This is a genomic window from Pseudomonas sp. S3_B08 (assembly GCF_054667725.1).
On sequence record NZ_CP162750.1, the window covers coordinates 5406912 to 5637597 of the forward strand.

178 protein-coding genes, 4 tRNA genes, 3 rRNA genes and 3 pseudogenes (2 of these 188 only partly in view) are annotated in these 230686 nt (G+C 60.9%); 93 read left to right on the forward strand and 95 right to left on the reverse strand.

Annotated elements, in window-relative coordinates:
* Together AB4N73_RS24390 and AB4N73_RS24395 are read left to right on the forward strand one after the other, a co-directional pair.
* Positions 1–513, forward strand: partial view of an adenylosuccinate synthase gene (locus tag AB4N73_RS24390; RefSeq protein ID WP_016771943.1) — the end only. Its footprint begins 777 nt before the window's first position; the window shows 513 of its 1290 coding nt (coding positions 778–1290); its start codon lies beyond the left edge, outside the window; it ends in the stop codon at positions 511–513.
* Positions 514–652: 139 nt separating this feature from the next.
* A complete protein-coding gene (locus AB4N73_RS24395; RefSeq protein ID WP_041480726.1) occupies positions 653–2587 on the forward strand; it encodes a methyl-accepting chemotaxis protein in 1935 nt (644 codons plus the stop codon).
* 90 nt (positions 2588–2677) lie between these two features.
* Here the strand turns inward: AB4N73_RS24395 and AB4N73_RS24400 are convergent, their stop codons facing one another.
* From AB4N73_RS24400 to AB4N73_RS24415, 4 genes are all read right to left on the reverse strand, one after another.
* On the reverse strand, positions 2678–4243 hold the full coding sequence (locus tag AB4N73_RS24400) for an ABC transporter permease (RefSeq protein WP_460142651.1): 1566 nt from the start codon (positions 4241–4243) through the stop codon (positions 2678–2680).
* Positions 4243–5253 carry an extracellular solute-binding protein gene (locus AB4N73_RS24405; RefSeq protein ID WP_016771941.1) on the reverse strand — a complete coding sequence of 337 codons (1011 nt, stop codon included), beginning with the start codon at positions 5251–5253 and terminating at the stop codon, positions 4243–4245. Before AB4N73_RS24405 ends, AB4N73_RS24400 begins: the two co-directional genes overlap by 1 nt.
* Before the next feature lie 301 nt (positions 5254–5554).
* A tRNA-Leu gene (locus AB4N73_RS24410) sits at positions 5555–5641 on the reverse strand.
* A gap of 180 nt (positions 5642–5821) precedes the next feature.
* Positions 5822–5908, reverse strand: a tRNA-Leu gene (locus tag AB4N73_RS24415).
* 225 nt (positions 5909–6133) lie between these two features.
* Between AB4N73_RS24415 and rnr the strand changes: the two genes are divergently transcribed.
* From rnr to dnaB, 7 genes are all read left to right on the forward strand, one after another.
* Positions 6134–8764 carry a ribonuclease R gene (gene rnr / locus AB4N73_RS24420; RefSeq protein WP_024011371.1) on the forward strand — a complete coding sequence of 877 codons (2631 nt, stop codon included), beginning with the start codon at positions 6134–6136 and terminating at the stop codon, positions 8762–8764.
* Complete coding sequence (gene rlmB, locus AB4N73_RS24425; RefSeq protein WP_252877333.1) at positions 8761–9528, forward strand: 23S rRNA (guanosine(2251)-2'-O)-methyltransferase RlmB; 768 nt, start codon at positions 8761–8763, stop codon at positions 9526–9528. The genes rnr and rlmB overlap by 4 nt, the downstream gene beginning before the upstream one ends.
* 296 nt (positions 9529–9824) lie before the next feature.
* Complete coding sequence (gene rpsF / locus AB4N73_RS24430; protein WP_016771938.1) at positions 9825–10247, forward strand: 30S ribosomal protein S6; 423 nt, start codon at positions 9825–9827, stop codon at positions 10245–10247.
* A gap of 29 nt (positions 10248–10276) precedes the next feature.
* The gene (rpsR, locus tag AB4N73_RS24435; RefSeq protein WP_002551829.1) at positions 10277–10507 is read left to right on the forward strand and encodes a 30S ribosomal protein S18; all 231 of its coding nucleotides are present in this window, start codon (positions 10277–10279) and stop codon (positions 10505–10507) included.
* 36 nt (positions 10508–10543) lie between these two features.
* Positions 10544–11437 carry a hypothetical protein gene (locus AB4N73_RS24440; RefSeq protein WP_016771937.1) on the forward strand — a complete coding sequence of 298 codons (894 nt, stop codon included), beginning with the start codon at positions 10544–10546 and terminating at the stop codon, positions 11435–11437.
* 18 nt (positions 11438–11455) lie between these two features.
* On the forward strand, positions 11456–11902 hold the full coding sequence (rplI, locus tag AB4N73_RS24445) for a 50S ribosomal protein L9 (RefSeq protein WP_003221136.1): 447 nt from the start codon (positions 11456–11458) through the stop codon (positions 11900–11902).
* Between the two features lie 119 nt (positions 11903–12021).
* Positions 12022–13419: a replicative DNA helicase gene (gene dnaB / locus AB4N73_RS24450; protein WP_016771936.1), complete on the forward strand. Its 1398-nt coding sequence runs from the start codon at positions 12022–12024 to the stop codon at positions 13417–13419.
* Between the two features lie 39 nt (positions 13420–13458).
* Here the strand turns inward: dnaB and AB4N73_RS24455 are convergent, their stop codons facing one another.
* Both AB4N73_RS24455 and AB4N73_RS24460 read right to left on the reverse strand, forming a co-directional pair.
* On the reverse strand, positions 13459–18099 hold the full coding sequence (locus AB4N73_RS24455) for an NEL-type E3 ubiquitin ligase domain-containing protein (protein ID WP_460142652.1): 4641 nt from the start codon (positions 18097–18099) through the stop codon (positions 13459–13461).
* Between the two features lie 3 nt (positions 18100–18102).
* Positions 18103–20808, reverse strand: coding sequence for a hypothetical protein (locus tag AB4N73_RS24460; protein ID WP_460142653.1), 2706 nt, complete (start codon positions 20806–20808; stop codon positions 18103–18105).
* A gap of 229 nt (positions 20809–21037) precedes the next feature.
* Between AB4N73_RS24460 and AB4N73_RS24465 the strand changes: the two genes are divergently transcribed.
* From AB4N73_RS24465 to AB4N73_RS24480, 4 genes are all read left to right on the forward strand, one after another.
* Complete coding sequence (locus AB4N73_RS24465; protein WP_016771932.1) at positions 21038–23341, forward strand: YgiQ family radical SAM protein; 2304 nt, start codon at positions 21038–21040, stop codon at positions 23339–23341.
* 456 nt (positions 23342–23797) lie between these two features.
* Complete coding sequence (locus AB4N73_RS24470) at positions 23798–27073, forward strand: transglutaminase family protein (protein WP_460142654.1); 3276 nt, start codon at positions 23798–23800, stop codon at positions 27071–27073.
* An 88-nt stretch (positions 27074–27161) separates the two neighbouring features.
* On the forward strand, positions 27162–29648 hold the full coding sequence (locus AB4N73_RS24475) for a circularly permuted type 2 ATP-grasp protein (protein WP_150638260.1): 2487 nt from the start codon (positions 27162–27164) through the stop codon (positions 29646–29648).
* A complete protein-coding gene (locus AB4N73_RS24480; protein WP_041480721.1) occupies positions 29648–30538 on the forward strand; it encodes a transglutaminase family protein in 891 nt (296 codons plus the stop codon). Before AB4N73_RS24475 ends, AB4N73_RS24480 begins: the two co-directional genes overlap by 1 nt.
* Before the next feature lie 209 nt (positions 30539–30747).
* Here the strand turns inward: AB4N73_RS24480 and AB4N73_RS24485 are convergent, their stop codons facing one another.
* Both AB4N73_RS24485 and AB4N73_RS24490 read right to left on the reverse strand, forming a co-directional pair.
* Positions 30748–30936: a hypothetical protein gene (locus AB4N73_RS24485; protein WP_016771927.1), complete on the reverse strand. Its 189-nt coding sequence runs from the start codon at positions 30934–30936 to the stop codon at positions 30748–30750.
* Positions 30937–31004: 68 nt separating this feature from the next.
* Positions 31005–31592, reverse strand: a complete 588-nt coding sequence (locus AB4N73_RS24490; protein WP_024011379.1) for an LOG family protein — start codon at positions 31590–31592, stop codon at positions 31005–31007.
* 342 nt (positions 31593–31934) lie between these two features.
* Between AB4N73_RS24490 and azu the strand changes: the two genes are divergently transcribed.
* On the forward strand, positions 31935–32381 hold the full coding sequence (azu, locus tag AB4N73_RS24495) for an azurin (protein ID WP_252885227.1): 447 nt from the start codon (positions 31935–31937) through the stop codon (positions 32379–32381).
* Between the two features lie 157 nt (positions 32382–32538).
* Here the strand turns inward: azu and nadE are convergent, their stop codons facing one another.
* From nadE to AB4N73_RS24510, 3 genes are all read right to left on the reverse strand, one after another.
* Positions 32539–33366, reverse strand: a complete 828-nt coding sequence (gene nadE, locus AB4N73_RS24500; protein ID WP_460142655.1) for an ammonia-dependent NAD(+) synthetase — start codon at positions 33364–33366, stop codon at positions 32539–32541.
* Between the two features lie 4 nt (positions 33367–33370).
* Positions 33371–34594, reverse strand: a complete 1224-nt coding sequence (gene pncB, locus AB4N73_RS24505; protein WP_041480717.1) for a nicotinate phosphoribosyltransferase — start codon at positions 34592–34594, stop codon at positions 33371–33373.
* Between the two features lie 214 nt (positions 34595–34808).
* A complete protein-coding gene (locus tag AB4N73_RS24510; protein WP_071174249.1) occupies positions 34809–35708 on the reverse strand; it encodes a LysR family transcriptional regulator in 900 nt (299 codons plus the stop codon).
* A 164-nt stretch (positions 35709–35872) separates the two neighbouring features.
* On the opposite strand from AB4N73_RS24510, the gene amaB reads away from it, so the two are divergent.
* From amaB to AB4N73_RS24550, 8 genes are all read left to right on the forward strand, one after another.
* Positions 35873–37363, forward strand: coding sequence for an L-piperidine-6-carboxylate dehydrogenase (gene amaB / locus AB4N73_RS24515; RefSeq protein WP_276574720.1), 1491 nt, complete (start codon positions 35873–35875; stop codon positions 37361–37363).
* A gap of 197 nt (positions 37364–37560) precedes the next feature.
* Complete coding sequence (gene amaA, locus AB4N73_RS24520) at positions 37561–38844, forward strand: L-pipecolate oxidase (RefSeq protein WP_315435386.1); 1284 nt, start codon at positions 37561–37563, stop codon at positions 38842–38844.
* Between the two features lie 367 nt (positions 38845–39211).
* Positions 39212–40345 (forward strand): ABC transporter substrate-binding protein, encoded by a 1134-nt coding sequence (locus AB4N73_RS24525; RefSeq protein WP_041480713.1) that lies wholly within the window; start codon positions 39212–39214, stop codon positions 40343–40345.
* A gap of 241 nt (positions 40346–40586) precedes the next feature.
* Positions 40587–41501: an ABC transporter permease subunit gene (locus AB4N73_RS24530; RefSeq protein WP_041480712.1), complete on the forward strand. Its 915-nt coding sequence runs from the start codon at positions 40587–40589 to the stop codon at positions 41499–41501.
* Between the two features lie 3 nt (positions 41502–41504).
* A complete protein-coding gene (gene livM / locus AB4N73_RS24535; protein ID WP_016771917.1) occupies positions 41505–42806 on the forward strand; it encodes a high-affinity branched-chain amino acid ABC transporter permease LivM in 1302 nt (433 codons plus the stop codon).
* On the forward strand, positions 42803–43675 hold the full coding sequence (locus AB4N73_RS24540) for an ABC transporter ATP-binding protein (RefSeq protein ID WP_016771916.1): 873 nt from the start codon (positions 42803–42805) through the stop codon (positions 43673–43675). Before livM ends, AB4N73_RS24540 begins: the two co-directional genes overlap by 4 nt.
* Entirely contained in the window at positions 43672–44388 is a 717-nt protein-coding gene (locus AB4N73_RS24545) for an ABC transporter ATP-binding protein (protein ID WP_016771915.1), read from the forward strand. The genes AB4N73_RS24540 and AB4N73_RS24545 overlap by 4 nt, the downstream gene beginning before the upstream one ends.
* Positions 44389–45133: 745 nt before the next feature.
* Positions 45134–45898, forward strand: a complete 765-nt coding sequence (locus AB4N73_RS24550; RefSeq protein ID WP_016771914.1) for an SDR family oxidoreductase — start codon at positions 45134–45136, stop codon at positions 45896–45898.
* 95 nt (positions 45899–45993) lie between these two features.
* Here the strand turns inward: AB4N73_RS24550 and AB4N73_RS24555 are convergent, their stop codons facing one another.
* From AB4N73_RS24555 to AB4N73_RS24585, 7 genes are all read right to left on the reverse strand, one after another.
* Positions 45994–47127: an AGE family epimerase/isomerase gene (locus tag AB4N73_RS24555; protein ID WP_460142657.1), complete on the reverse strand. Its 1134-nt coding sequence runs from the start codon at positions 47125–47127 to the stop codon at positions 45994–45996.
* Positions 47128–47324: 197 nt separating this feature from the next.
* Positions 47325–47897, reverse strand: a complete 573-nt coding sequence (locus AB4N73_RS24560) for a HupE/UreJ family protein (RefSeq protein WP_041480708.1) — start codon at positions 47895–47897, stop codon at positions 47325–47327.
* A gap of 27 nt (positions 47898–47924) precedes the next feature.
* Entirely contained in the window at positions 47925–48539 is a 615-nt protein-coding gene (gene ureG, locus AB4N73_RS24565; RefSeq protein ID WP_460142658.1) for an urease accessory protein UreG, read from the reverse strand.
* Positions 48540–48562: 23 nt separating this feature from the next.
* Positions 48563–49237: an urease accessory protein UreF gene (locus AB4N73_RS24570; protein ID WP_460142659.1), complete on the reverse strand. Its 675-nt coding sequence runs from the start codon at positions 49235–49237 to the stop codon at positions 48563–48565.
* On the reverse strand, positions 49234–49734 hold the full coding sequence (gene ureE / locus AB4N73_RS24575; protein ID WP_056787607.1) for an urease accessory protein UreE: 501 nt from the start codon (positions 49732–49734) through the stop codon (positions 49234–49236). The genes AB4N73_RS24570 and ureE overlap by 4 nt, the downstream gene beginning before the upstream one ends.
* Before the next feature lie 300 nt (positions 49735–50034).
* On the reverse strand, positions 50035–50667 hold the full coding sequence (locus AB4N73_RS24580) for a TetR family transcriptional regulator (RefSeq protein ID WP_056787610.1): 633 nt from the start codon (positions 50665–50667) through the stop codon (positions 50035–50037).
* 154 nt (positions 50668–50821) lie between these two features.
* Complete coding sequence (locus tag AB4N73_RS24585; RefSeq protein WP_041480705.1) at positions 50822–51205, reverse strand: hypothetical protein; 384 nt, start codon at positions 51203–51205, stop codon at positions 50822–50824.
* A gap of 383 nt (positions 51206–51588) precedes the next feature.
* On the opposite strand from AB4N73_RS24585, the gene AB4N73_RS24590 reads away from it, so the two are divergent.
* Entirely contained in the window at positions 51589–53664 is a 2076-nt protein-coding gene (locus AB4N73_RS24590) for an AsmA family protein (RefSeq protein ID WP_315435382.1), read from the forward strand.
* Between the two features lie 119 nt (positions 53665–53783).
* Here the strand turns inward: AB4N73_RS24590 and AB4N73_RS24595 are convergent, their stop codons facing one another.
* Positions 53784–54314 carry a ferritin-like domain-containing protein gene (locus AB4N73_RS24595; protein WP_041480703.1) on the reverse strand — a complete coding sequence of 177 codons (531 nt, stop codon included), beginning with the start codon at positions 54312–54314 and terminating at the stop codon, positions 53784–53786.
* Positions 54315–54607: 293 nt separating this feature from the next.
* On the opposite strand from AB4N73_RS24595, the gene AB4N73_RS24600 reads away from it, so the two are divergent.
* Positions 54608–55486, forward strand: coding sequence for an esterase/lipase family protein (locus AB4N73_RS24600; protein ID WP_056787615.1), 879 nt, complete (start codon positions 54608–54610; stop codon positions 55484–55486).
* 96 nt (positions 55487–55582) lie between these two features.
* Here AB4N73_RS24600 and AB4N73_RS24605 read toward each other — a convergent pair whose 3' ends face one another.
* Complete coding sequence (locus tag AB4N73_RS24605) at positions 55583–56470, reverse strand: DMT family transporter (RefSeq protein WP_315435381.1); 888 nt, start codon at positions 56468–56470, stop codon at positions 55583–55585.
* Between the two features lie 96 nt (positions 56471–56566).
* Here AB4N73_RS24605 and AB4N73_RS24610 point away from each other — a divergent pair, with 96 nt between their 5' ends.
* The 3 genes from AB4N73_RS24610 to AB4N73_RS24620 all read left to right on the forward strand — a co-directional run bounded on the left by AB4N73_RS24610 (position 56567) and on the right by AB4N73_RS24620 (position 59075).
* Positions 56567–57361, forward strand: a complete 795-nt coding sequence (locus AB4N73_RS24610; RefSeq protein ID WP_252877347.1) for an AraC family transcriptional regulator — start codon at positions 56567–56569, stop codon at positions 57359–57361.
* A gap of 63 nt (positions 57362–57424) precedes the next feature.
* Entirely contained in the window at positions 57425–57730 is a 306-nt protein-coding gene (locus AB4N73_RS24615) for a PsiF family protein (RefSeq protein ID WP_016771900.1), read from the forward strand.
* Positions 57731–58061: 331 nt separating this feature from the next.
* Complete coding sequence (locus tag AB4N73_RS24620) at positions 58062–59075, forward strand: AI-2E family transporter (protein ID WP_016771899.1); 1014 nt, start codon at positions 58062–58064, stop codon at positions 59073–59075.
* A gap of 152 nt (positions 59076–59227) precedes the next feature.
* Here AB4N73_RS24620 and AB4N73_RS24625 read toward each other — a convergent pair whose 3' ends face one another.
* Positions 59228–60502: an Hsp70 family protein gene (locus AB4N73_RS24625; RefSeq protein WP_016771898.1), complete on the reverse strand. Its 1275-nt coding sequence runs from the start codon at positions 60500–60502 to the stop codon at positions 59228–59230.
* Positions 60503–60792: 290 nt separating this feature from the next.
* On the opposite strand from AB4N73_RS24625, the gene AB4N73_RS24630 reads away from it, so the two are divergent.
* The 3 genes from AB4N73_RS24630 to AB4N73_RS24640 all read left to right on the forward strand — a co-directional run bounded on the left by AB4N73_RS24630 (position 60793) and on the right by AB4N73_RS24640 (position 63670).
* Positions 60793–61737 (forward strand): DnaJ C-terminal domain-containing protein, encoded by a 945-nt coding sequence (locus tag AB4N73_RS24630; protein ID WP_460142660.1) that lies wholly within the window; start codon positions 60793–60795, stop codon positions 61735–61737.
* Between the two features lie 23 nt (positions 61738–61760).
* A complete protein-coding gene (locus AB4N73_RS24635; RefSeq protein ID WP_016771896.1) occupies positions 61761–62066 on the forward strand; it encodes a chaperone modulator CbpM in 306 nt (101 codons plus the stop codon).
* Positions 62067–62269: 203 nt separating this feature from the next.
* Entirely contained in the window at positions 62270–63670 is a 1401-nt protein-coding gene (locus AB4N73_RS24640) for a hypothetical protein (RefSeq protein WP_460142661.1), read from the forward strand.
* Between the two features lie 60 nt (positions 63671–63730).
* Here AB4N73_RS24640 and ureC read toward each other — a convergent pair whose 3' ends face one another.
* The 11 genes from ureC to urtA form a co-directional block, all read right to left on the reverse strand.
* Positions 63731–65431 carry an urease subunit alpha gene (gene ureC / locus AB4N73_RS24645; protein ID WP_460142662.1) on the reverse strand — a complete coding sequence of 567 codons (1701 nt, stop codon included), beginning with the start codon at positions 65429–65431 and terminating at the stop codon, positions 63731–63733.
* A 139-nt stretch (positions 65432–65570) separates the two neighbouring features.
* Entirely contained in the window at positions 65571–65876 is a 306-nt protein-coding gene (locus AB4N73_RS24650; protein ID WP_095180936.1) for an urease subunit beta, read from the reverse strand.
* Positions 65873–66409, reverse strand: coding sequence for a GNAT family N-acetyltransferase (locus tag AB4N73_RS24655; protein WP_236169796.1), 537 nt, complete (start codon positions 66407–66409; stop codon positions 65873–65875). The genes AB4N73_RS24650 and AB4N73_RS24655 overlap by 4 nt, the downstream gene beginning before the upstream one ends.
* Before the next feature lie 5 nt (positions 66410–66414).
* Positions 66415–66948, reverse strand: a complete 534-nt coding sequence (locus AB4N73_RS24660) for a GNAT family N-acetyltransferase (protein WP_252877350.1) — start codon at positions 66946–66948, stop codon at positions 66415–66417.
* A 9-nt stretch (positions 66949–66957) separates the two neighbouring features.
* Positions 66958–67260, reverse strand: coding sequence for an urease subunit gamma (gene ureA / locus AB4N73_RS24665; RefSeq protein ID WP_003221215.1), 303 nt, complete (start codon positions 67258–67260; stop codon positions 66958–66960).
* Positions 67261–67488: 228 nt separating this feature from the next.
* Positions 67489–68328 (reverse strand): urease accessory protein UreD, encoded by an 840-nt coding sequence (locus tag AB4N73_RS24670; RefSeq protein ID WP_460142663.1) that lies wholly within the window; start codon positions 68326–68328, stop codon positions 67489–67491.
* 43 nt (positions 68329–68371) lie between these two features.
* Positions 68372–69070, reverse strand: a complete 699-nt coding sequence (urtE, locus tag AB4N73_RS24675) for an urea ABC transporter ATP-binding subunit UrtE (RefSeq protein ID WP_016771889.1) — start codon at positions 69068–69070, stop codon at positions 68372–68374.
* 140 nt (positions 69071–69210) lie between these two features.
* Positions 69211–70080: an urea ABC transporter ATP-binding protein UrtD gene (gene urtD, locus AB4N73_RS24680; RefSeq protein WP_016771888.1), complete on the reverse strand. Its 870-nt coding sequence runs from the start codon at positions 70078–70080 to the stop codon at positions 69211–69213.
* Positions 70077–71156, reverse strand: a complete 1080-nt coding sequence (urtC, locus tag AB4N73_RS24685) for an urea ABC transporter permease subunit UrtC (protein WP_095180932.1) — start codon at positions 71154–71156, stop codon at positions 70077–70079. Before urtC ends, urtD begins: the two co-directional genes overlap by 4 nt.
* Positions 71156–72658 (reverse strand): urea ABC transporter permease subunit UrtB, encoded by a 1503-nt coding sequence (gene urtB, locus AB4N73_RS24690; RefSeq protein ID WP_460142664.1) that lies wholly within the window; start codon positions 72656–72658, stop codon positions 71156–71158. Before urtB ends, urtC begins: the two co-directional genes overlap by 1 nt.
* 215 nt (positions 72659–72873) lie before the next feature.
* Positions 72874–74139, reverse strand: a complete 1266-nt coding sequence (urtA, locus tag AB4N73_RS24695) for an urea ABC transporter substrate-binding protein (RefSeq protein WP_016771886.1) — start codon at positions 74137–74139, stop codon at positions 72874–72876.
* A gap of 162 nt (positions 74140–74301) precedes the next feature.
* Between urtA and AB4N73_RS24700 the strand changes: the two genes are divergently transcribed.
* Positions 74302–79308 carry a DUF4329 domain-containing protein gene (locus AB4N73_RS24700; RefSeq protein WP_460142665.1) on the forward strand — a complete coding sequence of 1669 codons (5007 nt, stop codon included), beginning with the start codon at positions 74302–74304 and terminating at the stop codon, positions 79306–79308.
* Positions 79309–79359: 51 nt separating this feature from the next.
* Here the strand turns inward: AB4N73_RS24700 and AB4N73_RS24705 are convergent, their stop codons facing one another.
* The 8 genes from AB4N73_RS24705 to cbiE all read right to left on the reverse strand — a co-directional run bounded on the left by AB4N73_RS24705 (position 79360) and on the right by cbiE (position 87809).
* Entirely contained in the window at positions 79360–80733 is a 1374-nt protein-coding gene (locus AB4N73_RS24705) for a PepSY-associated TM helix domain-containing protein (RefSeq protein WP_252885241.1), read from the reverse strand.
* Between the two features lie 144 nt (positions 80734–80877).
* Positions 80878–82998: a TonB-dependent copper receptor gene (locus AB4N73_RS24710; RefSeq protein WP_460142666.1), complete on the reverse strand. Its 2121-nt coding sequence runs from the start codon at positions 82996–82998 to the stop codon at positions 80878–80880.
* Between the two features lie 84 nt (positions 82999–83082).
* Entirely contained in the window at positions 83083–83529 is a 447-nt protein-coding gene (locus AB4N73_RS24715) for a DUF2946 domain-containing protein (protein ID WP_071174270.1), read from the reverse strand.
* 21 nt (positions 83530–83550) lie between these two features.
* A complete protein-coding gene (locus AB4N73_RS24720) occupies positions 83551–84030 on the reverse strand; it encodes a copper chaperone PCu(A)C (RefSeq protein ID WP_056787657.1) in 480 nt (159 codons plus the stop codon).
* Between the two features lie 48 nt (positions 84031–84078).
* On the reverse strand, positions 84079–84477 hold the full coding sequence (locus AB4N73_RS24725) for a DUF2946 domain-containing protein (RefSeq protein WP_460142667.1): 399 nt from the start codon (positions 84475–84477) through the stop codon (positions 84079–84081).
* A gap of 317 nt (positions 84478–84794) precedes the next feature.
* Positions 84795–85511 (reverse strand): cobalt-precorrin-6A reductase, encoded by a 717-nt coding sequence (locus tag AB4N73_RS24730; RefSeq protein ID WP_236169630.1) that lies wholly within the window; start codon positions 85509–85511, stop codon positions 84795–84797.
* A complete protein-coding gene (locus AB4N73_RS24735) occupies positions 85508–86605 on the reverse strand; it encodes a cobalt-precorrin-5B (C(1))-methyltransferase (RefSeq protein WP_056787664.1) in 1098 nt (365 codons plus the stop codon). The genes AB4N73_RS24730 and AB4N73_RS24735 overlap by 4 nt, the downstream gene beginning before the upstream one ends.
* Positions 86598–87809, reverse strand: a complete 1212-nt coding sequence (gene cbiE / locus AB4N73_RS24740) for a precorrin-6y C5,15-methyltransferase (decarboxylating) subunit CbiE (protein WP_460142668.1) — start codon at positions 87807–87809, stop codon at positions 86598–86600. Before cbiE ends, AB4N73_RS24735 begins: the two co-directional genes overlap by 8 nt.
* Positions 87810–88034: 225 nt before the next feature.
* On the opposite strand from cbiE, the gene AB4N73_RS24745 reads away from it, so the two are divergent.
* The 8 genes from AB4N73_RS24745 (at position 88035) to AB4N73_RS24780 (ending at position 102347) form a co-directional block, all read left to right on the forward strand.
* On the forward strand, positions 88035–88706 hold the full coding sequence (locus tag AB4N73_RS24745) for a hypothetical protein (RefSeq protein ID WP_460142669.1): 672 nt from the start codon (positions 88035–88037) through the stop codon (positions 88704–88706).
* 141 nt (positions 88707–88847) lie between these two features.
* Positions 88848–89666, forward strand: a complete 819-nt coding sequence (locus tag AB4N73_RS24750; RefSeq protein WP_460142670.1) for a hypothetical protein — start codon at positions 88848–88850, stop codon at positions 89664–89666.
* Between the two features lie 52 nt (positions 89667–89718).
* Positions 89719–90369 carry a hypothetical protein gene (locus tag AB4N73_RS24755; RefSeq protein ID WP_460142671.1) on the forward strand — a complete coding sequence of 217 codons (651 nt, stop codon included), beginning with the start codon at positions 89719–89721 and terminating at the stop codon, positions 90367–90369.
* 156 nt (positions 90370–90525) lie between these two features.
* Positions 90526–91824, forward strand: a complete 1299-nt coding sequence (gene cobG, locus AB4N73_RS24760; protein ID WP_150638208.1) for a precorrin-3B synthase — start codon at positions 90526–90528, stop codon at positions 91822–91824.
* Positions 91817–92443, forward strand: coding sequence for a precorrin-8X methylmutase (locus AB4N73_RS24765; RefSeq protein WP_056787678.1), 627 nt, complete (start codon positions 91817–91819; stop codon positions 92441–92443). The genes cobG and AB4N73_RS24765 overlap by 8 nt, the downstream gene beginning before the upstream one ends.
* Entirely contained in the window at positions 92440–93174 is a 735-nt protein-coding gene (locus AB4N73_RS24770; protein WP_370593505.1) for a precorrin-2 C(20)-methyltransferase, read from the forward strand. Before AB4N73_RS24765 ends, AB4N73_RS24770 begins: the two co-directional genes overlap by 4 nt.
* Positions 93174–94874 (forward strand): precorrin-3B C(17)-methyltransferase, encoded by a 1701-nt coding sequence (cobJ, locus tag AB4N73_RS24775; RefSeq protein ID WP_460142672.1) that lies wholly within the window; start codon positions 93174–93176, stop codon positions 94872–94874. Before AB4N73_RS24770 ends, cobJ begins: the two co-directional genes overlap by 1 nt.
* A gap of 366 nt (positions 94875–95240) precedes the next feature.
* Positions 95241–102347: a TcdA/TcdB pore-forming domain-containing protein gene (locus AB4N73_RS24780; protein WP_460142673.1), complete on the forward strand. Its 7107-nt coding sequence runs from the start codon at positions 95241–95243 to the stop codon at positions 102345–102347.
* Between the two features lie 78 nt (positions 102348–102425).
* Here the strand turns inward: AB4N73_RS24780 and AB4N73_RS24785 are convergent, their stop codons facing one another.
* The 8 genes and pseudogenes from AB4N73_RS24785 to prmA all read right to left on the reverse strand — a co-directional run bounded on the left by AB4N73_RS24785 (position 102426) and on the right by prmA (position 112776).
* Complete coding sequence (locus tag AB4N73_RS24785) at positions 102426–103022, reverse strand: MarC family protein (RefSeq protein ID WP_016771870.1); 597 nt, start codon at positions 103020–103022, stop codon at positions 102426–102428.
* 62 nt (positions 103023–103084) lie between these two features.
* A complete protein-coding gene (locus AB4N73_RS24790; RefSeq protein ID WP_095181162.1) occupies positions 103085–105862 on the reverse strand; it encodes a hybrid sensor histidine kinase/response regulator in 2778 nt (925 codons plus the stop codon).
* 99 nt (positions 105863–105961) lie between these two features.
* Positions 105962–107257, reverse strand: a complete 1296-nt coding sequence (gene purD, locus AB4N73_RS24795; protein ID WP_041480674.1) for a phosphoribosylamine--glycine ligase — start codon at positions 107255–107257, stop codon at positions 105962–105964.
* A gap of 147 nt (positions 107258–107404) precedes the next feature.
* Positions 107405–109012, reverse strand: a complete 1608-nt coding sequence (purH, locus tag AB4N73_RS24800) for a bifunctional phosphoribosylaminoimidazolecarboxamide formyltransferase/IMP cyclohydrolase (protein ID WP_064362987.1) — start codon at positions 109010–109012, stop codon at positions 107405–107407.
* Between the two features lie 83 nt (positions 109013–109095).
* On the reverse strand, positions 109096–109416 hold the full coding sequence (gene fis / locus AB4N73_RS24805; protein WP_002555375.1) for a DNA-binding transcriptional regulator Fis: 321 nt from the start codon (positions 109414–109416) through the stop codon (positions 109096–109098).
* Positions 109413–110423, reverse strand: a complete 1011-nt coding sequence (dusB, locus tag AB4N73_RS24810; RefSeq protein WP_016771866.1) for a tRNA dihydrouridine synthase DusB — start codon at positions 110421–110423, stop codon at positions 109413–109415. The genes fis and dusB overlap by 4 nt, the downstream gene beginning before the upstream one ends.
* 185 nt (positions 110424–110608) lie before the next feature.
* Positions 110609–111867: pseudogene (locus AB4N73_RS24815) on the reverse strand (DUF3426 domain-containing protein).
* 30 nt (positions 111868–111897) lie between these two features.
* Positions 111898–112776, reverse strand: a complete 879-nt coding sequence (gene prmA / locus AB4N73_RS24820) for a 50S ribosomal protein L11 methyltransferase (RefSeq protein WP_460142674.1) — start codon at positions 112774–112776, stop codon at positions 111898–111900.
* 194 nt (positions 112777–112970) lie between these two features.
* Between prmA and AB4N73_RS24825 the strand changes: the two genes are divergently transcribed.
* Positions 112971–116924, forward strand: a complete 3954-nt coding sequence (locus AB4N73_RS24825; RefSeq protein WP_460142675.1) for a type III effector 1 — start codon at positions 112971–112973, stop codon at positions 116922–116924.
* Positions 116925–116989: 65 nt separating this feature from the next.
* Here AB4N73_RS24825 and accC read toward each other — a convergent pair whose 3' ends face one another.
* The 5 genes and pseudogenes from accC to gcbA form a co-directional block, all read right to left on the reverse strand.
* Positions 116990–118345 (reverse strand): acetyl-CoA carboxylase biotin carboxylase subunit, encoded by a 1356-nt coding sequence (accC, locus tag AB4N73_RS24830; RefSeq protein WP_024011424.1) that lies wholly within the window; start codon positions 118343–118345, stop codon positions 116990–116992.
* A 17-nt stretch (positions 118346–118362) separates the two neighbouring features.
* Positions 118363–118821, reverse strand: a complete 459-nt coding sequence (gene accB, locus AB4N73_RS24835) for an acetyl-CoA carboxylase biotin carboxyl carrier protein (RefSeq protein ID WP_016771862.1) — start codon at positions 118819–118821, stop codon at positions 118363–118365.
* Between the two features lie 24 nt (positions 118822–118845).
* A complete protein-coding gene (gene aroQ / locus AB4N73_RS24840) occupies positions 118846–119301 on the reverse strand; it encodes a type II 3-dehydroquinate dehydratase (protein WP_016771861.1) in 456 nt (151 codons plus the stop codon).
* Positions 119302–119542: 241 nt separating this feature from the next.
* Positions 119543–120079, reverse strand: a pseudogene (locus AB4N73_RS24845) (methyl-accepting chemotaxis protein); the annotation flags it as partial.
* 1461 nt (positions 120080–121540) lie between these two features.
* The gene (gcbA, locus tag AB4N73_RS24850; protein WP_460142676.1) at positions 121541–123211 is read right to left on the reverse strand and encodes a diguanylate cyclase GcbA; all 1671 of its coding nucleotides are present in this window, start codon (positions 123209–123211) and stop codon (positions 121541–121543) included.
* Between the two features lie 324 nt (positions 123212–123535).
* Here gcbA and AB4N73_RS24855 point away from each other — a divergent pair, with 324 nt between their 5' ends.
* The 10 genes from AB4N73_RS24855 (at position 123536) to AB4N73_RS24900 (ending at position 133188) form a co-directional block, all read left to right on the forward strand.
* Positions 123536–124684, forward strand: coding sequence for a DUF2515 family protein (locus AB4N73_RS24855; RefSeq protein ID WP_150638335.1), 1149 nt, complete (start codon positions 123536–123538; stop codon positions 124682–124684).
* A complete protein-coding gene (locus AB4N73_RS24860; protein WP_177434211.1) occupies positions 124684–125406 on the forward strand; it encodes a hypothetical protein in 723 nt (240 codons plus the stop codon). The genes AB4N73_RS24855 and AB4N73_RS24860 overlap by 1 nt, the downstream gene beginning before the upstream one ends.
* On the forward strand, positions 125385–125891 hold the full coding sequence (locus AB4N73_RS24865) for an Hcp family type VI secretion system effector (RefSeq protein WP_150638191.1): 507 nt from the start codon (positions 125385–125387) through the stop codon (positions 125889–125891). Before AB4N73_RS24860 ends, AB4N73_RS24865 begins: the two co-directional genes overlap by 22 nt.
* Positions 125888–126364, forward strand: coding sequence for a hypothetical protein (locus AB4N73_RS24870; protein ID WP_122601518.1), 477 nt, complete (start codon positions 125888–125890; stop codon positions 126362–126364). Before AB4N73_RS24865 ends, AB4N73_RS24870 begins: the two co-directional genes overlap by 4 nt.
* A gap of 138 nt (positions 126365–126502) precedes the next feature.
* Positions 126503–127570, forward strand: coding sequence for a DUF2333 family protein (locus tag AB4N73_RS24875; RefSeq protein WP_236169645.1), 1068 nt, complete (start codon positions 126503–126505; stop codon positions 127568–127570).
* 3 nt (positions 127571–127573) lie between these two features.
* Positions 127574–128131 carry an NUDIX hydrolase gene (locus tag AB4N73_RS24880; RefSeq protein WP_310403768.1) on the forward strand — a complete coding sequence of 186 codons (558 nt, stop codon included), beginning with the start codon at positions 127574–127576 and terminating at the stop codon, positions 128129–128131.
* A 186-nt stretch (positions 128132–128317) separates the two neighbouring features.
* Entirely contained in the window at positions 128318–128689 is a 372-nt protein-coding gene (locus tag AB4N73_RS24885) for a translation initiation factor Sui1 (protein WP_007914613.1), read from the forward strand.
* 220 nt (positions 128690–128909) lie between these two features.
* Positions 128910–130823: an arginine decarboxylase gene (gene speA, locus AB4N73_RS24890; protein ID WP_016771856.1), complete on the forward strand. Its 1914-nt coding sequence runs from the start codon at positions 128910–128912 to the stop codon at positions 130821–130823.
* Between the two features lie 233 nt (positions 130824–131056).
* Entirely contained in the window at positions 131057–132403 is a 1347-nt protein-coding gene (locus tag AB4N73_RS24895; protein ID WP_252883114.1) for a type VI secretion system Vgr family protein, read from the forward strand.
* The gene (locus AB4N73_RS24900; protein ID WP_252868741.1) at positions 132400–133188 is read left to right on the forward strand and encodes a DUF4123 domain-containing protein; all 789 of its coding nucleotides are present in this window, start codon (positions 132400–132402) and stop codon (positions 133186–133188) included. The genes AB4N73_RS24895 and AB4N73_RS24900 overlap by 4 nt, the downstream gene beginning before the upstream one ends.
* 7 nt (positions 133189–133195) lie before the next feature.
* On the opposite strand, the gene AB4N73_RS24905 is transcribed toward AB4N73_RS24900, so the two are convergent.
* Both AB4N73_RS24905 and AB4N73_RS24910 read right to left on the reverse strand, forming a co-directional pair.
* Complete coding sequence (locus AB4N73_RS24905) at positions 133196–134545, reverse strand: MATE family efflux transporter (RefSeq protein WP_315435352.1); 1350 nt, start codon at positions 134543–134545, stop codon at positions 133196–133198.
* Positions 134546–134853: 308 nt separating this feature from the next.
* Entirely contained in the window at positions 134854–135147 is a 294-nt protein-coding gene (locus tag AB4N73_RS24910; protein ID WP_073471796.1) for a hypothetical protein, read from the reverse strand.
* 245 nt (positions 135148–135392) lie between these two features.
* Here AB4N73_RS24910 and AB4N73_RS24915 point away from each other — a divergent pair, with 245 nt between their 5' ends.
* The 5 genes from AB4N73_RS24915 to AB4N73_RS24935 all read left to right on the forward strand — a co-directional run bounded on the left by AB4N73_RS24915 (position 135393) and on the right by AB4N73_RS24935 (position 139875).
* Complete coding sequence (locus AB4N73_RS24915; protein WP_016771852.1) at positions 135393–135695, forward strand: MazG-like family protein; 303 nt, start codon at positions 135393–135395, stop codon at positions 135693–135695.
* The gene (locus AB4N73_RS24920; protein ID WP_095180904.1) at positions 135695–136444 is read left to right on the forward strand and encodes a methyltransferase; all 750 of its coding nucleotides are present in this window, start codon (positions 135695–135697) and stop codon (positions 136442–136444) included. Before AB4N73_RS24915 ends, AB4N73_RS24920 begins: the two co-directional genes overlap by 1 nt.
* 12 nt (positions 136445–136456) lie before the next feature.
* On the forward strand, positions 136457–137068 hold the full coding sequence (locus AB4N73_RS24925) for a DUF4136 domain-containing protein (RefSeq protein WP_056787719.1): 612 nt from the start codon (positions 136457–136459) through the stop codon (positions 137066–137068).
* Positions 137069–137109: 41 nt separating this feature from the next.
* Positions 137110–137667, forward strand: a complete 558-nt coding sequence (locus AB4N73_RS24930; protein ID WP_041480657.1) for a DUF4136 domain-containing protein — start codon at positions 137110–137112, stop codon at positions 137665–137667.
* A 219-nt stretch (positions 137668–137886) separates the two neighbouring features.
* The gene (locus AB4N73_RS24935) at positions 137887–139875 is read left to right on the forward strand and encodes a pilus assembly protein TadG-related protein (protein WP_460142677.1); all 1989 of its coding nucleotides are present in this window, start codon (positions 137887–137889) and stop codon (positions 139873–139875) included.
* Here AB4N73_RS24935 and AB4N73_RS24940 read toward each other — a convergent pair.
* Both AB4N73_RS24940 and AB4N73_RS24945 read right to left on the reverse strand, forming a co-directional pair.
* A complete protein-coding gene (locus AB4N73_RS24940; protein WP_460142678.1) occupies positions 139860–142622 on the reverse strand; it encodes a PAS domain-containing sensor histidine kinase in 2763 nt (920 codons plus the stop codon). The genes AB4N73_RS24935 and AB4N73_RS24940 overlap by 16 nt on opposite strands.
* Positions 142619–143065 (reverse strand): TadE/TadG family type IV pilus assembly protein, encoded by a 447-nt coding sequence (locus AB4N73_RS24945; RefSeq protein WP_024011435.1) that lies wholly within the window; start codon positions 143063–143065, stop codon positions 142619–142621. The genes AB4N73_RS24940 and AB4N73_RS24945 overlap by 4 nt, the downstream gene beginning before the upstream one ends.
* A gap of 75 nt (positions 143066–143140) precedes the next feature.
* Here AB4N73_RS24945 and AB4N73_RS24950 point away from each other — a divergent pair, with 75 nt between their 5' ends.
* From AB4N73_RS24950 to AB4N73_RS24960, 3 genes are all read left to right on the forward strand, one after another.
* Entirely contained in the window at positions 143141–143611 is a 471-nt protein-coding gene (locus tag AB4N73_RS24950) for an A24 family peptidase (RefSeq protein ID WP_460142679.1), read from the forward strand.
* Between the two features lie 106 nt (positions 143612–143717).
* Entirely contained in the window at positions 143718–144497 is a 780-nt protein-coding gene (locus AB4N73_RS24955) for a response regulator (RefSeq protein WP_460143611.1), read from the forward strand.
* Between the two features lie 1230 nt (positions 144498–145727).
* Positions 145728–146090, forward strand: coding sequence for a DUF6124 family protein (locus AB4N73_RS24960; RefSeq protein WP_460142680.1), 363 nt, complete (start codon positions 145728–145730; stop codon positions 146088–146090).
* 105 nt (positions 146091–146195) lie between these two features.
* Here the strand turns inward: AB4N73_RS24960 and AB4N73_RS24965 are convergent, their stop codons facing one another.
* Genes AB4N73_RS24965 through cpaB form a run of 8 tightly spaced genes read right to left on the reverse strand, consistent with a single transcriptional unit; the run spans position 146196 to position 153643 of the window.
* Complete coding sequence (locus AB4N73_RS24965) at positions 146196–146468, reverse strand: DUF3613 domain-containing protein (RefSeq protein WP_460142681.1); 273 nt, start codon at positions 146466–146468, stop codon at positions 146196–146198.
* 9 nt (positions 146469–146477) lie between these two features.
* Entirely contained in the window at positions 146478–147200 is a 723-nt protein-coding gene (locus AB4N73_RS24970) for a tetratricopeptide repeat protein (RefSeq protein ID WP_130929666.1), read from the reverse strand.
* A gap of 23 nt (positions 147201–147223) precedes the next feature.
* Positions 147224–148108 (reverse strand): type II secretion system F family protein, encoded by an 885-nt coding sequence (locus tag AB4N73_RS24975; RefSeq protein ID WP_252883121.1) that lies wholly within the window; start codon positions 148106–148108, stop codon positions 147224–147226.
* A gap of 1 nt (position 148109) precedes the next feature.
* On the reverse strand, positions 148110–148994 hold the full coding sequence (locus AB4N73_RS24980) for a type II secretion system F family protein (RefSeq protein WP_310219105.1): 885 nt from the start codon (positions 148992–148994) through the stop codon (positions 148110–148112).
* Between the two features lie 17 nt (positions 148995–149011).
* Positions 149012–150280 carry a CpaF family protein gene (locus AB4N73_RS24985; protein ID WP_310219102.1) on the reverse strand — a complete coding sequence of 423 codons (1269 nt, stop codon included), beginning with the start codon at positions 150278–150280 and terminating at the stop codon, positions 149012–149014.
* Positions 150277–151467 carry a pilus assembly protein gene (locus AB4N73_RS24990; RefSeq protein ID WP_252877378.1) on the reverse strand — a complete coding sequence of 397 codons (1191 nt, stop codon included), beginning with the start codon at positions 151465–151467 and terminating at the stop codon, positions 150277–150279. Before AB4N73_RS24990 ends, AB4N73_RS24985 begins: the two co-directional genes overlap by 4 nt.
* Positions 151464–152681 (reverse strand): type II and III secretion system protein family protein, encoded by a 1218-nt coding sequence (locus tag AB4N73_RS24995; protein WP_460142682.1) that lies wholly within the window; start codon positions 152679–152681, stop codon positions 151464–151466. Before AB4N73_RS24995 ends, AB4N73_RS24990 begins: the two co-directional genes overlap by 4 nt.
* Before the next feature lie 20 nt (positions 152682–152701).
* Entirely contained in the window at positions 152702–153643 is a 942-nt protein-coding gene (gene cpaB, locus AB4N73_RS25000) for a Flp pilus assembly protein CpaB (RefSeq protein ID WP_256811979.1), read from the reverse strand.
* A 329-nt stretch (positions 153644–153972) separates the two neighbouring features.
* On the opposite strand from cpaB, the gene AB4N73_RS25005 reads away from it, so the two are divergent.
* Positions 153973–154188: a Flp family type IVb pilin gene (locus AB4N73_RS25005; protein WP_370593582.1), complete on the forward strand. Its 216-nt coding sequence runs from the start codon at positions 153973–153975 to the stop codon at positions 154186–154188.
* Positions 154189–154258: 70 nt separating this feature from the next.
* On the forward strand, positions 154259–154666 hold the full coding sequence (locus tag AB4N73_RS25010) for a response regulator (protein WP_041480644.1): 408 nt from the start codon (positions 154259–154261) through the stop codon (positions 154664–154666).
* Between the two features lie 1120 nt (positions 154667–155786).
* On the opposite strand, the gene AB4N73_RS25015 is transcribed toward AB4N73_RS25010, so the two are convergent.
* The 5 genes from AB4N73_RS25015 to AB4N73_RS25035 form a co-directional block, all read right to left on the reverse strand.
* Positions 155787–156149, reverse strand: coding sequence for a DUF6124 family protein (locus tag AB4N73_RS25015; protein WP_041479635.1), 363 nt, complete (start codon positions 156147–156149; stop codon positions 155787–155789).
* 521 nt (positions 156150–156670) lie between these two features.
* Positions 156671–158341, reverse strand: coding sequence for a ShlB/FhaC/HecB family hemolysin secretion/activation protein (locus AB4N73_RS25020; protein WP_256811701.1), 1671 nt, complete (start codon positions 158339–158341; stop codon positions 156671–156673).
* Between the two features lie 134 nt (positions 158342–158475).
* Positions 158476–160029 carry a collagen-like triple helix repeat-containing protein gene (locus AB4N73_RS25025; protein ID WP_460142683.1) on the reverse strand — a complete coding sequence of 518 codons (1554 nt, stop codon included), beginning with the start codon at positions 160027–160029 and terminating at the stop codon, positions 158476–158478.
* Positions 160030–160332: 303 nt separating this feature from the next.
* Positions 160333–161187: a MaoC family dehydratase gene (locus AB4N73_RS25030; RefSeq protein ID WP_460142684.1), complete on the reverse strand. Its 855-nt coding sequence runs from the start codon at positions 161185–161187 to the stop codon at positions 160333–160335.
* Between the two features lie 2 nt (positions 161188–161189).
* Positions 161190–162542: a 3-oxoacyl-ACP reductase gene (locus tag AB4N73_RS25035; RefSeq protein WP_305382156.1), complete on the reverse strand. Its 1353-nt coding sequence runs from the start codon at positions 162540–162542 to the stop codon at positions 161190–161192.
* Between the two features lie 237 nt (positions 162543–162779).
* On the opposite strand from AB4N73_RS25035, the gene AB4N73_RS25040 reads away from it, so the two are divergent.
* The 3 genes from AB4N73_RS25040 (at position 162780) to AB4N73_RS25050 (ending at position 166791) form a co-directional block, all read left to right on the forward strand.
* A complete protein-coding gene (locus tag AB4N73_RS25040) occupies positions 162780–164057 on the forward strand; it encodes an acetyl-CoA C-acetyltransferase (RefSeq protein ID WP_460142685.1) in 1278 nt (425 codons plus the stop codon).
* 332 nt (positions 164058–164389) lie between these two features.
* Positions 164390–165286, forward strand: coding sequence for a PA4780 family RIO1-like protein kinase (locus AB4N73_RS25045; protein WP_016771829.1), 897 nt, complete (start codon positions 164390–164392; stop codon positions 165284–165286).
* 296 nt (positions 165287–165582) lie between these two features.
* Positions 165583–166791: an MFS transporter gene (locus AB4N73_RS25050; protein ID WP_460142686.1), complete on the forward strand. Its 1209-nt coding sequence runs from the start codon at positions 165583–165585 to the stop codon at positions 166789–166791.
* Here the strand turns inward: AB4N73_RS25050 and cueR are convergent.
* The 3 genes from cueR to AB4N73_RS25065 all read right to left on the reverse strand — a co-directional run bounded on the left by cueR (position 166745) and on the right by AB4N73_RS25065 (position 170107).
* Entirely contained in the window at positions 166745–167158 is a 414-nt protein-coding gene (cueR, locus tag AB4N73_RS25055) for a Cu(I)-responsive transcriptional regulator (protein ID WP_016771827.1), read from the reverse strand. The two genes, AB4N73_RS25050 and cueR, sit on opposite strands and share 47 nt — an antisense overlap.
* Positions 167155–169548 carry a copper resistance metal-translocating P1-type ATPase CueA gene (cueA, locus tag AB4N73_RS25060; RefSeq protein ID WP_460142687.1) on the reverse strand — a complete coding sequence of 798 codons (2394 nt, stop codon included), beginning with the start codon at positions 169546–169548 and terminating at the stop codon, positions 167155–167157. The genes cueR and cueA overlap by 4 nt, the downstream gene beginning before the upstream one ends.
* Positions 169549–169723: 175 nt before the next feature.
* Positions 169724–170107 (reverse strand): hypothetical protein, encoded by a 384-nt coding sequence (locus AB4N73_RS25065; protein WP_024011458.1) that lies wholly within the window; start codon positions 170105–170107, stop codon positions 169724–169726.
* Between the two features lie 148 nt (positions 170108–170255).
* Between AB4N73_RS25065 and AB4N73_RS25070 the strand changes: the two genes are divergently transcribed.
* The gene (locus AB4N73_RS25070) at positions 170256–170453 is read left to right on the forward strand and encodes a cation transporter (protein WP_130912908.1); all 198 of its coding nucleotides are present in this window, start codon (positions 170256–170258) and stop codon (positions 170451–170453) included.
* An 87-nt stretch (positions 170454–170540) separates the two neighbouring features.
* Positions 170541–171737 (forward strand): multidrug effflux MFS transporter, encoded by a 1197-nt coding sequence (locus tag AB4N73_RS25075; protein WP_024011460.1) that lies wholly within the window; start codon positions 170541–170543, stop codon positions 171735–171737.
* A gap of 17 nt (positions 171738–171754) precedes the next feature.
* On the opposite strand, the gene AB4N73_RS25080 is transcribed toward AB4N73_RS25075, so the two are convergent.
* From AB4N73_RS25080 to AB4N73_RS25090, 3 genes are all read right to left on the reverse strand, one after another.
* Positions 171755–171928 (reverse strand): hypothetical protein, encoded by a 174-nt coding sequence (locus AB4N73_RS25080; protein ID WP_016771823.1) that lies wholly within the window; start codon positions 171926–171928, stop codon positions 171755–171757.
* A 152-nt stretch (positions 171929–172080) separates the two neighbouring features.
* Positions 172081–173094: a zinc-binding alcohol dehydrogenase family protein gene (locus AB4N73_RS25085; RefSeq protein ID WP_252887275.1), complete on the reverse strand. Its 1014-nt coding sequence runs from the start codon at positions 173092–173094 to the stop codon at positions 172081–172083.
* A 32-nt stretch (positions 173095–173126) separates the two neighbouring features.
* Entirely contained in the window at positions 173127–173420 is a 294-nt protein-coding gene (locus tag AB4N73_RS25090; RefSeq protein WP_125917567.1) for a putative quinol monooxygenase, read from the reverse strand.
* Between the two features lie 119 nt (positions 173421–173539).
* Between AB4N73_RS25090 and AB4N73_RS25095 the strand changes: the two genes are divergently transcribed.
* From AB4N73_RS25095 to AB4N73_RS25105, 3 genes are all read left to right on the forward strand, one after another.
* Complete coding sequence (locus AB4N73_RS25095; RefSeq protein ID WP_252883132.1) at positions 173540–174469, forward strand: LysR family transcriptional regulator; 930 nt, start codon at positions 173540–173542, stop codon at positions 174467–174469.
* A gap of 317 nt (positions 174470–174786) precedes the next feature.
* Positions 174787–175521, forward strand: coding sequence for an ArsR/SmtB family transcription factor (locus tag AB4N73_RS25100; RefSeq protein WP_041479646.1), 735 nt, complete (start codon positions 174787–174789; stop codon positions 175519–175521).
* A 127-nt stretch (positions 175522–175648) separates the two neighbouring features.
* Complete coding sequence (locus AB4N73_RS25105; RefSeq protein ID WP_056787772.1) at positions 175649–177016, forward strand: MFS transporter; 1368 nt, start codon at positions 175649–175651, stop codon at positions 177014–177016.
* 121 nt (positions 177017–177137) lie between these two features.
* Here AB4N73_RS25105 and AB4N73_RS25110 read toward each other — a convergent pair whose 3' ends face one another.
* From AB4N73_RS25110 to AB4N73_RS25120, 3 genes are all read right to left on the reverse strand, one after another.
* A complete protein-coding gene (locus AB4N73_RS25110) occupies positions 177138–178091 on the reverse strand; it encodes an adenosine deaminase (protein WP_024011466.1) in 954 nt (317 codons plus the stop codon).
* An 80-nt stretch (positions 178092–178171) separates the two neighbouring features.
* Positions 178172–179137 carry a 2-oxoglutarate and iron-dependent oxygenase domain-containing protein gene (locus tag AB4N73_RS25115; protein WP_460142688.1) on the reverse strand — a complete coding sequence of 322 codons (966 nt, stop codon included), beginning with the start codon at positions 179135–179137 and terminating at the stop codon, positions 178172–178174.
* A gap of 145 nt (positions 179138–179282) precedes the next feature.
* Entirely contained in the window at positions 179283–180356 is a 1074-nt protein-coding gene (locus tag AB4N73_RS25120) for a BMP family ABC transporter substrate-binding protein (protein WP_095180882.1), read from the reverse strand.
* 286 nt (positions 180357–180642) lie between these two features.
* Here AB4N73_RS25120 and AB4N73_RS25125 point away from each other — a divergent pair, with 286 nt between their 5' ends.
* Positions 180643–181734, forward strand: a complete 1092-nt coding sequence (locus tag AB4N73_RS25125) for a calcium:proton antiporter (protein ID WP_315436068.1) — start codon at positions 180643–180645, stop codon at positions 181732–181734.
* Between the two features lie 39 nt (positions 181735–181773).
* Here the strand turns inward: AB4N73_RS25125 and AB4N73_RS25130 are convergent, their stop codons facing one another.
* The 10 genes from AB4N73_RS25130 to AB4N73_RS25175 all read right to left on the reverse strand — a co-directional run bounded on the left by AB4N73_RS25130 (position 181774) and on the right by AB4N73_RS25175 (position 193567).
* The gene (locus tag AB4N73_RS25130; protein WP_076563955.1) at positions 181774–182724 is read right to left on the reverse strand and encodes an IS110 family transposase; all 951 of its coding nucleotides are present in this window, start codon (positions 182722–182724) and stop codon (positions 181774–181776) included.
* A 304-nt stretch (positions 182725–183028) separates the two neighbouring features.
* Positions 183029–184387 carry an 8-oxoguanine deaminase gene (locus AB4N73_RS25135; protein ID WP_073471861.1) on the reverse strand — a complete coding sequence of 453 codons (1359 nt, stop codon included), beginning with the start codon at positions 184385–184387 and terminating at the stop codon, positions 183029–183031.
* A gap of 257 nt (positions 184388–184644) precedes the next feature.
* Entirely contained in the window at positions 184645–185331 is a 687-nt protein-coding gene (locus tag AB4N73_RS25140) for an SDR family oxidoreductase (RefSeq protein ID WP_460142689.1), read from the reverse strand.
* A gap of 277 nt (positions 185332–185608) precedes the next feature.
* A complete protein-coding gene (locus AB4N73_RS25145) occupies positions 185609–186535 on the reverse strand; it encodes an ABC transporter permease (protein ID WP_460142690.1) in 927 nt (308 codons plus the stop codon).
* Positions 186535–187641: an ABC transporter permease gene (locus AB4N73_RS25150; protein ID WP_460142691.1), complete on the reverse strand. Its 1107-nt coding sequence runs from the start codon at positions 187639–187641 to the stop codon at positions 186535–186537. The genes AB4N73_RS25145 and AB4N73_RS25150 overlap by 1 nt, the downstream gene beginning before the upstream one ends.
* A gap of 13 nt (positions 187642–187654) precedes the next feature.
* Entirely contained in the window at positions 187655–189202 is a 1548-nt protein-coding gene (locus tag AB4N73_RS25155) for an ABC transporter ATP-binding protein (protein ID WP_460142692.1), read from the reverse strand.
* 612 nt (positions 189203–189814) lie between these two features.
* Positions 189815–190396, reverse strand: coding sequence for an IMPACT family protein (locus AB4N73_RS25160; protein ID WP_125917571.1), 582 nt, complete (start codon positions 190394–190396; stop codon positions 189815–189817).
* 7 nt (positions 190397–190403) lie between these two features.
* Complete coding sequence (locus AB4N73_RS25165; protein WP_024011475.1) at positions 190404–191054, reverse strand: TetR/AcrR family transcriptional regulator; 651 nt, start codon at positions 191052–191054, stop codon at positions 190404–190406.
* 88 nt (positions 191055–191142) lie between these two features.
* On the reverse strand, positions 191143–192531 hold the full coding sequence (locus AB4N73_RS25170; RefSeq protein ID WP_252877392.1) for a uracil-xanthine permease family protein: 1389 nt from the start codon (positions 192529–192531) through the stop codon (positions 191143–191145).
* 115 nt (positions 192532–192646) lie between these two features.
* Positions 192647–193567, reverse strand: coding sequence for a LysR family transcriptional regulator (locus AB4N73_RS25175; protein ID WP_056787796.1), 921 nt, complete (start codon positions 193565–193567; stop codon positions 192647–192649).
* 137 nt (positions 193568–193704) lie between these two features.
* Here AB4N73_RS25175 and aptA point away from each other — a divergent pair, with 137 nt between their 5' ends.
* The 13 genes from aptA to AB4N73_RS25240 all read left to right on the forward strand — a co-directional run bounded on the left by aptA (position 193705) and on the right by AB4N73_RS25240 (position 214322).
* Positions 193705–195054, forward strand: a complete 1350-nt coding sequence (gene aptA / locus AB4N73_RS25180) for an omega-aminotransferase AptA (RefSeq protein ID WP_064362892.1) — start codon at positions 193705–193707, stop codon at positions 195052–195054.
* A 74-nt stretch (positions 195055–195128) separates the two neighbouring features.
* A complete protein-coding gene (locus AB4N73_RS25185) occupies positions 195129–196622 on the forward strand; it encodes a CoA-acylating methylmalonate-semialdehyde dehydrogenase (protein ID WP_041479657.1) in 1494 nt (497 codons plus the stop codon).
* 629 nt (positions 196623–197251) lie between these two features.
* Positions 197252–198788 (forward strand): 16S ribosomal RNA (locus AB4N73_RS25190).
* 123 nt (positions 198789–198911) lie between these two features.
* A tRNA-Ile gene (locus tag AB4N73_RS25195) sits at positions 198912–198988 on the forward strand.
* Between the two features lie 10 nt (positions 198989–198998).
* Positions 198999–199074, forward strand: a tRNA-Ala gene (locus tag AB4N73_RS25200).
* Positions 199075–199312: 238 nt separating this feature from the next.
* A 23S ribosomal RNA gene (locus AB4N73_RS25205) occupies positions 199313–202206 on the forward strand.
* 154 nt (positions 202207–202360) lie between these two features.
* Positions 202361–202476, forward strand: a 5S ribosomal RNA gene (rrf, locus tag AB4N73_RS25210).
* The 16S, 23S and 5S rRNA genes sit together here with 2 tRNA genes alongside, the layout of an rRNA operon.
* A gap of 152 nt (positions 202477–202628) precedes the next feature.
* Positions 202629–206081, forward strand: a complete 3453-nt coding sequence (gene recC / locus AB4N73_RS25215; protein ID WP_460142693.1) for an exodeoxyribonuclease V subunit gamma — start codon at positions 202629–202631, stop codon at positions 206079–206081.
* Positions 206078–209764 carry an exodeoxyribonuclease V subunit beta gene (gene recB, locus AB4N73_RS25220; RefSeq protein WP_460142694.1) on the forward strand — a complete coding sequence of 1229 codons (3687 nt, stop codon included), beginning with the start codon at positions 206078–206080 and terminating at the stop codon, positions 209762–209764. The genes recC and recB overlap by 4 nt, the downstream gene beginning before the upstream one ends.
* Entirely contained in the window at positions 209761–211869 is a 2109-nt protein-coding gene (gene recD / locus AB4N73_RS25225; RefSeq protein WP_460142695.1) for an exodeoxyribonuclease V subunit alpha, read from the forward strand. Before recB ends, recD begins: the two co-directional genes overlap by 4 nt.
* A 119-nt stretch (positions 211870–211988) precedes the next feature.
* Positions 211989–212558: a YfiR family protein gene (locus AB4N73_RS25230; protein ID WP_252877396.1), complete on the forward strand. Its 570-nt coding sequence runs from the start codon at positions 211989–211991 to the stop codon at positions 212556–212558.
* Positions 212555–213823, forward strand: coding sequence for a diguanylate cyclase domain-containing protein (locus AB4N73_RS25235; protein ID WP_460142696.1), 1269 nt, complete (start codon positions 212555–212557; stop codon positions 213821–213823). Before AB4N73_RS25230 ends, AB4N73_RS25235 begins: the two co-directional genes overlap by 4 nt.
* Before the next feature lie 43 nt (positions 213824–213866).
* Positions 213867–214322, forward strand: a complete 456-nt coding sequence (locus AB4N73_RS25240) for an OmpA family protein (protein WP_460059900.1) — start codon at positions 213867–213869, stop codon at positions 214320–214322.
* On the opposite strand, the gene AB4N73_RS25245 is transcribed toward AB4N73_RS25240, so the two are convergent.
* Positions 214319–215266 (reverse strand): LysR family transcriptional regulator, encoded by a 948-nt coding sequence (locus tag AB4N73_RS25245; protein WP_076565624.1) that lies wholly within the window; start codon positions 215264–215266, stop codon positions 214319–214321. The two genes, AB4N73_RS25240 and AB4N73_RS25245, sit on opposite strands and share 4 nt — an antisense overlap.
* Before the next feature lie 149 nt (positions 215267–215415).
* Here AB4N73_RS25245 and AB4N73_RS25250 point away from each other — a divergent pair, with 149 nt between their 5' ends.
* Positions 215416–216942 carry a CoA-acylating methylmalonate-semialdehyde dehydrogenase gene (locus tag AB4N73_RS25250; RefSeq protein WP_460123775.1) on the forward strand — a complete coding sequence of 509 codons (1527 nt, stop codon included), beginning with the start codon at positions 215416–215418 and terminating at the stop codon, positions 216940–216942.
* A gap of 10 nt (positions 216943–216952) precedes the next feature.
* Positions 216953–217840 (forward strand): 3-hydroxyisobutyrate dehydrogenase, encoded by an 888-nt coding sequence (gene mmsB, locus AB4N73_RS25255; RefSeq protein WP_016770578.1) that lies wholly within the window; start codon positions 216953–216955, stop codon positions 217838–217840.
* A 232-nt stretch (positions 217841–218072) separates the two neighbouring features.
* Here the strand turns inward: mmsB and AB4N73_RS25260 are convergent, their stop codons facing one another.
* Together AB4N73_RS25260 and AB4N73_RS25265 are read right to left on the reverse strand one after the other, a co-directional pair.
* Complete coding sequence (locus AB4N73_RS25260; RefSeq protein WP_016770579.1) at positions 218073–218423, reverse strand: cupin domain-containing protein; 351 nt, start codon at positions 218421–218423, stop codon at positions 218073–218075.
* 41 nt (positions 218424–218464) lie between these two features.
* Positions 218465–219403: a LysR substrate-binding domain-containing protein gene (locus AB4N73_RS25265; RefSeq protein ID WP_460142697.1), complete on the reverse strand. Its 939-nt coding sequence runs from the start codon at positions 219401–219403 to the stop codon at positions 218465–218467.
* A gap of 232 nt (positions 219404–219635) precedes the next feature.
* On the opposite strand from AB4N73_RS25265, the gene AB4N73_RS25270 reads away from it, so the two are divergent.
* Positions 219636–220400: a sulfite exporter TauE/SafE family protein gene (locus AB4N73_RS25270; RefSeq protein ID WP_460142698.1), complete on the forward strand. Its 765-nt coding sequence runs from the start codon at positions 219636–219638 to the stop codon at positions 220398–220400.
* Here the strand turns inward: AB4N73_RS25270 and AB4N73_RS25275 are convergent.
* Positions 220390–220704, reverse strand: coding sequence for a putative quinol monooxygenase (locus tag AB4N73_RS25275; protein WP_122750833.1), 315 nt, complete (start codon positions 220702–220704; stop codon positions 220390–220392). The two genes, AB4N73_RS25270 and AB4N73_RS25275, sit on opposite strands and share 11 nt — an antisense overlap.
* Before the next feature lie 182 nt (positions 220705–220886).
* Here AB4N73_RS25275 and AB4N73_RS25280 point away from each other — a divergent pair, with 182 nt between their 5' ends.
* From AB4N73_RS25280 to AB4N73_RS25310, 7 genes and pseudogenes are all read left to right on the forward strand, one after another.
* Complete coding sequence (locus AB4N73_RS25280; RefSeq protein WP_095180328.1) at positions 220887–221477, forward strand: NADPH:quinone oxidoreductase MdaB; 591 nt, start codon at positions 220887–220889, stop codon at positions 221475–221477.
* Between the two features lie 108 nt (positions 221478–221585).
* Positions 221586–222497: a LysR family transcriptional regulator gene (locus tag AB4N73_RS25285; protein WP_041477877.1), complete on the forward strand. Its 912-nt coding sequence runs from the start codon at positions 221586–221588 to the stop codon at positions 222495–222497.
* A gap of 103 nt (positions 222498–222600) precedes the next feature.
* Entirely contained in the window at positions 222601–223494 is an 894-nt protein-coding gene (locus AB4N73_RS25290) for an NAD-dependent epimerase/dehydratase family protein (RefSeq protein ID WP_460142699.1), read from the forward strand.
* A 365-nt stretch (positions 223495–223859) separates the two neighbouring features.
* A pseudogene (locus AB4N73_RS25295) lies at positions 223860–225210 on the forward strand (GntP family permease).
* A gap of 16 nt (positions 225211–225226) precedes the next feature.
* On the forward strand, positions 225227–226087 hold the full coding sequence (locus AB4N73_RS25300; protein WP_460142700.1) for a MurR/RpiR family transcriptional regulator: 861 nt from the start codon (positions 225227–225229) through the stop codon (positions 226085–226087).
* Position 226088: 1 nt separating this feature from the next.
* On the forward strand, positions 226089–227546 hold the full coding sequence (locus AB4N73_RS25305) for an N-acyl-D-amino-acid deacylase family protein (protein ID WP_460142701.1): 1458 nt from the start codon (positions 226089–226091) through the stop codon (positions 227544–227546).
* A 198-nt stretch (positions 227547–227744) separates the two neighbouring features.
* Entirely contained in the window at positions 227745–228113 is a 369-nt protein-coding gene (locus tag AB4N73_RS25310; RefSeq protein ID WP_016771789.1) for a glyoxalase superfamily protein, read from the forward strand.
* 253 nt (positions 228114–228366) lie between these two features.
* On the opposite strand, the gene AB4N73_RS25315 is transcribed toward AB4N73_RS25310, so the two are convergent.
* Both AB4N73_RS25315 and gliR read right to left on the reverse strand, forming a co-directional pair.
* Positions 228367–228732 carry a DUF6124 family protein gene (locus AB4N73_RS25315; RefSeq protein WP_095180333.1) on the reverse strand — a complete coding sequence of 122 codons (366 nt, stop codon included), beginning with the start codon at positions 228730–228732 and terminating at the stop codon, positions 228367–228369.
* 479 nt (positions 228733–229211) lie between these two features.
* Entirely contained in the window at positions 229212–230228 is a 1017-nt protein-coding gene (gliR, locus tag AB4N73_RS25320; protein WP_460142702.1) for an AraC family transcriptional regulator GliR, read from the reverse strand.
* A gap of 188 nt (positions 230229–230416) precedes the next feature.
* Here gliR and AB4N73_RS25325 point away from each other — a divergent pair, with 188 nt between their 5' ends.
* Positions 230417–230686, forward strand: partial view of an FAD-binding oxidoreductase gene (locus tag AB4N73_RS25325; RefSeq protein WP_460142703.1) — the 5' end (the start) only. Its footprint extends 1335 nt past the window's final position; 270 of the gene's 1605 nt are visible here — the first part of the coding sequence; it begins with the start codon at positions 230417–230419; its stop codon lies beyond the right edge, outside the window.

Consider the following 230686-nt stretch of genomic DNA (forward strand, 5'->3'; position numbering starts at 1 on the left):
CTCGACTACATCCTGGGCATCACCAAGGCTTACACCACTCGCGTCGGTTCCGGCCCGTTCCCGACCGAGCTGTTTGACGAAGTCGGTGCACACCTGGCCAAGCAGGGTCACGAGTTCGGCGCTACCACCGGCCGTGCCCGTCGCTGCGGCTGGTTTGACGCCGTCATCCTGCGTCGCGCTATCGATGTGAACAGCATCTCGGGCATCTGCCTGACCAAGCTGGACGTACTCGACGGTCTGGAAACCATCAACATCTGCGTCGGCTACAAAGACGCGCAAGGCAATGCTGTTGCCCCGACCGATGCTGACAGCTACGTAGGCCTGCAGCCTGTGTACGAAGAAGTGCCAGGCTGGAGCGAATCGACCGTGGGTGCAAAAACCCTGGAAGAGCTGCCGGCCAATGCTCGTGCCTACATCAAACGCGTTGAAGAGTTGATCGGCGCGCCGATCGACATTATTTCGACGGGCCCGGACCGCAACGAAACCATCGTTCTGCGTCATCCGTTTGCTTGATAAGTCGTTGATGTAAAAAACAAAGGCCCCTTAATCGGGGCCTTTGTCGTTTATGCCTGTTGGACGGCATGACCTTTGCTGTGAATCTGTCTACAAGAGTGCCATCAAATTAATGGCGTCAGAAGTAGAGGGATTTAAAGTGTCAGCCGTTCTCTCACTGTTACAAAGCCGTTTGTTGCGGCCAGTGTTCGTTACCCTTGGTATCGCCCTTTTGGTGCAGGTGTTGGTGGCGGTTGCCCTGACGCGGAGCACGGTGACCGCGCTGGAAGCCGATCTGGCTGTGCGCCTGGGTGCCGACAGCCAGAAACTCTCCGGTGAACTGGAGCAGGCCGGGCGTGAAGTCACTTCAAGTCTTGATGCGTTATCGGCCAGCACTCGTCAGCGCCTGACGGTCGGCCTGTCCGCGCGTCTGAAAGAAGAGCAGGCGCAGCTGCGAGCGACGCTGGAAAAGGATCTGAAGGATTCGGCCAACGACATGGCGCAGTTGCTTGCATCCGTAGCGCCGCGTGCCATGTGGGACAGCGACGTGCCGACGCTCTCGGAGTTCGCCCGCCGCGCCCAGCGCAATCCCAACGTGCTGTTCGTGGTGTATGACGACGCCACCGGCCAGCATCTGACCCGTTATCTCAACCGTGAAAACCCGATCAACAAGGCCTTGCTGGAAAAAGGTCAGGGCGAGCGCGCGCTGGATAAAGTGCTGGATGCGGCGAAGAATGATCCTTCGGTCTACTACCTCGAGGCCTCGATCAATCCCAACGGCGTGGAAATCGGCAAAGTGCTGATGGGTGTGTCCACAGCCTCGGTGGAAACCGATCTGGCCGAGCTCGACAAGCGCTTCCTGGCGCTGATTGCCAGCAGCGATCAACTGGTCGGCGACAGCCTTAAAGGCGCAGCGGCGGACAGCGCCAAAGCGATGCAGGCGCGCCTGCAATCGGCGCAAGCCACCGCTGGTGAAATGAAAGCCAACACCGCACAAACCGTTCAGGAAGCTGCCGCCACTCTTCGCTGGCGCATTGGCCTTGGCCTGGCACTGGTCGGTTGCGGCGTGCTGCTGTTGCTGGCCGTGGTGCTCGGTCATCGGGTGGTCAATCGTCTGAAAATGCTCAATGCAGCGATGGACGATCTGGCAGCAGGCGAGGGTGATCTGACCAAGCGTGTGCAGATCAACAGCAAGGATGAAATCGGCGACATGGCCTCAGCGGTCAATCGCTTCGTGGATAAATTGCAGCCGATCGTACGCGAGGCGGGTGATGTCGCTCAGCGCACTGGCGTGGAAATCGGCGCGATGACTTTGCGCAACGCTGGCGCCGATGCGGCTGCCGGAATGCAGCGCGATGAAGTTGCAGAAAGCCTGCGCGCGCTGTCGCAAATGGCAGACGAGGCGCAGTCGGAAAGTCAGGCGATGCAGGCGGCGCTCAAGCAGGTTGTCGATATTCGTCAGGCCACCGATGAGAACACCCGGACTTCGGCGAAGGTTGGCAGCCTGATCGAAGCGCTGGCCGGGCAGGTCGATACCGGGGCGAAGGTTATCGAGCGACTGGCGCAGCAGAGCGAGCAGATTGAGGTGGTGCTGACGGTGATTCACGGCATCGCCGAACAGACCAATCTGCTGGCATTGAACGCTGCGATCGAGGCGGCGCGGGCCGGTGAAACTGGGCGTGGGTTTGCCGTGGTGGCGGATGAAGTTCGTGCGCTGGCGAGCAAGACGCAAAGCTCCACGGGTGATATTCAAGCGCACATCGTCGCTCTGCAACAGGGCGCACGTGAGGCAGTCGAGGCGATTGGCCAGGCCGGACGGCAGGCCAGCGAAGGTTTGCTGGTCTTGCGCGACAGTGCGCGCTTGCAGCAATCGGTGCAGGCTTCGGTCGAGCAGGTGCATGCGGCGATCGGTCTGGCGACGCAAGCAGCAGCGCATCAGGCGCAGGGTGCACAGGCAGTGCGTGGGCGCGTCGAAACGATTCACGCCCAAGCCGAGAAAGCGGCGCAGGCAGTGGTGGAAACCACGGCCAGTGGCAAGGTGCTGGATGGTCTGGCGGCGCAGTTGAAGGCTAGCCTGGGGCAGTTTCGCGCTTGATGTTATCCGGGCTGGCCTCTTCGCGAGCAGGCTCGCTCCCACAGGGAAACTCAATCCATTGTGGGAGCGAGCCTGCTCGCGAAAACGGTATCAGCGGCTCAGATACATACGTGTCGTCAGCAGATAAACCGGCAGCCCCGAGACCACAATCAACAACGCCGCATAAGGCGCCGCCGCCGCAAACTCGACATTCGCCGTATGCGCCCAGACCTCGGTCGCCAGCGTATTCAGTCCGGTTGGGCTGAGCAGCAACGTCGCCGTCAATTCCTTCATCGCATCGAGAAACACCAGCGCAAACGCCGCGCCCAGTGCCGGGAAAATGATCGGTAATGTCACCCGGCAAAACGCCGTGAACGACGATGCGCCCAAGGTCCGCGCGGCTTCTTCCAGCTGCGGTGCAGCCTTGTTCAGTGCCGTACGAATCGGCGCCTGCGCCAATGGCAGAAACAGCAGCGCATAGGCGATCAGCAGCAAGCCCGACGTCTGATACAGCACCGGCACGTAATGCAGGGCGAAATACACCAGCGTCAACGCAATCACCAGGCCCGGCAGCGCGTGCAGCAGATAAGGCAGGCGTTCGGCCCAGATTGCCAATTGGCCTTTGTAGCGCACCACCAGCAGCCCGACCGGCACTGCCAGCGCCAGGCACAACGCCGCGCCGCCCAACGACAATGCCAGCGATGACAACAGCGCCTCAGTGATTGCTGCTACCGGGAACGCTGCCGACGAACCGACCGCCAGCCAGTAGGCCAACATCCCCAGCGGAACGCCGCTGCCGATAATCGCCAGCAACAGGCAATACAACTGACCTGCCGCAGCCCATGGCCCAAGCTTTACTTGCTCAGCCTGTCGCGCTGCACCTTGGCCAGTGCGCACATGCCGGCCCTTGCCGCGCACCCTCAGTTCCAGCCACAACAGCAGCAGGCACAGCGCCAGCAACACCGCCGAAAGCATCGCTGCGTTGGCGTTACTGAATTCCAGTTCGAATTGCTGGTAGATCGCCGTGGTAAAGGTATGCAAACCGATGATCGACAGCGCGCCGAATTCTACCAGCATGTGCAGGGCAATCAGCAGCGAGCCGGCCAACAGCGATGGCCACAACAGCGGCAGGGTGACGCGGAAAAACACGCCCCAGCGATTCTGTCCCAGCGTGCGGGCGGATTCTTCGAGAGAGGGATCGAGATTGCGCAGGGTCGCCGCGACTGGCAGGAAGATCAGCGGATACTTCGACAGGCTCATCACCAGAATCGCTCCGCCGAGGCCTTCGAACTGTGCACTCAGCGACACCCAGGTGAAGCTGCTGACAAACGCCGGCACCGCAAACGGCAGGCACAGGATCACGCCCCACAGGCGTCGACCCGGCAGATTGCTGCGTTCCAGTAGCCATGCCAGCGACAGGCCGATCACGGCGCAGGTGATCGTCACGCCGACCATCAGTGCCAAGGTGTTGCGCAACAGGCCAAACACATACGGGCGCCACAGCAAATGCAGCGCCTCGGCCCAGCCGGCCTGCCAGGCTTTCACCCCGACGTAGGCCAGTGGCAACAGGCTCAGTAACACCAGTAGCAATACCGGCAGTACCAGCCATATCGACGGCCGTTTGCGTCTTGGTACGTAACCCCCGCGCGCGGCGGGGGCCGATAACGATGCTGCCATCAGTTCAGGCCAACTTCGCGTTCCAGTTCCAGGGCTTCTTCTGCGTTGCCAAGATCCGCCGGGGTGACGTTCGGCGCTTCCAGTTCGCTGAACGGCTTGAGACCGCGATCCGATTCCATGCCTTTGTGCAGCGGGTATTCGGCGGTGGTCTGAGTGATCACGCGCTGACCTTCTTCGCTGGCCATGAAGGCGAGGAATTGCTGGGCTTCTTTTGGATGTTTGCTGGATTTCAGCACGGCAGCACTGGACACGGTGATCAAGCCGCCAGCGTCGCCGCCGGTGAAGTAATGCAATTTGGAATCGAGCTTGCCTTTCTCGCGTTGCAGGGCGAACCAGTAGTAGTTGTTCACCAGTACGGTGGCGACTTCACCGTTTTCCACCGCTTTGAGCGCGACCATGTTGTTGCTGTAGGTCTTGCCGAACGCGCGCAGGCCGGTCAGCCATTCTTCGGCGGCGTCACGACCGTGCAGCTTGATGATCGCTACGGCCTGCTCCTGGAAGGCGCCGCTGGTCGGAACGAAGCCGACCTTGCCCTGCCACTGCGGCTCGGAAAATTCCATCACCGATTTCGGCAGGTCTTTTTCATCGATCAGTTTCGGATTGAACGCGACCACGCGTACGCGGGCGGTAACGCCGATCCAGGTGCCATTGGCGGCGACGTATTTTTCCGGCAGAACTGCCAGCGTGGCGTCATCGGCCTTGGCCAGCAGACCCTGTTCGCCGAGGTTATTCAGCGGCGGCGACTCTTCGGTGTAGATCACATCGGCGGGGGAGCGGTCGCCTTCTTCGATGATCTGGCTGGCGAGCTGGTTGCTGCTGCCTTTGCGCACGTTGACGTGGATGCCGGTCTTGGCTTCGAAAGCCTTGGCAATCGCGTCGCCGACTTCCTTGTGCTGGCCGTTGTAGAGAGTCAGGGAAACCGCATCGGCAGCCTGGGTGAGGGGAGTGGCGAGTGCCAGGCCGAGGAGGGTGAAGGTCAGGCCTCGGCGCAGGGTATTTCGAAACGTCATTCGCAGGGTTCCTCACTGTCGCATTGCAAAAACTTGCAACAATGATAAACGATATTGTTTCTCAAGTGCGCCTTGTGCGGGACAAGGGGATCGGGTAGGCGCTGCCGAAGGCTCGGGCCGCGTTCGGACGATCTTTTGATCTGCCTCCTGCGAGTTACGGGGAAAAGCAAGATCAAGAGATCGCAGCCTCGTTGCACTCGTCGGCTCCTACAAGACCTGCGGAAATTCAGGGAGCCAGAAACGCAAAAACCCGCTTTCGCGGGTTTTTGTGAAATCCAAGGCCTGAACCTTGAATTTGAATTGGTGCCCAGAAGAAGACTCGAACTTCCACGACCGTAAGGTCACCAGCACCTGAAGCTGGCGTGTCTACCAATTTCACCATCTGGGCAATCATCGCAAGCGTTGCCGCTGTTGATGTGGCGCACTATACGGAGGCCTTTTTGATCTGTAAACCCCTGATTTGGTTTTAATAAATCAGTGTGAACAAAAGCTTTCCCGCAAATGCAAAAAACCCGCTTTCGCGGGTTTTGTGTGAGTCTTGAAACTGATCTAGTCTCAAACTCGAAATTGGTGCCCAGGAGAAGACTCGAACTTCCACGACCGTAAGGTCACCAGCACCTGAAGCTGGCGTGTCTACCAATTTCACCACCTGGGCATCATCGAAAGCGCTTGTGCGTCGTCGATGGCGCGCACTATACGGAGCGCCTTTTTAACTGTAAACCCCTGCTGCAGAAAAAACTGAATTTTTTTACCAGCGGCGTTCAAAACCCTATCAGAGCGTCGATACAGGGCCATGCAAAGCCTTATAGAAGCGGAAATTTCCCGTTTCACGGCGCCTATGCCAAACTAACCCGCATATAGACAAGGTGAAAACTCTCTAATGGCCGATTGGCAGTCCCTCGATCCCGAGGCCGCTCGTGAAGCGGAAAAATACGAAAACCCTATTCCCAGCCGCGAACTGATCCTGGCGCACCTCGCCGATCGGGGTTCGCCTGCTGCCCGCGAGCAACTGGTCGAAGAGTTTGGTCTGACCACCGAAGACCAGATCGAGGCCCTGCGCCGCCGCTTGCGCGCCATGGAGCGCGACGCTCAACTGATCTACACCCGCCGTGGCACTTACGCGCCGGTGGACAAGCTCGACCTGATCCTCGGCCGCATCAGCGGTCACCGTGACGGTTTCGGCTTCCTGGTGCCGGACGACGGCAGCGACGACCTGTTCATGAGCCCGGCGCAAATGCGTCTGGTGTTCGACGGTGACCGCGCGCTGGCCCGGGTTTCCGGGCTCGATCGTCGTGGTCGCCGTGAAGGCGTGATCGTCGAAGTGGTGTCCCGCGCTCACGAAACCATCGTTGGTCGCTACTTCGAAGAAGGCGGCATCGGTTTTGTCGTTGCCGACAATCCGAAGATTCAGCAGGAAGTGCTGGTCACCCCGGGCCGCAACGCCAATGCGCAGATCGGTCAATTCGTCGAGGTGAAAATCACCCACTGGCCAACGCCGCGTTTCCAGCCGCAAGGCGATGTGGTCGAAGTGGTCGGCAACTACATGGCGCCGGGCATGGAAATCGATGTTGCCCTGCGCACCTACGATATCCCGCACGTCTGGCCTGAAGCGGTTGTGAAAGAAGCCGCCAAGCTCAAGCCGGAAGTCGAAGAAAAAGACAAAGAGAAGCGCATCGACCTGCGTCATCTGCCGTTCGTCACCATCGACGGCGAAGACGCCCGCGACTTCGACGATGCGGTCTACTGCGAAGCCAAACCGGGCAAGCTGCGTCTGTTCTCCGGTGGCTGGAAGTTGTACGTGGCGATTGCCGACGTTTCCAGTTACGTGAAGATTGGCTCGGCGCTGGACAACGAAGCTCAGGTTCGCGGCAACTCGGTGTACTTCCCCGAGCGCGTGATCCCGATGCTGCCGGAGCAACTGTCCAACGGCCTGTGCTCGCTGAACCCGCAAGTCGATCGTCTGGCCATGGTTTGCGAGATGACCATCTCCAAGTCCGGCGAAATGACCGACTACTGCTTCTATGAGGCGGTGATCCATTCCCACGCCCGTCTGACCTACAACAAGGTCAGCGCGATGCTGGAAACGCCGAAGGCTACCGAAGCGCGCAAATTGCGTGGCGAGTACACCGACGTCGTCCCGCACCTCAAGCAGCTCTACGCGTTGTACAAGGTATTGCTGGCCGCCCGTCACGTGCGTGGCGCGATCGATTTCGAAACCCAGGAAACCCGGATCATCTTCGGCTCCGAGCGCAAGATCGCGGAAATCCGTCCGACCGTGCGCAACGATGCGCACAAGCTGATCGAGGAGTGCATGCTGGCCGCCAACGTGGCCACTGCCGAATTCCTCAAGAAGCACGAAATTCCTGCGCTGTATCGCGTTCACGCCGGTCCGCCGCCAGAGCGTCTGGAAAAGCTGCGCGCATTCCTTGGTGAGCTCGGCCTGTCCCTGCACAAAGGCAAGGACGGTCCGTCGCCGAAGGATTATCAGGCCCTGCTGGCGAGCATCAAGGATCGTCCGGATTTCCATCTGATCCAGACCGTCATGCTGCGTTCGTTGAGTCAGGCGGTGTACAGCGCTGAAAACGACGGCCACTTCGGCCTGAATTACGAAGCCTATACCCACTTCACTTCGCCGATCCGTCGTTACCCGGACCTGCTCACGCACCGCGCGATCCGCAGCGTGATCCATTCGAAACAGGACACCCCGCACGTTCGTCGTGCCGGTGCGATGACCATTCCGAAAGCGCGCATCTATCCGTACGACGAAGCGGCGCTGGAGCAGCTTGGCGAGCAGTGCTCGATGAGCGAGCGCCGCGCCGACGAGGCGACCCGCGACGTGGTGAACTGGCTCAAGTGCGAGTTCATGAAGGATCGCGTGGGCGAATCGTTCCCGGGCGTAATCACCGCTGTGACCGGGTTCGGTCTGTTCGTCGAGCTGACCGATATCTACGTCGAAGGCCTGGTGCATGTCACCGCGCTGCCGGGCGATTACTACCACTTCGATCCTGTGCATCACCGCTTGGCGGGCGAGCGCACCGGTCGCAGTTTCCGTCTTGGCGACACCGTTGAAGTACGCGTCATGCGCGTCGACCTCGATGAGCGCAAGATCGACTTCGAGATGGCCGAGAAAACCATCAGCGCGCCGATCGGTCGCAAGAAACGTGGCGCCGAAACCGCTGCGCCTGCTGCCAAGGCTGCGGAAGAAAAGGCTCCAGCGAAAACCGCCAGCCGTCGTCCGGCCAAGGAAAAGGTTGCCGAAGCCTATCGTCCGAGCGATGCCGTGGCGAAAAACGCCGAGCTGCGCAAAAGCCGTGAATTGAAGAAGGCCTTGCTGGCCGATGCGAAAAACGGTGGTAAAGCGGCGTCCGGGGGAAAGACCGGACGGTCGGCGCCTGACAGGGCGACCGACGGCAAGCCAGCCAAGCCGAGCAAGCACCGTAAGGGCCCGCCAAAAGCGGGTTCCGCTCCAGCCAAAAGTGGCGGGGCGCGTAAACCGAAGGCGAAGTCATGAGTCAGTTGGAAAAAATCTACGGCGTTCACGCGGTAGAAGCGTTGCTGCGTCACCACCCCAAGCGCGTCAAGCAGATCTGGCTGGCGGAAAGCCGCAACGATCCGCGCGTGCAGACGCTGGTCGAGCTGGCCAATGAAAACCGTGTTCAGGTCGGCCAGGCCGAGCGTCGCGAAATGGACGCCTGGGTTGAAGGCGTGCATCAGGGCGTTGTCGCTGAAGTCAGCCCGAGTCAGGTCTGGGGCGAGGCGATGCTCGACGAGTTGCTCGATCGCACCGAAGGCGCGCCGCTGTTGCTGGTGCTCGACGGCGTGACCGATCCGCACAACCTCGGCGCCTGCCTGCGTTCGGCCGATGCGGCCGGTGCGCTGGCGGTGATCGTGCCGAAAGACAAGTCGGCCACGCTGACCCCGGTGGTGCGTAAAGTCGCCTGCGGCGCGGCGGAAGTGATCCCGCTGGTGGCCGTGACCAACCTGGCGCGCACGTTGGAAAAACTTCAGCAGCGCGGTTTGTGGGTAGTCGGCACCGCTGGTGAAGCCGAGGTCAGCATTTATGACCAGGACCTGACCGGCCCGACCATTCTGATCATGGGCGCCGAAGGCAAAGGCATGCGTCGCCTGACCCGCGAGCATTGCGACTATCTGGTGAACCTGCCGATGGCCGGCAGCGTCAGCAGCCTCAACGTCTCGGTCGCCACCGGCGTGTGCCTGTTCGAAGCCCAGCGCCAGCGCGGTGCGAAGGCCAAGGCTGCCGCGAAGAAGTCCTGACCTGCTGCAAATCCCCTGTAGGAGCTGTCGAGTGAAACGAGGCTGCGATCTTTTGATCTTGCTTTGAAAAAATCAAAGTCAAAAGATCGCAGTCTTCGGCAGCTCCTACACGGGTCGCCCGGTGATTGTTCAAATAATCACCAATTGCCTTGCGCGCCCGCAGTCCCTTCTCTACAATTGCGCCCCTTGCTGTGACGGCAGGTACGCATGTGCCCCGCGCCAGCAAGTCCATAAGTGTCATTCACTCCTTGTCTGACCGTTTTTGAGCGGCAGGCTACAACCCGTAAGGAGCATTCATGCGTCATTACGAAATCATCTTTCTGGTCCACCCGGATCAGAGCGAGCAAGTCGGCGGCATGGTTGAGCGTTACACCAAGCTGATCGAAGAAGACGGCGGCAAAATCCACCGTCTGGAAGACTGGGGCCGTCGTCAACTGGCCTACGCAATCAACAATGTTCACAAGGCTCACTACGTGATGCTGAACGTTGAGTGCACTGGCAAGGCCCTGGCCGAGCTGGAAGACAACTTCCGCTACAACGATGCAGTGATCCGTAACCTGGTCATCCGTCGCGACGAAGCCGTTACCGGCCAGTCCGAGATGCTCAAGGCTGAAGAAAACCGCAGTGAGCGCCGTGAGCGTCGCGACCGTCCTGAGCACGAAGGCGCCGAAGGCACCGACAGTGATGACAGCGACAACAGCGATAACGCTGACGAGTAATCCACGGACCTTATTAAGGAGCCTATCAAATGGCACGTTTCTTCCGTCGTCGTAAATTCTGCCGCTTCACCGCTGAAGACGTGAAAGAGATCGACTACAAAGATCTCAACACTCTGAAAGCCTACGTATCCGAGACCGGCAAAATCGTTCCAAGCCGCATCACCGGTACCAAAGCTCGTTATCAGCGTCAGCTGGCCACCGCTATCAAGCGCGCCCGCTTCCTGGCCCTGCTGGCCTACACCGACAGCCACGGCCGCTGAGACCGGGCAGTCGACAAGTAGCAAAGGATTGAATGCATGCGCGCCTTAGCTGAGTTCATCATGCGAGGCCGAATGCAGGCCACTCTCGTGGTGGCCGGATGTGCAACATTGCCGTTGTTGTATTGGTTGGGTGCTGCCGCCGGGAGCCTTGTGCTGCTGCGGCGCGGATTGACGGACGCCCTTGGCGTTCTGTCACTGGGACTGCTGCCGGCATTGATCTGGTGGCTGTATGCCGATGACCCACGGGCACTTCTGGTGCTGCTGGGGTCTTCGGGGCTTGCGTTGGTTTTGCGCGCAAGCGAATCCTGGGTCCGCACGCTGCTGGTCAGCGTAGTGATCGGAGTGGTGTTTTCAGTGGTGCTCGGGGTCGCGTTTGCGGCCCAGATCGAGATGCTCGCGCAGGCCCTCATAAAGGTCATGCCGGCGCTTCTTGGTGAGACCTACAAGCAATTGTCGGTCGATGAGCAAGCGCGTTTCGCGTCCCTGATTGCACCGGTCCTGACCGGACTGATTGCGGCCTTGTTGCAGATCGTCAGCGTGCTGAGCCTGATTGTCGGGCGGCATTGGCAGGCGTTGTTGTACAACCCGGGTGGTTTCGGTCGCGAGTTTCGCGCCATCCGCATCCCGCTGGGGCCGGCGATGTTACTGCTGGCGTTGATGCTTCTGGGCCCGAATCTCGGTGCACAGATGGCCATGTTGACGCCGTTGTGCAGTGTACCGCTGGTGTTCGCCGGGCTAGCCCTGATTCACGGGCTGGTCGGGCAGAAGCGACTGGCCGGTTTCTGGCTGGTGGGGTTGTACGTCACGCTGCTGTTGTTCATGCAGCTGATCTATCCGTTGCTCGTGGTTCTGGCCATTGTCGACAGCCTGATTGATTTTCGCGGTCGTCACGTGTCGAAAGACACCGACAGCGCGAACGGTGAAGGTTAAAAGTTAGAGGATTTTCACATGCAACTGATCCTTCTGGAAAAAATCGCCAACCTGGGCAACCTGGGCGACAAAGTAAACGTTAAGGCCGGTTACGGCCGTAACTACCTGCTGCCTTTCGGCAAGGCTACCGCTGCGACCGCTGCCAACCTGGCTGCGTTCGAAGAGCGTCGCGCCGAGCTGGAAAAAGCCGCCGCAGACCGTAAGGCATCGGCTGAAAGCCGTGCTGCCCAACTGGCCGAGCTGGAAGTGACCATCACTGCCACCGCTGGCGACGAAGGCAAGCTGTTCGGTTCGATCGGTACTCACGACATCGCTGACGCACTGACCGCTTCCGGCGTTGAAGTGCAGAAGAGCGAAGTTCGTCTGCCGAACGGCACCATCCGCAACGTGGGTGAATTCGACGTGGCCGTGCACCTGCACGCCGAAGTTGAAGCCACCGTACGCGTTGTCGTGGTAGCAGCTTAAGCAACATCGATCGGCTGGCGGCTTGTCCGTCAGACGGTTAACATCGGGCACGATCCTGTTTACAGGTCGTGCCCTTTGTCTTTCTGAATTCCCTGCTTTTCACTAATACTCAAGTGGCCATGAACGATATCTCCGCTCCCGAGCAATACGATCTGCAAACCGCTGCCCTGAAGGTGCCGCCGCATTCCATCGAGGCCGAACAGGCCGTACTCGGTGGTCTGATGCTGGACAACAACGCCTGGGAACGCGTGCTCGATCAAGTCTCCGATGGCGATTTCTATCGACATGACCACCGTCTGATCTTCCGAGCGATCGCCAAACTGGCTGATCAGAACTCGCCGATCGATGTCGTGACCCTTGCCGAACAGCTGGACAAGGAAGGTCAGACGTCGCAAGTCGGTGGCCTCGGCTATCTTGGCGAACTGGCGAAAAACACCCCGTCCGTCGCCAACATCAAGGCCTATGCGCAGATCGTCCGTCAGCGTGCGACGTTGCGCCAACTGATCGGCATCAGTACCGAGATCGCCGACAGCGCCTTCAACCCCGAAGGCCGCACCGCCGAAGAGATCCTCGATGAAGCCGAACGGCAGATCTTCCAGATCGCCGAAGCGCGGCCGAAGACCGGCGGCCCGGTCGGCGTCAATGAGCTGCTGACCAAGGCTATCGACCGGATCGATACCCTGTTCAACACCGCCGACGCCATCACCGGCCTGTCTACGGGTTACACCGACCTCGATGAAAAGACCAGCGGCTTGCAGCCGTCCGACCTGATTATCGTCGCCGGCCGTCCGTCGATGGGTAAAACCACCTTCGCGATGAACCTGGTGGAAAACGCCGTGTTGCGCAGCGAGAAGGCTGTCCTGGTTTACTCCCTCGAGATGCCAGGCGAATCGCTGATCATGCGTATGCTGTCTTCGCTCGGCCGAATCGACCAGACCAAGGTGCGTTCCGGCCAGCTCGAAGATGACGACTGGCCGCGCCTGACGTCAGCGGTCAACCTGCTCAATGATCGCAAACTGTTCATCGATGACACCGCCGGTATCAGCCCTTCGGAAATGCGCGCGCGGACCCGGCGTCTGGTGCGTGAGCACGGCGATGTCGGTCTGATCATGATCGACTACCTGCAACTGATGCAGATCCCCGGTTCCAGCGGTGACAACCGCACCAACGAGATTTCCGAGATCTCGCGATCGCTGAAAGCGCTGGCCAAGGAATTCAACTGCCCGGTAGTCGCCCTGTCGCAGCTCAATCGTTCCCTCGAACAGCGCCCGAACAAACGCCCGGTCAACTCCGACTTGCGCGAATCCGGAGCGATCGAGCAGGACGCCGACGTGATCATGTTCGTTTATCGCGACGAGGTGTATCACCCGGAAACCGAGCACAAGGGCATTGCCGAAATCATCATCGGCAAACAGCGTAACGGCCCGATCGGGTTTATTCGGCTGGCGTTCATCGGCAAGTACACGCGCTTCGAAAACCTCGCGCCGGGCAGTTACAACTTCGACGACGACGAGTAACAGCAGACCGGATCATCCGGCCTGCTGTCGTGGTCGGTTTCAATCGGCCGAAGCTGCCGTCTCGCTGCTTGCAGTTGTTTCGACTCCGTCACCGGGGCGAATTTCCTCGCGGGTCAGTGCCTGGATCAGCGTCGCTTCGCTGATGGCCAGCTGTGCTGTGACGTCATTGGTTTGCGCCTGATATTCGGTTTCGGTCAGGGCATTTGTCGCAGACTGCGCGTCCAGTGCGGCCTGTTTCTGTTGATAGGGCTGACGTGCGGCGTCGAACCGGGACGAGTATTTGTGCGTGATGAAGTCCTGCCAGAAATCCATCGATACCAGAGCCTGAAATTCATCGGGGGAGTCGTTCAAGGCGATGACCTTTCGGTAGGCCACTTCCAGCATCGGCGATGTGACGCCGGCCATGCCGATAAAGGACAGCGTCTGCGGCTGAAACGGTAACTGCAGCCGATCCTTGAGCCCAAAGCGGTAGGCCATCGTCATCTCGTGCGGGTCGCGCAAGCGCAGCTGATGGATATTGCGCTCCCTCGCTGAAGTTTGCGGATCGTCGACGATTGCCCTGCTCGCAGCGATTTCGGCTGCGGCCAGATCATCGACCTGTCTGAGTCTGAACAGGCTTCTGGACAGGTCCACCAATCGAGCACCATCGCCGTCTTGCCTCGCCTGCATTCGCGCCTTGTGCGTCATGGTCAGTACTTGCATGTCTGTAAACGTGGCAGCGGCAAGGTCAGTGCAGCCAGCCTCGCAGGCGCGATCAAAAACGTCTCTGCGCAGCGCACGTGTCTGCACGCTGTTCTCGCTGATCGCATCGACCACGTCCCAGATCTGTCGGCGGAAATCGGCATGGTGGGCGAGCTTGGAAATGATGTTGAAAAAGCCATCTGAGCCCACCTGTGCTTTGAGCCTGTTCAATTGCTCGGCGCGAATCATCGCCTCGTCTGCCGTCATGCCGACGGTCAACTGCGGATAGACCGAAACAGAGTTCGTTGCCACTGCTTGCGGGTGGGCTGCCGAAAGAGAAGTCGTCAGCAGGTTCAATGGATTGTAGAGCGATGCTGCGGAGCGGTTCAGCCATTCACCGTAGCCGGCCAGGCGTTCTCGTGTGTATGCGCTCAGGGGATTACCGCTTATCTGAGTGCCACTGTTGACCTGAATCGAATGCGTCAGGCGATCCGCTGCCGGTGCGACGACAAAGTCGGGCAGACTCGTGATCCGGTTGTCGTTCAGATGGACCTTGCCCAGCAGGGGCTGATCGAACAGTCCGGTTGGCCAGCTTTCGATGCCCGTATTGGACATGTCGACCTCGCGCATGTCAGTGATCGCACTGAAATCCGGGCTCACGCTCAAGTGCGGGTTGTCGTGAATCCACAAGGCCCTCAGAGTGGTTCTCCCGGCCAGTATCTGCGCGGTCTCGGCGGTGAGTTCCAGTTGATTGCCCTGCAGGAACAACCGCGTCATCCCGTGCATCTCGCCGATGGCCGGAGGGAGATCCCTGAGTCGATTGTTCGCCATGTTCAGCCAGCGCAAATGCCGGAAGCGGGTCAGGAAACCTTCCGGGGATTCGGTGAGATTCATGTTGTTGAGTTTGAGTGAGCCGACATGGCTGAAGTCGCTGCTCAGATCCGGCAGGGTTGGCAGTGTCAAACCGCTCAAATCCAGTTCAAGACCTATCGGCGTGCCGTCGAAGGCGTGTTGCTCGGGCGTTTCACGTCGCCAGCAACTGATGATCCGGTCCCGTGCCTCGATGCGCTCATTGCGGGTTTGAGTGTTGGCGTGCAATTGATTGACGCGGATATAGCGCAGACGATTGCTGCCTCCGGAAAAAACCCAGTCATCCAACTGGTTTTTCAGCACGGCGAAATCCTGCTCGAGCGCCAACAGCCTGGTCGCGACAGTGCCCTTGTCATGGCTCCAGATAAAATCCCGGCAGGCCTTGATGTTTTTGCCCGGAAACAGTCTTCGGTAGCGTTGCGCTCGCGAGTTCTCAGTATCGAATACGGCGGGGTGGGCTGGAGTCATCAACTCGGGATGCAGTTCATTGAGTCTTCGCCAGTAGCCATCGAACTTTCTCCAGTAAGGCGAAGGGAAGTCGTTGCCCTCAATCAGCGTGCGGTTGTTGATCCGCGCGACCACAGCCAATTGATCGGCAGGCGGGTTGATATGCGCGTCGGGGACGTTGCGCAGTTTATTGTTGCTGAGGTCGACGCCGGTCAAGGTGGTCTTGTCAGCCAGCCCGAGGGGCCACTCGCTGATTCCGGTGTTCCTCAGCTCCAGTGTCTGCAGTCCGGACATCGCGCTGAAATCGGGCGGTATCTGCAGTGGGTTGTCAGAGAGCTTGACGGTAACCAGCTGATGCAATGCACTCAATGCACCAGCGCTGTGCTCATCGAGTTTTATCTGGTTTTCAGTCAGATTGAGGTGGGCGAGCCGGCTCATCCCGCTGATGGCTGCGGGCAATTTTTTCAGGCCGGAGCGGGTGATCGTCAGAATGTCCAGATCAGGCAACCGCGACAGGAACGTGTCGGCAGTGTCGGACCAGACGACGTTGTTGAGGATGAGCATATTCAACCGACTGAAGTCGGCAGTCAGTGACGGTAGCGGTCCGTTCACTGCTGGCAGCATGAGCGACGTCGATTCCTGGAGCCAGCAGTCCTTGATAGTCCGGGCAATGTATTCTGCCCGAAGCTTTTCCTGGCCGGCGGCGCTGGATGCTGCCGACGTGCTGTCGGCGACGTAAGCCTGCAGCTGTGCGTCGAGCACCTTGAACTCCTCGAAACGCCGGCTGATCGTGGCTTCTGCATCATCCCCCAGACCGATCAGGTATTCCCGGGCAGTTTGCGGGGTTCTCTCTGGATGCATCCGCAGCAGCATGGCGACTTCTGGAATGTCGCCATCAATCCGGAATGCAGCCGTGCGTGCGCTGGTGATCAGTGCCGGGTATTGCGCCGTAACCCGCTGCCAATAGACTTCCAGCCGCCGCCAATAACCGCTGGCGAAGGGATTGCCTTCGATCAGGGTGACGCGGTTGATATTGGCGATGGCGAGCAACTGATCACTCGCCGGGTTGATGATTGTCTGTGGAATTTCGCGCAATCGGTTGTTGCGCAGATCGATTGACTCTATCGCTAGCTGATCTCGCAGCCCGGTTGGCCATTCATCCAGCCCGGTGTTGCGCAGACTCACGGTCTTGAGCTGGAGCATGCCGCTGAAGTCCAGGGTCTTGCCCAGCGGGTTGTCCGACAGATCAAGGCTTTCCAGTTGGCTGAGCGAAGCCAGCTCGCCGGCGGTTTGCTCGCTCAGTTCAATGCGGTTCGCTCGCAGGTCCAGTTCCTTCAGGCCGGGCATCTGCGTGAGGTTCGCCGGCGGTGTATCGAGCGCCGAAGCGTTGATTTTCAAGCGCTCAAGGGCTGTGAACCGCTTGAGAAAAGTTTCGGAGCCCGCCGACCATGCCACCGCCTGCAAGTGCAGCGTGCGTACATGGCTGAAATCTGCCGAGAGCGCAGCGATGCCAGCGCCGCCAAGATCCAGCTGCAGCGTTGTTCCCGTCTGCCGTTTCCAGCAACGCTTGATCTCTTGCGCGGCGCGCTCCACCGAAGGATGGGCCGCCCCGCCGGCCAGCGTACTGGTCTTCAGCCACGTCGCGAGTTCCAGCTTCAAGGTCTTGTATTCAGTCTCGACGCGGGTCAAGAAGCCTTGTACATCGTCGCCGTGGGGGCTCAGCAGCGTGCGGATCTGCTCGCTGTCCAGAGAGGGATAAAGTTTTCGCAGTCGCGATTGTGGCGTGCGCAGTCGGTTGAACGCGGTGTTGAGCCGTTCCCTCAGCCCCGGTGAAGCCGGTTGGTCGGGACTGCCACGCTGCATTCCGCCGGCTCCGCCGACTAAGATGCCTTGCCAGCCCTGACGGGCATCGAACACCACAGGCTCGGATCTGCCAGGGCGCGTAGCGCTGTAGATGTTGTCGACGTCGGCGGCGACAGGATCTTGCGGGCGAACGATGCGCATCACTTCGGCCAGAGGCGTCGATGCATCGGGATCGTGCAAGACCTGATAGCCGTGATTATCGATCACTGCATAGAGCTTGCCGTCATGGCGGTGCAGCCCGTCGCTGTCGGGTGAGCTGGTGCTGAAGTCGAGCGGCGTGCGAAACGCCTGCAGACGCGCCCCCGATAAAGCGAAGGTGCTTGGTTGCGAAAACTCCAGCGCATGCCATCGACCATTGTCGGGGTCGTGCAGCATCAGCGGTCCGGAGGGGATCGATTCACTGGCCAGCCTGGCGCGCCAGAGGCCGCTCTGCGCATCCTTGCCCACCTGCACGAAGCCACCATCGGTCATTTCCACGTAATGGCGGCCCTTGAATGTTCTCAGGCCTTCAGCGTCGGCATCGGGCAAGCCGATCGTTGCACTGAGCCGGTAATGCTCAGGCGGGTGGCCCACATGAGCGAAGGCGTCATGCATTGAAGCAATCGCCTGCACTGTGACGTTGGGAGCAGGAACGATTGCATCAGGATCGATACCGTCTGTGGGCCTGTTCGCGCGGATTGACGGGCCGCTCAACGTGGTCGGATCCAGGCCGGGGCGCGGGGTCAGGTTGAGGCGTGGCGGGGGCGTATCCATGGATGTGTCCGGTCGAATATGTGAATGACCGGGAAGCGTCACTTTCGACGGCGGTTTGCTTGGCATGTCTTACATTCCTTGTAGTCGTTGCACGGTAGCTTCTTCAGCGGAAGCTGCCGGCCTGTTCGGCGTCATTGCCTGAGGCTGTGTCATCGGGTGAGCGGAGGCGGCGGCCAGGTCGAAGATTTTCTGCGCTGTGCGTCCATCGAGATATTCGCGCCAGACAGGTTGATGCGGCCGCTGCGCCAGTTCTTCCCTGCGCTGCGATTGAATACCCCTGCTGCTTTGTTCAAGGGTTTTCAAATGCGCGCCGCGCACGTTGAAATTCAAGTCCGGGGAATCCTGTCTCGCATAATGAAAATGTGCGTGCCAGAGGGGATCGTGGGTATGTGCATCGGTGACTAGATAGATGTCGAGATATTGCCGGTCCGAACCCTTGCCACGTTTCAATCGGCTCTCGATTTTCCGGGCGTTCACGTGGCCCTTGTCGATCAGGTACAGCAGTCGGTCGACGTTCAGAACATGCTTGTCCTTATAGATTCGCAGGCGGATGGTTTCGCCCTCATTGCGCAGACGTTCACTGGCGTCCTGCAGGCGTCGAATCAGCGCGGTGGTCTCATCATGGGCCAGTTCCGCCCGCTGCAACTGCAATACGGTGTCATCCATTGCCCCGGCGCTGCTTTCGAGCATCTCGACAATGTTGTCCGGATGGTTTCTTTGCCGTTCTTCGTGGAGGGCAGCGCGGACATGCGCGTCGACACGGTCAAGGTGCCGAGTGGCTTCGGCAACCAATGACGGCAAGCTCCTCTGCGGCGTTGTCCGCGGCGAACGCCATTCACCGCGTCCTCGGTCATAGGTCTGTGACGGCTGCCTGGGATTGTGGAGGTTGCGGACCTCAATCACCTCTTCGTTTTGCGCGGTGCGTCGAGACTCGCCGACATTGAGCTTGTAGACGCCGTTTTTCTTTGCCCGAAAGATGAGCTTGGGCGGCGGTTGGAGACCGCTTCTGTCCTGGGCCGGAATGAACTCGAAATCAATGTTCTGCTGGTCGAACGTCAGCACCGGACGGTCAGCCTGATGGAGAAACTGGTTCAAGCGGCCTACCAGCGTCTGCTCGAATATTTCGATTTCCGCAGTGATCTCCCTGCGTGAAGTGGCGTGCTGCTCCCCCGGTGCCAGATCAAGGCGTTCGAACCAGTGGCGGATGGCTGTGCATTCCTGGAACAGGTTATTCAATACGGCAGGGTGGGAAACCTCGGGAACTGCGCCAAGCGCTCCGTAAACAAAGGTCACCTGACCAAAGCGGGTGGCCAGTTCCGATGCCAGAGGGGCGTTGCCGGCCGATTGTGGGGTATCCAGCATCAGACTTTTGGTCAGGACCCAGGAGGCAACAACGTTATGGGTGTCCATTGGTGAAAGAACATCCGCGCTGAACTCGTCTGGAGAGACCCGCCATTTGTTCACAAGATTGTCGGCGATTTGCTGGCGCTCTTTCAGATGACTCAGCATCCTGCCCAGAACGTTGACTGTTCGCGGAAGCCGCTCCGGGTCGAGGTCGATCATCGGACCCTCCAGGGCGTGGCGCGTCAAGCCGCATTCGATCAGTTGCTGATAGGCGAGCATCTGTTTTTTTTGCAGCCTGATTATGTTGTTCAGGTAAGCGTCCTGCTTCATGAAGCGCTTGATCGAGGATTTTTGCTCCTCGTAGTATTTCAGCGCCTTTCCAAGGTGTTTCAGTTCTTTGTGGCAGTGAACCTCGCGATCAAGCAGCGCCATTGTTTCGCGTCGAACGGTTTGCGCATGCTCTCCCTGCGCGTTACTCGCCTCCAGCCAGGCGTTTATCAGCTGTTCACGTTTATCCTGATCCTGCTTGATCCGCTTGTTGATACCCTCGAGTGCGACTGTCACCTCCAGATGCAGCCATAAGTCTGAGGGTCGCGCCGCTGCGCCTCTCGGCATTCCGGCTACACCTGTCAAGGAGGTTCCGCGCCAGCCGGATTGAGCATTGAAAGTAATCGCTTCCGACCTGCCGGGACGTGATGCGACGTAAACGTTTGTCGCATCGGCGGCGATCGGATCTTCAGGGCGAACGATGCGCATCACCGCTCTGTGCGGTGTCGAGGCGTCGAGATCATGCAGAACCTGATAGGCGTAGCTCTCGATCTGCACATAGAGTTTGCCGTTGAAGCGCAACAGGCCATCGCCGTCCGGCTCGACCGTGCTGAAATCCAGATCGGTGCGGAACGCCTCCAGCCGGGTCGTGGACAAGGGGTAGGTGGAGGGCGCCGAGGTGTCGATGGGCTGCCAGAGACGGCTGTCGGTATCGAAGCGCAATAGCGGTCCCGACGCGTGCAATTCGCTGGGCAATTTTGCCCGGTAGAAACCGCTGGCCGAGTCCAGACTCACCTGTACGGTGCCACCCTCCGGTACCTGGACATACTGGCGTCCATTGAGCGTCGACATGCCTTCGGCATCGGCCGCCGGCAGCACAACCAGCGAAGTGATCCAGTAATCCTTCAAAGGGCGGTCGTGCACAAAGGCAACAGATTGCGCTACCGCCGCCGTTCTGACCGCCGCCCGCGCAGGCATGGGGATAATGTGGTTGAGCACGAGATCGATCGCTGTTGCGATCGTTGTCGTCGGGCGCGTGGGAATCCTGAGCCCCGACGCGCCATCGAAGGACAGGGGGAAACCAGGCCGGGTTAGCGAATAATCGGGTCGCGGATTATGGATCGAGACGGTAGTGATGCCTCTGATTGGCGGTTTGGGTGACATTGCCTGTCTTCCTTTAAGTTGAATGCCCCGTTACTCCCGGGGGAGTGCTGCGGGCGGGCGGCTTCCTTGCCGTTTTGGTGCGTCGTACGCTCAGCGAAAACTCGTGATGTGTCGCGGGCTGGCTGCGCGAGACCAGCTCGCAGAGAAACCGACCACCGTCGTCGGAATTGGTCAAAATTTGTGCTATATTCCGCGCCCGCGATTTTTCACTTCAACACCGGTCGTCGACATGCAAGCAGCCAAGCCGTTATTTGACTATCCAAAATATTGGGCCGAATGTTTCGGGCCAGCGCCATTCCTGCCGATGAGCAGGGAGGAGATGGATCAGCTCGGCTGGGATTCGTGCGACATCATCATTGTTACCGGTGATGCCTACGTCGATCATCCGTCGTTCGGCATGGCGATCATCGGCCGGCTGCTGGAGTCGCAAGGCTTCCGCGTCGGGATCATCGCGCAGCCGAACTGGCAGTCCAAAGACGACTTCATGAAGCTCGGCGAGCCGAACCTGTTCTTCGGCGTCGCGGCGGGCAACATGGACTCGATGATCAATCGTTACACCGCGGACAAGAAAATCCGTTCCGATGACGCGTACACGCCCGGCGGCATGGCCGGCAAGCGTCCGGATCGCGCCAGTCTGGTTTACAGCCAGCGCTGCAAGGAAGCCTACAAGCATGTGCCGATCGTGCTCGGCGGCATTGAAGCCTCGCTGCGCCGCATCGCCCACTACGACTATTGGCAGGATCGCGTGCGCAACTCGATCCTGATCGACGCCAGCGCCGACATTCTGCTGTACGGCAACGCCGAGCGGGCCATTGTCGAAGTTGCCCAGCGCCTGTCGTGGGGCCACAAGATCGAAGACATCACCGATGTGCGCGGCACCGCGTTCATCCGTCGCGACACGCCGCAGGGCTGGTACGAAGTCGACTCCACGCGCATCGACCGTCCGGGCAAGGTCGACAAGATCATCAACCCGTACGTGAATACCCAGGACACCCAGGCCTGCGCCATCGAGCAGGAAAAAGGCCCGGTCGAAGATCCGCAGGAAGCCAAGGTCGTGCAGATCCTGGCCAGCCCGCGCATGACCCGTGACAAGACCGTGATTCGTCTGCCGTCGATGGAGAAGGTGCGCAACGACCCGGTTCTTTACGCCCACGCCAACCGCGTGTTGCACCTGGAAACCAACCCGGGCAACGCCCGTGCGCTGGTGCAGAAGCATGGCGAGCTCGATGTCTGGTTCAACCCGCCGCCGATTCCGATGACCACCGAAGAAATGGACTACGTGTTCGGCATGCCTTACGCCCGTGTGCCGCACCCGGCGTATGGCAAGGAGAAGATCCCGGCCTACGACATGATCCGTTTCTCGGTGAACATCATGCGTGGCTGCTTTGGTGGCTGCACCTTCTGCTCGATCACCGAGCACGAAGGCCGCATCATCCAGAACCGTTCCGAAGAGTCGATCATTCGCGAAATCGAAGAGATCCGCGACAAGGTGCCGGGTTTCACCGGCGTGATTTCCGACCTCGGCGGCCCGACTGCGAACATGTACCGCATCGCCTGCAAGAGCCCGGAAATCGAATCCGCCTGCCGCAAGCCGTCGTGCGTGTTCCCCGGTATCTGCCCGAACCTGAACACCGACCACTCGTCGCTGATCCAGCTGTATCGCAGCGCCCGTGCCCTGCCGGGTGTGAAGAAGATCCTGATCGCCTCCGGTTTGCGTTACGACCTCGCCGTCGAGTCGCCGGAATACGTCAAGGAGCTGGTGACTCACCATGTCGGCGGTTATCTGAAGATCGCCCCGGAGCACACCGAGGAAGGTCCGCTCAACCAGATGATGAAGCCGGGCATCGGCAGCTATGACAAGTTCAAGCGCATGTTCGAGAAGTACACCAAGGAAGCGGGCAAGGAGCAGTACCTGATTCCGTACTTCATCGCTGCCCACCCGGGCACCACCGACGAAGACATGATGAACCTTGCTCTGTGGCTCAAGGGCAATGGCTTCCGCGCCGACCAGGTGCAGGCGTTCTACCCGTCGCCGATGGCCACCGCCACGGCGATGTACCACTCGGGCAAGAACCCGCTGCGCAAGGTGACGTACAAGAGCGACGGCGTGACCATCGTCAAGAGCGAGGATCAGCGTCGTCTGCACAAGGCGTTCTTGCGTTATCACGACCCGAAAGGCTGGCCGATGCTGCGTGAAGCGCTGATCCGCATGGGCCGCGCCGATCTGATCGGCCCGGGCAAGGATCAACTGATCCCGGCGCATCAGCCGGCCACCGACAGCTACCAGAGCGCCCGTCGCAAGAACTCGACGCCGGCCGGCAGCCACAAGGTCGCCAAAGAGAAGACCACCAAGATTCTCACTCAGCACACCGGTCTGCCGCCGCGTGCCAGTGATGGCGGTAATCCGTGGGACAAGCGTGAACAGGCCAAGGCTGCGGCATTCGCCCGCAACCAGCAGGCGGCCAAGGAGCGCAAGGATGCGGCCAAAGGCAAAGGGCCGAAGCCGACACGCAAGCCGGTCGTGCCGCGCTAAACACTGCTTGAGCTGAACAGAACGCCAACCTTCGGGTTGGCGTTTTGCTGATCGTTCCCACGCTCCGCGTGGGAATGCCTCTCGGGACGCTCCGCGTTCCAGCCGTTACTCGCAGTATTGTCGAACATGGTTGTGACGCGGAGCGTCACGGGCTGCATTCCCACGCAGAGCGTGGGAATGATCAAGTTGTTGCCACTGGCCTCTTCGCGAGCAGGCTCGCTCCCACAGGGGAACGCATTCCAAATGTGGGAGCGAGCCTGCTCGCGAAAGCGTCCGATCAAACACCGCAAGAATCAGCGTCCGCAACATTTGCGTGCAACTGAGTCCAAGCATTTCCTCGCATCGCCCGGTTTTGGTGCTGTACTGCCTTGAGCATTTCGCGAAAGCGCGCAAGCCTGTGCATGGCATAAGTCTTGCGCGCTTTCCCATACGCCCAAGGCTCGCAGGAGGCACGCCGTGTCGATTCATGTCGCATTGCATCACGTCACGCATTATCGCTACGACCGCGCTGTCGAACTCGGCCCGCAGATCGTCCGCCTGCGCCCGGCGCCCCACAGCCGCACGCGAATTCTTTCCTATGCGCTGAAAGTCTCGCCCGAGCAGCATTTCATCAACTGGCAGCAGGACCCCCAGGGCAATTACCTGGCACGTCTGGTGTTCCCCGAGAAAACCGCAGAGCTGCGCATCGAAGTCGATCTGGTCGCGGAAATGGCGGTGTTCAATCCGTTCGACTTCTTCCTCGAACCGTACGCCGAGAGAATTCCGTTCAGCTACGCCGCCGATGAACGCAAGGAGCTGGCGCCGTACCTCGAAACCCTGCCGCTGACGCCAACGTTCAAGGCTTACCTGGACAGCATCGACCGCACGCCACTGCCGGCGGTGGATTTTCTGGTGGCGCTCAATCAGCGCCTCAGTGAAGACATCGGCTACCTGATCCGCATGGAGCCCGGGGTGCAGACTCCGGAGCACACACTGCAACACGCCTCCGGTTCCTGCCGTGATTCGGCATGGTTGCTGGTGCAGCTGTTGCGCAATCTCGGTCTGGCGGCGCGGTTTGTTTCCGGCTACCTGATTCAACTGACCGCCGACGTGAAAAGCCTCGACGGCCCGTCCGGCACTGAAGTCGACTTCACCGACCTGCATGCCTGGTGCGAGGTGTATTTGCCGGGTGCCGGCTGGATTGGCCTTGATGCGACGTCCGGGTTGTTCGCCGGGGAAGGGCATATTCCGTTGGCCTGCAGTCCCGATCCGTCCTCGGCGGCGCCGATCAGTGGTCTGGTCGAACCTTGCGAGACACAGTTCAGCCATGAAATGTCGGTCGAGCGAATCTGGGAAGCGCCGCGCGTCACCAAGCCTTACACCGATGAACAGTGGCGGGCGATCCAGGCACTGGGCCGGCAGATCGATGCCGATCTGCTCGAAGGCGATGTGCGCCTGACCATGGGCGGCGAACCGACCTTCGTGTCCATCGACGACCCGGACGGCGCCGAATGGAACACCGCCGCACTGGGGCCGGACAAGCGCCGGCTGTCCGCCGAACTGTTTCAACGCCTGCGCAAGCAATACGCGCCGCAGGGGCTGGTGCATTTCGGTCAGGGCAAGTGGTATCCCGGCGAGCAATTGCCGCGCTGGTCGCTCAATTGTTACTGGCGCCGCGACGGTCAGCCGATCTGGCACAACGACGCGTTGATCGCCGACGAGCAGCAGGACTATGGCGCCGACGGCGAACTGGCCGGACGCTTTCTCGCCAGCGTCGCCGAGCGCCTGAAGTTGCCTGCGCGCTTCGTCTTCCCGGCTTACGAGGATCATCTCTATTACCTGTGGCGCGAGGGCGCGTTACCCGGCAACGTCAGCGCCGAAGATTCGCGTCTGGAAGAGCCATTGGAGCGCGCGCGATTGCGCAAGGTCTTCAGTCAGGGCCTGAACAAGGTGATCGGCCAGGTGCTGCCGCTGGCGCGCACGGCCAAGGGCGATCAATGGCAGAGCGGGCGCTGGTATCTGCGTGACGAGCACTGTCGCCTGGTGCCGGGGGATTCGCCGCTGGGTTACCGCTTGCCGCTGGCCTCGCAGCCGTGGGTGAAAGCGGCGGAATATCCGTTCATCCATCCCAACGATCCGAATCAGGACTTCGCTGAACTGCCGGATCCGGCGCAGCTCGGTGTGCACGGCGAACCTGCTGCGCTGGATGAGCGGGTGCCGAAAATCGACGAATCCGCTGACTGGCTGACCCGTACCGCATTCTGCGCCGAGGCCCGCGAAGGCCGGCTGTATCTGTTCATGCCGCCGCTGGAGCGGGTCGAGGATTATCTGGAACTGGTCTCGGCCATTGAGGCCACCGCCGAAGAACTGCACTGCCCGGTGCTGCTGGAAGGCTATGAACCACCAAGTGATCCGCGCCTGAGCAACTTCCGTGTCACTCCGGACCCGGGCGTGATCGAGGTCAACGTGCAGCCATCGGCGACCTGGGACGAGTTGGTCGAGCGCACCGAGTTTCTCTATGAACAGGCACGGCAAACCCGCCTGACCACCGAGAAGTTCATGATCGACGGGCGCCACACCGGCACCGGCGGCGGCAATCATTTCGTCCTCGGCGGCGCGACACCAGCGGACTCACCGTTTCTGCGGCGGCCGGATCTACTGCGCAGCCTGATCAGTTACTGGCACAACCATCCTTCGCTGTCGTACCTGTTTTCCGGGCTGTTCATTGGTCCGACGTCCCAGGCTCCACGGGTTGATGAGGCGCGCAATGACGCCTTGTACGAACTGGAAATCGCCTTTGCGCAAATGCCGGAACCGGGCGAGGAATGTGCACCGTGGCTGGTCGATCGACTGCTGCGCAATTTGCTGATCGACGTCACCGGCAATACCCATCGCGCCGAATTCTGCATCGACAAACTGTATTCACCGGACGGCGCCACCGGGCGTCTTGGCTTGCTGGAACTGCGCGCTTTTGAAATGCCGCCCCATGCGCGCATGAGTCTGGCTCAGCAGTTGTTGCTGCGGGCGCTGGTCGCGCGGTTCTGGCGCGAGCCTTATGCGCCGGCGAAACTGGCGCGCTGGGGCACCGAGCTGCACGACCGCTTTCTGCTGCCGCACTTTATCGAAGAGGATTTCGCCGACGTTATCGTCGAACTCAACAACGCTGGCTACCCGTTGCGCGCCGAGTGGTTCGCGGCGCATCTGGAATTTCGTTTTCCCAAGGTCGGCGACTACGCCGTCAATGGCATCGAGCTGGAGCTGCGTCAGGCGCTTGAACCCTGGCATGTCCTGGGCGAGGAGGGCTCGGCGGGCGGCACGGTGCGCTACGTCGATTCTTCGCTGGAGCGCTTGCAGGTCAAGCTCAACGGCCTGCCGCCACAGCGCTATCTGCTGACCTGTAATGGCGTCGCGGTGCCGTTGCACCCGACCGGACGAGTAGGCGAGTTTGTCGCCGGGGTGCGCTTTCGGGCCTGGCAACCAGCCAACTGTCTGCATCCGACCATAGCGGTGCACGCACCATTGGTATTCGACCTGCTCGATACCTGGATGGGGCGTTCGCTGGGCGGTTGCCAGTATCACGTGGCCCATCCCGGCGGGCGCAATTACGAAACCTTGCCGGTCAATGCCAATGAAGCGGAGAGTCGGCGCATGGCGCGGTTTTTCCGCCTCGGACACACGCCGGGGAAGCTTCCCGTACCCAAAGTAGAAATCAATGACGAGCTACCGATGACCATCGATCTGCGCCGTTTCTAGAGCCTACGCAACACGCGGATTTTTCGTATATCCGCGTGTCATGTGCCTGCGTTAGTCTGACCGTTCCCTGCTGTCTGCCGAGCTTTCCATGCCTGACCTGCTAGACCGCTACCCGCTGACCGCGGGCACCTATCATGAACTGCTCGACGGCAGCGGCGCGGTGCGCTCGCATTGGCAGCGCCTGTTCGATCAGTTGCAGCGCAGCAGTCCGGCGCAACTGGTGCAGCGCCAAGCCTTGCTGGCGCGGCAGATTCAGGAAAACGGCGTCACCTACAACGTCTATGCCGATCCCAAGGGCGCTGACCGGCCGTGGGAGCTGGATCTGCTGCCCCATGTGATCGCGGCAGATGAATGGCAGCAATTGTCCGCCGGCATCGCTCAGCGTGCGCGCTTGCTCAATGCAGTGCTGGCGGATCTGTACGGTCCGCAGCGGTTGATCAGCGAAGGCCTGCTGCCCGCCGAGCTGGTATTCGGACACAACAATTTTCTCTGGCCCTGTCAGGGCATTGCCCCGCCCGAATCAGCCTTTTTGCATTTGTATGCCGTGGATCTGGCGCGCACACCGGATGGTCGCTGGTGGGTCACTGCCGATCGCACCCAGGCGCCGTCCGGGGCCGGCTATGCGCTGGAAAACCGCACCATCGTCTCCCGCGCCTTTCCCGATTTGTACCGGGATCTTAAGGTCCAGCATCTGGCCGGTTTCTTCCGCACCTTGCAGGAAACTTTGGCCCGTCAGGCACCGGAGGGCGATGACGCACCGCTGGTGGTGCTGCTGACACCGGGGCGGTTCAATGAAAGTTATTTCGAACATCTGTATCTGGCGCGCCAGCTCGGCTATCCGCTGGTCGAGGGCGGCGATCTGACGGTGCGCAATGCCACCGTTTACTTGAAAACCCTCAGTGGCCTGCGCCGGGTGCACGCGATCATGCGCCGCCTCGACGATGATTTCTGCGACCCGCTGGAACTGCGTACCGACTCGGCGCTTGGCGTCCCCGGTCTGCTTGAGGCGGTGCGTCAGGGGCGGGTGCTGGTGGCCAATGCGCTGGGCAGCGGCGTGCTGGAATCGCCGGGGCTGTTGGGGTTTCTGCCGAAGATCAATCAGTACCTGTTCGGCGAAGAACTGATCCTGCCGTCGATCGCCACTTGGTGGTGCGGTGAAGCGCCGGTGCTGGCGCAAGCGCTGGAAAAACTCCCGGAGCTGCTGATCAAACCGGCGTTCCCGTCGCAGAGCTTCGCGCCTGTTTTCGGCCGTGATTTGAGTGAAAGCCAGCGCCTCGAGCTGGCGCAGCGTATGCAGGCACGGCCTTATGCCTACGTCGCGCAAGAGCTTGCGCAACTGTCGCAGGCGCCGGTCTGGCAAGCCGAGGACGGTCATCTGCAACCCCGCGCGATCGGCATGCGCATGTATGCGGTGGCCAGCCACGACGGCTACCGCGTGTTGCCGGGCGGTCTGACCCGAGTGGCGGCCGAGGCTGATGCCGAAGTGGTGTCGATGCAGCGCGGCGGGGCGAGCAAGGACACCTGGGTGCTCAGCGACCGTGCGCCGAGTGGCGAGCAGTGGAAGGCGCAGCGCAATGTCGGCGTGCACGATCTGGTGCGGCGCGATCCTTACCTGCCATCGCGGGTAGTGGAGAATCTGTTCTGGTTCGGCCGCTACTGCGAACGCTGCGACGACAGCGCGCGGCTGCTGCGCATCATGCTCACGCGTTACGTCGATGGCGATGATCCGCAGGCGTTGCAGGCGGCGGTCGATCTCGGCGAGCGGCTGGCGCTGTTGCCGGATGAAGGCGAACTGCCGGAGCGCCTGCTCGCTGCGCTGCTGGGCGAGGACTGGTCGTTCAGCCTGCGTTCCAACTTGCAGCGCTTGCAGTGGGCTGCGTCGCAAGTGCGCGGCAAGCTGTCCCGGGAAAACTGGCAGGCGCTGGTCGAGTTGCAGCGCGAGGCGCTGGAGCTGGAAGTCGATGAACCGGACTTCGGCGAACTGCTGGATTTCCTCAACCGTCTGGTGATGTCGCTGGCGGCGCTGTCGGGGTTTGCGCTGGATGACATGACCCGTGACGAAGGCTGGCGCTTTCTGATGATTGGCCGGCGCATCGAACGCCTGCAATTTCTCAGCAGCAGTCTGGCGGCGTTTCTGCGCGGTGCGGGTGCGTTCGATCAGGCGGGGCTGGAGTGGTTGCTGGAGTTGGGTAACAGCAGCATTACCTATCGCTCGCGCTATCTGGCGGTGGCGCAACTGATTCCGGTGCTCGATCTGCTGTTGCTGGATGAGCAGAACCCCCACGCGGTGCTGTTTCAGCTGAAACTGGTCACCCGCACGCTGAAACGCTTGAACGACGACTTCGGCGCACCTCGCGAAACCGCGCTGCCGCAGCTGGTCGAACGTCTGTCGCGGTTTGATCTCGGTTGTCTGGAGAACCCGCTGTTCGGCAAATCCAGCGTACGTGCCGCGCTGGATGGTCTGGCCGATCTGTTGCAGGAAATCGCCGAAGCCAGCGGCCAGGTATCGGATCGTCTGGCCCTGCGCCATTTCGCCCATGTCGATGATGTCAGCCAGCGAACGGTGTCCGTGTGATGAGCGCTCAGTACCAGATTTTTCACGACACCTGTTATCACTACGACAGCCCGGTTTCCCTCGCGCAGCAACTGGCGCACCTGTGGCCGCGCGAATGCAGCTGGCAGCGCTGCACCGAGCAGCAGTTGCTGATCAGCCCCGAACCGACCATGCGCCGGGATGAGCTGGACGTATTCGGCAATCCGCTGACGCGGTTGGCCTTTGAGCGGCCCCATGACCAATTGCAGGTCAACGCCCGGCTGACGGTCGAGGTACTGGCGCGACCGGCGCTGGATTTCAATCACTCGCCGGCGTGGGAGCAGACCCGCGATGCGCTGACCTACAGCAGTCAGCCGTTGTCCGCCGACTTGCTCGAAGCCTGTCGCTACCGGTTCCAGTCACCTTATGTGCATTTGAAGCGCAGCTTCGTCGAGTTCTCGCAAAGCTGTTTTCCGCCAGGGCGACCGTTGCTGCTCGGCGTGCAGGCGCTGATGCAGAAGATCTTCAGCGAATTCACCTTCGATGCCGAAGCCACCCAGGTGGCGACGCCGCTGGTGGAAGTGCTGGAGCGTCGACGCGGCGTGTGTCAGGACTTCGCTCATCTGATGCTGGCCTGTGTGCGCTCGCGCGGTCTGGCGGCGCGTTATGTCAGCGGCTACCTGCTGACCCAGCCGCCGCCGGGACAGCCACGCCTGATCGGCGCCGACGCCTCGCATGCGTGGGTATCGGTGTTCTGTCCGGTATCGGGCTGGGTGGATTTCGATCCGACCAACAATGTGCGGCCGGCGCTGGAACACATCACGTTGGCGTGGGGAAGGGATTTCTCCGATGTGTCGCCGCTGCGCGGAGTGATTCTCGGTGGCGGTAATCACGACCCGGAAGTGCGGGTTACGGTGATGCCTCAGAATTGATGAGTCTTCAAATGTGGGAGCGAGCCTGCTCGCGAAAGCGTCAGGTCAGCCAATAGATTTGTAACAGATATATCGCATTCGCGAGCAGGCTCGCTCCCACAGGGGATTTTGGTGTTTCAGGGAAAGCAGGGCTGTGAGGGCCGGCAGCAGAACTGCCAGCCCCGTCACAAATCCGCAGGGTCTGATTCGATCATCAAACCCGGTGGGGCTCAGGCGTCGGGCGTCTGATCTTTCGGTGCATCGGATGCATCAACATCATCATCGGTCGCCACTTCACCGTCAGGGTTCAGTGCCGCTTCTTCAGCGGTTTGCTTCTTGCGCTGAAGCTTTTCCTCTTTCTTCTGTTCCTTTGCCAGGTCTCGTTGACGTTTGGCGAAGGAGTAATTGGGTTTGGCCATGGGCGATCCTCTGGGGTCGAAGGTGAGGTTGAGCGGCGCGTATTCTGCCCTGTATCGGTGTCCGGGGGTTAACCGGGTTTTTGGTCGACCCACTTGGGCGTGACGGTCGGCTGCCACTGATCGAGGGCGTCGAGCAGGGAATCTGGCGATTCGCTCACTTGCAGCATGTCACGGTGTGGCGCGCGAACGAAGCCTTCGCCGACGATATGATCGAGAAAAGCCGTGAGTTTGCTGTAGAAACCGTTCACTTCCAGCAGCCCCAAAGGCTTGCCGTGGTAGCCGAGCTGGCCCCAGGTCCAGACTTCGAACAGCTCTTCCAGCGTGCCGAGGCCGCCGGGCAGGGCGATGAATGCATCGCTGAGTTCGGCCATCCGCGCCTTGCGCGCATGCATGCCGTCGACCACTTCCAGGCGCGTCAGGCTCTTGTGGCCGATCTCCTTGTCCATCAGGCTTTGCGGAATGATGCCGATCACTTCGCCGCCAGCGGCCAGCGCGGCATCAGCCACAATGCCCATCAAGCCGACCGCGCCGCCGCCGTAGACCAGCGTCAGATTTCGCTCGGCCAATGCCCGGCCAAGGGCCACGGCAGCCTCAGTGTAGGCCGGCACGGTACCGGCATTGGCACCGCAAAACACACAAACGGATTTCAGCGACATGCGTTACTCCTGAGTAGATCAGGCGCACAGGGTAACGGCTGGCACGCTGCGCTCCAAGGACTAGACTTCGCGTTCGGGTGATTCAAAAGTACCGCTGGCGCCACAGGCGTAGGCGGCGAGCAAGCTGCATAACAGACCGTTAAAGAACATGACTGGCACTCCGTTTCAGTAGGTGGGCCGATCATAGGGTTGGCCGTACGAAATGGCCGTTAGATTGTGTCGATGAGTGTCATAGCCTGAAAGTTGTATACAATTTTTGACTCAAGTCATATGAACTTGCGATGATTTCAGGCAGTCTTTCCACCACTAGTGTTTTTGTTAACCCTGCCTTGGAGATTCACCATGTTTTCCAAAGTTGTTGCGGTATCCCTGCTGGCGCTGGCCAGCAGCCAATTGATGGCTGCCGAGTGCAAAACCACCGTTGATTCCACCGATCAGATGACCTTCAACACCAAGGAAATCGTGATCGACAAGAGCTGCAAGACCTTCACCGTCGAACTGACCCACTCCGGCAGCCTGCCGAAGACCGTCATGGGCCATAACCTGGTGATCAGCAAAGAAGCTGACATGCAGCCAATCGCTACCGACGGCCTGGCAGCCGGTATCGACAAGAACTACCTGAAAGATGGCGACGCCCGCATCATCGCCCACACCAAGATCATCGGCGCCAAGGAAACCGATTCGGTGACCTTTGATGTATCGAAGCTGGATGCCGCTGAAAAATACGGCTTCTTCTGCTCGTTCCCTGGCCATATCTCGATGATGAAAGGCACTATCGTCGTCAAATAAACCAGGCACAAAAAAAGCGTCCCCCCGGGACGCTTTTTTTGTGTAGGAGCTGCCGAAGGCTGCGATCTCTTGATCTTGATCTTCAAAGCAAGATCAAAAGATCGCAGCCTCGTTGCACTCGTCAGCTCCTACAGGCTCGTGCAGGCATTTCCATACCTCAAGGCGCAAACGGCATCACGCGTTTGTGATGGGTCTTGTTGTACGTGTCGACAATGATCTTCGCCGCCTCTTCCCGCACCGCTTCACCGTGCAGGAATGCATCGATCTCGGCATAGGTCACGCCATGCGCTGCTTCGTCCGGCTTGCCTGGCGAAAGATCTTCGAGGTCGGCTGTCGGGACTTTTTCGACCAGCGATTCCGGCGCGCCAAAGCTGCGGGCAATCGCACGCACCTGATTTTTCACCAGGCCGCTGAGCGGGGCGAGGTCGCAGGCGCCGTCGCCGAATTTGGTGAAGAAGCCCATCACCGCTTCTGCCGCATGGTCGGTGCCAATCACCAGACCGCCCGCCACTCCGGCAATCGTGTACTGCGCCACCATGCGCATCCGCGCCTTGGTATTACCCAGCACGAAGTCCACCGACGCCGCCGGTTTGCCTTCGAACGCCGACACCTGAGCCGCCAGCGCCTTGACCGCCGGGCCGATGTTCACGGTGTGGATTTCGTCAGGGGCGATGCAATCGAGCGAGGCCTTGGCGTCGTGCTCGTCGAACTGGGTTTCATACGGCAGGCGCACGGCGATGAATTTGTAGCGGTCGTCGCCGGTTTTTTCGCGCAGTTCACGTACCGCGCGCTGGGCCAGGAGGCCGGCGGTCAGTGAGTCGACGCCGCCGCTGATGCCCAGCACCAGGGTCTTGAGCCCGGAATTGACCAGACATTCCTGGATGAACGTCAGGCGCCGGGCGACTTCGGCCTGCAGGGCCTGATCGTCGGCGAACGGTGGTTGCACCTTGAGCTGCTCAGCAATCTCACGCTGTACGGCTTGCATGAATTCACTCCTTGCTAGATAGACTGGATTCGGCAGGAACCTTGAACACATGTCGCAAATAGGCGACGAAATTCGGATCTTTGCAGTGGGTCTTGCCAGGCTCGTCGGAGATCTTCGCCACCGGCTGGCCGTTGCAGGCGGTCATTTTAAGCACGATGCTCATCGGTTCGACACCCGGGATATCACAAGTGAGGTTGGTACCGATGCCGAAGCTCACATTGATGCGACCGTGCAGCGCGCGGAAAATCTCCAGCGATTTGGGCAGGGTCAGACTGTCGGAAAACACCAGGGTCTTGCTCATCGGGTCGATGCCGAGCTTGTGATAGTGCGCGATGCACTTTTCACCCCACGCCACCGGGTCCCCGGAATCGTGGCGCAGGCCATCGAAGAGTTTGGCGAAGAACAGATCGAAATCGCCAAGAAACGCATCGGTGGTAATGCAGTCGGTGAGGGCGATACCGAGCAGGCCACGGTATTCGCGAACCCAGCAATCGAGCGCGGCGATCTGGCTGTCGATCAGGCGCGGGCCGAGTTGCTGATGGGCCATGATCCACTCGTGAGCCATGGTGCCCAGCGGTTTCATGTCCAGCTCGCGGGACAGGTGCACATTGCTGGTACCGACGAAACGACCCGGGAAGTCGTGCTTGAGCACGTTGACCACTTCGGCCTGCACGCCAAAGGAAAAGCGTCGACGCGTGCCGAAATCGGCAACCTGCAATTGCGACAGCTCATCGGCCGAAGCATTGGCGGTCAGCCAGTCGAACTTGCGATACAGCTGTTCGCGTGCCTGCTCCAGCGAAGTCTCCCGGTAGCGATAGCGATTGCGCACTTCACTGACGATCGCCAGCAGCGGCACTTCGTAGAGGATTACGTGCAGCCAGGGTCCGCGCAGGCGGATAAACAACTCGCCGTTTTCGATGCCGGTGTGCAGGTAGCGCAGGTTGAAGCGGAACAGGCCGAGGAAGCGCAGAAAATCTGGTTTCAGAAAACTGATGCGCTCAAGGAAACTCAACTGATCGGCACTCAGGCTCAGCTCGGCCAGACGCTCGATCTGGTGGCGGATCTCGGCCAGATACGGACGCAGATCCTCGGCGTTGCGGCAGCGGAACTCCCATTCGACTTCGACGTTGGGGTAGTTGTGCAGCACCGCCTGCATCATCGTCAGCTTGTAGAAGTCGGTGTCGAGCAGGTTCTGCACGATGCGATCGGCAAACACACTCTCGCTCATAAACGGGTCTCCAGTTGCGCCGCGCCTGGCGCGGTCTATATCGATGGCGCTAGTGGCGCATATCGGCGGTGGGGATTGCCAGCATTTTTTCAGAGCGCCGCAGATCCACTGTGGGAGCGAGCCTGCTCGCGAAGGCGGTGTGTCAGTTAAAGATGATGTGGCTGACCCGACGCTTTCGCGAGCAGGCTCGCTCCCACAGGGATCCCGGTTGACCTCACACCGGGCTATCGATTTGTTCAAGCATCCATTTCACAAAATCCCGCACCTTCGGCACTTCCGCCGCGTGCTCCGGGTAGGCCAGGTAATAGGCATCGCTGCTGGGCATCGCATGCTGCCAGGGTATGACCAGTTTGCCTTCGGCCAATTCCTCTTCCACCAGAAACCGCGGCAGCAGCGCCACGCCACAGCCGACCTGGGCGGCGCGGATGCACATGTAAAAGGTTTCGAAACGCGGCCCGTGGTAGCTGTGTTCGGTGTGGTAGCCCTGACTGTCGAACCAGTCGTGCCAGGCCTGCGGTCGCGAGGCATTTTGCAGCAGTACCAGGTCGGTGAGTTGCGTCGGGTCAGTGAATGGCGTGTCCGGCAGGCTGCCCGGGGCGCAGACCGGCACCAGTTGTTCGCCGAACAATTTCAGGCATTCGGTGCCCGGACGCGAAGCCTGGCCGAAATAGAAGGCCAGATCGCTGCGCCCCTGCAACAGATCGTCGGCTTCCTGCTCGTTACACAGATCCAGATGAATCGACGGATGGCGCAGGCGCCAGCCTTTCAGGCGCGGCACCAGCCAACGGGCGCCGAAGGTTGACGGGGTGGAGACGCGCAAGACTTCGGTTTCGCCGCCGTAGGAACGCAGGTAATGCGTCGACATCTCCACTTGGCTGAGGATTTTTCTGACCTCGACCAGATACAAATCCCCGGCCGGCGTCATCTGCAAGCGCCGACGCACGCGGCGGAACAGCAAGTGCTGCAACAGTTCTTCAAGCTGTGCGACCTGTTTGCTCACCGCACTCTGGGTCAGGTTCAGCTCTTCGGCGGCGCGGGTAAAACTCAGGTGCCGGGTCACGGCCTCGAAGCATTGCAGCGCGGTGATCGAGGGCAAGTGGCGTTTGTTCAGCATGGCCAGTCCTTTTTCTTGTCTTTCTCAAGGCAGCATGAATAAACGGAATGATATCTGGCGTAAAGGTCGTTTGTTGCATCGCCGCAGTGAGGCTACAACTAAAGGCCTGCCCGGCCATGCAAAGGATGGCCGCACACATTCTGTTTTTGCTTGAGGAGAGACCGATGGTAGCCGCATTGCTTGATCGTCTGGGAGTCAACCCGGCCCTGTACCAGAACGGCAAGGTGCCGGTGCATTCGCCCATCGATGGCAGTGAAATTGCCTCGGTGAACTGGGAGGGCGCTGCCGAAGTCGAGCAGCACATCAGTCGCGCAGATCATGCATTCGAGCAATGGCGCAAGGTGCCGGCACCGCGTCGCGGTGAGCTGGTGCGTCAGTTCGGCGAAGTGTTGCGCGAGTACAAGGCCGATCTCGGCGAGCTGGTGTCGTGGGAGGCCGGCAAGATCACTCAGGAAGGCCTGGGTGAAGTACAGGAGATGATCGACATCTGCGACTTCGCCGTCGGCCTGTCGCGCCAGTTGTACGGTCTGACCATCGCCTCCGAGCGCCCGGGCCACCATATGCGTGAAACCTGGCATCCGCTCGGCGTGGTCGGCGTCATCAGCGCGTTCAACTTCCCGGTCGCAGTGTGGGCGTGGAACACCACCCTGGCGCTGGTCTGCGGCAACCCGGTGGTGTGGAAGCCATCAGAGAAAACCCCGCTGACCGCGCTGGCCTGTCAGGCGCTGTTTGATCGCGTAGTGAAGAATTTCAGCGATGCCCCGGCGAGCCTGTGCCAGGTGGTGATCGGCGGTCGCGATGCCGGCGAAGCGCTGGTCGATGATCCGCGTGTTGCGCTGATCAGCGCCACCGGCAGCACGCGCATGGGCCGCGAAGTGGCGCCGAAAGTCGCCGCGCGTTTCGCCCGCAGCATTCTTGAACTGGGTGGCAACAACGCGATGATCCTCGGCCCGAGCGCCGATCTGGACATGGCAGTGCGCGCGATTCTGTTCAGCGCCGTCGGCACCGCCGGGCAACGCTGCACGACTTTGCGCCGTCTGATCGCCCATGAATCGGTCAAGGAAGAAATCGTCACCCGCCTCAAGGCGGCCTATTCGAAAGTACGCATCGGCCATCCGCTGGAAGGCAATCTGGTCGGCCCGCTGATCGACAAGCACAGCTTCGAAAACATGCAGGATGCGCTGGAACAGGCACTGAGCGAAGGCGGCCGGGTGTTCGGTGGCAAGCGCCAACTGGAAGAGCAATTCCCCAATGCTTATTACGTGTCGCCGGCCATCGTGGAAATGCCCGAGCAGAGCGATGTGGTCTGCAGCGAAACCTTCGCGCCGATTCTCTACGTGGTCGGCTACAGCGATTTCGAGGAAGCGCTGCGCCTGAACAATGCCGTGCCGCAAGGCCTGTCATCGTGCATTTTCACCACCGATGTGCGTGAGGCCGAGCGGTTCATGTCGGCGGTCGGCAGTGACTGCGGCATCGCCAACGTCAACATCGGCCCGAGCGGCGCGGAAATCGGCGGCGCCTTTGGTGGCGAGAAAGAAACCGGCGGCGGCCGTGAGTCCGGCTCCGATGCCTGGCGCGCGTACATGCGCCGGCAGACCAACACCGTCAACTATTCGCTGGAATTGCCGTTGGCGCAGGGCATTACATTCGACTGACAGGTGGAGATCCTCTGTAGGAGTGAGCACTGTGGCGAGGGGATTTATCCCCGTTCGGCTGCGAAGCAGTCGTCGCTTTTGAAATTTTGGGGCCGCTCCGCGACCCAGCGGGGCGGTGCGACGTTTCGCTAAATCCCCTCGCCACAGGGGGGGCACTCAGGTTTGTGTGTTTGTTGGGTTTCTGTTGGAGTCTGGCAATGCCGTTACGCGAAGAATGTCTGTGGGAAACGCTCACGCCACAACGCCCGGATAACGCCGCGCTCAGTGGCGAGGTCAAGGTCGATGTCTGTGTGATCGGCGCCGGGTTCACCGGGTTGTCAGCGGCGCTGCATCTGTTGGAAAAAGGCAAAAGCGTCTGCGTGCTGGAAGCGCATCGCGCAGGGCACGGTGGCTCCGGGCGCAACGTCGGGCTGGTCAACGCCGGCATGTGGATTCCTCCGGACGAGATCGAAGCGGGGTTCGGCGAGGCGGTCGGCAGTCAGCTCAACCGCATGCTTGGTGCAGCGCCGGCGCTGGTGTTCAGCCTTGTGGATAAATACAACATCGATTGCCAGTTGCGCCGCGAAGGCACTTTGCACATGGCACATAACGCCAAGGGCGAGGCGGATCTGCGCAGTCGCGAGCAGCAATGGAAACGTCGTGGCGCGCCGGTCGAACTGCTGACCGGCAAGGCCTGCGAGCAAGCCACCGGCACGCAGAAAATCGCCGCCGCGTTGCTTGACCGCCGCGCCGGCACGCTCAATCCGATGGCCTATGTCACCGGGCTGGCCAATGCCGTGCGCGGGCTCGGCGGGCAGATGTTCGATCATTCGCCAGTGGCTCGCCTCGAGCGCATCGGGCAGAACTGGTCGGTGCAAACCGCCCAGGGTTCGGTACTCGCCGAACAAGTGGTCATCGCCTCCAACGCCTACACCGAAGGCGACTGGACCGAACTCAAGCGCAATTTCTTTCCCGGTTATTACTACCAGGTCGCCTCGGTGCCACTTACCGAAGACGCTGCGCAAGAAATTCTCCCGGGCGGGCAGGGCTCGTGGGACACCCGTCAGGTATTGAGCAGCATCCGTCGCGACAAGGACGGGCGCCTGTTGCTCGGCAGCCTCGGCAATGGCAACCAGAAACCGACCTGGTTTCTCAAAGCCTGGGCCGATCGGGTGCAGCAGCATTACTTCCCCAATCTGAAGCCGGTCGAGTGGCAATGCACCTGGACCGGGCGCATTGCGTTTACTCCTGATCACCTGATGCGTCTGTTCGAGCCGGCGCCGGGACTGGTGGCCGTCACCGGTTATAACGGTCGCGGCGTCACCACCGGCACGGTCGTCGGCAAAGCCTTCGCCGATTACCTGTGCAACGGCGATCCGCAGGCACTGCCGATTCCCTTCGCACCGATGCAGCCCCTGGCCGGTGTGGGCTTGCGCAGTTGCCTGTACGAGGCCGGGTTTTCCCTGTATCACGCGGGCCAGTGCCTGCGCATCGTCATTTGAGTGTTGAAATTTGTTGCCGCAAGCGGCGCTTTTGCATCCAGCGACTAGCCTGTAATGGTGCGGGTTGTAGCAGTACCGCACCAGCAGTGTGCAGTTCGGTGACGCGGGCTGTTACAGGCTGGTTGCACGTCGTTTGCCGCTGGGGTTGCAATGATGGCGCGTGCGGGTTGCGCCTGAAAAAACAAATGGTTTCACCTTCCGCGGTTTAGACGGTTGCACGCCCAATGAAAATGGGACCGAAACAGTCGAAATAACAACAACGCAGCGACTTTTTGAAGAATAAAAAACCGATGGCACGGGCCTTGCTCTGAGCTTTGAGTGAAGTGAAGTCGCAGTGCCAACTAAAAAAACCTTGGAGCACCACCTCATGTCCCAGACGTTTTACAAGAAAGGCTTTCTGGCCCTCGCAGTCGCTACTGCGCTGGGTGTTTCTGCGTTTGCTCAAGCTGATATCAAGATCGGTGTAGCGGGTCCTATGACCGGTGCCAACGCGGCATTCGGCGAGCAGTACATGAAGGGTGCACAGGCGGCGGCCGATGCGGTCAACGCGGCGGGTGGCGTCAACGGGGAAAAAATCGTCCTGGTCAAAGGCGACGACGCCTGCGAACCGAAGCAGGCAGTGACGGTCGCCAAGGACCTCACCAACCAGAAAGTCGCCGGCGTGGTCGGTCACTTCTGCTCCTCTTCGACCATTCCAGCGTCGGAAATCTACGACGAAGCCGGGATCATCGCGATCACTCCGGGCTCGACCAACCCGCAAGTGACCGAACGCGGCCTCAGCGCCATGTTCCGTATGTGCGGACGTGACGACCAGCAAGGCATCGTTGCCGGCGACTACATCGTCGACATGCTCAAGGGCAAGAAAGTCGTTGTGCTGCACGACAAGGACACCTACGGCCAAGGCCTGGCTGACGCCACCAAGGCTCAGCTGGAAAAACGCGGCGTCAAGCCTGTGCTGTACGAAGGCCTGACCCGTGGCGAGAAAGACTTCAGCACCATCGTCACCAAGATCCGTGGCGCCGGCGCCGATGTCGTCTATTTCGGCGGCCTGCACCCGGAAGCCGGTCCGCTGGTTCGTCAGCTGCGTGAACAAGGTCTGAAAGACGTCAAGTTCATGTCCGACGACGGTATCGTGACCGACGAACTGGTGACCACCGCTGGCGGCCCGCAATTCACCGATGGCGTACTGATGACTTTCGGCGCCGACCCGCGCCTGTTGCCGGAAAGCAAGACCGTAGTGGACGCGTTCCGCAAGGCCGGCACCGAGCCTGAAGGCTACACCCTGTACGCCTACGCCTCGGTTCAGACCCTGGCGGCAGCGTTCAATGGCGCGAAGAAAAACGACGGCGAAGCCGCTGCCAAGTGGCTGAAGGCCAACCCGGTGAAAACCGTGATGGGCGAGAAGACCTGGGACGCCAAAGGCGACCTGAAAGTCTCCGACTACGTGGTTTACCAGTGGGACAAGGACGGCAAATACCACCAGCTGGAAAAGCAGAAGTAAGGGCTGAAGCGATCACTCGGCTCACTTGAAACCCTGTGGGAGCGGGCTTGCCCGCGATGGCGTCAGGTCAATCGACACACGAGTTGGCTGATCCACCGCTATCGCTGGCAAGCCAGCTCCCACAGGATTCAGTGGCGATCGGGCTGATCACGCTCCGACATTGCTCCGACGTACATCTGTATTTTTCCTAGAAGAACCGCGCGTCATGGGCGCGCAGGTTCTCACTGCGTGAGATTGCGTTATGGATGGTATTTTCCTGCAGCAACTGGTCAATGGCCTGACCCTCGGGTCGGTCTATGGCCTGATCGCCATCGGCTACACAATGGTCTACGGCATCATCGGCATGATCAACTTCGCCCACGGCGAGGTTTACATGATTTCCGCTTACCTGGCGGCAATCAGTCTGGCTCTGCTGGCTTACTTCGGTATCGAATCCTTCCCGCTGCTGATGCTCGGCACGCTGATCTTCACCATCGTCGTCACGGCGGTATATGGCTGGGTCATCGAGCGTGTTGCCTACAAACCCCTGCGTAACTCGACCCGCCTGGCGCCGCTGATCAGCGCTATCGGTATTTCGCTGATTTTGCAGAACTACGCACAGATCGCTCAGGGCGCCAAACAACAGGGCGTGCCTACGCTGCTGACCGGTGCCTGGCGTGTTGAAGTCGGCACCGGCTTCGTGCAACTGACCTACACCAAAGTCTTCATCCTGATCGCCGCGTTTGTCGGCATGGGGCTGCTGACCTACATCATCAAATACACCAAGCTCGGCCGCATGTGCCGTGCGACCCAGCAAGACCGCAAGATGGCCTCGATCCTGGGGATCAACACCGACCGGGTGATTTCCTACGTGTTCATCATCGGTGCAGCCATGGCGGCACTGGCCGGTGTGCTGATCACAATGAACTACGGCACGTTCGACTTCTATGCCGGCTTCATCATCGGCATCAAGGCGTTCACCGCAGCGGTTCTGGGCGGCATCGGTTCACTGCCCGGCGCGATGCTCGGCGGGATCATCCTCGGCATCTCCGAGTCGCTGTTCTCCGGTCTGGTCAACTCCGACTACAAAGACGTGTTCAGTTTCTCGCTGCTCGTCCTCGTACTGGTCTTCCGGCCGCAGGGCCTGTTGGGCCGTCCTCTTGTGTCGAAGGTGTAAGCGATGTCTGCAACCACTGAAAAATCCATCGATATCAAAAAAAGTCTGGTCGAGGCGATTCTTGCCGGCCTGATTGCGCTGATCGTGTTCGGACCGATTGTCGGCGTGGTCCTCGACGGCTACAGCTTCAACCTCGAAGCAACCCGCGTGGCGTGGATCATTGCCATCGTCATGGCCGGTCGCTTTGCCCTGAGCCTGTTCCTGCAAACCCCCAAGGGCCTGAAGATCCTCGACGGGTTCGAGAGCAGCGGTTCCGGTGTGCACGTGCTGCCGGCGGATTACAAATCACGGCTGCGCTGGATCATCCCGCTGATTATCGTGCTGGCGATCATCGTGCCGTTTGTCTCCAACTCCTATCTGCTGGGGGTGGTCATCCTTGGTTTGATCTACGTGCTGCTGGGGCTGGGGCTGAACATTGTGGTCGGTCTGGCCGGGCTGCTGGATCTCGGTTACGTGGCGTTCTACGCCATCGGCGCCTACGGTCTGGCATTGGGTTATCAATATCTGGGTCTGGGTTTCTGGACGGTGCTGCCGCTGGCGGCAATCACCGCAGGCCTGGCTGGCTGCATTCTCGGTTTCCCGGTGTTGCGTCTGCACGGCGACTATCTGGCGATCGTGACCCTGGGTTTTGGTGAAATCATTCGTCTGGTGCTGAACAACTGGCTGTCCCTGACCGGCGGCCCGAACGGCATGCCGGCGCCATTGCCGACGTTCTTCGGTCTGGAGTTCGGCAAGCGGGCGAAGGATGGCGGGGTGCCGTTCCATGAGTTCTTCGGTCTGACTTACAACCCCGACGTAAAGTATTACTTCATTTACGCGGTGCTGTTCCTGGTGGTGCTGGCGGTGTTGTACGTCAAGCATCGGCTGGTGAAGATGCCGGTCGGTCGCGCCTGGGAAGCCCTGCGTGAAGATGAAATCGCCTGCCGTTCGATGGGCCTGAACCACGTACTGGTCAAGCTCTCGGCGTTCACCATCGGTGCGTCGACGGCGGGTCTGGCCGGGGTGTTCTTCGCCACCTATCAAGGCTTCGTCAACCCGACCTCGTTCACCTTCTTCGAGTCGGCGCTGATCCTCGCCATCGTCGTGCTCGGCGGCATGGGTTCGACCATCGGCGTGGTCATCGCCGCATTCGTGCTCACCGTCGCCCCGGAACTGCTGCGCGGCTTCGCTGAATACCGCGTGCTGCTGTTCGGCATCCTGATGGTGTTGATGATGATCTGGCGACCACGCGGGTTGATCCGCATCAGCCGCACCGGGGTCAAACCACGCAAAGGTGCCATTCACTACGAGAGGACTGCGCCATGAGTGAAGTCGTACTCTCTGTTGAAAAACTGATGATGCATTTCGGTGGCATCAAGGCTTTGAGCGATGTCAGCCTGAAGGTCAAACGCAATTCGATCTTCGCCCTGATCGGCCCCAACGGTGCTGGCAAGACCACGGTGTTCAACTGCCTGACCGGTTTCTACAAGGCCACGGGCGGCAAGATCGAACTCAATGTGCGCGGCCAGCAGACCAACGTCATCCAGTTGCTGGGCGAGTCGTTCAAACCGACCGATTTCGTTTCGCCGAAATCCTTCCTCAGCCGCATGTACTACAAAATGTTCGGCGGTACTCACCTGGTGAACCGTGCCGGTCTCGCCCGTACGTTCCAGAACATTCGCCTGTTCAAGGAAATGTCGGTGCTGGAAAACCTGCTGGTGGCGCAGCACATGTGGGTCAACCGCAACATGCTCGCCGGCATCCTCAACACCAAGGGCTATCGCAAGGCCGAGAGCGATGCGCTGGATGTCGCGTTCTACTGGCTCGAAGTGGTCGATCTGGTGGACTGCGCCAACCGTCTGGCCGGTGAGCTGTCCTACGGCCAACAACGGCGTCTGGAAATTGCCCGGGCCATGTGCACGCGGCCGCAGATCATCTGCCTCGACGAACCGGCCGCCGGCCTCAATCCTCAGGAAACCGAAGCGCTCAGCGCGATGATCCGGCTGCTGCGCGACGAGCACGATCTGACCGTGGTGCTGATCGAACACGACATGGGCATGGTTATGAGCATTTCCGACCACATCGTGGTGCTGGACCACGGCATCGTCATCGCTGAGGGCGGGCCTGAAGCGATCCGTAACGATCCAAAAGTGATCGCGGCCTACCTGGGCGCCGATGAAGAGGAGCTGGTATGAGCCAACCGATCCTCGAACTGCGCAATCTGGACGTGTTCTACGGCCCGATTCAGGCGCTCAAAGGCGTTTCTCTGCAAATCAACGAAGGCGAGACCGTCAGCCTGATCGGCTCAAACGGCGCCGGCAAGTCGACCTTGCTGATGTCGATCTTCGGCCAGCCGAGAGCGGCGGGCGGGCAGATTCTCTATCAGGGCGTCGACATCACGCAGAAGTCCTCGCACTACATCGCCTCCAACGGTATCGCGCAGTCGCCGGAAGGGCGGCGGGTTTTCCCCGACATGACCGTCGAGGAAAACCTGCTGATGGGCACCATCCCGATTGGCGACAAGTACGCCAAAGAGGACATGCAGCGCATGTTCGAGCTGTTTCCACGGCTTGAAGAGCGACGCAATCAGCGGGCGATGACCATGTCTGGCGGTGAACAGCAGATGCTCGCCATCGCCCGTGCGCTGATGAGCCGGCCGAAGCTGTTGCTGCTCGATGAACCGAGCCTGGGTCTGGCGCCGATCGTGGTGAAGCAGATCTTCGCCACGCTGCGTGAGTTGGCAAAAACCGGGATGACGATTTTCCTCGTCGAGCAGAACGCCAACCATGCGCTGAAGCTGTCGGACCGGGCATATGTGATGGTCAACGGCGAAATCCGTCTGACCGGCACCGGCAAAGAGCTTTTGGTGAATGAGGAGGTGCGTAACGCCTATCTGGGCGGGCACTGATTCTTCTCGCGGTTGCACACAGCCCCGGCGACGAGAGTCCCGGGGCTTTTTTATTTTTTGGAATCCACCACAGGTAAATTGGCTAATTCCCGAAATTGTGGAAAACAAATTCCCCAAGCTGCCAAAGCGCGACATATAGACGCTGCAAATGGCTGTTTTTCCACAGTTTTGACTTGTCCCCGGTTACTGTGGAACTGGCTGTGAATAACGTGGGTGTATATGGTTGCAGGCCTTGTAATCCGGGGCCTCCAGGCTTGTGATTGTTTTTTGATCAGGCATTTTTGCTGGAGCGCGCGGCGTCGTTGTCAACCTTTTTCTGGGGGGCAGAGACATGGCAATTCCCTGTGCGCAAGCCTGTGGATAAGTCTGTGACTAAACTCTGGAAAGACCTCGCGGAGCGCCGTAATTGCTGGCCTCGCGCAATCACCCGGTGACACCGTCCGTCGTGCAAAATGCCCTGTCCCGCACATCCCCCGCCTCACGGTCAAGCAAAAAACTTTCCATTTCGCCCGCAAAGCCTTGTGTGGCGCGGCTTTGCACGTTGGCACTTGCCCCCGGAAACTGTGGAGCAGATTGTGGATAACATGCGTGCACATGGCTGCAGGCCACGCAGGCTAAGGTCTTGGCGCACTTGGTTGATTTTTGTACAGCTGGCAAGTGTTGCCCGTATTCGCGAGGGCGGGCATGCTGCCTGCTGATTTTCTATTCCAAGGGCTGCCGTGGCGGCCGAAGCAAGGAGAACACGATGTCCGACACCCTGTTTATCACCGGCGCGACGTCCGGTTTTGGTGAAGCCTGTGCCCGGCGTTTTGCCGAGGCTGGCTGGAAGCTGGTACTGACCGGCCGTCGTGAAGAACGCCTCAATGCCCTGTGCGCCGAACTGTCGAAGCAGACCGAAGTGCATGGTCTGGTTCTCGATGTGCGCGATCGCAAAGCGATGGAGGAGGCGATCGCCAACCTGCCGCCGTCGTTCGCCAAACTCCGTGGCCTGATCAACAACGCCGGCCTGGCGCTCGGTGTCGACCCGGCGCCCAAGTGCGATCTGGATGACTGGGACACCATGGTCGACACCAACGTCAAAGGCCTGATGTACGCCACTCGCCTGCTGCTGCCACGGCTGATTGCCCACGGCCGTGGCGCCGGTATCGTCAACCTCGGCTCCATAGCCGGTAACTACCCGTACCCGGGCAGCCACGTGTACGGCGCGAGCAAAGCCTTCGTCAAACAGTTCTCGCTGAACCTGCGTTGCGACCTGCAGGGCACTGGCGTGCGGGTCAGCAACATCGAACCCGGCCTGTGCGAAAGCGAGTTCTCGCTGGTACGTTTTGCCGGTGATCAGGAACGCTACAACGCCACTTACGCCGGCGCCGAGCCGATCCAGCCGCAGGACATCGCCGAGACGATTTTCTGGGTGATGAACACCCCGGCGCACATCAACATCAATAGCCTGGAACTGATGCCCGTGAGCCAGACCTGGGCCGGTTTTGCCATCGAGCGTAACAAGGCTTGATACCGCGTTGAGGCCATTCGCGAGCAGGCTCGCTCCCACAGGGGAATGCATTCCAAAATGTGGGAGCGAGCCTGCTCGCGAATGCAATTGTTCGGTCAGCGAAGATATTCAGCCAGTCCGCTATAACAAGTCGCCAAATGATAAGGCGTGGTCGAAGGCATGTCCTTGCGGCTGACCTCTCCATTCTCATCGCGACACTCATGCCAGCCGCCGGCATGCAGAAACCGCTGCTGCAACGCCTGCAACTGGCGCAGCACCACCGCTTCGCTGTCCGCCCGCAAGGTCAGCGCGCGCAGGTATTCAGCCTGAGCCCAGATCCGTTGGGTGGAATCTCTGGGCCGACCATTGCTTTCCAGATCAAGCATCGCCCGCACCGCGCCGCAGGACTCCAGCACGCCATACTGCTCGGTAAAGGCAAACGCCCGATCCAATGCCCGGTGCAGTTTCGAGTCGCGCAACAGCGGCGAGGATTCAAGCAGGAAATACCATTCGAACTGGTGCCCCGGCTCGTACCAGTTATCCACAGCACCCAGTGGCTTCTCCATCAACACGCCATATTGCGGATCGACGAATTGCTTGTGCATGGCTGTGCATAACTCAAGCAGGGCCTTCTGCGTTTGCGGGTCTTCACGCACGGCGAGGGTCGCCAGAAAAGCTTCGGCCAGATGCATCAGCGGATTTTGCAGTGGCCCGGTTTGCAGGGTGAGCCAGTCATGCTCCAGGCAGGCTTCGTATAAACCGTCGCCGGTGGCGAATCGGCGGCCGATGATTTCCAGCGCGGCGTTCAATGTCGACTCGGCCAGCGAATCCCGGGACTTGTCCCAGTAATGCGCGCAGGCGAACAGGATGAAGGCGTGGGTGTAGAGATCCTTGCGTTGATCCAGCGGCTTGCCTTGCGCATCGATGCTGTAGAACCAGCCGCCGTGCTCGGCATCATGGAAATGCCGTTGGAGCGAACGGAACAACGCGGCGGCGCGGACTTCGGCGTTATCCACAATCCCGATCAGGCTGGAGAACAGATACAGCTGCCGTGCGCAGGCCATCGCCCGATAGCGCTGCACTGGCAGCGGTTGATGCGCGGCGTCCAGCGCCTCGTACGGCAACGCCATGTCGGCATTCCAGCCCGGGCCTTGCCACAGCGGCACGATCACGTCGAGGAAGTGCTGCTGCACTTGGCCAAACAGGGCGGTCAATTCGGGCAGGGCGGTGGAGCGGGAAGCGTGGGGCATGGGCGGGCGTCACGGGCTGGGGCGATTGCGCGACATGGTAGCAGAGAGGCAGCCTTTAAAGGTTTGGTGTCTGATCGGCCGTCATCGCTGGCAAGCCAGCTCCCACAAGGAAATTGAGTGTTCACACAATTGTGGACTTACCCAATAACCTGTGGGAGCTGGCTTGCCAGCGATGAGGCCGGCTCAGGCGATAGAGATTAGCCTGCGAGCAACCACACCCCAGTCGCCGCCGAAGCCGCACCCGCCAACCGCACCAGCGGCGCCGCTGCCTGCGGAAGAACTCGCACCACGCCATAACCGAGCGCATGCAAAACCGCTGTCGCCGCGACAAACCCGGCCGCATACGCCCACGGGCTGCTCATTTCCGGCAGCTCCAGCCCATGCGCCACGCCATGGAACAGCGCAAACAGCGCCGTCGCTGCCACCGCCATCACCAGCGGCGGACGCACGGCCAGTGCCACGGCCAGGCCCAGCGCCAATACCGAAGCAGCAATCCCGCTTTCCAGCGCCGGCAACTCCAGCCCTTCAAAACCGAGCAGGCCGCCCAGCAGCATGGTGCCGACAAACGTGCACGGCAGCGCCCAGCGCGCCGCGCCTTGTTGCTGCGCCGCCCACAAACCGACGGCGAGCATTGCCAGCAAGTGGTCGAGCCCGCCGATCGGGTGGCTGATGCCCGCGACGAGGCCGCTGTCGCCATGCCCAGGGTGCGCGAAGGCCAGTGCCGGTGTCAGCAGCAGCGCCACGGCGCCAAGAATGCGTTTGAGTGTCATGGATAAGCTTCCTTGTTGATAAGTGGATCAGACGGCGGTCAGCAGGCCCTGGCGTTCGATGAAGGCGATGATTTCTTCAAGGCCCTGACCGGTTTTCTGGTTGCTGAACACGAACGGCTTGCCGTTGCGCATGCGTTTGGTGTCGCTGTCCATCATTTCCAGCGAGGCGCCCACCAGTGGCGCGAGGTCGATCTTGTTGATCACCAGCAGGTCGGACTTGCAGATCCCCGGGCCGCCCTTGCGCGGCAGCTTGTCGCCGGCGGAGACGTCGATCACGTAGATGGTCAGGTCCGACAGCTCCGGGCTGAAGGTCGCCGAGAGGTTGTCGCCGCCGGACTCCACCAGAATCAGATCCAGCCCGGGAAAGCGCCGGTTCAGTTGGTCGACCGCTTCAAGGTTGATCGAGGCGTCTTCGCGGATCGCCGTGTGCGGGCAGCCGCCGGTTTCCACGCCGATGATCCGCTCCGGCGCGAGGGCTTCGTTGCGCACCAGGAAATCGGCGTCTTCGCGGGTGTAGATATCGTTGGTGACCACGGCGAGGTTGTAGCGCTCGCGCAGGGCCAGGCACAGGGCCAGGGTCAGTGCGGTTTTGCCGGAACCGACCGGGCCGCCGATGCCGACGCGCAGAGGTTGTGTATCCATTTCATTCTCCAAAATAAACAGCCCTAAGAGCGGAAGAGACGGCTGTACTGGCGCTCGTGGGCCATGCACGCCAGAGACAGGCCAAACGCGGCGCTGCCGATGTGTTCGGGGTTGATGTGGGTCGCGTCGTACTGCGCCTGTTGCAGCAGCGGCAGCAGTTCGCTGGTCAGGCGCTGGGCGGCTTGCTGGCCCAGCGGCAGGGTTTTCATCAATACGGCGAGCTGGTTTTCCAGCCAGCTCCACAGCCACGCGGCAAGAGCGTCCTGCGGGGTGATGCCCCAGGCGCGTGCCGCCAGTGCCCAGCACAGGGCGAGATGCGGTTCTGTGGTCTGTTCAAGAAAGTCGCGGGCGGGCGCATCGAGTTCCGGCAAACCGTTCAACAACTGCTGCAGGGAGTAGCCCATCTGCCGGCTCTCCAGATGCAACTCGCGGGTTTCGCGACTGGCGCGGTGGCTCTCGCAGAGTTGTCGTAATTCGGCCCAGTTTTCATCTGCTGCGGCCTGGCAATGCGCCAACAGCAGCGGCGCTTCGAAGCGCGCGAGGTTGAGCAGCAGTTGATCGCTGATCCAGCGGCGGGCGCCGTCCGGGTTGTGGACCCGGCCATTATCCACCGCCATTTCCAGACCCTGGGAATAGCTGTAGCCGCCAATCGGCAATTGCGGACTGGCCAGACGCAGCAGCGCCCAGGCCGGATTCACAGGCGCACGCCGAACTGGTGGAGTTTCGGCGCGTAGTTGAAGTCTTCGTCGCCGTGGCGGGAATGATGATGGCCGCCGCCGTAAGCGCCGTGTTCCGGCTGGAACGGCGCTTCGATAGCCTCGACCTGCGCGCCGAGCTGTTCGAGCATCGCCTTGAGCACGTAATCGTCGAGCAGGCGCAGCCAGCCACCGCCGACTTGCAGGGCGACATGGCGGTTGCCGAGGTGATAGGCCGCGCGGGTCAGTTCGAACGCATTGGCGCAAGTGACATGGAGCAGTTGTTCAGGGCGGGCGCAGACGCGCACGACACGGCCGTCTTCAGCCTGCAGGCATTCGCCGTCATACAGCGGTGGCTGGCCGCGCTCCAAAAACAACCCGACGTCTTCGCCTTCGGCACTGAAACAGCGCAAACGGCTTTTGCTGCGCGCTTCGAAGGTCAGGTGCAGCTCGGCGGCCCAGACGGGTTGAGGGTCGATTCTGCGATGAATCACCAGCATCGGAAAGCTTCCAGCAATGAACGTTGAATGGGCTAGAGCAAGCGCCGCGCCAATCGGGTGATCTGTAGGAAATAGCTGTCGGCGCGCGCCTGATCTTTCAACAGGCGCGGCGATTCTGGAAGGTTTTGGTGCATGAAGGATTTGTCATGCACCAATTCGATGCCGTGACGGATGTTCAATGTGGGAGCGAGCCTGCTTGCGAATGCGCCGTGTCAGACAGATGTATTCAGCTGACCCAGCGCTTTCGCGAGCAGGCTCGCTCCCACAGAGGCTTTGCGCTGTGTCAGATAGAGAAGGGGATTACTCGGTACTGCCCAGCCCTTGCCAGTGCTTGAGGCCGATAAAGATGAAGCGCAGTTGCTGGGTGATCTTCGCCTGCGGCGTCAGATGCTCCGGCAAGGCCTCGGCGGGCGGGTCGATGATGTCGGGGAGGGTGGCGAACACCGATTTGACGATCAGGTCGGCGATCACGCTCAGACCGGCGATGTCCAGATGTTGCAGCTTGGGCATCAGCGCCAGGTCCGCCGCGAGGTCGGCGCTGATGTTCTCCCGCAGGCGTCCGATCGCCTGGCGTACCGGCAGCGAGCCGCCGTATTGTTCGCGGGCGAGAAACAGGAATTGCGAGCGGTTGGCGTTGACCACATCAAGGAAGATGCGCACCGAAGCGTCGATGATGCCGCCCATGACGAATTCATTGTGCCGCACCAGGCGGATGGTCTCGCGGAAGGTCTGGCCGACTTCGCTGACCAGCACCAGCCCCAACTCGTCCATATCGGCGAAGTGCCGGTAGAAACCGGTGGGCACGATGCCGGCGGTCTTGCTCACTTCGCGCAGGCTCAGGCTGCCGAATCCTCGGCCGCTTTCCATCAGGTGGCGGGCAGCGTCCATCAGGGCGTTGCGGGTCTGTTGTTTCTGTTCGGCGCGGGGCAGCATCGCAGGGTGTGTTCTTCGGCAGGACAAGCGCCGCACTCTAGCAAATCGGCTTTGTCGGCGTCGAACGGGGAGTCGTGCAGCGAGGGTTTTACAGAAGCTGAAAAGTCAAAAGCCCAATCCGCTGATTGGGCTTTTTTGCCGGGCCGTCATAGGCTCAGCTCACGGCGCTGTTGCGTTCGATTACACGATCACCACCACCTTCGGCGAGGGCTTGACCTTGGGGAGTCTTGTCGTAGCCGTCTTCCACCAGACCTTTTTCTTCGAGACGATTGCGGCCGTTTTCAGCCAGGGTCTGGCCCTGTGGGGTTTTGTCATAGCCGTCTTCAGCCAGAGTCTGGCCTTGTGGGGTTTTGTCGTAGCCGTCTTCAGCCAGAGTCTGGCCTTGTGGGGTTTTGTCGTAGCCGTCTTCAGCGAGCGTCTGGCTGAACACCGAGTGGCTGTCTTTGACTTGCGGAGTGGCCTGATCGGCAGCGGGCAGGGCAAAAGCAGTGCTGGCTAGCATCGACAGGGTAAGGCTGAGCAGTAATTGGCGTTTCATGATAGTGGCTCCTTGGGAGGGCGATAAAGTGGGTACGAGGGCAATGCTACTCTCGATATGTCGATATAAAAGTTCATAAACGCAATGGTAATAATCAACAGAATTGATTGTTCGGCGCGAAGGCTCTAGATCGGGCCTTTGCGGGCGACGGTTTTGCACCGTCGTGGGTATTTTCGACTCACTCGTGCCTCGCAAAAGTGCGGGTCGCGGTAACACTGCTCGACCGATCGGTCAGTTTTGCTGCGCTTTTTATGGCTTAAACTGCCTTTCGATTAAACCTGCGGGCCTTTCGCCAGTCACAGACTGCATAGGGGCCGCTTAGGTCTGCCGTTTCAGCTGTGCGTCGGGTAATCGGCGTGCGGTCGTGATCAGGAGCTTTGTGCATGACGCGCACTGGAAAAATCTTCAGCTGGATCTTCGCCATCCTCGTGCTGCTGCTGGCAGCCTTGATTCTGATCATCGTGTTCTTCGACTGGAACCGGATCAAACCGACCATCAATGCCAAAGTCTCGGAAGAACTGCACCGGGCGTTTGCCATCAATGGCAACCTCGCGGTGATCTGGCAGCGCGAGCCGGAAGAGGGCGGCTGGCGCTCTTGGGTGCCTTGGCCGCACGTGGTCGCCGAGGATCTGAGCCTGGGTAATCCTGACTGGTCGAAGCAGCCGCAGATGGTCACGCTCAAACGCGTTGAACTGCGCATTTCGCCGCTGGCCCTGCTGGCCCAGCGCGTGGTGATTCCGCGCATCGACCTGACCGAGCCGAATGCCGAGCTGCAACGTCTGGCCGATGGCCGCGCCAACTGGACGTTCAAATTCGATCCCAAGGACCCGAACGCCGAGCCTTCGAGCTGGGTGGTCGACATCGGCGCGATCGGTTTCGACAAGGGCCACGTGACCCTCGACGATCAGACCCTGAAAACCAATCTCGATGTGTTGATCGACCCGCTCGGCAAGCCGATTCCATTCAGCGAGATCGTCGGCGACAAAGCGGCGAAAACTGCTCAGGACAAGGGCGGCGCACCGCAGGATTACGCCTTTGCGCTCAAGGTCAAAGGCCAGTACCACGGGCAGAACCTCACCGGGCAGGGCAAGATCGGCGGGTTGCTGGCGTTGCAGGACGCGAGCAAGCCGTTCCCGTTGCAGGCCCAGGCGAAGATCGGCGACACCCGTATCGAACTGGCCGGCACCTTGACTGACCCGCTGAATCTCGGCGCCCTTGATCTGCGCCTGAAGCTCGCTGGCGACAGCCTCGGCAATCTTTACCCGCTGACCGGCGTGACCCTGCCGGACACGCCACCGTATTCCACCGACGGCCACCTGATCGCCAGGCTGCATGACGAAGCCGGGGCGAAATTCACTTATGAAAAATTCAACGGCAAGATCGGCGACAGCGACATCCACGGCGACCTGACCTACGTGGCCAGCCAGCCACGGCCGAAACTCAGCGGTGCGCTGCTCTCCAATCAACTGCTGTTTGCCGACCTCGCGCCACTGATCGGCGCCGACTCCAACACCGAGCAAAAGGCCCGTGGCGGCGCGAGCAAGCAACCGGCGGACAAAGTCCTGCCGGTCGAAGAATTCAAAACCGATCGCTGGCGGGCCATGGACGCCGATGTCGAGTTCACCGGCAAACGCATCGTCCACAGCGAGAAGCTGCCGTTCAACGACCTCTATACCCATCTGAAACTCAACGACGGCGAGCTCAGCCTGGAACCGCTGCGCTTTGGTGTCGCCGGCGGCACGCTGGATGCGCTGATTCGCCTCAATGGCCGCACCGAGCCGCTGGAAGGCCGCGCGCGTTTGACCGCACGCAAATTCAAACTCAAAGAGCTGTTCCCGACCTTCGAGCCGATGAAGACCAGTTTCGGTGAGCTCAATGGCGATGCCGACATCAGTGGCCGGGGCAACTCCGTGGCCAAGCTGCTCGGTGGTGCCAACGGTAATCTGAAGATGCTGATCAACGACGGTGCAATCAGCCGTGAGTTGATGGAGCTGGCCGGGCTCAACGTCGGTAACTACGTGGTCGGCAAGATCTTTGGCGACAAGGAAGTGAAGATCAATTGCGCGGCGGCGGACTTCGACATCAAGACCGGCCTGGCCACGACACGGCTGTTTGTCTTCGATACCGAGAACGCAATCATCTACATCGATGGCACGGCGAACATGGCCACGGAACAACTCGATCTGACCGTGACCCCGGAATCCAAGGGCTGGCGTCTGATCTCGCTGCGCTCGCCGCTGTATGTGCGCGGCAAGTTCATCAAACCGGATGCCGGCGTCAAAGCCGTACCGTTGATGCTGCGCGGGGCGGGGATGGTTGCGCTGGGCGTGATTGCCGCACCGGCGGCGGGATTGCTGGCGCTGGTGGCGCCGAGCGGGGGCGAGCCGAATCAGTGCGCGCCGTTGCTCGAGCAGATGAAGCAGGGCAAGGCGCCGGTGACCGTTAAACCCAGCAAGTAATGCGGCGTCTCTGAGGGCGCCTTCGCGAGCAGGCTCGCTCCCACATTCGAACGCGTTTCTTCAATCGAAATACGTTCCAGTGTGGGAGCGAGCCTGCTCGCGAAAGCGGTGTGACGGGATTATAGGTCGTTGAGGATATCCGCCATGTCGTCGGCGTGTTCTTCTTCCTGGGCGAGGATGTCTTCGAAGATGCGGCGGGTGGTCGGGTCTTTGTCACCGATGTACTGGATGATTTCGCGATAGCTGTCGATAGCAATGCGCTCGGCCACCAGATCTTCGTAAACCATTTCCTTGAGCGTGTTGCCGGCCACGTATTGCGCGTGGGACATCTTGCTGAGCAGGTCAGGGTTGAACTCAGGCTCACCGCCCAGTTGCACGATCCGCTCGGCGAGGCGATCGGCGTGCTCGGCTTCCTGGTTGGCGTGTTCGAGGAATTCGTCGGCGGCGACGTTGGCTTTCAGGCCGCTGGCCATGAAGTAGTGGCGCTTGTAGCGCAAGGTGCACACCAGTTCGGTGGCCAGCGACTCGTTGAGCAAACGCAGTATTTCTTCACGGTTGGCGTTGTAGCCCTCGGTGACCGCGCCGTTTTCCACGTGTTGCCGCGCGCGCTCGCGCAGGGTTTGAACATCAGACAAATGCACGTCACTCATTTCATTCTCCTGGAGGCTAATCCGATAGGCGCCACGTTCTGAAGACGCGGTCGCTACCCAGGTTGTGAGTCTTGAGCTAAGCGAAAAGTTTTATGCGATTTACGCCGGACGCGCTGCAGGAACTGTTGAAGACTGCTATGTCGGGAGGGCCTGGCGCTGGTCAATCCGGTTTCGGTGGAGCGGATCGTGGCGGGCTGAAGTAGGCTCATCGTTCAGTTGTCATCGTCACGTTGGATGCTTGGCGGGCGTCTTGCAGGTCTGGCATCCACCCATCGCGCACAAGGATGTACCCCATGTCGACACGTTATCCACTGGTGCTGGTGCCGGGCATGCTCGGCTTTGTCCGGCTGGTGCTTTACCCGTATTGGTTCGGCATCATCAAGGCCTTGCGCCGTGGTGGTGCGACGGTGGTCGCGGTGCAGGTTTCGCCGCTCAACTCTACTGAAGTGCGCGGCGAGCAGTTGCTGGCGCGGATCGAGGAAATCCTGCGCGAGAGCGGGGCGCAAAAGGTCAATCTGTTCGGCCACAGCCAAGGCGCGTTGACCGCACGATATGCGGCGGCGAAGCGTCCTGATCTGGTGGCCTCGGTGACTTCGGTGGCCGGTCCGAATCATGGTTCCGAGCTGGCTGATTATCTGGAAAAGCACTACCCCGGTAGCAGTGCCAAGGGCCGCTTGCTCGAAGCGTTGCTGCGCTTGATCGGCTGGGTCATGGCATTGCTCGACACGGGTTATCACGGTCCGAAACTGCCGGTGGATATCCACGCTTCCCACCAATCGCTGACGACGGCGGGCGTTGCATTATTCAATCAGCGTTATCCACAAGGGCTGCCGGAAGTCTGGGGCGGCCAGGGGCCGGAAGAGGTCAACGGTGTTCGTTATTACTCCTGGTCAGGGACGCTGCAACCGGGCAAGACCGATCGTGGCGGCAATCTTTTTGACGGCACCAACCGCAGTTGTCGCTTGTTTGCCAAGACCTTCGTCCGTGAGCCGGGGCAGTGCGATGGCATGGTCGGCCGTTACAGTTCGCATCTGGGCACGGTGATCGGTGATGACTATCCGCTGGATCATTTCGACATCGTCAATCAGTCGCTGGGACTGGTGGGCAAGGGCGCGGATCCGGTAAGGCTGTTTGTCGAGCATGCGGCGCGGCTGGAGGCTGCAGGGTTATAGCCAAACAGACCGCGTCATCGTTCTTCGCGAGCAGGCTCGCTCCCACAGGTGTCTGCATTTCAATGTGGGAGCGAGCCTGCTCGCGAAGGGGCCTTATCAGGCAACGCTGACCCGGCGGCCCAACACGGTGGTCCAGCGCTCCGACAAAACCACCCCACCCAAGGTCAGCAAACCGCCCACCAGGTGATACATCGCCAACTGTTCCTTCAGCACCACCGCTGCAATCAACGCGGTAATCAGCGGCAGCAGATTGAAGAACAACGTCGTCCGGCTCGGTCCCAGCCGCTGCACCGCTTGCATCCACGCCAGCGGCGCGACCATCGAAGCCAGCAGGCATGCATAGAGCACCAGCGGCACGTTCTGCAGATTCAAACCGGTCTTCGGCGACACCGCGAACAGCGGAAACAACACCACAATCGCCACCAGCACCTGCAAGTACAGCAGCACCAGCGGCGGCAGGCGCAGTTGCCACTTTTTAAGCAGCGTGCTGTAAACCGCGTAGGCCAGCGTGGCGATCAGCATCATCGCATCGCCCAGATTGACCCCGTGTTGCAGCAGCGCTCCGAGGCTGCCGGATGACACCACCACCAGCACGCCAGCGAACGACAGCACCGCACCGACCAGCGCACCAGCGGTCAGGCGCTGGCCGAGGCTGATGATCGCCATGGCCAGCGACATCAATGGCATCAACGACAGGATGATGCCCATGTTGGTCGCGGTGGTCAGTGTTGCAGCGAAATAGGCGAGGCTCTGATACACCGCCATGCCGAGCACGCCGAGGACGAAAATCCGCCCCAGGTTCGGCCGAATCTGCGGCCAGTGCGCGATGACTTTCTTCAGCATGAATGGCGTGAACAGCACGCCGGCCAGCAGCCAGCGATAGAAACCGATCTCGGCGGGGAAGATCGCGCCGACCGCCAGTTTGTTGATCACGGTGTTGCCGGCCCAGATGAAAATCGCCAGCAGGGGAAACGCGTATTGCATGGGACAAAACCAGAACGTTGATGAAGCGCGATTATCGCCTGTCTGGATGCAGGCCTATACTGCGATCCAGACAACCTGCCTCTGCATCCGGACAGCATGAACAGCAAACACATCGATCTGCTCGATTTCAGCGAACTGCCGTCAGCGGTGTATTTCCGCTACGCCGATTTCAATGCCCACGAATATGCCGCGCCACACCGGCATCCTTGGGGCACGCTGGAATACGCGGCCCATGGCGTGCTGCACATGGATGTCGACGGCAGCCGCTTCATGTCGCCGCCGCAGTACGCGGTGTGGGTGCCGCCCGAGGTCGAGCACAGTTTCTACAGCCATCAACCGGTCAACTACCGCGCGGTGTGTCTTGATCCCGACGTCTGCGCGCGATTGCCGGCGCGGGCCTGCACGCTGGCAATCAGCGACATTCTCAAGGCCATCCTCAAAGACTTCGCCGCCCGCGATGTGAAGATCCCCGAGCATGAAGCCGATCAGCGTCTGGCCCAGGTATTGGTCGATCAACTGCAACAGGCACCGGTGCAGGAATGTTATCTGCCGTACGCGAGCAGCCCGGGCTTGCTGACGATTCTTGACGCCTTGCAGGCCGCGCCGGGCGACAACCAACCGTTGGCGCATTGGGCCGCGCAAGTGCATGTCAGCGAGCGCACGCTGGCGCGGCAGTTCGTTCGTGAGCTGGGCATGAGTTTTGGCGAGTGGCGTCAGCGCTTGCGTTATCTGGCGGCGATCGAGGCGCTTGAGACCTCGCGTTCGGTGCAGGAAATCGCTTTCGACCTCGGCTACAGCAGCGGCTCGGCGTTCATCGCCATGTTCGCCCGCCAGGCCGGTTGCACGCCGGAGCAGTATCGGCGCAGCCACCTCGAGGGCAGGAAGGTGTAACAAGCTTTGACTACACTGCGACAGAGGCCGCATCCATCGGTGCGGCAACAAGGAGAAAACTCCATGAAGATGTTGCGTGTGCCGTTGTTGATGATCGGGCTGCTTGTGTGTTCCCAGGGTTTCGCCGCCACGGCGCAACAGAACAAGATGACCACCTGCAATGCCGATGCGACCGCCAAAAGCCTGAAGGGCGACGAGCGCAAGGCGTTCATGAGCACCTGCCTGAAAGCGGCACCAGCGGCCAACGATGGCAAGGAGCTGACCCCGCAGCAGCAGAAGATGACCACCTGCAATGCCGATGCGAAAACCAAGGCACTGACCGGCGATGCGCGCAAGGCGTTCATGAGTGAGTGTCTGAAGAAAAAATAAGGGGGCGCCATGGGTGTCCGATTGACTCGGTCGGCTTGAGATTTTCCCTCACCCTAACCCTCTCCCGGAGGGAGAGGGGACCGACCGCATTGATGCCGACAGGAACTGGGGTCTGAAATACCGGGTCGATTGCGGATTCGGCACTGCACGTTCAGGTCGGAAAATTTTTCGAGCAACCCCCAATCGGTCCCCTCTCCCTCTGGGAGAGGGCTAGGGTGAGGGGGAAATTCGCAAGCCTTGCACGAAAATCCGAAACCCCGCATATCCCTAGTGCTAACCCAGGATCGCTGGCAGACTGCCCATCCTTTCACGCCGTTCGTTTTGAGGCTGTATGCCAACGTTTTCTCAGCGTCATGTTGTGTTCTGGGTCAGTTGCATCATCATTTTTGGCGGTCTGCTGCTGGTGCTGCCGCTGCGCTTGTTGCCCAGTCTTTTGGCCGGGTTGCTGGTGTTCGAGCTGGTCAACATGCTCACCCCGCAACTGCAACGGCTGATCGAAGGGCGGCGTGCCCGCTGGTTGGCGGTGGCGCTGCTCGGCACGCTGGTAGTAAGTGCGCTGGCGCTGATTTTCGCCGGGGCTATCAGTTTCCTCCTGCATGAAGCGGAAAACCCCGGCGCTTCACTCGACAAATTCATGGGCGTAGTCGATCGCGCGCGCGGGCAGTTGCCGCCGTTCATCGATGCCTATCTGCCGGCGAGTGCGGCGGAATTTCGCGTGGCGATCGGCGAGTGGGCGAGCAAGCATCTGGCCGACCTGCAACTGGTCGGCAAGGACGCTGCGCACATGTTCGTCACCCTGCTGATCGGCATGGTGCTCGGCGCGATCATCGCCCTGCAGCGCATCCCCGACGTGACCAAGCGCAAGCCGTTGGCCGCCGCTTTGTTCGACCGTTTGCATCTGCTGGTGCAGGCGTTTCGTAATATCGTCTTCGCGCAGATCAAGATTTCCCTGCTCAACACCGTGTTCACCGGGATCTTCCTCGCGGTGATCCTGCCGATGTTCGGCATCAAGCTGCCGCTGACCAAAACCCTGATCGTGCTGACCTTCCTGCTCGGCCTGCTGCCGGTGATCGGCAACCTGATGTCGAACACGCTGATCACCATCGTCGGCCTGTCGCTGTCGATCTGGGTGGCGATCGCCGCGCTGGGCTACCTGATCGTTATCCACAAGCTCGAATACTTTCTCAACGCGCGCATCGTTGGCGGGCAGATCAGTGCCAAGTCGTGGGAGTTGCTTCTGGCGATGCTGGTGTTCGAAGCCGCGTTCGGTTTGCCGGGGGTGGTGGCAGGGCCGATTTATTACGCGTATCTGAAGAGTGAGTTGAAGCTGGGCGGGATGGTCTAAGGCCAGGCAACTAAATTGAATGCATCTGTGGCGAGGGGATTTATCCCCGTTGGCCTGCGCAGCAGGCCCCTGCTTTCATAAGGCGGGGGCCGCTTCGCGACCCAACGGGGATAAATCCCCTCGCCACAAAGGCTCTTCGCCACAGATTGTGATCAGGCCATCGAACCGTAACGCTTCATCGCTTCAATCGCCAAACCGCTACCAATGCTGCCAAAGATGTTGCCTTCGACATGCCGGGCGTTCGGCAGCATTGCCGAGACGCTGTTGCGCAGGGCCGGGATGCCGCTCGAACCTCCAGTGAAGAACACCGTGTCGACCTGATCGACCGCCACGCCAGCGTCATTCAACAACTGCGTAACGCTGCCGCGCACACGCTCCAGCAAAGCCTCGATCGCCGATTCGAACAACGCGCGGCTCAGCTCGACGCTCAGCCCGGCTTCGATGCGGTCCAGCGGCACATGGCGGCTGTCGGCGTGGGTCAGCTGGATCTTGGTTTCTTCCACTTCCATCGCCAGCCAGTGCCCGGCGCGCTGTTCGATCAGCTTGAACAGGCGATCAATACCGCCGGTGTCTTCGATGTCGTAGCGCATGCTGCCCAGCGCCAGCGTGGACTTCTGCGAGTACACCGAGTTGATCGTGTGCCAGGTCGCCAGGTTCATGTGGTGGCTGGTTGGCATGTACGCGCCGCTCTTCATCCGGCTGCCGTAGCCGAACAGCGGCATCAGGCCTTGCAGACTCAGCTGTTTGTCGAAGTCGGTCCCGCCGATGTGCACGCCGCCGGTGGCGAGGATGTCATCGTGACGGTTGTCGAGACCACGACGCTCGGGCGACAGGCGCACCAGCGAGAAGTCAGAGGTACCACCGCCGATGTCGACGATCAGTACCAGCTCTTCTTTCTCGATGGTCGACTCGTAGTCGAACGCTGCCGCGATCGGTTCGTACTGGAACGACACATCTTTGAAACCGATTTTGCGCGCCACTTCGACCAGGGTGTCTTCGGCTTCCTGGTCGGCGAGCGGATCGTCGTCGACGAAGAACACCGGGCGACCCAGCACCACTTGCTCGAATTCCCGACCGGCGGCGGTTTCGGCGCGGCTCTTGAGCTGGCCGATGAACAGCCCGAGCAGGTCCTTGAACGGCATCGCCGTGCCGAGGACGCTGGTGTCGTGCTTGATCAGCTTGGAGCCGAGCAGGCTTTTCAACGAGCGCATCAGCCGGCCTTCGTAGCCTTCCAGATACTCGTGCAGGGCCAGGCGACCGTAGACCGGGCGACGTTCCTCGATGTTGAAGAAGACCACCGACGGCAGGGTGATCTTGTCGTCTTCCAGCGCGATCATGGTGTCCATGCCGGGGCGCAGCCAGCCGACGGTGGAGTTGGACGTGCCGAAGTCGATGCCGCAGGCACGGGCTGGAGAGGCGTCTTTCATGTCTTTCGGATTCCGGTGAAAAAACGGCCGCGCAGTGTATGCCAGTGCGCGGCAGATTCGAAGGCCGGTCATCCGCTATTTCGCCGGCAGACAGCTTGAAAAGCGCCGCTTCGCCCCAAACTTGCTGGCATGGGCCGGCAGACACACCGGCGGTCGCAAGAACCGTCGTCCACTGCCGATAAACTTCTGCGGCGCCACCCGGTCACAAACTTGAGATCGGTCAACCCGGCACGTGCCAATCGGCGCATGCTGGTCTCGGCGCGAAATCGATAACGGATGGTGATCCTTCCATGGACTTCAAAGACTATTACAAGATACTCGGCGTGGAGCCGACAGCCGACGACAAGGCCATCAAGGCGGCCTATCGCAAGCTGGCGCGCAAATACCACCCCGATGTCAGCAAGGAAAAAGACGCCGAGGCCAAGTTCAAGGACGCCTCGGAAGCCTATGAAGCGCTGAAAAGCGCCGACAAACGCGCCGAATACGACGAACTGCGCCGTTATGGCCAGCACGGTCAGCCGTTCCAGGGCCCGCCGGGCTGGCAGAGCCGTGGCGGCTTCGGCGGTGGCGGTGGCGACACGGGCGACTTCTCGGACTTCTTCAGTTCGATCTTCGGCAATCGCGGCCCCGGTTTCGGTGGCGCCGATAGCCGCCAATCACGCGGACGCCGAGGGCAAGACGTGGAAATGGAACTGCCGGTCTTCCTCGAAGAAACCCTGTCGAACGAATCGAAGAAGGTCACCTTTCAGGTGCCGCAATACAACGCGCACGGCCAGCATGTCAGCAACACCAGCAAGAGCCTGAACGTGAAGATTCCGGCCGGCGTGACCGATGGCGAGCGAATTCGCCTGAAGGGCCAGGGCGCACCGGGCATCGGTGGCGGAGCGAATGGCGATCTGTACCTGACCATTCGGTTTGCGCCGCACCCGAAATTCGATGTCGAAGGCGAAAACCTGATCATCACCTTGCCCCTGGCTCCGTGGGAATTGGCATTGGGCACTGAAGTGGCCGTGCCGACCCTGACCGGCAAGATCAACCTCAAGGTCCCGGCCGGCAGCCAGAACGGCCAGCGCATGCGCGCCAAGGGCCATGGCCTGCTGAACAAGGCCGGCGAACGCGGTTATCTGTTCGTGCAGCTCAAGGCCGTGATGCCCAAAGCCTCCGACGATGAGGTCAAGGCGCTGTGGCAGGAACTGGCGAAGAAAGCCGCCTTCAATCCGCGAGAGAACTTCTGAACCCGACGACGGAGTAGCCCATCATGAGCAGCCCCCTGATCGTTCAACTGGACCTGGCAGAATTCTGTGAGGCGGCCGATTTGTCGGACGTCTACGTGATCGAAATCGTCGAGCACGGCATCCTCGAACCTCAGGGCGCGCAGCCCCGGGAATGGCGCTTCACCGATTACGAATTGGCCTTGGCCAAGCGCGCCGCCAAGCTGCGCCGTGATCTGGAACTGGAGTGGGAAGGCGTGGCGCTGGCGCTGGATCTACTGGACGAGGTGAAGCAGTTGCGTGCCGAGAACCGCATGTTGCGCCAGCGTTTGGGGCGGTTGGTGGTCGAATAAATTGTTAGAGGCCGTGAGGTCCTAGCTGGCCTCATCGCGTGCTGGCCCGCTCCCGCCTGATTAATGTTTGCGGGTGTTTCGTCCGGTATGAACCGGCAGGATGGTCTGATAGTTTTCCGGGCACATGTTGGCAATGGATGCCGACGGTCGTAGCGCCAGCCAGACTGGCCAGCGCTGCGCAATCTTTGCAAGGAAGCCTGTCAATGCCAGTCAGACCCAAGCCGCCCAAGCCGGGCGCAGTCGATATCACCACCCCTGGGCGCACATCCCGGGATTCCGCCACGCACGGTATCGAGTCGTCGCACCTGACCCCCGGTCCGTTCATTCGCAAGACCCCGCCCGATGCCAGTGAGCCCGGCAGCAACACGCAGCAAATGGAAACTGCAGTTGCCCCGCACAGCGTGCACGTCGACCCGACGCCGTCTACATCTGGTCCCGTCCCGAAGCTTAAAACCTCGGCTCTGGAGCGTTACCTGATTGCCTCGACAGCCCCTCTACCGCAAGCGGACGTTGACGGGTTTCGCGTATTCAAAGGACGCCAATACGCGGACCTGCAGGGCGGTGGTACGGTGCTGATCGGCGTCGATGCCGAGACCGGTCTGCATCGGGCCAGATTGTCCAGCGAGCTGCAGCCGTCCGGCCCTGTGCTTGCCTACGATCCGTTGACCAAGCACTGGTACGCGCTTGAAGAGTCCGGCGCGTCGCCGGACGCTGCCGCTGTCCCGGGTAAAAGCCGCAGGGTGGCGCGCCAGAGCGATGAAGACTATGAGTCTGCCGTTGAGGAGCTGCCCGACGATGGCGGTGTAACGCAGGAACATTTTTATCTGGCGTCCGAGTCGATGCCCGTCAAACCCTTCACCGCTGAGGAATTGCGTGCAATGCGCAGCGAAACACGGTTTTCGTTCCTCACCAATCGGCCCGGGGTCTACGACCGTGCCAATAACGGCAAATACCCTTTCCGGGACATGGCCGGCCGGCCTGTCAGGATAAAGAAGCTCCAGACCCTTGCGCGTTTCGAAGACGGCAGCCGTTATACCTCCGAGCAGATCAAGCCCTACATCAAGTTTGGCGCCTACGAGCATGTCGCGCGGTTGTATGAAGAAAAGCTGCAATGGCGATTGTTCACCGAGGCCGACATGACGGTGCCCGGAGAGCGGGCCCTGGTCGGCCAGTCAATGGTGGTCGCCAACCGGCGCATCACCCGAGGCGAGGTGGTCGGTGTCTATGCTGGCGCGATCATGCCGGGACGTCTTGTGCCGCTGCCCCAGCAGTCATACACCATGAAGGTCGGCGTCCGTTATCAACCAGGGCCTGGATATTTGATCCCCTACGAATTCGCGCTGGTCGGTGACACGATTATTTCCCGGATCAACACGCGCTTTTGGTATGACGCAACGGGCAAGCCGGTTCGTCAGGCTACGGAGGGTTACAACGTCGAGTTCGTACCGTTCGATGTGGAAGCGCAACAGTGGATAGGCAAGGAATTGGTCCCCCGGGACTTCATTCTCAACGCCATCTTCGCTACCGAAGACATTCCGGCGGGAACCGAGTTACGCATCGATTACAACTACAGCGATGCGGACATCGCGAAACTGTTCCCGTGATTGCCTGAGCGATCGCGACTGAATACGGACCTGCGCGTCCGTATTCAGCGCACGCCTTCATCAGAACAGAAAATAGCGCTGCGCCATCGGCAGCGTTTCCGCCGGTTCGCACCACAGCAACACGCCATCGGCCTTGACCTGATAGGTCTGTGGATCGACATCGATGTTCGGCAGATAGTCGTTATGGATCAGGTCGGTTTTCTGCACGTCGCGGCAGCCCTTCACCACAGCGATCTGCTTCTTCAATCCCAAGGCTTCCGGCAATCCGGCCTCCTGCGCCGCCTGGCTGATAAAGGTCAGGCTGGTGGCGTGCAGCGAGCCGCCGTAGCTGGCAAACATCGGGCGGTAATGCACCGGTTGCGGTGTTGGAATCGAAGCGTTGGCGTCGCCCATCAGGCTGGCGGCAATCGCGCCGCCCTTGAGAATCAGCGTCGGCTTCACACCAAAGAACGCCGGGCGCCAGAGCACCAGATCGGCCCACTTGCCGACTTCGATCGAGCCGACTTCATGGCTGATGCCATGGGTGATTGCCGGGTTGATCGTGTACTTGGCGATGTAGCGTTTGGCGCGGAAGTTGTCGTTGCCTGCGCCGTCCTGCGGCAGCGGGCCGCGCTGTTTTTTCATCTTGTCGGCGGTCTGCCAGGTGCGCGTGATGACTTCGCCGACACGGCCCATGGCCTGACTGTCGGAGCTGATCATCGAGAACGCGCCGAGGTCGTGGAGGATGTCTTCGGCGGCAATGGTTTCGCGGCGGATCCGGCTTTCGGCGAAGGCGACGTCTTCGGCAATGCTCGGGTCGAGGTGATGGCAGACCATCAGCATGTCGAGGTGTTCGTCGATGGTGTTGCGGGTGAACGGCCGGGTCGGGTTGGTCGAGCTTGGCAGCACGTTGGCAAAGCCGCAGGCCTTGATGATGTCTGGCGCGTGGCCGCCACCGGCACCTTCGGTGTGATAGGTGTGGATGGTGCGGCCCTTGAACGCGCCAAGGGTGGTTTCGACGAAGCCGGATTCGTTGAGGGTATCGGTGTGGATCGCCACCTGCACATCGTACTGGTCGGCGACGTTGAGGCAGTTGTCGATGCTCGCCGGAGTGGTGCCCCAGTCCTCGTGCAGCTTGAGACCGATGGCACCGGCCTTGACCTGTTCGATCAACGGCTCCGGCAGGCTGGCGTTGCCCTTGCCGGTCAGGCCGATGTTCATCGGAAAAGCATCGGCGGCCTGGAGCATGCGCGCCAGATGCCACGGGCCGGAGGTGCAGGTGGTGGCGTTGGTGCCGGTAGCGGGACCGGTGCCGCCGCCGATCATGGTGGTGACGCCGCTCATCAGCGCTTCTTCGATCTGCTGCGGGCAGATGAAGTGGATATGCGTGTCGATGCCACCTGCGGTGAGGATCATGCCTTCGCCGGCAATCACTTCGGTGCCGGCGCCGATGGCGATGGTCACATTGGGCTGCACGTCGGGGTTGCCGGCCTTGCCGATCGCGGCGATGCGCCCGTCCTTGAGGCCGACGTCGGCCTTGACGATGCCCCAGTGGTCGATGATCAGCGCGTTGGTGATCAGCGTGTCGACCACTTCGGCGGCGAGCAATTGGCTCTGGCCCCGGCCGTCGCGGATGACTTTGCCGCCACCGAATTTCACTTCCTCGCCGTAGGTGGTGAAGTCTTTTTCGACTTCGATCCACAGCTCGGTGTCGGCCAGGCGCACCTTGTCGCCGACGGTGGGGCCGAACATGTCGGCGTAGGCTTGTCTGGAGATTTTCATGGGCATGCCTTGAGATTCAATTGGGTCTGAAATCGCTCGCATTACTCGCTTTCGCGAGCAGGCTCGCTCCCACATTTGATCGCGTTCTCATGTGGGAGCGAGCCTGCTCGCGAAGGGGCCAGAGCGGGCACCGTGTTGTTTAGAGATCACCCATGATGCGGCCGGCAAAGCCGAACACCCGGCGATGCCCGGCGTAATCCACCAGTTCGACTTCACGACTCTGGCCCGGCTCGAAGCGCACCGCCGTGCCGGCGGGAATATTCAGGCGCATGCCGCGACTGGCGGCGCGATCGAAGGTCAGCGCGTCGTTGGTTTCAAAAAAGTGGAAATGCGAGCCGACCTGAATCGGCCGGTCGCCGCTGTTGGCGACTTTCAGGCTGAGGGTGCGACGGCCGACGTTGAGTTCGATGTCGCCGGGCTGGATCTGGTATTGGCCAGGAATCATCGCTGGGCTCCTTGCAGGACTTTGTAATAGAGCGCGGTCGGGCGATAGGTGCCGTTGGGGTCGCAGGCGTAATCAGGGATTTCGCCGGCGCGCACGTAGCCCAGCGCCTTGTAGAAATCTTCCGCCGGCGAGCCGGCTTCGGTGTCGAGATAGAGCATGCCGCGCTTGTGCTTGGGCGCTTCGAGTTCCAGCGCCTGCATCAGTTGCTGACCGAGGCCGCGCCGCCGGGCGTCTTCGCGTACCAGCAGCTTCTGCACTTCGGCGCGGTTCAGACCGTTGGCCTTTTGGCACAGACCCAATTGCACACTGGCCAGCACCTGCTCGTCCTTCACCACCACCCACAGCAGCGTGCTGCCCTTGTTGATGTTGTCCTGCACCTCATCGAAATATGCGCGCGCCTGCACCTCATCGAGGTCGGCCATAAAACCGACGCTGGCGCCGTAACCGACGGCGTCGAGCAGCAGGTCGATCAGGCCCTGGCGATAGTGGGCAAAGCTTTCAGCGTTGACGCGGCGCAACTGGGCGGCGTTCATCGACATCACTCCTTGTGAGTATCCGGCGGCTGTGCGCCGGGGTTGAGGGTCAACTGCATGAAGGTCAGATCGAGCCAGCGGCCGAACTTGGTGCCCACTTGCGGCATCTGCCCGGTGACGCTGAAACCGGCGCGCTGGTGCAGGCGAATCGACGCGGCGTTGCCACTCTCGATGGCAGCGACCATGACGTGTTTACCGCAGGCGCGGGCGCGTTCGATCAACGCGGTCATCAGTTGCGGGCCGAGGCCGTTGCCGCGTTGATCGCTGCGCACGTACACCGAGTGCTCGACGGTGTGGCGGAAACCGTCGAACGGCCGCCAGTCGCCGAACGAGGCGTAACCCAGCACCGCGTTGTGGCTGTCGACGATCACCAGAATCGGGTACGCCTGCAACTGACGCGCGTCGAACCATGCCTGGCGATTGCCGAGGTCGACCGCTTGTTCATTCCAGATCGCCGTGGTGTTGAGCACGGCGTCGTTGTAGATGTCGCGGATCGCCGGCAGGTCGGCCCGGGTTGCATCGCGAATGGCGTAAGTCATGGCGCGGCCTCAGACGATCGGCTGGTGAACGGTGACCAGTTTGGTGCCGTCGGGGAACGTCGCCTCGACCTGGATTTCCGGGATCATCTCCGGGATGCCTTCCATCACTTGTTCGCGGCTGAGCAGGGTGGTGCCGTAGTGCATCAGCTCGGCCACGGTCTGGCCGTCGCGGGCACCCTCCAGCAGCGCGGCGGAGATGTAGGCCATGGCTTCCGGGTAGTTGAGTTTTACGCCACGGGCCAGCCGCCGCTCGGCGACGAGGCCGGCGGTGAAGATCAGCAGCTTGTCTTTTTCGCGTGGGGTCAGGTCCATGGTTCGGGTTCCATCAGGGCAGATTCGGGTGGCTCTCGAGAAGTGTGGGGTGCCAGTTGGAGCAGCCCCTCACCCTAGCCCTCTCCCGAGGGAGAGGGGACTGATCTTGGTTGTTTTCAATGGCCAATTCAGTCAGCAATATTCGTTCAGGCAGATAAATTTATTTCAGACGACTCGGTCAGGCTCCCTCTCCCCTCCGGGAGAGGGCGGGGGGTGAGGGTCGGGGTTTCAGGTGCTCCATATTCTTGGCGCGATAGCTTCGCGCCCCAGCAGCGCAGGTCTGAGCAATCGCCACAAATCGATGAGCCAGGCGCGGACGAGCAACGCCTCACTGGCCAGGCAACGAGCCACCAGCAGTCCCGGCAATTGCGTCAGATCCCCGCGCACCTCATGCCCCAGCGAGCGGCAACGCTCCAGCAGCTCGGCGTCTATCTCACCGGTCACCAGCATCGTCGCGAACACCGGTTGCCCATCCAGCCCGATTGGCGAGTCGAGCAAACCATCGTTGCCGACAATGCGCTGCCGTTCGTGCCAGAGCAACCGACCGTCGCGGCGGATGTCCAGGTGCGCCTGAAAATGCCCGAGGTCAAAACGCTCGCCGCTGGCCGGCCGACCGAGCGCCACCACGTCCCAGTAGAACAGCCGCGCATCGCCTTCAAGCTCGATCGTTGTGGTCAACTCGGCCTGCGCGGCGCTGTAGACGATGGTTTCCTGCGGCAGCCATTCCAGTGTCGCACCGGCAGCGACTTTCAAGTCGAGCTGTTGATACGCCGGCCCACCCGCGCGATACCACTTGGCGGCGCCGGGGCTGGTGATTTGCGCCCAGGCGTTGTGTTCGACGCGGGCGCTGATATCGAGCCGATCACCACCGGCAATTCCGCCCGGCGGATGGACGATGATGTGCTGGCAGACTTGCGGGCCTTCGGCGTACAGATGCTTTTGCACGCGCAGCGGGCCGAGGTGACGGCGCATGACCGGACGCGTGCAATCGCCGAAACGCGCGTACGCCAGTTCCAGCTCGGCGTGCCAGCTCGGGGTAAACAGGGCAGGTGCAACAATCGAATTCATGGTTTGTGATTATCGTTAGGAAGCTACAGATTAGACCGGCGCGTTAGATCGTGACCAGCCCGCGTACACCCTCGGCCTCCATATTTTCACCGCGACCCTGCTGAACGATCTCGCCCCGCGACATCACCAGGTATTGATCGGCCAGTTCTGCAGCAAAGTCGTAGAACTGCTCGACCAGCAGAATCGCCATGTCACCGCGCGCCGCGAGCTGCTTGATCACCGCGCCGATTTCCTTGATCACCGACGGTTGAATGCCTTCGGTGGGCTCATCAAGAATCAGCAGGCGCGGGCGGCTGGCCAATGCCCGGCCGATCGCCAGTTGCTGTTGCTGACCACCGGACAGATCGCCGCCACGGCGCTGCTTCATTTGTAGCAGCACCGGGAACAATTCGTAGATGAAACCTGGAACTTCCTTGGCTTCTGAGCCTGGAAAGCGCGACAGGCCCATCAGCAGATTTTCTTCTACCGTCAGGCGCCCGAAGATCTCACGGCCCTGCGGCACGTAGGCGATACCGGCATGCACGCGCTGATGCGGTTTGAACGTGGTGATCGGTTTGCCTTCCCAGTTCACCGCGCCTTCCTTGGCCGGCAGCAGGCCCATCAGGCATTTGAGCAGGGTGGTCTTGCCCACGCCGTTACGCCCGAGCAGGCACGTGACTTCGCCGACTTTCACGTCGAAGCTGAGGCCGCGCAGGATGTGGCTACCGCCGTAGTACTGATGCAGCTTGTCGACTTGCAGCATGTTCGAATTCCTTCTGTTGCACACAGAACCCTGTGGGAGCGAGCCTGCTCGCGAATGCGGTGTGACATTCAGCATGTTCATCGCCTGATGCACCGCTTTCGCGAGCAGGCTCGCTCCCACAGGTTTTGTATTCGCAATGTTCAGCGGCCGAGGTAGACCTCGATCACGCGCTCGTTTTCCTGCACTTGCTCAAGCGAGCCTTCCGCCAGAACGCTGCCCTGATGCAGCACCGTGACGTGGTCGGCAATCGAGCCGACGAAACCCATGTCGTGCTCGACCACCATCAACGAATGCTTGCCCGCCAGCGATTTGAACAGCTCGGCAGTGAACTCGGTTTCGGCGTCGGTCATGCCCGCCACCGGTTCGTCGAGCAGGAGCAGTTGTGGGTCCTGCATCAGCAGCATGCCGATCTCGAGGAACTGCTTCTGGCCGTGGGACAGTAAGCCCGCCTGGCGATTGACCGAGGTGGTCAGGCGAATCGTCTCGAGCACTTCGCTGATGCGGTCCTTCTGTTCGCCGCTCAGGCGTGCACGCAAACTGGCCCACACCGACTTATCGGTCTTCTGCGCCAGCTCAAGGTTTTCGAACACGCTCAAGGCTTCGAACACCGTTGGCTTCTGAAACTTGCGGCCGATGCCGGACTGGGCAATCTGCACTTCGCTCATCTGCGTCAGGTCCAAGGTTTCGCCGAACCAGGCCTTGCCATGGCTGGGCCGGGTCTTGCCGGTGATCACGTCCATCAGCGTGGTTTTGCCCGCGCCGTTGGGGCCGATGATGCAGCGCAGTTCGCCGACGCCGATGTACAGGTTGAGATTGTTCAACGCACGGAAGCCGTCGAAGCTGACGCTGATGTCCTCCAGGGTGAGGATCGTGCCGTGACGCGTATCGAGGCCCGGACCGACGCGCTGGCCGAGGCCGATCGAGTCGCGGCTGGTGCCTTCGTCCTTGTTCGGTTCCACGGGGAAAAACGCCGGCTCCAGCATGAATTCAGCACTCGCTGTGACTCTCATTGTTCACCTCGTTTCTTCAGCAGACCGATCACGCCCTTGGGCAGGTACAACGTCACGACGATGAACAGCGCACCGAGGAAGAACAGCCAGTATTCCGGGAAGGCCACGGTGAACCAGCTCTTCATGCCGTTGACCACGCCGGCGCCGAGCAGCGGCCCGATCAGCGTGCCGCGCCCGCCAAGGGCGACCCACACCGCCGCTTCGATCGAGTTGGTCGGCGACATTTCGCTGGGGTTGATGATGCCGACTTGTGGCACGTACAGCGCTCCGGCGAGACCGCACAGCACCGCACTCAGCACCCAGACGAACAGCTTGAAACCGCGCGGGTCGTAGCCGCAGAACATCAAACGGTTTTCCGCATCACGCAGCGCTGTCAGCACGCGACCGAACTTGCTCTGCGCCAGGCGCCAGCCGATGAACAGACTGGTTACCAGCAACAACACCGTGGCCAGAAACAACACCGCGCGCGTGCCCGGTTCGGTGATGCCGAAACCGAGGATCGTGCGGAAATTGGTGAAGCCGTTATTGCCTCCGAAACCGGTCTCGTTGCGGAAAAACAGGAGCATGCCGGCGAAGGTCAGGGCCTGGGTCATGATCGAGAAATACACGCCTTTGATCCGCGAACGGAAGGCGAAGAAGCCGAACACCAGCGCCAGCAATCCCGGCGCCAGCACCACCAGACACATGGCCCAGAGGAAGCTGCTGGTGCCGGTCCAGTACCACGGCAATTCGCTCCACGACAGGAAAGTCATGAACGCTGGCAAGCCATCGCCGGCCGCCTGACGCATCAGGTACATGCCCATCGCGTACCCGCCGAGGGCGAAGAACAGGCCGTGGCCCAGCGACAGCAGGCCGGCATAGCCCCAGACCAGATCCAGCGCCAGGGCGACGATGGCGTAGCAGAGGATTTTGCCGACCAGGGTCAGCGTGTAGGCCGAGACGTGCAGGGCATTGTCCGGCGACAACAACGAGAGCAGCGGCAGAACGATCAGCAGCGCGAGAATCACCCCGCCGACCGCGAGCGTGACTTTTGGCCCGGCCTTTTGTGTGGCCGTGACTAACAGAGGCTGGTTCATCAGTCGATCACCCGTCCTTTCAGTGCGAAGAGGCCTTGCGGACGTTTCTGAATGAACAGAATGATCAGCGCGAGGATCAGGATCTTGCCGAGCACCGCACCGATCTGCGGTTCGAGAATCTTGTTGGCGATCCCTAAGCCAAATGCGGCGAGCACGCTACCGGCCAATTGGCCGACGCCGCCGAGCACCACCACCAGGAACGAGTCGATGATGTAGCTCTGGCCAAGGTCGGGACCGACGTTGCCGATCTGGCTCAGCGCCACGCCGCCCAACCCGGCGATGCCCGAGCCGAGACCAAAGGCGAGCATGTCCACGCGCCCGGTCGGCACGCCGCAGCAGGCGGCCATGTTGCGGTTCTGAGTGACGGCGCGGACGTTGAGGCCGAGGCGGGTTTTGTTCAGCAACAGCCAGGTCAGCACCACCACGAACAATGCGAAAGCGATGATGACGATGCGGTTGTACGGCAGCACCAGATTGGGCAGCACTTGAATGCCGCCGGACAGCCATGCCGGATTTGCTACTTCTACGTTCTGCGCGCCGAACACCAACCGTACGAGCTGGATCAGCATCAGGCTGATGCCCCAGGTCGCGAGCAGGGTTTCCAGTGGCCGACCGTAAAGGTGGCGGATGACTGTGCGCTCCAGGGCCATGCCGATGGCGGCGGTGACGAAAAACGCTACCGGCAGCGCGATCAGCGGATAAAACTCGATGGCTTGCGGCGCGTAACGCTGGAACATCAACTGCACCACGTAGGTCGAGTAGGCGCCGAGCATCAGCATCTCGCCGTGCGCCATGTTGATCACCCCGAGCAGGCCGAAGGTGATCGCCAGGCCGAGGGCCGCGAGCAGCAGAATCGAGCCCAGCGACATGCCGCTGAAGGCCTGGCCGAGCACTTCGCCGATCAGCAGCTTGCGCTTGACCTGAGCGAGGCTGGTTTCGGCGGCGGTGCGCACGCCGGCATCGCTTTCCATGCCGGGCTCGAGCAGGCCTTCAAGACGCGTGCGTGCCAGCGGGTCGCCGGTTTCACCGAGCAGACGTACCGCCGCGAGGCGCACCGCCGGGTCGCTGTCGACCAGTTGCAGATTGGCCAGCGCCAGGCTCAAGGCGGCATGCACGCTTTGATCTTTTTCCCCAGCGAGTTGCCGGTCGAGAAATTTCAGCTGCGCGGGTTTCGCGCTTTTCTGCAATTGCTGCGCGGCGCCCAGACGGATCTTGCTGTCAGCGGCGAGCAATTGATGGCTGGCCATTGCGGTGTCGATCAGACCCCGCAGGCGATTGTTCAGGCGCAGGGTTTTCGCTTGGCCGTCGATCGTCAGTTCGCCTTGTTGCAGGGCGTTGAGCAACTCGATACGCGCCGGATCGGGCTGCGCGGCCCAGGCTTCCAGCAGTTTGGCCTGTTGCATCGGGTTGGCCGCGACGAAGTCTTCGGCGTCGCCGGCGTGGGCCAGGAGTGGCAGCAACAGTGCGATGGCGAGAAGTACGGGGTGTATGGCAGTGGGCATTAGTGGTGTCCTGTTCAACCGCCCCCTCACCCTAACCCTCTCCCGGAGGGAGAGGGGACTGACCGAGGTGTCTGGACGATGTGCTGCGACCTGCGAACTCGAGTCGAACTCAGGGTCTGAAGAGCATGAAGATCGGCTCCCTTTCCCCCTCTCCCTGAGGGAGAGGGCTGGGGTGAGGGGAAAGTCTCATGCTCGCCTCAAAAACTGAATTCGCCTCAGTTGCTCTTCACCGCATAATCCGGCTTCTTGTCGTTGCCCTGAATGTACGGGCTCCACGGTTGCGCGCGGATCGGGCCTTCGGTCTGCCACACGACGTTGAATTGCCCGTCGCTCTGGATTTCGCCGATCATCACTGGCTTGTGCAGGTGGTGATTGGTCTTGTCCATGGTCAACGTGTAACCGGACGGCGCAGCAAAGGTCTGCCCGGCCAGTGCTTCACGAACCTTGTCGACGTCAGTGGATTTGGCTTTCTCGACCGCTTGCGCCCACATGTGGATACCGACGTAGGTGGCTTCCATCGGGTCGTTGGTCACGGCTTTATCGGCGCCAGGCAGGTTGTGTTTCTTCGCATAGGCTTTCCAGTCCGCGACGAATTTCTTGTTCGCAGGATTCTCCACCGACTCGAAGTAGTTCCACGCCGCGAGGTTGCCCACCAGCGGTTTGGTGTCGATGCCGCGCAGTTCTTCTTCGCCGACCGAGAACGCCACCACCGGTACGTCGGTGGCTTTCAGGCCCTGGTTGGCCAGCTCTTTATAGAACGGCACGTTGGAGTCGCCGTTGACGGTGGAGATGACGGCAGTCTTGCCGCCGGCGGAGAATTTTTTGATGTTGGCAACGATGGTCTGGTAATCGCTGTGACCGAACGGCGTGTAGACCTCTTCGATGTCCTTGTCGGCCACGCCTTTGGAATGCAGGAACGCGCGCAGGATCTTGTTGGTGGTGCGCGGGTAGACGTAGTCGGTGCCGAGCAGGAAGTAGCGCTTGGCGCTGCCGCCTTCTTCGCTCATCAGGTATTCAACGGCGGGGATCGCTTGCTGGTTCGGCGCGGCGCCGGTGTAGAAGACGTTCGGCGACATCTCTTCGCCTTCGTACTGCACCGGGTAGAACAGCAGGCCGTTGAGCTCTTCGAACACCGGCAATACCGATTTGCGCGATACCGAGGTCCAGCAGCCGAACACCACCGCGACCTTGTCCTGGGTCAGCAGCTGTCGGCCCTTTTCAGCGAACAGCGGCCAGTTGGAAGCGGGGTCGACCACCACCGGCTCGAGCATCTTGCCGTTCACACCGCCCTTGGCGTTGATCTCGTCGATGGTCATCAGCGCCATGTCCTTGAGCGACGTTTCGGAGATCGCCATGGTCCCGGACAACGAATGCAGAATCCCGACCTTGATGGTCTCGGCGGCCTGGACAGTCCAGGTCATGCCCATCGCGGCAATGGATGCCGTGAGTGTGAAAGCCTTGATCAAACTGCGACGCTTCATTGTGCGATCTCCATGAACATTCGATTTTTTCTGGTTGGCAGATGCGGACGACTGAAGCTGTGTTTTGCAAAGGCTGTGCCCGGTCGCGTTCAGGCAAGAAAATGTCGTGCCAGAGCGCTTGCGCGCTGAATGCGTGCACCAGGAGGGGACGGCAGGCGGGCGATGGTGCGTCGAGTTGCGCCAGATTGGGGCGCCCGCTGGCACTCAGATGCGGATACAAAAGCGATAACCCTGTACCACAGCTCGAGAAAACCGAAGGGCCACACTCAGTTGCTCATCCGATTCTCAGCGCAGGTTTTTATGAGTCATGTCTCAGGCCGATCCGGTCGTACCGCAAGTTCTTCAGCAACGTTCAAGCTGCCCCCACTGAGCCCGGCTTTTCTGACTGAAGAAGACGCCGCCTATTGGGTGCACACACGAATTCCACTCAACCCGGACAAAGAGTACGGCAGCGTGATCCTGCTGCGACCGGACGGGAAATTCCTCGCCACCTCTCCCATCGCAGGAGAAGCCACGCGCTTCGACTTCGGCACGATTGTGCAGACCGATGCCCTTGGCGGCATGCTCCATCCGCTGGGCTACCGATGTATCGCCAGCGTACACAGCCATCCGCCGCTACATGACCAGTTCCGCAACGGCAATCGGCGTCAGGATGAAACCCTGCTCAGGCTGTTCATGAGCTTCTATTCAGGCGGCGATTTCATTGGCGATGTGTCGGCGCGGGATTTTTTCCGCAGCGCTTACCTTTCAGGCCCGGATGGCAGCTTGCTCAAATACGTCTCGAGCGGCTCGCCCGAGGAACGCGACTACTTCCTCTGGCAGCAGTCCGGCGGGCCGTCGGGCCATCCGGCGGGGGCCTATGACGTGATGGCGGTGATCAACAAGCTGGCGACCGTGGGTGAACTCAAAATCATTGTTTCGAATGCCGACTGGGGCTACTCGGTGGGGCGCGTACCTGCGGACTGGAAGGCCGGGGCGTCGTTCTCCACGGGTGTGGTCACCGAACTGCCGCTGATGACCCGGGTATGCGTCAATGCCGAACGCGCCGTGCTTGCCGCCTTGAAATCCAGAGGCGCACAGACGACGGGCCTGATATTGAAAAAATTGATTGGCGAGGAGTATGTCGCCACCCATGCGCGCCCGGCCGGACTGGCTGCATGGGATCCTGAGCGAATATTTCCGGTTGATGCCCAAGGGCAATTGCAGCTGCCGAGGGGGTATTTGCTGGAGGGCTTCTACTTCGCCTCGCGGCCCGACCCTGCGCAGTTTTCACCCGGTCAGCCGTGGCTCTACGAGAACTTCTTCACGCCCCGGGAGATCGCCGTCGCTATCGAAGCGAATGCCCGCAGCAAACATCTGGCGAAAGCGGGACATGCGTTGTCGCTGTACATGCGGGCGCAGGATCATGCGATGTTGAAGTACCGCTTCAGCGGCGATTCGATCGAAGCGGCACTGAGCGTTACGCAGTCGGACGGCACGGTCGGTGACAATGGGGTGCAGGCAAGGCTGGCGGCCGGCACACTGGATACCCGCGCATTTGTCTCGATGCTGGTACTGGCCGGCACCCTGGAGGTCGTGCGCGGCAGTGCGCTGTGGGCGCATCTGGGGCCGGTGGATCTGCAATGGCAACCCTTCGCGAACTTCCCCTGGCCGCGATTGAGCGGCGCTTTTCTGTGCGCCGATGATGCCGTGCGCCATGCCCATGAACTCGCCGGCCTGCGCCGTGACAAACCGTACGCCGGGTATGTTTTTCAGCGCAGCGACAAGCGTTTCGTGGTGACCGAACCGTTGCCGGGAGATATCGACACGCTCAGTCAGGGCAGGCTTTATCCGATGGACAATCATGGGCGTCCGGTCTTTCCCGACGACCATGCGCTGCACGCCCGTTACGTCTCTCACATTGCCATGTCGCAACTTTTGCCGGTGGATACGGAGCTTTTTGGCTGGGCGTATCAGGAAGCGGCTGTGAGCTTGCAGATGTTGAGTGTGGCGGAGGTCAGGCAAGTCCTGCTCGACGAGATTGCCTTGTATGTCAGCGCGGCGCCGGACAGTCTCGTCAGGTATGAGGTCAACGGATCTGCGGGCTCCGCGGAATTGGCCCGGCGCCTGGGCACGCGCCAGCATCCGGGCGCCCTGGCGCTGGAACTGGACAGCGGCCGTAAACGCCCGCAGGACTTCATACGTGAACAGGCAGCGGCCGGACGTTTAACGGTTCTGATCGATAATGAACTGTGGGGCTATCGCGGGCGGGTGCCGGCTACCTGGTCGCTGCGTACAACGCCCGCGCCTTCGCCCGCGCCGCAGTTGCCGGTGGTGCAACTGCCGCCGCTTCTGTATCCCCAGCCGGACAGAGACAAGCCGATCCTGCCCAAACCCACGCCACTCCCGCAGCCGCAAATACCGTTGCCGCCGCTGACGTTGCCGTTGCCCTGGAAACGCCTGGAAGGTGTGGCATTCGGCGCGATTTTTCCCTCGGCGGATGAGGCTGCACGGGATCGATGCATGGGGGACTTTCGTCCACAGGGCGAAACGCGCGCGTACTTCGGCTTCATTCTCAGGCACAAGAGCCGTCCAGAGTATGTGGCTACCGAGCTGGTGCCCGTCAGTGATCAAGGCAAAAATCTGTTCAGGCTCGATTCGGTTTTCGCCGACCTGCCCTCAGAGCCGTGGCATGCGTTGCCCGAGGGCTTCGAACTGCACGGCAATTTCTACGCATCGCAACGTGCCGGTGATCCGACGAAAAGTCCGGATGACTGGCTGGCGCATTACTTCATCTCGCCGGACCACCTGACAGCCTCGATGTATTACGGCGGCCGGCGCCCGGTCATGGTGTCGGACGCTCCCGCAGCGCTTTATCTCGCCGTGCGCGATGGTGCTTTGCTCAAATATGTGTGGAGCAAGTCCAGCAAACTGTTTCATGACGCCTCGTCCCAGCGCACGCTTGAACAGATCAAAAGCGATCTGGCCGCTGGCAACCGTCTACCGACCGACTTTATCCATGAGGTCGCCAGCAGCGGCGAGCTTTCCGTCATGCGCACCGGTCTGTGCTGGGACCGGGCGGGGCTGGTGCCAGCCACCTGGCAACCGTACGCAAATCTCGAACGGCGCCGGCTCGGTCCGGTCTTTCTGACGGCTGACGACGCGGCCGTCCACGCCAGGACGCTCGTGCCTCTGGTGACCGACAGGGTGCATGGCGGGCTGATTCTGGAGACGGTCGATAAGCGCTACGTCGCCACAGTGCCCGTTGAAGTCAGCCATGAGGATTTCGATTTCGCCGATATCTGCCCTGAGGAAAGTCGCGCCGCCGGATTGTTTCCTGCGGGTTTTCGCGTCGTGGCGCGGTACCGCTCGCGCGTCGCCCAAGAGGTGTCATTGGTCTTGGCGCCTGTGCAAAAGCAGGTGTACCAGAACGTGTTTTCGGTCGAGGTGCTGGAGTCGGCGTTCAACAAACGCGGCATCAAAGAGGAATACCGGGTGGCGGCGGACGGTTCGCTGGTTCGCTATACACCCGCCCCACGGGATGAGTACCTGTTCTGTCCGGATGGCGCGGTGATTGGCTATCGGCCGCAAGCCGAACTGCTTTCGCAGCTGCTTGATCAGGGCGAGCGGCTGTCCGTCGTCGATGCAAAAGCGATAAGACAGCGCTTGCGCGATCGGCAATTGAAACCCGTCGAATGGGTGAACGATCTGGCCAGGGCCGGGCGTCTGTGGGTGGTCGCCGCAAGCGCGATCTGGGGGCAACCGCGCCAGATAATCCAGTGGGCACCGTACTCTGGGGATCTGTTGCCGGCCGCCGATTATGACAAGGCGTTGAGCCGCCCGGTCGGCAGCCCGCTGTTCATCCAGGCAGACGCTGCCGCGCGGTACGCTCATCAACTGTCGTTGAGCAGGGATACGCAGACCTTCGGCTACGTTTTGAACGGCCCTGAAGACCTGTTGGTGTCCACTCTGCCAGTTGCGGTGCAGCGTTCGGGGTTGGCGCTGGATCGAGTGTTCGAGCAGGGCAAGCTGCCGCCAGGCTTCAGTCTGAGCGCCATTTATTTGCGAGCAGCGCTGCCACCTCTGGGCGCGCGGCCGGACGATATGCGGCACTTTTTTCTGCTGCCCAACGATGTCCAGGCAGCCTGCGCATGGGCCAACACGCCCCAGGGGTACCGGCCGATCTACTTCTCCTGCGCCGATGGCGCGTTGTTGAAATTGCAACTGCATGCATTCGAGCCCGGCACTTTCTACGATGAGTTCGGGCAAGTGCAACTGCGCCCCAATGCCTTTGTGTCGAAGGTGGAAGCGGCGGTCGATGAGCGGGGCATTGCCAGTGGTACGTTCAGATTTGTCGACTATGTCCAACGGATGGCTCATGCCGGCCGACTTGAGGTAATTGAAACCAGTGAATACTGGTCGCGGCATGGTCAGGTGGATGAACACTGGCAGCCACGGCTGACCGAGATGTCCAGTGAGCAACGCTGGCGCGAGCATCCGGCGCCAGCGCTGGGACCTGTCTTTCATCATCCCGATGATGCCGCCTGCCATGTTCATGGGCGGGTAGCCGGCCAGGCGGTAATAGGCACCGGTTATGAGAGTGCGATTCTGGCGAACCCGTCCAGCCTTCGATTCGTTCCGCTTGAGCCGATCGTGTACCTCGCCAACGAGGACAATCCGCTGTTGCGCATACTGCGTACCGTCGCGGATCCGGCTGTCAGTTGGCGCGATCCGGCGCCGCGTTACCCCGAGGGTTACTCGGTGATGGCCACCCATCAATTGCATGTCTCGGGCAACACCACGCTGGCGGCGGACGTGGATCAGGTCTATGCCAATTACGCTGCGCCTTCGCTGGTGCATGCGCACACCCATGCACCCACGGAAAAAGGCCTGCATATCCTGCACTACTACTATTCAACGCCGCACGATGTGCTGCTCAAGTACACACCTGTGTATTCAAGGGCGGAAAGAGATCTGTTGCTGACCCGCTCAGCCACTTTCGAGGGCGGACGCTGGATCAGCCGGCTGAGCCCTGGAGAGTTTCTTTCGCGGCTTATGGCGCTGGGTGAGTTTCGGGTGCTGATCGGCGGTTATTACTGGCGCCAGACCGGCCGCATGAACACTACCTGGCGAAGCCGTCGTCAGCAGACCCCGACACCCGGAACCGTGCGCTTGCGCGACGAGTTGTAAATGAAATGAATGAACAGGCGCGGGCCGCCGCAACGGCCCGCGCCCGTCACATCAACGCTGCACCTGCGCGGAACGCTCGCCAAGTCGGGGCACGAGAAACCGGTCGAGCAACCAGACCACCACCAGCGACGCCCCCACCAGTGGAAACACCACCGCCAGCACCAGCATGATCGCCACGCCGGTTTTCCACTTCGGCAGGTCATGGCGCAGCGGCGGCACACCGAATTTGCCTTCAGGCCGACGCTTCCACCAGATCACCACGCCGCTGACGGCGCTGAGCAGAATCATCAGGCAGATCAGCAGCACGACAATCTGGTTGAAGGTGCCGAACATCTTGCCTTCGTGCAGCATCACGCCGATTTCCGTGGCGCGCGCGACGGTGCCGTAGTGCTCGAAGCGGACATCGGCGAGGACCTTGCCGGTGTACTGATCGACGTGCAGGGTGGCGTCGTTGCGCGGGTCATCGGCGAACACGGCAATGGTGAACACGCCGGTGGCGGTGGTCGGCAGGGTGATGCTGTAGCCCGGTTCAACCTTGCGTTCACTGGCGATGTTCTGCACGTCCTGCAGGCTGATCGCGGGTGCTGCGGGGCCGGCATGGGCATTGCCGTGATTCATGTGTTCGGCGTGGTCGCCGGACATCGGCATCGGCGTATTTTCCATCGCCCATGGCACGGTCTGGCGGGTCGCGCTGTTGAGGCTGCGTGCCTCGATGTCGGAGGTCGGCACGTTGTCCCACATCGCTGCCGGAAACACGTTCCACACCTGCGCGTATTGCTTGCCCCAGAAACCGGTCCAGGTCATGCCACTGAGCAACATCACCAGCAACAATGTCGCGCCCCAGAAACCGGTGACCGCATGCAGATCGCGCCACAACACCCGACCGCGACGGCTCAGACGCGGCCACAGGATGCCCGCCGCCTGACCGCGCGGCCACCACAGAAACAGCCCCGACACCACCAGCACCACGCCCCAGCCAGCGGCCATTTCGATCAGGCGATCGCCGACCGTGCCGATCATCAATTCGCCGTGGATCGCACGGGCGATGGCTTGCAGGTTTTGCTTGGCATCCTGCTCGCCGAGGATGTCACCGTGGTACGGATCGACGAACACGTTGAGTTCATGACCGGCGTTCTTCACCACGAATTGCGCGCTGCGCTCGGCATTCACCGGCGGCAGGTACTGGGTGACCTGGCCTTGTGGGTAAGCGCTTTTCACCCGTTGCAGCAAGTCATCGGCCGGCACCGTGTGGTGCCCGGCCGGCACTTCGAGCAGGCTGCTGTACATCAGCGAATCGAGCTGCGGTTTGAACAGATAAATGATCCCGGTCAGGGCCAGCATCACCATGAACGGCGCGACGAACAGCCCGGCATAGAAATGCCAGCGCCAGGCCAGGTTGTAGAAATTGGGTTGAGGCTTTTGCATCACGTGTGCTCCGCTGGGCTTGGTTCTTTTCGTTGTCTGTTTACCTGCGGGAGTGAGCCTGCTCGCGAAGCGGTTGTTCAGTCGATATCGATGCCGACCGTGGTGCCGTCTTCGCGAGCAGGCTCGCTCCCACATGGGTGGGTGTCAGAAACTCATATCCACTTTGGTCCAGAGCGTGCGCCCCGGTTCATTGAGCGCTTGCGGGTCGTTGGCCGGATAGCCGAACCCGGCATTGCCGGCCAGATTCAGGTGTTCGGCGTAGGCTTTGCCGAACAGGTTGTCGACGCCGCTGCTGACCTTCCAGTGCTGGTTGATGCGGTACGCGCCGTTGAGCGAGAACACGCCGAAGCCCGAGCTCTGGGCGTAATCCTTGCCGACCACGTTGCCCTTGTTCGCGTCGATGCGGTGCTGCGCGGCGACCACTCGCCACAATGCGCCGGCGCTCCACTTGGCCTCGCTGTAGGTCAGGCCGAAGCGCGCATCCAGCGGCGGCATCTGCGGTAATGCCGAGCCGTCGCTGCTGTTCTTGCCCCAGGCATAGGCCAGGGTCGCATCGGCTTTCCAGTTGTCGGTCAGGTTGTAGGCAGCTCCGAGTTCGCCACCCATGATCCGCGCGTCGATGTTCTCGGCGCGCGAGGTGCTCATGCCCATCATTCCCGGCGTGTAGTCGAACAGGATGTAATCGCGTACCACACCGATGTAACCCGAGGCCCAGGCTTCGAGGTCGGCGCTCTTGTAGTTCACGCCGAAGTCGAACTGCGTGGTCTTTTCCGGTTTGATCGAGTCGAACGCGTTGACCGATCCTGCCGGGCCGGACTTGGGCGAAAACAACTCCCAGTAATCCGGGAAGCGTTGCGCATGGCCGAGGCCTGCATAAAGCGTGGTCGGGCTGTCGGCCAGATCGTGTTCATAGCGCACGAAGCCACTGGGTAACGTGTCGGCGCGGCTGTCGTCGGCGGTCTGGTTGGGGCGGGACATCATCCCCGACCCTGTGGTTTGCCGGTAATCCTTGGCCGAGGCGCGATCGACCCGAGCGCCAGTGATCAAGCGATCACGCTCGGTGGCGTACCAGGTCATTTCGCTGAACACACCGTAATTGTGGAAATCGGCGTCCTTGCTGTACGGCAGCTCCTTGTAGGTATCGATGCCCATTGAGCTGCGCTGACGGTGCTCGTTGGTCTGTGCGTCGAGGCCGGTGATCAGTTGAACATCAGCCCAGCGCCAGGTTGCTTTGATCCGTGCACCGAGGGTACGACGGTCGACGTTGGACGCCATCGGTCCCGCCATCATGCCGATGCCGGAGGGCGTGCGCAGGGTGTAGTTGTCCATCACATGATCGGCGTAGTTGTAGTAGACCTGCGCTTCGAGTTTCTCCAGTACGTCGCTGATGTTGGTTTTTTCAAAGCGCAGACCGAGGCTCTCGCGCAGGAATTGCGAACCGTCCATGCCGCGCCCGGCATACCGCGCCTCGCCATCGCCCTTGCCGGCGGTGAGTTCGATCAGGGTGTCGGCATCCGGCGTCCAGCCCAGTGCGACATCGCCGTTCCACTTGTCGTAACGCGAGGCGACGATGTCGTTGTTGCCGTCGCGATAGTCATCGGAATGCGCAGTGTTGCCGATCACCCGCACGTAACCCAGAGGACCGCCGGCAGCGGCGTCGACAACCTTGTCGAAACGCCCATGCGAGCCCGCCAGGAGGCTGGCGTTGACGCGAGTGCCGAGTTCGCCGAAGTTCTCCGGCTCACGGTCGAACAGCACCGTACCGGCCGATGCGCCCGGCCCCCACAGGACGGTTTGCGGGCCTTTGATCACCGTGAGGCTGTCGTAGGTTTCCGGCGAGATGTACGAGGTCGGCGCGTCCATCCGTCCAGGGCAAGCGCCGAGCATCATGCTGCCGTTGGTGAGGATGTTCAGCCGCGAACCGAACATGCCGCGCAGCACCGGATCGCCGTTGGTGCCGCCATTGCGCACCAGAGCGAAGCCGGGAATGGTCTTCAGGTAATCGCCGCCGTCACTGGCCGGCACCGGTTGGCGCGGATCCTTGGGGTTGGTGACGATCGTCAATGGTGAGCTTGGAGCGATGGCAGTGATCACCGTCGGGCTCAGTTCATGTTCATGGCCGGCGTGAGCGTCGGCCAGCGCCAGCGGTGTCAGCAGTACGCCGCAAAGGACGGCAATAGCGTGCCTGCAACGAATCCGCGATTCGTTCAGGGCAAAGTGCGCGCGGGCAGATTCCGCGCAGGGGACAGCAGTAAACCTGGACATGACAATTTCCATCGAACAGTCGTAAACACCACGGTCGGCAGCCTGGAGCTGTCTTCTCAACCGTGTGCAATCAGAGGTGCGTGTTTACGTGGCGATGGGCGGGGCGCGGGTGCGGGCGCCGGGGAAGAAGGGTTGGCGGGCATGGCCCAGACGCGGGGAGGGTGGGGTGAAGGTATTGGGTGGCGGGATGTTGAAAGCGACGAAATCGCCGCCGCCGGTCAGTGCCGGGCAATTGAACAGCAGGCTGCAATAGCCGCATTTTTCCCACAGCACGTGATGCGAAGATTGCGGCGGGCAATGCTCGGCCGCAGGCTGGGCTGCGTGGCCGCTGTGATCCATGCCGGGCATGTCCATCGACATGTCCATGCTCATTGGCATCGACGTCGAGGCGTGCTGATCCATCGGCATCGACTGAGAAATCAGTGGACCGATGAAGATCATCAACATGGCGAACAGGGCGATCCAGCTGCCACGCGTCAGCGCTTGAGTCTGACGGTGATGCGGGACGGGCCTGGCGCGCAACGGACGCATGGGCGAAGTCAGCCGAAACGGTTACTGAGCGTGCACGTGGCCCTGGGCCGATTCCGGCGGTTTCTTCTGCACGGCTACTTCAACGCTGACGTCACCTGCCTTTTCGAAATGCAGGGTCATCGGGAAACGCTTGCCGTCGCTGAGCAGACTGCGATCGCTCGGGTTGAGCAGCATCACGTGATAAGCCATCGGCGCGAAGGTCACGGTGCCGCCGGCGGGGATTTGCACGCTTGGCACCTGCTGCATCTTCATCAGATCGCCCTGCATGACGTGCTCGTGCAACTGCGCTTGTGCAGCGATGGGCGAGTCGACGCTGAGCAGGCGATCGGCGCTTTTGCCGGTGTTGTGAATGATGAAATAGGCGGCGACGGTCGGCGCATTCGGCGGCAGTTCCTGCGACCACGGATGGGCGATTTCCAGCGCACCCACCTTGTATTCGTGGGCATGGGCAAAGCACGCCGGCAAAAGCAGCGCAGCGAGGACGAAGAGTTTCTTCAACATGGCAGTTCTCCAGAACGATTTGAAACGCGGATTCAGGGCGCGAACCAATCAGACCAGAGGGGAGGCACGGGGATTGAGACTCGGCCATTGCTGGCGCGGCGTCTGGGTTTGCAGGGAGGCGGGCGCAACGCTGCGGTTGCTTTCAAATTGCGCGAAATACAGCTGCGGCGAATGCCCCGGCAGCGCCAGCAATGGCGCCCCACCTGAGCAACACCAGCAGTGCTGCATGTTCGAATGGTTGTCGTTCTGCGGGGCCTTCTGATCCGTGGCACCGATGTCGATCGCCACCATCTTCATGCCGCTGCCGGTGCAGAAACTGCTCCAGAGTATCTGCTCGGCCGGTGAACTGGCCGCCTGCGCCATCGCCCCGCTCAGCGGCATGGCGAGCATGTTGAACAGCACTGCAAAGCAGGCGATCCAGGCAAATGCTAACCGGCGTCGGTTCATGGGACAGGTCCGTTGGGTGGGCGATCAGGCGCGGCCCATTTAGCCTGATCAGGGCCGATAAGTAAAAAAGCGTCGTGCGGCTTGGTGTCGCATTGAGCTGTTAAAGGAGTGTAGCTACTTGAATTTGCAGTGCCAGACCTGACGCCTTCGCGGGCAAGCCCGCTCCCACAAATTTTGTGAGTGTGCACAGATATCAGCAACATCCACGGTTCCTGTGGGAGCGAGCCTGCTCGCGAAAGCGATTTGTCAGGCACTGATGGGCTACTGGTGCTGACGTCTTCGCGAGCAGGCTCGCTCCCACAAAGCGCCGTGCCGATTCAGTGGGAAAGGGCAGCGAGGACTTCAGCGAATGATCCAAACTCCCGATCAGCCCCCGGCAACTCCGGCCGCTTCAACACCAGCACCGGCACGCCACGCTCGCGCGCCACTTCAAGCTTCGGCTCAGTCGCGGTGCTGCCGCTGTTCTTGCTGATCAGCACATCGATCTGCCTGCGCTCGAACAGCGCGCGCTCGTCTTCCAGCAGAAACGGCCCACGGGCGCCGATCACTTCGCAGCGCGCGTTGCCGGGATAAACGTCGAGGGCGCGCAGGGTCCAGAACTGGTGGGCGGGGATTTCGTCGAGGTGTTGCAGCGGTTCACGGCCGAGGGTGAACAACGGGCGGTGGAACGGTTCCAGGGCGGCGATGAGTTCGGCCCAGTCACTGACCTCGCGCCAGTCATCGCCTGCTTGCGGTTGCCAGGCGGGCCGGCGCAAGGCCCAGCAGGGGATGCCGGCGAGCTGTGCCGCGCGGGCGGCGTTGGCGCTGATTTGTGCGGCGTACGGATGCGTGGCGTCGAGCAGCAGATCGACGCCTTCATCGGCGATGAACTGCGCCAGACCCTCAGCGCCGCCATAGCCGCCGACCCGAACCTGGCAGCGCAAATCGCTCGGCACCCGGCCAACGCCAGCGAGGCTGTAGATATGTTGTGGGCCGAGCGTGCGGGCAATCGCCAGCGCTTCAGTCACGCCGCCGAGCAACAAGATCCGCTTCATACAAAACCTCCGGCATGCCCGACAATCCCGCCCTGACGATCAATGGCAAACACCTCGACCTGGACCTGTGCCGGTACCACGCTGCGGGCGAAATTCAATGCGTGGCGACACACCTCATCCCCTAAAGCGATGCCCGCCGCACTGGCTATGGCCAAGGCTTGTTGGCTGGTATTGGCTTCGCGAATGCCTTGTTGCAATGCCGCATCCGCGCCAATCGCCGCCGCCCACTCGGCCAGTTGCGGCAAGTCGATGCTCGAATGCCGTGAGTGCAGATCCATATGCCCGGCGGCGAGTTTGCTGATTTTGCCGAAGCCGCCGCACAAGCTGAGTTTATCCACAGGTACTTTGCGCAGATGCTTGAGCACCGCGCCGACAAAGTCACCCATCTCGATCAGGGCGATTTCCGGCAGGTCATAGACCCGGCGCATGGTGTCTTCGCTGGCGTTGCCGGTGCACGCGGCGATGTGCAGATAACCGTTGGTTTTCGCTACGTCGATGCCCTGATGAATCGAGGCGATGTAAGCGGCGCAGGAAAATGGCCGGACGATGCCGCTGGTGCCGAGAATCGACAGGCCGCCAAGAATGCCCAGCCGTGGATTCATGGTTTTCAGCGCCAGTTCTGCGCCGCCCTCGACATTGACTGTGACTTCGAAGCCGCCGCCGTAACCGGTTTCGGCGGCGAGCAAGGCCAAGTGATCGCTGATCATTTTGCGCGGCACTGGATTGATCGCCGGTTCGCCGACGGCCAATACCAGACCGGGTCGGGTCACCGTGCCGACGCCGACACCGGCGTTGAAGCGAATTCCCGGTTCGGCGGACAGTCGCACCTGTGAATAGAGCAGGGCGCCGTGAGTGACGTCAGGGTCATCGCCGGCATCCTTGATCGTACCGGCCTCGGCGCCGCCCTCGCTCAAGCGGCAGAACTCCAGGCGCATCTGCACCTGTTTGCCCTTGGGCAGCGTGATCTGCACCGCGTCGGCGCTGATGCCGGTGAGCAACAGGCGCGCGGCGGCGAGGCTGGTGGCGGTGGCGCAGCTGCCGGTGGTGAGGCCGCTGCGCAGGGGCGCGGGTTGTTCGGCGGTTTCGTCACGCATCGAGGGGTTTGACCAATTCCAGCAGGGTGATCGGCAATGCCTGACGCCAAGTGTCGAACTCGCCGAGCGGTTGCGCCTGGGCGACATGGATGCGCGTCAGCTCACCGCCGTATTGTTCGCGCCAATGCATCAGGGTGACTTCGCTTTGCAGGGTCACGGCGTTGGCCACCAGACGGCCGCCGGGCTTGAGCTGGTCCCAGCAGGTCTCGAATACACCCTCACGGGTGACGCCGCCGCCGATAAAAATCGCTTCCGGACGTTCAAGGCCATTGAGCGCTTGTGGCGCCTTGCCGCGAATCAGGTGCAAGCCGGGTACGCCCAGCGCATCGCGGTTGTGTTCGATCAATTGCTGACGGCCCTCGTCGGCCTCGACCGCGATGGCACGACAGCTCGGGTGCGCACGCATCCATTCGATGCCGATCGAGCCGCTGCCGGCGCCGACATCCCAGAGCAGTTCGCCGGGCTTCGGCGCCAGGCGGGCGAGGGTGATGGCGCGCACGTCGCGCTTGGTCAGCTGGCCGTCGTGACGGAACGCCGAATCGGGCAGACCGGCGAGGCGTGACAGGCCGGTAACACCGGGTTCGGCCAGACACTCGACAGCAACAACGTTGAGATCGGCAATCGGCGCATTTTCCCAGTCACTGGCGCGGCGCTCGATACGCCGTTCGGCGTCGCCGCCCAAATGCTCCAGAACAGTCATGCGACTTGGGCCGAAACCACGTTCGCAGAGCAATTGCGCAACGGCGGCCGGGCTGCTGCCGTCATTGCTCAGCAACAACAGACGCACGCCGCTGAACAGATGCGCATTGAGCGCCGCCAACGGACGCGCCACCAGCGACACAATCGTCACCTCCTGCAACGGCCAGCCCAGGCGCGCCGCCGCCAGTGCGCAGGACGAAGGGGCGGGGATGATCGCCATCTCGGCGCTCGGCACCTGACGCGCCAGACTGGCACCGACGCCGTAAAACATCGGATCACCGCTGGCCAGCACGCAGACCGGCTCGCCACGCGACTCGAGCACCGGCGCTAGGGAAAACGGACTCGGCCACAATTGCCGCTCGCCGCCGATGCACGGCGGCAGCAGATCCAGCTGACGCTGGCCGCCGACGATCCGCGAAGCGCCCATCAGAGCACGCCGGGCGTTCTTGCCCAGGCCTTTGAAGCCGTCTTCACCAATACCCACAACGGTCAGCCAATCGCCCATTTCATACTCCAGATCCTGCGTCCAGCGAAGCGGGCGACATGATAACGCGACAATCGATAACTGGCTGCTGTCCTTTTTTCAGGAGCGCCGACATTGAATGTTTACATTGTCTTTTGTGATTTTTCGAGTTCTTCGCAAGTATTGAATTGGCGTTCCGCTGGAAGTGCTTGTGGCTATCCGGAAGGTACTTTTTTAGTAAATTGAATAATCAAATGGATAATTGAAATGAACGATGTTTTGAACAGTATCTCAGCACTGCCCGACCAAGGCAGTGCGACGGTGATGGGGAATAATCTGTTGTCCTACTTTTCCGGGTTGACTGCGGAAGACAAACGATTCGTCAAAGACAGTATGCGCTGGGCAGAATACAGAGCCGATTTGCGTCATGACAGAAACAGTGAGCCAGCTGCTTGGTTCGAATATTATTCTGGGGTGCTCTGGTCTGTCGGCTGGAGCCTTGAGCAAGCTCCGGTAATCCATGTTGACAAGAACTTTACCGGTAATGCGCTGGAAGTCTGGGCGCGATCCTTGTCGCAACAACTAAGTCGGGAGAAAGTCGGGCTAATGAAGGAGGCGTTCCATATGCTTGAGACACATTCGGACGCCATAGACGTATTTAGAGGCAGCGCTCGGGAATGGAGCGATTTTCGTTTTTCTCCTGCTCAGTACAATTTCAATAGGGAGTTGGAGATTGTCGTCAGTAATGTTCGCTTGCTTGATGCGAAGTGGTCCTCTACCTATTTGTTCTGGACTATTCAGCATACGGGTTCGGAGCTTGATATCCGCTCCAGGCGCTTTTTGATCAGGTCTGCCGCGATAAATGAAAATCGGCTTCAGTTGGCTGCTGCAGTACTTGATATGCGCACGCGTGAAATTGAGTTGGCTCAGGGCGCTTGATGTTAGTTGGAGAGCTTTGTTTGCTGGTTTGTATGATGGTCTGAAATTAAATGCATGGATTTTCGATTTGATTAACTCCGGCGCTGTGATTAATTTGTTTTTCACACCAAGTCGGTGTTTAACCAAGAAAGGAATCCATTTATGACTGAGCTGAATAAAGATGTAATCTCCGCTGTTGAGCGGTTTAGTTTGATTGCACAAACCAATGAGTTTATCGCTGCGCAGCCAGTGCTGCGCTCGCGTTCGGCAAGTGTTGGCAGTAGCTTGCCGATTGATAAAGATGAACTGAATGCTGCAATCATGGGCTCGGGTATTGCAGGCTTTGATGCAAGCATGTCCAAGCGCAGCAAGCGAATCGTTAAAAACACCTACATGTATGCCGATCTGGTTGCCTTGCTCAAATATCCGGCGTCCAACCAAAAGGAACAGCGCTATAACGAGTTTATGCGATTGATGAAACTGGCTGGCTGGTTTGCTTTCAGCCAGCCTTATAATCGATATACCGCTACTTCGCAAAAGCTGACCATGGACAATGTTGTCCTGTCTGTTCTGCATACTGCTGTTGGTGCTGCGGTAGGGCAGGGCCAGGCAGCCCTTAAAGTATTGTCCTCTGTGGCAGATGCGACCATGGATGCACTGAAAAATGAACCACAGGCCCTGACGCTGTTCGAGAACAACTCGAAGAAAGCCGAAGGTGGCAACTTTTGCATGAGTGCGGCTTCGCAGGATGATGAGGGTGGTATCACCCTGGCAATCGCTGCTGTGCAATATCTGGCTTCGGCTCAACCTACCAAAGTACTGTTTGTAGAATGGGCAACATCTGCTGTGGAGATTTATAACGCCGGCGCCACTATGTATATGGATGAGGAAGACTATGCAATGGTTGAACCGTTGATTGTCAAGGCTCTGACTGAGCAGCGTGAGAAAGCGCTCAGCTACGAATTTGGCCAATCGGTCTGAAAGTGATTAATGCCAGAGGCGCAAGCCTCTGGTTTTTTTGTGGGAGATGCAAATGTTCGCGATTTCGAAGGTTTTCGTATGCGCAGGGGCATTAGTGCTGGTGCGTAAAGAGCTGTCGGCATCTGACATTGACGACAGTCTCGATGCGCTGCTTTATTCACAAACGGTCGCCTCGCATAAAGTTCCCGATGCTGTTGAATGCGACGCATGGAATGACGCCAATAAAACGGCTTTGAAAGTCACCGGTGCTTTGTTTTTCGACGATCCGGTTATCAGCGCGCCGGTCACTACGCCCGATACTTTTACTCTGCTGGAGTTGGCACAAGAACTCTTGCAAGGTTGGGCGCCGGCAGTTTTTAACCAACAGGTAATTGCCAATCTGAACTCGCAACTGGAGAGCAACGGTGCGGCCCTTGAGTTGCTTCAGCGAAATATTCTGCAAGAGGGCAAGTCGATTCGCTTCATGCTTGGCAGCGTATCTGCGGAATCAACGATTACGATGGTCGTCATTTCGTTTGCCGTCAAAGAGCCTGTTCCGGGCAATGTGCTTGAGCAACGCTTCAATGCCGAGCAGATAGTGGGCAACCTTGCTGTTGATTGCTACAAGGCTCTTATAGATGCCGATGATTACTGTTTCTCGAGAGCCAGGATTATTGCGTTATTGGGTGAGCGGCGCGAAAAGCAGATTATCGCCCTGACCTGAGCGCGCGGCAGAGGCAACAACTGAAGCCTGCCTGCCCCGCCGGTCGAGACAGAGGGCAGACTTTTCATACCGGTGGGCAAAGCAGGCATAATACCGCGCCTTCGCCCGCGAAGCGCTTCTGCCACACAACCGGTCAGCCCCTTGAACGAACGCCCGATGTCCACTGCCTTACGCCCCTCGGCCTGCCCGGGGTTGCTGCGTATCGTCCAGGCACTGGACGGCGGTATCTGCCGGATCAAGCTTGATGGCGGTTCGATCAGTGCCGATCAGGCCGATGCGGTGGCCGCTGCCGCCGAAGCGTTTGCGAGCGGAGCGATCGAAGCGACCAATCGCGGCAACCTGCAGATTCGCGGCATCGGTGCGCAATCCGCAGCGCTGATCGAGTGTTTGCTGGCCGCCGGCCTTGGGCCGAAGCACGCCGCCGGCGACGATGTGCGCAATCTGATGCTCAGCCCGGCTGCCGGCATCGATCGGCAGATGCTGTTCGACACGCGCCCGCTCGCAGGGCAAATCCTCGACACCTTGCAAAGTCATCCGCGCTTCCATGAGTTGAGCGCCAAGTTCGCCGTGCAGCTCGATGGCGGCGAAGCCCTGGTGATGCTCGAACATCCGCATGACCTGTGGCTGTCGGCATTCGAGCGTGACGGCGAAATCCTCTGGGCATTCGGTCTGGCCGGTTGCCCGACCGATCGCCCTCTCGGCGCTGTGAGCCTGGACAATGCTCACGCACTGGTGGTCGCCGCGCTGGAGTTGTTCCTCGACCTGGCCCGGCCAGAGCAAACACGGATGCGCCATCTGCTCGACGAGTTGCCCAGGCTCGCGTTCCTTGAGTCGTTGCGCGAGCGCGTATCGCTCAAGGCGATCAGCAATTGGCAGCGCCCGACGTCGGCAGACGCGCTGCACATCGGCGCTCATCAGCAAAACACGCAAGGTCTCTGCTACGTCGGCGCGGTGCCGCCACTGGGCCGACTTGATCCGGCGATGCTGCGTGGCGCGGCACAACTGGCCCGTCAATTTGGCGATGGCAGTCTGCGCTTCACGCCGTGGCAGAGCCTGCTGCTGCCGAACGTGAAAGCCACTGATACCGACAACGTGCTTGAGCAGTTGCGGGCGTTGGGCCTGTTGACGACCGAGGCCGAACCACTGGCTCGCCTGATCGCCTGCACCGGCGCCGATGGCTGCGGCAAAGGCCTGGCCGACACCAAGCAGGATGCCCGGCAACTTGCACCTCTGCTGCCCGCAGGCCTCAGCGTGCACCTGTCGGGTTGCTCGCGCTCCTGCGCCGCCGCCCACTGCGCGCCAGCGACGCTGCTGGCCGTTGCCCCCGGTCATTACGACCTCTATTTTCGCGATGCAGCACAGCCCGGATTCGGCACGCTGCACGCCTGCAATCTTACTATTGAAGCGGCCGCGACCCTGCTCGACGCCCGCTCCCGGAGCCCCCTTGATGCTTGATTACATCCGCGACGGTCAGGAGATCTATCGCAACTCCTTCGCGATCATTCGCCGCGAGGCCAATCTGGCGCGCATTCCCGCCGATCTGGAAAAACTTGCGGTGCGAGTGATCCACGCCTGCGGCATGGTCGAGGCCATCGACGGTCTGCAATTCTCCGAGGGCGCGGGCAAGGCCGGGCGCGATGCGCTGGCGGCCGGTGCGCCGATTCTCTGCGACGCGCGGATGGTCTCCGAAGGCGTGACCCGCACGCGCCTGCCGGCCAATAACCAAGTGATCTGCACTTTGCGCGACGACAGCGTGCCGGAGCTCGCCCGCGAGTTGGGCAACACCCGCTCGGCCGCCGCGCTGGAGCTGTGGCGCCCGCACCTCGAAGGCAGTGTGGTGGTGATCGGCAACGCACCGACCGCGCTGTTTTACTTGCTGGAAATGCTCGACGCCGGCGCGCCAAAACCGGCACTGATCCTCGGCTTCCCGGTCGGCTTCGTCGGCGCTGCCGAATCGAAAGCGGCGCTGGCCGCCGACAGTCGCGGCGTGCCGTTCGTGATCATGCAAGGCCGGCTGGGCGGCAGCGCCATGGCCGCCGCCGCCGTCAATGCCCTCGCCACGGAGATCGAATGATGCAGGCCAAAGGACATCTGATCGGCCTCGGTGTCGGCCCCGGTGATCCGGAACTGATCACTGTCAAAGCCTTGCGCCTGCTGCGCGAATCGCCGGTGGTCGCGTATTTCGTGGCCAAGGGCAAGAAGGGCAATGCGTTCGGCATCATCGAGGCGCATCTGGTCGAGGCGCAGAACCTGCTGCCGCTGGTCTATCCGGTGACCACCGAGGCGTTGCCGGCGCCGCTGTCGTATGAGCAGGTGATCAGTGATTTCTACGACGAAGCCGCTGTGGCGGTCGCCGAGCATCTGGACGCCGGCCGCGACGTAGCGGTGATCTGCGAAGGCGACCCGTTCTTCTACGGCTCCTACATGTATTTGCATGATCGTCTCGCCAGCCGTTACGAGGCCGAAGTCGTGCCCGGCGTGTGCTCGATGCTCGGCGGCGCTTCGGTGCTCGGCGCGCCGCTGGTGTATCGCAATCAGAGCCTGTCGGTGCTTTCCGGCGTGCTGCCCCACGAAGAACTAAAACGGCGTCTGGCCGATGCCGATGCGGCGGTGATCATGAAACTGGGGCGCAACTTTCCCAAGGTCCGTCAGGTGCTGGAAGAACTCGGCCTCGCCGAGCGTGCGTTGTATGTCGAGCGCGCGACCATGGCCAACCAGAAGATCGTGCCGATGGATCAGGTCGAGCCGATGTCCTCGCCGTACTTCTCGCTGATCATCGTCCCGGGCGAACGGTGGCAAGGTTGATGAGCCAAGCGACTCCCGCCATCGTCATTCTCGGCCAGGGCAGCCTCGCGACGGCGCGGCGCATTCAGCAGGTCTACCCGGCGGCGCAAATCCATGGCCTTGCCGGACGGGTTGAAGGCGCCGACAGCAGCTATCAGGAATTCGGCGCGACCCTGCGCGCGTTGTATCAACAGGACACGCCGATCATTGCCCTGTGCGCGGCGGGGATTGTCATTCGCACCTTGGCGCCGCTGTTGCTGGAGAAAGGCGCCGAACCAGCGGTGCTGGCGGTGGCCGAAGACGGCAGCGCGGTGGTGCCGTTGCTCGGTGGCCTCGGCGGGGTCAACGTCATGGCCCGGGAGATCGCGGCGGCGTTGCAAGTGGCGCCGGCGATCACCACCAGCGGCGAATTGCGCTTTGGTACCTGCCTGCTCAATCCGCCAAGCGGCTATGCACTGGCGGATCTGGAATCGGGCAAACGCTTCGTTTCCGACCTGCTCGCCGGGCACAGCGTGCGCATCGAAGGCGCGGCGCCATGGCTCGATCAGGCGCAGTTGCCGCAGGATCCGCAGGCGCAGCGGTCGATTCATGTGAGCAGTGTGCAGCGGGTGGCCAGCGCCGATGAATTACTGATTTACCCGCGCAGCGTGGCGGTGGCAGTGAGCGCTGACGTGGCAGATCTGCCGAACGCCGTTCGCGCTGCGTTGCAACAGGCCAGCGTCGCCGTGCCGGCACTGGCGTGTCTGGTGGCAGCAGACGCTGAAATGGCCTCATCGAGTTTGCGCGAAGCTGCGCTCGAGTTGGGCGTGCCACTGCGCTTTGTGGCAGCACAAAGCGATCTTCAGACTTTGGCCCGCGTGGCAGTGCCAGCGGCGAAGGTGATCAGCGCAGAACATCTGGCGATCGCGATTGCCGAGCAACCCCTGGACGTCGCGCAGATCGGCCGCCCGCGCGGTCGCCTGGCGGTCATTGGTCTTGGCCCCGGCGCCGCCGAACTGATGGTGCCAGCGGTGAAAACCGAACTGGCCCGCGCCACCGATGTGCTGGGCTACGAAACCTACGTGCGCATGGCTGGCCCGTTCCGCGACGATCAGGTGCAGCACTGCACCGACAATCGTGAAGAAATGCAGCGTGCCCGCCATGCCTTCAGGCTCGCCGCCGCAGGCCGCTCGGTGATCGTGGTTTCCTCGGGCGACCCGGGCGTATTCGCCATGGCCGCTGCGGTGCTCGAAGCCCTGCACGAATCGGACGATCCGGCGTGGCACAGCGTTGATCTGGAAATCCTCCCCGGCGTCTCCGCCTCGCTGGCCACTGCGGCTCAGGCCGGTGCGCCGCTGGGCCACGACTTCTGCGTGATGTCCCTGTCGGATAACCTCAAGCCCTGGGCGATCATCGAGAAACGTCTGGATCTGGCCGCCCAAGCGGATCTGGCCCTGGCGTTCTACAATCCGATTTCCCGGGCGCGCCCGTGGCAACTGGGCCGGGCGCTGGAGATTGTTGCGCAGCACCGCTCGCCTGAAACACCGGTGGTGCTCGGTCGGGACATCGGCCGGCCGGGGCAGACGCTGCGCACCACGACCCTGGGCGCATTGACACCGGAACAGGTGGACATGCGCACCATGGTGCTGATCGGTTCTTCGACCACCTGCACCTTCGCCCGTGCCGGAGGCGGTGAGTGGGTTTACACGCCGCGTTGGTATGGTGAAAAACCGCTGTCCTGAAAAACCCTCCGCTCATTCAATATTCAGCTTTGGGAAAGTTTGAGCGGTTGTAAGTCCGATCGAAGTTTCAATTGTTTTCCACCAGCAATAAACAATGGTCATGCCCCACAGGGCAGGGCCATTTTTTTTGTCCGACGGTCGCGCCGGTCCGCTAATTATTTCGCAGCCGTTACAGCATAGTGCTTCGGTGTTATCAGATATTGCCGGGGACAAGCTTTGTATTCCTTGTTGTTTGTGTGGCGCGTATTCGCCCACTAGGGTGCTGTGTTCATAGCACTTGTCGAGTGTCGTTCAATCAATTTACCGCTCTGCAGCGGCGCAAGAGTGCGCGCGTCAATGGGCCATTAAATAAACAAGGAGTGTGTGATGGCTTTAAAAAACGATTACTCGTTCGGGCGAGCATTCATTTCTGCGCAAGAGTATTCCGTACTTTCAAAAGCATTGCGGGAGCTTTCTGCCACCCCCCAATATCAAGCGCTGAACGACTATTACCAGCAAGCCGGTCAAACGACCGACCCGGTGTCGTTCTTGACCCTGGCGAGCCTGTTTCAAGAGCAACTTGCAGCGTTGTTGAAACGCAATAAAACCCCTGTTCCGGTGGCTGTCGATGACATTGCGCGAGGGCTGCAACGTTATCTGTCACGGCTTTTGACGACCGTGGAAATGTTGTCGGGGCCGACCCGGCCGGTGCCGAAAGTCATCCATTTCGTCTGGGTTGGCGGCAGCGAAGTCGGTGTCAATCAGCGCGATTACATGAATATCTGGCGCCAGGTGATGGCGGCGCAGGGTTACCGCTTCAATCTCTGGTACGACAGCGATGCGTTACTGGCTTTCGAGATGAACCGGATCATTCTCGACAGCGCCAGGGCTGATGCGATGGCATCCGGTGGTGCAGCCCTCAAGCATGCCGGGCAACTGGCGACGATGATTGAAGAGCGTGCACGGGTGTTGAAACAGCAGATGTTCGACTACCTCAGCCAGCCGAGGTGGAAGGGGCGGACCGATGAAGCACGCATCGATCTGATGGTGCGTGCTTATGGCAAGGACCGCGCGAGGCTGCAGGATTTTCGTCAGCGCTGCCTCGACAGCCATCTGGCGATGGTGGGGCCGGATCTGCAATTGCGCGATGTCACTCACGTCTTTGCCGATGACTTGTTGGCGGACGTCTACCGCCGCGAAGTGTCGATGCGCGGCAACTTCGCCGCAGCGAGCGATGTGGTGCGCTTGCAGGCGGAATTTCGTGAAGGCGGGCGTTATACCGACATGGATTATCTGCCGCCACTGCTCGATAAGTTGGGCGGTGTCGATATCAGCGATTACAGCCAGACGCAGAAAATCGCGGTTCTGCAACTTCTGTTGAACAACAATCCGCAGTTGATGCCGGGGCGCGATCCGCAGCATTACCCCGACAGGACCGACAGTCTTCCAGAGCAACATAAACAACTTCTCGAGGATTTTGCTCGCAGTAAACCGGACGTCCTTGAACTGTTCATACCGCCAAAAGCCGTCGAAGCTGCGGAGAACGGCTTTCGCATGGGGCTGCAAATCAATGAAGAAATGAATGCTCATTTCATCGCGCAGCCGGGCAGCGGCATGACGATGTCGATCATGCAAGTCATTCGGCTCAATTACGACGTGCTCGCTGAAGTTGAAAAGCGCATGGCCAACTCGGCATCCGGTTGGGCCGACGGTGAAAACCTGACCACGGTCGCGGCGACAGTCATTGAAGAGATGTTGGTCAGGTCGAACTTCACCAGCTGGAATGAAGCTTATGCCTACCAATTGCTTAAAGCGGTTGTCACCTATTATCGGGACGGTATCCGCAATGACGCGGCGGGTACGGTAACGCTCACCGGCCCGGGCGCGGCACTCGCTGGATTACATGAATATATCGAAGCCAATTGCGATCCGTTTTTCACTCGTCAGGTGCTGGCGCAACAGCGTCTGCGCGAGGGCTACAACGTCAATACCGAAGAGGAAACCATTTCCGGCTGGATCGTCCGGGGTACGGAAAAAGACTGGCTGGAGAAGGAACACGCCCGGTGGGCCGAGGGGAAGCTCAAGTCCCGTTATGCCGGACGCTTGTCCAACCTGCTCAGCGATCGAAGCCTGACCTTCGAGCGCGGCTGGCCCGTTGTCGAGGGCAAACCGGTGCTGTTGACCTCAGTGCTGCAACGCTTGATGGATGATCTGGGCGAGCCGTTCATTCGAGCGATGCGAGACAAGTTGAGCGGGGAGGTTAATTTTGCTCAAGCCGTGGTCATCGACTTCGACGCCCGTCAGCAAGTGCTGGCGCAAGGACCTGTGGTTGTGCCGACCTCCCATGGTGCGGAATCGGTCAGCCATCTCAACGAACTGTTCAGCCGGATCGCCCACGGTACGCTGCCGCTGGAACAACTGAGCCCCGCGATGCGAGTCGTGCTCGGGGGGATTTTCGGCGCAACGAGCGTGGACGATGTCGGGTTCGCCGATACCTGGCAACAGGTGCGCGACCTGGCCATCGCCACCGACCGTGACGGCACTTTCGCGCGCTACGATGCGATTGAAAAAGCCGTGCGCCAGCGCCGCTCGGCGGCGTTCGAGAACGGACTGGAACGCGACCTGCCGACGGCCACATCGACGACCCGCGAGCTCAAGGTTCAAGCCATGTCCGAGCCGCTGACGCTGCGCCAGTGGGGCGAACGTATCGGCCAGATCAAGCACAGCGCGCAGCGGGAGTTTCGCACGCAGATCCTGCAGCGCAGCGGACAAGTGCGTGACATCTTTTTCAAGGCCGGCGCGGTGTCGGTCAAGCAGTTGCCGCAGGATCTGTTGCAGCGCAACGCGGGCGACCCGGGGCGCCGCTGTTATCCGCTGGCGCTGCTGATGGGCGCCGCAGTGGCAGCCGGCGAGCCGGCGGAACGGGCGTTGGTCGGGCATGTCGCCAGCGCCAGCGTGAGTCCCGACGAACTTGGCTCGCGGGCGTTGCGCAGTGCGCTGGACGAACTGCGCGCCTTGCCCACCGGCGAGGTCGGCAGCGCTCGCGGCGTGCAACGCCTGGACAGCATCATCGCCGCGCTGGACGCCAGTGCGGCGCCTGCGGTGCTGCTGCTCGACATTGGCGACCACGCCCTGCTGCTAGCGAAAGTGCGAACCGGTGAGCACGCGGCCTATCGCTTCTACGATCCCAACTTCGCCCTCTACGGATTTGCCGATGGCGCGCAGTTGCAACGTGGCGTAGAGCGTTATCTGAGCGCGGACGATAACGCGCTGGCGAAGCTTTATGGTCTGGGTGAGATGGCCACGGCGCAGTTCACCGTCACTGAGCTGGACACTGCGGCGATCGCCGAACGCAGGCTGTCATCGGATCTGCGTGTGGACAGTTTTCTGCACAACGTTGCACTGGCCGATCCGCAGGGAGCCTCGATCTGGCACAAGCAAGCGCTGGCCCGTACCCGATCTCTGGGGGAAAACGCTCGGCTGGGCACCAGCCTTGCGCAACTGGACGCACGCTACTGGACCAGCGAGTTCGAGCAGGCGACCGAGCGTTTGCGCCGTGAGCACAACCTGGCGCGTGATTACGTGCCGTTGCTCGATACCCACAGCAAAAACGCCGACGGCGGCCACAGCATTACCCTGATGGATCTGCGCAATGCGCAAAATGCCCGGACGGTCAGCACCCGGGATTCGCGCTTTCAGAAAATCAGGCAATACGTCGAACGACTCGTGCAGGGCGGTGCGGCCAGGCCCGGGCAGACGGCTGATCACGACGGTGGCAGCCGACTCAGTTTCGCCTTTGCGATCCAGACGCTGATCAGTGAAATGCGCCAGCGCGAGTACCGCGCTGGCGATACAGCGCCGACACTGACCGTCGCCCTGCAACTTCAGGTGTACGTCAGTTATGCACAGCTGGGCTTTGGTGTGGCCAGCGATGCAGTGCAGGTCATCCAGTTGGTGCGCCATTTAGCGGTGGCCGAGCGGGCGTTGCAGCAGGCCTCGTTCTCCGCACGTCTGGCCGGGCAGGCCGCCACGGGCGTCGGGGTGGCATTTTCCGTGGCCAATATCGGCTTCGACATCTACAACCTGACGCAGGCAGAGAATCATGAGCAGCGAGCGCGATTCTCCACGTCCCTGGCGTTCAATACGGCGGCCCTGGGTCTGGATATTGTCGCCCTGGCGGCGGGCGGAACGGTGGGCGCGTTCGCCGCAGCGCTGTCCGTGCCGCTACTGGGCGTCGGTATCGGGGTGACCGCGATTGCCAGCAATCTCGGGCAGATCATAGACAAGGCTGCGGCCATCGGCGAGCACCTCTCGCAGATTCACGACGCTTATCAGCAGTCTTACGAAAGCGTTGGTGCGGTCTTGCAGTTCCCCGCACTGGCAGTGATTACCCAGCTGGATCTGCACAACAGAAGGGTGGCGTTCGAAGGGCAGAAGTTTTACCCCTGGAAGGGCAGTGCACTGGAATTGCCGCAATACGACGATGATCCGGCCAGGCGGCATGCTGCGATCAACATCCCCAGAGCCTTTCAACGCCCTGCTGTCGGCAGCGTCTGGGGTACTTTGCCCACGATGGTCGTGCTGCCTTGTTCGCCAATCTGTTACTACGGCTATGAATATCAACTCGGCAGCGCCGGGACCGTGCCCTTTTCAACAACCCGCTACCCGCGGTTGCACGACCGCCTGGCACATCAGCTGGAATATGACGCGCTCGGTAACCGGGTGTTTTACCTGTTCAGTACGCCGTTTGCGCCACACATCCTCTACAAGCTGCATCCGGTATTCATGGCCACGACGATCAAGGTGCAGTTGAGCGCAGAGGTCAGTCAGCTGTTGGTTCCGGACCTGCCGCCAGAGTGGCGCAAGAAGATTGCCTACTGGATCACCGCACCGCAGGGGCAATTCCGGATTCGATTGGTGCCAGGCCTGCTGGCGGTGAATTTCGAACAAGCGCAGGGCTGGGAACGGGTGACCTGGACGGTGCAAGCGTCCTGGGCACGGGTCGAGCAGGTCAGCTTTCGTGCAAAACCACGGGACAGCATCGATAGCGAACCTGACATGCTGGTCGATGGCCTGGTGTTGAATCGTTTTGACGGCGTCATCGAGCTGGCCGAGGGGCTGTTCCGGATCGACTGGACGGGCCGCAGCCTGCATCTGATCGGCGTTGTCCTCGACTACGAAAACAACGCTGCGACTCAACTGCGTAGCGCCAACATGACCGCCAGCGGCATCCCGGCGCCGGTGCAGCGCTATTTGCGCGCTCAGGTCGCAAGCGGGCGACTGACCGCAGCCTATTTGCCGTTGCGTAACTTCAGAGTGCCGTTCGATTCGCCGATCCGGTCAGTGGTGACTACCGGCTATTACGACACTGCGCAGGATCGGGTGCTGTTCGCGCGTAACCTGCCGCTGGAGGTGAACGAGGGTGTGGTTCTGGCAGGCGTCAACGCCCGCCATGCGTGGTTCTACCATTCCGATCATCCATCCGTATGGCGGGTCGATGTGCTGACCGGCACTGTCCAGCATCGCTACCGTCTGAAAAATCCACGTACAGGTTCGACCATCATCGGCTGCCGACAACAAGCCGATGGAGCGCTGCGGATTGCGCAGAAGCTGACGGCAGAAGCGTTGCATGGCACCACCACGGTCGAGTACCGGATTAGCGGGCAGCATGTAGAACTGACCGCTTGCCAGATCGCTTTTGCCGCCGAGGACTATCGGTTCGAGCCGCGTGAAGCGCTTCGACAAACCGATGCCCCGGACATGGGCGTCTCGTCAGACATGGCCGCCAGCAGCAGTGATTGGTCTTGTGCTCCGTTCATTGTTGTCGAGGGCTATGCCGGGTCGCAGTTGCGCGACAGGGCTTGGCTGAACAAGACGACGGGCAAGTGCATTGAGGCCAGGCACGACCTGTCCTGGCCCGAAGACTTGTTGATGCTGATGCCGTCCAGCCCTGAAAACAACGCGGTGCTGTTCTATAGCCAGCAGGAGCGGACGATCAGCCGCGGCATCGAACCCCGTGTCGGTCATTGGCAGAATGTGGTGATCGAGCGCGATGTGGTGGAGGTCACTCAGACAAATCAGCGCTTCATCGCCACCAAGGACGACGGCCGTCTGTTCGAGGTCGATATCGTCGACGTGCCGGCAGCGGCAGCGATCGACGAGGTGATTGTGTTTCAGTACGGGGTACCTTCCCTTGCGCACAGAAGCGATGAGGCGTGGCTTGATCAGGCCGATAAGCCTTCGATTCTCCGGTTCGCTGGTGTCGGGCAGCGTTGGCTGCAGCGACATCCCGATTGGTTGAGCGCATTGCATTCGCTGGCCACGGTCGCAGCGTTGCTGCCGTTCCCGGTTTTCGGTTTACGTGATGGGGCAGGTCAGGCGTTCCTGGCGGCATGGTGTGTCGATGGCAAAGTCGCTGTGGCCGATATCGGTCAGGGCAAGGAGCTGGCGCTGCTCGGTCTGACCCCGGATCAAAGCGCTGTCTGGTTGCTTGAGGTCAGCGCCGGACAACTTTATCGCCAGCCGCTGGTGGCGATCGAAGCATTGCGGGGAGTGTTTGCCGCTGACCATCGTTTGCTGAAGCCGGAGGTGCTCGACAGGCCTGAAAAGGTCTGGACGTCATGGACTTTTGCTGAGGTGCGGCGCCAGGGTGAAGGGCTGATTGCGCAGACCCTCGACGGGGTGCATCTGCAATTGCTGGATAACCAGCCGGCAATGATCGTAGGCGTGGAAAATCGCTGGTCTCATGTGCCGGGGCAGAGCGATGAACAGTTACGTGCACGCCTGCGAGCATTGTTGCACGGGCATGCCCACGCGCCTGTCATACAAGTGGCAAGTGCAACCGGACGCTATCTGTATTACCTGCCGCAACTTGATCGGCTGTTTGATCTGTCCGGGCGCAGTGACGGACAGTGGTCGGCATTCCTCGGTACGCGCGGGTCGAAGCAGCCGATGCTGTTCGACCCGCTCGACCAACTGATTTTCAGCGCCGGCCCGAACGACGGCGTCTGGCTGCCCGACAGTTATGCCCATCGCGACGCCGAGGTCATGGTGCTTGAGGTAGGTGATGAAATCACAGAGATCGAAACATTGTTGCCCGATGGCGTCACCAGGCTGCTGCTGACTTACGGTGCGCAGACCTCGGGTTATCGGCTGGCGCAAGCGTCCTTCCAGCGCCTGGACTGCATCGTGGTCGATGGACGACAGGCTTCGGATGCTGAAACGGCAGAACCTTGCCTGCTGGATCTGGATCTGGACGAGTGCGGGCATTGGTGGATGTCACGGGTCGATGACGGTGTGGTACTGACCGATCCGGACTCCGGGCACAGTCTGATCTTGCGTAATTTCGACCGACAACGCCCACTGCTACTGATGCTGCCCATTGCCGGGCGGCCACACACGTTCACGCTGGCTCAAGGGCTGGAAGCGTTTGCCACTGTGTGCGGCGCAGAGGCCACGGTCAGCCTGACAGCGGTGATCGCAGCGCTGCGCTGATGTCGCTCCGCACAGCAAAACGCCGCGAACGGTAACCGTACGCGGCGTTTCGTTGTGGCGGTTGCGCTGCAACAACACTCAAGGCACCAGATAACCTTTCACGCCGGTAAAAATGATCTGCGCGGCCAGTGCGCAAACAAACAATCCCATCAAGCGGCTGACAATCTGCAAGCCCTGATCGCCGAGAATCCGCTCGATGCGATTGGACAGATACAGCACCACTCCGACAGTAAAACTGGCCAGGGCGATACTCATGATTGCAGTGAGCTTGTCGTCCCAGTGCGGCTGGCTGACGCCCATTACCAGCAAGGCGCCGATGGTGCCGGGGCCGACCGTCAGCGGGATGGTCAGCGGCACGATGGTCACGTCCTGCTGCACATTGTCGGCCTGCACCGCCGGTTTGCCCTGAGCCATGCCCAGCGCGGAAATGAACAGCACGCTGCCGGCGCCAATGCGGAAGGCGTCCACGGTGATGCCGAAGACATCGAAAATCACCCGCCCGAACAAATAGAGCAGCACACTGGAAATCAGTGTGGCGAGGGCGACCTTCCACGCCAGACGCCGCTGTTCCTTGCGCGAATAGCCACGGGTCAGGCTGATAAAGCACGACAACACGAAGAACGGGCTGTAGAGCACCAGCATCTTCAGATAAACGCTGAACAACACATGGAGCATGATGCAAGCTCACTGGCGATGGAGTCGGGGGGAGTCTATCAGGCACCGCAGATTCTGTCGGTTTACGACGGCTGGGTCGTGGCCCGGTTCTGCTGATCGCGCTGGGCAACCCAGTGTTCGATCAACTCGCGCAACTGGGAGAGCTCGACCGGTTTGGACATGTGCCCGTCCATGCCGGCCTGCCGGGCGCGCTCCTTGTGTTCGGCAAGAATGTGCGCGGTGAGGGCTACAACCGGTGTGCGGATGCGCTGATTGCTGACTTCCCAGGCGCGCAGTTGCTGAGTGGCGGAGAAGCCATCAAGGATCGGCATTTCACAATCCATCAGCACCAGGTCGTAACGCTGGGCCTTCATCGCTTGCAGCGCTTCTTCGCCGTTGCTCGCGGTGTCCGGTTGCAGGTTGAGCTTGCCGAGCATGCCACGGATCACTTTGGTCGAGATGGTGTTGTCTTCGGCGACGAGGATGCGGAAGTCGCTCGGCACTTTGGCCGCTGTGGCCGCCGTAACGACCTGCGGCTGGAACGCGACCTGGCCCTTGTTGCGTTGATTGAGCTCGTCAGCCAGCGTGGTCTTGAGCGTATAGCCGGCCACCGGTTTGGCCAGTATTCGTTTGATCCCCGAATTGCGCGCAATGATCTTGCTCGGCGCGTTGCTGATGCCGGTGAGCATGATCAGCAGAATGTCGTGGTTCAGGCTCGGGTCTTCCTTGATCTTCGCTGCCAGTTGCATGCCGGTCATGCCGGGCATGTTCTGGTCGAGCAGGACCACGTCGAAGTAATCGCGCAGATGCGCCTTGGTGCGCAGCAGCGCCAGCGCCTCCTTGCCCGACGGCACGGCGCTGACATTCAGGCCCCAGGCGCTGCACTGCTGCACCAGTACCTTGCGGCAGGTGTCGTTATCGTCGACCACCAGCACCCGCGCGCCCTGCAGCGGGCTGTCGAGGTCGGAGGTCGGATGTTCGAGGCGATCCGGGTCCAGTGGCAAGGTCAGCCACAAAGTGCTGCCCTGGGTGGCGCCGCTCTTGATGCCGAACTCGCCTTGCATCAGGCGGATCAGTTGGCGCGCGATCACCAGGCCGAGATTGCCGCCCAGGCGATTGGCCGAGAGGAAGTGCTTGCTGTGCAATTCGGCGTGCAACAGCGCTTCGCGCTCTTCCGGCTCCATCGGCACGCCGCTGTCCTGCACGGCAATGCGCAGGCGCGGCTTGCTGCTGCGCTCATCCAGTGCAACGACGATCAGCACTTCGCCTTCTTCGGTTTTCTTCAGGGCGTTTTCCAGCAGGCTCAGCAAGGTCTGGCGCAGGCGCGTCGGATCGCCGCTGATCACCCGTGGCACTTGCGGCTGGATGAAGCTGATCAGCTCGACGTTCTGTTGCTCGGCCTTGGCCCGGTAGATGCTCAGGCAATCATCGATCAGCGCGTTGAGGTCGAACTGCACGTCATCGAGTTCGATCTGCCCGGATTCGAGCTTGGAGATGTCGAGGATCTCGTTGATCAGCGTCAGCAGTTCGTTGCCGGCGCTGTGGATGGTTTGCACGTAATCGCGTTGCTTGACCGACAGCGGCGTGCCCAGCAGCAGCTCGGTCATGCCCAGTACGCCGTTCATCGGTGTGCGGATTTCGTGGCTGATCTTGGCGAGGAATTCGGCTTTGGCGTTGATTTCGGCGTTGCTTGCCGCCAGGTCGCGGCTGATGCTGAAACGACTTTCAGTGATGCTGCGCTGTCGCTCGCCCAAGGCGACGCTCATCAGCAGACCGCTGATGCAGATGAACACCATCAGCGTCATGATCAGGCCTTGCGGCGTGACCAGTGTCAGCCCCAGTAGCGCCGGCAGGATAACCAGGGTGCCGATGTTGAACACGATCATGGCGGCGACGAACAGACGCGCCGGGCGATAGCCCTTCTGCCAGTGATAGAAACCCACCAGCAACATGCTCAGACCGGCCAATGCGACCAATGCGTAGGTGATGATGTTCAGCGGCAAGGTGTTGACGAACAGCAGCAACAGGCTGCACGTGACGATCAACAGAATGTCGCCCCACAGCAGTTTGTTCAGCGGATGCTGGCCCAGTGGTGCAAAGAAGCGCAGGGCGTACATCAATCCGGCTGGGGCGGTCAGCAGCAATGCCAGATAAGCGCCCGGCGTCTGAATGGCTTGCCAGTTCGGCAACCACGGACCGGCGAGATTGAGCAACAGGAACAGACTCAGTCCGAGCAGGCCTTCACAGATCGCCAGCCACAGACTGCTGCGCGAGCGCGAGTAGGCGTAGCGCACCAGGTTGTGCAGCAGGAGCATGGCGAGGCAGCCGAACAGCAGGCCGAAAATCAGCGTCTGCTTCTGATCGGCTGCGCCCTCGATTGCCGCTTGCAGGGTGATGTGCGGGCGCAGCTGATGGCCGGAGACCATGCGTACGTAGACGTCCAGCGGCTTGTCGGCCTGGGGCAGGGGCAGCATGAAATCGCTGCTTGGCAAAGGATGTTCGGCCTGCGGCCGTTCGTTGCCGGTATTGCGTTGCTCGATCAGCCGGTCGCCGTCGAGCACGTAGAGATTGAGTTGTGACAGGTCGGGGGCAAAGATGCGCAGCACTTGTTCGTGCTTGCCCGGCGCCAGTTTGAAGCGCAGCCACAGGGCGCCCTCGGGTTCGGCCGCGGTCAGACGGTCAAGCTCGATGGGGCTGAATTGATTGGTGTAGCGAGCGGAGCGGATGTCGCTCAGTTGCAGGATGCCCTGATCGTCAAGCAATACCGACCAGCCACTGCCTTGCGCGGCCTGGGCCGGGAGCATGCAGAGCAAGGTCATCAGCGTGACGGTGAAGCTTATGGCAATCCTGAGCCAGCGCACGGCGAAATCCCTTCGTAGGTTGATGCCAGAATATAACGATGCGCGACGACCGAACAGCCCGGCGAGGAATGGCATCCCGCGCCGGGCCTGATGGATCGCTTACTCCTGGGTTTCGCCGCGTTCACGGGCAATGGCGCGGTAGCCGATGTCCTTGCGGTAGAAGCAGCCTTCCCAGTCGATGGCAGCGGCAAGTTTGTAGGCCTGCTGCTGAGCTTCACCCACGGTGGCGCCCATGGCAGTGGCACACAGTACACGACCACCGGCAGTAACGACCTGACCGTCCTTTAACGCGGTGCCGGCGTGGAAGACTTTGCCTTCCAGACCTGACGCTGCGTCCAGACCGTTGATCGCTGCGCCTTTGGCGTAGTCGCCCGGGTAGCCGCCAGCAGCCAGAACGATGCCAACGCTCGGACGCGGATCCCACTGTGCTTCGATCTTGTCCAGCGCTTGCGCCAATGCGGCTTCAACCAGCAGCACCAGGCTCGATTGCAGACGCAGCATCACCGGTTGGGTTTCCGGATCGCCGAAGCGGCAGTTGAACTCGATGACTTTCGGGTTACCGGCCTTGTCGATCATCAGACCGGCATAAAGGAAGCCAGTGTAGACGTTGCCTTCCTCGGCCATGCCGCGCACGGTCGGCCAGATCACCTGATCCATCACGCGCTGGTGCACGTCGGCGGTGACCACCGGGGCAGGGGAATAAGCACCCATGCCGCCAGTGTTCGGGCCGCTGTCGCCGTCGCCGACGCGTTTGTGATCCTGGCTGGTGGCCATCGGCAGCACGTTCTTGCCGTCGACCATGACGATGAACGAAGCTTCTTCGCCGTCGAGGAATTCTTCGATCACCACGCGTGAACCGGCGTCGCCAAACGAGTTGCCAGCGAGCATGTCACGCACGGCGTCTTCGGCTTCGGCCAGGGTCATGGCGACGATCACGCCTTTGCCGGCAGCCAGGCCATCGGCCTTGATCACGATCGGCGCGCCTTTCTCACGCAGATAAGCCAGGGCCGGCTCGATCTCGGTGAAATTCTGGTAATCGGCGGTCGGGATCTTGTGGCGGGCGAGGAAATCCTTGGTGAACGCTTTCGAGCCTTCCAGTTGCGCAGCACCGGCGGTCGGACCGAAGCAGTCCAGGCCACGGGAGCGGAACAGATCGACCACGCCAGCCACCAGCGGCACTTCCGGGCCGACGATGGTCAGGGAAACGTTCTTTTCCGCGAAGTCAGCCAGTTGCTCCAGGGCCAGCACGTCGATGGCGACGTTCTCGCACTTGGCTTCAATGGCGGTGCCAGCGTTGCCCGGTGCAACGAAAACCTTCTGCACACGCGGATCCTGAGCCACTTTCCAGGCCAGAGCGTGTTCACGGCCACCGCTGCCAATGATCAAAACATTCATTTCAAAAACCTCAAAAATCTGTCAGGCGCTGCTGGAGCGCTTTATGTGGGAGCGAGCCTGCTCGCGAAAGCGGGGTGTCAGTCAACGTCAACGTCGCTGGCAGATTGCATTCGCGAGCAGGCTCGCTCCCACATTTGAATCGGTGTATCAGTGACGGAAGTGGCGCATGCCGGTGAATACCATCGCGATGCCGGCTTCATCAGCAGCAGCAATCACTTCAGCATCACGCATCGAACCGCCCGGCTGGATCACCGCAGTGATGCCGACCTTGGCCGCATTGTCCAGACCGTCGCGGAACGGGAAAAACGCGTCGGACGCCATGACCGAACCGGCCACCTGCAAACCGGCGTGCTCAGCCTTGATCGCGGCGATGCGTGCCGAGTTGACGCGGCTCATCTGGCCGGCGCCGACACCGATGGTCTGGCGGTTCTTGGCGTAGACGATGGCGTTGGATTTGACGTATTTGGCGACTTTCCAAGCGAAGATCAGATCGTGGATTTCCTGTTCGGTCGGCGCGCGTTTGGTCACCACTTTCAGGTCATCGGCGCTGATCATGCCGATATCGCGGCTCTGCACCAGCAGGCCACCGTTGACGCGCTTGTAATCCCAGGCAGCGGCGCGCTCAGCCGACCACTCGCCGCAGGCCAGCAGGCGTACGTTGGCTTTGGCGGCAACGATGGCGCGGGCTTCTTCGCTGACGCTTGGGGCGATGATCACTTCAACGAACTGACGCTCGACGATCGCTTTGGCGGTCTCGGCATCCAGTTCACGGTTGAAGGCGATGATGCCGCCGAACGCCGACTCGGTGTCGGTGGCGTAGGCCAGTTCGTAAGCCTGGCGGATGCCGCCTTCGGCATCCGGGCTGACCGCCACGCCGCACGGGTTGGCGTGCTTGACGATCACGCAGGCTGGCTTGACGAAGCTCTTCACGCATTCCAGCGCAGCGTCGGTGTCGGCGACGTTGTTGTACGACAGTTCTTTGCCTTGCAACTGGGTCGCGGTGGCGATGCCGACTTCGGCAGGCTTGGCTTCCACGTAGAACGCCGCGCTCTGGTGCGGGTTCTCGCCGTAGCGCATTTCCTGAGCCTTGATGAACTGGCTGTTGAAGGTGCGCGGGAATTCGCTGCGACCTTCAGTGCTCAAGGTTTCAGCGGCCTGGTTCACGGTGCCCATGTAGTTGGCGATCATGCCGTCGTAGGCGGCGGTGTGTTCGAAGGCCTTGAGCATCAGGTCGAAACGCTGGGCGTAGGTCAGGCCGCCGGCCTTGAGATTTTCCAGAACGTTGGCGTAATCGCTGGCATTCACCACGATGGCCACGTCTTTGTGGTTTTTCGCTGCCGAACGGACCATGGTCGGCCCGCCGATGTCGATGTTCTCGATGGCGGTCGGCAGGTCGCAGCCTGGCTTGTTGATGGTCGCTTCGAACGGGTACAGGTTGACCGCTACCAGATCGATCGGCTTGATGCCGTGCTCGTTCATGATCGCGTCGTCAGTACCGCGACGACCGAGGATGCCGCCGTGGATTTTCGGGTGCAGGGTTTTCACCCGACCGTCCATCATCTCGGCGAAACCGGTGTAATCCGCGACTTCCACTGCGGCAACGCCGTTGTCACGCAGCAGCTTGAACGTTCCGCCGGTGGAGAGGATCTCGACGCCCAGAGCCTCAAGCTCCTTGGCGAATTCGAGGATCCCGGTCTTGTCGGAAACGCTGATCAAGGCGCGGCGGATCGGCAGGCGGGTAGTCTGGTCGGTCATCTCAATTTCCATCAAAAGCAAAGGAAGTCAGCAAAAAAGGCGACCGTTTTTTACGCGGGCGCCTTTCTGGTTTGATTGAATGCTTACAGCAGATCGTACTGCTTGAGTTTCTTGCGCAGCGTGCCGCGGTTCAGTCCCAGCAGCTCACTGGCCTTGGTCTGGTTGCCCTTGACGTAGTTCATCACGCTTTCGAGCAGGGGCGCCTCGACTTCGGACAGCACCAGGTTGTACACATCCGTGACGGACGCGCCCTCAAGGTGGGCGAAATAATTGTGCAGCGCCTTCTCGACACTCCCGCGAAGGGTCTGGCCTTCTTCGCTCGGCGTGTTGAGGTGCTGTTTCAAATTCACGTTGTCGCTCACGGGTGTTGTTCCACTCACTAAAGTCTCGGTCATCATCGTCATGCGGCCACCCCTTCTTCGTCCCCTGTCAGGCTCTTGTAACGCTCGGCGAAGAACTCCCGAACGTCGGCGCATTGTGTTTCCGTACCATCCAAACGATTGAAACGGGCGCGAAACTCCCTGGCGCCCGGCAAGGTTGCGAGATACCAGCCCACATGCTTGCGGGCAATGCGCACGCCCATCACGTCACCATAAAAGGCGTGAAGGGCAGCCAGATGCTCCAGCAGGATGCGTTCCACTTCGCTCAGTTCCGGCGCCGGCAATTTCTCGCCGGTACGCAGGAAATGATCGATCTCGCGAAAAATCCATGGCCGCCCTTGAGCGGCCCGGCCTATCAGCAGGCCATCGGCACCGGTCGCATCAAGCACGTATCGGGCCTTTTCCGGCGAATCGATATCGCCATTGGCAAACACCGGGATCGACACGGCCTGCTTGATCGCGGCAATCGTGTCGTACTCGGCTTCCCCTGTGTACAGATCGGCGCGCGTACGGCCATGCACGGCCAGCGCAGTGATCCCGGCCTGTTCGGCGATCTTCGCCACGTTCAGGCCATTCTTGTTTTCGCGATCCCAGCCGGTGCGGATCTTCAGGGTGACCGGCACATCAACCGCGGCCACTACGGCCTGAAGGATCTCGGTCACCAGTGCTTCGTCTTTCAGCAACGCGGAGCCGGCGGCCTTGTTGCAGACCTTCTTGGCCGGGCAACCCATGTTGATATCGATAATCTGCGCGCCCAGTTCGACGTTGGCCCGTGCCGCATCGGCCAGCATCTGCGCGTCGCCACCGGCAATCTGCACCGAGCGCGGCTCGGGATCGCCTTCGTGGATCATGCGCATGCGCGACTTGCGGGTATTCCACAGGCTCATGTCACTGGTGACCATTTCCGAGACTACAAGCCCTGCGCCCAGACGCTTGCACAGCTGACGAAAGGGCTGGTCGGTGACGCCCGCCATCGGGGCGAGAATCAAACCGTTCTGCAATGTATATGGGCCGATGCGTACCGCCGACATAGGACTTCCCTGAAGTGGGGCCGGATCATGAGAGTTCGAAAAAGGGTGGGCATGATACCCGCTCTCGATGACTGGTTAAAGGCTGAATTGAACAAAATCTGAACAGTTATTCTGTTATCGCCAACGGTTTGGTTGGCCGCGATCCAGTCAGAAAAATGCCGTCAATCGAGAAACGCTGAAGCGGTTCACTCCGGTGAGTGGAAGTTCAGGCTGTAATTCACCGCTTTCGGCCCCGGATCGAGAATATCCAGGGCGATGTGGATCGGCGTCTGCGGCGGCATTTCCGCGAGGCCTTCGAGATCGCCGCTCAGATACTCGCCGGGTTTGAAGCGACGACTGGCGATCAGGTGACCGTTGAGGTCGGCAAAACGCAGTTCGAGCAAGGGAAACGGCTGGGAAAACGTCGCCCGGTTGTAAATGATCGCGTCGACCACCAGCGCCCCGCTGAAATCGGGATGGCTGCGCACCACCAGGTTGCTGCTCTTGATTTTGCCGATATCGACTTTCGACGGCACCGTGCAGCCGATCTGCGGGCAGATCTGCTGGAACCACGGTCGGTATTGATCCTGCCGCGCCAGTTCCTCGAAGTGATAGGCGATGTACTGGGCGGCAAGGCCGCCGGCCGCCAACACCACCAGCACCAGCCAGAGCAGGCGCCGGCCCAGGGCGAGCGGCGCTGCTGCCAGTCCAGTTGCAGCGGGTCGTCGGTCAGATCCTGCAGGACCTCGGCGCGCACGCCGGGCTCGGCCCGTTCGCGTTTTTTGCGCGGCGAAGTGATCAATGGCAGATCGTCGTCATCGTTGTCGTCGCTGGCTGACAGGCGTTCGCGGCGGGCGTTGGGATCGATCGGATCGTGCAGGCGCAGTTGCGGGATCGGCGGCTCGTCATCCAGATCCACCGGCTCCAGCGACAGCGAAGGTTCGGTGCGCTCGGGTTCGAGGGTTTCGATGCCGTCGATATCCGGTTCGATATCCGGCGCTACGCTGCGCTCATCCGCAGGCTCGCTGAACAGGCTGTCGGGCCATGTGCCTTCGTCCGGCTCCGGGCTGTCGCGTCGGGCGCTCAAGGATTCTTCGCGGGTACGGCCGAATTCGGCGGCCGGCTGGATTTCGCGCTGTTCGAGGCGGGCGAGTTCTTCGTCCAGATCGAGGCTGTCCAGATCCAGTTCCGACGCGCTCCATTGCTTCTGGCTGATGGCGCGCGGTGCGGGGATCTGTTCGACGACCGCAGAATCGCTGACAGGCGCGGGCGCTTCAGGCAGCCCTGGTGCGACCGGCGTCACCGTGTCCTTGCCGGAATGTTGTTCGAGCAGCTGCTTGGCGGCATTGAACACTTGCAGGCAGGAGCCGCAACGAACCACCCCGCGCGCCACGCTCAATTGAGCATGGTTGACGCGGAAACTGGTCTGGCAATGCGGGCATTGGGTGACGAAACTGTCGGTCATGCGGCGATCCGGTTCAGGCAAGCGGTCATTTTAGCGCCGACGCCCGGTGATGCGCACCCAGCCATCGCGATTGGCGATCGGGTCGAGTTCGAAGTCCTGCGCATAAGCTGCCGCTACTTCTTCGCCCTGCTCGGCGAGAATGCCCGACAGCGCCAGGCGCCCACCGCTCTTGACCAGGCTGGACAGCTGCGGCGCCAGCGATACCAGCGGGCCGGCGAGAATGTTGGCGACCAGTACGTCGGCCGGAACCTGCGGCAGATCCTCGGGCAGGTACAGCGGGAACAGCTCATCGGCAATATTGTTGCGCCCAGCGTTGTCGCGCGAGGCTTCCAGTGCCTGTACGTCGATGTCGGTGCCCACAGCTTGTTTGGCGCCGAGCAGCAGGGCGGCAATCGCCAGAATCCCCGAGCCGCAGCCGAAGTCGAGCACGTGGCAGTCTTTCAGATCCTGACCGTCGAGCCATTCCAGGCACAGTGCGGTGGTCGGGTGGGTGCCGGTGCCGAACGCCAGGCCCGGGTCCAGCAGCAGGTTGACCGCGCCAGGCTCGGGCGCGGCGTGCCAGCTCGGCACGATCCACAGACGCTGGCCGAAACGCATCGGCTCGAAACCGTCCATCCAGCTGCGTTCCCAGTCCTGGTCTTCGATGACTTCGCTGTGATGTTCGGGCAACGGGCTGCCGGTCAGCAATTCCAGATGGGCCAGAACCGGCTCCGGTTCGGTACCGCCTTCGAACAGCGCCAGCAAGTGGGTGTGCGACCACAGCGGCGTGGTGTTGAGTTCCGGTTCGAAGATCGGCTGGTCTTCGGCGTCCATGAAAGTCACCGACACGGCGCCGACTTCGAGGAATGCGTCCTCGTAGGTTTCGGCTTGTTCCGGGGTGATGGCGAGACGGACTTGCAGCCAAGGCATGGCGGGCACCTTTGAAAATCTGTGGGGCAGCCCGAAGCTGCAAAAGCGCGCAGTTTACGCCAGGTCGCCGGCAAAGTGGACACACCGCTTGGCTGTTACACATTCGCGGCCGCGATATACATATGTATGGCCTGAGCACTTTTGTCGGCAAATAGAGTGAGCGCTCATCTCTACGCAACAAAAGGCTGGACGACATGGCGGATCAACAAGGGACTGTAGAAGAAAAACCACCGATAGCCGCTGCGTCTACGGGGTCGGTGCAGGAGATCCTGCTGCGCATCAAGCGCTGGCAGGTGATGATCGACAAGCGCTTGAACGGCCAGATGACGTTGCTCGAGGCGCTGGAGCATTTCGCTTTGACTGAACTGCGCAGGCATTACCCGGACGGCCATTTCGCCCCGGGCTTTGTAGTTGCGCTGCTTGACGCCATTCTGCAAAAGCTTATCGACGGCCGGCCAGTCATGTTCCTGGCGCTCCAGGACGCGCCATTTCGCTGGCCGGGGGGCGCTGACACCGGTTTACCGTCCAGCCGTCATGAGCATGTGATCCGGACGGTGGATAGCGTTTCGCTGCACTTCCTCGACCAGTACAAAAAATACCTGCGAGAACATTGGGCGACAAAAGGGCAGGAAGCGCTGTTTGATCGCCTGATCAAGCGCAAGCTGCGGCGCTATATCAAGGACATCGAGTTGCTGTTGCGCCGTGACCAACTGGCGGGCCTGACACTGGATCAATTGCGCAGCAAAATCGACCGGCTTCAGGCCCGCAGCACGCGTCGATACCGGTTGACCGCCCTGGCAACCGGCGCAGAGAAAAAGATTCTCGAGGCGCATTCCTTCGCGCAACTGCCGTCATGGATGAAGGCGCTGAAGGAGCCGGATCGCGCCTTGTTGCGCGATTATCAGGAGCAGACGTCACTGGCGCAGGCAGCTCTCGATGACCTGCTGCAGGGCCACGGCTCGTTGCGCGACTTTGCCCGCCAGCAGGCCATCGAATACATTCAGCTCAAGCTCGACATGGCGGTTGAACCAGACCGGATCGACGTGCGGCTCAGATGGCGCTCGGCGGTCGGTGAGCCGACCCACAATCGCAGCCTCAGTGACCTGCTGGCATGCGGGCCGATCGGTCAGGACTTCGCAGCGGTATTGGAGATCAGCAGTCCTGCGCCATTGCGCAACCAGTCACTCAAGCCGGCATTCATTGCCGACATGCTGGCGGAACAGGATTATCCGGCGGACTACCTGCGCGCCCTCGCCGAGCAGTACCAGCGCACCGACGTGCAAAAGGCACTCATCGACTGGTTCACCGTACGGCTCAGGCAGAGCGCATTCGTCGCGCGCTGCGCAGCTCATCTGGCGGATTCCGACCATGAGCGTCTGGAGCAGATGTGGTCTGGGCAAGCGGCAATGAAACCGTTGCAAGTGGCCGCATTGACGCTGCCCAACGGCATGCAATGCGCCGATCTTCTGGTGTTCTACCAGGCAGAGACTGAGCAAGCGGTGAATAACCTGGTGCTGTACGCGCCCAACAAACCGGACGGTCAGGAGTGGGTCCGGTTGCCTTCGATTGCGGCGTTGACCGGCGAAGTATGGAGCTGGACGCAGAGCGAATCCGGTCGCGAGTATCTGTTGCAGCAGCTTTCGCCGACGGCACATCACCCGGCACGTGATTATCTTGTGGCTGCGGCGGCCAGTCCTGCTCTCTGGGGCATGCAGAGTGACCTTCGACGAACGCCCTTGCCGTTCGACGAGTGCGTCGAAGCCGCTGCAAAAATGGCCCTGGCAAACAACCTGCAGCGGGTCGAGCAGGACAACTCGCTGCGCTGGTACACGACGCTCGCGCTCGAGGCTCGCCGGCGCATCAGCAGTCTGAATCAGGAACTGATCGTTCATCAGCAGGTGTTCAACGAGCTGCTGGGCGGTTTCGAGGTTTTTGTCGATTTCGCCAGGCGCTCGGTTGCCGCAGCGATCACGCCCTATATGCGCAGCAAGAACGTGCTGGAACCGGTCGATCCGGCCACCGTGTTGATCGATTACAACCCCGGTGTCGCCGACCGCAGGAAGCAGCAGGTTGCCACGCTGCTCGACCTGGCCATTCACGGCTACGATGACAACTCCGGCATCGAACATCCGAAAAAAGGCGTGCGATCGTCGGTTGGCCAGGATCTGAGCCAGGTGCGCAGCGCCGATCTGGCGCTGTATCTGCGCCGGGCGTGGCTGGGTGAAAAATACGCCAGCGAGATCCGTGGCAAATATCTCGACCCGCGTGATGCTGCCTACGAACCGCGTCGCTTTGCCTACCGCAACGTGCTGCTGTCAAAGATGGACCGGGATTTACGCGTTGCCAGAAGTCAGGCGCGATTGAGCGACGCGGTGTATTCAGCGCTGGTCCGTCAGGTCTCTCTGTTGAGCGAGGTGCCAGCACCGGGTACGCATTTTCCGGGCGCCAGCATGGTTGAAAGTGACGGCGTGTTCAGGTTCACCGTGCGCCATCACGTCGTGCTCGGGGTGTATGTGCTGACCTCGTTCGACCCCGAGCCGTCCTGGTGGCTGTACACGCCTGATGCCCCCGACGGAATTGTGGTGCGTGCGTATCAGTCACTGTTCGGCGACATCGCCGGCGCTTTGCATGACTACTTGATGGCGCGTACGCCGGTTGCTGCGCGCAGCATCGTGTCGCGCACCCTGTATGCGATTGCGGCCAAAAAACAACGCGTCGATACGCTGTACGAAGCGCAGCGCCTGATTGACGCGCGCAGCGAGTTCAACGCGTACATCGAGCGCGCGGTCACGGATGTGCAGGACATCACCACCAGCCGCGCGCAAATGATCGAACGCCAAGTGGTCAAGGGGCTGATGTTTGCAGCCGCACCGTTTTGCATGGTGTTCCCTCCGTTTGCCTTGCTGCTCGATGTCGTGTTCATTGCCGTCAGCGCTGGTCAGGCGGTCGCTGCGCATCTGGAGGGCGACATCGATGGCGCTCTCGGTCACTGGCTGGAGGCGTCGTGGGGGGCGCTGTTTGCCATGGTCGGCGCAGGCAGTGCGATCAAGTGGCTGGGCGGTGCGGCCAGAAGTCTGAAGCACACGATGAGGCCGGTCTCGTTGTTGTCAGAGCGTCTGAATACCGTGGCTCCGCTACGCAGGGACGCGCTGCCGGCGATCCGGGAGGTACGCTTTCATGCCAGGCAGGCCGTCAGCAAGACGCCCGAACATTTGCAAAGGGTGAGCGAAGAAGGCGTCTTTTTCGGCACCTGGCGCAGCCCGCCCAGCGCTGCACAGCCGCAACCGGCCTATTACATTCGCAACAGAGGCAAGTATTTTCTGGTCAGGGAAAATCCGCATTTCGGTGGCCTGAGCCTGGTCGATGCCCGTCGCCCGACCGCCATCTATCAGCAACCGATTCAGCTTGCTCCGGGGGGCAAGTGGACACATGCCAGGGTCGGACTCACAGGAGGCGACGTGCGCAACCTTGGGCGCGTGAACAATTTGAATGATGCTTTTCCTGGAGGTGTCGAGCCCGTGCTGAACCGCGGCGCGCTGCAGGGCGAGGCCGTGGTGGCGCATTTTCGTCCGGGATCGCCAGATAACTACCTGTTTTCCCTGAATGCGCAGAGTTGCGTCATCGCCTCGCTGTATAACCCGACGACGAGAGTGGGGGCGGTCATTCATTTCGATCACAATATTCGCCCGCTGATCGAGCGAAGTGTCACGCAGGTGCTGGAGCGTCTGGGGGGAACACCGCAGAACATTCGCGCCACGCTGGTGGGTGGCGACTGGCTGTCGGCGGGCGCCGACATCGGCGGTCCGGTCAGGCGCGTGTTGCGCGAACAGGGCCTGCAGCCGACCTGGGATTACTGGTCATACTCGTCGTGCCTGGGCAACAGCTATGGCGTGGTGCTGAATCTGAACAATGGAGTCTCGAGAGTGTTCAAGCATTCCGCTGGTCAGATTGGCAGGCTGTACAACCCGCTTATCGCCAGATCGAGTTATGCCACGGACGGGCTCTCGATACGTGCCCGAAACTTTACGAGGCGGTTCACCCGCAGACCGTTACATGAAAACGCAGCAGGAGCGGTGGTCGATGAGGCTGGCCTGGGGGCATCTGCCACAATGGTCGAGCAGCAGGCCTTCTCCACAGTGATGGTCTGATGGGTTTGTTGCAGGCATAAAAAAACCCGATCCGCAGGGATCGGGTTTTTCATGCCGCTTCAGCCTTACGACTGTTTGGCCAGCTTGTGCTCGAGGTAGTGAATGTTCACACCGCCCTTGCAGAAGCCTTCGTCACGAACCAGATCACGGTGCAGCGGGATGTTGGTCTTGATCCCGTCGACCACGATTTCGTCCAGGGCATTGCGCATGCGTGCCATGGCTTCGTCGCGGGTTGCGCCGTAAGTGATCAGCTTGCCGATCAGCGAGTCGTAGTTCGGTGGCACGGCATAACCGCTGTACAGGTGCGAATCGACGCGAACGCCGTTGCCACCTGGGGCGTGGAAATGCTTGACCGTGCCCGGGCTCGGCATGAAGGTCTTCGGATCTTCAGCGTTGATCCGGCACTCCAGCGAGTGACCGCGGATGACCACGTCATCCTGAGTGAACGACAGCTTGTTGCCAGCGGCGATGCTGAGCATCTCCTTGACGATGTCGATACCGGTGACCATCTCCGAAACCGGGTGCTCCACCTGAACACGGGTGTTCATTTCGATGAAGTAGAAACGACCGTTCTCGTAGAGGAACTCGAAAGTACCGGCGCCACGGTAGCCGATGTCGATGCACGCCTTGACGCAGCGAGCCAATACTTCCTGGCGCGCTTTCTCGTCGATGCCCGGTGCCGGTGCTTCTTCGAGAACCTTCTGGTGACGACGCTGCAGCGAGCAGTCGCGGTCGCCCAGGTGGATGGCGTGGCCCTGGCCGTCGGACAGTACCTGCACTTCGACGTGGCGCGGGTTGGTGAGGAATTTTTCCAGATAGACCATCGGGTTGCCGAACGCCGCGCCTGCTTCGGAGCGGGTCAGTTTCGCCGAGGCGATCAGGTCTTCTTCCTTGTGCACCACGCGCATGCCGCGACCACCACCGCCACCGGCGGCCTTGATGATCACCGGGTAGCCGACTTCGCGACCGATGCGCAGTGCCGTTTCTTCGTCTTCCGGCAGCGGGCCGTCAGAGCCAGGAACGGTCGGTACGCCGGCTTCGATCATCGCGTGCTTGGCCGATACCTTGTCGCCCATCAGGCGGATGGTGTCGGCTTTCGGGCCGATGAAGGCGAAGCCGGAGTTCTCGACCTGCTCGGCAAAATCGGCGTTTTCCGCGAGGAAACCGTAGCCTGGGTGAATGGCGGTAGCGCCGGTCACTTCAGCGGCAGCGATGATGGCCGGAATGTGCAGGTAAGACTGAGCGGCGGACGCCGGGCCGATGCAGACGGATTCGTCTGCCAGACCCAGGTGCATCAGCTCTTTGTCGGCCTTGGAGTAAACGGCGACGGTCTTGATGCCCATCTCTTTGCAGGCACGCAGAATCCGCAGGGCGATCTCACCGCGGTTAGCGATCAGAACTTTTTCCAACTTCGCAGTCATCAAAGGCTCTCCGCGGTTCAAACGATGGTGAACAGCGGTTGGTCGTACTCAACCGGCTGGCCGTCTTCGACGAGGATGGATTCGATCACACCGCTGGTTTCAGCTTCGATGTGGTTCATCATCTTCATGGCTTCGACGATGCACAGGGTGTCGCCTTTCTTCACGGTCTGGCCGACTTCAACGAAGGCAGGCGAGGTTGGCGAAGATTTACGGTAGAAGGTGCCGACCATCGGCGAACGGGCAACGGTGCCGTTCAGCGCGGGTGCAGCAGCGGCAGCCGGAGCAGCGGCAGCGACTGGCGCGGCAGCAGGGGCAGCGGCCGGAGCCTGCATCGGGGCTGGCGCGTAGTACTGCTGCGCCGGGGTCTTGCTGTGACGGCTGATGCGTACGGACTCTTCGCCTTCCTTGATCTCGAGCTCGTCGATGCCGGACTCTTCCAGCAATTCGATCAGTTTCTTAACTTTACGGATATCCATGAATCATCAACTCCCAAGGGTCGGTCAGGGGCGTATAGCTTGGTGTTCAAGCTGCTCTAGTGCGGCCTCCAGGGCCAGTCGGTAACCGCTGGCGCCAAGGCCGCAGATCACTCCTACCGCTACATCGGAGAAGTAGGAGTGATGGCGGAAAGGTTCGCGCTTGTGCACGTTGGACAAATGCACTTCGATGAATGGGATGCTCACTCCCAGCAGCGCGTCACGTAATGCGACACTTGTGTGCGTAAAAGCCGCCGGATTGATCAGAATGAAGTCCACGCCTTCACCGCGTGCAGCGTGGATGCGATCGATCAATTCGTACTCGGCGTTGCTTTGCAGGTGCAGCAGATGATGGCCGGCTTCACGGGCGCGCCGCTCCAGATCCTGATTGATCTGCGCCAGGGTCGTCGACCCGTAGGTCCCCGGTTCCCGGGTGCCGAGCAGGTTCAGGTTGGGGCCGTGCAGCACCAGTAGCGTCGCCATCTGCGTTGTCCTTGTTATCAATGAGCAGTCGTCAGAACCCGGCGACTATGCCGCAAAGCCTTTGTGACTGTCCAGTTCCATGCAATAGGCGGCACGATGGGCGATGTTTGCGCGAAATTTGTGACCGAGGATCAGGATCCGGTCATTTGTAGTGACTGGGCTGGCGCCTTCGCGAGCAGGCTCGCTCCCACAGGGGTATGCATTCCAATGTGGGAGCGAGCCTGCTCGCGAAGGTGGTACGTCAGACGCGGAAGGCCTGAACGGCTGTATGCAGTTGGCCGCCGAGAACCAACAAATTCTCGCCCTGTTCGCGCCCTTGGCCGATGCGCAGCAGGTTATCCCCACCCAATTGATGAATGCGCTCGCTGTGATCGCGGATCTCGCTGACCGCGCCACTTTGCTGCGCGGTGACATCGGCGATGCGCACGGCGGTGTCGGCGATGGTCTGGATCGCACCGACGATTTTGTCCAGTGCACCGTCTGCCGCTTGCGCCTGACTGGCCGTGGCTTCGGCGTGTTCGACCTGCGCGCGCATGCCTTCGACCGATTGTCGCGCGGCGGTCTGCAGGCCGGCTATCAGCGTCTGGATTTCTGCTGTGGCCCCGGCGGTGCGTTGTGCCAGCGAGCGCACCTCTTCGGCGACCACGGCAAAACCACGGCCCATCTCTCCAGCGCGGGCCGCCTCGATCGCGGCGTTCAGGGCGAGCAGATTGGTCTGGTCAGCAATCGAACGAATCACTGTCAGCACGCCGCCGATGGTTGCTGATTCTTCTGCCAGATGTTCGATCATCTGCGCATTGCCTTGAACCTCACCGACCAGCGCATGCAGTCCGGTCAGGCTCTGGCCGATTACAGCCTGCCCATGCTCGACGGCGAGACCGGCATGACGACTGGCGTCGGCAGCCTGACGGGCATCGCCGGCCACTTGCTGAATGGTCGCCTCAAGTTCCCCCAGCGAGTCGCGAATCAGCGCGGTATCGCCGGCCTGATGCTCGGCGCCGCTGTGCAGGTCATTGCTCAGTTCCGCAAGGGTGCGGCTGCTGCCCGCGACTTGTTCGGCGTTGCCGCGAATGGTGCCGACCAGATCCACCAGATAGGCGCGCAGGCGGTTGAGCGAGGCTTCGATGTCGTGCAATTCGCGATTGGTCTTGCCCAGTTGGATGTCGCGACTGAAATCGCCCTCGGCCCAGGTCGACAGCGCTGGGGCGAGGTTGGTCAGGGTGCGGGCCAGGCGCCGCTGCAAGGTATCGATGAGCAGGGCGATCAGCAGAATCAGGCCGATCATCACGCCTTGCATCAGCCGCACTTCGCCCTGGATCTGCCCATGTTGCGCGCGTACCACCGGTTCGAGGCCGGCGATGGCGTGTTGCACGCTGGCGATTTTTTCGTGAGTCGCGGCGCTGAGCTCGGCGCGTTTCTGGATCTGCTCGCGGGTGCGCGCCAGTTCCGCCGGATAGCGGCCGAGCAAGCTGTTGAGTTCGCGTTTGAGGCCGACACCGGCATCTTCGGCGGCGGCTTTATCAGTGGTTTCGATGCCCATCAGCGCGGCGAAATCGTCACTGCTCGATTCGTTGCTGGTGACCACCCCGAGCAAGGGCAGGGCATCGATGGCCTCGGCCTGAGCGCGCATGTTGCTCACTTCACGCTCGACATCGGCAGCCAGTTCACTGCGCCCGCTGCTGACCAGTTTGTCCCGCGCCAGCGACAGTCTGCCCAGATGCTGCGATGCGGCAAGCAGTGGCGCGAGGTAGGCGGCGTTGCCATTGGCGTAGGTATTGAGCTGGTCGAGGCTGGCGCTGAGTTCGCGTTCGGCCTGCAACAGCAGCGCCTGCGGATCGCCAGCCAGTTTGCCGGCGGCGAGCAGGTCGGTTTTGCTGAATTCATCGAGGCTCGACAGGCTTGGCCGTACCGTGTCGGCCAGCGCCGGGGGCAGGTCACCCAGTTGCTTTTGCACGCTGTCGATAGCCTGGGCGGCGCTGCTCAGGCGCAGCGCGTCACCGCTGGCCAGATAATCCTCGACGTTGCGCGCCACTTCATTCTGAAATTGTTGCGACAGCCCCAGGTAACGCTCCATCAACAGATAGGGGCGTTCGAGGGCTTTTTGCGACCACCACAGCGTGGCGCCAAGGGCCACGCAGACGGCGACCAGCAGCAGAGTGTTGAGATTGGTGAGCAACTTCAGGCGCATGACGGCTACCAACGGCAGGAATGGTAAGCGCCTGAATTTATTGCGGTTCTATTACAAGGTTATGACCGAATCAGTGGATTCCGATGAAAAAGTGGCACTTTGCTTTGACTGGCGCGCGGTCTGCACCCGATTGCGTCCTGCACCCTTGGCGCGATACAGCGCCTCATCGGCCTGGCTGGCCATCATCAGGCTGTCGGAGTCATCGCACATTTCTACTACGCCGGCGCTGAACGTGCACCAGAGGTCCTGCGGCTGCGCCGGGTAATGAATCTCGGCGAAGCGCTGGCGAATCTCGTCGAGGACTTTGTGCGCCGCGTCGATATCGGTGTCGGGCATGACGATGGCGAACTCTTCGCCGCCGTATCGGCCAATGAAATCGGTCTTGCGCAACCGCTGCTTGAGAAACAGCGCGAGGCTCTTGATCACCCGGTCGCCCATCGGGTGGCCGTGGCTGTCGTTGACCCGCTTGAAGTGATCGATGTCGAGCATGGCAAAGCTCAGCGGTTTGTTTTCGCGGCGCGCGCGGAACGAGCAGTCTTCGAGCAATTGCAGGATGTGCGTGTGGTTGTACAGGCCGGTGAGGCTGTCGCGAACCATCCGTGCTTTCAGATTGCGTGCCCGCGCGGCGCGGTTGCGCACAGTGGTGATCAGGTGTCGCGGTTTGATCGGCTTGGTCAGGAAGTCATCGCCGCCCTCGCTCATGGCGTCGAGCTGCTTGTCCAGATCGTCCTCGGCCGACAGGTAAATGATCGGCACGCTGACATAGCGGTCGTTGTGACGAATGACCTTCGCCAGCTCGGTGCCGGTGCAGGCCGGCATGTACATGTCGAGGATGATCAGGTCCGGCTGGAAATCCGCCAGCTCGGCCATTGCCTGAATCGGTTCGATCAGGGTGCGGGTGACAATCCCGGCACTGTTGAGCAGACGCTCGGTGTGCAGGGCCTGGGCGCGCGAGTCGTCGATGATCAGCACTTTATAAGGCTCGTACTGGGCGACGCAGGTCAGCACTTCGATTTTTTCCAGCAGGCTCGATGCTTCGAGCGTGCCGGTGAGGAATTCCCGGCCACCGGCGCGCACGGCGGCTAGGCGGGTCGGGGTGTCGGTTTCGTGCAGGCTGAAGAACAGCAGCGGCAGGGGTTCTTCGAGGCCGACCTGAGCTTCGGCGGCGAGTTTCAGGCCGATGCCGGGGCCACTGAAATCCACGTCCATGACAATCGCCGCGGGCAAGCGCTCGACCATCGACGAACGAAACGCGGCCACGCTGTCCAGTGCCTGCGCGCTCAAGCCGAAAAATTCCAGTTGCTTGGCCAGGCGTTCAGCGCGGTCGTGATCCTGCAACATCACGTAGATCGGCTTGCGCAGCGGCGGCAGGAACGTCTGGTCGAGCTGATCGCCATGGCGCAGGCCAGTGCGCGACAGGCGCTGCATCAAACGATTGAGATCGGTGATCAGGCCGCTGCTGAGGCGTCCACGATTGGCATCCACCGCTTGCAGCGACTGGCTGATGTGATGCGCCAACTGAGTGTGTTCCGGCTGTTCGAAGCGCTCGGCAAAACGCAGCAGACGCAGATTCGCCTCGCTCAGTTCGGCAAGATCGACGGTGGACCACTCACTGCGTTGCAGGCGCTGCCATATCTCAAGAATCTGACGTGCCTGATGAATTACCCGCTGGGCAAAGTGGTGCTTGAGACGCTCACGGCTGGGGTCTTCTGGCTCGGTCATATCCTGACTACTAGTTAGGGTGCATGCTGAGATCGACTGGTGGCTCTATGCTAGCACCTCTTTTCCCTTAGACGAGTGTCGTACGTCAATAATCTGCTGGACGACACGATTCAGTTTCTGACCGGGTGGTTTTGTTTTTACCTCTGATTTCGACCAAGTGCCCGCATGCTGGGATTTTGCGAGCAATCCGGCCAGCGCTGTCGACATTTCACCGGTCTTGATAGGCGGCGTCTGACAGCGCTTTCTGATTTTTCTTCTACGCGCTTTCACCGGCCAGATTGGCTGGTACGGTTCAGGGATTCCCCTAGCTGCCGCCCTTCCATCATGAGCCAATGTTTCACCGAACTCGCCAGTGATGCCCAGCGCCTCAATCACAACATCAGGCCCATCGACGACTGCGCTTGCGACGAAGAGCTGTTGTACGGCGAGCGGGTGCAGGTGACAGAGGTGCCAGTGCTGACCTGCCAATGCCTCTGGCGGCGCTATCAGCGCGCCGCCGAGGCAATTGTCGCCCCGAACGGCGTGCTGATTGCCGATCCGGTCGCGCGCAACCGAGCGATCAACGCGGCTTATGCCCGGTTGTGGTTGCACGACTCACGTTTTCAATGGGCGGGCCTGGCGGCGTTTGCCTCCAAGCAGGTCGGCTGTGGCTTGCTGCATGCGGCACAGAGTATCGAACGCATCCGCGAGGAATACGAAGCGCGGCAGCGGCTGCGAGACAGCCGACGCGAATCCGGATTGCTCACGCCGGAAAAAATGCCGGGACAGGCCGAAGACCTGCGTGAATATCAACAGGCTCAGGCGCGTAATCCGCTGTCTGTCATGGATGCCCGGGTGCCAGGTGAAGAGCTGTCGGTGGCCGAGCAACAGTTCCGGCATGTCTACGAAATGATGGCGATGGGCAATACCACGCTGTTTCTGGATGTTTATCCGTTGCATCAGTTTTATGCGGTGCGGGGATTGGCGGAGTTGAAGAAATGTCTTCGCGACCGGGAGAAGATTCAAGGGCATGCGAAGTGGCCGGTGCTTTGGCCGGTCGGGCAAGACACCCTCAGGTTCGGGGATGCATATCCCGAGATAGAGGTGGCCTTTGAAGCAATAGAGGCTGGGAAAATCGCCGAAAGCGTGAAGCATTTGGCGTGGCACGAGCAGCAAAATATTCTCCAGCCGACCATTTACGAAAACAGCCACCTGGTTGCGCTTTTGCGCGGCAATCATTTTTCTTATGTCACCAACTTCCCTTCCGGCGTCGCTCAGGCCATCGAGCTGACGCTGACCAGCCAATGCCAGCGTGTCGATGATGGCCGGACCATTGATTTTGATAGCAGCCCGCTGGCGGATTTGTCCGATATCGACCAGCGAATGAAGTTTGTGCTGCGGGCGGCAAGTCGTTTTGATCTGTTGCTCAACGACAGCAACAAGGCGTTGTTGGCGCAGTCAATCCGCGAGATTGCGCTCAGGGAGGAGGGCTGATGAGCTTGCGCCTTCGGCAAATCAGCCGACGTCGCTGGGTGTGGATGATTGTTTGTGTGGCTGCTGCACTGGCCGCCTTGCGGCAATTGATGCAGCCGCTATGGAATGATCCAGTCATTACCTTGAGGATCGGCGAAACCTACGAGTACATGGAGGCACATTCAACCGCTCCGTTCAGTGTGTGGGATCGCGGCAGCAAGACTGTTTCCGGTGGCATTCCGAAGACGGATGCACGTCTGCGCTTCGTTGATCCGCAGTACGGGTTCGAGACGCCGCTGGCTCGGTTTTTCACCGTGACGTTCGTCAATAATCTGACCGTGAGCATCCGCATGTCTCCGCAAATCGAACCTCTGCTGATTGAGGACGCCATGAAGGTTGTTACCGATCTGCAGAGCCAATGGTGCGCAAAAGGCTGGAAACCGATGGGTACGCAGGGCGACCCGACAATTACGGACACCCCCGATTGGCGCGCATACGTCAGACAAGGAGTGCTTTCTGGGCGGTCATTTTGGCAGGCCGGCGACAAATACCAGGCAATGCTGATTCTAGGACGCTTCAGAGATTCCAGACATCTCGATCAGGAGCGCTACCTCATCACTCTCGCCGTGGCGAAACCCTGGATTCCTTTCGACGAAATCGAAGATCGCCGCCTCGAATCCCATCACTTCCTCCCACCCCTACCCGAAAAAGGAGCCATTCCATGCCCATCCCAGCCTTCATGACCATCCACGGCAGCCGCCAGGGCCTGATCACCGCCGGCGCTTTCACTGAAGCCTCGGTGGGCAATACCTACCAGAGCGGGCGCGAAGACAAGATCATGGTTCAGGCCCTCAGTCATGGCATGTACATACCCAAGGATCAGGGCGCCGGGCGGCGGATGCACAGGCCCTTGATCATCACCAAAACCCTCGACAAGGCTTCGCCCTTGCTGAATATGGCGCTGTCCAGCGGCGAGTTGCTGAGCGAATGCCGCGTGGAGTTTTATCGCACGTCGGCCAGCGGCGTGCAGGAGCACTTCTACACGGTGGAGCTGGAGGATGCGTTGGTCGTCGGCAGCGAACTATTGATGCCGCACTGTCTCGACAGCGGCACGTCGCACCTTACGCAACTGGAGAAAGTCCACTTCAGCTACCGGCGCATCTACTGGCGCCACGAAATCAGCCGGACGATGGGTTCGGACGAGTGGCAAGGCGAGGGACTTCGATGAGGCTGGTCCGTGAGCTGAGCCTGACCGACCACGAGCGCCAGCATGTCTGTTGCGTGGAAGAGGCGCTGGAGCACGTCAGCAGTCTGTTGAGCATGCGCCAACCGCTCGAAGGTCTGGATCAACTGCGGGCCGGTTTGATGATCAATCTGGACAGCGAAGTCCTGGCGCAGATCAAACAGGGTGAATGGTGCCTGATCAAAGCCGAAGCCGACTATGGCTACTGGCAGGGCGCCGAAGCGGTGTTCCAACAGGCCGTGCTCGAGCTTATGAACAACCCTCCCGAGCAGCCAACCCGCACCGCGCGAATCTTTCGTCTGGTCGACAGTGTGACTGGTGAGCCTTTGCCTGCGCAGGCCTACATCGCCACGATTGATGGAATACCCAGTCAGCGCCGAACTGACGCCCAAGGCATTGCACATCTGTTTACCGACGACCAAGTGCGGCAGCTTTCGCTGCGCATCTTCAACGTCTGAAAGCTGCGTCTATCCTTTCGTTCGCGACGTCCTTCGCTTGTTTTGCGCCAGTGCCGCGATAGCGGGTGCTAGGCCTTGGCACGTTGTTGTATGGTTGTGGTCGAACCGTTGAACCCAAGTGATTGAAAGGATATCGCCATGCTGGACTGGAAAAACCGCGCGGGCAGCGCGCCTGAACGTGCCGCCGAGCCCAAGTCGGCCACCCGCAGCTATATCGGCGGGCTGCTGTTCAGCCGGGCGCTGGCCACAGTAATCGGTCTGTATTTGCTGGTCACCATCGCGCTGGGCTGGTACTGGAGCCAGGAGCCGGAACTGTTTCCGGTGGCGCAGAACGCCCAGGTCGCTGCCGAGAAAGAAGGCAAGCAAATGGTGGTCGGCTACACCACGGTCGAGACCCTGAAGACCGTTGCCGGCACCTTGCTCAACAAGCCGGGCGGTTACATTTCCAATGACCGTTTCCCGCCGGGTCTGTGGATGGACAACACGCCGAGCTGGGAATACGGCGTGCTGGTGCAGGTGCGTGACCTGACCCGCGCCCTGCGCAAGGATTTTGCCCGTTCGCAATCGCAGTCCGCCGAAGACGCCGATCTGGCCAAGGCCGAACCGCGCTTCAACTTCGACAACAAGAGCTGGGTGCTGCCGTCCAGCGAGTCGGAATACCAGGAAGGCATCAACTCCCTGAGCCGTTATCAGTCGCGCTTGTCGGATCCGAATCAGAAAAACGCGCTGTTCTACGCCCGCGCCGACAACCTCAACAACTGGCTGGGCGATGTCGGCACCCGTCTCGGTTCGTTGTCGCAACGCCTGTCGGCCAGTGTCGGCCGGGTCAAGCTCAATACTGCGCTGAAGACCGAAGTTCCGGCGGTCGGCGAAGTGCCGCAGGTTGACGAAGAAGTCGTGGAAACCCCGTGGATGCAAATCGACAACGTGTTCTACGAAGCACGCGGTCAGGCCTGGGCGCTGTCGCATCTGCTGCGCGCCATCGAAGTCGACTTCGCCGATGTGCTGGCGAAGAAGAACGCCACCGTCAGCGTGCGCCAGATCATCCGTGAGCTGGAGGCTTCGCAAGAGCCGGTGTGGAGCCCGATGATTCTCAACGGCAGCGGTTTCGGCGTGTTGGCCAACCACTCGCTGGTCATGGCCAACTATATTTCCCGGGCCAACGCTGCGGTGATCGATTTGCGTCAACTGCTCAATCAGGGCTGATACGTGAGCCAGACTACAAGAGAGGCGGCCCATCGCGCCGCCTCGGACGCTGAACAGATCGCCTGGGTCGACGAGCAGGACAACCTGCTCGGCGCTCTGGTGCGCTCCGATTTGCGTGAGCGCGGGCTGATTGGCCGTGGCACTTACATCATGCTGTTCAACTCCGCCGGTGAGCTGTGCGTGCACCGGCGCACGTTGAGCAAGGCGATTTATCCCGGTTACTGGGATGTTGCCGCAGGCGGCATGGTCCAGGCCGACGAAAGTTATGCCGAGTCGGCGGCGCGCGAGCTGGAAGAAGAGTTGGGCGTCAGCGGCGTCGAACTCACCGCTCACGATCACTTCTACTTCGAAGACACCGGCAACCGCCTGTGGTGTTCGGCGTTTTCCGCCGTGTGGGACGGGCCGCTGAAACTGCAGCCGGAAGAAGTCCTCGAAGCGCGATTCATCCCCGTCGAACAGGTCATGCGCGAAATCAGCGAAAAGCCTTATTGCCCGGACTCTCTGGCCGCGCTGAAGCGCTATCTCAAGGCGCAGCAAAGCAACGTCGCAAAGAACACATGAATTGGCGCCGATTGGCACTTAGCAATCGCGATTTTTGCCGTTACACTGCGCGACCTTTTCAAGCTGCACCGAGCGCTTCCCAAAAAGCATCGATGCAGTAGCGCTGCCCCTGCCTGAGTGGGGCTTCGCGGTCGCTGACCTTGCCCAAGGTTGCGATCAGTCTTTGTCCTCCCGAGAGGATTGCCGGTGGCCAAGAAAGCCGCATCCTTCGCCGCCCTGGGCGGCCTGGTATTTTCCACCGACGCAGGTCGTCATTGCCCGGAATGCAGCAAGCCGGTGGACGCCTGTATCTGCAAACAAACCGTGATCCCGGCCGGTGACGGCATTGCCCGCGTGCGTCGCGAAAGCAAGGGCCGTGGCGGCAAGACGGTGACCACCATCACCGGCGTGCCCTTGGCCGAAGACGCGCTCAAGGAGCTGGCGACGACGTTGAAGAAACGTTGTGGCACCGGCGGGGCGTTGAAGGACGGCATCATCGAAATCCAGGGCGATCACGTCGAGCTACTCTTGGCAGAGCTGATCAAGCACGGTTTCAAAGCGAAGAAATCCGGCGGCTAGCAGCCTCTGTGAAACCCTCCGGCGGCTTGATCCGGCTTCGAGTGTTCTCGGATCCGGCGTCGTCGCCATGGTTTTCACAGAGCCTGTTCATGACCGGTTTCTAAACTCCACGCAGTCAGTGCGGTCTACCGCCGCACTGACGAACCGTCATTTTCATTCTTTAGACTGCGCCGGCCTGCACTTCAGGCGACGCACTCTGACTTCTTTATAGGGGACTTCGATGTCCGTACGACGCACACGTAAAGACGATGGCAGCCAATGGACAGTTGCGGACAGCCGCAGCGTTTACGGGATTCGCCATTGGGGGGCCGGGTATTTCGCGATCAATGAAGCCGGTCGCGTCGAAGTACGTCCGAACGGCCCGAGCAGCTCGCCTATCGATCTGTTCGAGCAAGTCGACCAACTGCGCAAGAGCGGTTTGTCCTTGCCGCTGCTGGTGCGGTTCCCCGACATCCTGCAAGACCGTGTCCGTCAGTTGACCGGTGCTTTCGATTCCAACATCGAGCGCCTGGAATACCAGAGCAAATACACTGCGCTGTACCCGATCAAGGTCAACCAGCAAGAAGCGGTGATCGAGAACATCATCGCCACCCAGAACGTTTCCATCGGTCTGGAAGCCGGCTCCAAGCCTGAGCTGCTGGCCGTGCTGGCGCTGGCGCCGAAGGGTGGCACCATCGTCTGCAACGGTTACAAGGACCGCGAGTTCATCCGTCTGGCGCTGATGGGCCAGAAGCTCGGCCACAACGTGTTCATCGTCATCGAGAAAGAATCCGAAGTCGGCCTGGTGATCGAAGAAGCCGCCTCGCTGAAGGTCAAGCCGCAGGTGGGTCTGCGCGTGCGCCTGTCGTCGCTGGCCTCGTCGAAATGGGCGGACACCGGTGGCGAAAAATCCAAATTCGGTCTGTCGGCGGCGCAACTGCTGTCGGTGGTCGAGCGCTTCCGTGGCGCCGGTCTGGATCAGGGCATCCGCCTGCTGCACTTCCACATGGGTTCGCAGATTGCCAACCTCGCTGACTACCAGCACGGCTTCAAGGAAGCGATCCGTTATTACGGCGAATTGCGCAACCTCGGTCTGCCGGTCGATCACATCGACGTCGGCGGCGGCCTCGGTGTCGACTATGACGGCACGCATTCGCGCAACGCCAGTTCGATCAACTACGACATGGACGATTACGCCGGTGTGGTGGTCGGCATGCTCAAGGAATTCTGCGACGCGCAGAGCCTGCCGCATCCGCACATCTTCTCCGAGAGTGGCCGTTCGCTGACCGCGCACCACGCAATGCTGGTTGTGCAGGTCACCGACGTCGAGAAACACAACGACGAAATCCCGCTGATCGAAAACAAGGAAAGCCTGCCGGAAACCGTGCAGTGGCTGGTCGATCTGCTCGGCCCGACCGACATCGAAATGGTCACCGAAACTTACTGGCGCGCCACCCACTACATGAGCGACGTCGCCGCGCAGTATGCCGACGGCAAGCTGACCCTGGCGGAAAAAGCCCTCGCCGAGCAGTGCTACTTCGCCGTGTGCCGTCGCCTGCACAACTCGCTGAAAGCGCGTCAGCGTTCGCACCGCCAGGTGCTCGACGAACTCAACGACAAGCTGGCCGACAAGTACATCTGCAACTTCTCGGTGTTCCAGAGCCTGCCGGACACCTGGGCGATCGATCAGGTGTTGCCGATCATCCCGCTGCATCGCCTCGACGAAGAGCCGCTGCGCCGCGCGGTGCTGCAGGATCTGACCTGCGACTCCGATGGCAAGATCAACCAGTACGTCGACGAGCAGAGCATCGAAACCAGCCTGCCGGTGCACGCGTTGAATGAAGGCGAAGATTACCTGCTGGGCGTGTTCCTGGTCGGCGCCTATCAGGAAATCCTCGGCGACATGCACAACCTGTTCGGTGACACCGATTCGGTGAACATCTACCAGAACGCCGATGGCAGCGTGTACCACGCTGGTATCGAGACCCACGACACCATCGAAGACATGCTGCGTTACGTGCACTTGTCGCCGGAAGAACTGATGACGCACTACCGCGACAAGTGCGCCAGTGCCCGCATCAGTGCCAGCGAGCGCACGCAGTTCCTCGATGCCTTGCGTCTGGGCCTGACGCGCTCCTCCTATCTGTCTTCCTGAGACCCGATAGCGTTCCGCCCGGGTTGTCCGATTTTTTTCCGCAAGCTGTGGAAAATTCGGATAACCCGGTGGGACATCTCCTGATTTTTTCACGAAAACCTGTGCGATCACGGTCAGCAAACTCATCTGGTCTGCTTTTCGCGTAGGTCATTTCCTAAGTTGTACTTCGCCTCTCTACTCGGCCATGCCTCTCGGCGAGAATCCCCGGCCGCCCCTCCTGTAGAGATCCGCCCATGTTCGATCCAGTCAACGAGCCGTCGTTTCGTCTCGATGTAGCGGGCCTGTCCGACCCCTTCGAAGTTCTCGCCTTTACCGGAAGGGAAGCGCTCAGCGAACCCTTTGCCTTCGAGATCGATGTGGTGATCGACGATCCGCATCTGGATCTTGCCAGCCTGCTGCATCGTTCTGCGTTCCTGTGCTTCGGCTCGCCCGGCCAGGGTGTGCACGGGCAATTGCACAGCCTTGTCCAGCACGAGCATGGCCATGGCTTGCGTTTGTGTCGAGTGCGTCTCGGGCCGAGGCTCGACTGCCTCGACCTGCGTTTGAGTCAGCGCATCTTCAGTGGCCGCTGCGTGCCGCAGATCATCGAACAGGTTCTGCGCGAGCATGGCATCGTCGGCTTGCAACGACGTTTTGACCTGCATAGCGACTACCCGACCCGCACCTTCTGCACGCAATACCGCGAATCCGATCTGCAACTGCTCCAGCGCCTGTGCGCAGAGGCGCGCATTCACTATTACTTCGAGCATCACCGCGACAGGCACTGCCTGGTGTTCGGCGACGATCCGACGCGAATGCCCCATGCAGACGTCGCGCCCTATCAGGGCGAGCATGACCAGCGTGGCGTCGCTCCAGCCGTCCGCCAATGGCAACTGCACGAAGACTCGCAGGCCAGCCAGCGAGGCCCCAGTGCCGAAGGCCACAGCGATCTGCCCGCCTTGCGCAGCGGTCAGTGGTTGCCCCTGGACGACCATCCTTTCATCGAATGCAACCGCCCATGGTTGCTGACCCGCATCGAGCACCGTGCCGATCAGTCTCTCGAACCGCCCTATTGCAATCGCCTGTTCGCGGCCGCGCGGGTACCCGTCTGTGCGCCCGCCGCTGCGCAGTCCAAGCAGCGCATGCACAGCCTGCAGCGAGCCTGGGTGGTCACCGTCGATGAGCCGCAGCCGGATTGCTCGCGGCCGGTGGCGGTGCAATTCGACTGGCTCTATCAGGGCGAAGGGGCTTCGCCAAGTCATTGCTGGCTGCCCCTCGCGCCTGACTTGAACGAGCTGCCCTCGGCGGCACTCGCTGATGGTGTGGAAGTGGTGGTGAGTTTTCTTGAGGGCGATCCCGATCAGCCGGTGGTCAGTGGCGTGCTCCAGCCCTCAGTGTTGCCAGAGGCTGCGGTCGAGGACGATGATCCGGTATCGCTCCCAGAACTGCTGGTGAGCGATGGGTTGCAGCAACTGTTGCAGTCTGGCGAGCCGTTGCTGCTGCTGTGCCTGATGCCGGGCGGTGGCAGCTTCAACCACTGCGCCGAGTCCGTGTGCAGTTGCCGGCTGCTCACCGCGCTCGATCAGAGCAGCGCACGATGAGCGGCGCGGCGCTTGAGCCCATGGCGCAATGGCTGTTGCTCGATACCCCGGACGCGGCACGCGCCCTGCTGACCTTGCGCCAGGGCTTTGCCGATGTGCAGCGTCACCGATTGTTTGACGGCACCGAATTTCAGCCGGTCAGTGAGCACGGTCCGGTCCTCGTCGACTTGCGCGAGAGTCCGGCATTGACCGCCTTGTGCCTGCGCGATCCGGACACCTGGCGTGGCCTGTTGCTGAGCTGCGAGATACCGGCGCAGCAGCTGCTCAGCCACTTGCAGCGCATGCTTACCGTCTCGTTCGGTTTGAATCACCGGGCCTTGCTCAGCTATTACAACCGTCAGACCGCCAGCTATTTCTTCGACGCCTGCGACGCCGCGCAACTGAGTCGCTGGCTCGGGCCAATCCGCCAGTTGCGCTGGTTTGGCGGCACCTGGGCCGACCGCGCCATCGGCAGTCAGGGCTGGCAACAGCTGCGCAATCCCGGCCTGCTCGTCGAACCTTTGGGCATCGAAGAAAGCCTGACCCGGCGCCAGCGCGAACGCTTGCAAACCTGTCTGCTGGAGCAGCACATCTGGCGCTGGTGCCAGTCTCTGAGCGTTGATTACCAGACGATCGCTGTGCATGTGCAACAAGGTCTGGCGCTGGGTTTCAGCGATCGTGCTGTGCTGGATGGCTGGCTGTGGCTGCGCCTGCTCAATCCGCGCGCCGTGCTGGTTGTGCCGCCGGCCGGATTGACGCAGCCGGAACGGCTCGACTTTCTGCGTCGGCAGTGGGGCGCGGGCTGACTGTCCGTCAGTGAGCCTTGCCGCTGAACCAGCCATCGCTGCGTTTCAGCCACAGGGCTTGCGCGCCAAGGGTCACGCTGCGCAAGACCATGAACAGCAGAAAAGATATCCACAGGCCGTGATTGCCCAGCGCTTGCAAGAACCAGGCGAACGGCAGGAGCAACAACACCGTCAGCAGCATGCCGTTGCGCATTTCCCGCGCGCGGGTAGCGCCGATGAACAGGCCGTCGAGCAGGTAACTCCATACCGCAATCAACGGCAGCACTGCGAGGTAGGGCAGGTAGACGAACGCCGTCTCGCGCACGCTCTGAATATCGGTCTGCATCTCGATGAACAGGTGCCCGGCCAGCAGAAACAGCACGGCAAACCCGAGGCTGGCAATCAGCGACCAGCCGCCGGCAACCACCAGCGATCGACGCAATGCCAGGCGATCCCGCGCGCCAATGGCATGGCCGCACAAGGCTTCGACTGCGTGGGCCAGGCCATCCAGTGCGTGGGCCGTCAGCAGCAGGCCGTTGAGCAGCAGCGCGTTGGCCGCTACGGTCGCATCGCCGAGCCGTGCGCCCTGCACGGTGATCAGGAAGAACACCGATTGCAGGGCGAGGCTGCGGATGAAAATGTCACGGTTGACAGCCAGCAGGGGCCGCCAGCTCTGCCAGACTCTCAGCGCCGACCAGATGATCTGCCCCGGATAGGCGCGCAATGCCGTGCGCGTCAGCCACAGGCCGAGCAGGGCGCCGCTCCATTCGGCGATTACCGAAGCCCGCGCCGAGCCGACCACGCCCCAGTCCAGGCCAATCACAAACCACAGGTTGAGCACGATGTTGATCAGGTTGGTGCTCAGCAGAATCGCCAGCGGCGCTCGGGCGTTCTGCGTGCCGAGGAACCAGCCGACCAGCGCATACGTCGCCAGCGCGGCGGGCAGGCCAAACAGGCGCGTGTGGAAAAACTCCCGGGTCAGTTGCTCCAGCTCCGCCGACGGCTGCATGAAGTGCAGAGCGACGCCGCTGAGCGGCACGCCGAGGCCGCCGAGCACGACGGCCAAGCCCAGTGCCAGCAACAGACCCTGCAAGAGAATCTGCCGCAACGCCGCGCCATCGCTGCGCCCGGCAGCCTGGGCGGCAAATCCGGTGGTGCCCATGCGCAGAAAACCCATCGCCCAGGCAAGAAACGTGTACAGACTGGCGCCGACCGCCACCGCGCCCAATTGATGGGCATGGGGCAAGTGACCGATGACAGTGCTGTCGACCAGCGCCACCAGCGGCACGGAAATATTGGAAAGAATCATCGGCGCGGCGAGCGCCCAGACCTTGCGGTGAGTCGGGCGGTCGCGCCAGTCGGTAATCAGTGAGGACATGCAGGCTCCTTGGGGGAGCGGGGATTGTAGCGGCAGAAACACCCTCACCCCAGCCCTCTCCCAGAGGGAGAGGGGGCCGATCTTCGTCGCTCTCAAGCGTGAGTTCGACTCGATATTGCAGGTCGGTGGAGAATTTCAAAGCAACGCGGTCAGCTCCCTCTCTCTCCGGGAATGGGAGAGGGAGCCGATCTTAGTCGCTCTCAAGCGTGAGTTCGACTCGATATTCCAGGTCGGCGGAGAATTTCAAAGCAACGCGGTCAGCTCCCTCTCCCTCTGGGAGAGGGCTGGGGTGAGGGGCTTTTGAAGCGCTAGTGAATAATCCAGCTCAACAACCACAACCCCAGCAACAACCAGATGATCCCGGCAATGATCGACGCGTTCATGAATGCCCGGATCGCCGACCACAGCAGCATCAGGCCTACGATCAGGGCGATGATGCTGATGATCGAGGTGTCCATCCCCAGCGTTTGCGCCAGGCCGTCGACAAAGTTGCCGCCGGCGTTGCTGAGCATATTGAACAGGCCACTGAGGCCGTCGACGATAAAGCGGATGATCGAACCGAGTGCCTGGCCGAGCCATTCGAAAAAGCTTTCTACACGCATGTGTGCATCCCTGATGAAAGAGCTGAGCCTTGGGCCACGCCGAGGGCGGCCGAGTTCCCTGCATGATAGAAGGTTTGCCCGGATCATGTGTGGGAGCGAGCCTGCTCGCGAAGGGGGCGTGTCAGGCAAATCCGGTCTGGATGATCCATCGCTTTCGCGAGCAGGCTCGCTCCCACAATAGATCATCTGCGCTGCTTGCCTTCAGCCCGCATCCCCCCGAAGCTATGCGTCTTCAGGAGAGCCCGATGAACCTTGTTGAACTGACCGAACGCCTGCATGCCATTCGCGACCGCAATGACTGGCGGCAATTTCACAGCCCGAAAAACCTCGCCATGGCCGCCAGCGTGGAAATGGCCGAGCTGGTGGAAATCTTCCAGTGGCTGACAGAAGACCAGTCGCGCCAGTTGCCGGCGGACAAGCTCGCCCACGCCGGGCAGGAAGTCGGCGATATCGTCCTGTATCTGTTGCTGCTGTGCAGCGAACTGGGTCTGGACATGAATGAAGTGGTGCGCGCCAAGCTCGCCGACAGCGAACGGCGGTTCAGCTGATGAGCGACCGTCATTTCGACCAGTTGGCCACGCGCTTCGCCGAAAAAATCTACGGCGGCGCCAAAGGCGCGATTCGCCTCGCCGTGTTGCAGGCCGATCTGACCGAGGCCTTGCCGGATCGGCCGCTGCGCGTGCTGGATATCGGCGGGGGCCTTGGGCACATGTCGCTGTGGCTGGCCGAGCGCGGCCATGACGTCACCTTCACCGAGCCGGCTGAGCCGATGCTCGAGGGTGCGCGCCAGCGTTTTGCCGAAGCCGGACACACCGCGACATTCATACAGGCGCCGTGGCAGGAACTGCCCGGTCAGCTCACCGAGCCCTACGATCTGGTGATCTGCCACGCCGTGCTGGAATGGCTCGCCGAACCCCACGCGATCCTGCCGGTGCTGCATCAGTTGACCAACCCTGGCGGCTGGCTGTCGCTGGCGTTCTACAACCGTGATGCGCTGATTTATCGCAATCTGCTCAAGGGCCATTTCAAGAAAATGCGCAAGAACGTCATGGCCGGCGAGAAGCAGAGCCTGACCCCGCAGCAGCCTCTCGACCCACGGGAATTGGCAACGCAACTCGCCGGTATGTGGCAGGTCGAAAGTCAGAGCGGCGTACGGGTATTTCACGATTACATGCCGGTGGAATTCCAGGCCCGCGCCGAACTGGCGGACTTGCTGGAAATGGAACTCGCGCACCGTCGTCACCCAGGCTTCGCCGGGCTTGGGCGTTACTTGCACTGGATCTGCCGGCCGATCTGAGCGGAGCGCGACATGAAAGCTCGATGCGGGTTATTGCTGATAAGTCTGGGGTTGGCCGCTTGCCAAGGCAGCAACCCCTACGTGGCGCAGTCGCGGCCGTTGCCGCCGGCACCGCCGCAAGCCGCCACCACCTTCGACCGCAGCGCCTACCCGGCGCCGCCGCGTGATTACGGGCGCTACCGCAACTGGGCCTGGCGCAACGGGCAGTTGCCGCCGGGCACGGCGTGGGCCGACTCGGCGCAGGTGGCCGAGGCGGTCAGCAACGCCCTCGACCAGCGCGGCTTGCGGCCGATGCGCGACAACCGCCCGGCGGACCTGCTGGTCAGCGCCGATCTGCGTCTGGAGACCCGTTTGCGTCAGGTGCGCGATGATTACGGCTACTACGGTGGATACGGCGGCTATGATCGTTATGGTCGTGGTTACGGCATGTACAACAGCGTGCCGATCGTGCGCACCTATCAAGAGCAGGTCGTAGTGGTGCGGGTCGATCTGTTCGATGCCGGCAATGGTCAGCCAGTGTGGAGCGCCAGCGCCGAAACCGGCACCCAGGGCAATCAGATCGAACGCGCCGATGCGATCCGCGAGGCTGTGGAAAAAGCCATGGCGGCGTATCCTCCCAGCTGACCTGGTGTCAGCAGGTTCATGTCTTCACTCGGAGAAAAATCATGTTCCGCCGTCTCGCTCTACTGGCTGTTGCCGCGCTGCTCAGTGCCTGCGCTGCCAACCAGGTCAATCACGATTTCGACGCCAGCCGCGACTTTGCCGCTTATCGCAGCTGGAGCTGGAAAGACCCGGCCCTGCAATATCGCCCCGATGATCCGCGCATCAAAAGTGACCTGACCGAACAGCGCATCCGCCAGGCGGTGTCCGATCAACTCGATCAGCGCGGTTTGCGCCCGGCTGCTGGCGGCGGCAAAGGTGACCTGAGCGTGCAGACCTACCTGATCGTCGAGGACCGGCAACAGCAAGTGACGACCAATTACGGCGGCGGTTGGGGTGGCCCGTGGAACGGCTACTGGGGCGCGCCGATGTACAACGAAACGCGCAACATCACCTACAAGGTCGCGACCATTCAGATCGACCTGCTCGACGGCAAGGACGGCAAACTGGTCTGGCGTGGCAGCGATGAACAAATGCTCAGCAACCGCCCGAATCCGGCTGACCGCAGCAATGCCATTCGCGAGACCGTCGCACGGATTCTGGCCAACTATCCACCGCGTTGAACCGCTCTGAACCGTCCCTGTGGGAGCGAGCCTGCTCGCGAAGGCGGTGTGTCATTCAGCATTGAATCTTCTGGCACGACGCTTTCGCGAGCAGGCTCGCTCCCACCGTGGCGGTGGTGACAGGAATGGCGCCACGCCAGCACTCTCGACCGACCGCGTCTACACTCTTTTTCATTAACGGAGGTAGCGCTCGGCACTGCGCCGGCAAAGGAGTGCGCCATGTCGCCAGGATCGCAAGGCAACGGCCCGGCCCGGCAACGCGGGGCGATCGGCTTGATGGCAGCCGCCACCCTGAGTCTGGCGCTGGTGATGATGTTGCTGGTGGTCGACAGCGGTCGCTTGTACATGGAACAGCGCAAATTGCAGCGGGTGGTCGATACCGCCGCCCTCGAAGCGGTCAGTCGCGGCGGCAATTGCCTGCCCGGGCTGAGCGCCGCCAGTTATGCCGGGCAAAGTGCGCTGCGCAATGGTTACGTGGTGGACGCCGCCAATACGCTCGTCACCACTTGCGGCACGCTGGCCACCGCTGCCAGCGGTTTGCGCAGTTTCACCGTCGATGCCACGCAATCAAGCGCAGTCAAAGTCGCCGCCAGTCGTACGGTCACCAGCAGTTTTGCTGGTGGTGTGCAGGCGCTGTTCAGCGCCACGCCGGTCAGCCTCAATACCACCCTCAATGCATCGGCAGTCGCGGCCAAACCGCAGCCGACCGTCGCCCAACTGAATATCCGCAGCACCCTCGCCAGCATCGACACGGCGCAGTCGAACATCCTCAATCCGCTGTTTTCCGGGTTGCTCGGCGGCAACGTCAACCTCACGGCGTTGGGCTGGGACGGTTTGCTGCACACCGATATCAACCTGCTCAAATACCTCGATCAACTGGCGATCGACCTCAACGTCGGCGCCGGCAATTACACGCAGTTGCTCAATACCCAAGCGACCGTGACGCAACTGATTCAGGCAGCGGCGACGGTGGTGCAGCTCAACGGCGCAACCGCGCAAGTGGTCACCGCGCTGGGCCAGTTGCAGGTCGCCGCGATCAACGCGGCGCCGGTCAGACTCGGCGAGATCCTGCAACTGCAGACCGGCACTACGGCGGCGGGGCTGGATGCCAATCTGCAATTGCTGCAACTGGTGCAGGGCGTGGTGCAACTGGCCAACAGCAAGAGCGCGGTGGCGGCGACCTTGCCGGTCAACGTGCTGGGGCTGGCCGGTGTCACGGTGCGGGTGAAGGTGATCGAGCCGCCGCAGTTCTCGGCGATTGGCGACCCAGCGCGGGCCAAGGCCGATCCGTTGGGACCGGACCGGATTTATGTGCGCACGGCGCAGGTGCGCACGCTGCTGTCGGTGAATTTGCCGGTGCTGTCCGGCGTTAGCGGATTGACAAGTGCCGTGACGGGGCTGGTTGGCGGATTGACCTCGACGCTCAATGCCGCGCTGAGCCTTAATCTGGTCGCGGTATTGAGCTCGGTTGTCTGCATCGGCTGCCACCAATTGGACCCGCTATTATTGCCATCACCGAAAATCGACATCAGCCTGGATGCCGGCGGGGCGAAAAGTTATGTCACAGATTATCGTTGTCCGGCGGGCTCTACAGGCACCAAGAGCCTGACTGCACATACCGTCACCTCGATCGCTGATCTCAAACTGGGCGAGATCGACGCTGCCCAAGCGTTTTCTTCTTCGGCCATGCCAACGGTTACACCCTTGCCGCTGATCGATCTGGGCATTGCCACATGCTATCGACTGGCCGGTCTCGGCAGTTGCGACCCAGGCAGCCATGTGACCTTCGGCGCCGGTGGCATCGCCCTAAAACTCGACACCAGCGTCGCGCAGACCACGCAGAATCTGCTGTTTTCCAGCACCACTCCCTTCGCCACCCCGGCCAATCTGAAACTGCCGCCGAGCCTGCTGCCGGCCGCGCCGACCAGCAACATCGTCGGCAGCCTGGCAAACACGCTGTCCGGCATCAACCTGATCGTCTACAAACCCGTGGGCAGCAATCCGCTGGGCGCCATCGTCACCGGTGTGGCTTCACTGATCAGCGATGTCAGCAACCGCTTGTTGCCGGTGGTCACCGGTTTGATCAGCCCATTGCTTGATCCGCTGTTGAACAATCTGCTCAAGGGTCTGGGCATCAATCTGATGAACACCGAGGTGGGCGCCAACATGACCTGCGGGCAGACCGGCAAGGCCTATCTGGTGATCTGATCGTCGCTGGCGATCGGCAATTCGATGCAGAACCGTGCGCCCTCCGTGGAGTTGCGCACGCTCAACTGGCCGCCCATGTTGGCGATGATGCCGTAGCTCACCGACAGGCCCAGGCCGGTGCCGACGCCAATCGGCTTGGTGGTGAAGAACGGCTCGAAGATCCGCTCCAGCAAACGCGGATCGATGCCGCCGCCATTGTCCTCGACCCACAGCCGCACGCTTTCCTCGTCACGCTCGGCGTAGATTGAAATCCACGGTTTGAATGCAGGGTCGTGCTCGCGCTTGCCGAGCAGCGCGTCGCGGGCGTTGACCATCAGGTTGATCAGCACCTGCTCCAGCTGATCGACGTAGCCGCGCACCTGCGCCTCGAAGGCAGTTTCGCTGATGCGCAGATCGACACCTTTGCCGCGCATGCCCTCGGCCAGCAGTGACAGGGTGCCTTCGATGGCTTGGGCCGGGTTGAACAATTGTTGTTCGATTTCCGAGCGGCGACCGAACACACGCATGTGGTCGACCACCTTCGCTGCGCGTTGAACCTGAGCGTCGATACGGTTGAGTTTGTCGGTCAGATAATCGACCTGCACATCACCGTTGCCGAGGCGCTTGAGCACGTTGACGATGGCCATGCGCATCACGTTGAGCGGCTGGTTGATTTCGTGGGCGAGGCCGGTGGCCATTTCGCCGAGGGTAGCCATTTTCGCGCTTTGCGTGAGTTGCTGTTGTGAGCGGCGCACCTCGGTGTTGTCGCGGCCCACCGCTTGCACTTCGATCAACTGCCCATGCTCATCGAACACGCCGCGATCCGACCAGACCCACCAGGCGTGTTCGCGTCCGGGCAATTGCAGGCTGATTTCGGCGGTGCTCACTGGCTGTTCCGGGGTCAGTTGGCTCAGGCGCTGCACAAACGCGCCGCGCTGTTCTTCGGACATCCAGCCACCCAGATCAACGCCGGGCAGTTGTTCCGGGGTGCATTCCAGATAAGTCGCCAAGGGTCGGTTGCCAAAGATCAGCGTCAGGTCCGGGCGATAACGGCAGATCATCGCCGGCGAATCCTCTACCAGAATCCGGTAGCGCTCCTCGCTCTGCCGCACCTGCTCGGCGGCAAGCGTCGCGTCGGTGACATCCAGCCACAGGCCCACCGCCTCGACCGGCAGCCCGAGATCATTGCGCAGCAGTTTCGCCTCATCGAGCAGCCAGTGGTACTCGCCACGGCTGTCGCGCAGGCGATAACGCGCACGCACCGAGCCTTCGCGCAGCAACTGGCGGTTGCGCTGGAAATACAGTTCGCGGTCGTCGGGGTGCACGCGCTCGACCAGCGCTGTCGTGTCGCAATCTTCCAGCGTCCAGCCCAGCAAGGGTTGCAGGCTGGCGCTAAAAAAATCCGGAACCAGTGCGCCTTCTGCATAGCGCTGCACGTAGATCACCGCCGGTGAACTGGCAATCAGATTATCCAGCCGCGCATGGGCGGCAGCGGCGCGCTGTTGTTGATTCTGGATGTCGCTGATGTCGAGCATGAACCCGACCAGACGCCGATGCTCACCGGTGGCGCTGACCTGACCCTGAATCCGATACCACGTCGCTGCTGCGCCGACCTCCGCGTGGTGCAGACGCACGCTCAGGGTCAGCGCATCGCCCTGCCATTGCAGGGCGCGCAAACGGCTGCGCAATTCGTCGCGGTCGGCGGGATGAAACAGCGACAGCCAGTCCTCTACCGGCAGCAGGCGATCGCTGAGATTCAGTGCCGAGGCCAGCGTCGGCGCCAGCGCAATCTGCTCTTCGGCACTGATTTCCCACCAGCCAGTGCCGAGCAGGTTTTGCAGGGAATCAAGACGCTCCATCGATTGCACATGGCGCTGCTCGCGCAAGCGGCTGAGCAGCGGTCCGGCCAGCGCACCGGCCAGGGTCAGCCAGTCGCGATCGGTCAGCCATGGCGCCATGTTGTCGACCGTATAAAACCCACAGAGCAGCCACGCGACCACGCCCTGGTCATTGCTGTAGGGCACGGCGAAACCGTTGGCGTTGCCGAACGTGGCCTGCAATCGCGAATGTTCATAGCGGCCCTGCGGGCCGGCGAGGCGTTGCGGTGCGCTGCCGTTGAGGCTGTCCAGCGGCGTGCCCAATGGCTGGCCGTCCTCCCACAGTTGCGGGGCGTCGTGGCCACGAAACTGTTGATGAATCTGCCAGCCCTGGGCCTGTTCATCGAGCAGCGCCACGGCGAGGCAGGGGATGTGCCAGCGCTGGGCGATGGCCTGCAATTGTTCACCAAGCACCGTCGGCAGGCGTGTCAGGCTGCACGTGCGCAGACGGTCGCTGACCTGTGCGGCAAGGGCCTGGCAGGCGTCGCGGTCGCGCGCTTGCTGACGTTCGAGCAACAGGTCGGCGATGTCGAGCAGCTGCAATCGCCAGCCATCCTCCAGCGGCTGCACCCAGCCGCGCAGGTGCAGCGGCTGATCATTCAGGCCGGTGAAATCCAGATCGAGCAATTGCCCGTGCCAGTCCCGCGGCTGGCCTTCGACGCTCAGCAGGCTATGCGGCAGCAGATAGGCGCGAAGCGGCAGCGGCTGACCCTGAGGTTTGTGCTGGGCGAGCAAATGCCGCAGCGGGCCGGCGATCTGCAACACGGCGCCGTTGCCATCCAGATAAAAATGCAGGCCGATCGGCGGCGCGCCGAGGTGGTCCGGCAAGTCGTGGGCTGCGACGGGGGCGCGCTTGAGCAAGCGCCCGAAAAGCTTATCGCCGGCGGTCAAAATTGCAGGCTCGAGCGGGCGGTCAGGTGCGTCGGCAGATTGGGCACCGTGCCGATCCCGGGCAGCACCAGAAACGGCATGATCTGATTGAGCTTGCTCACCGGGTAATTGACGCTGACGGTCAGGGTGCCAGTCCCCGCGTCGTACGCCGCACTGGTGTCGGTGCCGACCACCAGATTCAAGGCCGAGGGCAGCCATTGCAGTTGTTGGGTCAGCGCGGCATTGGCGGTGTTGACCACCACCGTCGAATAGTTCGGCGTGGTCGGGTCCACCGCAACGCTGCGGCGCACCGCCTCAGCGGTGGCCTGGTTGAACGATTGCATCATCACGAAGGGCAGGCCGTAGCTGACCAACCCGTAAAACACTGCGAAAAAGATGATGAACACCAAGGCGAATTCGATCGCCACCGCACCTTTTTGCGACCTGCGAAAGCCGTTTTTCATGCGTGCGTCTACCCTGACAGTCACTGCGTAGTATCAGCATAGAATCATTCAGGCAAAACGGACGGCTTTCAGCGGATGCAGATTTTCCTTGTTCTGATCTGGCTGGCGATCTGCGCCGCCCAAGATGCCCGGCAGCGGCGCATTTCCAACGCTTTGACGTTAGGCGTGGGCGCGCTGGCGCTGGTCTGGTTGTTGGCGACTGGCACTACTTGGCTGGGCGCCAACGCGGCGCAAGGCGGCTGGGCCTGCCTGATCGCTCTGCTGCTGACGCTGCCGGGTTATTTCTTGGGCCGCATGGGCGCCGGCGATGTGAAATTAATGACAGCCCTGGCTCTTGCGACGAACGGCGTATTCGTTCTTGGCGCGTTTATCGGCGCGGGCGTGGCCAGCGTGCTGTGGCTGCTGCTCGCGCCAAAAGTCTGGCCTCATATGGCTCAAGGAGTTAGAGAGCATGTGGGTCATCTGGCTCCGGACAAGTCAAAAAAGCTGCCATTTGCGCCGTTCGTGTTGGTAGGTGTAGTGCTTTCGCTGTACTGGATCACCTGATCGCGGGGTGCCACTAGTCCTATGTACATAGTCGGAAAGTGGGTCTACTTTCAATTCAGGCGAATACGCCACCAAAGTGCAGGAACCGTCAGCGTTGGCCGAGCAAATGGAGTGGTTCGTGAACAAGCCTAATTCGGTAAAAATCCTCGTGGTCGATGATCAGCCGCTGATCGTCGAAGAACTCTGTGAGTTTCTCGAGAGCAGTGGCTACCGTTGCGTGCCGTGCGACTCGAGTCTTGAAGCCATCGAGCTGTTCAGGGCGGACCCGGACATCGGTCTGGTGCTGAGTGATTTGCACATGCCGGACATGGACGGCATCGAGTTGATCCAGGCGTTGCAGCGGCTGGCCGGCAAGCAGCGGGTGTTCGAGGCGATCATGCTCACCGGGCGCGCTGACAAGCAGGATGTGATCAAGGCGTTGCGTGCGGGGATTGCCGATTACTATCAGAAGCCGATTGATCTGGCTGAGTTGCTCGAGGGTGTGCAGCGTCAGGAGCTGGCTTTGCAGGAACGGCAGAAGAATTTGCATCTGGGTCATCTGAATCAGAAGTTGCAGTTTTTGTCCGAGTCGATCGATGACCTTTATCAGGATCTGGACAAGGTGCGGCGCTCGCCCGTGCCGGTGGTGAGTGATGGTGAGCCTGAGTCCGTGGAGATGCCGGTGGTGTTCAGTCAGTTGTCGCCCCGGCAGTTGGATGTGGCGCGGCTGGTGGGCAAGGGGCAGACCAATTATCAGATTGCCTGTGAGTTGGGGATTACCGAGAACACGGTGAAGCTGTATGTGTCGCAGGTGTTGCGGTTGACGCATATGCATAATCGGACGCAGTTGGCTTTGGCCCTTTCGCCCGTTGGATCTGCTGGGCGGCAGCGGGTTACTGCGCATTGACTTGGCGGCCTTTGGGCCGACCATGCTTTGGGTGGTTGGGGTGAATATCCGTTTTTTTTGGTGTCGCTGATTACGGTTCCGCCCTTACGGCGGGTCACTTTTGGCAAACGCCCCAAAAGTAACCAAAAGGTCTTCGCCCTGACGTTCGGCCCGCTCGCTGGGGCTCGGGGTTCCTTCGCTCCGGGATCGATCCTGGCGCAGCGGCTCCGGTTTGCTCCGCTGCACCTACACTCGCTGTGTACGACTGCGTCGTACGGTCGCTGCGCTCCCACGCCCGGATCAATCCCTCCACTCAGCCTGCCGACGGGCTCCCAGATCAAGATCAAAAGCTACTCGAGCTTGCGCTCATTGTTTTGAGTGGTGAAAAGCATGCGGTGTCTGGCTTTTGTTTTGCGCTGGATTCGCCCCTCACCCCAGCCCTCTCCCGAGGGAGAGGGAGCCGATTTGTGGGTTGTTCAAAATTTGTGTTCGACTCGGTTTTTCAGGTCGGTGTACTTCGCCCAAACAACTCGGTCGGTCCCCTCTCCCTCTGGGAGAGGGCTAGGGTGAGGGTGCTTTTGATCTGCTTCAGAATCTGTGTTCGACCCGGTATTTCAGGTCGGTGTACTTCGCCCAAACAACTCGGTCTGTCACCTCTCCCTCTGGGAGAGGGCTAGGGTGAGGGTGCTTTTGATCTGCTTCAAAATCTGCATTCGACTCGGTATTTCAGGTCGGTGTACTTCGCCCAAACAACTCGGTCGGTCCCCTCTCCCTCTGGGAGAGGGCTAGGGTGAGGGTGCTTTTGATCTGCTTCAAAATCTGTGTTCGACTCGGTATTTCAGGTCGGTGTACTTCGCCCAAACAACTCGGTCGGTCCCCTCTCCCTCTGGGAGAGGGCTAGGGTGAGGGTGCTTTTGGTTTTGATTGTTTAAATCTGTGTGTGATTTGCCAGAACCTTCCCACAAGGTTTTCAGGTTGTCCGTCGGACGTCGGGTCACTAGTCTCTGGCTGTCGTCGAATCTTCGGCGATCGGGTGTGAGAACCCTGCTACTTATGGTCATCCAGTATCTGTGCACGCATAATCGCCGCCAGCTTGTCCGCTGTCTGCAATGTGTCATGGCGGCTGTGTGCGGGCAGACTTCGGTCTGGCCGGGTGTCCATAACCGGTATTCTCACCCCGCATACAGTTGCCACCTTTTGCCCCGTGAGAATGGCATTGGGTCGCACCGCAGATTTTGGAGAGCCGTTTTAATGGACAAACTGATCCCAGACCCACCCCCATCCCCCACCACCCCGCTCGAAGACGCCATGCGCGCCGACGATCTTGTGAAAAACCGCGAAGCGATAAAACGCGCGCTCGATTTCTATCTCTGCCCCGAACCCGCAAAACCGCACCCGCCCAGCGCGCTGTTCATGGTGGTGCCCAATGTCGATACCGAAAGCTTGTTGGCGCATGCCTGTGAGTCGCTGACGTCAGCGAGTGCGATGGCGAGTAATTTCGCTGGCGAGTTGAGCGGGTTTCAGCGCAGCACGGCGTTGGCGATTCAGCAGATTGTCATGCTGGCCGAGCTGGCGGTGAATCGGGCGCTGGATCGGGTTGATCCGCAGAGCTGAAACCGCGTTATCGTTCTTCGCGAGCAGGCTCGCTCCCACCGAAAGCACGCGGTCGACTGTGGGAGCGAGCCTGCTCGCGAAGGGGCCTTCAAGGGCACCACCAAACTAATTCTTGCTCTCGATCTTCCCGCCCGCATCCGGATCATAAAAATCCGGGATCTCGTACTGGTATTTCTTCAGCCAGCGCCGCATCGCCAGTTCGCGTTCGGTGGCTGTTGCACTCTGAGGTTTGGGGGAGGCGGCTTTGTTGCGGCTTTGCAGGACCAGCCAGCCTTCGGTTTCTTGCTGCTGCGCAGAAGCAGGGCCGGTGTCGATGGCGTGGGCGCTGAGGGGCAGGGTGAGCAGGGTCAGGTAGCACAGGCCTTTGCGGATGGTCATGGCTGTCTCCTATTCGAGCGTCGGCGGTAACGGGTCGATGAAGGCGGCGACGCGGTCGCCGGGTGTGGCCTTGGCGTGGGCCGGGGCTTTGAGTTTTTCCGCGCGTTGCTGCGCTTCGGTGAATTGTTCCGGGGTCAGTTTCGAGCGGCTGACGATTTCCGCGGCTTGGGGCCAGTCGTTCTGGTAGAGCAGCAGGGTGACCATGTTCAGCGTCGCCAACTGATTGTTCTGGCTCAGTTCGATGGCGGTGAGGAATTCGAATTTAGCCTCGTTGAGGCGCAGTTGGTTGAGGTAGACCACGCCCAGGTCATTGCGGATTTTTTCGTCGGTGGGCGCCAGGCGCGCGGCGCGTTGCAGGTGGGCCTGGGCCTGGCCGTTGTCGCCGCGGGCGGCGTAGACCTGGCCCAGGCCATGTTCGGCCTGGGCGGTGAGGCAGCCGCCGAGCAGGCTGCGGTAGAGCGGCTCGGCTTCGCTGCGACCGAGCAGGCGATAGACCTTGGCTTTGCGCAGGCGCACTTCGCTGAGGTTGTCCGGCAGGCTTTGCAGGTTGGCGAGGCTGGCGTGGAGCTTGCCGTCGCTGGCCAGATCATCGGCGAGGTTCAGCGACAGTTCCTGCTCCGACGTGAGTTTGCTGCAGCTGGACGGCGACAGCAGCGAGGTCCACGGCGCCTGGCCATCCGTGGCGCAGCCGCTGAGCAGCAACAGACTTGCCATGACTATCAGTACTTTCATCAAACGCTCTCCATGAGCCAAGGTCAGTTTGCGAACGCGCGGGCAATGGCGGTGAAGCCCGGGCCGGCCAGTACGATCAGCAGGGCCGGAAACAGAAACAGCATCATCACCACCGACATCTTCGCGGACATTTTCGAGATGTACTCCTGCAGCCGGGTCAGGCGTCGGTCATCGAGTAATTGCTTGAGCGCCAGCAGCGATTTCATCGCACCGCCGCCCTGGTGGATCAGTTGCTGGAGGATCACGCAGGTGTCGGTGAATTCGTCCACCGCGAGCATCACTGCGGTCTTGTTCAGCTCCTGCCCCAGCTCCAGACCGGAGTCGACGCGGCTGAGGATCAGGCGCAGTTCGCTGGTCAGTTCCGGCAGCAGTTTCTGTGCTTCGACGCTGAGCACGCGCAACGCTTGTTCCACCGCCATGCCGGATTCGAAGAGGATGCGCAGCAGCGGTATGAACGTGGAAATTTCCACGGCGATGGCTTTCTGTCGGCGGGCGGCGGCGTAGGCGAGCAGGCGTTTGGGCAGTAGATAGCCGCCGCCCGCAGCGAACATCGGCGCCATCCAGCGGTGACTGGTCTGCGGGAAAAACACTTCCTGCAAAAAGATCGCCAGCCCCAGAGCGAGCAGCGGCGTGCCGATCTGGCAGGCGGCGAAGAGCGCGCGTTCGTTGGCGCGGCGCCAGCCGAGGCGGCCGAGCAGGGTCTGGGTTTCGCTGTCGATGCTCACCGAGCCCCGGCCGAAACGGCTGTTGCCCAGCGCGCGCAGCCAGTGGCCGAAACGGTTCTCCCGGACCAATTGACCGTGCAAGCGCTGATGCACCTGACGCACGCGGCGGCGCTCGGTGAGCAGGTGATTGCCCAGCAATAACAGCGAACCGAGGAGCAACAGCAACGCCGCGAGCCAGACCATCTCAAACGCTCCGCAACATGCGCCACAGCGCCATACTGCCCAACACCTGCAACACGGCGGCGCTGAGCAGCATGGTCTGGCCGCTTTCGTCGTGCCACATGCCGAGCATGTAGCCGGGGTTGGTCAGCATGAAATAGCTCACCAGAATCAGCGGCAGCAAACCCAAAACCCAAGCAGTCATGCGAGTTTCCCCGGTCAGCGCGCGCAACTGCCGCGCGCCCTGGTCGCTCTCGCGGATCAGTTTGATCAGGTTCTCCAGCAGCTCACTGGCGTTGCCGCCGTAGCGGTGGTTGACCTTCAGGCCGAGGGCGAACATACGCAGTTCGTCCTGCTCGTAGAGTTCGGCAAAATCGCTGACGGCGTCAGGCAAGTTCACCCCCAGTTGCACGTTGCGCTGCACCCGGCCCATGGCCGCTTTCAAGGGGTCTTCACTGGCTTCGATGGCGCCCAGGACTGCGTCGCTGAGGGTGCGGCCGGACTTGAGGCTGCGCACGGTGTGGTCGAGCAGTTGCGGCAGTTGTTCGATCATGCGACGGATCCGTTGCCGGTAGCGAATGGCGATGTACAACCGCAACGCCACGGGCGGGACGAGCAACATGATCAGCAAACCAACCCAGCTCCCGAGTAAAAATCCCAGGCCCATCGCCGCCGCCCACAGGCTCAGCCACAGGCCGAAACGCTCGCTCGGCCGACCCAGTCCGGCACGTAAAAACATCCGTTCCAGTCCAACCCACCTGGCCTGCTCGACGGCCAGCTGCGGTTGTCCGGCGGCGAGTCGATTGAGGACTTTTTCCTTCGCGGTCTTGCGCAGCCCTTGCAGGAACAGATAGATCGACAGCCCCAGCAGCATCAGGCAAATGGCGATGAGAATGATCGGTCCCAGCATCTGCGTGCTCCTCGCCGTCAGCCCAGGTGAGCGTCGTGGCGCAGCTTGTCGCCGGCCGGGTTGACCGCTTCGCGCACAAAGCCGAACCCCGTGCGGCGGTCGAGGCGGAACAGGGTGTTGGTGACGTAGACCTCCTCGCGAATGCCGACCACTTCCACCACTTCACTGACGCAGCGCCGGCCATCGGGCATGCGTGTCAGTTGAATGATCACGTCGAGGGCGGCGCAGATCATCTGACGCAGGGTGCGTTCGGCAATCGAGCGCCCGGTCAGGCCGACCAGCGTCTCCAGTCGCAGCAGCGCGTCCTGGGCATTGTTGGCGTGCACGGTGCTCATCGAGCCGTCGTGGCCGGTGTTCATCGCGGTGAGGACGTCGACCACTTCGACGCCCCGGATCTCGCCGAGAATGATCCGGTCGGGACGCATGCGCAGGGCGTTGCGAATCAGGTCGCTGGCCTTGACCTCGCCATGGCCCTCGGCATTCGGCGGGCGGGTTTCCAGGCGCACCACGTGCGGGTGGCCGAGTTGCAGTTCGGCGACGTCTTCGATGGTCACCAGCCGTTCGTGCGGGTTGATCAACTGGCTGAGGATGTTCAGCAGCGTGGTCTTGCCGGTGCCGGTGCCGCCGCTGATCAGGATGTTGCAGCGCTTGCCCACGGCGTTCTGCAGGAATTCGAAAATCGCCAGATCGATGGTCTGCATCGCCATCAGGTCGGTGCTCTTGAGCATGTCCTTGCGGAACTTGCGGATCGACAGGCACGGGCCGTCGAGGGCAATCGGCGGGATGATCGCGTTGACCCGGCTGCCGTCCGGCAGGCGCGCATCGACCATCGGCGAGGACTCATCGAGGCGGCGCCCGAGCGGCGCAAGGATGCGTTGCATGACCCGCTCGACGTGATGCGCATCGATAAAACGCAGATCGCTTTGATGCAATACGCCGTCGCGCTCGATGAACACCCGGTGCGGGCCGTTGACCAGAATTTCCGTCACCGACGGGTCACGCAGCAGGACTTCCAGTGGGCCGAATCCGGTGAGTTCGTCGACGATTTCTTCGCCGAGGCGCTCCATTTCGTAGCGCGAGATCGCCAGGTGCAAACGCGCGATGTATTCGGCGACCTTGTCGGTGACGAACTGCGCCAGTTGCTGGCGCGAACCTTCCAGCAGGTTTTTCCCCGACTCCTCGATGGCGTCGATGATGTAGCGGTGCAGGACCAGTTTCAGGCCTTCGTGATCGCTGTTGCCGATCGCTCCGTGCGATGTTGCGCCAAAGAGTTTTTCTGCGCTCATGAGTGGCCTCGCAGACGGTCGAACCAGGTGACTTTCGGTTTGTTCAGGCCTTCGGAGCGTTTCGCCAAGCGCTCGCCGAGGGTGCGCAGGCTCTGGGTGAGTTTCTCCCGGGGCGCCAGTTCGAACAGGCTGACGCCCTGGTTTTTCGCGTTCAGGCGCACATCGGGACTAAAGGCCAGCACGGCGATGACTTCCAGATTGAAGGTCTTGCCCAGGGTCTCGGCATCCGGCGCGACGTTGCTCAGGTAGCGATCGATCAGCAAGCGCCCGTGCTCGAGTTTCATGCCTTTATCGCGCCACTGGTTAAGCACGGCGAGGTTGCGTCGGCAGTTGAGTACGTTCTGGTCGGTGTACCACAGCAGTTTGTCGCAATGGCTGACGAAGGTGCGCAACGCCTCACTGTCGGCCTGCCCGGCGAGGTTCACGACAATGTGCTGGAAGTGCTGGCGCAAGGCGCTGAGCAGCATGTACAGCTCGGCGGCGCTGGTGGTTTCCAGCGGCTCGTCAGTGATGGCGTAGGCAAGAATGCGCAGGCCGTGGTCGGCGCTGGTGAAAGCGCTGTCGATCAGCGTAGCGTCGAGCCGGCGCAGATGGCGCAGGGCGTCGCCGAAGTGAAACGAGCTCTCCAGCCCCAACAGCGCGAGGCTGTCGCCACGGGGCAGGCCAAGGTCGAGCAGCAAGGTTTGCTGGCCGCTCTTCTGCACCACCATGGCCATGTGATTGGCGAGCAAGGCACCGTCGGAGCTGCTCTGCACGCCGTACATCACGGTAAGCCCGCCCAGCTGCGTGTTGGGAGTGACGGCGGGCAGGCGTTTGCCCAAGCGCCGCACCAGCCCGGCGACTTCGCTTGAACGTGAGCCATAGGCGACGAAATCCCGTGCACCGGCGCGCATCGCATTGAGTACGAGCTGATTGTCCATGCCGTCGCCGAGGGCGACGATTGCCAGCATCGGCTTGGCTTCCAGCGCACCTTCGATCAGCGCACTTTGCGCCACGACATGCTCGCGATCGAGACCGACGAAGACCAGATTGGCGAACGTCACATCGACCAGTGCGAGCAGTTCGTCGAGGCTGCCGGCACCGGCGCTGACCACCTGGCCCAGTGGCGCGAGTGCGCTTTGCAGCCATTCCAGATCGGTGCTGTTGCGGGTGATGGCGAGGAAGGTCTGACTGAGATTCTGGCTCATTGCGACAACCCGCTGCGCTTGTCGAAGTTACCGTTCTCGAGGAAGAACATGCGATAGAAATTCGGGTCGTAATTGCGCAGTTTCTCCCCCGGCAATGACGGCAGTCGCGCGTCCGCCGCCAATGGCTGGACCAGATGCGGGGTGACGATCATCAGCAGTTCGCGCTCTTCGCGTTTGATCTGCGAACCCTTGAAAAACGCCCCGAGTATGGGGATGTCGCCAAGGCCGGGAAACTTGTTCACCTGCGAACTGTTGCTGGTGCTGATCAAACCGCTGATGACAAAACTTTCGCCATCACCCAGCGACACGCTGGTATCGGTGCGGCGGATGGTCAGCGCCGGAACGGTGGTGCCGGCGATGTTCACCGCGTTGGCAAAATCCAGTTCGCTGACCTCCGGGGCGACCTTCAGCGCGATGCGGTCGCGGCCGATGATGGTTGGCGTCAGGGTCAGGCGGATGCCGAATTCCTTGTACTCGATCGACACGCTGTCGCTGCCGGAACTGGGCACCGGAATCGGGATTTCCCCGCCGGCCAGGAAGCTCGCACTCTGCCCGTTCAACGCCACCAGACTCGGCCGCGCCAAGGTGTAGGCGAAGCCGCTGGTTTCCAGGGCGTTGATGATCGCCATGGTCTTGCCGCCGACCCAGGAGAAATTGAACAGCGAGTTATCCACCGGCAGGCGCGGCTGCGGCACGCCGTCGATCGGTGGCAGCGTGCCGGGCGAACCGAACAGGAAATTGCCACGCGTGCCGATCAGCGACGCCGTGGCTTCCTTGAGTTTGGTGCGGCTGACTTCGACGAAGCGGATGTCGGTCTGCACCTGCGATGGCAGGGTCGGATCGTCGGACGGCACGCTGCTGGTCAGCGCCGTGGTCGCCGCACCCTGGACGAAGACCATGGCTTGCTGCGGCTGCGCCGAGCAGGCGGTCCAGACCATCAGGCTGGTCGCGCCGGGGCCGACACCCGTGAGCAGAAAGGACGAACCGCCATTGGCATGCACGTCGGCAATTTTCGGATCGCCCACTGCCAGCCGAGTGATTGCCACCGGTGACTGCATATCCTGCTGGAAGCCTTCACCGATCTCGATCACCGAGGGCAGGCGCGGCAGTGCCGAGCAATTGCCCACCGCCGCGAGGGCGCTGTCCATCGTCAATCCCAACAACAGCAAGGCCCGGAGCGCCGGTTTTAATGTCGGTCTGAGTCGACTCTGCATGCACGTGAATCCTTGCGCAGTCATGGGGTTTGTTGGCTGATCTGGTTGCCGCGAATGATTTCCACCGCAGGCCTGGGCGCCGCGCCGGCACTGGCGGTGGCAGGTGCTTTTTGCGCGCTGCCCAGGGCGAGTTGAGTGAACTGGAAAAGCTGGCTATTGGCCCGATCCAGGTGCGCGGGCGATTGCGCTTCGCCGGCCCAATATTTGGCCAGCCGCTGTTCTTCGCTGCTGCGCACCGCGAGGCGCAACGTGCCGACTTGAGTGGCCAGCATCAGACGACTGAGCAGTTGTTCCGGCACCGCCAGCACCACGGTGCGTGCGGCGATGCGGCGTTGGTCCTGTTTGATTTTTTCTTCGGCGCTGAGGCTGGGCGATGCCGGTTGGCCGTCATTGGTCAGGCCGTACTGATCGCCGATTCCGAGCACGCGCAAGGCAGGAACGGCGATCTGCGCCGACTGCTGCAGGTTGCTCGCGTCCTCGCGCAGATACAGCAGCACATCAACGTAATCGCCCGGCAGCAATTGCCCGGCGCCACCGATCACTTCGTCAACGGCCACGGTCAGCGCGCGTTCGTCGCGGCGAATCATCCGCGCCAGCGCACCGCCGGCCTGGAAGCTTTCGTCATTGAGCCAGGTGCCAGTGCTGAGGTGGCGCCAAGGCGTGCGGCCGACAGCTTGTTCGATGCTGCTGAGGCTGCCGGCCGGTGCGCTGCGCAGTTTTTCCACGGTTACATCGGCGGCGGTCAGCGGCGTGAACGGCGCTACATCGTGGAGCAGCACCACCACCGGTTGGCGGGTCTGGTCTTCGGCAATCGCGACAGTCTGTTCAATGCTGACCGCTGGGGCGACGGGCGCCTCGGCGACCGGGGCCGGCTGACGACTGAGCACCAGCCCCCAGTAACCGACAAAAACCGCGCCGAGCAACAGCAACGCGGCTAGGCCCATGGTGACGCGACTGTTCATGACGGCTCTCCCTTTCCTGCTGCACAACCGACTGCATTTGCTTGCGAAAGGCGGACTGAATCGGCAGCTATGAACATGCAACTATTTCGCTATTTCCAAGCTAGCTGATCCAAGCAAAAGCGCCATTAGTGACAGGCAAAATAACCGTACCAAAGTGTGAGTCTGGCCGGTTAACAGCGGGAAATGGCCGAGACACGTTGGGATTAATGCTTTGTGATTAATGCGTTCTTACAGTTGTTGGGCGGGGGTTTGTTGACAATGCTCAGGTGGCACGGTGGAACCTTGCCGCGGTGGTGATGTCGGCGCCAGAGGCGCGAAGGAGTGGACCTATGTTTCGTATGACTTTTGATTATGTGATCGCCAAGGCTCGCGCGTTTGCCCGCAGTGAAGAGGGTGCTTCGGCGATCGAGTATGCGATTGTGGTGGCGATGGTGGCTGTGGTGGTTGTGGCGTTCGTCACTCCGCTTGGAGACAGGGTATTGGCGATCTTCAACAATATTCTGACCTCGCTCGATGGTACGGCTGTGACTCGGCCAACGCCCTGATCTTGTGAACACTGCACCTGGCTGATATCGCACTACACTGGATTTACCTTTCAGTATTCAGGTATTGCCTATGAACGCGTCTTCGTCGCCCCGCCAACAACTGCTTCTGGTTGATGATGAAGAAGACGCGTTGCTGGAGTTGGCGGAGTTGCTGGAGGGGGAGGGGTTTGTCTGTCATACCGCGACGTCGGTGAAGCTCGCGCTGCATCATCTGACCCGGCATCCGGATATTGCTTTGGTGATTACTGATCTGCGTATGCCGGAGGAGTCGGGCATGTCGCTGATCAGGCGGTTGCGTGAGCATACGTCGCGGGCGCATTTGCCGGTGATTGTGATGTCGGGGCATGCGGATATGGAGGATGTCAGCGATATGTTGCGGTTGCAGGTACTGGATCTGTTTCGCAAGCCGATTTATCACGTCAGGTTGTTGGAGACTCTCGATAATCTTTTTCCCAAGCCTAAGGTTCAGGGTGGGTGAACTCGGCGGCCTTTGGGCCGACCGTGTTGGTGGGGTTTTGGGTGAATATCCGTTGCTTCGGGTGCTGCGGCTGGCGGTTTCGCCTGACGGCGACTTACTTTTTTACAAGCGCCTAAAAAAGTAAGCAAAAAACGCTAGCTCCTGCGTTCGGCCCTCGCAGGCTCGGGTTCCTTCGCTCCGGGACTGATCCGGGCGCAGCGGCTCCGGTTTGCTTCGCTGCACCTCCTTCCGCTGTGTCTGGCTGCGCCAGACGGTCGCTACGCTCCCACGCCCGGATCAATCCCTCCGCTCAGCCTTCCGACGTCGCCGGTGGATCAAGATCAAGATCAAGAGCACTCGAGCTTGCGCTCATTGTTGAGTGGGGCGGCTTCGCCGCGGGCAGCTGCGCTGCTTTGCTTTTGGGAGCGAGCCTGCTCGCGAAAGCGGCTTGGCAGCCGACCCATTTCTTCCTGATTTACATCAATCCTGTGGGAGCTGGCTTGCCAGCGAAGACGGTCTGCCTGCCGACCTGTTTCTCACTGATGTACTCGATTCAAACTGTGGGAGCGAGCCTGCTCGCGAAGGCGGCCTGGGAGCCGACCCATTTCTTCCTGATTTACATCAATCCTATGGGAGCTGGCTTGCCAGCGAAGGCGGTCTGCCTGCCGACCTGTTTCTCGCTGATGTACTCGATTCAAACTGTGGGAGCGAGCCTGCTCGCGAAGGCGGCCTGCCAGCCGACCAATTTCTTCCTGATGTACATCAATCCTGTGGGAGCGAGCCTGCTCGCGAAAGCGCCCTGCCAGCCGACCTGTTTCTCACTGAACACCCACGATCAAAACTGTAGGAGTGAGCCTGCTCGCGATTGCGCCCTGCTAGCCGACCATTTTCTTCCTGATGTACATCAATCCTGTGGGAGCTGGCTTGCCAGCGAAGGCGGTCTGCCTGCCGACCTGTTTCTCGCAGATGTACTCGATTCAAACTGTGGGAGTGAGCCTGCTCGCGATAGCGCCCTGCCAGCCAACCCATTCCTGCCTGATGTACATGAATCCTGTGGGAGCTGGCTTGCCAGCGATGGCGGCCAGTCAGCCAACAACGCTCTGCCTGTCTCACCACCTTCGCAACCAGCCTCTTGCTCTTGTCACTCCGGCACGAGCCTGTCCAGTACGCGGTTGACCGCCAGTTCGCCCAGCATGATCACCTGTTGTATCCCCAGCAGGGAGCTGCGCTGCGGTCCATCGATAAATCCGGCGAGGTCGCTGGCCATGATGCTCGCCGAGGCCAGTGATTCGCAGGCATGGACCAACAGGGTTTCGTTGTCCGCAGCCGGGTCGACGATGAACAGGGTGCTGGGTTTGCGCGGTGCGGCGGGGTCTTTGATGAGGCGGGGGTTGAGGTAGTAATCGATGGCGCGGTCGGCGGCTTCCTTGAGTTTTTGCGCTTCGACGAGCGGGTCGGCGAAAGTCGGATCGGCAAGGGGTGGATCGGGCGTTATCTTTTTCACGGGCTCAGTCTCCTTGTGGAGTAAGGGCCGCAACCTCTCGCTGCTAAACGATAAGGGTGGCAGCTGGACGCAGGTTAGCAGACCGATGAGCCACGAAATCGGCGCGCCCGAGGGCGCCCTGCGCACAGCCGCCATCAAGCACAGGAATGTATTCCAGACTGATAGAACTGGTGCAACGTGGTATCGGCGAGCTGCTAAACCCGACCACTGATGAGCAGTGGCAGGCAAACGATAGAACCCGCGCCCCAGGCGCACAAGCCGGCGGATTCTGGCGTAGCCGTAGGCAACGGCGCAAGGATTTGTGGGCTGTTGCGAGGTAACGGGGCGTGTGTTTAAACGGCTGGTTTAAAGCGCTGCGATAAATCGGTTGAATAGCCGAACGCTTTCGCGAGCAGGCTCGTTCACACAGGGACGGCGGTTGTACTCAGCAACCATGAACACCGCCGAATCTGTGGGAGCGAGCCTGCTCGCGAAGGCGGTGCGTCAGTCAAAAAAATCCTGACTGACACACCGCTCGGCCATCACAGCTGATAACTGAAACTGATGCTGTACCGAGGCTTGCGATTGAACGTATCCAGTGCTTCATCCGACATCGCCTTCGCCACTTCCAGCGCCACGTTGTAATACTTGGCATCACCAAAGCGCAGCCCGACGGCGGTCGATGACAGGTTGTTGGCCTGCACCGGCAGTTGGTTGAACCAGCTGCGCGAGCGGTCGACAACGACGTAGGGTTGCAGGATGCGCACCCAGTTGCCGTCGCGGTTGAAGCTGTAGTTGACCTCGTAGGCCACGCCCCAACCCTTGTCGCCCGAGGCCTGGTCGTCGGGGTAGCCACGGCCGAAGTTCTGCCCGCCGAACACGGCGCGTTCGCTGTCGGGCAAGGTGTCGTCGCTCCAGTACAGCGCCGCCGAGAGCACGCCTTGCCAGTTGTCGAGGAACTTGTCGCTCTGCACGCCGGACAAGCGCACGCGGAAAAAATCCAGGTCGATGTCGTCGTAGTTGGTGTGTGCGCCGAGGCTGTCGAAGCCCTGGTAGACGCCGGCACTGAGGATGCGCAGTTGGCGGGCGTCGGCCTTGCGCCAGTCGCCTTCGAAAGCCAGGGCGCGGACATCGGTGCGCAGTTCGGTGCTGAAGGGAAAGTTGATGCCGTCGTAGCGCGTCTTGTCATCGACCGCATACAGACGTGAGCCGGCCGTCAGCAGCTCGTTGGCGGAGGCGATCAAGGGCGTGCTGAAGCCGATCGAGTAGCGATCGTTCTCGCGGTGGGTACTCAGGCGTCCGCCACCGCCGACCAGCACGTCGGTGTCCGGGTCGGCGCGGTAACGCGAGGCCGAGACGTTGAGTTGCGTGCCTTCGGTATCGAGGAACTGGCTGTAGTCGAGACGGTAGTAATGCTCTTTGTCGTCGCCCGGTGGGAACAGGCCGCTGAGGCTCAACTGTTCGCCCATCGAGGTCTGCGAATTGCTGCTGACACCGAGCAACGCCTGCGGGCCGTTGCGGTTGTCTTCGGTGGTGCTCAGGGTGCTGGTGAACGGTTTGCGACTGGCCTGGGCAACCAGGGTGGTCGCGCCATCGGTGGTGCCCGGTGGCGGCACTTGCGCTTGGATGGTCACGCCAGGAATACGGCTCATCAGCGTGGTGTAGCGCTCGAAGGTCTTGCGCGTCAGCGGGCGTTCGGCCTGGATTTTCGCGGCGAGTTTATCGAGCAGGCCTTTGACCCGACCGATGTCGCCCTGCATCTGGATATCGCGCACATAGCCCTCGACCAGCACCACGCGGGCCACGCCGTCATCGAAGTTCTGTTGCGGCAGGAACGCGTAGGACAACAGATAGCCGTCCTGCTGATAGCGACGGGTGATGTTGCGCGTGGCTTCGATCAGTTCGGCAAGGCTGGCCTGACGGCCGATCAGGGGCTTGTAGATTTCCGCGAGTTCGTTGAGCGGGTAAATCGTGCCGCCTTCGATCTGCACGGTCTTGAGGTTGACCTTGGTTTCCATCAGCAGTGGCTGTGCGGCGGTCGCACCCGGGTCCGGCACTTGCAGCGGCGCCGCGCTCGGGCGATAGGCGTCGGCGGGCAGGTTGGGAACGGGCAGGTTGCGGATGGTTTCGTTGCTGTTGAGAAAGCTGGGCAAGGTGTCGGCGAGGGCAGCGGAACTGAGGCTCAGGCACAGCAGGGATGCCAGTACGCGCATAGGACACTCCATGGTCAGAACACAGCACAGGGCAGATTTTTCCGTAGAAAAAAGGCGGAAGACTCGTGGGAATCTTCCGCCCTCAACCAAGCGTAGGCGCTGTAGGTAAGGCCGTCGAATCGGCCAGGTGCAATTCAGCGTTGAGTGCCGCTCAACGCGCCGGTCAGGCCACCGAGTACCCCGCCCAGACCACCGGTTGCCGTGCCGCCACCAGTGGCAGTGCCGCTGTTGACCAGACCACCGACCGCTGCCACGGTGCCGCCGACGTTGGTAACCAGACCGCCGACAGCAGTGGTGACCGGGTTGTTGGTGGCGGCAATCGCTCCGCCGAGATTGCCGACTGCGGCGCCCACCTGATTTGTAAGACCAGCGACCGGAGTGCCGAGACCGGTAGCGGCGCCGACCTGTTGAGTGACAGTGGTGACCGCGCTGGTGACCGGATTGAGTCCCGCACCGACAGCGGCGCCGACGCTGGCCAGCGGCGAGGTGGATGCAGTAATCGGTGTGCCCGAACCACCGAGTACGGTGTTGATCGAAGCAATCGTGTTGCCCAGCCCGCCGGCGGTGACGCCGCCGGCACTGACCACGCCGCTGGTGCTGCCGGCATTCAGACCGCTGCCGACGTTGACCACCGCACCACCGACAGTTTGCAGCAGACCGGTGCCGCCCAGCCCGCCACCGATGCCGCCACTGCCCGAGCCAGTGCCATTGGACACCAGGCCACCCGCTTTGCCGACCGCCAGGCCGGTGTTGCTCAGGGCGCCGCCGAGGGTGTTGGTCAGGGCATTGCCACTGCCTGCGTCGGTAACTTTGCCGCCAAGACTGTTCACCGTGCCGCCCACTTTCGAGATCACCCCTTTGAGCGGATCACCCAGACCGGTGGCATCGCCGAGTTTGTCGGTGGTGCTTTCGACCATGGCGATCACCGGTACCAGGCCGCTGCCGACCTTGTCGGTCAACTGGCGGGTCGGGCCGCTGGTCAGTGAGGTGTTGAGGGTGTCGCCAAGCATGGTGACTTTTTCGCCGATGCCATCGACCAGCGGCGCCACGCGGGTGACTACACCGCCAACGACAGGAACGCTGCGGGTCGCTGTGTTGAGTTTGACGCTTAGGTCCGACACGCCGTCGCCAACATCGGAAACCACGCCGCCAACCGAGGCGACGGTGGTGGTCAGGCCATTGGGGTCAGTGGCCAGTTTGCCGATGCCATCAGTGACGCCATCGCCCAAGGTGCTGACCACGTTGCCGGTGGTGTTGGCCACGCTTTGGACGATGCCGCCAGCGACCGGAACAGTGCTCAGCGAATCGCCGATCTGGCCGACGCCATCGCCGACACCGCTGACGGTTTTGCCGACATCCTGAACAAGTGTTGTGGTCACCAGCGAAGGAGTGGCCGGGTTGGTCGGAGTGGTGGGATCGGTCGGGTCTGTCGGATTGGTCGGATCGGTGCCACCGCCAGTGCCGCCAGTACCACCGGTTCCGCCGCCAGTGCCGCCAGTGCCGGCAGTATCGCCGCCGGTCCCGCCGCCCGCGCCACCGCTGCCATCGGTGCCCGCCGTGCCGTCCGCCGTCGAGCTGCCCGAACTGCTGCGATGACCGCCACCGCCGCTGCTGCAGCCGACGAGGCCGACCGAAAGAATCAGTGCCAGCGCGATTGCCGATTTGGACCACATCACTTGAGTTTTCATGATTGAGATTCCTGCACCTGTCACAACGTTACGTTGCCTTCGATGGCTCGCCGATCTGTCGTCGGCGATGCCTCGTCCGTGGCTGTAATCTCAGTCGACGGCAGGTTTTTCACCATTCTCAAGTTGGTATTAACCCCTTTATATAGAGGGCTCGGCGCTATGCCGAAGGACTAATACCCAGGTAATAAACGGGCAAAAAAAAGCCTTGAAATTCAAGGCTCGGTTTTTTGCAAAGCAGCGGGCAGGGCGCGGAAAAACTTAAGTGATATATACACAATTAACGGGTTTTTCCGCCCCGCCAGATCAGGCGATCGGTTGCCACTGACCGACCATATGTTCCAGGTCGCCGGCACCGACCAGGCGCAACTCACCGCTGGATCCCGCGGCACTTGCCAGCAATGTCACTTCACTGGGCAGGCGCACCGGTTTGCGAAAGTGCACGGCGATTTCCAGGTTGGCTTTGGGCAGGTGATCAGAGAGTGCCGCCAGTGTGCGTGCCTTGTTCCACAGTCCGTGCGCGATCGCGGTGGGAAACCCGAACAGTTTGGCGCTCGCCGCACTGAGGTGAATCGGGTTGTAGTCGCCGGAGACTTTCGCATACTGGCGACCGATATCGGCCGGCGCAGTCCAGCGCGCCACTTCGAGCAAGTCTTGTGACGGCTGCCATTCCTGAGCCAGCGCTTCGCCCTCGAGTTTCACCCCGCGACAGAGCATCTGGCTTTCGGCTTCCCACAGCGGCCCGAGCTGATCGTCGAGGGTGGTCAACAGATCGAACGTCGCGCCCTTGGCATGTGGTTGCAGGTTGTGCACGCGCACGCTGACTTGCGCGCGACTGATCGCGCCCATTGGCCGCAACACGCGGATGCGGTTGCTCAGGTGAATCAGCCCCAGCAGCGGGAAGGGAAAATCCCTGGCCGTGAGCAATTGCATCTGCAAGGCAAAGGCGAGGATGTGTGGATAGGTCGGCGGCAGCAGGCCGTCATCGACGAAACCGCAGACCCTGCGATAGGCCGCCAGCCGTTTGCTGTCGATATCGACCCAGCAGCGCAGGCCGCTGTCGGGCAGTTGCGTACCGGTGATTTTGCGTCGCGTCGCTGCGCGCGAATAAAGCCCCGGCAGACTCGGTTCGCGATCCAGCGTGTGCCATTCGATGCTCATCTTTATGCCCCCAGAACACTTTGCCCACAGACCCGCAGCGCCTGCCCGGTGAACGCGCCCGTGCCCGGTTGCGCCAGCCACGCCACGGCTTCGGCGACGTCCTGCGGCAAGCCACCCTGGCCCAGCGAACTCATGCGCCGCCCGGCCTCGCGCAGGCCGAACGGAATGTGCGCGGTCATCTGGGTTTCGATAAAACCGGGGGCTACGGCGTTGATGCTGATGCCGCGTTCCAGCAGCGTTGGCGCCCATGCCTGGGCCAGACCGATCAGGCCAGCCTTGCTCGCCGCGTAATTGGTTTGTCCGCGATTGCCGGCGATGCCGCTGATCGAGGCGAGCAGGACCACCCGTGCGTTGTCGCGCAGGGTGCCGCTGTCGAGCAGCGCCTTGGTCAGCACTTGCGGGGCATTGAGGTTGACGGCCAGCACCGCGTCCCAGAATTCCGGGGTCATGTTGGCCAAGGTTTTGTCGCGGGTGATGCCGGCGTTGTGCACGAGGATGTCGAGCCCGTCGGGCAGTTGTTCGATCAAGTGCGCGGCGGCGTCATCGGCGCAGATATCGAGGGTAATCGCACGGCCGCCGAGGCGCGCGGCGAGGGCCTCGAGGTCGGTCTTGGCCGGCGGTACGTCGAGGAGGATCACCTCAGCGCCATCACGGGCCAGGGTTTCGGCAATCGACGCGCCGATGCCGCGCGCAGCACCGGTGACCAGCGCCTTGCGCCCGGCCAGCGGTCGGGTCCAGTCAGTGACTGGCGTGGCGCACGCGGTCAGGCGAATCACCTGGCCGGAAACGAATGCACTTTTCGGCGAGAGGAAAAATCGCAGTGGGCCTTCCAATTGATCCTCGGCACCTTCGCCGACGTAGATCAACTGCAAGGTGCCACCGCCGCGCAGCTCTTTGGCCAGCGAGCGCGAGAAGCCTTCAAGTGCTCGCTGTGCGCTGGAGGCGAACGGATCACCCAAGGTTTCCGGCGCGCGGCCGAGAATCACCAGGTGCGCGCTATGGTCGAGGTTCTTCATCAATGGCTGAAAGAACTCGCGCAACTGCTTGAGCTGGTCGGTGTGTTGCAGAGCGCTGGCGTCGAACACCACCGCTTTGAGTTTCGGCCCGTGGCCGGGGATCCATGCAGTGGCCAGCGAGGGCTCGGTGCCGTAGCTGTAGATCGCGTCGGTCAAGCGATTGGCAAACACGCTGATCCGTTCGGCCAGCGGCCCGCCACCGATCAACAGGGCGCCCTCGATCGGCCGCAGACGCCCCGCCTGACAGCGTTCCAGCCGCACCGGCGACGGCAGGCCCAAGGCCCCGACCAGACGATGGCCGAAGGATGAGTTGGCGAAGTCGATATAGCGGTCAGACATGGAACGCTCTCCAGAAGTTGGGGTTCAAAGTGTGGACTGTCTACGGCAATCAATCGTTCGATCGGCGCAATAAGGCCTACGCTGGTTTAGCAGAGTAGACCACTGACCCTGTGGGAGCGGGCTTGCCCGCGATAGCGGAGTGTCAGCCGCTGAAGGGTTGGGAGTGCCGCCCCCATCGCTGGCAAGCCAGCTCCCACAGGTTTCCATGTGAATCCGCAAATTCCACAGGAGTTATCCATGACCCAGCTGCGCCGCGTCGCGATCATCGGCGGTAACCGCATCCCTTTCGCCCGCTCCAACGGGCCGTACGCCACGGCCAGCAATCAGGCGATGCTCACCGCCGCGCTGGAAGGCCTGATCGAGCGCTACAACCTGCACGGCCAGCGCATCGGCGAGGTAGTGGCGGGCGCTGTGCTTAAATTGTCACGGGATATGAACCTGACCCGCGAATGTGTGCTCGGCTCGCGCTTGTCTCCGACGACACCGGCCTATGACATCCAGCAAGCCTGCGGCACCGGTCTGGAAGCGGCGTTGCTGGTGGCGAACAAGATCGCCCTCGGCCAGATCGACTGCGGCATTGCCGGCGGCGTCGACACCACCTCCGATGCGCCGATCAGCGTCAGCGAAGGCCTGCGCAGAATTCTTCTGCAGGCCAACCGCGCCAAGAGCACCGGCGACAAACTGAAAACCCTTTTTCAGTTGCGCCCCCAGCACCTGATCCCCGAATTCCCGCGCAACGGCGAGCCACGCACTGGCCTGTCGATGGGCGAGCACTGCGAACTGATGGCGCAGACCTGGAATATTCCCCGTGAAGAACAAGATCAACTGGCCCTCGAAAGCCACCACAAGCTCGCCGCTTCCTACAGCGAAGGCTGGCACAACGATCTGATGACGCCATTCCTCGGCCTGACCCGCGATAACAATCTGCGCCCGGACCTGACCCTGGAAAAACTCGCCGCGCTGAAACCGGCCTTCGAGAAAAGCGCCAAGGGCACGCTGACGGCGGGCAATTCCACGCCGCTCACCGATGGCGCTTCGGTGGTGTTGCTCGGCAGTGAAGAATGGGCCAGAGAGCGCGGCTTGCCGATCCTCGCTTATCTGCGCGACGGCGAAGCGGCGGCAGTGGATTTCGTCAACGGTGCCGAGGGCCTGCTGATGGCGCCGGTGTATGCCGTGCCACGCTTGCTGGCGCGCAATGGGCTGACGTTGCAGGATTTTGATTACTACGAAATTCACGAAGCCTTCGCCGCGCAAGTGCTGTGCACGCTCAAGGCCTGGGAGGATCCCGAATATTGCCAAACCCGCCTGGGACTCGACGCACCGCTGGGTTCGATTGATCGCAGTCGGCTCAATGTAAAAGGCAGTTCGCTGGCGGCGGGGCATCCGTTCGCCGCAACGGGCGGGCGCATTGTCGCGAATTTGGCCAAGCTGCTGGATGCGGCGGGCAAGGGGCGAGGGTTGATTTCGATCTGTGCGGCGGGCGGGCAGGGTGTCACCGCGATCATTGAACGCTAAGCAGTATTCCAATGTGGGAGCGAGCCTGCTCGCGAAGGCGCCGTGTCAGTCGCCATCATTCTCTGCTGACAGAGCGCTTTCGCGAGCAGGCTCGCTCCCACAGGTGCTCCGGTGCATGTGCATGTCAGATTCTGTCGCAAATGCCCTTGCCGACCGATACCAATCAATGCCACGGTCTCGGCTATGATTCGCCCGGGTCGCTGCGATTGATCCGGCACAGTGTGTGCATCCTCAAGGTTCACAGGTCGGCAACCCCTCCCCGTCGGGCGAGGATTGCCGTATAACGAGTGACATTCGCGTGTTTGGTAATAAAGGACCCACAATAAAAGCTGATGAAGACTCCAAAACGCATTGAACCCCTGATCGAGGACGGTCTGGTCGACGAAGTGCTGCGTCCACTGATGAGTGGCAAAGAGGCAGCTGTTTATGTAGTGCGCTGCGGCAATCAGTTACGTTGCGCCAAGGTCTACAAGGAGGCGAATAAACGCAGTTTCCGCCAGGCGGCCGAGTATCAGGAAGGCCGCAAGGTTCGTAACAGTCGTCAGGCGCGGGCCATGGCGAAGGGGTCCAAGTTCGGTCGCAAAGAGACCGAAGACGCCTGGCAGAACGCCGAAGTGGCGGCGCTGTTCCGTCTGGCCGGCGCCGGCGTGCGAGTGCCCAAACCCTATGACTTCCTCGACGGCGTGCTGTTGATGGAGCTGGTGGCCGACGAATTCGGCGACGCCGCGCCGCGTCTGAACGATGTGGTGCTGGAGCCTGATCAGGCGCGCGAGTATCACGCCTTCCTGATTTCGCAGATCGTGCTGATGTTGTGTACCGGTCTGGTGCACGGTGACCTCTCCGAGTTCAACGTGCTGCTGACCCCGACCGGTCCGGTGATTATTGACCTGCCCCAGGCAGTCGACGCTGCGGGCAACAACCACGCGTTCAGCATGCTCGAGCGTGACGTTGGCAACATGGCTTCGTACTTCGGTCGCTTCGCGCCGGAATTGAAGAAGACCAAATATGCCAAGGAAATGTGGGCGTTGTACGAAGCCGGCACCTTGCACCCGAACAGTGTGCTGACCGGTGAGTTCGACGATCCGGAGGACCTGGCGGATGTCGGCGGGGTGCTGCGCGAAATCGAAGCGGCGCGCCTCGACGAGGAACGCAAGCAGGCCATTCGCGCGGCGGACGACGCGCCGAAAGGCAAACCCGAAGAACCGCCTCCACCGCCGTGGATGCAGTGATCGCGTGATGAAAAACCCGGCTTCGGCCGGGTTTTTTGTTTGAGTCAAAAAGCACCCTCACCCCAGCCCTCTCCCGGAGGGAGAGGGGGCCGACCGAGGTGTCTTTAGCCATACATCGACCTGAAAAAACCGAGTCGATTATGGATTCAAAGAAAAACGTTCAGGTCGGTGTATCTCCCAAATATCCCCCAATCGGTCCCCTCTCCCTTTGGGAGAGGGCTAGGGTGAGGGGGCTTTCGGATCCTGGCTTATTCGCGTCTACTGTCCAGCGCTCCAACCACACTCAAGGACTGAATGTGACCACCCCACGCAACACCCACCTGATCGTAACCGCCCGGCTGATCTCCGATTTCGGCGCCTTCCTCAACATGGTCGCGCTGGCCACCTACGTTTATCTGTTAAGCAACAGCGCCATGAGCGTCGGCGTTTTCCTTGCCAGCCGCGTCGGTGGCGGAATTTTCGCCAGCCTGATCGGCACGCGCTTCTACCGGCGCTGGCAGGGCCGCGCGCCGCTGATTGCTTTTGATCTGTTGCGTGCGGCACTGCTGGGACTGCTGTTGATCACTCCGGCGAGTCAGCAGGCGTGGCTGTTGCCGTTGATTGCCTTCGGCCTCGGCTTGGGCAATTCGATGTTCGCCATCGGCCTCAACAGCCAGTTGCCGCGTTTGATCGAGCCGGCGCAATTGCTCAAGGCTAACGCCTGGATCACTTCAGCTTCTTCAGCCGCCATGGTCGGCGGCAGTCTGGTGTCGGGGTTGCTGGTGGCTGCTTTTGGTTTCGAAACGGTCTTCGCCCTAAACGCGCTGACCTATTTGCTCGCGGCGCTGCTGATCGTGCCGCTGCGTTTCGAAAAAAACGATGTCAGCGAACAGCCGGAGCGCGGTGAATGGTTTGCGCTGCGGCAGGGCCTGCGTTCGACGCCAGTGGTTGCGGCAATGCTCGCGGTGACCATGGCCGACACCTTGGGCAGCGCCGCGCACAACGTCGGCTTCCCGATCATTTCGAAACTGCTCACCCCGGACGCGGCCAGCACGACTTTGGGTCTGGCGCTTGCGGTATGGGCCAGCGGCAAACTGCTCGGCGCACGCATCGCCAGTCACCTCAAGGGCTCGGAGAACAGCCACCTCGAAAGAAGATTTTTCTGCGGCGTGGCGCTGATGTCCTGCGGTTTCATTCTGATGTTCCAGCAGCACAGCCTCTACGGTCTGCTGGTGTTCGCCTTGCCGGCGGGGCTTGGCGACGGGGTTTCCGAAGTCAGCCTGATGTCACGGCTACAACGGGAACCTGCGGCGTTGCGCCTGCCGATTTTCAGCGTGCTGACCTTGCTGCAGATGAGCGGTTTCGGCATCGGCATGCTGGTCGCTGCGCCGTTCTATGCGTGGTGGACGCCGGGGGCCGTGGTCATGCTGTTCCACGGCATTCCCCTCGGCACCCTGTGCGTGGTGACGCTGTTGCGGATCAGGCGCGAGCGGGTTGCGCGCAGCAGCCCGACGCCAGCTCCTTGAGGATCGGGCAGTCCGGGCGATGGTCGCCGCTGCAATGCTCGACCAGATCCTGCAGGGTGTCCCGCAACTCGCCGAGCTCGCGGATCTTCTGGTTCAGCTCGTCGATGTGCTGGCGCGCCAGGGCCTTCACGTCGGCGCTGGCGCGCTGGCGATCCTGCCAGAGGGTCAGCAGCTTGCCGACCTCTTCCAGGGAAAAGCCCAGATCCCGCGAGCGCTTGATGAACGCCAGCGTGTGCAGGTCATCGCTGCCGTATACGCGGTAGCCGCTGTCGGTGCGATTGGCCGCTTTGAGCAGGCCGATCGACTCGTAATAACGAATCATTTTTGCGCTCAGGCCACTCTGCCGGGCTGCTTGGCCGATGTTCATCGGTGTTCCTCCAGGTCCTTGGGCTTCCAGGTTTTCAACAGTAGCGCATTGCTCACCACGCTGACGCTCGACAGCGCCATCGCCGCGCCGGCCAGCACCGGATTGAGGAAACCGAATACCGCCAGCGGAATGCCGATCAGGTTGTAGACAAAGGCCCAGAACAGGTTCTGGCGAATCTTTGCGTAGGTCTTGCGGCTGATCTCCAGCGCCGCCGGCACCAGTCGCGGATCGCCGCGCATCAAGGTGATGCCGGCCGCGTGCATGGCGACGTCGGTGCCGCCGCCCATGGCGATGCCGATGTCGGCAGCGGCGAGGGCCGGGGCGTCGTTGATGCCATCGCCGACCATGGCGACTACGCTGGTTTTCTTCAGCTCGGCGACGGTCGCGGCCTTGTCGGCCGGCAGCACTTCGGCGTGGACATTTTGGATGCCCAAGGCCTCGGCCACCACCCGTGCGCTGCCGCGATTGTCGCCGGTCAGCAGGTGGCTCTGGATATCCCGCGCGGCGAGTTGTTGCACCGCTTGCAGTGCGCCGGGTTTCAGCGTGTCACCGAAGGCGAACAGACCCAGTACCTTCGGCTCAGGACTTTGTTCGATCAGCCACGACAGTGTCCGACCTTCGCGTTCCCACGCTTCGGCGGATGTGCTCAATTCACCGGCACCCAACCCGCTTTCGTCGAGCATCCGCCGATTGCCCAGCGCCAGGCGCCGGCCATCCAGCGTGCCAGCGATGCCGCGCCCGGTCAGCGACTGGCTGTCGCTGACGTCGGGCACGTTCAAGCCGCGTTCGGCGGCTGCATCCAGCACGGCTTTGGCCAACGGATGCTCGCTGCCGCGCTGCAAGGCACCGGCCAGTGTCAGCAGATTGTTTTCGTCACCATCGACCGCGCTGAAGTGCGCGATACGCGGCGTACCCGAGGTCAGCGTGCCGGTCTTGTCGAACACCACACTGCTGACTTCATGGGCGCGCTCCAGTGCTTCGGCGTCCTTGATCAGAATGCCGTGGCGTGCGGCGACGCCGGTGCCGGCCATGATCGCCGTCGGGGTGGCGAGGCCGAGGGCGCACGGGCAGGCAATCACCAGCACGGCGACGGCATTGATCAGCGCAGTTTCCAGCGGTGCGCCGTACAGCCACCAGCCGATCAGCGTGGCCAGGGCGATCAGCAATACGGTCGGCACGAAGATCTGGCTGACCTTGTCCACCAGTTTCTGGATCGGCGCTTTCGCCGCTTGCGCGTCCTCGACCAAACGAATGATCCGCGCCAGCACGGTTTCCGCGCCGAGCGCCTGGGTGCGCACCAGCAAACGACCTTCGCCATTGATCGCGCCGCCGGTGACCTTGTCGCCCGGCTGTTTCGGCACTGGCAGGCTTTCGCCACTGATCAGCGCTTCGTCGGCGTGGCTCTGGCCTTCAACGACTTCGCCATCCACCGGGAAGCGTTCGCCGGGTTTGACCAGCACCAGATCGTCGAGGCGCAGGGCGCTGATCGCAACGTCCTGCTCACGCCCGTCGATGACTTGAATCGCCCGCTCCGGCCGCAACGCTTCAAGAGCGCGGATGGCGCTGGCGGTCTGGCGTTTGGCGCGGCTTTCGAGATATTTGCCGAGCAACACCAAAGCGATGACCACCGCCGAGGCCTCGAAATACAGATGCGGCATGCGTCCGGCGGCGCTGGCCCATTCATAGACACTCAGGCCATAACCGGCGCTGGTGCCGAGGGCGACGAGCAGGTCCATGTTGCCGGCACCGGCGCGCACGGCTTTCCACGCCGCAACATAAAAGCGTGCGCCGAAGATGAATTGCACCGGTGTGGCGAGGGCGAATTGCGCCCAGGCCGGGAGCATCCAATGAATGCCGAACGGCTGCAGCAACATCGGCAACACCAGCGGCAGAGCGAGGGCGATCGCGCAGATCAATGCCCAGCGCTCGCGATGCAGGCGTTTTTGCTGGTCATCGGACTGTGGCCGTTCAGCTTGCCAGACGCAGGCCGAGTAACCGGCCTTGCTCACCGCGTCGAGCAGGGTTTGCGTATCGACCTGGCCGAGTAATTCGATGTGCGCACGTTCGTTGGCCAGATTGACGCTGACGCTGCTCACGCTTGGGACTTTGCTCAGGGCACGTTCGACGCGACCGACGCAGGAGGCGCAGGTCATGCCGTCGATGCTCAATTCGACGGTTTGCCGGGGCACGCTGTAACCGGCGCGCTCCACGGCTTGCATCAGCGCCGGCAGGCTGTCGCCGGGCGCCTGCACGCGAGCCTGTTCGGTGGCGAGGTTGACGCTGACGGTGCTGGCGCCGCTGACCTTGCGCAGGGCTCGCTCGACACGCCCGGCGCAACTGGCACAGGTCATGCCGGCAATTGGCAGATCGAAAGTGGTGGATTCGGACATCGGTCGCGCTCCCTGTAGTGGACGTCTACAGGATCAACCTTGCCATGCGGGCAAGGTCAAGCACCATTCTTGTGGGAGCGAGCCTGCTCGCGAATGCGGTGCATCATTCAGCAATCATGTTGGCTGACCCGGCGCTTTCGCGAGCAGGCTCGCTCCCACAGGTCGAGGCGGTTGCTCAATAACCCAGGCCTGCAGGTTTCAGGTACACGCCTTCGGCATTCATTGCCAAGCGGAACTTCAGCACATCCCCGGCGTGCAGCACGACTTCCTGCGAACCCGGTGCGAGCATGCCGGGATTGCAACCCGGTGCCTGGCCCGGCAGCAGTTTCAAGCGCAGCGAAACCTTGCCCGGCGGCAAGTTGAACGACGTGCTCTGCTCCTGGAACAGGCGCGCCGAGAGCTGGTCCTGGATGTACACGCCGATTTCGCACGAGGTCGCCACTTCGAGGCGCTCGCGGGAAATGATCAGTACCGCGTAATCCTCGCCGGCGGCTTGCACCTGCGGGACGGCGGCGAAAAGGCTGAGCAAGCCAAACAGGCCCAAAGCTGACCAGCGCATGGCTGAATCTCCTGAATTTCAGTCATTGATACACGCAGCTTGGCCGAGCGCGGCGCCGATTGCCAGCCCGGCAGTTTTTCGCAGAACTTGACCTTGCCATCGTGGCAAGCTCGAGACTGCCGGCAACCTCACTCAAAGGAGTCTTCCCATGCAAGTGTTCAACGTTCAAGGCATGTCCTGCGGTCATTGCGTCAAAGCCATTACCACTGCGGTGCAGGCGCTGGATCCGGCAGCCAGCGTGCGGGTCGATCTGGCGGCCAGGGAAGTCGGCGTCGAAAGTGCGCTGAGTGCCGATCAGGTCATCGAAGCGATCCGCGAAGAGGGTTATGAGGTGAAGCTCGTCTGAAATTGATCGTTAGCGAGCTATCGGAATGTTCAAGGCGTCCGGGCGCGGCTAGACTGTCGGGCTGCGACTTGCCCACCTGGATGCCTGATGAATTTCCGCACGATTTTGATACTCGGCGCCTTGAGCGCCTTCGGTCCTTTGGCGATCGACTTCTATTTACCTGCCTTCCCGGCCATGGCGCTGGCCTTCGGCACCGATGAGCAGCATGTCCAGCTGACGCTGGCGGCTTACTTCCTCGGTCTGTCTCTGGGGCAACTGGCTTACGGGCCGATTTCCGATCGTTTCGGCCGGCGACTTCCGCTGCTCAGCGGCGTTGCTCTGTTCACCCTGGCGTCATTGGCCTGCGCCTACGCGCCGAGCCTGGAATGGCTGATCGGCGCGCGTTTCGTCCAGGCACTCGGTGGTTGTGCGGGCATGGTGATTTCCCGCGCGGTGGTTGCCGACAAGTGCGACGCGGTGGGCTCGGCGAAGGTGTTTTCCCAGTTGATGCTGGTGATGGGGCTGGCGCCGATTCTGGCGCCGATGCTCGGTGGGCTGCTGGTCAACACCACGGGTTGGCAGTCGATCTTTCTGGTCCTCACCGGGTTCAGTGCGGCGGCGGGTCTGGCGGTGGCGTTGGGGCTGCCGGAAAGCATGCCGGCCCATGTGCCGCGCCAGCCGTTGTCCGGTGCGTTGCGCCAGTACGCGCGACTGGTCAAGGATTCGGTCTACCTCGGCCACGCCCTGACCGGCGGCATCGCGATCGCCGGCATGTTCGCCTACATCGCTGGCTCACCGTTTGTGTTCATCAAGCTCTACGGTGTACCCGCCGAGCATTTTGGCTGGCTGTTCGGCACCAACGCGGCGGGGTTCATTCTGGTGGCGCAGGTCAATGCGCGTCTGCTGGCCAAGCGTGGCCCGGCGTTCTTGCTGGTGCGCGCGGTGTGGGTGTATTTCCTCGCCGGGCTGACGCTGTTGGCGGTCAGCGCGATGCGTCCAGAGGCGTTGTGGCCGTTGCTGATTCCGCTGTTCATCTGCATTGCCAGCCTCGGCTGCATCATTCCCAACGCCTCAGCTTGCGCAATGAACGGTCAGGGCGCCCGTGCCGGCAGTGCATCGGCAATGCTCGGTTGCCTGCAATTCAGCATCGCCGCCGGTGCCGCCGCGTTGGTGGGGGTGTTGCACGATGGCAGCGCCGTGCCGATGGCGATGGTCATCAGCCTGTGCGGTTTGCTGGTGGTGAGCGTCGCGCTGCTCACCCGGCGTTTGCAGAATGCCCGGGCGTTGGCGCAAGCCCAGGTCTGAACGCTCGACTTTGGAGCTCAGCCGGCGGCGCGCTGCTGGCTGGGTTCGGGGATTCGGTGGGGCGCGCAGAGTCGCGCTTCGAGGGTGCGAGTGAAGGCCAGAGCCTCGGCTTCACTGCGAAAGGTTACGACGTGCTGGTCCAGGCGCACCTGCCATTGAGACTTTGCCACTTCTTTTATCAGGATCTTCATTGCTGACCTCCCTTGCGTAAAAGATGTATCGCAGAGGCTTCGATTGTAGACCTCGATACCCGCGTAATTGTGACAAGGGTCAAGCAACCGACTGACGGCAAAAAGCCCCGCAACCGCTCTGGCATCACGAGCGGTTGCGAGGCTTTATTTTTTTAGAAACCTTCTAAAACAATTTTCCCCTTGGCCTTGCCGCTTTCCAGCAGCTCATGGGCGCGTCGCAGGTTGGCTGCGTTGATCACACCGAAGTGCTCGCCCAAAGTTGTCTTCAAAGTGCCGGCGTCGATCAGTTCGGCGACGCGGTTGAGCAGCTTGTGCTGTTCGATCATGTCCGGCGTTTCGAACAGCGAGCGGGTGTACATGAACTCCCAGTGCAGCGACAGGCTCTTGCGCTTGAGCAGGCTGATGTCGAGGGACTTCGGATCGTCGATCAGCGCCAGCTTGCCTTGCGGCGCGAGGGCTTCGACCAGTTGCGCCAGATGCTGATCGGTCTGGGTCAGGCTGGCGACGTGGGTCACGCTGTCGATGCCGGCGCGCTTCAATTCTTCGCTCAGTGGCTGGCTGTGATCGATGACCAGATCGGCACCGAGTTCGCTGACCCAGTCACGGGTCTGTGGGCGGGAAGCGGTGCCGATCACTTTCAGGCCGGTCAACTGCTTGGCCAATTGGGTAAGGATCGAGCCCACTCCGCCCGCCGCGCCAACGATCAGCAGGCTCTGACCCTCATCATTGCTGCCTTCGCTGATTTGCAGGCGCTCGAAGAGCAATTCCCACGCAGTGATCGCGGTCAGCGGCAGCGCGGCGGCTTCGGCAAAACCGAGGGACTTGGGCATGTGGCCGACGATGCGCTCATCGACCACGTGCAACTCGCTGTTGCCACCGGCCCGGGCGATCGAACCGGCGTAGAACACCTTGTCGCCCGCCTTGAACAGGGTGACTTCGCTGCCGACCGCCTTGACCACACCGGCAACGTCCCAGCCCAGCACTTTCGCCGCGCCGTTTTCCGGCGCCATGTTCTGCCGCACTTTGGTGTCGACCGGGTTGACCGAAATGGCTTTGACCTCCACCAAGAGGTCGCGCGGGCCGGCGACCGGCTCTGGCAGTTCAATGTCCTGCAGGGACTTGGCGTCGCTGATCGGCAGGGAAGCGTAATAGGCAATGGCTTTCATAAATGGCTCCGTACAGTTGATAGAAGAAGGATTCAGGCAATCTTGCCGAGGCGTTTGAGCTGGAAGTGTTCGATGGTGTGGCCGGCGCTGGCCTGAAACTTCTGAAAATGCGCGCTGGCGTTGTGCGCCTCAAGAATCTCGTCACTGGCCCACTGTTCGATGACATAAAAAACCTGCGGATCGGCAAGGTCGCGGTGCAGGTCGTACTGGCCACAACCGGGCTCGGCGCGGCTCGGTTCGACGAGGGCGCGCAGCGCCTGTTCGAGAACGTCCTGCTGACCGGGTTTGGCGGTCAGGGTGGCGATAGCGGTAAAGGGCTGGGACATGCGCGGACTCCAGAATCGGGATGAATTCGATGGAGGCCATCATTGGCTATTTCTCTGCGCGATAAAACCGGCTAAAAGAGCAGTCTCTTTCAATATTTTTTTGATAATCGAGGCTGCGCATGCTGCGTTTTGATGACTTGCAGTTGTTTGTTCGCGCGGCGGATCTGGGCAGCCTGTCGGCGGCGGCACGGGTGATGGACATGTCCGCGGCGGTGGCCAGCGCGGCGTTGAAGCGCATCGAGCAGCAACTCGGTGCGCGGCTGCTGGCGCGTTCGACCCGCAGCCTGCGCCTCACCGCCGAGGGCGAAGGCTTTCTTGAATATGCCCGCGCCGCCCTGAGCAATCTCGACGAAGGGCGTCGCCTGCTCGCCAGCGGACAGGATCAGGTCAGCGGGATTTTGCAGCTTTCGGCGCCCTCGGACTTCGGCCGCAATCTGCTGCTGCCGTGGCTCGACGCGTTCCAGCGTGAACACCCGAAGCTGACGGTGCGCCTGCTGCTTGGCGACCGCATCGCCGACCTGTTCCGGCAACCGGTGGACATCGCCCTGCGCTACGGCGAGCCGGAAGATTCCAGCCTGATCGCCTTGCCCATCGCCCCACACAATCGCCGGGTTTTGTGCGCATCCCCCGACTATCTGGCCCGGCATGGCGAGCCGCGCCATCTCGAGCAATTGGCCCAGCACAATTGCCTGCTCTACATGCTCGGCAGCCGCGTTCATGACCACTGGAGTTTTCACGATGGCAAGCGCGAAGTCGGCCTGACCGTGAGTGGCGACCGCTTCAGCGATGACGCCGACGTCGTGCGGCTGTGGGCGCTGGCCGGTGCCGGTATTGCCTACAAATCCTGGCTCGACGTCGGCGCCGATGTATTGGCCGGGCGCCTGAAAGTGCTGATGCCGGAACTGCTGTGTGAGCGCGCACCGCTGAATCTGTTGTGCGCCCATCGCGCACAATTGAGTAAGCCGGTGAACCTTCTGAGAGAGATGCTCGCCAGCCGATGCGCCGAATTGAGTAGCCAATTTCCCGGTTTCCTCAAAGTTGATCATTAGTCGCAGGCAATTAGAGAAATTTCTGTCAGGAACAATCGCCACCTGCCCAGGCCCAGGCGCAGGACGTCTGGCTTAACCCGCTTATACTAGCGCCCGCCTCATGCCTGCACTGACACCCGGCGCGCAGACCCCGTAACGCGTTGCCGGCTTTTGGTGACGGTTGCTACTTCTGCTGCCAGGTTGTGTGCCGGAGCAGCTGGTGTCGGTGGCATCCCTTGCCACCGATCCCGGGCGATTTTCGCGTGTTGGCCGATGCCCCATAACCGGCCAGGATGTCTCCGAGCGGTAGACGATACGATTCAACAGGGAGTGAACATATGGAACATGCACCGTGCATCAGCCAGATCGCGACATTGCTGGCCGACCCCAAGCGCAGCGCGATGATGTGGGCGTTGATGGATGGCTCGGCGCGGCAAGCCGAAGAGCTGGCGCTGCTGGCCGGGCTCTCGCCGTCGTCGGCCAGTGCGCATCTGGGACGCCTGTCCGCAGGGGGGCTGTTGAACATTGAAATGCGTGGGCGCAAACGCTTCTTTCGCCTGGCGGCACCGGAAATCGGCGCGGCGATCGAAGCACTGGCCAGCGCCACCATTGCCAGCGCGCCACGGCAAATCCCTGATGCGCTGAAACGCACGACTCCCATGGTCAGGCCGCAGGCGGCGCCGTCTTCGCTGTTGCGCGCGCGGTTCTGCGACGATCATCTGGGCGGCACCCTGGCGGCCGACCTGTATCAGCGCCTGCTCGACGCCGGCTGGATCGAACAGCTTGAGCAGCGGGTGGTGGTGACGCACAAAGGCTCCACCCGACTGGCGCAGCGCGGAGTGTTCATCCAGGCCCTGGCCCACCGCAACGTGCAGGTCGCCTGCGCCTGCCCGGACTGGAGCGAGCGCCGTCCGCACATGGGCGGCTCACTGGGCGCGGCGCTGTTGCAGTTGTTCATGCAGTCCGGCTGGCTGACCTTGCCCAACGATTCCCGCGCCTTGCAGTTGACCGCCACCGGCCAGCGCGAAATCCATCGCTTTGCCAAGGAAACCGAGCTGGAAACAGCGTTCTAGAGCGTTGCTCGGCGATGAGCTGAAGGCTGACGTCGTCCACGGCTGTGAACAGGTCGCATCCAGTACGACCTCTGTATGACCATCGCGCACACTCGATCCGGGGATTTTCCGGATGGGGGAGCACAACATGAATACACAACGCTTTAGTGCGGCTGAACGCCTGGAACGGCTGCCGCTCAGCGGCTATCACCGCGTCATTTTCATCATCATCGCCTTGGCGTTTTTCTTCGATTCCATGGATCTGGCGATGATGACTTTCCTGCTCGGCTCGATCAAAGCCGAGTTCGGCCTGAGCAGTGCGCAAGCGGGGTTGCTGGCCAGCTCGAGCTTTTTCGGCATGGTGCTCGGGGCGTCGCTGTCGGGAATGCTCGCCGACCGCTTCGGGCGCAAACCGGTGTTTCAGTGGAGCATCGTGTTGTGGGGTGTGGCCAGTTACCTGTGTTCGACGGCGCAGACGGTGGAGACGCTGACGCTGTTTCGCATCCTGCTCGGAATTGGCATGGGCATGGAGTTTCCCATCGCACAGTCGATGCTCTCGGAGCTGATTCCAGCACAACGGCGCGGGCGCTACATCGCCCTGATGGACGGCTTCTGGCCGCTGGGGTTTGTCGCGGCGGGCGTACTCTCGTACTTCCTGCTGCCGCTGATTGGCTGGCGCGATATCTTCCTGGTACTGGCGGTGCCGGCGGTGTTCGTTCTGGCTATCCGCTTTTTCATCCCTGAGTCGCCGCGCTGGCTGGAACAGGCCGGGCGCGACGTCGACGCGGACAAGGTGTTGAACGGCATCGAAGCGCGAGTGCGTGCTTCGCTCTGCGGTGCAGCCTTGCCGGAACCGGTTCGTTTGCCACGCACGGTGACGCCACCGGGTAATTTCTTCTCGGCACTCAAGCAGATCTGGTCGCCGCAATATCGCCAGCGTACAACGATGATCTGGAGTCTGTGGTTCTTCGCATTGCTGGGTTTTTACGGGCTGACTTCCTGGCTCAGTGCATTGCTGCAGCAGTCGGGTTTCGCCGTGACGCAGTCGGTGTACTACACGGTGCTGATCTCGCTCGGCGGGATTCCCGGCTTCCTCATGGCGGCGTGGCTGGTCGAGCGTTGGGGGCGCAAACCGGTGTGCATCGTCACCCTGCTGGGCGGCGGGGTGATGGCGTTTCTATACGGGCAGAGCGCGGTGTTCGGCGGCAACGTGGCGCTGCTGATCGGCACCGGGCTGTTGATGCAGTTTTTCCTGTTCGGCATGTGGGCGGTGCTCTACACCTACACGCCAGAGCTGTACCCGACGTCCGCACGGGCAACCGGCTCGGGATTCGCCTCGGCCATCGGCCGCGTCGGCTCACTGCTCGGGCCATTGGTGACCGGGCTGGTGTTCCCGATTACCGGGCAGGGCGGGGTGTTCGCGCTGGGCGCGGCGTGCTTCGCGATCGCGGCGGGCGTGGTGTGGCTGTTCGGGATGGAGACGCGGGGCAAGACCCTGGAAGAGCTTACCGAGTGAACATCGATATGAATGTGGGAGCGAGCCTGCTCGCGAAAGCGGTGTGTCATTCAACGTAAATGTTGACTGACTCTCCCTCTTCGCGAGCAGGCTCGCTCCCACATTGGTTTTGCGGTGTTGCTTACGGTTTTACCAACCGCGCATCCAGGCTGTTCTGCGCCAGGCGCTTGGCCTGATCCTGGGTCATACCCAGATGCTCGTGCAGCGCATGGAAGTTCTCGGTCACGTAACCGCCGAAATACGCCGGGTCATCGGAGTTGACCGTGACCTTCACGCCGCGCTCGAGCATGTCGAGGATGTTGTGCTGTGACATGTGATCGAACACGCAGAGCTTGGTGTTCGACAGCGGGCATACGGTCAGCGGAATCTGCTCGTCGATGATCCGCTGCATCAGGCGCTCGTCTTCGATGGCGCGCACACCATGGTCGATGCGCTGGATTTTCAGCAGGTCGATGGCTTCCCAGATGTACTCCGGCGGGCCTTCTTCACCGGCGTGAGCGACGGTGAGGAAGCCTTCGTCGCGGGCGCGATCGAAGACGCGTTTGAACTTGCTCGGCGGGTGGCCCATCTCGGAACTGTCGAGCCCGACCGCGACAAACGCATCACGGAACGGCAGCGCCTGATCGAGGGTTTTCTGTGCTTCGTCTTCGCTGAGGTGGCGCAGGAAGCTGAGGATCAAACCGCTGCTGATGCCCAGTTGCGTCTCGCCATCCTTGAGTGCGGCGGCGATGCCGTTGAGCACCACTTCGAACGGGATGCCCCGGTCGGTGTGGGTCTGTGGATCGAAGAACGGTTCGGTGTGGATCACGTTCTGTGCTTTGCAGCGCAGCAGGTAGGCCCAGGTCAGGTCGTAGAAATCCTGCGAGGTGCGCAGCACATCGGCGCCCTGGTAATACAGGTCGAGAAATTCCTGCAGATTGTTGAAGGCGTAGGCCTTGCGCAGGGTTTCGACGTCGCTCCACGGCAGGGCGATCTTGTTGCGTTCGGCCAGGGCGAACAGCAGTTCAGGCTCCAGCGAACCTTCCAGATGCAGGTGCAGTTCGGCTTTGGGCAGGGCGTTGAGCCAGTCGTACATAGTCTTTTCTCATCAGGTGCAATGCCGGCATTCTACAGAGGCTGGCCGCAACAATTGGCAAAACCTGACCAGGTGATCGATCAAACCGCCTCTTGCTCACGTCGATACGCGTAGGTATCGGCGAAACGCGACAGCAGGAATTGCGCGCAGGTGGTGGTCGGATATTTCGCCGGATGCTGCGCGTCCTGGCAGCCGGGCAGGCATTCGATGCGCGTGTCCGGGTGCGGTTCGGCGAAGAACGGCATCGAATAGCGATCCACGCCCAGCGGGCTGATCACCCGGTGCGGCGTCGAGCGATAACGGTCGTTGCTCCAGCGCGCCATCATGTCGCCGAGGTTGACCACGAACGTGCCGTCAATCGGTGGCGCGTCGATCCATTCACCTTTGACGTTCTTCACCTGCAAACCGCCGGCGCTGTCCTGATAGAGCAGGGTGATGCAGCCGTAATCGGTATGGGCGCCGGCACCTTGTTGCTCGGCGGAGCTGGCGGTGTGACGCGGTGGGTAATGGATCATGCGCAACACGCTGACCGGTTCGACAAAACGCGTATCGAAGAAGTCGCGCTCGATGCCCAGCGCAACGGTCATCGCTCGAAGCAGGGTTTGCGCCAGCGCCTGCATGTCGAGGTAATGCTGCTCCATCAGCGTTTCCCAGCCGGGTTGCGCCGGGTGCCGATTGGGGCCGCGCAAGGGTTTTTCCGCGAGCACCTCGGGATGCTCGTCCGGCAGGTGCAGGCCCATGTCGAAGGTTTCTTTGAGGTCACTGGGTTTGTCCGGGTCCAGTTGCTCGGTGGCAATTGCGCCGTAGCCGCGATGATGGCGGGTCTGGGTAATGTCGATCTTGAGTTTTTCTGCGGCTGGCAGGGCAAAGAAGCGCTGGGCGTGATCGAGCAGATCCTCGATACGTTGCGCCGAGATCGGATGGCCCTTGATATAGAAAAAGCCCCACTCACGGCAGGCTTGGTCGATTTGTTCGGCCACCGCAGGCCAGGCGTTTTCGTCGTCGCTATAGAGCGGGCTGATATCAATGATCGGAAGCTGATCCATACACAATCCTTGAATACGCTGTGTTTCCAATGTGGGAGCGAGCCTGCTCGCGAAGAGGGAGTGTCAGACAACATTTTTGTTTAATGACACACCGCTTTCGCGAGCAGGCTCGCTCCCACAGGGTTTTGTGTGGTGAATCGGGGGACTACTTCGGCATCTCGGCCTTCATGCCCTCAACGTAGTAATTCATCGAAGCCAGTTCCGCATTGGTCGCGCTCACGCCCGCCGGGATTTTTTCTACACCGGCCTGATCCTTGATCGGCCCGGTAAACGGCTGCAATGCGCCGCTCTTGATGTCGGCGATCAACTGCTCGGCTTCGGCTTTCACCGGCGCCGGCACCAGATCGCTGATCGGCAGTTCCACTGTGCCTTCCTTCAACCCGCCCCAGTAATCCTGGGATTTCCAGGTGTGGTCGATCACGCTCTGCGTCGCCTGAATATAGTGTGGCGCCCAGTCGTTGACGATCGAGGTCAGCACCGCTTTCGGGCCGAAGTGGGCCATGTCCGAGGCGTAGCCCACGGCATACACGCCGCGCCGTTCGGCAGCCTGGATCGGCGCCGGGCTGTCGGTGTGCTGGAACACCACGTCGACGCCTTGATCGATCAGCGCGTTGGCGGCGTCGGCTTCCTTACCCGGATCGAACCAGGAGTTGACCCACACCACTTTGATTTCGGTGCCGGGGTTGTACTTGTTCAAGGCCAACTGGATGGCGTTGATGTCGCGGATCACTTCCGGAATCGGGAACGAGGCGACGTAGCCGATCTTCTTGGTCTTGGTCATTTTCGCTGCGAGGAAACCGCCGACGTAACGGCCCTCGTAAGTGCGCGCCAGGTAGGTGCCGAGGTTCTTCTCCTGCTTGTAACCGGTGGCGTGTTCGAACGTCACCTTGGGAAATTGCTTGGCGACTTTCACTGTCGGGTTCATGTAGCCGAAAGACGTGGTGAAGATCAGGTCATATTTGTCCTTGGCCATGTTGCGGATCACCCGCTCGGCGTCGGCGCCCTCGGCGACGTTTTCCACGTAGTTGGTGGTGATCTGCGTGCCGAGTTTTTCCGCCAGGGCCTTGCGCCCCTGTTCGTGCTGATACGTCCAGCCGTGGTCACCGATCGGGCCGATGTAGACGAAACCGACCTTCAGCGGATCGGCAGCGCTGGCGCTCAGGCTGATTCCCAGACCGATGGCGGCGTACAGCAGTTTGTGCAGCGGACGTATTGGCATGAACCCGAACTCCATTTTGTTGTGTGTGCTCAGGGCCAATGCAAATTGCTGACCAACAGGACAACAAACTCATTTGAAAACGCGGTGCGGCCTTCGCGAGCAGGCTCGCTCCCACAGGGACGCATTTCAATGTGGGAGCGAGCCTGCTCGCGAAGAGGCCGGCAAGGCCAATAAAAGTGCATGCCTGAATCCAGCTGCCATCGCGTGGTGCGTAAAGATGTAACGAAACGTTAGCGGCGCGCGGCAGTCAGTAGCTTCATCAGCTCTTTTCGGCAAAAGGCCCGTCATGCTCTCGATCCTCAAACAAGAAAGCTTCCTGCTGCTGGCAGTCCTTGCCGCGTGCGTTGCTTATCCACTGGAACACTGGCTGCTGCACAACGGCCAGATAGTCGCGCTGGTCGGCGGTCTGCTGCTGATTGCCTTCATCGTCGCCGCGTCGATGCGCGTCGCTCATCACGCCGAACTGCTGGCGGAAAAAGTCGGTGATCCCTACGGCACGATGATCCTCACACTCTCGGCAGTGCTGGTCGAAGTGGTGATCCTGGCAATCATGATGAGCAACGAAGCCTCGGCAACACTGGTGCGCGACACGATTTATTCAGCGGTGATGCTCGACATCAACGGCATCCTCGGCCTCGCCGCTTTGATGGGCGGGATCAAACACGGCGAACAGTCCTACAACGACGATTCGGCGCGCAGCTACAGCGTCATGATCCTCACCGCGATGGGCGTGTCGATGGTGGTCCCGGAGTTCATTCCCGAGGCCAATTGGAAGATGTATTCGGCGTTCACCATTGGCGCGATGATGGTGCTCTACGCGCTGTTCCTGCGCATGCAGGTCGGCCCGCACAGCTACTTTTTCAGCTACAGCTACCCGGACAAACGTCGCAAGAAGGAGCCGGTCGAGCAGGAGCCGAAACCGGTCAGCCTGGCGCTGTCGATCGGCATTCTGGTGTCGGGGGTGGTGATCATCGGCGCACTGGCCGAGGTGATGTCCAAGACCCTCGATCTGGGCCTGGAAGGCACGGGCGCGCCGCCGGTAATCACGGCGATTCTGGTGGCAGCGATTTCCGCCGCGCCGGAGATTCTCACCGCATTACGAGCGGCGCTGGCCAATCGCATGCAGTCGGTGGTCAACATTGCGATGGGGGCGTCACTGTCGACGGTGATTCTGACCGTACCGGTGATGGAAGCGATGGCGCTGTACACCGGCCAGCCGTTTCAAATGGCGATGACCCCGGTGCAAACGGTGATGATCTTCATCACCCTGATCGTCAGCGCAATCAACCTCAATGACGGCGAGACCAACGCCATTGAGGGCATGACGCACTTTGTGTTGTTTGCGACCTTTATCATGCTGTCGCTACTGGGCCTTTAGGGCTGGCTGATACCCATGTGGGAGATTCTATGGTTATCCTCAAGCGATAACTGCCCCTTTCGATTGATATTCGCTCTGGTTTTTCATCAGGGCGAACGCTATGCGGGCGAGTTTACGGCTGAGCATCACCAGTACCTGTGTAGTCGCTTTTCCACAGCTGAGATGGTGGTTGTAGAACGCCTTCCAGGCATTTGATCGGCAGGCTGACATGGCGGCGTTATGCAGTAACCGTCGCACCTCCGAGCATCCGCGCTTGGTTAAATATCTACGGCCATTTTTTTGGCCCGAGTCGCTCACTCTCAGATCCATGCCTAAAAACGCGACATAAGAGTCGCCACTGGTAAAGTCGCCTCGGTTGTATGCCATGACCAAAGCAGTTGCAGTTAGAAAGCCTATACCTTCGATGGCTTGGCATCTGGCAACTTCTTCCAGCAAACCAGCTTCACGCAAGATTTCCTTGAGCTTTTTCTGAACTAGCAAATCCAGCCTTTCCATGGACTTTACGAAAGTTGCGAACACGGCTTTCAAGCTGGCGTCATTTGCCCAGCTCTGGGTCAGGCTGGTTTTGGCCTGTATCAGCGAAGCTCTACGTCGTAGAAGGCTTTGCAGCTTGCCGTAGACCGCCGGAGGTGGGGTCCAGGGGCGTAAATCTTCGCCTTCATTTTTTAGAAAACGGGCGAGAAGACGGGCGTCAGATGCGTCCGTTTTACTACGGCCACCGACACCTTTACGATAATTACTGAGTTGAAAACCGTCGATGATGAAAACGTCGTGGCCTGACTCATGAGCCAACTCAACCAAGTCGACGTGATAAACATTTGTCGCCTCAACAGCTATGGCGGTGGGTCCCGGCAACGTTTTAAGCCAGCGCTTTATGACGGGCTTTTCATTGGTTATCGAGGTGAGCAGATCTGGATCTGCTAAATAAATAACAAGTTCAGCTTTGGCGACGTCCACACCCACAATTGACTTCGACACGCGCATTGCCACTGACACTTCTCCACGCTAAGGTTTTACGACTTGTAGGGGTTTCACCCAGAGGCGCAGGCTTGTTTCTATCGTCGCTTGAACGAAGCATTCTCTATCGGCGCTTTTGGTGGAAGGGGTGGGGCGAGGTCTCCCACGGTCTGTACTGTTACAGCAGTCAGATGCGAACTGTTCGTCCCACCACCCCTTCAAGTCTAACCATACAAGCGAGCCTGCTCGCGAAAGCGGTGTGTCATCCAACAAACATGTTGTCTGACACTCCCTCTTCGCGAGCAGGCTCGCTCCCACAGTTTTGAACGGCGGTGACTCAGGTGCCGGCAATCAACTGCCGAGCCGCCTGGCTGTGATCGGCAATCAAACCTTTCAGATCCAACCCTTCAACCTGCCCATCGACCACACGCCACTTGCCCCCGATCATCACCCGATCCGCTCGGTCAGCGCCGCACAGCAGCAACGCCGAAATCGGATCATGGCTACCGGAGAAGCGCAGTTCATCGAGCTTGAACAACGCGAGATCCGCCTGTTTGCCCACGGCGATTTCGCCGATGTCAGTGCGGCCGAGCAGGCTCGCCGAACCCTTGGTCGCCCAGCCCAGCACGCGCTCCGGGGTGATCTTTTCGGCGCCGTAGCGCAGGCGCTGGATGTACAAAGCCTGACGCGCTTCGAGGATCATGTTCGAGGCATCGTTGGACGCCGAACCGTCAACGCCAAGGCCGAACAGCGCGCCGGCGTCGGTCAGCTCGATGCTCGGGCAGATGCCGGACGCCAGGCGCATGTTCGAGCTTGGGCAGTGGCAGATGCCCGTGCCGGCCTGGCCGAGGCGGGCGATTTCGTCGGGGTTGAAATGGATGCCGTGGGCCAGCCAGGTACGCGGGCCGAGCCAGCCGACGCTATCCAGATAATCGACGGTGCGCAGGCCGAAGCGTTGCAGACAGAAGTCTTCTTCATCGAGAGTTTCAGCGAGGTGGGTGTGCAGACGCACATCGAGCTTGTTCGCCAGATCAGCGCTGGCCGACATGATTTCCGGGGTCACCGAGAATGGCGAGCATGGCGCCAGAGCGATCTGGATCTGTGCGCCATCGCCACGCTCGTGATACTCGTGAATCAGCCGCTGGCTGTCGTCGAGAATCACCTGACCTTCCTGCACCGTTTGTTGTGGAGGCAGACCGCCGTCCTTCTCGCCAAGGCTCATCGAGCCGCGTGTGAGCATGGCGCGCATGCCCAGTTCGCGCACCGTTTCGACCTGCACGTCGATGGCGTTTTCCAGACCGTCCGGGAACAGATAGTGATGGTCGGCAGCCGTGGTGCAACCCGAGAGCAGTAACTCAGCCAGCGCCACTTTGGTGGCGAGGGCGAGTTTTTCAGGCGTCAGCCGCGCCCATACCGGGTACAGGGTCTTCAGCCATGGAAACAACGGCTGATTGACCACCGGCGCCCAGGCGCGGGTCAGGGTTTGATAGAAGTGATGGTGGGTGTTGATCAGGCCCGGCAGGATCACATGCTCGCGGGCATCGAACACTTCATTGCACGGCGCCGACGGCTGCTGACCGGCAGCGAGGACTTCGACGATGACACCGTCTTGCACGACAAGGCCGCCACGGGCATCAAGCTCGTTGGAGGTGAAAATGGCGAGGGGATTTTTTAACCAGGTACGGGTCGCAGGCATTGTGGCCGGCTCCTCTGAAAGTTGGGTTCAGGGTTGCCAGCTCAGTGTTGCCCTGTCTGCTGATCCAGGGTCGCCGCGAAGGACGAGGCGCGCAGTTTCAAACAAATCGCCCCATCGGGCAAGCGCCACCCGACCATTCACCATCATCCCCCTGTGGGAGCGAGCCTGCTCGCGAAGGCGTCATGTCAGTCGATACAGATTTACCTGACAGATCGTATTCGCGAGCAGGCTCGCTCCCACATCGGGATTATCAGTGCTTACCAGGGAATGGTTTCACCCTTGTAATTGACGAAGTGATGCCCGCCCTTGCCGGCAAACGCATTGACCTGATCGATCAGCCCGCGGGTGCTGGTCTCGACGTCGAGATCGGCGCCTTCGCCGCCCATGTCGGTCTTCACCCAGCCCGGGTGCAGCGAAAGTACGGTCAGTTTCTGCTCGCCCAGTTGCGTGACGAAACTGTTGGTCATCGAATTCAGCGCCGCCTTGCTCGCCTTGTACAGCGCCAGCTCCGGCGCATCGGGCATGGTCACGCTGCCGAGTACCGAACTCATGAACGCCAGCACGCCGCTGCCGTCGCGAATCTGCCCGACGAAGCGCTGGGCCAGATTGATCGGCGCCACCGCGTTGGTGAAAAACAGTTGCCCGACCTCGGCCAGGGTCGCGCCGCCCGGCGTCTGCACGTCCGGGCCTTTGACCCCGGCGTTGACGAACAACAGATCGAAGGTTTCGCCCTTGAGCTTCTGGCTCAGAGCGATCACCGCTTGCTGATCGTCCATGTCGAGCTTCTCGATGCGCACGTCACCCAGCGCTTGCAGCGCCTCGGCCTTCTGCGGATTGCGCACTGTCGCGGTCACTTGCCAGCCATCGGCCAGCAGGGTCTTCACCAGACCGAGGCCCAAGCCGCGGGAGGCGCCGATGATCAGTGCGTTTTTTGCCTGAGACATGATGGGTTTCCTTGAAAGTCAGCATTCAGGTTTCAATGGACACGCCTGACCGAGCCACAGTTGCAGCGCTTGGCGAAAAACAGGCTTTGATCCCGGAGCATACTCCAGGCTTCTTGAGTTTCTCGAGGGTGTTTGATCAGAAACAATCATGAGGCGTGGTTCAAGTGTTGCCTGTGCGGACGCTTTCGCGAGCAGGCTCGCTCCCACATATGCCCGCGTTCACTCAGATCCCCTGTGGGAGCGAGCCTGCTCGCGAAGAGGCCCGCTCTGACATCAACTAATGTCCCGATTGCCACGGCTGCCCCAACGAAACCGGCGCATACAACCGAGTGCGCACGGCATCGCGGGACAGCAACACCAGCACCAAAATCGTCGCCACATACGGCAGCATCGCCAGCAGGCTCGAATGTATCGCCAGTCCCAATCCCTGTGCCACCAAATGCAGGATGCTGGCGAGGCCAAACAGATACGCCCCGAGCAACAACCGCCACACCCGCCAACTGGCAAACACCACCAGCGCCAGGGCAATCCAGCCGCGCCCGGCGGTCATGTTTTCCGCCCACATCGGCGTGTAGGCCAGCGACAGATAGGCCCCGGCCAGCCCGGCCATTGCTCCGCCGAACAACACCGCCAAGGTGCGTACGGTCAGCACCGGCAAGCCCATCGCGCTGGCCGCATCCGGGTTTTCACCGACCGCTTGAATGATCAGGCCGACACGACTTTTGATGATTACCCACGCCACCAAGGCAAATAGCGCGAACGACAGATACACCAGCAGATCCTGGGCAAACAGCATCCGCCCGATCAGCGGGATCTCACTCAGATACGGAATCGCCAGAGGCTCGAAACCCGCCAGCGGCTTACCCACCCATGCCGCGCCGACAAACGTCGAAAGTCCGACACCAAAGATCGTCAGCGCCAACCCGGTGGCCACCTGATTGGCGTTGAACACCAGCGCGACCAGGGCAAACAGTGACGACAACAACATCCCGGCCAACATCGCCAACAGCACACCCAGCCACAGGCTGCCGCTGTTGAGCGCGACGATAAAACCGATCACCGCACCGAACAGCATCATGCCTTCCTGGCCGAGGTTGAGGACGCCGCTTTTCTCGCAGATCAACTCACCCAATGCCACCAGCAACAGCGGCGTGCCGCAGCGGACCATGGCATAGAAAATATTGCTCAACAGATCGATATCCATCACAGCGCTCCGGCGGTTACGACAGGGGTCGAGGCGCGCCGGCTCCAGCGCAGTTTCAGGCGTGGCCGATAGAGAATCAGCACGTCACAGGCGAGCAGGAAAAACAGCATCATGCCCTGGAACAATTGGGTGATCGCTTGCGGCAGATTGAGCGACATCTGCGCGCTCTCGCCGCCGATGTACAGCAGCGCCATGAGCAGACTGGAGAACAGAATGCCGAGCGGATTCAACCGTCCCAGAAACGCCACGGTGATCGCCGCGTAGCCATAGCCCGGCGACACCTGCGGCACCAGTTGGCCGATCGGCCCGGTCACTTCGCAGACCCCGGCGAGTCCGGCCAGAGCACCGCTGATCAACAGCGCCAGCCAGATCAGGCGCTTCTCGCGAAAGCCGACAAAACCTGCCGCACGTTTGTCCAGCCCGAGCACTTTGATCTGGAAGCCGATAAAGCTTTTCTGCAGCAACACCCACACTGCAACCAGCGCGAGCAAGGCGAAATACACCCCGGCATGCACGCGGCCGTCCTCCAGCAGCAGCGGCAAACGACTGGCGTCGCCGAACATCGCCGACTCCGGGAAATTGAAGCCCGCTGGATCCTTCAACGGCCCGTGCACGCAGAACAGCAGCAGGTTCAGCGCGATGTAGTTGAGCATGATGCTGGTGAGGATTTCGTTGGCGTTGAAGCGCGTGCGCAGCCATGCGGTGAGCCCGGCCCATGCGGCGCCCGCCAGCGTGCCGGTCAGCAGAATCAGCACCAGCGCCCAGCGACTTTGCATGTCGATAACGTTCACTGCCAGAGCACTACCGGCCAACGCGCCGAGTAGAAGTTGGCCTTCGGCGCCGATGTTCCAGATTCGCGCCTGATAGGCCACCGCCAGGCCGAGTGCGCAGAGCAGAATCGGCAGCGCCTTGACCAGCAATTCGGACACGCCATAAAGGTCACTGACCGGCGCGATCAGCAGCGTATGCAAGGTCTGCAGTGGGTCGTGGCCCAGAGCGATGAACAACAGCGAGCCACAGCCGAGGGTCAGCGCCGCCGCCAATAACGGCGAGCACCACAGCATCAGGCGCGATTGCTGGCCACGGGGTTCGAGAGAAAGCAGCATGGTTGGAACTCCGTTAAACCGAGGCGGCGCCAGGTGAGTGATCGAACTGGCCGGCCATCCACGCGCCGACATCGCTCAGTTGTGTAAGGCAGGTGTCTTGCAGTGCCGACAGACGCCCGCCGCATAGCGCGCCGAGGCGATCGCTGATCTGGAACAGCTCATCGAGGTCTTCGGAAATCACCAGAATCGCCGCGCCGGCATCGCGCAGGGCAATCAAGGCGCGATGGATGGTGGCGGCGGCACCGACGTCGACGCCCCAGGTCGGGTGCGCGGCGATCAGCAGTTTCGGTTGCTGAAGAATTTCCCGGCCGAGGATGAATTTCTGTAAGTTGCCGCCGGACAGGCTGCGCGCAGCGGTTTGCGTGTCCGGGGTCTTCACGCCGAAACGCTGGATGATCTGCTGCGCGAGGGTTTCGACTTTGCCGCGTTGGATCAACCCGTGGCTCACCAGTCCTTGCTGGAAAGCACTGAGCAGGGCGTTATCGGCCAGACTCAACTCCGGCACCGCGCCGTGGCCGAGGCGTTCGGCCGGCACGAAGGCCAGACCGAGTTTGCGCCGCGCGTCCGGGCGCAGGTCAGCGACGTTTCGCTCGGCGAAGCGCAGGGTCGCCGCTTGCGCCCGGGGCAAGGTTTGTTCGCCACTGAGCAGGGCGAGCAGCTCATCCTGACCATTGCCCGCGACCCCGGCGATGCCGACGATTTCACCGCTGCGCACTTGCAGGTCGATGTCTGTCAGCGAGCAGCCGAATGGATCCGGGTTGTGCCAGCTCAAACCCTGCACCTGCAGAAACGCCGCGCCACCGCTGACTTTCGGATACTCGCCAATCAATGCCGCCGCTTCGCCGACCATCAGTTGTGCCAGTTGCTGATCCGTACATTGCGCCGGCAGGCAATGCCCGGCTACCCGACCGCCGCGCAGCACCGTGGCGCTGTGGCACAAGGCCCGCACTTCACCGAGCTTGTGGCTGATAAACAGAATGCTGCAGCCCTCGTCGGCAAGGCGCCGCAGGGTGATGAACAATTCGTCCGCCTCTTGCGGCGTCAGCACCGAGGTCGGCTCGTCGAGAATCAACAGGCGGATGTCCTGCATCAGGCAACGGATGATTTCCACCCGCTGCCGCTCGCCGATCGACAGGCTGTGGACAAGTCGCTCCGGCTCCAGCGCCATGCCGTAACGTCGCGATACTTCGCGAATCTTCGGCTCCAGTTGTTTCGGCGTGCCGGCCGCCGCGCCCATCGCCAGGGCAATGTTCTGCGCGACGCTGAGGGTTTCGAACAGGGAGAAATGCTGGAACACCATGCCAATGCCCAACTGCCGTGCCTGTGCCGGGTTGCGGATCTGCACGCGCTGCCCCTGCCAGAGCATTTCACCGCTGTCGCACTGGGTAACCCCGTAGATGATTTTCATCAACGTACTTTTGCCTGCGCCGTTTTCACCGAGCAGGGCATGGATTTCACCCGGCGCGATGCTCAGGTCGATGGCGTCGTTGGCCAGACAACCGGGGTAGCGTTTGCTGATCTGGCGCAGTTGCAGGCGCGGCGGGGAAGGGGCGATGGACATGACAGGCTCGACTGACTTGGAGTTGTGCCTGTGGATAAAGCAATTTCCTGGCCATTGAGTCAGGAACGCTTGCGGAGCCAGTCCGTATGTGCCGACAGCAGCGCATCGGCGGGCGTTTTGTCTTTCTATCGAGCACCAATTCAGCGCAAAGCCATTGAACAGGCTCCAGTTTTGCTCGTGTTACGTTGGTTAAAAAACGAGCAATCACTTGGGGCCTAGGCAGATCCAGCGACAGCGACGGTCATGAACGGCTTATCCACAGGTTGTTCCACAGTAATTGTGCGCAAGCGCCGAGGTCGGGCATAAGCACTGCGATGCTTTCTTCTAATGGTGATAAACGATGTTAACTATCTGTTTTTACGCTGATTTTTCGTTTCGTCTGATCAATTGAACGAAAAGTGAACAAATCGCGCAAAGTCGCATGACAGAAGGGTTACAGCGGTATGTGCTCAGGTTATCCACAGTCGGGTGCACAGCCGATGTGGGCAAGTCGGCAGAAAATGGAATGCATGTAATGCCCCAAAAAGATCGCAGCCTTCGGCAGCTCCTACAGGTGGAATGCGATCCCCCTGTAGGAGCTGCCGAAGGCTGCGATCTTTTGATCTTCCACTCTCAACGCTGCAACAAAATCCGCCCACGGCTCAGATCCGCCAACTGACTTTGCAGCACTTCGATCTGCGCTTCTCCTACCGCCAATTTCAACTCAACCCCATTGGCCGTGAAGTTTTCCTCCACCACCAATCCACCGAGATCCGCCACGCGCAACTTCACCAGCGCCAACTCGGCAAATCCGCAGGCGCAACTGAGCGGCACGCGGCTGATCAGCTCGATTTTTTCCGCCGCTTGCAGGCACTTGTTGGCGCCACCGCCGTAGGCCCGGGCCAGGCCGCCGGTGCCCAGTTGAATGCCGCCGTACCAGCGGATCACCAGCACCGCGACCTGATCGCAGTCCTGCGCCTCGATCGCCGCCAGAATAGGGCGGCCGGCAGTGCCGCCCGGCTCGCCGTCGTCAGTGCTGCGGTATTGCGCGCCGAGTTTCCACGCCCAGCAATTGTGCGTGGCATTCAAATCGCTGTGCTGCTCGAAAAATGCCTGCGCGTCGGCGGGGCTGCTGATTGGCGTCGCCAGAGTGATGAAGCGGCTTTTGCGAATCTCTTCGCGGTATTCGCAAAAACCGCTGAGGGTGAAAGGCATAAACGTCTTATAGAGAAGGAGTGAGGCCGCAGCCTTTGAGAATGATGCGGATCAGGTTGTTGCCGGCGTCTTCCATGTCCTGCTTGGTCAACTTGCTGCGCCCGGTGACGCGGCAGATCTGCGTGGCGAAGTCGGCGTAATGCTGGGTGCTGCCCCACAGCAGGAAGATCAGGTGCACCGGATCGACCGGATCCATCTTGCCCGCATCGATCCATGCCTGAAACACCGCCGCGCGCCCGGTGAACCAGGCGCGGTAGTCCTGATTGAAATATTCGCTCAGGCATTCGCCGCCGCTGATCACTTCCATGGCGAAGATTCGCGAAGCCTGTGGCTGGCGCCGGGAGAATTCCATCTTCGCGCGGATGTAGCGGGTCAGCGCTTCGGCCGGGTCATCCTCGGCAGTGAGGGTGTTGAAGGTGCTGTCCCACAACTCGATGATGTTGCTCAGCACTGCCACATACAAACCGAGCTTGTTGGTGAAGTAGTAATGCAGGTTGGCCTTGGGCAGCCCGGCATTCTGCGCGATGGTGTTCATGCTGGTGCCTTTGAACCCGTGACGGGCGAACTCGTCTTCGGCGGCTTTGAGAATGGTCTCTTCGTTCTTCTGACGAATGCGGCTGGCGGGTTTGCCGCCGTGGGCTGGGACTTCAAAGGTCATAGGCACTTCCGGGATTGTCTGTGGGTGCAACCAGTTGCGTTGATAGCGCACCCACAGGCATCCGACAAGTCCTTGCGCGGAAAAACAGTTACGCCTGTTCGATCTTGTTCAATGACGCGGGGCTTTTTGTCTCAGCGGTTTTGCCTTCCGGCAACAACAGACACAGGACGATTGCCGTCAGCCCGCCGCTGGTGATCGCCGAGTCGAACAGGTTCTGCACCAGTTTCGGCAGCAGGTGCAGCAGGTTCGGTTGCGCGGCGATGCCGAGGCCGACGCCGAACGAAGTGGCGATGATCAACATGCTGCGCCGGTCCAGCGGTGACTGCGCGAGAATGCGTACGCCCGCCGCCGCCACAGCGCCGAACATCACCAGCGTTGCGCCGCCCAGCACCGGTTTCGGAATCTGTTGCAGCACCGCACCGATCATCGGGAACAGGCCGAGGCAGAACAGGATCGCGCCGATGTACAGACCGACGTAGCGGCTGGCAACGCCGGTCAATTGGATCACGCCGTTGTTCTGCGCGAACGTTGTGTTGGGGAAAGCGCTGAAGGTCGCCGCGATCATGCAGCTCACGCCATCGCCAAGCACGCCACCGCGCAAGCGGCTTATATAAGAAGGGCCGCTGATCGGTTGGCGGGCGAGCATGCAATTGGCGGTGAGGTCGCCGACGGTTTCGATGGTGCTAATCAGATAAATCAGCGCGACCGGCAGGAAAGCGGTCCAGTCGAAGTTGAAACCGAACTTGAACGGCGTAGGAAAACTCACCAGTGGCAAGTCAGGCAACGGCTGCGGGACCAGTTTCCCGCTGAACCAAGCGGCGAGACTGCCGAGCACCAGTCCGATGATGATCGCCGACAGTCGTACCCACGGCGTGTTCGAACGGTTGAGCAGAATGATCGTCAGCAGCACGAACACGCCCAAAGCCAGATTGCCTGGTGCGCCGAAGTCCGGTGCATTGAAGCCGCCACCGAGATCGGTGATGCCGACTTTGATCAGGCTGATGCCGATCAGCGTGATGACAATGCCGGTCACCAGCGGTGTGACCACTCGGCGCAACTGACCGATGAAACGGCTGAGCACGATCTGCACGATTGCGCCGAAAAAGCACACGCCGAAAATCATCGCCAGAATATCTTCCGGGCTGCCGCCGCGCTGCTTGACCAGAAACCCGGCCGACAGCACCGCGCCGAGAAACGCGAAACTGGTGCCTTGCAGACAGATCATCCCCGCGCCAATGCCGAACGGTCGCCGCGCCTGGATAAAAGTGCCGACGCCCGAGACCAGCAGCGCCATGCTGATCAGGTAAGGTAGATGCGCGGTCAGCCCGAGCGCGGAACCGATCACCAGTGGCGGGGTGATGATGCCGACGAAACTGGCGAGCACGTGTTGCAGTGCGGCGAGAATGGCGGCGAGTGGTTTGGGGCGGTCGTTGAGGCCGTAGATCAGTTCACTGGACGAATCGGAATCTGGCTGCATGGATTTGGCTTCTTGAAGGAGAGTTATCCCTTCTGTGCAAAAACCTGTCCACTTGCTCAGGTTATTCCTGGATTCTGTCGATGAGGCCCAGCCGGGCTGGGCTCTGCGCGCTTATCTATCGCGTCGCGGCCAGACTCTCCAGGAAACTTTCCAGCACCAAATGAGGGCGCCGCCCCTTGCGCGTGACCGATGCCAGACTCAAATCGTAAAAACGCGTGCCGGCCTTGAGCGCACGCAAACGCCCCTGCTGCACCCAAAGGCTGGCGTAGTGATCCGGCAGATAACCGATATAGCGTCCGGTCAGAATCAGAAATGCCATGCCCTCACGGTCAGAGGCACTGGCGGTGCAATTGAGCGCCTGATAGTGCGCTTGAATCTCCGCCGGCAGACGAAAGGTCGGCGCAATCGCGTCCTGACTGTCGAGGCGTTGATCATCGAGTTGCTTGTCGTCGACATAAAACAGCGGATGACCCACCGCGCAATACAGCAGCGAACGCTCGCTGTATAACGGCTGATATTCCAGTCCCGACAAGGCGCTGGCCTGCGGCACCACGCCAACGTGCAGGCGCCCGTCGAGCACACCTTGTTCAACTTCGTTCGGCGCAATCATGCGGATCTGGATCTGCACATCCGGCCCGCGTTCCTTCAACTGCGCGAGGGCGTGGGTGATGCGCATGTGCGGAAGGGTAACGAGGTTATCGGTCAGGCCGATGATCAGCTCGCCGCGCAGGTGTTGGTGCAGTCCGTTGACCTCAGTGCGAAAACTCTCCAGTGCACTCAACAGCTGTAGTGCCGACTGATACACCTCACGACCTTCCTCGGTCAGGGAAAATCCGGCCCGGCCACGCTGACACAGGCGCAAGCCGAGGCGCTGTTCCAGATCGCTCATCTGCTGGCTGATCGCCGAACGGCCGATGCCGAGCACTGTTTCCGCTGCGGAGAAGCCGCCACATTCCACGACACTGCGAAAAATCCGCAGCAGACGGATATCAAAGTCACTGACCTGAGCCAGTGGATCGGCGCGGCGGCTGCTCATTTTTTGTTCTCTTTGTTTAGCGATGATCTAACTGAAGGTTAGAAGAGTTGGATTTCACCGACTTTATCGCCGTGGCAATTTAGCTGCAACAACGCTTTCCATCTCCCTGACGCTTATGCCCTGCGAGGTTTTGCCCGATGAACATGCCTGAAAACGCGCCGTCGCCACTGGCCAGTCAACTGAAGCTGGACGCGCACTGGATGCCGTACACCGCCAACCGCAACTTTCAACGCGACCCGCGTCTGATCGTCGGCGCTGAAGGCAGCTGGCTGTTCGACGACAAGGGCCGCAAGATCTACGACTCGCTGTCCGGTCTGTGGACCTGCGGCGCCGGGCACACCCGCAAGGAAATTCAGGAAGCCGTTTCGAAACAGCTGGGCACTCTCGACTACTCGCCGGGTTTCCAGTATGGCCATCCGTTGTCGTTCCAGTTGGCAGAGAAAATCACCGAACTGACCCCGGGCAACCTGAACCACGTGTTCTTCACCGACTCTGGTTCCGAGTGCGCCGATACCGCGGTGAAAATGGTCCGTGCCTACTGGCGCCTGAAAGGTCAGGCGACCAAGACCAAAATGATCGGCCGTGCCCGTGGCTACCACGGCGTGAACATCGCCGGCACCAGCCTCGGTGGCGTCAACGGCAACCGCAAACTGTTTGGTCAGGCGATGATGGATGTCGATCACCTGCCGCACACGCTGCTGGCGAGCAATGCGTTTTCCCGCGGCATGCCGGAGCAGGGCGGTATTGCTTTGGCCGATGAGCTGCTGAAGTTGATCGAGCTGCACGACGCTTCCAATATCGCTGCGGTGTTCGTTGAACCGATGGCAGGGTCCGCCGGGGTACTGGTTCCGCCACAGGGTTACCTCAAGCGTTTGCGCGAAATCTGCGATCAGCACAACATCCTGCTGGTGTTCGATGAAGTGATCACCGGTTTCGGCCGCACCGGTTCGATGTTCGGCGCCGAGAGCTTTGGCGTGACCCCGGACCTGATGTGCATCGCCAAGCAAGTCACCAACGGCGCGATCCCGATGGGCGCGGTGATTGCCAGCTCCGAGATCTACCAGACTTTCATGAACCAGCCGACGCCGGAATACGCCGTGGAATTCCCTCACGGCTACACCTATTCGGCACACCCGGTGGCCTGTGCCGCCGGCCTTGCAGCACTCGACCTGCTGCAAAAGGAAAACCTGGTGCAGAGCGTCGCCGAAGTCGCGCCGCATTTCGAAAACGCGCTGCACGGCCTGAAAGGCTCGAAGAACGTCATCGACATCCGCAACTACGGCCTGGCCGGCGCGATCCAGATTGCCGGGCGCGACGGTGATGCCATCGTGCGTCCTTTCGAAGCGGGCATGGCCTTGTGGAAAGCCGGGTTCTACGTACGCTTCGGCGGCGACACCCTGCAGTTCGGCCCAACCTTCAACAGCAAGCCGCAAGACCTCGATCGTCTGTTCGACGCGGTCGGCGAAGTGCTGAACAAGCTCGACTGATTTTTCCTTCTATATATGTACAAAAGTGCCGGCGTCTCTCACGGCGCCTGCGGACCAGAATTCAGGAGTGTTCGATGAGCGTTATCCCGCATTTGATCAATGGCGAACTGGTGACCGAGAACGGTCGCGCGGTGGATGTGTTCAACCCGTCTACCGGCCAGGCGATCCATAAACTGCCATTGGCCAGCCAGGCCACCATTCAGAAAGCCATCGATGCCGCCAAGGCCGCGTTCCCGGCCTGGCGCAACACGCCGCCAGCCAAGCGCGCCCAGGTGATGTTCCGTTTCAAACAGCTGCTGGAGCAGAACGAAGCACGCATCTCGCAACTGATCAGCGAAGAGCACGGCAAGACCCTGGAAGACGCCGCCGGTGAATTGAAGCGCGGTATCGAGAACGTCGAGTTCGCCTGCGCCGCCCCGGAAATCCTCAAGGGCGAGTACAGCCGCAACGTCGGCCCGAACATCGATGCCTGGTCGGACTTCCAGCCGTTGGGGATTGTTGCCGGTATCACCCCGTTCAACTTCCCGGCCATGGTCCCGCTGTGGATGTACCCGCTGGCGATCGTCTGCGGCAACTGCTTCATCCTCAAGCCATCCGAGCGCGATCCAAGCTCGACGCTGCTGATCGCCCAGTTGCTGCTGGAAGCAGGATTGCCGAAAGGCGTGATGAGTGTGGTCCATGGTGACAAGACAGCGGTGGACGCGTTGATCGAAGCGCCGGAAGTCAAAGCGCTGAGTTTCGTCGGTTCGACACCGATTGCCGAGTACATCTACGCCGAAGGCACCAAGCGCGGCAAACGCGTTCAGGCACTGGGCGGCGCGAAGAACCACGCGGTACTGATGCCGGATGCCGATCTGGACAATGCGGTAAGTGCACTGATGGGCGCGGCTTACGGTTCCTGCGGCGAACGCTGCATGGCCATCTCGGTGGCCGTGTGTGTTGGCGATCAGGTCGCGGACGCGCTGGTGGCGAAACTGGTTCCACAGATCAAAGCGCTGAAAATCGGCGCGGGCACCTCGTGCGGTCTGGACATGGGGCCGTTGGTTACCGGTCAGGCGCGTGACAAGGTCAGCGGTTATGTGGATGACGGTGTGGCGGCGGGCGCGACCCTGGTGGTCGATGGTCGCGGTCTGAGCGTCGCCGGTCATGAAGACGGCTTCTTCCTCGGTGGCTGCCTGTTCGACAACGTCACCCCTGAGATGCGCATCTATAAAGAAGAGATCTTCGGGCCGGTGCTGTGCGTGGTGCGGGTGAACAGCCTGGAAGAGGCGATGCAACTGATCAATGATCACGAATACGGCAACGGCACCTGCATCTTCACCCGTGACGGCGAAGCGGCGCGGCTGTTCTGCGACGAGATCGAAGTCGGCATGGTCGGCGTCAACGTGCCGCTGCCGGTGCCGGTGGCTTATCACAGTTTCGGCGGCTGGAAGCGTTCGCTGTTTGGCGACCTGCATGCGTATGGTCCGGATGGCGTGCGCTTCTACACTCGTCGCAAGGCGATCACCCAGCGCTGGCCGCAGCGTGCAAGCCATGAAGCTTCGCAGTTCGCATTCCCTAGCTTATAAGTAGCTGGATGTGCAGAAGGCCGACCTTTCAGGTCGGCCTTCGCGTTTTCGGGGCTTTTTGACCGATATGACAGAAATATGAAAATAGGTGTTGACGGCAGATTCCAGAGGTCTATAATTCGCCCCACTTCCGGCGCAGTCGAAACGGAAAACTCCTTGAGATTCAAAGAGTTACGCAGTTTTCGGCAGCGACTTGCTTCAGATCATCGAAGCCTGGAAGGAGTTGAAAGAGCAGTGATGTGTGGCTCTTTTAACGGTTCGATCTTCTCGGTCGAAAGCGGAGAAAAAGAGGTGTTGACAGCAGCGATTAACGCTGTAGAATTCGCCTCCCGCTAACGAGAGATCGGAAGCGCAAGTGGTTGAAGTTGTTGAAGAATTCTTCGAAAACTTCTGAAAATAATCACTTGACAGCAAATGAGGCTGCTGTAGAATGCGCGCCTCGGTTGAGACGAAAGATCTTAACCAACCGCTCTTTAACAACTGAATCAAGCAATTCGTGTGGGTGCTTGTGCAGTCAGACTGATAGTCAACAAGATTATCAGCATCACAAGTTACTCCGCGAGAAATCAAAGATGTAACCAACGATTGCTGAGCCAAGTTTAGGGTTTCTTAAAAACCCAAAGATGTTTGAACTGAAGAGTTTGATCATGGCTCAGATTGAACGCTGGCGGCAGGCCTAACACATGCAAGTCGAGCGGATGAGAGGAGCTTGCTCCTGGATTCAGCGGCGGACGGGTGAGTAATGCCTAGGAATCTGCCTGATAGTGGGGGACAACGTTTCGAAAGGAACGCTAATACCGCATACGTCCTACGGGAGAAAGCAGGGGACCTTCGGGCCTTGCGCTATCAGATGAGCCTAGGTCGGATTAGCTAGTTGGTGAGGTAATGGCTCACCAAGGCGACGATCCGTAACTGGTCTGAGAGGATGATCAGTCACACTGGAACTGAGACACGGTCCAGACTCCTACGGGAGGCAGCAGTGGGGAATATTGGACAATGGGCGAAAGCCTGATCCAGCCATGCCGCGTGTGTGAAGAAGGTCTTCGGATTGTAAAGCACTTTAAGTTGGGAGGAAGGGCAGTAAATTAATACTTTGCTGTTTTGACGTTACCGACAGAATAAGCACCGGCTAACTCTGTGCCAGCAGCCGCGGTAATACAGAGGGTGCAAGCGTTAATCGGAATTACTGGGCGTAAAGCGCGCGTAGGTGGTTTGTTAAGTTGGATGTGAAATCCCCGGGCTCAACCTGGGAACTGCATCCAAAACTGGCAAGCTAGAGTATGGTAGAGGGTGGTGGAATTTCCTGTGTAGCGGTGAAATGCGTAGATATAGGAAGGAACACCAGTGGCGAAGGCGACCACCTGGACTGATACTGACACTGAGGTGCGAAAGCGTGGGGAGCAAACAGGATTAGATACCCTGGTAGTCCACGCCGTAAACGATGTCAACTAGCCGTTGGGAGCCTTGAGCTCTTAGTGGCGCAGCTAACGCATTAAGTTGACCGCCTGGGGAGTACGGCCGCAAGGTTAAAACTCAAATGAATTGACGGGGGCCCGCACAAGCGGTGGAGCATGTGGTTTAATTCGAAGCAACGCGAAGAACCTTACCAGGCCTTGACATCCAATGAACTTTCCAGAGATGGATTGGTGCCTTCGGGAACATTGAGACAGGTGCTGCATGGCTGTCGTCAGCTCGTGTCGTGAGATGTTGGGTTAAGTCCCGTAACGAGCGCAACCCTTGTCCTTAGTTACCAGCACGTAATGGTGGGCACTCTAAGGAGACTGCCGGTGACAAACCGGAGGAAGGTGGGGATGACGTCAAGTCATCATGGCCCTTACGGCCTGGGCTACACACGTGCTACAATGGTCGGTACAAAGGGTTGCCAAGCCGCGAGGTGGAGCTAATCCCATAAAACCGATCGTAGTCCGGATCGCAGTCTGCAACTCGACTGCGTGAAGTCGGAATCGCTAGTAATCGCGAATCAGAATGTCGCGGTGAATACGTTCCCGGGCCTTGTACACACCGCCCGTCACACCATGGGAGTGGGTTGCACCAGAAGTAGCTAGTCTAACCTTCGGGAGGACGGTTACCACGGTGTGATTCATGACTGGGGTGAAGTCGTAACAAGGTAGCCGTAGGGGAACCTGCGGCTGGATCACCTCCTTAATCGACGACATCAGCTGCTGCATGAGCTCCCACACGAATTGCTTGATTCATTGAAGAAGACGATAGAAGCAGCTTTAAGCTCCAAGCTGATAGCTCTGAGCTAACAGTTACAAGCTCGAAATTGGGTCTGTAGCTCAGTTGGTTAGAGCGCACCCCTGATAAGGGTGAGGTCGGCAGTTCGAATCTGCCCAGACCCACCAATTTTGTTATGGGGCCATAGCTCAGCTGGGAGAGCGCCTGCCTTGCACGCAGGAGGTCAGCGGTTCGATCCCGCTTGGCTCCACCATAAACTGCTTCGAAGTTTGAGAGTTTAGAAATGAATATTCGAGCTGAATATTGATTTCTAGTCTTTTGATTAGATCGTTCTTTAAAAATTTGGGTATGTGATAGAAAGATAGACTGAACGTTACTTTCACTGGTAACGGATCAGGCTAAGGTAAAATTTGTGAGTTCTCTTAGTTGAGAAATTCGAATTTTCGGCGAATGTCGTCTTCACAGTATAACCAGATTGCTTGGGGTTATATGGTCAAGTGAAGAAGCGCATACGGTGGATGCCTTGGCAGTCAGAGGCGATGAAAGACGTGGTAGCCTGCGAAAAGCTTCGGGGAGTCGGCAAACAGACTTTGATCCGGAGATATCTGAATGGGGGAACCCAGCCATCATAAGATGGTTATCTTGTACTGAATACATAGGTGCAAGAGGCGAACCAGGGGAACTGAAACATCTAAGTACCCTGAGGAAAAGAAATCAACCGAGATTCCCTTAGTAGTGGCGAGCGAACGGGGACTAGCCCTTAAGTGGCTTTGAGATTAGCGGAACGCTCTGGAAAGTGCGGCCATAGTGGGTGATAGCCCTGTACGCGAAAATCTCTTAGTCATGAAATCGAGTAGGACGGAGCACGAGAAACTTTGTCTGAATATGGGGGGACCATCCTCCAAGGCTAAATACTACTGACTGACCGATAGTGAACTAGTACCGTGAGGGAAAGGCGAAAAGAACCCCGGAGAGGGGAGTGAAATAGATCCTGAAACCGTATGCGTACAAGCAGTGGGAGCAGACTTTGTTCTGTGACTGCGTACCTTTTGTATAATGGGTCAGCGACTTATTTTCAGTGGCGAGCTTAACCGAATAGGGGAGGCGTAGCGAAAGCGAGTCTTAATAGGGCGTCTAGTCGCTGGGAATAGACCCGAAACCGGGCGATCTATCCATGGGCAGGTTGAAGGTTAGGTAACACTGACTGGAGGACCGAACCGACTACCGTTGAAAAGTTAGCGGATGACCTGTGGATCGGAGTGAAAGGCTAATCAAGCTCGGAGATAGCTGGTTCTCCTCGAAAGCTATTTAGGTAGCGCCTCATGTATCACTGTAGGGGGTAGAGCACTGTTTCGGCTAGGGGGTCATCCCGACTTACCAAACCGATGCAAACTCCGAATACCTACAAGTGCCGAGCATGGGAGACACACGGCGGGTGCTAACGTCCGTCGTGAAAAGGGAAACAACCCAGACCGTCAGCTAAGGTCCCAAAGTTATGGTTAAGTGGGAAACGATGTGGGAAGGCTTAGACAGCTAGGAGGTTGGCTTAGAAGCAGCCACCCTTTAAAGAAAGCGTAATAGCTCACTAGTCGAGTCGGCCTGCGCGGAAGATGTAACGGGGCTCAAACCATACACCGAAGCTACGGGTATCATCTTCGGATGATGCGGTAGAGGAGCGTTCTGTAAGCCTGTGAAGGTGAGTTGAGAAGCTTGCTGGAGGTATCAGAAGTGCGAATGCTGACATGAGTAACGACAATGGGTGTGAAAAACACCCACGCCGAAAGACCAAGGTTTCCTGCGCAACGTTAATCGACGCAGGGTTAGTCGGTCCCTAAGGCGAGGCTGAAAAGCGTAGTCGATGGAAAACAGGTTAATATTCCTGTACTTCTGGTTATTGCGATGGAGGGACGGAGAAGGCTAGGCCAGCTTGGCGTTGGTTGTCCAAGTTTAAGGTGGTAGGCTGAGATCTTAGGTAAATCCGGGATCTTAAGGCCGAGAGCTGATGACGAGTTACCCTTTGGGTGACGAAGTGGTTGATGCCATGCTTCCAAGAAAAGCTTCTAAGCTTCAGGTAACCAGGAACCGTACCCCAAACCGACACAGGTGGTTGGGTAGAGAATACCAAGGCGCTTGAGAGAACTCGGGTGAAGGAACTAGGCAAAATGGCACCGTAACTTCGGGAGAAGGTGCGCCGGTGAGGGTGAAGGACTTGCTCCGTAAGCTCATGCCGGTCGAAGATACCAGGCCGCTGCGACTGTTTATTAAAAACACAGCACTCTGCAAACACGAAAGTGGACGTATAGGGTGTGACGCCTGCCCGGTGCCGGAAGGTTAATTGATGGGGTTAGCTAACGCGAAGCTCTTGATCGAAGCCCCGGTAAACGGCGGCCGTAACTATAACGGTCCTAAGGTAGCGAAATTCCTTGTCGGGTAAGTTCCGACCTGCACGAATGGCGTAACGATGGCGGCGCTGTCTCCACCCGAGACTCAGTGAAATTGAAATCGCTGTGAAGATGCAGTGTATCCGCGGCTAGACGGAAAGACCCCGTGAACCTTTACTATAGCTTTGCACTGGACTTTGAATTTGCTTGTGTAGGATAGGTGGGAGGCTTTGAAGCGTGGACGCCAGTTCGCGTGGAGCCATCCTTGAAATACCACCCTGGCAACTTTGAGGTTCTAACTCAGGTCCGTTATCCGGATCGAGGACAGTGTATGGTGGGTAGTTTGACTGGGGCGGTCTCCTCCTAAAGAGTAACGGAGGAGTACGAAGGTGCGCTCAGACCGGTCGGAAATCGGTCGTAGAGTATAAAGGCAAAAGCGCGCTTGACTGCGAGACAGACACGTCGAGCAGGTACGAAAGTAGGTCTTAGTGATCCGGTGGTTCTGTATGGAAGGGCCATCGCTCAACGGATAAAAGGTACTCCGGGGATAACAGGCTGATACCGCCCAAGAGTTCATATCGACGGCGGTGTTTGGCACCTCGATGTCGGCTCATCACATCCTGGGGCTGAAGCCGGTCCCAAGGGTATGGCTGTTCGCCATTTAAAGTGGTACGCGAGCTGGGTTTAGAACGTCGTGAGACAGTTCGGTCCCTATCTGCCGTGGACGTTTGAGATTTGAGAGGGGCTGCTCCTAGTACGAGAGGACCGGAGTGGACGAACCTCTGGTGTTCCGGTTGTCACGCCAGTGGCATTGCCGGGTAGCTATGTTCGGGAAAGATAACCGCTGAAAGCATCTAAGCGGGAAACTTGCCTCAAGATGAGATCTCACTGGAACCTTGAGTTCCCTGAAGGGCCGTCGAAGACTACGACGTTGATAGGTTGGGTGTGTAAGCGCTGTGAGGCGTTGAGCTAACCAATACTAATTGCCCGTGAGGCTTGACCATATAACACCCAAGCAATTTGCTGACCTGAAAAGGCACCAGATTGCGGTGTGTGAAGACGAAACGAACCGAAAGTTCGAAATTCACAAACACCTAGCTGTCACATACCCAATTTGCTGAAGCGAGGCCATCCGGTCCCGAGTCAGTACCCGAATTTCTTGACGACCATAGAGCGTTGGAACCACCTGATCCCATCCCGAACTCAGCAGTGAAACGATGCATCGCCGATGGTAGTGTGGGGTTTCCCCATGTGAGAGTAGGTCATCGTCAAGATTAAATTCGAAACCCCAATTGCGAAAGCAGTTGGGGTTTTGTTTTGCCTGCGAGAAAGTTCTTACAGGCTTCGCAGACCTCGTCCGGCTGTCACAGTCGGCCGACAATGCTAAGGTTCTGCCTCGGCTTTAGCGATTTTCCAAGGAATCCATATGTCGGACGCCCAGTCCCTCAACGCTGCATTCATGGTGGTTCAGAGCAACAGTCTCGATGAGCTGCGCAGTCTTGTGGTCAGCATCATGCGGCGCTACCCACTGGCACCCTTGGAAAACGAAATCGCTTTGGTGCAAAGCAACGGCATCGCCCAATGGCTCAAACTCGCATTGGCCGAAGATCCTGAAGACGATGACCTTGGCGGTTGCGGGATCGCTGCGGCGATTGACGTTCAACTACCCGGCAGTTTCATGTGGCAGCTGTATCGCATGGTATTGGGACGAGAAGAGATTCCGGCGAAATCCCTGCTCGATAAAGCTCCGCTGACCTGGCGTCTGATGCGCCTCTTGCCACAGGTAATCGATCGCCCCCATTTCGAGCCGCTGCAACGCTTCCTCACCCATGACAGCGATCTGCGCAAGCGCTATCAATTGTCAGAGCGTCTGGCCGATCTGTTCGACCAATATCAAGTTTATCGGGCCGACTGGCTCGAGGACTGGGCTGAAGGGCGTCATCAACTGCGCAATGTCAGAGGTGAAATAAAGCCGCTGCCACCGACCAGTTGCTGGCAGGCAGAGTTGTGGCGAGCGCTGCTGGATGACGTCGGCGAACAGGGCATGGCGCAGAGTCGTGCCGGCGTGCATCAACGCTTCATGGAACGCATCAACATACTCGACAAGGCCCCGGCTGCGCTGCCGCCGCGCGTGATCGTCTTTGGCATTTCTTCATTGCCCGCACAAGTTCTTGAAGCGCTCGCCGGTCTGGCGCGCTTCAGTCAGGTTCTGCTTTGCGTACACAACCCCTGTCGCCATCACTGGGCCGATATCGTCGCCGACAAGGACCTGCTGCGACATCAATACAAGCGGCAACAACGCAAAAGCGGGATGCCAGTGGTCCTTGATGCCGAGACCCTGCATCAGCATGCACATCCTTTGCTGGCCGCTTGGGGCAAACAAGGTCGCGACTATATCAACCTGCTCGACAGCTACGACGATCCCAACAGCTACCGCGCAGCCTTTCGTGACGGCCGCATCGACCTGTTCAGCGAAGCCCAGCCGCACAACATGCTTAACCAGCTTCAGGATGACATTCTGGAGTTACGTCCCCTCAACGAGACACGCGAACTCTGGCCTGCGGTTGATGCAACCCAAGACCATTCAATACGTTTCCACATCGCCCACAGTGCCCAGCGTGAAGTCGAAATCCTGCACGATCAACTCCTGGCGCGTTTCAGCGCCGACCCGGCTCTACGCCCACGGGACGTGATCGTGATGGTCCCGGATATCGACAGCTATGCCCCGCATATCCGCGCGGTTTTCGGTCAGCTCGATCGATTTGACCCGCGCTTCATTCCGTTCACTTTGGCGGACCAGGGCCAGCGAGGACGTGATCCATTACTGATCGCCGTCGAGCACCTGCTCAAGCTGCCGGACAGCCGTTTCCCGGTCAGCGAGATTCTCGACCTGCTCGATGTTCCAGCTCTGCGTGCTCGCTTTGGCGTAGAGGAACGTGACCTGCCAACCCTGCACCGCTGGATCGAGGGTGCCGGCGTGCGTTGGGGCATGAGTGCCGAACAACGGGCCGGTCTCGGATTGCCTGAGGAACTGGAGCAGAACAGCTGGCATTTCGGCCTGCGCCGAATGCTGCTGGGCTACGCAGTCGGCAGCGCTGAGGCGTGTGCAGGCATCGAACCTTATGATGAAATTGGTGGGCTGGATGCTGCCCTGATCGGGCCATTGGTGGCGCTGCTGGATGCCTTGGAAATCGCTCATCAGCAACTCACGCAACCGGCTCAACCGAAAGAGTGGGGGCTGCGCTTGCAGGCGCTGATGCAAGTGTTCTTTCAGGCGAGCAACGAGCACGACGACTACCTGCTGACTCAGCTCGAAGAGCTTCGCGAGACCTGGCTGGAGACCTGCGAGGCGGTCGGCCTGACTGACGAACTGCCGCTGACTGTCGTGCGCGAAGCCTGGCTCGCCGGGCTCGATCAGGGCCGTTTGTCACAACGATTCCTCGCAGGTGCGGTGAATTTCTGCACCTTGATGCCGATGCGTGCCATTCCTTTCAAACTGGTTTGTCTGCTGGGCATGAACGACGGCGATTATCCCCGCGCGCAACCACCGCTGGACTTCGATCTGATGGGCAGCGATTACCGACCTGGGGATCGCTCACGACGTGAGGACGACCGCTATCTGTTACTTGAAGCGCTGTTGTCCGCGCGCTCTCAGCTCTACATCAGTTGGGTCGGTCGCAGCATCCGCGACAACAGCGAACGACCTGCCTCGGTGCTCATCGGCCAGTTGCGCGATCACCTCGCCAGCGGCTGGCGTTCAATCGACCCTACCCAGGATCTATTGGAAGCGCTGACCGAAGAACACCCCCTGCAACCTTTCAGTGCCCGCTATTTCCACGAAGGCGAGCAACTGTTCAGCTACGCCAGCGAGTGGCAGGTGTTACATCAAGAGAAAGCGCAGCAAAGCGAAGCGCCGTTACTCGCGCCATATGTTCAAGAGGAACCGTTGACGCTGGCATTGCTGCAGGATTTTCTGCGTAATCCGGTTCGGCATTTTTTCACCCAGCGTCTCAAGGTCTATTTCGAGGCGGCGCAAGCGCCGTTGGCAGATGAAGAACCTTTCGTGCTGGACGCCCTACAGCGCTACACGCTAAGCGACAGTTTGCTGGAAGCCGCACTCAGCCAGCCGGACAATATCGATCAGGCGCTGCAAGCCCGGGCGCTGCGCCTGCAAAACAGTGGTCTGCTGCCTATGGCCGGTTTTGGCGAATGCCTACAGCGTGAACTGATCGAACCGCTGCCGGATCTTCTGCAGCGTTATCAACAGTTGCTGACGTTATGGCCGACGCCAGTGAGTAGTGCAATCCCGGTCAGTCTCGACCTGCAGGGTTTGCGGCTGGAGGGCTGGCTCGCAAACCTGCATCAACGCGCCGATGGCGGCCTGCTGTCGGTCACGACCATTCCCAATAGCATCGGCTCGATCAAAACTCGCAAGTGGCATCGGCTGACCAAATCGTGGGTTACCCATCTGGTCGCCTGCGCCAGCGAGCATGCGCTGACCACGGCATTGGTCGCCAGTGACGACACGTTGTTGCTTGAGCCAATGGAGCGAGACCGAGCGTTGCGTTTGCTCGGTGACCTGCTTCTTGCCTGGCAATCAGGCATGCGCCAACCCCTGCCGATTGCGATAAAAACCGCGTTCGCCTGGTTGTCTCAAACTGACCCGGTCAAAGCCGAAGCAGCTGCGCGAAAAGCCTATGACGGTGACGGCCAGACCAGCAACGGCGAGCGGCGTGAAAGCCCGGCACTGCTCCGGCAATATCCCGACTTCGATGCATTGTTGGCAGACGAAACCTTCACCGGCTGGTGCGACGCGTTGTACCGCCCATTATTCGAAGCGCCGTGGCGTTCCTTGTCCAGCGAAGGTGCGCGCGCATGAGTACCAAAACACCGTTGGCTCTGGCCTTCCCGCTGCGCGGCAGTCAGTTGATCGAAGCAAGCGCCGGCACCGGTAAAACCTTTACGATTTCGGCACTTTATCTGCGGCTGATTCTCGGCCATGGCGGCGAGACAAGCGGTTTTGCACGAGAATTACTGCCGCCGCAAATCCTCGTAGTGACGTTTACCGACGCTGCTACCAAAGAGCTGCGTGAACGGATTCGGACACGCTTGGCTGAGGCCGCGCGGTTCTTCCGCGACGAAATTGTTGCCCCGGACGGACTGATTGCCGAGCTGCGCGATCAGTTCGATCCGCAGCAATGGCCGGGCTGCGCCAACCGCCTCGATATCGCCGCGCAGTGGATGGACGAAGCCGCCGTCTCGACCATTCACAGCTGGTGTCAGCGCATGCTGCGCGAGCATGCGTTCGACAGCGGCAGCCTCTTCACGCAATCCCTGGAAACCGATCACAGCGATCTGCTTGGCGAAGTGTTGCGCGATTACTGGCGACTGTTCTGCTACCCGATGCAGGGCGATGCGCTGAACTGGGTGCGCAGCAATTGGGGTGGCCCCGCAGCGCTGTTGCCTCGGGTACGCGGCTTGTTTGCCAGCGAGCGTGACACCGATGAAGGCAAGGCGCCTGCGGAGCTGATCAAGGAGTGTTTGCTGGAGCGGCGAGCGGCGTTGGTCGAACTGAAAATGCCTTGGCATGACTGGGCAGACGAGCTGCTCGCGCTCTGCCATGAAGGCGTCGCCAGCAAAACCGTCGATGGCCGCAAAATGCAGGCGCGTTATTTCGAGCCCTGGTTCGAGAAACTCAAGACCTGGGCCGAAGACGAGTCGCTTGAGCAACTGGACATAGCCACCGGCTTCACCCGATTGACACCCGATGGCATGGCCGAGGCCTGGAAAGGCCAGGCTCCCAGTCATCCGGGGCTGGACGCCATGTCCGGACTCAAGTCGAGCCTGGATGCCTTGCCGACGCCCGATGCTGCTGTTCTGCAACACGCTGCCAAGTGGGTCGGCGCGCGTTTTGAAGAAGAGAAGCGCCGTCGCGCAGAAATGGGGTTCGACGACATGTTGCTGCGTCTGGATGCCGCGCTGCAATCGGAGGGCGGCGAGCGTCTGGCAACGCTGATCCGCGAGCAGTTCCCGGTCGCGCTGATCGACGAATTCCAGGACACCGACCCGGTTCAGTACCGCATCTTCGAGAGCATTTACCGCATCGAAGACAATCAGCCTGAGACCGGCCTGTTCCTGATCGGCGACCCCAAGCAGGCGATCTATGCCTTTCGTGGTGCCGACATCTACACCTATCTGCGCGCACGTCAGGCCACTACCGGCCGTTTGCATACACTAGGCACCAACTTCCGCTCCAGCCACGGCATGGTGACAGCGGTCAATCACGTATTCGAACGCGCCGAGTCCCGAGAGCAGGGACGCGGCGCGTTTTTGTTTCGCGAAAGAAATGGCGAGAACCCGGTACCGTTCCTCCCGGTCGAGGCTCAGGGACGCAAGGAAACGCTGCGGATTGCCGGGCAAGACGTCACGGCACTGAATGTCTGGCTACTGCCCAGCGATCAACCGCTGTCCGGCGCGGTCTATCGCCAGCAAATGGCCGCCGCCTGCGCCAGTCAAATCACCGTACTGCTCAATGGCGGGCAAACTGGCAGCGCTGGTTTCTTTCAAGCAGACGACTTCAAAGGTTTACGCCCTTCGGACATAGCGATCCTCGTCCGCGACGGTAAGGAAGCCCAGGCGGTACGCGCCGAACTCGCCGCCAGAGGTGTGCGCAGTGTTTATCTCTCGGACAAGGATTCGGTGTTTGCCGCCCAAGAGGCGCACGATCTGCTGGCCTGGCTGAAGGCATGCGCCGAACCCGATGTCGAACGCTCGCTCAAGGCTGCGCTGGCTTGCACCACATTGAACCTGCCGCTGATCGAGCTGGAGCGGTTGAACCAGGACGAAATGGTCTGGGAAGCCCGGGTCATGCAGTTCCGTGGCTATCGAGAGCTCTGGCGCAAACAGGGCGTGTTGCCGATGTTGCGACGCCTGCTTCACGACTTCCACCTGCCGCAAACCCTGATGCAGCGCAGTGACGGCGAGCGCGTGCTGACCAACCTTTTGCACCTGTCGGAGCTGATGCAGCAAGCCGCTGCTGAACTGGACGGGGAGCAAGCGTTGATCCGCCATCTGGCCGAGCTGCTGGCACTGTCCGGTCAGGCCGGTGAAGAGCAGATTCTGCGTCTGGAAAGCGACGAGCAACTGGTTAAAGTGGTGACCATCCACAAATCCAAGGGGCTGGAATATCCGCTGGTGTTCCTGCCATTCATTTGCTCGGCGAAACCGGTGGATGGCAGCCGTTTGCCGCTGCATTACCACGACGCTGCGGGCAAGGCGCAGATCAGCCTCAAGCCTACCCCCGAGTTGATCGCCCTGGCTGACGATGAGCGTCTGGCCGAAGATCTGCGTCTTCTGTATGTCGCGTTAACCCGCGCGCAGCATGCCTGTTGGCTGGGCATCACTGATCTCAAGCGCGGCAATAACAACAGCTCGGTGCTGCACCTGTCGGCGTTGGGTTATTTGCTCGGTGGCGGTGCCGCTTTGGGCGAGTCCAGCGAACTGAATCGCTGGCTGCGGGATCTGCAGCAAGACTGCCCGGCCATCGGCATCGGCGAAATGCCTCAGCCCACTGACGAGCATTACCAGCCGCCGCGCAATGAAGCAGTCCTGCGAGCCACGCTACGGCCCAAGCGCAAAGCCAGTGAAAACTGGTGGATCGCTTCCTATAGCGCTTTGCGCATCAGCGACATATTGAGCGTCGGCAGCGATGAAGCACCGGACAGTCCGCAGGCGCAAAAGCTCTTCGACGACGAGCGCCTCGATCCCGACGCGCCACATGAAATCAGCAGCGGTGGCGCCGATATCCACCGTTTTCCTCGCGGACCGAATCCCGGCACGTTTTTGCATGGCTTGCTCGAATGGGCGGGCGCTGAAGGTTTTTCGGTTACCCGCGAAGCGCTGGAAGATGCAGTTGCCCGGCGCTGCAACCTGCGCGGCTGGCAAGGCTGGATCACCACGCTGACTGACTGGCTGCAGCATTTGCTCAAGTCACCGTTGCCGATCGCTGGCGGGCAACCGCCGGTGGTTCTTGCGCAACTGACGCAATACCGCGTCGAGATGGAATTCTGGTTTGCCAGCCACAAAGTCGACGTGCTCAAACTCGACGAACAGGTGCGCCAGCACACCCACAATGGCGTCGCTCGTGTTGCGGCAGAACCGGTGCAACTCAACGGCATGTTCAAGGGCTTTATCGACCTGACCTTTGAGCACGCTGGCCGCTATTACGTCGCCGATTACAAATCCAATTGGCTCGGCGTGGATGATCAGGCCTACACCGTGCAGGCGATGGAGCAGTCGATCCTCGACAATCGTTACGACCTGCAATACGTGCTGTATCTGCTGGCACTGCATCGCCAGTTGAAGGCGCGGCTGGCGGATTACGATTACGACCGTCACATCGGCGGGGCGCTGTATCTGTTTCTACGCGGTACGCGTGCGGATAGTCGCGGCGTGTACTTCGTGCGTCCGCCACGGGAATTGATCGAACGCCTCGACCGGATGTTCCAGGGCAAACCCGAACCCAAGTCCGAACCCGCCTGGGAACAGGGAGTCCTGTTATGAGCCGCACATTCGCCGATCTGCTGCCGACGCCGCTGGAAGCGGACAGCCTGTCGAAACTCTCGCCGCTGACCCGCGCCGATGATTTGCTGTTGTTGCTGAGCCGTTGGGTCGAGCGCGGCTGGCTGCGCGCGCTGGACCGCGCCTTTGTCGCGTTCCTGCATGAACTCGAGCCCGAGACCGATCCGCTGGTGATGCTCGCGGCGGCGTTGACCAGTCACCAACTCGGCCATGGTCATGTGTGTCTGGACCTGTTTGAAACCCTCAAGGCGCCGGATTTTGCACTGTCATTGCCGCCCGAAGGCGATGTGCAGGGCGGTGTGTTGTTGCTGCCCTCGCAATTGCTCGAAACGCTCGATGGAGCCCATTGGTGCAAAGTGCTGGCAAGCAGTCCATTGGTGGCCCTGGCCGCTGACCCGAGTGAAACAGCGCAGACACGTCCATTGGTGCTGTCCTCGAAACGCCTGTACCTGCGCCGCTACTGGACCTACGAACGCCGCATCGATGCAGCGTTGCGCCAACGCTTGATGCAGCAGGAGCCGACGCCGGATGATCTGCCGCAGCGTCTGCACGAATTGTTCGGCGGCGCGGAATCCGCAGCTGTCATCGATTGGCAAAAACTCGCCTGCGCCATCGCCACGCGCAGCGCCTTCAGCATCATCACTGGCGGCCCGGGCACCGGGAAAACCACCACGGTGGTGCGCTTGCTCGCGTTGCTGCAGGCACCGGCCGTCGAGGCTGGCCATCCGCTGCGCATTCGTCTGGCGGCACCGACCGGCAAGGCCGCTGCGCGTTTGACCGAGTCGATTAGTCAGCAAGTGCAATCACTGCAAGTCGCCGAAGCGGTGCGCGCGGCGATCCCCAGCGATGTGACCACCGTGCACCGTCTGCTCGGCAGTCGACCGGGCACCCGGCATTTCCGTCACCATGCCGGCAACCGCCTGCCGCTGGATGTGCTGGTGGTCGATGAAGCGTCGATGATCGACCTGGAAATGATGGCCAACCTCCTCGACGCCATGCCGGCCCATGCTCGGCTGGTGCTGCTGGGCGACAAGGATCAGTTGGCCTCGGTCGAGGCGGGCGCGGTGCTGGGCGATCTGTGCCGTGACGCCGAGGGCGGTTGGTACAGCCCGCAAACGCGACAATGGCTGGAGTCTGTCAGTGGCGAGTCGTTGCAGGGTAGCGGTTTGCATGAAGACTGCGACGGCACCCATCCGTTGGCGCAACAAGTGGTGATGCTGCGTCACTCGCGCCGCTTCGGCGAGGGCAGCGGTATCGGTCAGCTCGCGCGCCGGGTCAATCAGCAATTGGCCGATGAGGCGCGACAGTTGCTCGCCGCTGGCGGCTACGACGACGTGTATTCGCTGCCGCTCAAAGGCGAACACGATCACAAGCTCGAACGCCTGTTGCTCGAAGGTCACGGCAACGGCCCGCAAGGTTACCGCCATTACCTGAGCGTATTGCGCGATCAGCGTCCACCGTCAACGCGGCCACTTGAGCATGCGGACTGGATCGATTGGGCGCGCGAAGTCTTGCAGGCGTTCGACACGTTCCAGTTGCTGTGCGCGGTGCGCAAAGGGCCGTGGGGCGTTGAAGGTCTGAACCAGCGCATTACCGCTGCATTGCTCAAGGCGCGTCTGATCGAGAGCGATCAGCAGTGGTATGAAGGTCGGCCGGTGCTGATGACACGCAACGACTATGGTCTGGGCCTGATGAACGGCGACATCGGCATCGCCCTGAAACTGCCCGAGCGTGAAGGCGCAGAGATCGGCAAAACGGTTCTGCGCGTGGCTTTTCCGCGTAACGATGGACAGGGCGGCGTGCGCTTCGTGTTGCCGAGTCGGCTCAATGATGTCGAAACCGTGTACGCCATGACGGTGCACAAGTCCCAGGGTTCGGAGTTCGCCCACACGGCGCTGATCCTGCCGGATGCGTTGAACCCCGTGCTGACCAAAGAACTGATCTACACCGGAATCACTCGCGCCCGGCACTGGTTCACCTTGATCGAGCCGCGTGCCGGCGTGTTTGAAGAGGCGGTGCTGCGCAAGGTCAAGCGTCTGAGCGGGCTGATGCTGGAACTGGAAGAGGGCACCGAGCCTCCGGTATGAAGCGCTGAATGACCGACAACGAGTACTGACCAACCGGTCAGAGGCAGGCGCCTCGCTGGTGTCCTGGCGCTGTGCTATCGTTGCGGCATCATTTCGTTACGCTCCAAGAGAATCCCTCCATGAAGGTGGCCGTCTGGGCGACACAGCGTGTGGTGGCCTGCCAGCACGCATTGCTGATCGTTTTGCTCTGGTTGTTCACGGGCAGCGCCATCGCCCAAGCGCAAACCGGGCCGGCCGAGCAACGGGCCAAAGCGGTCACGCAAGTGGTGCTTGGCATCCTCAGTTATGCACGCTGGCCGGTGGAACCGGCGCAATTGCACCTGTGCATCGTCGGCCCCACCGAATACACCGATGACCTGGTCAAAGGCACCACCCAAGCCACGGGGCGGCCGGTGGCTGTGCGGCGCCTGCTGGCAGACAACCCGGCCATCGTCAGCGAATGCGATGCGGTGTACATCGGCAAGCTCACCGCCGATGAACGCAGTCGCCTGTTCGCATCGTTGATCGGGCATCCAGTGCTGAGCATCAGCGAAGCAGACGATCAATGCACCGTCGGCAGTCTGTTCTGCCTGCGCGTTGGCGATGAACAAGTGTCGTTCGAGGTCAATCTCGACTCCGTGGCTCGCAGTGGTGTGCGCATTCACCCCAGCGTGTTGCAGTTGTCCCGTCGCAAAGCGGCGGCGCCATGAAGCTGTTCAGTTGGAAGGCTCGCCCCACCCTTGGTTCGGTCATTGGCCGTGGGCATTTGATTGTCGCGCTGGTGGCGGTGGCGATGGCCAGTGTTTCGCTGACCTTGCTGGGCGTGCTCGCGCTGCGGGTCTATGCCGACCACAACCTGCACTTGATCGCCCGTTCGATCAGCTACACCGTCGAGGCAGCCGTCGTGTTCAATGACAAAGCGGCGGCAACCGAGGCGCTGGCGATCATCGCCGCCACCGAGGAAGTGGCAGATGCCCGAGTGCTCGACGCGCAAGGCCAATTGATCGCGCAATGGCAGCGCGTCGAGACCGGCTTGTTCTCCGAGCTGGAAATGCAGATCACCCGCGCTCTTCTGGAAAAACCGGTCAGCCTGCCGATCGAGCATCAGGACCGTGAAATTGGTCGCGTCCTGCTCATCGGCCACGGCGGCAGCCTGATGCGCTTCCTGCTCAGCGGCCTGGCCGGGATTGTGCTGTGCACCGCGATCAGCGCCTGGGTCGCGCTCTATCTGGCGCGGCGGCAGTTGCGCGCGATCATCGGCCCGTTGCACAGCCTCGCCGCCGTCGCCCACGCCGCGCGCAGTGAGCGAGCGCTGGATCGGCGCGTGCCGCCGGCGCAAATCGCTGAACTGGATAATCTGGGCAATGACTTCAATGCCTTGCTCGGCGAACTCGAGTCGTGGCAAACCCATCTGCAAAACGAAAACGAAACTCTCGCTCACCAAGCGACCCACGACAGCCTCACCGGTTTGCCCAACCGTGCGTTTTTTGAAGGCCGCTTGATCCGCGCCTTGCGCAACGGCAAAAAACACGATGAGCGGGTCGCCGTGCTGTTTCTCGACAGCGACCGCTTCAAAGGCATCAACGATAACTTCGGCCACGCCTCGGGCGACGCAGTGCTGGTGGCCATCGCCAATCGCGTGCGAGCGCAATTGCGCGAGGATGATCTGGTCGCGCGGCTGGGTGGCGACGAGTTCGCCGTGCTGCTTGCGCCACTGCACACGGTCGAAGACGCTGAGCACATCGCTGACAAGATTCTCGCCAGCATGGACATGCCGATCACCCTGCCCGGCGACAGCAGTGTGGTGACCTCGCTCAGTATCGGCATCGCCGTTTACCCCGATCATGGCGCCACGCCGGGTGCCTTGCTCAACGCAGCCGACGCGTCAATGTACCAGGCCAAGCGCCTGTCGCGTGGCGCGCAATTCACCGCCGGGTCGGAGCGCCCGGTCGATTCCGTTCACACCAGGAGCTGATGTCCGTGTTCACTCTTCCCGTTCGACTTTTTCCGCATTGCTGATGATCGCCGCGCTGACCCTGAGCGGTTGCCAGACCGCCCCGCAGAAAGGCCTGACACCGGCGCAGGTCGCCGTGCTCAAACAGCAGGGTTTCGAGTTGACCGACGACGGCTGGGAATTCGGCCTGTCGGGCAAAGTGCTTTTTGGCAGCGACGTCGAAAGCCTGAACGCAGCCAGCACGGAAATCGTCGAACGCATCGGCAAGGCGTTGCTCGGCGTGGGAATCGAGCGGGTGCGCGTCGATGGCCACACCGATGCGTCCGGCAAGGAAACCTACAATCAGCAACTGTCGCTGCGCCGGGCCAAGAGCGTCGCCAACGTCCTCGGCACGGTCGGCATGAAGCAGGAAAACATCCAGCTGCAAGGCCTGGGCAGCAGCGAACCGGTGGCTTCCAACGACACCGCAGCGGGGCGCACGGAGAATCGCCGGGTGTCGATTGTGGTCAGCGCCGACTAATCGGCAAAGCGCATCTCCCGCGTTTCACCCATCAACAACGCCTGATTGCGCTCGGTCACTTCGCGGATGTAATCCCACAACAAGGTGATCCGCTTCAACTTGCGCAGATCCTCCCGGCAGTACATCCAGAACTGCCGGGTGATGTCGATTTCCTCCGGCAGCACCGGCAGCAATCGCGGGTCTTGTGCGGCGAGAAAGCACGGCAGGATCGCCAGCGAGCGCCCCTGCTGTGCGGCGACGTATTGCGCGATCACGCTGGTGCTGCGCAAATGTGCGCTGGCGCCGGGCAGCACATTGGCCAGGTAAAGCAGCTCTGAGCTGAACGCCAGATCATCCACATAACTGATGAATTGATGCTTGCTCAAGTCGGCCGGGCGGCGGATCGGTGGGTGTTTGTCCAGATAGTCCTGGGTTGCGTACAGCTGCAAACGGTAGTCGCAGAGTTTGCAGCAGACGTACGGCCCGTGCTCCGGCCGCTCGAGGGCAATGACGATGTCGGCCTCGCGCTTGGACAGGCTGATGAAGTGCGGCAGCGGCAGGATGTCCACGGAGATTGCCGGGTAGGCGTCGACGAAATGGCTCAGCTGTGGGGTGATGAAGAAACTGCCGAAGCCTTCAGTACAGCCCATGCGCACGTGTCCGGAGAGTGCCACGCCCGAGCCGGAAACCTGCTCGCAGGCCATGTGCAACGTGCTTTCGATCGACTCGGCATAACCGAGCAAGCGCTGGCCTTCGGTGGTCAGGACGAAGCCGCTGGTGCGGGATTTTTCGAACAGCAATGTACCCAGCGCCGCTTCCAGCGAGCTGATCCGTCGCGACACCGTGGTGTAGTCGACAGCCAGGCGTTTGGCGGCGGTGCTGGCCTTGCGGGTGCGGGCGACTTCGAGGAAAAACTTCAGGTCGTCCCAGTTCAGCGAGCCTAGCGAGGTGATGTTTTTTTGCATGATGGTCGGGCTTATATGTGCGTTCTTATTAGAAGTTTGCACATCTATACTCCAAAAACAGTCCGACAACCAATTCGTGACACACGCCTCATCTCAAGGCGAACCTTTCGCCTTGGCTCCTACGATAAAAACAAGTTCTGGAGACCAGCATGAACGCATCGCTTACGCCCAACGACACCACGCTGCAAAAGGTCAAACTGCTGATCGACGGCGAATGGGTCGAGTCGCAGACCACCGAGTGGCACGACATCGTCAACCCGGCCACCCAGCAAGTGCTGGCCAAGGTTCCGTTCGCCACCGCCGCTGAGGTCGATGCCGCTGTCAGCGCCGCCCAGCGTGCCTTCCAGACCTGGAAACTGACCCCGATCGGCGCGCGGATGCGCATCATGCTCAAGCTGCAAGCGCTGATCCGCGAGCACTCCAAACGCATCGCCGTCGTCCTGAGCGCCGAGCAGGGCAAGACCATTGCTGATGCCGAAGGCGATATTTTCCGTGGCCTGGAAGTGGTCGAGCACGCGTGCTCGATCGGTACCCTGCAAATGGGCGAGTTCGCCGAGAACGTCGCCGGCGGCGTCGACACTTACACCCTGCGCCAGCCGATCGGTGTGTGCGCCGGCATCACGCCGTTCAACTTCCCGGCGATGATTCCGCTGTGGATGTTCCCGATGGCGATCGCCTGCGGTAACACCTTCGTGCTCAAGCCGTCGGAGCAGGATCCGCTGTCGACCATGCTGTTGGTGGAACTGGCCATTGAGGCAGGCGTTCCGGCGGGCGTGCTCAACGTCGTGCACGGCGGCAAGGATGTGGTCGATGGCCTGTGCACGCACAAGGACATCAAAGCCGTGTCGTTCGTCGGTTCGACCGCTGTCGGCACCCACGTGTATGACCTGGCCGGCAAACACGGCAAGCGCGTGCAGTCGATGATGGGCGCAAAAAACCACGCCGTGGTGCTGCCGGATGCCAATCGCGAGCAAGCGCTGAATGCCTTGGTCGGTGCCGGTTTCGGTGCCGCCGGGCAACGCTGCATGGCCACTTCGGTAGTGGTGCTGGTCGGTGCGGCGAAACAATGGCTGCCGGATCTGAAAGCGCTGGCGCAGAAGCTCAAGGTCAACGCCGGCAGCGAGCCGGGCACCGATGTCGGTCCGGTGATTTCGAGAAAGGCCAAGGCGCGGATCCTCGAACTGATCGAAAGCGGCATCAAGGAAGGTGCCAAGCTTGAACTCGACGGTCGCGACATCAGCGTGCCGGGCTACGAGCAAGGCAACTTTGTCGGCCCGACCCTGTTCTCCGGGGTGACCACCGACATGCAGATCTACACCCAGGAAATCTTCGGCCCGGTGCTGGTGGTGCTGGAAGTCGACACCCTCGATCAGGCGATCGCGCTGGTCAACGCCAATCCGTTCGGCAACGGCACCGGCCTGTTCACCCAGAGCGGTGCGGCGGCGCGCAAGTTCCAGACTGAAATCGACGTCGGGCAGGTCGGCATCAACATCCCGATTCCGGTACCGGTACCGTTCTTCAGCTTTACCGGCTCGCGCGGTTCGAAACTCGGCGACCTCGGCCCGTACGGCAAGCAAGTGGTGCAGTTCTACACGCAGACCAAAACGGTCACGGCGCGCTGGTTCGATGACGACAGCGTCAACGACGGCGTGAACACCACCATCAACCTGCGCTGAGGATTCGATCATGAAAATCGCATTTATCGGGCTGGGCAACATGGGCGCGCCGATGGCGCGCAACCTGATCAAGGCCGGCCACTCCCTGAACCTGGTCGACCTGAACAAAACCGTGCTGGCGGAACTGGAACAGCTGGGCGGCACCATCCGCGCTTCGGCCCGCGAGGCGGCGGAGGATGCCGAACTGGTGATCACCATGCTCCCGGCCGCTGTGCATGTGCGCAGTGTCTGGCTGGGTGAAGAGGGCGTGCTCGCCGGCATTCGCCAAGGCGTGCCGGCGGTGGATTGCAGCACCATCGATCCGCAGACCGCCCGCGATGTCGCAGCGGCCGCCGCCAAACACGGCGTGGCCATGGCCGATGCGCCGGTCTCTGGCGGCACTGGCGGTGCGACGGCCGGGACCTTGACCTTTATGGTTGGCGCTACCCCAGAACTGTTCGCCACCCTGCAACCGGTGCTGGCGCAGATGGGCCGCAACATTGTGCATTGCGGTGAAGTCGGCACCGGCCAGATCGCCAAGATCTGCAACAACCTGCTGCTGGCGATTTCGATGGTCGGCGTCAGTGAGGCGATGGCGTTGGGCGATGCGCTGGGGATCGACACCGGCGTGTTGGCCGGGATCATCAACAGCTCCACCGGCCGCTGCTGGAGTTCGGAGATGTACAACCCGTGGCCGGGCATCGTCGAAACGGCGCCGGCCTCGCGCGGTTATACCGGCGGGTTCGGGGCAGAACTGATGCTCAAGGATCTTGGGCTGGCGACTGAAGCGGCGCGGCAGGCGCATCAACCGGTAGTGCTCGGCGCGGTGGCGCAGCAGTTGTATCAGGCGATGAGTCAGCGCGGTGACGGTGGGAAAGACTTCTCGGCGATCATCAACAGCTATCGCAAGCCGCAGTAACGCGATCAGCCCTTGTGGTGAGGGGATTCATCCCCGTTGGGTTGCGCAGCAGCCCCCTACATTGTGTCAGGCAAACCGAGTCCTCAGGGTTTGCGACTGCTGCGCAGTCGAGCGGGGATAAATCCCCTCGCCACAGGGTTCTCTATGTCCACAGGTAACACTGGGGTGTGTTTAAAAATTGCAGCAGGTGTTGCCGGGAAATCACGTCGGGTGATTTCCCGGCTTTTTTGCATCAGGCGAAGACGAAATATTTGCGCACGGTCTCGACCACTTCCCACGTGCCCTTCATGCCCGGCTCAACCACGAAGATATCGCCGGCGCGCAAGTGGATAGGCGCCATGCCGTCCGGGGTGATCACGCAGTAGCCTTCCTGGAAATGGCAGTACTCCCATTTCACATAATCGACGCGCCACTTGCCCGGTGTGCAGATCCAGGTGCCCATGATCTTGCTGCCGTCTTCGCTGGTGTAGGCGTTGAGGTTGACGGTGTGCGGGTCGCCTTCGAGTTTTTCCCATTTGCAGGCGTCGAGTACCGGCAGCGGGTGGGTGTCGCGCAGAACGGTGATTGGGGCGGTCGCGGTCATGGGGACTCCGGGCAGGTGGACTTGAGAATTGAAGTCGCACCCTATAGCGGCCGGTCGCCGCTCAGTTGTCTGGGGTCGACATCGGAGTGCTCAGAAACGCGCGCAGCAATAAGTGCTTGTAACAGCGCTTGGGCATAACCCGGCAGCGCGGCGAAGTCTTTCGCGCAGAGCAATAACGCGCGGCGCGCCCATGGCTCATTGAGAGGTGTGCACTTGAACCGTTCCAGCGTCGCGCGTTCGACAGCGGCCAACGGCAAGATGGCCAGGCCGGCGCCATGGGCGACCATACGCATCGCGCCATCAAAGCCATCGGCGCGAATGCGCACCTGCATCCGTGCGCCGCTGTGCAGCGCCTGTTCTTCCAGATAAATCGCCAGTGCGCTGTCGGCGTTCAATCCGACAAAGTCGTGCTGCAACGCGTCGCTGAAACTGACCCCGGCGGCGTCAGACAACGGGTGATCAAGCGGCAGAATCAGCACCAGCGGATCATCACGAAACGCCTGGGTCTGCAGGCCGTTGGTGTCGACCGCGTCGGACACAATCCCCAGATCCGCTGCGCCTTCGCGCAAGGCATGGGTAATTCGCGCACTGGGCAGTTCCTGTAGATCGATGTCGAGATTGGGATGGCTGCGCAAAAAGTCCGCGAGCACTTCTGGCAGGTACTCGGTGATCGCCGTGGTGTTGCACAACAGCCGCACCTGGCCTTTGACGCCTTGCGCGTAATCGGCCAGATCCTGCTGCATGCGTTCGGCCTGTTGCAAAAGAATGCGCGCGTGGCGGGCGAGGGCTTTGCCGGCGGGCGTCGGGGTGACGCCACGGCGGCCGCGCTCGAGGAATTCAGCGCCCAGCGAGGCTTCCATCGCGCGGATTCGGGCGCTGGCGGCGGCGAGGGACAAGTGGCTGCGGGCGGCGCCGGCGGTGATGTTGCCGGTGTCGATGATATGCAGGTAGAGGCGCAGGTCGGTGAGGTCGAAGTGCATGGGGTTTGCCTCTGATTTTTATGGTGTCTGGGCTGGCCCTTTCGCTGGCAAGCCAGCTCCCACAGGTTTCTTGTTGATCTTTAAATGGATGAACAACCGAGATTCTGTGGGAGCTGGCTTGCCAGCGATGAGGCCAGATGCATCACTGCAAATATCAGCCTCTTGCAAAGGAAGAGGCTGCCTAAGTATATGGCAGATTTTCCCCCAGCCCGGATCAGTGCACATTACCCCAATGCACACACTAACCGACTTCTACCAAACCCTCGGCCTGGCCCTTTCTCTACTGGTCATCGCCACCTTCCTCCTCGCCGGCACGGTCAAAGGCGTGATCGGCCTCGGTCTGCCCACTGTCGCGATGGGCCTGCTCGGTCTGGCTATGGCGCCGGCGCAGGCAGCCGCTTTGTTGATTGTCCCCGCGACCCTGACCAACCTCTGGCAACTGGCCTTCGGCGGTCATTTGCAGGGATTGATCAAACGCCTCTGGCCCATGCTGCTGATGATCTTCCTCGGGACCGGCATCGGCACCCTCTGGCTCGGCATGTCCAGCGGACATTGGGTAGTGCGCGGACTTGGCGCGGCGCTGCTGCTGTACGCATTGAGCGGACTGTTTCTGCCGACTTTGCACGTCAACCCGCGTCATGAACGCTGGCTCGGCCCGCTGTGTGGCCTGATCACCGGCGTCATCACCTCCGCCACCGGCGTCTTCGTGATTCCGGCGGTGCCGTACCTGCAAGCGCTGGGGCTGAGCCGCGATGAGCTGGTGCAGGCGCTCGGCCTGTCCTTCACCGTCTCGACCCTGGCGCTGGCCGCTGGGCTGCTCTGGCACGGCGCACTTGGCGGTGGCGAATTGAGCGCCTCGCTGCTGGCGCTGATCCCGGCCATGCTTGGCATGTGGCTCGGTCAGTGGCTGCGTCAGCGCATCAGTGCGGTGCTGTTCAAGCGGGTGTTCTTTATCGGACTGGGCGCGCTCGGCGCCCATTTGCTGATCAGCGGCTAGCCGACGATTCGCTGAGCATGTCGATCGCGCGGATATCGAAATCGCGCTCCAGATATTCCATGCGCCTGGCGAAAAACGCTTTCATGTGCGGCAATGCCGAATGCTCATCCAGATGCGCCTGGCTTGCCCAGATCTCGTAGAAGATAAACAGCGTCGGATCTTCCTTGTCGCGCAGCATGTGGTACTCGATACAGCCCGGTTCGGCGCGGCTTGGCTCGACGTAAGCGCGGAACAGCGCTTCGAATTCGGCGGCTTTTTCCGGGCGGGTCTTGGCGTGCAGGATGAAACCCTGGCGTTCACTCATCACAACTTCCTCGAATGCAGAAAGCGCTGAATGCTACGGCAACAATTGGCGATCGATTCGTGCGTTTTGATCAAATGTATTTTGCGTCGATGTGGCTGTTTCCGCGCGAGATCGATGGTTAATCTGCCGCCATTCCAATTCCTGTTTCAATCCAGCCTTGAAGGCTGCGCCGAGGTTTTCCGATGAAGAAAGTGCTGTTGCTCAATGGCGGTAAAAAATTCGCCCACTCCGATGGCCGCTATAACACCACCCTGCACGAAACCGCGCTGAGCGTGCTCGATCGCGGCGGTGTCGACGTCAAGACCACCTTCATTGATGAGGGCTACGACGTTGCCGAAGAAGTGGCCAAGTTCCTCTGGGCCGACGTGATCATTTATCAGATGCCGGGCTGGTGGATGGGCGCGCCGTGGACGGTGAAAAAGTACCTCGACGAAGTCTTCACCGAAGGTCACGGCAGCCTCTACGCCAGCGACGGCCGCACCCGTTCCGATGCCTCGCAGAAGTACGGCAGTGGCGGTCTGATTCAGGGCAAGCAATACATGCTGTCGCTGACCTGGAACGCGCCGCAGCAAGCCTTCGATGACCCGACGGATTTCTTCGAAGCCAAAGGCGTGGACGCGGTGTACTTCCCGTTCCACAAGGCCAACGAGTTTCTGGGCATGACCGCGCTGCCGACCTTCCTCTGCGTCGACGTAATGAAGCGTCCGAATATCGAAAACGATGTGGCGCGTTATGAGCAGCATCTGACTGAGGTGTTTGGCCTCAAGGCTTGAGGCTTTCAGGCTAATATCGGGGTCACAGCAAAAGATCGCAGCCTTCGGCAGCTCCTGCAGAGGGCATGGCGATTGGTTGCGATCTTGGCGATTCCAAAGAGGACACCCGTGAAAGCCAGATCCGATGAGTTGCAGATTTTCGTCTGCGTGATCGAGTGCGGTTCGATTTCCGCCGCCGCCGAGCAGGTCGGCCAGACGCCGTCGGCCGTCAGTCGTACGCTGTCGAAGCTCGAAGCCAAGCTCGACACCACGCTGATCAACCGCACCACGCGACGCATGGACCTGACCGAGGAGGGCAAGTATTTCTTCGAACAGGCCAAGTTGATTCTCGACCAGATGGATCAACTCGAAGAACGCCTGTCCTCGCGCCAGCAGACCCCATCCGGGCGCCTGCGCATCAACGCTGCCTCGCCGTTCATGCTCCACGCCATCGTTCCCTACATCGACGAATTCCGGCAGCTGTACCCGGACATCCTGCTCGAACTCAACAGCAATGACCTGATCATTGACCTGCTGGAACAAAGCACCGACGTCGCCATCCGCATCGGCACCCTCGCCGACTCGACGCTGCATGCGCGTTCGCTCGGTTGCAGTCCGTTGATGATCGTCGCCAGCCCCGCCTATTTGAAAAAGCACGGTGCGCCACGACAAGTGGCGGATTTGAGCGAACACACGTTGCTCGGCTTTACCCAGAACGAAGGCCTCAACCAATGGCCGCTGCGCTATGTGCATGGCGACCGCTGGCCGATCACCCCGGCAATCAGCGCTTCCAGCGGCGAGACCGTGCGCCATTTGGCACTGGAAGGGCAGGGCATTGCCTGTCTGTCGCATTTCATGACCATCGACGACATCCGCGCCGGACGCCTGAAAGTCCTGCTCGGCGAATTCAACAGCGGCTACCGCCAGCCGATCAACGCCGTGTACTACCGCAACTCGCAACTGGCGTTGCGCATCCAGTGCTTCCTCGACTTTATCCAGGGCAAACTCGCCGCCTACGCCAGCGCCGAATTCAAAGACTGATTCGTGATCCCTGCGCAAGAGTGAATTGGCCGAGGGCGGGTTTTTCGCCGGGTATCATCGGCCGATACTCGCTGCATCACTTATTCACGCAGGGAGTTTCTCCATGAACGTATTCGTTACCGGCGCGGCCGGATTTATCGGTGGGTCCATCGCCACCGGCCTGGTGCAGGCCGGGCACAACGTCACCGGCCTGGTGCGCAGCGCGGAGCAGGTTGATGAGCTGAAAGCATTGGACATGAACGCGGTAATCGGCACCCTCGATGACAGCCAATTGCTGGCGCAACAGGCGCATGCTGCCGATGCCGTCATCAACGCTGCCAGCAGCGACCATCGCGGTGCGGTGGAAGCGTTACTCGACGCTTTGCGCGGCTCTAATAAAGTCTTTCTGCACACCAGCGGTTCGAGCATTGTCGGCGACGCTTCCGGCGGCAAATCCAGCGACGACATTTACTACGAGGACAACCTACCGGAGCCGACTGTCGACAAGGCCGATCGCGTAGCCATCGACAATCTGGTGCTCGCGGCGGCGCAGGATGGCGTGAACTCGGCGGTGATCTGCAACACCCTCATCTACGGCCACAGCCTGGGCGTCAACCGCGACAGCGTGCAATTGCCGCGACTGCTCAAGCAGGCGCGCAAAAGCGGCGTCGTTCGCCACGTCGGGACAGGGCAGAACATCTGGTCCAACGTGCACATCGAAGACGTCGTCGCCTTGTATCGGCTGGCGCTGACCAGGAATGTGCCGGGCACTTTCTACTTCGTTGAAAGCGGTGAAGCCTCGTTCATCGACATGACCACCGCCATGGCCGAAGCCCTCAATCTGGGCGAACCGCAAGACTGGCCATTGCAAGACGCCGAAGCCGAATGGGGCTATGAAATGGCCAACTACGGCCTCGGTTCCAACAGCCGCGTACGCGGCAAACACGCCCGGGAACTGCTGGGCTGGACGCCGAAGCGCACGTCGGTGGTGGAATGGATTCGTAACGAAATGGTGTGAGTCCAGCGCGCACCGAGTGAAGCCATTCGCGAGCAGGCTCGCTCCCACAGGTGACCGCGTTCTGCCTGGAAAAATGTAATTCCTGTGGGAGCTGGCTTGCCAGCGATAGCGGTGGATCAGTCGCCACCCATGTTGAACGTGGCGCCGTCATCGCTGGCAAGCCAGCTCCCACAGGGACTTTGTGGTGGCCAGAAAGTCATGAAAATCCCGCCCTCCGATTTTCATTAATCACGACACCACATATCCGCCAGCGACACGTCTTGTCTCTCCACGAAAATTACTTTCATGTGGTTTGAAATCTCTATCTCGAAATGATTTATGAGTTTCACAACCCATTCGAACGTGACCCTTTCGAGGAGTACCGCATGACGCCTTCCTTCGGCTATTGGCTGCTGGTCTACGCCGCCGTGGCCATCATCGCGCTGATCGTGTTGATCGCCCGTTACCGGCTCAATCCGTTCATTGTCATCACCCTGATTTCCCTGGGCCTGGCGCTGGTGGCCGGGATGCCGCCGTCGGCGGTGGTCGGCGCTTATGAGGCGGGCGTCGGCAAGACGTTGGGGCATATTGCGCTGGTGGTGGCGTTGGGGACGATGCTCGGCAAGATGATGGCCGAGTCCGGCGGCGCCGAGCAGATGGCGCGCACGCTGATCGAGCGATTCGGCGAAAAGAACGCGCACTGGGCGATGGTCTGCATCGCGTTTCTGGTCGGCTTGCCGCTGTTCTTCGAAGTCGGTTTCGTCCTGCTGGTGCCAATCGCCTTCACCGTCGCCCGCCGCGTTGGCGTGTCGATTCTGATGGTCGGTCTGCCGATGGTTGCCGGGCTCTCGGTGGTGCATGCGCTGGTGCCACCGCACCCGGCGGCGATGCTCGCGGTGCAGGCCTATCAGGCGTCGGTCGGGCAGACCTTGTTGTACGCGATCGCGATCGGCATTCCGACCGCGATCATCGCCGGGCCGCTGTACGCCAAGTTCATCGTGCCGCGCATTCAATTGCCGGCGGACAATCCGTTGGAAAAGCAATTTCTCGAGCGCGAGCCGCGCGACAGATTGCCGGGTTTCGGCATCACCATGGCAACCATTCTGCTGCCGGTGGTGCTGATGTTGATCGGCGGCTGGGCTAACCTTATTTCCACTCCCGGCAGCGCTTTCAACCAGTTCCTGCTGTTCATCGGCAATTCGGTGATCGCGCTGTTGCTGGCGACTTTGCTGAGCTTCTGGACGCTAGGGATTGCCCAAGGTTTCAACCGCGAATCGATCCTCAAATTCACCAACGAATGCCTCGCGCCCACCGCCAGCATCACCTTGCTGGTCGGCGCTGGTGGCGGCTTGAACCGGATTCTGGTGGAGGCCGGCGTCACCGATCAGATCGTCGGCCTCGCTCACGAATTCCACCTGTCGCCGCTGATCATGGGCTGGTTGTTCGCCGCGCTGATGCGTGTCGCCACCGGTTCTGCAACCGTGGCGATGACCACCGCATCAGGCGTCGTTGCGCCGGTGGCCATCGGTCTGGGTTATCCACACCCTGAGCTTTTTGGTGCTGGCGACCGGCGCCGGCTCGGTTATCTTTTCCCACGTCAACGACGGCGGCTTCTGGTTGATCAAGGAATACTTCAACATGACGGTCGCGCAGACGTTCAAGACCTGGACGGTGCTCGAGACGCTGATTTCGCTGGTCGCTTTCGCGCTGACCGTCGGCCTTTCCTACCTGCTGTAACCGGAGCCCGCCGCCCATGGACATCCTCTACCAGATCCGCGCCCGCCAGGATTCCTTCAGCGCCGGCGAGGGGCGCATTGCGCGGTTGATGCTCGACGATGTCGGGTTTGCCGCCAGCGCCAGCCTCGAAGACCTCGCGCACCGGGCCGAGGTCAGCACCGCCACGCTGTCGCGCTTTGCCCGCACGGTCGGCTGCCGAGACCTGCGTGATCTGCGCCTGCAACTGGCCCAGGCCAGCGGCGTTGGCAGCCGGTTTCTCGACCCGGCGGGCACGCCCGAGCAGTCGGCGTTCTACGGGCAGATTGTCGGCGACATCGAAACCACGCTGCGCCAGCATCTGGCCGGATTTGACGAATCGCGGTTCGCCGACGCAGTGAAATTGCTCAGCCAGGCGCGGATGATTCACGCGTTCGGCATGGGCGGTTGCTCGGCCCTGTGCAGCGATGAATTGCAGGTGCGTCTGGTGCGCCTCGGTTACCCGATTGCGGTGTGTCATGACGCGGTGATGATGCGCGTCACCGCCGCCAGTTTGAACGCCGAGCAAGTGCTGATCGCCTGCTCGCTGACCGGCATCACCCCGGAGCTTTTGGAAACCGTAGAGCTGGCGCGCAACTACGGCGCGCGCATTCTCGCCATCACTCGCGGCGATTCACCACTGGCGGAACTGGCCGACGTCGTGCTGCCGCTGCAGGGCGCGGAAACCTCGTTCATCTACAAACCGACGGCGGCGCGCTACGGCATGCTGTTGGCCATCGACGTGCTCGCCACCGAACTGGCGCTGGCCAGCCCTGAAGACAATCAAGAACGTCTGCGGCGAATCAAACTCGCCCTCGACGAATACCGTGGCGGCGACGATCACCTGCCGCTGGGAGACTGACATGCAGTACGACACCCTGATCCGCAACGCGCTGGTTATCGACGGCAGCAACACGCCGGGCTACCGCGCAGACGTGGCGATTCTCAATGGCCGCATCGAGCGCATCGGCAATCTGCCTGACGCCCGCGCCAGCGAAGAAATCGACGCCGCCGGCCGGGTGCTGGCGCCGGGTTTCATCGACGTGCACACCCACGACGACACCGTGGTCATTCGCCAACCCGAGATGCTGCCCAAGCTCAGCCAGGGCGTGACCACGGTGATTGTCGGCAATTGCGGCATCAGCGCTTCGCCGGTCACCTTGAAGGGCAATCCGCCGGATCCGATGAACCTGCTCGGCAGCGCAGCGGCGTTCGTCTACCCGCGTTTCAGCGACTACCGCGTTGCCGTCGAAGCGGCCAACACCACGTTGAACGTCGCCGCACTAGTCGGCCACACGGCGCTGCGCAGCAATCACCTCGACGACTTGTTCCGCACCGCGACACCCGGCGAAATCGCCGCCATGCGCGAGCAGTTGCGCGACAGCCTCGAGGCCGGCGCGTTGGGTTTATCCACAGGCCTGGCCTACGCCAGCGCCTTCAACGCGTCCACTGATGAAGTCATGCAACTGACCGAAGAACTGACGGCGTTCGGCGCGGTGTATACCACCCATTTGCGCAGCGAATTCGCCCCGGTATTGGAGGCGATGGACGAGGCGTTTCAGATCGGCCGCCACGCGCAATCACCGGTGATCATTTCCCACCTCAAATGCGCCGGCGTCGGTAACTGGGGGCGCAGTCCGCAATTGCTCGCAGCGCTGGAAGAGGCAGCGAAAACCCATCCGGTCGGCTGCGATTGCTATCCCTATGCGGCGAGTTCTTCGACCCTGGATTTGAAGCAAGTCACCGACGCGCACCGCATCACCATTACCTGGTCAACACCGCATCCGGAAGTCAGCGGGCGCGACCTGATCGACATCGCTGGCGAATGGAAACTGTCGCTGGAAGAAATCGCGAAACGTCTGCAACCGGCGGGCGCGGTGTACTACGGCATGGACGAGGCCGACGTCAGAAGAATCCTCGCCCATCCGCTTTCGATGGTCGGCTCTGACGGACTGCCCGAAGACCCGTTCCCGCATCCGCGCCTGTGGGGCGCTTTCCCACGGGTGCTGGGCCACTTCAGTCGCGACGTCGGCCTGTTTCCGCTGCACACCGCCGTGCACAAAATGACCGGCCTGTCGGCGGCGCGTTTTGGCTTGCAGGAAAGAGGCGAGATTCGTGAAGGACATTGGGCGGATCTGGTGTTGTTTGATCCGCAAACCGTGCGTGACGTGGCCGATTTCAACGATCCGCAGCGGGCGGCGCAGGGGATTGACGGGGTTTGGGTCAACGGCGTGTTGAGTTATCGCGACGGGCAGGCGAATGGCAGCAGGGCAGGGCGGTTTCTGGCTCGCGAAGGTAATTTGCGCGAAGGATTTTATTGATGATGATGGCGCCAAAAGATCGCAGCCTTCGGCAGCTCCTACAGGAGATCGCATTCCAATGCAGGGGCTGCCGAAGGCTGCGATCTTTTAATGTATGTCTCATAGTGGCACTGTGCAATTAAAGAAAGCCATCCACAAGCCGATTTGCTGACATCCTCCCCATCTACACTGTGGGGCCAATCAGTCAGGGAGCACCCCATGAGCTTCGGCAAAACCACCCCGATCCTGCGGATCTTCGATGAGGCCAAGGCTGTCGAGTTCTACGTCGATTTTCTCGGTTTCAAGATCGACTGGCAGCATCGCTTCGAAGCGAATTTTCCGCTGTATCTGCAGGTGTCGCGGGGCGAGTGTGTGCTGCATCTGTCCGAGCATCACGGCGATGCCTGCCCGGGTTCGGCGCTGCGTATCGAGACCGATGAGCTGGAGGCGTTTCAGCAGCAGCTGATGGCCAAGGATTACAAGTTCTCGCATCCGCAGATTCAGGCGATGCCTTGGGGGAGTCAGGACATGACCATTGCTGATCCGTTTGGCAATCGGTTGGTGTTTACCAATGCGATCAGTCTTTGATCTGCATGCCTGAGATCAAAAGCCCCTCACCCTAGCCCTCTCCCGGAGGGGAGAGGGGACCGACCGAGTTGACCGTGCTTCAAACGTCTACCTGAACGACCGTGTCGAATATGGATTCACAGCGATCATTTCAGGTCGGCGTATTTCGTGAGCATCGCACGGTCGGCCCCCTCTCCCTCTGGGAGAGGGCTGGGGTGAGGGCAATCCCTGACACCCCACCAAAATCAGCCCACACCAAATCCCCCAAAAACCCTCAATCAGTCGGCACCAACCGATCCAGCACCCGATTCACCGCCATCTCCGCAACCATCACAATCTGCGCAATGCCCTGCAACGTCTTGCGCTGCGAGCCGTTCACCAGCCCCGCCTGATCGTTGAGCATCACCGTCGCCGACCCCAACGTTTCGCAGGCGTCGGCCAACAGCGATTCGTTGTCGGCCTCGGGATTGGCCATGTACAGCGTGTTGGACTTGTAGGGCGGGGCCATGAATTCAGCGCTGGATGGGCCGAGGTAATGGTCGAGGGCGCGGTCGGCGGCTTCGTGGAATTTCTTCGAGTCGGCGGATTCGTAGGGGGATGCCGAGTCGGTGGGGGGCGGGTTTGGGGTTACTTTGAACATGAATGCTTGCCTCTTATGAAGCTGCATCCGTTTCGCCGCTAAGCAAAGGGAGGCAGCTGTGCGCAAGTTAGCGGACCGGTAAGCATTCAACCCGGTGCATCCGAAGATGCCATGCGCACAGCCACCATCGAGTGCAGGCGTGAGCCTGACTGGATTGGACTTGTACAACCGGAATGCTGTCCGAGCCGCTAAGCTCGGTCACTGAGAAATCGGTGACCGAATCAAGTTACCGGCAGCCCCCAAGGCGCACAAGCCGGCGGATTCTGGCGCAGGCGTAGGCAGGGGCGCAAGGAATTGTGGGTGGTTTCGCTGAATGTCTGGCGGCTTTAAACAGTTGTGCCAAGACGCGTTTAATCGGTGTGGCAAATGACGCCTTCGCGAGCAGGCTCGCTCCCACAAGGGGGCTGCGGTGAACTCGGAAATGCAGGCAACCGAGAACTACTGTGGGAGCGAGCCTGCTCGCGAAGAGGCCATCAGCATCACCGCCGATTCCGCAGCCGAAACTCCCCCGGCGGCATCCCGCGCCAGCTCTTGAACGTGCGATGAAACGAGCGCGGTTCGGTGAAGCCCAGATACTGCGCAATGTCCTGAATCGGCAACGTGCTGTTGAGCAAATAATGCTCCGCCAACTCCTGACGCAGCTCATCAAGAATCTGCTGATACGACGTCCCGACCTGCTGCAATTGCCGCTGCAACGTGCGCACCGAGACGCTGAGCTGCTCCGCCACTTGCTCCTTGCGCGGCAAGCCCTCCTTGAGCAAACCGCGCAGGATGTTTTTCACCTGCTGCGCCAGCGACGCCTCTTCCAGCGTCGCCAGCAAACCCATCGCGTGTTCTTCCAGGGTTCGCAGCAATTGCGCATCGGCCTGGCGCAGCGGCAACTGCAAATAATCCAGCGGCACCACCAGCGCCGAACACGCCTGATCGAACCGCACCGGGCAACCAAAAAACGCCTCGTACTCGGCCTGCGTCACCGCATCCGGCCGCGCATGCTCCAGCCATACGCAGGCCGGCGACAGCTGCGTGTCGGCGATCCAGCGCGCATAGTGCAGCCACGAACCGAGCACGTTTTCCACCAGATGCCGACGAATTCGTGGCCGCTCGTAGCGGCAGGTCCAGATCAGATGCACGTGCTCGCCCTGCACCTCGGCGCGGCTGACGCCCATGTCGCCGACGAGTTTTTCGAACGGCATGATCCGGCTCATCGCATCGCCCAGCGTCGCGCAATTCATGGTGATGTAACCGAGCACGCTCCACGAATTGGGCAGGACGAAATTCGCCGCATGCAGCCCGAACAACCCATCGCCCGAGTGCTCGCAGAAATAATCCAGCAAGCGCTCGTGAACCTCACCCGGCAGGCGCAAGGTGTTGTCGCTCAACTGCTGCGCCTGCAACCCGGCCGCCGCCAATGCAGGCTCGATGGCCATGCCCAACTGTTCGGCGTGGCGCAGGTATTTGAGCAGCGGCGGAACGGAAGTGAAGCCGAGCGATGGCATGGTCGCGGTCCTTTGATCGACGGCGCGTGAGCGAATGAATGGCGCAAGGTAAGTGGATTGCCCGGCGAATGTAAATGCCCGGACGTTTGGCGCCATTGGCTACATGATCTGGCCGGATGCGACCGTGACAGATCTCCAGCGCTGACTAGTATGCAAGCTTGATCCAACGGCAGAAAAAGGACACACGCATGCGACGCTGGAACGGCTGGGGAGAGGCAGGCACGGTGGTCGAACTGCCGGCCCAGGGCGCGACATTTCTCGACGAACGCTTGGGCGCCGGCCGGGCATTGCCCGATGCGACTCTGGCAGCGGCGTTGGCGCAAGTGCCCACCTCGCGTCTGGTGCCGCAACGCTTGTACAGCGTCGATACTCACGATCGCCTGCTGCACGCGCGTGGCCAGAGCCTGCCGGACTGGTTGGCATTACGCGAAGGTGCGCTGGGCACGTATCCCGATGCC

Bases quoted from the DNA above. Each gene is read 5' to 3' on its own strand.
- AB4N73_RS25235 (WP_460142696.1), top strand. From the start codon at position 212,555: ATGAAGCTGTTCAGTTGGAAGGCTCGCCCCACCCTTGGTTCGGTCATT.
- AB4N73_RS24545 (WP_016771915.1), top strand. From the start codon at position 43,672: ATGAGCCAACCGATCCTCGAACTGCGCAATCTGGACGTGTTCTACGGC.
- dusB (WP_016771866.1), bottom strand. From the start codon at position 110,423: ATGTCGGCGGTACGCATCGGCCCATATACATTGCAGAACGGTTTGATT.
- AB4N73_RS24860 (WP_177434211.1), top strand. From the start codon at position 124,684: ATGAGCTTGCGCCTTCGGCAAATCAGCCGACGTCGCTGGGTGTGGATG.
- AB4N73_RS24825 (WP_460142675.1), top strand. From the start codon at position 112,971: ATGGCGGATCAACAAGGGACTGTAGAAGAAAAACCACCGATAGCCGCT.
- AB4N73_RS25280 (WP_095180328.1), top strand. From the start codon at position 220,887: ATGAAGAAAGTGCTGTTGCTCAATGGCGGTAAAAAATTCGCCCACTCC.
- AB4N73_RS25240 (WP_460059900.1), top strand. From the start codon at position 213,867: ATGATCGCCGCGCTGACCCTGAGCGGTTGCCAGACCGCCCCGCAGAAA.
- AB4N73_RS25075 (WP_024011460.1), top strand. From the start codon at position 170,541: ATGAATTTCCGCACGATTTTGATACTCGGCGCCTTGAGCGCCTTCGGT.
- AB4N73_RS24510 (WP_071174249.1), bottom strand. From the start codon at position 35,708: ATGCTGAACAAACGCCACTTGCCCTCGATCACCGCGCTGCAATGCTTC.
- AB4N73_RS25040 (WP_460142685.1), top strand. From the start codon at position 162,780: ATGACCCAGCTGCGCCGCGTCGCGATCATCGGCGGTAACCGCATCCCT.
- AB4N73_RS24635 (WP_016771896.1), top strand. From the start codon at position 61,761: ATGAGCAGCCCCCTGATCGTTCAACTGGACCTGGCAGAATTCTGTGAG.
- AB4N73_RS24580 (WP_056787610.1), bottom strand. From the start codon at position 50,667: ATGCTGCCCCGCGCCGAACAGAAACAACAGACCCGCAACGCCCTGATG.
- cbiE (WP_460142668.1), bottom strand. From the start codon at position 87,809: ATGGGCGATTGGCTGACCGTTGTGGGTATTGGTGAAGACGGCTTCAAA.
- AB4N73_RS25065 (WP_024011458.1), bottom strand. From the start codon at position 170,107: ATGCGCTGGTCAGCTTTGGGCCTGTTTGGCTTGCTCAGCCTTTTCGCC.
- AB4N73_RS24990 (WP_252877378.1), bottom strand. From the start codon at position 151,467: ATGAGCCAGAATCTCAGTCAGACCTTCCTCGCCATCACCCGCAACAGC.
- fis (WP_002555375.1), bottom strand. From the start codon at position 109,416: ATGACGATGATGACCGAGACTTTAGTGAGTGGAACAACACCCGTGAGC.
- AB4N73_RS25275 (WP_122750833.1), bottom strand. From the start codon at position 220,704: ATGAGTGAACGCCAGGGTTTCATCCTGCACGCCAAGACCCGCCCGGAA.
- AB4N73_RS24615 (WP_016771900.1), top strand. From the start codon at position 57,425: ATGAAGATGTTGCGTGTGCCGTTGTTGATGATCGGGCTGCTTGTGTGT.
- AB4N73_RS25020 (WP_256811701.1), bottom strand. From the start codon at position 158,341: ATGCGCGTACTGGCATCCCTGCTGTGCCTGAGCCTCAGTTCCGCTGCC.
- urtC (WP_095180932.1), bottom strand. From the start codon at position 71,156: ATGAACCAGCCTCTGTTAGTCACGGCCACACAAAAGGCCGGGCCAAAA.
- AB4N73_RS25315 (WP_095180333.1), bottom strand. From the start codon at position 228,732: ATGTTCAAAGTAACCCCAAACCCGCCCCCCACCGACTCGGCATCCCCC.
- AB4N73_RS24935 (WP_460142677.1), top strand. From the start codon at position 137,887: ATGTCGCCAGGATCGCAAGGCAACGGCCCGGCCCGGCAACGCGGGGCG.
- AB4N73_RS24875 (WP_236169645.1), top strand. From the start codon at position 126,503: ATGCTGGACTGGAAAAACCGCGCGGGCAGCGCGCCTGAACGTGCCGCC.
- AB4N73_RS25005 (WP_370593582.1), top strand. From the start codon at position 153,973: ATGTTTCGTATGACTTTTGATTATGTGATCGCCAAGGCTCGCGCGTTT.
- mmsB (WP_016770578.1), top strand. From the start codon at position 216,953: ATGAAAATCGCATTTATCGGGCTGGGCAACATGGGCGCGCCGATGGCG.
- AB4N73_RS24715 (WP_071174270.1), bottom strand. From the start codon at position 83,529: ATGCGTCCGTTGCGCGCCAGGCCCGTCCCGCATCACCGTCAGACTCAA.
- azu (WP_252885227.1), top strand. From the start codon at position 31,935: ATGTTTTCCAAAGTTGTTGCGGTATCCCTGCTGGCGCTGGCCAGCAGC.
- AB4N73_RS24460 (WP_460142653.1), bottom strand. From the start codon at position 20,808: ATGTCACCCAAACCGCCAATCAGAGGCATCACTACCGTCTCGATCCAT.
- AB4N73_RS25300 (WP_460142700.1), top strand. From the start codon at position 225,227: ATGGACATCCTCTACCAGATCCGCGCCCGCCAGGATTCCTTCAGCGCC.
- AB4N73_RS24870 (WP_122601518.1), top strand. From the start codon at position 125,888: ATGAGGCTGGTCCGTGAGCTGAGCCTGACCGACCACGAGCGCCAGCAT.
- recD (WP_460142695.1), top strand. From the start codon at position 209,761: ATGAGCCGCACATTCGCCGATCTGCTGCCGACGCCGCTGGAAGCGGAC.
- AB4N73_RS25175 (WP_056787796.1), bottom strand. From the start codon at position 193,567: ATGAGCAGCCGCCGCGCCGATCCACTGGCTCAGGTCAGTGACTTTGAT.
- rplI (WP_003221136.1), top strand. From the start codon at position 11,456: ATGCAACTGATCCTTCTGGAAAAAATCGCCAACCTGGGCAACCTGGGC.
- AB4N73_RS24900 (WP_252868741.1), top strand. From the start codon at position 132,400: ATGAGCGGCGCGGCGCTTGAGCCCATGGCGCAATGGCTGTTGCTCGAT.
- nadE (WP_460142655.1), bottom strand. From the start codon at position 33,366: ATGCAAGCCGTACAGCGTGAGATTGCTGAGCAGCTCAAGGTGCAACCA.
- rnr (WP_024011371.1), top strand. From the start codon at position 6,134: ATGGCCGATTGGCAGTCCCTCGATCCCGAGGCCGCTCGTGAAGCGGAA.
- ureE (WP_056787607.1), bottom strand. From the start codon at position 49,734: ATGCTGGTGATTCATCGCAGAATCGACCCTCAACCCGTCTGGGCCGCC.
- purD (WP_041480674.1), bottom strand. From the start codon at position 107,257: ATGAATGTTTTGATCATTGGCAGCGGTGGCCGTGAACACGCTCTGGCC.
- cueA (WP_460142687.1), bottom strand. From the start codon at position 169,548: ATGTCCGAATCCACCACTTTCGATCTGCCAATTGCCGGCATGACCTGT.
- AB4N73_RS25230 (WP_252877396.1), top strand. From the start codon at position 211,989: ATGAAGGTGGCCGTCTGGGCGACACAGCGTGTGGTGGCCTGCCAGCAC.
- AB4N73_RS24605 (WP_315435381.1), bottom strand. From the start codon at position 56,470: ATGCAATACGCGTTTCCCCTGCTGGCGATTTTCATCTGGGCCGGCAAC.
- rpsR (WP_002551829.1), top strand. From the start codon at position 10,277: ATGGCACGTTTCTTCCGTCGTCGTAAATTCTGCCGCTTCACCGCTGAA.
- AB4N73_RS24440 (WP_016771937.1), top strand. From the start codon at position 10,544: ATGCGCGCCTTAGCTGAGTTCATCATGCGAGGCCGAATGCAGGCCACT.
- AB4N73_RS24530 (WP_041480712.1), top strand. From the start codon at position 40,587: ATGGATGGTATTTTCCTGCAGCAACTGGTCAATGGCCTGACCCTCGGG.
- accC (WP_024011424.1), bottom strand. From the start codon at position 118,345: ATGACTGCGAAGTTGGAAAAAGTTCTGATCGCTAACCGCGGTGAGATC.
- AB4N73_RS24600 (WP_056787615.1), top strand. From the start codon at position 54,608: ATGTCGACACGTTATCCACTGGTGCTGGTGCCGGGCATGCTCGGCTTT.
- AB4N73_RS24660 (WP_252877350.1), bottom strand. From the start codon at position 66,948: ATGACTTACGCCATTCGCGATGCAACCCGGGCCGACCTGCCGGCGATC.
- cueR (WP_016771827.1), bottom strand. From the start codon at position 167,158: ATGAACATCGGCCAAGCAGCCCGGCAGAGTGGCCTGAGCGCAAAAATG.
- purH (WP_064362987.1), bottom strand. From the start codon at position 109,012: ATGACCGACCAGACTACCCGCCTGCCGATCCGCCGCGCCTTGATCAGC.
- AB4N73_RS25310 (WP_016771789.1), top strand. From the start codon at position 227,745: ATGAGCTTCGGCAAAACCACCCCGATCCTGCGGATCTTCGATGAGGCC.
- recC (WP_460142693.1), top strand. From the start codon at position 202,629: ATGTCGGACGCCCAGTCCCTCAACGCTGCATTCATGGTGGTTCAGAGC.
- AB4N73_RS24405 (WP_016771941.1), bottom strand. From the start codon at position 5,253: ATGACGTTTCGAAATACCCTGCGCCGAGGCCTGACCTTCACCCTCCTC.
- AB4N73_RS25090 (WP_125917567.1), bottom strand. From the start codon at position 173,420: ATGTCCCAGCCCTTTACCGCTATCGCCACCCTGACCGCCAAACCCGGT.
- urtD (WP_016771888.1), bottom strand. From the start codon at position 70,080: ATGAGAGTCACAGCGAGTGCTGAATTCATGCTGGAGCCGGCGTTTTTC.
- AB4N73_RS25045 (WP_016771829.1), top strand. From the start codon at position 164,390: ATGAAGACTCCAAAACGCATTGAACCCCTGATCGAGGACGGTCTGGTC.
- rpsF (WP_016771938.1), top strand. From the start codon at position 9,825: ATGCGTCATTACGAAATCATCTTTCTGGTCCACCCGGATCAGAGCGAG.
- AB4N73_RS24970 (WP_130929666.1), bottom strand. From the start codon at position 147,200: ATGAAAGTACTGATAGTCATGGCAAGTCTGTTGCTGCTCAGCGGCTGC.
- ureA (WP_003221215.1), bottom strand. From the start codon at position 67,260: ATGGACCTGACCCCACGCGAAAAAGACAAGCTGCTGATCTTCACCGCC.
- speA (WP_016771856.1), top strand. From the start codon at position 128,910: ATGTCCGTACGACGCACACGTAAAGACGATGGCAGCCAATGGACAGTT.
- AB4N73_RS24455 (WP_460142652.1), bottom strand. From the start codon at position 18,099: ATGCCAAGCAAACCGCCGTCGAAAGTGACGCTTCCCGGTCATTCACAT.
- AB4N73_RS24480 (WP_041480721.1), top strand. From the start codon at position 29,648: ATGAGCGCTCAGTACCAGATTTTTCACGACACCTGTTATCACTACGAC.
- AB4N73_RS24585 (WP_041480705.1), bottom strand. From the start codon at position 51,205: ATGAAACGCCAATTACTGCTCAGCCTTACCCTGTCGATGCTAGCCAGC.
- AB4N73_RS25120 (WP_095180882.1), bottom strand. From the start codon at position 180,356: ATGCCAATACGTCCGCTGCACAAACTGCTGTACGCCGCCATCGGTCTG.
- AB4N73_RS24965 (WP_460142681.1), bottom strand. From the start codon at position 146,468: ATGACCATCCGCAAAGGCCTGTGCTACCTGACCCTGCTCACCCTGCCC.
- AB4N73_RS24620 (WP_016771899.1), top strand. From the start codon at position 58,062: ATGCCAACGTTTTCTCAGCGTCATGTTGTGTTCTGGGTCAGTTGCATC.
- AB4N73_RS24730 (WP_236169630.1), bottom strand. From the start codon at position 85,511: ATGAAGCGGATCTTGTTGCTCGGCGGCGTGACTGAAGCGCTGGCGATT.
- AB4N73_RS24710 (WP_460142666.1), bottom strand. From the start codon at position 82,998: ATGTCCAGGTTTACTGCTGTCCCCTGCGCGGAATCTGCCCGCGCGCAC.
- livM (WP_016771917.1), top strand. From the start codon at position 41,505: ATGTCTGCAACCACTGAAAAATCCATCGATATCAAAAAAAGTCTGGTC.
- AB4N73_RS25105 (WP_056787772.1), top strand. From the start codon at position 175,649: ATGAATACACAACGCTTTAGTGCGGCTGAACGCCTGGAACGGCTGCCG.
- AB4N73_RS25185 (WP_041479657.1), top strand. From the start codon at position 195,129: ATGAGCGTTATCCCGCATTTGATCAATGGCGAACTGGTGACCGAGAAC.
- AB4N73_RS25025 (WP_460142683.1), bottom strand. From the start codon at position 160,029: ATGAAAACTCAAGTGATGTGGTCCAAATCGGCAATCGCGCTGGCACTG.
- AB4N73_RS24700 (WP_460142665.1), top strand. From the start codon at position 74,302: ATGGTGCGTCGAGTTGCGCCAGATTGGGGCGCCCGCTGGCACTCAGAT.
- prmA (WP_460142674.1), bottom strand. From the start codon at position 112,776: ATGCCTTGGCTGCAAGTCCGTCTCGCCATCACCCCGGAACAAGCCGAA.
- dnaB (WP_016771936.1), top strand. From the start codon at position 12,022: ATGAACGATATCTCCGCTCCCGAGCAATACGATCTGCAAACCGCTGCC.
- AB4N73_RS25305 (WP_460142701.1), top strand. From the start codon at position 226,089: ATGCAGTACGACACCCTGATCCGCAACGCGCTGGTTATCGACGGCAGC.
- AB4N73_RS24550 (WP_016771914.1), top strand. From the start codon at position 45,134: ATGTCCGACACCCTGTTTATCACCGGCGCGACGTCCGGTTTTGGTGAA.
- AB4N73_RS24640 (WP_460142661.1), top strand. From the start codon at position 62,270: ATGCCAGTCAGACCCAAGCCGCCCAAGCCGGGCGCAGTCGATATCACC.
- AB4N73_RS24910 (WP_073471796.1), bottom strand. From the start codon at position 135,147: ATGCGTGTAGAAAGCTTTTTCGAATGGCTCGGCCAGGCACTCGGTTCG.
- AB4N73_RS24475 (WP_150638260.1), top strand. From the start codon at position 27,162: ATGCCTGACCTGCTAGACCGCTACCCGCTGACCGCGGGCACCTATCAT.
- AB4N73_RS24785 (WP_016771870.1), bottom strand. From the start codon at position 103,022: ATGCTCCATGTGTTGTTCAGCGTTTATCTGAAGATGCTGGTGCTCTAC.
- aptA (WP_064362892.1), top strand. From the start codon at position 193,705: ATGAACATGCCTGAAAACGCGCCGTCGCCACTGGCCAGTCAACTGAAG.
- AB4N73_RS24770 (WP_370593505.1), top strand. From the start codon at position 92,440: ATGATGCAGGCCAAAGGACATCTGATCGGCCTCGGTGTCGGCCCCGGT.
- AB4N73_RS25270 (WP_460142698.1), top strand. From the start codon at position 219,636: ATGCACACACTAACCGACTTCTACCAAACCCTCGGCCTGGCCCTTTCT.
- urtE (WP_016771889.1), bottom strand. From the start codon at position 69,070: ATGCTGCAAGTCGACAAGCTGCATCAGTACTACGGCGGTAGCCACATC.
- AB4N73_RS24655 (WP_236169796.1), bottom strand. From the start codon at position 66,409: ATGAACGCCGCCCAGTTGCGCCGCGTCAACGCTGAAAGCTTTGCCCAC.
- AB4N73_RS24750 (WP_460142670.1), top strand. From the start codon at position 88,848: ATGACTGAGCTGAATAAAGATGTAATCTCCGCTGTTGAGCGGTTTAGT.
- AB4N73_RS25100 (WP_041479646.1), top strand. From the start codon at position 174,787: ATGGAACATGCACCGTGCATCAGCCAGATCGCGACATTGCTGGCCGAC.
- AB4N73_RS25260 (WP_016770579.1), bottom strand. From the start codon at position 218,423: ATGACCGCGACCGCCCCAATCACCGTTCTGCGCGACACCCACCCGCTG.
- AB4N73_RS25085 (WP_252887275.1), bottom strand. From the start codon at position 173,094: ATGAAAGCCATTGCCTATTACGCTTCCCTGCCGATCAGCGACGCCAAG.
- AB4N73_RS24610 (WP_252877347.1), top strand. From the start codon at position 56,567: ATGAACAGCAAACACATCGATCTGCTCGATTTCAGCGAACTGCCGTCA.
- AB4N73_RS25115 (WP_460142688.1), bottom strand. From the start codon at position 179,137: ATGGATCAGCTTCCGATCATTGATATCAGCCCGCTCTATAGCGACGAC.
- AB4N73_RS24980 (WP_310219105.1), bottom strand. From the start codon at position 148,994: ATGCTGGGACCGATCATTCTCATCGCCATTTGCCTGATGCTGCTGGGG.
- AB4N73_RS25135 (WP_073471861.1), bottom strand. From the start codon at position 184,387: ATGCCTGCGACCCGTACCTGGTTAAAAAATCCCCTCGCCATTTTCACC.
- AB4N73_RS24725 (WP_460142667.1), bottom strand. From the start codon at position 84,477: ATGAACCGACGCCGGTTAGCATTTGCCTGGATCGCCTGCTTTGCAGTG.
- AB4N73_RS25110 (WP_024011466.1), bottom strand. From the start codon at position 178,091: ATGTACGACTGGCTCAACGCCCTGCCCAAAGCCGAACTGCACCTGCAT.
- AB4N73_RS24735 (WP_056787664.1), bottom strand. From the start codon at position 86,605: ATGCGTGACGAAACCGCCGAACAACCCGCGCCCCTGCGCAGCGGCCTC.
- ureG (WP_460142658.1), bottom strand. From the start codon at position 48,539: ATGGATACACAACCTCTGCGCGTCGGCATCGGCGGCCCGGTCGGTTCC.
- AB4N73_RS25290 (WP_460142699.1), top strand. From the start codon at position 222,601: ATGAACGTATTCGTTACCGGCGCGGCCGGATTTATCGGTGGGTCCATC.
- AB4N73_RS24650 (WP_095180936.1), bottom strand. From the start codon at position 65,876: ATGATTCCTGGCCAATACCAGATCCAGCCCGGCGACATCGAACTCAAC.
- AB4N73_RS24975 (WP_252883121.1), bottom strand. From the start codon at position 148,108: ATGGTCTGGCTCGCGGCGTTGCTGTTGCTCCTCGGTTCGCTGTTATTG.
- AB4N73_RS24895 (WP_252883114.1), top strand. From the start codon at position 131,057: ATGTTCGATCCAGTCAACGAGCCGTCGTTTCGTCTCGATGTAGCGGGC.
- AB4N73_RS25145 (WP_460142690.1), bottom strand. From the start codon at position 186,535: ATGGATATCGATCTGTTGAGCAATATTTTCTATGCCATGGTCCGCTGC.
- AB4N73_RS24765 (WP_056787678.1), top strand. From the start codon at position 91,817: ATGCTTGATTACATCCGCGACGGTCAGGAGATCTATCGCAACTCCTTC.
- recB (WP_460142694.1), top strand. From the start codon at position 206,078: ATGAGTACCAAAACACCGTTGGCTCTGGCCTTCCCGCTGCGCGGCAGT.
- AB4N73_RS24400 (WP_460142651.1), bottom strand. From the start codon at position 4,243: ATGGCAGCATCGTTATCGGCCCCCGCCGCGCGCGGGGGTTACGTACCA.
- cpaB (WP_256811979.1), bottom strand. From the start codon at position 153,643: ATGAACAGTCGCGTCACCATGGGCCTAGCCGCGTTGCTGTTGCTCGGC.
- cobJ (WP_460142672.1), top strand. From the start codon at position 93,174: ATGAGCCAAGCGACTCCCGCCATCGTCATTCTCGGCCAGGGCAGCCTC.
- ureC (WP_460142662.1), bottom strand. From the start codon at position 65,431: ATGAAAATCTCCAGACAAGCCTACGCCGACATGTTCGGCCCCACCGTC.
- AB4N73_RS24540 (WP_016771916.1), top strand. From the start codon at position 42,803: ATGAGTGAAGTCGTACTCTCTGTTGAAAAACTGATGATGCATTTCGGT.
- AB4N73_RS24920 (WP_095180904.1), top strand. From the start codon at position 135,695: ATGAGCGACCGTCATTTCGACCAGTTGGCCACGCGCTTCGCCGAAAAA.
- AB4N73_RS24720 (WP_056787657.1), bottom strand. From the start codon at position 84,030: ATGTTGAAGAAACTCTTCGTCCTCGCTGCGCTGCTTTTGCCGGCGTGC.
- AB4N73_RS25035 (WP_305382156.1), bottom strand. From the start codon at position 162,542: ATGTCTGACCGCTATATCGACTTCGCCAACTCATCCTTCGGCCATCGT.
- gliR (WP_460142702.1), bottom strand. From the start codon at position 230,228: ATGCCATCGCTCGGCTTCACTTCCGTTCCGCCGCTGCTCAAATACCTG.
- AB4N73_RS24670 (WP_460142663.1), bottom strand. From the start codon at position 68,328: ATGAATTCGATTGTTGCACCTGCCCTGTTTACCCCGAGCTGGCACGCC.
- AB4N73_RS24465 (WP_016771932.1), top strand. From the start codon at position 21,038: ATGCAAGCAGCCAAGCCGTTATTTGACTATCCAAAATATTGGGCCGAA.
- AB4N73_RS24995 (WP_460142682.1), bottom strand. From the start codon at position 152,681: ATGCAGAGTCGACTCAGACCGACATTAAAACCGGCGCTCCGGGCCTTG.
- AB4N73_RS24855 (WP_150638335.1), top strand. From the start codon at position 123,536: ATGAGCCAATGTTTCACCGAACTCGCCAGTGATGCCCAGCGCCTCAAT.
- AB4N73_RS24950 (WP_460142679.1), top strand. From the start codon at position 143,141: ATGCAGATTTTCCTTGTTCTGATCTGGCTGGCGATCTGCGCCGCCCAA.
- rlmB (WP_252877333.1), top strand. From the start codon at position 8,761: ATGAGTCAGTTGGAAAAAATCTACGGCGTTCACGCGGTAGAAGCGTTG.
- AB4N73_RS24525 (WP_041480713.1), top strand. From the start codon at position 39,212: ATGTCCCAGACGTTTTACAAGAAAGGCTTTCTGGCCCTCGCAGTCGCT.
- AB4N73_RS24745 (WP_460142669.1), top strand. From the start codon at position 88,035: ATGAACGATGTTTTGAACAGTATCTCAGCACTGCCCGACCAAGGCAGT.
- AB4N73_RS24705 (WP_252885241.1), bottom strand. From the start codon at position 80,733: ATGCAAAAGCCTCAACCCAATTTCTACAACCTGGCCTGGCGCTGGCAT.
- AB4N73_RS25250 (WP_460123775.1), top strand. From the start codon at position 215,416: ATGAACGCATCGCTTACGCCCAACGACACCACGCTGCAAAAGGTCAAA.
- AB4N73_RS25165 (WP_024011475.1), bottom strand. From the start codon at position 191,054: ATGACCTTTGAAGTCCCAGCCCACGGCGGCAAACCCGCCAGCCGCATT.
- AB4N73_RS25070 (WP_130912908.1), top strand. From the start codon at position 170,256: ATGCAAGTGTTCAACGTTCAAGGCATGTCCTGCGGTCATTGCGTCAAA.
- AB4N73_RS24780 (WP_460142673.1), top strand. From the start codon at position 95,241: ATGGCTTTAAAAAACGATTACTCGTTCGGGCGAGCATTCATTTCTGCG.
- AB4N73_RS25160 (WP_125917571.1), bottom strand. From the start codon at position 190,396: ATGCCTTTCACCCTCAGCGGTTTTTGCGAATACCGCGAAGAGATTCGC.
- AB4N73_RS24865 (WP_150638191.1), top strand. From the start codon at position 125,385: ATGCCCATCCCAGCCTTCATGACCATCCACGGCAGCCGCCAGGGCCTG.
- AB4N73_RS24905 (WP_315435352.1), bottom strand. From the start codon at position 134,545: ATGTCCTCACTGATTACCGACTGGCGCGACCGCCCGACTCACCGCAAG.
- AB4N73_RS25150 (WP_460142691.1), bottom strand. From the start codon at position 187,641: ATGCTGCTTTCTCTCGAACCCCGTGGCCAGCAATCGCGCCTGATGCTG.
- amaB (WP_276574720.1), top strand. From the start codon at position 35,873: ATGGTAGCCGCATTGCTTGATCGTCTGGGAGTCAACCCGGCCCTGTAC.
- AB4N73_RS25125 (WP_315436068.1), top strand. From the start codon at position 180,643: ATGCTCTCGATCCTCAAACAAGAAAGCTTCCTGCTGCTGGCAGTCCTT.
- amaA (WP_315435386.1), top strand. From the start codon at position 37,561: ATGCCGTTACGCGAAGAATGTCTGTGGGAAACGCTCACGCCACAACGC.
- AB4N73_RS25155 (WP_460142692.1), bottom strand. From the start codon at position 189,202: ATGTCCATCGCCCCTTCCCCGCCGCGCCTGCAACTGCGCCAGATCAGC.
- AB4N73_RS24915 (WP_016771852.1), top strand. From the start codon at position 135,393: ATGAACCTTGTTGAACTGACCGAACGCCTGCATGCCATTCGCGACCGC.
- AB4N73_RS24595 (WP_041480703.1), bottom strand. From the start codon at position 54,314: ATGAGTGACGTGCATTTGTCTGATGTTCAAACCCTGCGCGAGCGCGCG.
- AB4N73_RS24925 (WP_056787719.1), top strand. From the start codon at position 136,457: ATGAAAGCTCGATGCGGGTTATTGCTGATAAGTCTGGGGTTGGCCGCT.
- AB4N73_RS24930 (WP_041480657.1), top strand. From the start codon at position 137,110: ATGTTCCGCCGTCTCGCTCTACTGGCTGTTGCCGCGCTGCTCAGTGCC.
- AB4N73_RS24490 (WP_024011379.1), bottom strand. From the start codon at position 31,592: ATGTCGCTGAAATCCGTTTGTGTGTTTTGCGGTGCCAATGCCGGTACC.
- AB4N73_RS25170 (WP_252877392.1), bottom strand. From the start codon at position 192,531: ATGCAGCCAGATTCCGATTCGTCCAGTGAACTGATCTACGGCCTCAAC.
- gcbA (WP_460142676.1), bottom strand. From the start codon at position 123,211: ATGACCGAGCCAGAAGACCCCAGCCGTGAGCGTCTCAAGCACCACTTT.
- AB4N73_RS24630 (WP_460142660.1), top strand. From the start codon at position 60,793: ATGGACTTCAAAGACTATTACAAGATACTCGGCGTGGAGCCGACAGCC.
- cobG (WP_150638208.1), top strand. From the start codon at position 90,526: ATGTCCACTGCCTTACGCCCCTCGGCCTGCCCGGGGTTGCTGCGTATC.
- AB4N73_RS24955 (WP_460143611.1), top strand. From the start codon at position 143,718: ATGGAGTGGTTCGTGAACAAGCCTAATTCGGTAAAAATCCTCGTGGTC.
- AB4N73_RS25095 (WP_252883132.1), top strand. From the start codon at position 173,540: ATGCTGCGTTTTGATGACTTGCAGTTGTTTGTTCGCGCGGCGGATCTG.
- AB4N73_RS24625 (WP_016771898.1), bottom strand. From the start codon at position 60,502: ATGAAAGACGCCTCTCCAGCCCGTGCCTGCGGCATCGACTTCGGCACG.
- AB4N73_RS25140 (WP_460142689.1), bottom strand. From the start codon at position 185,331: ATGTCTCAGGCAAAAAACGCACTGATCATCGGCGCCTCCCGCGGCTTG.
- AB4N73_RS25010 (WP_041480644.1), top strand. From the start codon at position 154,259: ATGAACGCGTCTTCGTCGCCCCGCCAACAACTGCTTCTGGTTGATGAT.
- AB4N73_RS24590 (WP_315435382.1), top strand. From the start codon at position 51,589: ATGACGCGCACTGGAAAAATCTTCAGCTGGATCTTCGCCATCCTCGTG.
- AB4N73_RS24555 (WP_460142657.1), bottom strand. From the start codon at position 47,127: ATGCCCCACGCTTCCCGCTCCACCGCCCTGCCCGAATTGACCGCCCTG.
- urtA (WP_016771886.1), bottom strand. From the start codon at position 74,139: ATGAAGCGTCGCAGTTTGATCAAGGCTTTCACACTCACGGCATCCATT.
- aroQ (WP_016771861.1), bottom strand. From the start codon at position 119,301: ATGGCGACGCTACTGGTGCTGCACGGCCCCAACCTGAACCTGCTCGGC.
- AB4N73_RS24560 (WP_041480708.1), bottom strand. From the start codon at position 47,897: ATGACACTCAAACGCATTCTTGGCGCCGTGGCGCTGCTGCTGACACCG.
- AB4N73_RS24755 (WP_460142671.1), top strand. From the start codon at position 89,719: ATGTTCGCGATTTCGAAGGTTTTCGTATGCGCAGGGGCATTAGTGCTG.
- AB4N73_RS25245 (WP_076565624.1), bottom strand. From the start codon at position 215,266: ATGCAAAAAAACATCACCTCGCTAGGCTCGCTGAACTGGGACGACCTG.
- accB (WP_016771862.1), bottom strand. From the start codon at position 118,821: ATGGATATCCGTAAAGTTAAGAAACTGATCGAATTGCTGGAAGAGTCC.
- AB4N73_RS25030 (WP_460142684.1), bottom strand. From the start codon at position 161,187: ATGAGCATCGAATGGCACACGCTGGATCGCGAACCGAGTCTGCCGGGG.
- AB4N73_RS24960 (WP_460142680.1), top strand. From the start codon at position 145,728: ATGGACAAACTGATCCCAGACCCACCCCCATCCCCCACCACCCCGCTC.
- pncB (WP_041480717.1), bottom strand. From the start codon at position 34,594: ATGAGCGAGAGTGTGTTTGCCGATCGCATCGTGCAGAACCTGCTCGAC.
- AB4N73_RS24985 (WP_310219102.1), bottom strand. From the start codon at position 150,280: ATGAGCGCAGAAAAACTCTTTGGCGCAACATCGCACGGAGCGATCGGC.
- AB4N73_RS25080 (WP_016771823.1), bottom strand. From the start codon at position 171,928: ATGAAGATCCTGATAAAAGAAGTGGCAAAGTCTCAATGGCAGGTGCGC.
- AB4N73_RS25265 (WP_460142697.1), bottom strand. From the start codon at position 219,403: ATGCACTTCGACCTCACCGACCTGCGCCTCTACCTGCATATCATCGAC.
- urtB (WP_460142664.1), bottom strand. From the start codon at position 72,658: ATGCCCACTGCCATACACCCCGTACTTCTCGCCATCGCACTGTTGCTG.
- AB4N73_RS24945 (WP_024011435.1), bottom strand. From the start codon at position 143,065: ATGAAAAACGGCTTTCGCAGGTCGCAAAAAGGTGCGGTGGCGATCGAA.
- AB4N73_RS24485 (WP_016771927.1), bottom strand. From the start codon at position 30,936: ATGGCCAAACCCAATTACTCCTTCGCCAAACGTCAACGAGACCTGGCA.